This window comes from Rhodococcus sp. 3258, from assembly GCF_031456475.1.
Taxonomy (GTDB): domain Bacteria; phylum Actinomycetota; class Actinomycetes; order Mycobacteriales; family Mycobacteriaceae; genus Rhodococcoides; species Rhodococcoides fascians.
This window is the reverse complement of sequence record NZ_JAVDUT010000001.1, coordinates 1-230,686: the sequence shown is the minus strand read 5'-3', so window position 1 is coordinate 230,686 and position 230,686 is coordinate 1. Positions and strand designations below refer to the sequence as shown.

At 65.2% G+C, this 230,686-nt stretch carries 184 protein-coding genes, 1 tRNA gene, 1 pseudogene and 1 riboswitch (1 of these 187 cut by a window edge); of the genes and pseudogenes, 129 read left to right on the top strand and 57 right to left on the bottom strand.

Going from position 1 to position 230,686, the window contains the following annotated elements; genetic code table 11:
- The 7 genes from J2X62_RS00970 to J2X62_RS00940 form a co-directional block, all read left to right on the top strand.
- Positions 1–635: the final stretch of a MadC family VWA domain-containing protein gene (locus J2X62_RS00970; RefSeq protein WP_032371080.1), read on the top strand. Its footprint begins 883 nt before the window's first position; only the last 635 of its 1,518 coding nucleotides appear in the window; the start codon falls outside the window, past its left edge; it ends in the stop codon at positions 633–635.
- Positions 636–821: 186 nt separating this feature from the next.
- Positions 822–2,009 (top strand): iron-containing alcohol dehydrogenase, encoded by a 1,188-nt coding sequence (locus J2X62_RS00965; protein ID WP_027496264.1) that lies wholly within the window; start codon positions 822–824, stop codon positions 2,007–2,009.
- Positions 2,006–3,358 carry a MadS family sensor histidine kinase gene (locus J2X62_RS00960; RefSeq protein WP_310176336.1) on the top strand — a complete coding sequence of 451 codons (1,353 nt, stop codon included), beginning with the start codon at positions 2,006–2,008 and terminating at the stop codon, positions 3,356–3,358. Before J2X62_RS00965 ends, J2X62_RS00960 begins: the two co-directional genes overlap by 4 nt.
- Positions 3,355–4,035, top strand: a complete 681-nt coding sequence (locus J2X62_RS00955) for a MadR family response regulator transcription factor (RefSeq protein WP_057474217.1) — start codon at positions 3,355–3,357, stop codon at positions 4,033–4,035. The genes J2X62_RS00960 and J2X62_RS00955 overlap by 4 nt, the downstream gene beginning before the upstream one ends.
- A 119-nt stretch (positions 4,036–4,154) precedes the next feature.
- Positions 4,155–6,335 carry a molybdopterin-dependent oxidoreductase gene (locus J2X62_RS00950; protein WP_310176333.1) on the top strand — a complete coding sequence of 727 codons (2,181 nt, stop codon included), beginning with the start codon at positions 4,155–4,157 and terminating at the stop codon, positions 6,333–6,335.
- Positions 6,336–6,372: 37 nt separating this feature from the next.
- Positions 6,373–6,687: a ferredoxin gene (gene fdxA, locus J2X62_RS00945; protein ID WP_032373914.1), complete on the top strand. Its 315-nt coding sequence runs from the start codon at positions 6,373–6,375 to the stop codon at positions 6,685–6,687.
- A complete protein-coding gene (locus J2X62_RS00940) occupies positions 6,684–7,673 on the top strand; it encodes an NAD(P)/FAD-dependent oxidoreductase (protein WP_072692113.1) in 990 nt (329 codons plus the stop codon). Before fdxA ends, J2X62_RS00940 begins: the two co-directional genes overlap by 4 nt.
- A gap of 24 nt (positions 7,674–7,697) precedes the next feature.
- Here J2X62_RS00940 and J2X62_RS00935 read toward each other — a convergent pair whose 3' ends face one another.
- Complete coding sequence (locus J2X62_RS00935) at positions 7,698–8,750, bottom strand: helix-turn-helix domain-containing protein (protein WP_080732023.1); 1,053 nt, start codon at positions 8,748–8,750, stop codon at positions 7,698–7,700.
- Between the two features lie 217 nt (positions 8,751–8,967).
- On the opposite strand from J2X62_RS00935, the gene moaA reads away from it, so the two are divergent.
- The 3 genes from moaA to J2X62_RS25405 are packed head-to-tail and all read left to right on the top strand — an operon-like array spanning position 8,968 to position 11,535.
- Complete coding sequence (gene moaA, locus J2X62_RS00930; RefSeq protein ID WP_310176328.1) at positions 8,968–10,026, top strand: GTP 3',8-cyclase MoaA; 1,059 nt, start codon at positions 8,968–8,970, stop codon at positions 10,024–10,026.
- Positions 10,023–11,273: a gephyrin-like molybdotransferase Glp gene (glp, locus tag J2X62_RS00925; protein ID WP_310176327.1), complete on the top strand. Its 1,251-nt coding sequence runs from the start codon at positions 10,023–10,025 to the stop codon at positions 11,271–11,273. The genes moaA and glp overlap by 4 nt, the downstream gene beginning before the upstream one ends.
- The gene (locus J2X62_RS25405; RefSeq protein ID WP_397517582.1) at positions 11,218–11,535 is read left to right on the top strand and encodes an HNH endonuclease signature motif containing protein; all 318 of its coding nucleotides are present in this window, start codon (positions 11,218–11,220) and stop codon (positions 11,533–11,535) included. The genes glp and J2X62_RS25405 overlap by 56 nt, the downstream gene beginning before the upstream one ends.
- A 38-nt stretch (positions 11,536–11,573) precedes the next feature.
- Here J2X62_RS25405 and mftM read toward each other — a convergent pair whose 3' ends face one another.
- Entirely contained in the window at positions 11,574–12,401 is an 828-nt protein-coding gene (gene mftM / locus J2X62_RS00915) for a mycofactocin oligosaccharide methyltransferase MftM (protein ID WP_310176325.1), read from the bottom strand.
- 277 nt (positions 12,402–12,678) lie between these two features.
- Here mftM and mftA point away from each other — a divergent pair, with 277 nt between their 5' ends.
- Genes mftA through mftD (J2X62_RS00890) form a run of 5 tightly spaced genes read left to right on the top strand, consistent with a single transcriptional unit; the run spans position 12,679 to position 16,762 of the window.
- Positions 12,679–12,792 (top strand): mycofactocin precursor MftA, encoded by a 114-nt coding sequence (mftA, locus tag J2X62_RS00910; RefSeq protein WP_069973092.1) that lies wholly within the window; start codon positions 12,679–12,681, stop codon positions 12,790–12,792.
- A gap of 2 nt (positions 12,793–12,794) precedes the next feature.
- Entirely contained in the window at positions 12,795–13,079 is a 285-nt protein-coding gene (gene mftB / locus J2X62_RS00905) for a mycofactocin biosynthesis chaperone MftB (protein WP_032368354.1), read from the top strand.
- A 33-nt stretch (positions 13,080–13,112) separates the two neighbouring features.
- A complete protein-coding gene (mftC, locus tag J2X62_RS00900; RefSeq protein ID WP_027496274.1) occupies positions 13,113–14,336 on the top strand; it encodes a mycofactocin radical SAM maturase in 1,224 nt (407 codons plus the stop codon).
- Between the two features lie 12 nt (positions 14,337–14,348).
- Positions 14,349–15,527 carry a pre-mycofactocin synthase MftD gene (mftD, locus tag J2X62_RS00895; RefSeq protein ID WP_310176316.1) on the top strand — a complete coding sequence of 393 codons (1,179 nt, stop codon included), beginning with the start codon at positions 14,349–14,351 and terminating at the stop codon, positions 15,525–15,527.
- Entirely contained in the window at positions 15,524–16,762 is a 1,239-nt protein-coding gene (gene mftD / locus J2X62_RS00890; RefSeq protein ID WP_310176315.1) for a pre-mycofactocin synthase MftD, read from the top strand. Before mftD (J2X62_RS00895) ends, mftD (J2X62_RS00890) begins: the two co-directional genes overlap by 4 nt.
- A gap of 29 nt (positions 16,763–16,791) precedes the next feature.
- Here the strand turns inward: mftD (J2X62_RS00890) and J2X62_RS00885 are convergent, their stop codons facing one another.
- From J2X62_RS00885 to J2X62_RS00875, 3 genes are all read right to left on the bottom strand, one after another.
- Positions 16,792–17,523 (bottom strand): aspartate/glutamate racemase family protein, encoded by a 732-nt coding sequence (locus tag J2X62_RS00885; RefSeq protein ID WP_032373907.1) that lies wholly within the window; start codon positions 17,521–17,523, stop codon positions 16,792–16,794.
- Positions 17,524–17,533: 10 nt separating this feature from the next.
- Positions 17,534–19,087: an NCS1 family nucleobase:cation symporter-1 gene (locus J2X62_RS00880; RefSeq protein WP_032373906.1), complete on the bottom strand. Its 1,554-nt coding sequence runs from the start codon at positions 19,085–19,087 to the stop codon at positions 17,534–17,536.
- A 94-nt stretch (positions 19,088–19,181) separates the two neighbouring features.
- Entirely contained in the window at positions 19,182–19,907 is a 726-nt protein-coding gene (locus J2X62_RS00875) for a GntR family transcriptional regulator (protein ID WP_032371147.1), read from the bottom strand.
- 70 nt (positions 19,908–19,977) lie between these two features.
- On the opposite strand from J2X62_RS00875, the gene mftE reads away from it, so the two are divergent.
- From mftE to J2X62_RS00810, 13 genes are all read left to right on the top strand, one after another.
- A complete protein-coding gene (mftE, locus tag J2X62_RS00870; RefSeq protein WP_048319836.1) occupies positions 19,978–20,664 on the top strand; it encodes a mycofactocin biosynthesis peptidyl-dipeptidase MftE in 687 nt (228 codons plus the stop codon).
- Between the two features lie 126 nt (positions 20,665–20,790).
- Positions 20,791–22,188 carry a mycofactocin biosynthesis glycosyltransferase MftF gene (gene mftF / locus J2X62_RS00865; protein ID WP_027496281.1) on the top strand — a complete coding sequence of 466 codons (1,398 nt, stop codon included), beginning with the start codon at positions 20,791–20,793 and terminating at the stop codon, positions 22,186–22,188.
- A 3-nt stretch (positions 22,189–22,191) separates the two neighbouring features.
- Positions 22,192–23,739 carry a mycofactocin system GMC family oxidoreductase MftG gene (gene mftG / locus J2X62_RS00860; protein ID WP_310176306.1) on the top strand — a complete coding sequence of 516 codons (1,548 nt, stop codon included), beginning with the start codon at positions 22,192–22,194 and terminating at the stop codon, positions 23,737–23,739.
- A gap of 57 nt (positions 23,740–23,796) precedes the next feature.
- Positions 23,797–23,934 (top strand): hypothetical protein, encoded by a 138-nt coding sequence (locus J2X62_RS00855; RefSeq protein WP_167326762.1) that lies wholly within the window; start codon positions 23,797–23,799, stop codon positions 23,932–23,934.
- Positions 23,935–24,043: 109 nt separating this feature from the next.
- A complete protein-coding gene (locus J2X62_RS00850; protein WP_027496283.1) occupies positions 24,044–25,339 on the top strand; it encodes a transcriptional regulator in 1,296 nt (431 codons plus the stop codon).
- Positions 25,340–25,460: 121 nt separating this feature from the next.
- Positions 25,461–26,984 carry an aldehyde dehydrogenase family protein gene (locus tag J2X62_RS00845; protein WP_027496284.1) on the top strand — a complete coding sequence of 508 codons (1,524 nt, stop codon included), beginning with the start codon at positions 25,461–25,463 and terminating at the stop codon, positions 26,982–26,984.
- Positions 26,984–27,523 (top strand): DUF779 domain-containing protein, encoded by a 540-nt coding sequence (locus tag J2X62_RS00840; protein WP_027496285.1) that lies wholly within the window; start codon positions 26,984–26,986, stop codon positions 27,521–27,523. Before J2X62_RS00845 ends, J2X62_RS00840 begins: the two co-directional genes overlap by 1 nt.
- Positions 27,524–27,636: 113 nt before the next feature.
- Positions 27,637–28,620 (top strand): cation diffusion facilitator family transporter, encoded by a 984-nt coding sequence (locus J2X62_RS00835; protein WP_027496286.1) that lies wholly within the window; start codon positions 27,637–27,639, stop codon positions 28,618–28,620.
- 121 nt (positions 28,621–28,741) lie between these two features.
- Positions 28,742–30,196: an ethanolamine permease gene (gene eat, locus J2X62_RS00830; RefSeq protein WP_310176292.1), complete on the top strand. Its 1,455-nt coding sequence runs from the start codon at positions 28,742–28,744 to the stop codon at positions 30,194–30,196.
- The gene (locus J2X62_RS00825) at positions 30,193–31,605 is read left to right on the top strand and encodes an ethanolamine ammonia-lyase subunit EutB (protein ID WP_206498990.1); all 1,413 of its coding nucleotides are present in this window, start codon (positions 30,193–30,195) and stop codon (positions 31,603–31,605) included. The genes eat and J2X62_RS00825 overlap by 4 nt, the downstream gene beginning before the upstream one ends.
- Positions 31,606–31,664: 59 nt before the next feature.
- Positions 31,665–32,438: an ethanolamine ammonia-lyase subunit EutC gene (eutC, locus tag J2X62_RS00820; protein ID WP_032365646.1), complete on the top strand. Its 774-nt coding sequence runs from the start codon at positions 31,665–31,667 to the stop codon at positions 32,436–32,438.
- A 52-nt stretch (positions 32,439–32,490) separates the two neighbouring features.
- Positions 32,491–34,107 carry an AMP-binding protein gene (locus J2X62_RS00815; protein ID WP_179274178.1) on the top strand — a complete coding sequence of 539 codons (1,617 nt, stop codon included), beginning with the start codon at positions 32,491–32,493 and terminating at the stop codon, positions 34,105–34,107.
- Between the two features lie 31 nt (positions 34,108–34,138).
- Positions 34,139–36,103, top strand: coding sequence for an acetoacetate--CoA ligase (locus J2X62_RS00810; protein ID WP_310176286.1), 1,965 nt, complete (start codon positions 34,139–34,141; stop codon positions 36,101–36,103).
- Here J2X62_RS00810 and J2X62_RS00805 read toward each other — a convergent pair.
- Positions 36,079–36,513 carry a thioesterase family protein gene (locus J2X62_RS00805; protein ID WP_027496292.1) on the bottom strand — a complete coding sequence of 145 codons (435 nt, stop codon included), beginning with the start codon at positions 36,511–36,513 and terminating at the stop codon, positions 36,079–36,081. The genes J2X62_RS00810 and J2X62_RS00805 overlap by 25 nt on opposite strands.
- A 76-nt stretch (positions 36,514–36,589) precedes the next feature.
- On the opposite strand from J2X62_RS00805, the gene J2X62_RS00800 reads away from it, so the two are divergent.
- The 3 genes and pseudogenes from J2X62_RS00800 to J2X62_RS25400 all read left to right on the top strand — a co-directional run.
- Complete coding sequence (locus J2X62_RS00800) at positions 36,590–38,047, top strand: amidohydrolase (protein WP_032393357.1); 1,458 nt, start codon at positions 36,590–36,592, stop codon at positions 38,045–38,047.
- Positions 38,048–38,127: 80 nt separating this feature from the next.
- The gene (locus J2X62_RS00795; RefSeq protein WP_027496298.1) at positions 38,128–38,553 is read left to right on the top strand and encodes a PPOX class F420-dependent oxidoreductase; all 426 of its coding nucleotides are present in this window, start codon (positions 38,128–38,130) and stop codon (positions 38,551–38,553) included.
- A gap of 377 nt (positions 38,554–38,930) precedes the next feature.
- Positions 38,931–48,347 (top strand): annotated as a pseudogene (locus tag J2X62_RS25400) (amino acid adenylation domain-containing protein); the annotation flags it as partial.
- A gap of 406 nt (positions 48,348–48,753) precedes the next feature.
- Here J2X62_RS25400 and J2X62_RS00745 read toward each other — a convergent pair.
- Positions 48,754–48,860 (bottom strand) — tRNA-OTHER (locus J2X62_RS00745).
- Between J2X62_RS00745 and J2X62_RS00740 the strand changes: the two genes are divergently transcribed.
- The 3 genes from J2X62_RS00740 (at position 48,813) to J2X62_RS00730 (ending at position 87,496) form a co-directional block, all read left to right on the top strand.
- Entirely contained in the window at positions 48,813–59,717 is a 10,905-nt protein-coding gene (locus J2X62_RS00740; RefSeq protein ID WP_310176269.1) for a non-ribosomal peptide synthetase, read from the top strand. The genes J2X62_RS00745 and J2X62_RS00740 overlap by 48 nt on opposite strands.
- 53 nt (positions 59,718–59,770) lie before the next feature.
- The gene (locus J2X62_RS00735) at positions 59,771–81,526 is read left to right on the top strand and encodes a non-ribosomal peptide synthase/polyketide synthase (protein WP_310176267.1); all 21,756 of its coding nucleotides are present in this window, start codon (positions 59,771–59,773) and stop codon (positions 81,524–81,526) included.
- Positions 81,527–81,637: 111 nt separating this feature from the next.
- The gene (locus tag J2X62_RS00730; protein ID WP_082519328.1) at positions 81,638–87,496 is read left to right on the top strand and encodes a non-ribosomal peptide synthetase; all 5,859 of its coding nucleotides are present in this window, start codon (positions 81,638–81,640) and stop codon (positions 87,494–87,496) included.
- 70 nt (positions 87,497–87,566) lie between these two features.
- Here J2X62_RS00730 and J2X62_RS00725 read toward each other — a convergent pair whose 3' ends face one another.
- From J2X62_RS00725 to J2X62_RS00690, 8 genes are all read right to left on the bottom strand, one after another.
- On the bottom strand, positions 87,567–88,502 hold the full coding sequence (locus J2X62_RS00725) for a triacylglycerol lipase (RefSeq protein WP_032365693.1): 936 nt from the start codon (positions 88,500–88,502) through the stop codon (positions 87,567–87,569).
- Positions 88,503–88,650: 148 nt separating this feature from the next.
- Complete coding sequence (locus J2X62_RS00720; protein ID WP_162182904.1) at positions 88,651–89,505, bottom strand: glycosyltransferase family 2 protein; 855 nt, start codon at positions 89,503–89,505, stop codon at positions 88,651–88,653.
- A gap of 81 nt (positions 89,506–89,586) precedes the next feature.
- On the bottom strand, positions 89,587–90,441 hold the full coding sequence (locus tag J2X62_RS00715) for an ABC transporter permease (RefSeq protein ID WP_032365640.1): 855 nt from the start codon (positions 90,439–90,441) through the stop codon (positions 89,587–89,589).
- Positions 90,442–90,451: 10 nt separating this feature from the next.
- Positions 90,452–91,309 carry an ABC transporter permease gene (locus tag J2X62_RS00710; RefSeq protein WP_032365639.1) on the bottom strand — a complete coding sequence of 286 codons (858 nt, stop codon included), beginning with the start codon at positions 91,307–91,309 and terminating at the stop codon, positions 90,452–90,454.
- Positions 91,306–92,277: a daunorubicin resistance protein DrrA family ABC transporter ATP-binding protein gene (locus J2X62_RS00705; RefSeq protein ID WP_027496305.1), complete on the bottom strand. Its 972-nt coding sequence runs from the start codon at positions 92,275–92,277 to the stop codon at positions 91,306–91,308. Before J2X62_RS00705 ends, J2X62_RS00710 begins: the two co-directional genes overlap by 4 nt.
- Positions 92,278–92,405: 128 nt before the next feature.
- Positions 92,406–93,359: a diiron oxygenase gene (locus J2X62_RS00700; protein WP_032365692.1), complete on the bottom strand. Its 954-nt coding sequence runs from the start codon at positions 93,357–93,359 to the stop codon at positions 92,406–92,408.
- A gap of 32 nt (positions 93,360–93,391) precedes the next feature.
- The gene (locus tag J2X62_RS00695; RefSeq protein ID WP_032365638.1) at positions 93,392–94,300 is read right to left on the bottom strand and encodes a prephenate dehydrogenase dimerization domain-containing protein; all 909 of its coding nucleotides are present in this window, start codon (positions 94,298–94,300) and stop codon (positions 93,392–93,394) included.
- A gap of 12 nt (positions 94,301–94,312) precedes the next feature.
- Positions 94,313–94,807, bottom strand: coding sequence for a hotdog fold domain-containing protein (locus J2X62_RS00690; RefSeq protein ID WP_032365637.1), 495 nt, complete (start codon positions 94,805–94,807; stop codon positions 94,313–94,315).
- 488 nt (positions 94,808–95,295) lie between these two features.
- Here J2X62_RS00690 and rpsJ point away from each other — a divergent pair, with 488 nt between their 5' ends.
- The 11 genes from rpsJ to rpsQ are packed head-to-tail and all read left to right on the top strand — an operon-like array spanning position 95,296 to position 100,596.
- Positions 95,296–95,601: a 30S ribosomal protein S10 gene (gene rpsJ / locus J2X62_RS00685; protein WP_003938093.1), complete on the top strand. Its 306-nt coding sequence runs from the start codon at positions 95,296–95,298 to the stop codon at positions 95,599–95,601.
- A gap of 14 nt (positions 95,602–95,615) precedes the next feature.
- Positions 95,616–96,281 (top strand): 50S ribosomal protein L3, encoded by a 666-nt coding sequence (gene rplC / locus J2X62_RS00680; protein ID WP_027496309.1) that lies wholly within the window; start codon positions 95,616–95,618, stop codon positions 96,279–96,281.
- A complete protein-coding gene (gene rplD, locus J2X62_RS00675) occupies positions 96,278–96,955 on the top strand; it encodes a 50S ribosomal protein L4 (RefSeq protein WP_008718317.1) in 678 nt (225 codons plus the stop codon). The genes rplC and rplD overlap by 4 nt, the downstream gene beginning before the upstream one ends.
- The gene (rplW, locus tag J2X62_RS00670) at positions 96,952–97,257 is read left to right on the top strand and encodes a 50S ribosomal protein L23 (protein WP_027496310.1); all 306 of its coding nucleotides are present in this window, start codon (positions 96,952–96,954) and stop codon (positions 97,255–97,257) included. The genes rplD and rplW overlap by 4 nt, the downstream gene beginning before the upstream one ends.
- 39 nt (positions 97,258–97,296) lie before the next feature.
- Entirely contained in the window at positions 97,297–98,133 is an 837-nt protein-coding gene (gene rplB / locus J2X62_RS00665; protein ID WP_008718311.1) for a 50S ribosomal protein L2, read from the top strand.
- 13 nt (positions 98,134–98,146) lie between these two features.
- Complete coding sequence (gene rpsS, locus J2X62_RS00660; RefSeq protein ID WP_008718309.1) at positions 98,147–98,428, top strand: 30S ribosomal protein S19; 282 nt, start codon at positions 98,147–98,149, stop codon at positions 98,426–98,428.
- A complete protein-coding gene (gene rplV / locus J2X62_RS00655) occupies positions 98,425–98,847 on the top strand; it encodes a 50S ribosomal protein L22 (protein WP_027496311.1) in 423 nt (140 codons plus the stop codon). Before rpsS ends, rplV begins: the two co-directional genes overlap by 4 nt.
- Entirely contained in the window at positions 98,847–99,656 is an 810-nt protein-coding gene (gene rpsC, locus J2X62_RS00650; RefSeq protein WP_027496312.1) for a 30S ribosomal protein S3, read from the top strand. Before rplV ends, rpsC begins: the two co-directional genes overlap by 1 nt.
- A 3-nt stretch (positions 99,657–99,659) precedes the next feature.
- A complete protein-coding gene (gene rplP, locus J2X62_RS00645; RefSeq protein ID WP_027496313.1) occupies positions 99,660–100,076 on the top strand; it encodes a 50S ribosomal protein L16 in 417 nt (138 codons plus the stop codon).
- Positions 100,076–100,321 (top strand): 50S ribosomal protein L29, encoded by a 246-nt coding sequence (gene rpmC / locus J2X62_RS00640; protein WP_027496314.1) that lies wholly within the window; start codon positions 100,076–100,078, stop codon positions 100,319–100,321. The genes rplP and rpmC overlap by 1 nt, the downstream gene beginning before the upstream one ends.
- The gene (gene rpsQ / locus J2X62_RS00635) at positions 100,318–100,596 is read left to right on the top strand and encodes a 30S ribosomal protein S17 (RefSeq protein ID WP_027496315.1); all 279 of its coding nucleotides are present in this window, start codon (positions 100,318–100,320) and stop codon (positions 100,594–100,596) included. The genes rpmC and rpsQ overlap by 4 nt, the downstream gene beginning before the upstream one ends.
- A gap of 65 nt (positions 100,597–100,661) precedes the next feature.
- Here the strand turns inward: rpsQ and J2X62_RS00630 are convergent, their stop codons facing one another.
- The 4 genes from J2X62_RS00630 to J2X62_RS00615 are packed head-to-tail and all read right to left on the bottom strand — an operon-like array spanning position 100,662 to position 106,844.
- Complete coding sequence (locus tag J2X62_RS00630; protein ID WP_222063487.1) at positions 100,662–101,987, bottom strand: AIM24 family protein; 1,326 nt, start codon at positions 101,985–101,987, stop codon at positions 100,662–100,664.
- A 32-nt stretch (positions 101,988–102,019) separates the two neighbouring features.
- Entirely contained in the window at positions 102,020–105,139 is a 3,120-nt protein-coding gene (locus tag J2X62_RS00625) for a helicase HerA domain-containing protein (protein WP_094715858.1), read from the bottom strand.
- A gap of 17 nt (positions 105,140–105,156) precedes the next feature.
- Positions 105,157–105,810: a hypothetical protein gene (locus tag J2X62_RS00620; protein WP_032365634.1), complete on the bottom strand. Its 654-nt coding sequence runs from the start codon at positions 105,808–105,810 to the stop codon at positions 105,157–105,159.
- On the bottom strand, positions 105,807–106,844 hold the full coding sequence (locus tag J2X62_RS00615; RefSeq protein WP_032373893.1) for an endonuclease domain-containing protein: 1,038 nt from the start codon (positions 106,842–106,844) through the stop codon (positions 105,807–105,809). Before J2X62_RS00615 ends, J2X62_RS00620 begins: the two co-directional genes overlap by 4 nt.
- 234 nt (positions 106,845–107,078) lie before the next feature.
- Between J2X62_RS00615 and rplN the strand changes: the two genes are divergently transcribed.
- Genes rplN through J2X62_RS00595 form a run of 4 tightly spaced genes read left to right on the top strand, consistent with a single transcriptional unit; the run spans position 107,079 to position 108,529 of the window.
- A complete protein-coding gene (rplN, locus tag J2X62_RS00610) occupies positions 107,079–107,447 on the top strand; it encodes a 50S ribosomal protein L14 (RefSeq protein ID WP_027496320.1) in 369 nt (122 codons plus the stop codon).
- A complete protein-coding gene (gene rplX / locus J2X62_RS00605) occupies positions 107,448–107,765 on the top strand; it encodes a 50S ribosomal protein L24 (RefSeq protein WP_008718278.1) in 318 nt (105 codons plus the stop codon).
- 1 nt (position 107,766) lies between these two features.
- The gene (gene rplE / locus J2X62_RS00600) at positions 107,767–108,339 is read left to right on the top strand and encodes a 50S ribosomal protein L5 (protein WP_008718275.1); all 573 of its coding nucleotides are present in this window, start codon (positions 107,767–107,769) and stop codon (positions 108,337–108,339) included.
- A gap of 4 nt (positions 108,340–108,343) precedes the next feature.
- Positions 108,344–108,529 carry a type Z 30S ribosomal protein S14 gene (locus J2X62_RS00595; RefSeq protein ID WP_008718273.1) on the top strand — a complete coding sequence of 62 codons (186 nt, stop codon included), beginning with the start codon at positions 108,344–108,346 and terminating at the stop codon, positions 108,527–108,529.
- Positions 108,530–108,620: 91 nt separating this feature from the next.
- Here the strand turns inward: J2X62_RS00595 and J2X62_RS00590 are convergent, their stop codons facing one another.
- Both J2X62_RS00590 and J2X62_RS00585 read right to left on the bottom strand, forming a co-directional pair.
- Positions 108,621–109,319 carry a DUF6885 family protein gene (locus tag J2X62_RS00590; protein ID WP_027496321.1) on the bottom strand — a complete coding sequence of 233 codons (699 nt, stop codon included), beginning with the start codon at positions 109,317–109,319 and terminating at the stop codon, positions 108,621–108,623.
- Position 109,320: 1 nt separating this feature from the next.
- Positions 109,321–110,688 (bottom strand): glutamine synthetase family protein, encoded by a 1,368-nt coding sequence (locus tag J2X62_RS00585; RefSeq protein ID WP_048319808.1) that lies wholly within the window; start codon positions 110,686–110,688, stop codon positions 109,321–109,323.
- Positions 110,689–111,084: 396 nt separating this feature from the next.
- Here J2X62_RS00585 and rpsH point away from each other — a divergent pair, with 396 nt between their 5' ends.
- From rpsH to map, 9 genes are all read left to right on the top strand, one after another.
- Entirely contained in the window at positions 111,085–111,483 is a 399-nt protein-coding gene (rpsH, locus tag J2X62_RS00580; RefSeq protein ID WP_008718266.1) for a 30S ribosomal protein S8, read from the top strand.
- A gap of 13 nt (positions 111,484–111,496) precedes the next feature.
- Positions 111,497–112,036: a 50S ribosomal protein L6 gene (rplF, locus tag J2X62_RS00575; RefSeq protein ID WP_027496323.1), complete on the top strand. Its 540-nt coding sequence runs from the start codon at positions 111,497–111,499 to the stop codon at positions 112,034–112,036.
- 1 nt (position 112,037) lies between these two features.
- Positions 112,038–112,454 carry a 50S ribosomal protein L18 gene (gene rplR / locus J2X62_RS00570; RefSeq protein ID WP_032365631.1) on the top strand — a complete coding sequence of 139 codons (417 nt, stop codon included), beginning with the start codon at positions 112,038–112,040 and terminating at the stop codon, positions 112,452–112,454.
- Between the two features lie 34 nt (positions 112,455–112,488).
- On the top strand, positions 112,489–113,163 hold the full coding sequence (gene rpsE / locus J2X62_RS00565) for a 30S ribosomal protein S5 (protein ID WP_032365630.1): 675 nt from the start codon (positions 112,489–112,491) through the stop codon (positions 113,161–113,163).
- Positions 113,163–113,342, top strand: coding sequence for a 50S ribosomal protein L30 (rpmD, locus tag J2X62_RS00560; RefSeq protein ID WP_008718256.1), 180 nt, complete (start codon positions 113,163–113,165; stop codon positions 113,340–113,342). The genes rpsE and rpmD overlap by 1 nt, the downstream gene beginning before the upstream one ends.
- A gap of 2 nt (positions 113,343–113,344) precedes the next feature.
- Positions 113,345–113,788 (top strand): 50S ribosomal protein L15, encoded by a 444-nt coding sequence (rplO, locus tag J2X62_RS00555; protein WP_027496326.1) that lies wholly within the window; start codon positions 113,345–113,347, stop codon positions 113,786–113,788.
- A gap of 314 nt (positions 113,789–114,102) precedes the next feature.
- Positions 114,103–115,425, top strand: coding sequence for a preprotein translocase subunit SecY (gene secY, locus J2X62_RS00550; RefSeq protein WP_027496327.1), 1,323 nt, complete (start codon positions 114,103–114,105; stop codon positions 115,423–115,425).
- Positions 115,422–115,976 carry an adenylate kinase gene (locus J2X62_RS00545; protein ID WP_027496328.1) on the top strand — a complete coding sequence of 185 codons (555 nt, stop codon included), beginning with the start codon at positions 115,422–115,424 and terminating at the stop codon, positions 115,974–115,976. The genes secY and J2X62_RS00545 overlap by 4 nt, the downstream gene beginning before the upstream one ends.
- Positions 115,976–116,773: a type I methionyl aminopeptidase gene (map, locus tag J2X62_RS00540; protein WP_027496329.1), complete on the top strand. Its 798-nt coding sequence runs from the start codon at positions 115,976–115,978 to the stop codon at positions 116,771–116,773. Before J2X62_RS00545 ends, map begins: the two co-directional genes overlap by 1 nt.
- 17 nt (positions 116,774–116,790) lie before the next feature.
- Here map and J2X62_RS00535 read toward each other — a convergent pair whose 3' ends face one another.
- A complete protein-coding gene (locus J2X62_RS00535) occupies positions 116,791–117,678 on the bottom strand; it encodes a glycosyltransferase family 2 protein (RefSeq protein WP_176458565.1) in 888 nt (295 codons plus the stop codon).
- 298 nt (positions 117,679–117,976) lie between these two features.
- Between J2X62_RS00535 and infA the strand changes: the two genes are divergently transcribed.
- From infA to J2X62_RS00490, 9 genes are all read left to right on the top strand, one after another.
- Positions 117,977–118,198 (top strand): translation initiation factor IF-1, encoded by a 222-nt coding sequence (infA, locus tag J2X62_RS00530; protein WP_005140011.1) that lies wholly within the window; start codon positions 117,977–117,979, stop codon positions 118,196–118,198.
- Between the two features lie 88 nt (positions 118,199–118,286).
- A complete protein-coding gene (gene rpmJ / locus J2X62_RS00525; protein ID WP_025347279.1) occupies positions 118,287–118,400 on the top strand; it encodes a 50S ribosomal protein L36 in 114 nt (37 codons plus the stop codon).
- A gap of 204 nt (positions 118,401–118,604) precedes the next feature.
- Positions 118,605–118,979 (top strand): 30S ribosomal protein S13, encoded by a 375-nt coding sequence (gene rpsM, locus J2X62_RS00520; RefSeq protein WP_027496330.1) that lies wholly within the window; start codon positions 118,605–118,607, stop codon positions 118,977–118,979.
- Positions 118,979–119,392: a 30S ribosomal protein S11 gene (rpsK, locus tag J2X62_RS00515; RefSeq protein ID WP_027496331.1), complete on the top strand. Its 414-nt coding sequence runs from the start codon at positions 118,979–118,981 to the stop codon at positions 119,390–119,392. The genes rpsM and rpsK overlap by 1 nt, the downstream gene beginning before the upstream one ends.
- 21 nt (positions 119,393–119,413) lie before the next feature.
- Positions 119,414–120,019 carry a 30S ribosomal protein S4 gene (rpsD, locus tag J2X62_RS00510; protein WP_008718223.1) on the top strand — a complete coding sequence of 202 codons (606 nt, stop codon included), beginning with the start codon at positions 119,414–119,416 and terminating at the stop codon, positions 120,017–120,019.
- Between the two features lie 99 nt (positions 120,020–120,118).
- Positions 120,119–121,183, top strand: coding sequence for a DNA-directed RNA polymerase subunit alpha (locus J2X62_RS00505; protein WP_027496332.1), 1,065 nt, complete (start codon positions 120,119–120,121; stop codon positions 121,181–121,183).
- A gap of 34 nt (positions 121,184–121,217) precedes the next feature.
- The gene (gene rplQ / locus J2X62_RS00500) at positions 121,218–121,805 is read left to right on the top strand and encodes a 50S ribosomal protein L17 (protein WP_027496333.1); all 588 of its coding nucleotides are present in this window, start codon (positions 121,218–121,220) and stop codon (positions 121,803–121,805) included.
- Positions 121,806–121,810: 5 nt separating this feature from the next.
- Positions 121,811–122,707, top strand: coding sequence for a tRNA pseudouridine(38-40) synthase TruA (gene truA, locus J2X62_RS00495; protein WP_057474239.1), 897 nt, complete (start codon positions 121,811–121,813; stop codon positions 122,705–122,707).
- A complete protein-coding gene (locus J2X62_RS00490; RefSeq protein ID WP_222086425.1) occupies positions 122,704–123,297 on the top strand; it encodes an NADPH-dependent FMN reductase in 594 nt (197 codons plus the stop codon). Before truA ends, J2X62_RS00490 begins: the two co-directional genes overlap by 4 nt.
- 5 nt (positions 123,298–123,302) lie before the next feature.
- Here the strand turns inward: J2X62_RS00490 and eccE are convergent, their stop codons facing one another.
- Complete coding sequence (gene eccE / locus J2X62_RS00485; protein ID WP_310176144.1) at positions 123,303–124,994, bottom strand: type VII secretion protein EccE; 1,692 nt, start codon at positions 124,992–124,994, stop codon at positions 123,303–123,305.
- Between the two features lie 131 nt (positions 124,995–125,125).
- On the opposite strand from eccE, the gene eccB reads away from it, so the two are divergent.
- Complete coding sequence (gene eccB / locus J2X62_RS00480) at positions 125,126–126,580, top strand: type VII secretion protein EccB (protein ID WP_222063466.1); 1,455 nt, start codon at positions 125,126–125,128, stop codon at positions 126,578–126,580.
- Positions 126,581–126,602: 22 nt separating this feature from the next.
- On the opposite strand, the gene mycP is transcribed toward eccB, so the two are convergent.
- The 3 genes from mycP to J2X62_RS00465 form a co-directional block, all read right to left on the bottom strand.
- Positions 126,603–128,021: a type VII secretion-associated serine protease mycosin gene (gene mycP, locus J2X62_RS00475; protein WP_310390571.1), complete on the bottom strand. Its 1,419-nt coding sequence runs from the start codon at positions 128,019–128,021 to the stop codon at positions 126,603–126,605.
- Positions 127,982–129,538 (bottom strand): type VII secretion integral membrane protein EccD, encoded by a 1,557-nt coding sequence (eccD, locus tag J2X62_RS00470; protein ID WP_310176142.1) that lies wholly within the window; start codon positions 129,536–129,538, stop codon positions 127,982–127,984. The genes mycP and eccD overlap by 40 nt, the downstream gene beginning before the upstream one ends.
- Before the next feature lie 128 nt (positions 129,539–129,666).
- Positions 129,667–130,656: an LLM class flavin-dependent oxidoreductase gene (locus J2X62_RS00465; RefSeq protein ID WP_027496339.1), complete on the bottom strand. Its 990-nt coding sequence runs from the start codon at positions 130,654–130,656 to the stop codon at positions 129,667–129,669.
- Between the two features lie 210 nt (positions 130,657–130,866).
- Between J2X62_RS00465 and eccCa the strand changes: the two genes are divergently transcribed.
- The 8 genes from eccCa (at position 130,867) to glmM (ending at position 140,273) form a co-directional block, all read left to right on the top strand.
- On the top strand, positions 130,867–134,853 hold the full coding sequence (gene eccCa, locus J2X62_RS00460; RefSeq protein WP_310176138.1) for a type VII secretion protein EccCa: 3,987 nt from the start codon (positions 130,867–130,869) through the stop codon (positions 134,851–134,853).
- Positions 134,850–136,346 carry a type VII secretion-associated protein gene (locus J2X62_RS00455; protein ID WP_310176136.1) on the top strand — a complete coding sequence of 499 codons (1,497 nt, stop codon included), beginning with the start codon at positions 134,850–134,852 and terminating at the stop codon, positions 136,344–136,346. Before eccCa ends, J2X62_RS00455 begins: the two co-directional genes overlap by 4 nt.
- Positions 136,347–136,533: 187 nt before the next feature.
- Entirely contained in the window at positions 136,534–136,872 is a 339-nt protein-coding gene (locus J2X62_RS00450) for a WXG100 family type VII secretion target (protein ID WP_032365623.1), read from the top strand.
- A 64-nt stretch (positions 136,873–136,936) separates the two neighbouring features.
- The gene (locus tag J2X62_RS00445; RefSeq protein ID WP_032365622.1) at positions 136,937–137,218 is read left to right on the top strand and encodes a WXG100 family type VII secretion target; all 282 of its coding nucleotides are present in this window, start codon (positions 136,937–136,939) and stop codon (positions 137,216–137,218) included.
- Positions 137,219–137,329: 111 nt separating this feature from the next.
- Positions 137,330–137,671, top strand: a complete 342-nt coding sequence (locus J2X62_RS00440) for a TraR/DksA C4-type zinc finger protein (RefSeq protein ID WP_027496343.1) — start codon at positions 137,330–137,332, stop codon at positions 137,669–137,671.
- A 184-nt stretch (positions 137,672–137,855) separates the two neighbouring features.
- Positions 137,856–138,299: a 50S ribosomal protein L13 gene (gene rplM, locus J2X62_RS00435; protein ID WP_027496344.1), complete on the top strand. Its 444-nt coding sequence runs from the start codon at positions 137,856–137,858 to the stop codon at positions 138,297–138,299.
- Entirely contained in the window at positions 138,296–138,820 is a 525-nt protein-coding gene (rpsI, locus tag J2X62_RS00430) for a 30S ribosomal protein S9 (RefSeq protein ID WP_027496345.1), read from the top strand. The genes rplM and rpsI overlap by 4 nt, the downstream gene beginning before the upstream one ends.
- Positions 138,821–138,926: 106 nt before the next feature.
- Positions 138,927–140,273, top strand: a complete 1,347-nt coding sequence (gene glmM / locus J2X62_RS00425) for a phosphoglucosamine mutase (RefSeq protein WP_027496346.1) — start codon at positions 138,927–138,929, stop codon at positions 140,271–140,273.
- A 21-nt stretch (positions 140,274–140,294) separates the two neighbouring features.
- Here the strand turns inward: glmM and J2X62_RS00420 are convergent, their stop codons facing one another.
- On the bottom strand, positions 140,295–141,335 hold the full coding sequence (locus tag J2X62_RS00420) for an LLM class F420-dependent oxidoreductase (RefSeq protein ID WP_027496347.1): 1,041 nt from the start codon (positions 141,333–141,335) through the stop codon (positions 140,295–140,297).
- A 150-nt stretch (positions 141,336–141,485) separates the two neighbouring features.
- On the opposite strand from J2X62_RS00420, the gene J2X62_RS00415 reads away from it, so the two are divergent.
- Both J2X62_RS00415 and J2X62_RS00410 read left to right on the top strand, forming a co-directional pair.
- Positions 141,486–141,791: a type VII secretion target gene (locus tag J2X62_RS00415; RefSeq protein WP_310176121.1), complete on the top strand. Its 306-nt coding sequence runs from the start codon at positions 141,486–141,488 to the stop codon at positions 141,789–141,791.
- Positions 141,788–143,686: a hypothetical protein gene (locus J2X62_RS00410; protein WP_310176118.1), complete on the top strand. Its 1,899-nt coding sequence runs from the start codon at positions 141,788–141,790 to the stop codon at positions 143,684–143,686. The genes J2X62_RS00415 and J2X62_RS00410 overlap by 4 nt, the downstream gene beginning before the upstream one ends.
- Positions 143,687–143,968: 282 nt before the next feature.
- Here J2X62_RS00410 and J2X62_RS00405 read toward each other — a convergent pair whose 3' ends face one another.
- Positions 143,969–144,829 (bottom strand): dienelactone hydrolase family protein, encoded by an 861-nt coding sequence (locus J2X62_RS00405; RefSeq protein ID WP_283348291.1) that lies wholly within the window; start codon positions 144,827–144,829, stop codon positions 143,969–143,971.
- 99 nt (positions 144,830–144,928) lie between these two features.
- On the opposite strand from J2X62_RS00405, the gene glmS reads away from it, so the two are divergent.
- The 8 genes from glmS to tsaD all read left to right on the top strand — a co-directional run bounded on the left by glmS (position 144,929) and on the right by tsaD (position 153,411).
- Positions 144,929–146,791 (top strand): glutamine--fructose-6-phosphate transaminase (isomerizing), encoded by a 1,863-nt coding sequence (gene glmS / locus J2X62_RS00400; RefSeq protein WP_032388213.1) that lies wholly within the window; start codon positions 144,929–144,931, stop codon positions 146,789–146,791.
- A gap of 52 nt (positions 146,792–146,843) precedes the next feature.
- Positions 146,844–148,277: an NAD(P)H-hydrate dehydratase gene (locus J2X62_RS00395; RefSeq protein ID WP_204857422.1), complete on the top strand. Its 1,434-nt coding sequence runs from the start codon at positions 146,844–146,846 to the stop codon at positions 148,275–148,277.
- 76 nt (positions 148,278–148,353) lie between these two features.
- Entirely contained in the window at positions 148,354–149,556 is a 1,203-nt protein-coding gene (alr, locus tag J2X62_RS00390; protein WP_094716600.1) for an alanine racemase, read from the top strand.
- Positions 149,557–149,559: 3 nt separating this feature from the next.
- Positions 149,560–150,573 (top strand): alpha/beta fold hydrolase, encoded by a 1,014-nt coding sequence (locus tag J2X62_RS00385; RefSeq protein ID WP_027496355.1) that lies wholly within the window; start codon positions 149,560–149,562, stop codon positions 150,571–150,573.
- The gene (gene tsaE, locus J2X62_RS00380) at positions 150,566–151,093 is read left to right on the top strand and encodes a tRNA (adenosine(37)-N6)-threonylcarbamoyltransferase complex ATPase subunit type 1 TsaE (protein WP_032383655.1); all 528 of its coding nucleotides are present in this window, start codon (positions 150,566–150,568) and stop codon (positions 151,091–151,093) included. Before J2X62_RS00385 ends, tsaE begins: the two co-directional genes overlap by 8 nt.
- Positions 151,094–151,217: 124 nt before the next feature.
- On the top strand, positions 151,218–151,892 hold the full coding sequence (gene tsaB, locus J2X62_RS00375) for a tRNA (adenosine(37)-N6)-threonylcarbamoyltransferase complex dimerization subunit type 1 TsaB (protein ID WP_310179201.1): 675 nt from the start codon (positions 151,218–151,220) through the stop codon (positions 151,890–151,892).
- Positions 151,889–152,377 (top strand): ribosomal protein S18-alanine N-acetyltransferase, encoded by a 489-nt coding sequence (rimI, locus tag J2X62_RS00370; RefSeq protein ID WP_027496358.1) that lies wholly within the window; start codon positions 151,889–151,891, stop codon positions 152,375–152,377. Before tsaB ends, rimI begins: the two co-directional genes overlap by 4 nt.
- Positions 152,374–153,411, top strand: coding sequence for a tRNA (adenosine(37)-N6)-threonylcarbamoyltransferase complex transferase subunit TsaD (gene tsaD / locus J2X62_RS00365; RefSeq protein ID WP_094650135.1), 1,038 nt, complete (start codon positions 152,374–152,376; stop codon positions 153,409–153,411). Before rimI ends, tsaD begins: the two co-directional genes overlap by 4 nt.
- Here the strand turns inward: tsaD and J2X62_RS00360 are convergent.
- Positions 153,396–155,081: an Hsp70 family protein gene (locus J2X62_RS00360; RefSeq protein WP_310176108.1), complete on the bottom strand. Its 1,686-nt coding sequence runs from the start codon at positions 155,079–155,081 to the stop codon at positions 153,396–153,398. The two genes, tsaD and J2X62_RS00360, sit on opposite strands and share 16 nt — an antisense overlap.
- Positions 155,082–155,602: 521 nt before the next feature.
- Here J2X62_RS00360 and groES point away from each other — a divergent pair.
- Positions 155,603–155,902 (top strand): co-chaperone GroES, encoded by a 300-nt coding sequence (gene groES / locus J2X62_RS00355; RefSeq protein ID WP_008718149.1) that lies wholly within the window; start codon positions 155,603–155,605, stop codon positions 155,900–155,902.
- A gap of 98 nt (positions 155,903–156,000) precedes the next feature.
- Complete coding sequence (groL, locus tag J2X62_RS00350) at positions 156,001–157,614, top strand: chaperonin GroEL (RefSeq protein ID WP_027496360.1); 1,614 nt, start codon at positions 156,001–156,003, stop codon at positions 157,612–157,614.
- 79 nt (positions 157,615–157,693) lie between these two features.
- Here groL and J2X62_RS00345 read toward each other — a convergent pair whose 3' ends face one another.
- A complete protein-coding gene (locus tag J2X62_RS00345) occupies positions 157,694–157,987 on the bottom strand; it encodes a WhiB family transcriptional regulator (protein WP_027496361.1) in 294 nt (97 codons plus the stop codon).
- A 686-nt stretch (positions 157,988–158,673) separates the two neighbouring features.
- Between J2X62_RS00345 and J2X62_RS00340 the strand changes: the two genes are divergently transcribed.
- From J2X62_RS00340 to J2X62_RS00330, 3 genes are all read left to right on the top strand, one after another.
- Complete coding sequence (locus J2X62_RS00340; RefSeq protein WP_204857427.1) at positions 158,674–159,516, top strand: hypothetical protein; 843 nt, start codon at positions 158,674–158,676, stop codon at positions 159,514–159,516.
- Positions 159,517–159,651: 135 nt separating this feature from the next.
- Positions 159,652–160,230: a sigma-70 family RNA polymerase sigma factor gene (locus J2X62_RS00335; RefSeq protein ID WP_027496363.1), complete on the top strand. Its 579-nt coding sequence runs from the start codon at positions 159,652–159,654 to the stop codon at positions 160,228–160,230.
- On the top strand, positions 160,223–161,239 hold the full coding sequence (locus J2X62_RS00330; protein WP_167329913.1) for an anti-sigma-D factor RsdA: 1,017 nt from the start codon (positions 160,223–160,225) through the stop codon (positions 161,237–161,239). The genes J2X62_RS00335 and J2X62_RS00330 overlap by 8 nt, the downstream gene beginning before the upstream one ends.
- 89 nt (positions 161,240–161,328) lie before the next feature.
- Here the strand turns inward: J2X62_RS00330 and J2X62_RS00325 are convergent, their stop codons facing one another.
- Positions 161,329–161,733, bottom strand: a complete 405-nt coding sequence (locus tag J2X62_RS00325; RefSeq protein WP_027496364.1) for a DUF5319 domain-containing protein — start codon at positions 161,731–161,733, stop codon at positions 161,329–161,331.
- A gap of 300 nt (positions 161,734–162,033) precedes the next feature.
- On the opposite strand from J2X62_RS00325, the gene guaB reads away from it, so the two are divergent.
- From guaB to guaA, 4 genes are all read left to right on the top strand, one after another.
- Positions 162,034–163,557, top strand: a complete 1,524-nt coding sequence (gene guaB, locus J2X62_RS00320; RefSeq protein WP_310176082.1) for an IMP dehydrogenase — start codon at positions 162,034–162,036, stop codon at positions 163,555–163,557.
- A gap of 55 nt (positions 163,558–163,612) precedes the next feature.
- Positions 163,613–164,752, top strand: coding sequence for a GuaB3 family IMP dehydrogenase-related protein (locus J2X62_RS00315; protein WP_222068054.1), 1,140 nt, complete (start codon positions 163,613–163,615; stop codon positions 164,750–164,752).
- 188 nt (positions 164,753–164,940) lie between these two features.
- Positions 164,941–166,695, top strand: coding sequence for an FAD-dependent oxidoreductase (locus J2X62_RS00310; RefSeq protein WP_094666299.1), 1,755 nt, complete (start codon positions 164,941–164,943; stop codon positions 166,693–166,695).
- A 50-nt stretch (positions 166,696–166,745) separates the two neighbouring features.
- Positions 166,746–168,335 (top strand): glutamine-hydrolyzing GMP synthase, encoded by a 1,590-nt coding sequence (gene guaA, locus J2X62_RS00305; protein ID WP_032365606.1) that lies wholly within the window; start codon positions 166,746–166,748, stop codon positions 168,333–168,335.
- A gap of 5 nt (positions 168,336–168,340) precedes the next feature.
- Here guaA and J2X62_RS00300 read toward each other — a convergent pair whose 3' ends face one another.
- Positions 168,341–168,598 carry a hypothetical protein gene (locus tag J2X62_RS00300; RefSeq protein WP_027496370.1) on the bottom strand — a complete coding sequence of 86 codons (258 nt, stop codon included), beginning with the start codon at positions 168,596–168,598 and terminating at the stop codon, positions 168,341–168,343.
- Entirely contained in the window at positions 168,595–169,995 is a 1,401-nt protein-coding gene (locus J2X62_RS00295) for a PspC domain-containing protein (protein WP_032371127.1), read from the bottom strand. The genes J2X62_RS00300 and J2X62_RS00295 overlap by 4 nt, the downstream gene beginning before the upstream one ends.
- 278 nt (positions 169,996–170,273) lie before the next feature.
- Between J2X62_RS00295 and J2X62_RS00290 the strand changes: the two genes are divergently transcribed.
- The 3 genes from J2X62_RS00290 to J2X62_RS00280 are packed head-to-tail and all read left to right on the top strand — an operon-like array spanning position 170,274 to position 173,226.
- Entirely contained in the window at positions 170,274–171,521 is a 1,248-nt protein-coding gene (locus J2X62_RS00290) for a sensor histidine kinase (protein WP_045842100.1), read from the top strand.
- On the top strand, positions 171,518–172,165 hold the full coding sequence (locus J2X62_RS00285; RefSeq protein ID WP_027496373.1) for a response regulator transcription factor: 648 nt from the start codon (positions 171,518–171,520) through the stop codon (positions 172,163–172,165). The genes J2X62_RS00290 and J2X62_RS00285 overlap by 4 nt, the downstream gene beginning before the upstream one ends.
- Before the next feature lie 53 nt (positions 172,166–172,218).
- Positions 172,219–173,226 (top strand): MerR family transcriptional regulator, encoded by a 1,008-nt coding sequence (locus J2X62_RS00280; protein ID WP_310176064.1) that lies wholly within the window; start codon positions 172,219–172,221, stop codon positions 173,224–173,226.
- A 23-nt stretch (positions 173,227–173,249) separates the two neighbouring features.
- On the opposite strand, the gene J2X62_RS00275 is transcribed toward J2X62_RS00280, so the two are convergent.
- The gene (locus J2X62_RS00275; protein ID WP_222091012.1) at positions 173,250–174,470 is read right to left on the bottom strand and encodes a serine/threonine-protein kinase; all 1,221 of its coding nucleotides are present in this window, start codon (positions 174,468–174,470) and stop codon (positions 173,250–173,252) included.
- Between the two features lie 205 nt (positions 174,471–174,675).
- Here J2X62_RS00275 and J2X62_RS00270 point away from each other — a divergent pair, with 205 nt between their 5' ends.
- From J2X62_RS00270 to J2X62_RS00255, 4 genes are read left to right on the top strand one after another with little or no spacing between them, the layout of a single operon-like run.
- Positions 174,676–175,539, top strand: coding sequence for a hypothetical protein (locus J2X62_RS00270; RefSeq protein WP_204857429.1), 864 nt, complete (start codon positions 174,676–174,678; stop codon positions 175,537–175,539).
- Positions 175,536–177,110, top strand: coding sequence for a DNA polymerase Y family protein (locus J2X62_RS00265; protein ID WP_027496378.1), 1,575 nt, complete (start codon positions 175,536–175,538; stop codon positions 177,108–177,110). Before J2X62_RS00270 ends, J2X62_RS00265 begins: the two co-directional genes overlap by 4 nt.
- Positions 177,111–177,130: 20 nt before the next feature.
- Positions 177,131–177,889, top strand: coding sequence for an alpha/beta fold hydrolase (locus tag J2X62_RS00260; RefSeq protein ID WP_371832702.1), 759 nt, complete (start codon positions 177,131–177,133; stop codon positions 177,887–177,889).
- Between the two features lie 9 nt (positions 177,890–177,898).
- On the top strand, positions 177,899–178,408 hold the full coding sequence (locus J2X62_RS00255) for a hypothetical protein (RefSeq protein WP_283348295.1): 510 nt from the start codon (positions 177,899–177,901) through the stop codon (positions 178,406–178,408).
- Between the two features lie 12 nt (positions 178,409–178,420).
- Here J2X62_RS00255 and J2X62_RS00250 read toward each other — a convergent pair whose 3' ends face one another.
- Entirely contained in the window at positions 178,421–179,020 is a 600-nt protein-coding gene (locus tag J2X62_RS00250) for an isoprenylcysteine carboxylmethyltransferase family protein (RefSeq protein WP_230074729.1), read from the bottom strand.
- A gap of 120 nt (positions 179,021–179,140) precedes the next feature.
- Entirely contained in the window at positions 179,141–180,100 is a 960-nt protein-coding gene (locus J2X62_RS00245; protein ID WP_032393422.1) for a helix-turn-helix transcriptional regulator, read from the bottom strand.
- A gap of 55 nt (positions 180,101–180,155) precedes the next feature.
- On the opposite strand from J2X62_RS00245, the gene J2X62_RS00240 reads away from it, so the two are divergent.
- Positions 180,156–180,920: a class I SAM-dependent methyltransferase gene (locus J2X62_RS00240; protein ID WP_204857432.1), complete on the top strand. Its 765-nt coding sequence runs from the start codon at positions 180,156–180,158 to the stop codon at positions 180,918–180,920.
- Positions 180,921–180,928: 8 nt separating this feature from the next.
- Here the strand turns inward: J2X62_RS00240 and J2X62_RS00235 are convergent, their stop codons facing one another.
- Positions 180,929–182,929 (bottom strand): SDR family oxidoreductase, encoded by a 2,001-nt coding sequence (locus J2X62_RS00235; RefSeq protein WP_310176052.1) that lies wholly within the window; start codon positions 182,927–182,929, stop codon positions 180,929–180,931.
- Positions 182,930–182,963: 34 nt separating this feature from the next.
- The gene (locus J2X62_RS00230; RefSeq protein ID WP_032387027.1) at positions 182,964–185,093 is read right to left on the bottom strand and encodes an MMPL family transporter; all 2,130 of its coding nucleotides are present in this window, start codon (positions 185,091–185,093) and stop codon (positions 182,964–182,966) included.
- A 127-nt stretch (positions 185,094–185,220) separates the two neighbouring features.
- Between J2X62_RS00230 and J2X62_RS00225 the strand changes: the two genes are divergently transcribed.
- Both J2X62_RS00225 and J2X62_RS00220 read left to right on the top strand, forming a co-directional pair.
- Positions 185,221–188,496: an error-prone DNA polymerase gene (locus J2X62_RS00225; RefSeq protein WP_310176038.1), complete on the top strand. Its 3,276-nt coding sequence runs from the start codon at positions 185,221–185,223 to the stop codon at positions 188,494–188,496.
- Between the two features lie 54 nt (positions 188,497–188,550).
- Entirely contained in the window at positions 188,551–189,051 is a 501-nt protein-coding gene (locus J2X62_RS00220) for a metallophosphoesterase (protein WP_032374686.1), read from the top strand.
- A 19-nt stretch (positions 189,052–189,070) separates the two neighbouring features.
- On the opposite strand, the gene J2X62_RS00215 is transcribed toward J2X62_RS00220, so the two are convergent.
- Positions 189,071–189,796, bottom strand: coding sequence for an SDR family NAD(P)-dependent oxidoreductase (locus tag J2X62_RS00215; RefSeq protein WP_094642946.1), 726 nt, complete (start codon positions 189,794–189,796; stop codon positions 189,071–189,073).
- 32 nt (positions 189,797–189,828) lie between these two features.
- Here J2X62_RS00215 and J2X62_RS00210 point away from each other — a divergent pair, with 32 nt between their 5' ends.
- The gene (locus J2X62_RS00210) at positions 189,829–190,701 is read left to right on the top strand and encodes a helix-turn-helix transcriptional regulator (RefSeq protein ID WP_230074733.1); all 873 of its coding nucleotides are present in this window, start codon (positions 189,829–189,831) and stop codon (positions 190,699–190,701) included.
- A gap of 111 nt (positions 190,702–190,812) precedes the next feature.
- Positions 190,813–191,742 (top strand): SDR family oxidoreductase, encoded by a 930-nt coding sequence (locus J2X62_RS00205; RefSeq protein ID WP_094642947.1) that lies wholly within the window; start codon positions 190,813–190,815, stop codon positions 191,740–191,742.
- A 35-nt stretch (positions 191,743–191,777) separates the two neighbouring features.
- Here the strand turns inward: J2X62_RS00205 and J2X62_RS00200 are convergent, their stop codons facing one another.
- The 4 genes from J2X62_RS00200 to J2X62_RS00185 form a co-directional block, all read right to left on the bottom strand.
- Positions 191,778–192,731, bottom strand: coding sequence for a HAMP domain-containing protein (locus J2X62_RS00200; protein ID WP_032365671.1), 954 nt, complete (start codon positions 192,729–192,731; stop codon positions 191,778–191,780).
- Positions 192,732–192,807: 76 nt separating this feature from the next.
- Entirely contained in the window at positions 192,808–193,401 is a 594-nt protein-coding gene (locus tag J2X62_RS00195; protein ID WP_310176023.1) for an HNH endonuclease signature motif containing protein, read from the bottom strand.
- 11 nt (positions 193,402–193,412) lie between these two features.
- On the bottom strand, positions 193,413–194,822 hold the full coding sequence (locus tag J2X62_RS00190; protein ID WP_310176021.1) for a DUF222 domain-containing protein: 1,410 nt from the start codon (positions 194,820–194,822) through the stop codon (positions 193,413–193,415).
- 113 nt (positions 194,823–194,935) lie between these two features.
- Positions 194,936–195,259, bottom strand: a complete 324-nt coding sequence (locus J2X62_RS00185) for a helix-turn-helix domain-containing protein (RefSeq protein WP_032393319.1) — start codon at positions 195,257–195,259, stop codon at positions 194,936–194,938.
- 71 nt (positions 195,260–195,330) lie between these two features.
- Here J2X62_RS00185 and J2X62_RS00180 point away from each other — a divergent pair, with 71 nt between their 5' ends.
- Positions 195,331–196,089 (top strand): SDR family oxidoreductase, encoded by a 759-nt coding sequence (locus J2X62_RS00180; protein WP_094642950.1) that lies wholly within the window; start codon positions 195,331–195,333, stop codon positions 196,087–196,089.
- 26 nt (positions 196,090–196,115) lie between these two features.
- Here J2X62_RS00180 and J2X62_RS00175 read toward each other — a convergent pair whose 3' ends face one another.
- The 4 genes from J2X62_RS00175 to J2X62_RS00160 form a co-directional block, all read right to left on the bottom strand.
- Positions 196,116–196,670, bottom strand: coding sequence for a DUF6764 family protein (locus J2X62_RS00175; protein ID WP_222100180.1), 555 nt, complete (start codon positions 196,668–196,670; stop codon positions 196,116–196,118).
- Between the two features lie 489 nt (positions 196,671–197,159).
- Positions 197,160–197,627, bottom strand: coding sequence for a MerR family transcriptional regulator (locus tag J2X62_RS00170; RefSeq protein ID WP_222059872.1), 468 nt, complete (start codon positions 197,625–197,627; stop codon positions 197,160–197,162).
- A gap of 28 nt (positions 197,628–197,655) precedes the next feature.
- On the bottom strand, positions 197,656–198,528 hold the full coding sequence (locus J2X62_RS00165) for an SDR family NAD(P)-dependent oxidoreductase (RefSeq protein ID WP_310176014.1): 873 nt from the start codon (positions 198,526–198,528) through the stop codon (positions 197,656–197,658).
- 43 nt (positions 198,529–198,571) lie between these two features.
- Positions 198,572–199,036, bottom strand: coding sequence for a tRNA (cytidine(34)-2'-O)-methyltransferase (locus J2X62_RS00160; RefSeq protein ID WP_310176012.1), 465 nt, complete (start codon positions 199,034–199,036; stop codon positions 198,572–198,574).
- 33 nt (positions 199,037–199,069) lie between these two features.
- Here J2X62_RS00160 and J2X62_RS00155 point away from each other — a divergent pair, with 33 nt between their 5' ends.
- From J2X62_RS00155 to J2X62_RS00145, 3 genes are all read left to right on the top strand, one after another.
- Positions 199,070–199,678, top strand: a complete 609-nt coding sequence (locus J2X62_RS00155; protein ID WP_222059875.1) for a pentapeptide repeat-containing protein — start codon at positions 199,070–199,072, stop codon at positions 199,676–199,678.
- Between the two features lie 56 nt (positions 199,679–199,734).
- Entirely contained in the window at positions 199,735–200,592 is an 858-nt protein-coding gene (locus J2X62_RS00150; RefSeq protein WP_032371024.1) for a bifunctional methylenetetrahydrofolate dehydrogenase/methenyltetrahydrofolate cyclohydrolase, read from the top strand.
- 82 nt (positions 200,593–200,674) lie between these two features.
- The gene (locus tag J2X62_RS00145) at positions 200,675–200,920 is read left to right on the top strand and encodes a DUF3017 domain-containing protein (protein WP_045842095.1); all 246 of its coding nucleotides are present in this window, start codon (positions 200,675–200,677) and stop codon (positions 200,918–200,920) included.
- 20 nt (positions 200,921–200,940) lie between these two features.
- Here J2X62_RS00145 and J2X62_RS00140 read toward each other — a convergent pair whose 3' ends face one another.
- Positions 200,941–202,074, bottom strand: a complete 1,134-nt coding sequence (locus tag J2X62_RS00140) for a homoserine O-acetyltransferase (RefSeq protein ID WP_027496400.1) — start codon at positions 202,072–202,074, stop codon at positions 200,941–200,943.
- Between the two features lie 8 nt (positions 202,075–202,082).
- On the bottom strand, positions 202,083–203,432 hold the full coding sequence (locus J2X62_RS00135) for a bifunctional o-acetylhomoserine/o-acetylserine sulfhydrylase (protein ID WP_080732016.1): 1,350 nt from the start codon (positions 203,430–203,432) through the stop codon (positions 202,083–202,085).
- A 154-nt stretch (positions 203,433–203,586) separates the two neighbouring features.
- A riboswitch (SAM riboswitch) is annotated at positions 203,587–203,709 on the bottom strand.
- Between the two features lie 355 nt (positions 203,710–204,064).
- On the opposite strand from J2X62_RS00135, the gene J2X62_RS00130 reads away from it, so the two are divergent.
- Positions 204,065–205,204: an MFS transporter gene (locus J2X62_RS00130; RefSeq protein WP_032367243.1), complete on the top strand. Its 1,140-nt coding sequence runs from the start codon at positions 204,065–204,067 to the stop codon at positions 205,202–205,204.
- 3 nt (positions 205,205–205,207) lie between these two features.
- On the opposite strand, the gene J2X62_RS00125 is transcribed toward J2X62_RS00130, so the two are convergent.
- The gene (locus tag J2X62_RS00125; RefSeq protein WP_032390009.1) at positions 205,208–206,263 is read right to left on the bottom strand and encodes an ABC transporter substrate-binding protein; all 1,056 of its coding nucleotides are present in this window, start codon (positions 206,261–206,263) and stop codon (positions 205,208–205,210) included.
- Between the two features lie 135 nt (positions 206,264–206,398).
- Between J2X62_RS00125 and J2X62_RS00120 the strand changes: the two genes are divergently transcribed.
- The 9 genes from J2X62_RS00120 (at position 206,399) to yhjD (ending at position 214,428) form a co-directional block, all read left to right on the top strand.
- A complete protein-coding gene (locus tag J2X62_RS00120; protein ID WP_027496404.1) occupies positions 206,399–207,073 on the top strand; it encodes a response regulator transcription factor in 675 nt (224 codons plus the stop codon).
- Positions 207,070–208,044, top strand: a complete 975-nt coding sequence (locus tag J2X62_RS00115; protein ID WP_032366682.1) for an ATP-binding protein — start codon at positions 207,070–207,072, stop codon at positions 208,042–208,044. Before J2X62_RS00120 ends, J2X62_RS00115 begins: the two co-directional genes overlap by 4 nt.
- Positions 208,045–208,142: 98 nt before the next feature.
- Positions 208,143–209,573, top strand: coding sequence for a DUF4153 domain-containing protein (locus J2X62_RS00110; protein ID WP_057474307.1), 1,431 nt, complete (start codon positions 208,143–208,145; stop codon positions 209,571–209,573).
- A gap of 41 nt (positions 209,574–209,614) precedes the next feature.
- A complete protein-coding gene (locus J2X62_RS00105) occupies positions 209,615–209,899 on the top strand; it encodes a DUF6412 domain-containing protein (RefSeq protein WP_204846454.1) in 285 nt (94 codons plus the stop codon).
- 61 nt (positions 209,900–209,960) lie between these two features.
- Positions 209,961–210,350 carry a DUF6412 domain-containing protein gene (locus J2X62_RS00100; protein ID WP_052067012.1) on the top strand — a complete coding sequence of 130 codons (390 nt, stop codon included), beginning with the start codon at positions 209,961–209,963 and terminating at the stop codon, positions 210,348–210,350.
- Positions 210,351–210,413: 63 nt separating this feature from the next.
- Positions 210,414–211,316: a membrane protein insertase YidC gene (gene yidC / locus J2X62_RS00095; RefSeq protein ID WP_052067014.1), complete on the top strand. Its 903-nt coding sequence runs from the start codon at positions 210,414–210,416 to the stop codon at positions 211,314–211,316.
- Positions 211,317–211,368: 52 nt separating this feature from the next.
- Entirely contained in the window at positions 211,369–212,175 is an 807-nt protein-coding gene (locus tag J2X62_RS00090; protein ID WP_027496409.1) for an exodeoxyribonuclease III, read from the top strand.
- A gap of 106 nt (positions 212,176–212,281) precedes the next feature.
- Positions 212,282–213,322: a tryptophan--tRNA ligase gene (gene trpS / locus J2X62_RS00085; RefSeq protein ID WP_310175991.1), complete on the top strand. Its 1,041-nt coding sequence runs from the start codon at positions 212,282–212,284 to the stop codon at positions 213,320–213,322.
- Between the two features lie 86 nt (positions 213,323–213,408).
- Positions 213,409–214,428 carry an inner membrane protein YhjD gene (yhjD, locus tag J2X62_RS00080; protein ID WP_032366679.1) on the top strand — a complete coding sequence of 340 codons (1,020 nt, stop codon included), beginning with the start codon at positions 213,409–213,411 and terminating at the stop codon, positions 214,426–214,428.
- Between the two features lie 43 nt (positions 214,429–214,471).
- On the opposite strand, the gene J2X62_RS00075 is transcribed toward yhjD, so the two are convergent.
- A complete protein-coding gene (locus J2X62_RS00075) occupies positions 214,472–215,788 on the bottom strand; it encodes a D-alanyl-D-alanine carboxypeptidase family protein (RefSeq protein WP_032366678.1) in 1,317 nt (438 codons plus the stop codon).
- A 260-nt stretch (positions 215,789–216,048) separates the two neighbouring features.
- On the opposite strand from J2X62_RS00075, the gene J2X62_RS00070 reads away from it, so the two are divergent.
- From J2X62_RS00070 to J2X62_RS00055, 4 genes are all read left to right on the top strand, one after another.
- Positions 216,049–216,999 carry a substrate-binding domain-containing protein gene (locus J2X62_RS00070; protein ID WP_032367238.1) on the top strand — a complete coding sequence of 317 codons (951 nt, stop codon included), beginning with the start codon at positions 216,049–216,051 and terminating at the stop codon, positions 216,997–216,999.
- A 27-nt stretch (positions 217,000–217,026) separates the two neighbouring features.
- Positions 217,027–218,085: an ABC transporter permease gene (locus J2X62_RS00065; RefSeq protein ID WP_032366677.1), complete on the top strand. Its 1,059-nt coding sequence runs from the start codon at positions 217,027–217,029 to the stop codon at positions 218,083–218,085.
- Between the two features lie 2 nt (positions 218,086–218,087).
- Positions 218,088–218,891: an ATP-binding cassette domain-containing protein gene (locus J2X62_RS00060; protein ID WP_032366676.1), complete on the top strand. Its 804-nt coding sequence runs from the start codon at positions 218,088–218,090 to the stop codon at positions 218,889–218,891.
- A gap of 84 nt (positions 218,892–218,975) precedes the next feature.
- On the top strand, positions 218,976–220,214 hold the full coding sequence (locus tag J2X62_RS00055) for an acyl-CoA dehydrogenase family protein (RefSeq protein ID WP_310175981.1): 1,239 nt from the start codon (positions 218,976–218,978) through the stop codon (positions 220,212–220,214).
- 61 nt (positions 220,215–220,275) lie between these two features.
- Here J2X62_RS00055 and J2X62_RS00050 read toward each other — a convergent pair whose 3' ends face one another.
- Genes J2X62_RS00050 through sdhC form a run of 4 tightly spaced genes read right to left on the bottom strand, consistent with a single transcriptional unit; the run spans position 220,276 to position 223,690 of the window.
- Positions 220,276–221,058 carry a succinate dehydrogenase iron-sulfur subunit gene (locus J2X62_RS00050; RefSeq protein ID WP_027496417.1) on the bottom strand — a complete coding sequence of 261 codons (783 nt, stop codon included), beginning with the start codon at positions 221,056–221,058 and terminating at the stop codon, positions 220,276–220,278.
- Between the two features lies 1 nt (position 221,059).
- Positions 221,060–222,811 carry a succinate dehydrogenase flavoprotein subunit gene (gene sdhA / locus J2X62_RS00045; protein ID WP_027496418.1) on the bottom strand — a complete coding sequence of 584 codons (1,752 nt, stop codon included), beginning with the start codon at positions 222,809–222,811 and terminating at the stop codon, positions 221,060–221,062.
- Positions 222,812–222,827: 16 nt separating this feature from the next.
- Entirely contained in the window at positions 222,828–223,280 is a 453-nt protein-coding gene (locus J2X62_RS00040; protein ID WP_027496419.1) for a succinate dehydrogenase hydrophobic membrane anchor subunit, read from the bottom strand.
- A complete protein-coding gene (gene sdhC, locus J2X62_RS00035; RefSeq protein WP_072692119.1) occupies positions 223,280–223,690 on the bottom strand; it encodes a succinate dehydrogenase, cytochrome b556 subunit in 411 nt (136 codons plus the stop codon). Before sdhC ends, J2X62_RS00040 begins: the two co-directional genes overlap by 1 nt.
- A 265-nt stretch (positions 223,691–223,955) precedes the next feature.
- Here sdhC and J2X62_RS00030 point away from each other — a divergent pair, with 265 nt between their 5' ends.
- Both J2X62_RS00030 and J2X62_RS00025 read left to right on the top strand, forming a co-directional pair.
- Positions 223,956–224,369, top strand: coding sequence for a cytidine deaminase (locus tag J2X62_RS00030; RefSeq protein ID WP_027496421.1), 414 nt, complete (start codon positions 223,956–223,958; stop codon positions 224,367–224,369).
- Entirely contained in the window at positions 224,362–225,645 is a 1,284-nt protein-coding gene (locus J2X62_RS00025) for a thymidine phosphorylase (RefSeq protein ID WP_032408072.1), read from the top strand. The genes J2X62_RS00030 and J2X62_RS00025 overlap by 8 nt, the downstream gene beginning before the upstream one ends.
- A 9-nt stretch (positions 225,646–225,654) precedes the next feature.
- Here J2X62_RS00025 and J2X62_RS00020 read toward each other — a convergent pair whose 3' ends face one another.
- A complete protein-coding gene (locus J2X62_RS00020) occupies positions 225,655–227,022 on the bottom strand; it encodes an aspartate aminotransferase family protein (RefSeq protein WP_027496423.1) in 1,368 nt (455 codons plus the stop codon).
- Positions 227,019–227,483, bottom strand: coding sequence for an Lrp/AsnC family transcriptional regulator (locus tag J2X62_RS00015; protein WP_032366674.1), 465 nt, complete (start codon positions 227,481–227,483; stop codon positions 227,019–227,021). Before J2X62_RS00015 ends, J2X62_RS00020 begins: the two co-directional genes overlap by 4 nt.
- Positions 227,484–227,625: 142 nt before the next feature.
- Between J2X62_RS00015 and J2X62_RS00010 the strand changes: the two genes are divergently transcribed.
- Complete coding sequence (locus J2X62_RS00010) at positions 227,626–229,128, top strand: gamma-aminobutyraldehyde dehydrogenase (protein ID WP_310175941.1); 1,503 nt, start codon at positions 227,626–227,628, stop codon at positions 229,126–229,128.
- Entirely contained in the window at positions 229,125–230,546 is a 1,422-nt protein-coding gene (locus J2X62_RS00005) for an FAD-dependent oxidoreductase (protein ID WP_310175939.1), read from the top strand. Before J2X62_RS00010 ends, J2X62_RS00005 begins: the two co-directional genes overlap by 4 nt.
- Positions 230,547–230,686: the final 140 nt, after the last annotated feature.

Sequence of the window (230,686 nt, the reverse complement as noted above, 5' to 3'; positions counted from 1 at the left end):
CTCGCGAACACTCTCGGGGCCCGCTGGACATGCGTCGCACGGTTCGGTCGAGCCTGCGCACGGACGGCATTCCGTTTCGGTTGGTCACCAGGACACCGGTTCCGGACAAGGTTCGATTGTTGGTGCTGGCGGACGTCTCGTTGTCCGTTCGCCCGATCACCGCATTCACGCTCAGACTTGCCCAGGCGATGCACTCGCGTGCGCACCGCTGCACTGTGATGGGCTTCGTCGATTCTCCGGTGGACGTGACGACCACCTTGCTCGGGAGTACGGGCGACGGTGCTCTGGCTGCAGTACTCGCAGATGCGCGATTGGACCTCGAAGCGAGCAGCGATTACGGCAGAACCTTCGCGGACCTGCTGGACTCGCACGGAGACGTGTTGAACAAGCGCACTGCCGTGATCATCGTGGGGGACGGTCGGTGCAACGGACGGCCGCCCGGACTCGATGCGTTGGAGAAGATTCGGTCCAAGGTGCACCGCATCGCCTGGATCACTCCCGAAGCTCGTCGTTACTGGGCGCAGGCCGCGTGCTCGATGGAGGAGTACGAGCCATTCTGCGATCGAGTGGTGGTGGCACGAGACGGGCAACAGTTGGCGGCGCAGGCCGCCGATCTGGGGCATGCGCTGTCCTGACCCGACCCGTCACACCGCGTACCTGCCCGATCGGGTAGGTAGGAACCTGGCCCGGTGCTGGTGGGAACGGACCGTCTGCGCTCGTAAGGTTGTAACCTGAATCACAGGTCCGGGTCGTGTTCGGATCGAAGGACAGCGAGGGTGTGAACGGTGGACCAGGCAGCTACTGCGAACGTCGGCAAGGCGCTGCACGATCTCGATACTCGGCGCAGCCGAGCCGAGACGCCACGTGTCCTCAAGTTCCATGCGCCCGAGATCGTGTTCGGTCCGGATTCGCTCGGAGAGGTCGCGCATGCGACGCGTCGTCTCGGTGGGGTACGGCCGATGCTCGTCACGGACGCCGGCTTGATCGAGAGTGGCTGGGCCGGGCAGCTCGTCGACCTCCTTCTTGCGCAGGGGCTCGAGCCCCAGGTCTGGAGCGCACTGACGCCCAATCCCAAGGACGTCGAGATCGAGGCCGGCCACGGTTACTACGCGGACTTCGGCTGCGACGTGTTGGTGGCGATCGGGGGAGGGTCGGTGATGGATGCGGCGAAAGGGATTGCCGTCCTCGCCGGCAACGGCGGTCGAATCCTCGACTACGAGGGGGTGGATCGGGCCACCCGGCCGATCCCGCCTCTGGTGATGGTGCCCACGACATCCGGCACCGGAGCCGACGTCTCGCAGTTCTGCATCGTCACCGATACCGCGCGCTCGACGAAGATCACCATTCTCGGCCGAGCCCTGGTACCGGACATCACGGTGATCGATCCGATGTTGCTCACCACTATGCCCGAATGGCTCAACGCCGCAACCGGTTTGGATGCTCTGACGCACGGGATAGAGGCGTTCGTGTCGTTGGGCCACAACCAGCTCACCGACCATCATGCGCTCCGAGCCATCACCATGGTGATGTCACAGTTGGCTCGCACCATCGATGAGCCGACCGACATGGTTGCACGAGGGTCGATGGCGCAGGCGAGTCTGGAGGCCGGCCTGGCATTCACGAACGCGATACTCGGTGCAACGCACGCGATGAGCCACCAGGTGGGCGGGCTGCTCGATCTCCCGCACGGGGTGATCAACGGTGTGCTGCTGCCACACGTCATTCGTTTCAACGCTGCCGAGGATCCGTTGCCGTACGTGGCCATCGCGACGAGTCTCGGGCTGCCCGAGGGCAGGGCCAGGCCGGAGGAGGCCGCCATGGCCGTGGCCGATCGAGTGGACCGCCTCGCTCGTCAGGTCGGTGTTCCCGCCGGCCTGGCCGAGATCGGCGTCAGCGAGTCCGATCTCGATGTGTTGGCCACCAACGCATTACGCGATGCGTGCATGTCCACCAACCCGCGCTCGGCCACGCACCGCGAGATGGTCGATCTGTTCAGGACCGCACTGTGACAACCGGACCCGACCTCTCGTTGCTGACGGGACTGCGTTCGGGCAAGAACACGTTCTACCCCCAGTATCGCGGCGCGGCAGAACGTTTGGAACGCGTTGTCTATGCGCTGGAACTGATTTCGCGAGCGCTGGTGCGCACGGTCGACGGTCCGGAAACGCTGGTGTGCGCTGTGGCCGAGGCGGCACGAGCCCATCTGAGTGCGCGTTGGGTCGTGTTCGCTCTCGCCGACGGGGCGTTCCCCGACGCCGGTCCTCGCCGATTGGTACTCGGACCCGACGCCACACCGTTTCTGGTCGACAACGTCGAAGGGCCGCCGTTGCCGGAAGACGTCGTCGACTGCCTCGAATCGATCCGACAGTCGACGTGCGGCGACGGGCTGACCCCGGTGATCTCCGCCCATCACGCTTTCGTGCCGATCGCATACGACGGGGGTGTCGTGGGCGCTTTTGCCGCATGGACCGGTGAGCAACGTGTGCTGGACGCCACCGACGCCGCGGTGCTCAGCATCCTGGCCAGCCAAACCGCGGTGGCCCTGCAGAATTCGGCTCTGTTCCAGAGCCGAAGACAACTCCTCGAGCGCACCGAGAATGCCTACGCCGAGGCGAATCGAACAGCGGCCGACCTCGCCGCCCGCAATGCCGAACTCCTGCTGACACAAAGACAATTGGGTGCCGCACATCGGCATCAGGTGCTCGACGACGAACGCCATCGCATCGCGCGCGAACTGCACGACAGCGTGACCCAGGCCGTGTTGTCGGCCGGTATGCAGATCGAGGTATGTCGCAGCGACATCTCGGCCGACGAGCGCAGTGACAGGCTGGATCTGGCCAAGGATCTGACGCGTCGGGCAGTGGATCAGCTGCGGTCGGCGATCTATGCGCTCAATCACCCTCAGGACGCCGACCGAACGTCGCTTCCCGAAATGCTCGAACAGCTTTCGGTGGTCCACATGCCCGACGAGTTGCAGGTCTCGCTGCGGGTGGAGGGAACTCCCGTCGAGTTGAGCAGCGAATGCGAGCATGCTTTGCTCCGCATCGCCGGAGAGGCGTTGTTCAACACTGCAGTGCACGGTCATGCATCCCGGGCCATTCTTCGCTTGAGTTATTCGCTCGATCAGGTACAGCTGTCGATTGCTGATGACGGTGACGGCGATCCGGCGCACTTGCGCATGATGCTGCACATGGCCGAGTCCACCGACGTCGACGGCCGCCACCGCGGGTTGGCGAACATGGCGGCGCGCGCCCGCGAACACGGCGGGGTCTTCGAGATCCGCCGTGCCCGCACCGGGGGCGTGCGAGTGGCAGTGCGTATACCGCTCGACCCGAATTCCACGAAGGGCACAGCATGAGCGTCACAGCGATACGAGACGGCTCGCCTCAGGCGGCGCCGCCCAGGGTTCGGATCGTCCTGGTCGACGACCACGCGATCCTGCGCGACGGGCTGCGTTCGGTACTCGAGCGTGAATCGGATCTGACGATCGTGGGGGAGGCGTCGACCCGAGAGGAGGGGTTGGCCGTCGTCGCTCGGGTCACACCCGACATCGTGCTGATGGACCTCAAGCTCTCTGCCAGCTCCGATTACGAGGGTCTCGCCCTGTGTGCGCAGTTGTCCAAGGCACACAACGGAATCGGTCTGCTCGTCCTGACGACGTTCCTCGACGATCGTCTGGTGGTGGAGGCCGTGCATGCCGGTGCCCGGGGATATGTGGTCAAGGACGTCGACACCACCGAGTTGGTTCGCGCGATCCGCGCGGTGTCGCGCGGTGAGAGTGCGTTCGATTCCCGGAGCGCGTCGGCCGTCGTTCGTTCTCTCAACGGCACACCGAGCAGCATCGAGCGGCTGACCGAGCGGGAGCTCGAAGTGCTCCGGCTACTGGCAACGGGTCTGTCCAACAACATGATCGGAACACGTCTGTTCATCTCGGCGACGACGGTGAAGTTTCACGTCAGCAACATCATGCGCAAACTCGCGGTGTCCCGCCGTGCCGAGGCCGTCTATGCCGCGAGTAAACAGGGATTGATCTGAGCGATGAGCCTTCGGGCACAGAGTGCAAAGTAGACGGCGCTCGGCGTCCTGTCGGGAGCGTCCTCGCGGTGCAGGCTACGGATAACACATACCAGTGATATCCACGCCGAGGAGCACCCATGACGACTGTTCAGGAAGATACGCGCTCACACGACGCCCCGGCCGACCGCCCGACGGAACTCACCGTTCTCGGAGCGTGTGCGCAGGACTGTCCGGATTCGTGCTCGATGGTGGTGACCGTCGAGGACGGGGTGGCGACGAGCGTCAGCGGGAGCAAGACCAACCCGTACACCAACGGCGGCCTCTGCGTGAAGGTGGACAACTATCTCGACAAGGTCTACAGCCCGGACCGAGTGCTGTACCCGCTCAAGCGGTCCGGGCCCAAGGGCTCGGGAGAGTTCGAGCGGATCTCGTGGGACGAGGCCGTGGCCACCATCGCAGAGAAATTCACCTCCATCGCCGAGGAATTCGGCCCCGAGGCGATCATGCCGTGCAATTACCTCGGCACCCAGGGCATTACGCAGGGTCTCAACGTCGGGGATGCATTCTTCAACCGACTCGGGGCGACGGTTGCCGAGCGCACCTACTGCGATGCCGGCTCGTGCACGGCCTACGCGATGACGGTGGGCGACACGGCAGGCGTCGACCCCGAGAGTTTCGTCCACTCCAAGTTCATTCTGATCTGGGCGGCGAACACCATGAGCACCAACCTGCACCTGTGGCCGTACATAGCCGAGGCGAAGAAACGCGGGGCCAAGGTGGTGGTGATCGATCCGATCAAGACCAGAACCGCCAAGGCCGCGAGCTGGTACATCCCCATTCGTCCGGGCACCGACGGCGCTCTCGCCCTGGCGATGATGCACGTGATCATCGACGAGGGATTGACCGACGCGGACTACATCGAACGCTTCACCATCGGTTTCGACGAATTGGCCGAGCGGGTGCAGCAGTACACCCCGCAATGGGCGTCCGAAGAGACGGGCATTCCCGTCGAAGACATCTACACGCTGGCAAGGGAATACGCACAGAGTCAGCCCTCCGTCATTCGGATCGGCGTCGCCATCGAGCGCAGTGCAGGTGGCGGGCAGAGCGTCCGAGCCATCTCCTGTCTACCGTCGTTGGTGGGGGCCTGGCGTAAGCCCGGCGGCGGCATCCTGCAGCTGCCGCTGTGGGCGTTTCCGGTGAACTGGCCCGAGTTTCTGCAGACGGATCTGCAGACTCCGGGTACACGCGTGATCAATCTGTATCAGCTGGGTGAGGCGCTGACCGGCGGGTTGAATCTGGACACGCCCCTCAAAGGACTGATGGTGTACAACTCGAATCCGGTGGTGGTGTGTCCCGATCAGAAGCGCATGATCGACGGGCTCAGCCGGGAGGATCTGTTCACCGTCGTCAGTGACCACTTCATTACCGACACAGCGGATTACGCCGATATCATTCTGCCCGCCACGACACAGCTGGAACAGGACGACATCAACTTCTCCTGGGGACACCTGTTCGTCACGTACAACAACCGGTCGATCGAGCCCCTCGGTGAGGCCGTCCCCAATACCGAGCTGTTTCGCCGATTGGCCGCCGCGATGGGCTTCACCGAACCGGTGTTCTCACGAACCGATGAGGAACTCCTCGCCCTCTCCTACGACTGGAATGCCCCGGCAATGGAGGGCATCACGGTCGATTCATTGAAGAAGCTCGGGTGGCAGCGACTCAACCTTCCCGGTCCCGACGAGTACGCACCGCACGCAGAGGGCAATTTCCGGACGCCGTCCGGCAAAACGGAGTTTCTGTCCTCGGCGGCGGCGGGCGGCAACTTCGTGCTGCCGCTCTTCCGGCAGGGATCGAACGACCACCAGCCGGGACAACCGGTGGATCCGCTTCCGCACTACATCCCGCCGCGCGAGTCGTCGAGGACCAATCCCTTACTGGCAGAGAAGTATCCACTCAATCTGCTCACGCCCAAGTCACACGCGTACCTGAATTCGAGCTTCGGGAATCTCGACATGCACCGCAAAGTGCAGAAGGAGCCGACGTTGCTGATCAACCCTGTCGACGGCGAACGGCGGAGAATCGCTTCGGGTGATGTGGTGCGAGTCTTCAACGATCGCGGCGAATTCACCGTCGTTGCCAAACTCGACAAGTCGGTCATGCAGGGTGTCACCGTTTGTGCGATGGGTGCATGGCGCAAGAACATGCTGTCGCTGTCGACTCCGGCCTCGCTCAATCCGACGGTGTTCGCCGACCTCGGGAACGCTCCGACGTTCTCCGACACCCTCGTCGAGGTCGCGGCGCTCGGCGCCTGACAACCCTTTCTCCTACTACGAACAAGAGGATTTCGATATGGCCTACGTCGTGACCGAAGCGTGCATCGACCTGCTCGACAAGGCATGCACCGAGGAGTGCCCCGTCGATTGCATCTACGAGGGCGCTCGGATGATGTACATCAATCCCGACGAGTGCGTCGACTGCGGCAAGTGCATGCCCGCCTGTCCCAACGACGCCATCTTCTGGGAGCACAAGATCCCGGAGGAACAGAAGCAATTCGTCGACATCGCCGTCGAATTCTGTGAGGACGCAGGTGCTTCCGGTGGTGCGGAAGATCTCGGCCCGGTTGGGCACGACCATCCCTCGATCGACGAAGTGGCGAAGAAGTGAGTGCCGCAACGGTTTCCGAGAGTGATCTGATCATCGTCGGTGCCGGACCTGCCGGACTGTACGGTGCGTACTACGCGGGTTTCAGGGGCATGACGGTCACCGTGATCGACGCTCTGCCCCATCCGGGCGGGCAATTGGCGGCCCTGTACCCCGAGAAGAAGATATTCGACGTCGCCGGGTTTCCGGCGATCAAGGCGCAACATCTGGTCGACGCATTGGTCGAACAGGCGGATCAGGCGAAGCCGACGTACCTGATGGGACACGTGGCGACCGAACTCGAGGAATCCGAGAACTTCGTGCGGGTCACGACGGACAAGGGCGAGACCGTCGTCGGCAAGGCCGTTCTCGTGGCCGCAGGTATCGGTAAGTTCACGCCGAGGCCATTGCCGGCCGGAGCCGAGTTCCACGACCGTGGCCTGCGGTATTTCGTGCCCAAACTCGATGATCTCGCCGGCGAACGGGTGATGATCGTCGGCGGCGGAGACTCGGCAGTCGACTGGGCGTTGAGCCTGGAGCCGATCGCGAAATCGGTGGTACTGGTGCACCGGCGCAACGACTTTCGGGCCCACGCTCACAGCCTCGGTTTGCTGGAGCGGTCCGGTGTCGATGTCCTCACGCCGTTCGAGGTGGAGGAAATCCTGGGCGTGGACTCCGTCGAATCGGTGACGATCGTCGACGGCACCGGAGTCGACCGTCGACAGCTCGAGGTATCGAGTGTTGTTGCCGCACTGGGGTTCAAGGCCGCACTCGGCCCCATCGCCACGTGGGGACTGGACAAGTACCAGCGCGATATCGCCGTCGGACGGACGATGCGCACCAGCCGAAGGCGAGTCTTCGCGGCGGGCGACGTCGCCGGACACGAAGACAAGGTCAAGTTGATCGCAGTCGGGTTCGCCGAGGCCGCGACAGCGGTGAATCACATCGCCCCGCTGGTCGACGGTTCGGCAGCGATCGTGCCCGGCCACTCGAGTGACTCGCTCCACTGACGAGAGACCCGTAGGAGCTCAGTTTCACCGACGAGGACCGTGAGCAGTGCCGACCTCGGGCTGCTCACGGTCGCTCGGCCACATCGGGCGAGTGACCGCTCGCGGGTCGTCGGACTGCGCGCACGCGGCCGCGCGGTACTGACGCGGGCTCATCCCGTACTGCTCGCGAAAGGCGCGGCTGAACACCGCGGAGTCCGCGAAACCCCATCGCCGACTGATCTGGCCGAGCGAGCGGTTCACCGCGACGCTGGCGATGATCTCGCGTCGGCAGCGCTCGAGCCGTTTGACCCGAATGCTGCGCGCCACCGTAGTGCCACTGGCCGCGAACAGACGGTGCAGTTGGCGGGTGGAGACGAGCATGGCCGACGCGACCGTGCTGGGCGACAGATCTGGGTCTGCGAGGTGTTCCTCGATATAGCGTTGCGCCGTCCGAACCAGGGCGGTGCCGGGGGAATCCAGCGCCGGGCTGGTGGTGGTGTTCCTTGCGATGACGCTGACCAGATCGCCGACCTCGTCTGCGATGGCCTGTGCGCCTGCGGTACCCAGTGTCGACCGGGTCGACCCCAGGTCGTGCAGAAATCGGCCGAGGAGGCCGCTGAAGCCGGCCGAGCCGTCGAATGCCATGGCCGTCAGGTCGCTGGATTCACGCTCGTCGAGTCGAAGCATGTGACGGGGCCAGGTGAAGACTTCGAGCTCCCATTGATCGTCGTCGGGGTGACCGTCGATGATCCAGTCGAAGGGACGAGACGTGTCGTAGATGGCGAAGTCGCCGCGGGAGAGCACGCATTCGCGTCCGTCCTGCACCACGATCGCGCGGCCTCGACGGATCATCCCGATCTGAACGTATTCGATTCGGTCCTTCTCGATGAGCGAGTCGGTTCGCGCGATGCGTTGAGTCGTCGATCGGACAGTCGACACCTGCAGGTGCGCCAGAGACATCGATCGGACGGCTCCCGTGAATCGACTGTCCGCCACGTCGGCCACGTCCAGGGCGACGAAGTGCTCGTTCAACATGTCGGACCAGTCGCCGCGGCTGGTCGTTCGAGTCGGAATGGAGAATCCGGATCGAGACAGCATGGGGACCCCTTGTCGTAGACGCTCACGGCGATGCAGGAGCTTTCTTCGAGATTAACCCGCAATGTTTCCGGTTGATTCACTGTTCGTAACTTTGCCGGAAAGTCGTGAGGCAGGGTCGTGCGCTGGTCGCTGCACGTCAACTACCGGGCGCGCGCGGTCAAGTGTGAGGCACTGCCGTCCGCGATTCTGGTGTTCGACCGAGTGAAAGGACTACTCCGTGGGTGATCCCGTTCGAGCAGTGCGCAGCCATCCGACCGACCTCGATTCGGGGACGGTGGACGCTCGGGGGCGGGCACTTCGGGATCTCCGTATCTCGGTCACCGACCGGTGCAACTTCCGCTGTGTCTACTGCATGCCTCGAGCCGAGTTCGGTCCCGATCACCGATTCCTCGACACCGGCAGGCTGCTGTCCTTCGACGAGATCGACAGAGTGGCGCGGGCCGCGGCGACGATCGGCATCCGAAAGATCCGTCTGACGGGCGGTGAACCGTTGCTGCGGGCCGGAATCGCCACGCTGATCGAACGATTGAGCGCCATCGACGGCGTCGATCTTGCGATGACCACGAACGGGTCGTTGCTCGCAGCCCAGGCCGCATCGTTGTACGCGGCCGGTCTGAAGCGGGTCACCGTCAGCCTGGATTCGATCGACTCGACGACGTTCGCGCGGATGAGCGACACGCGCGTACCCGTCCGGGCCGTGCTCGACGGTATCGACGCGGCAGTGTGCGGCGGGATGTCACCCGTCAAGGTGAATGTGGTGGTGCGACGGGACGTGAACGGTGATTCGATTCTCGACCTGGCCGAACGGTTCCGAGGGACCGGTATCGTCGTGCGGTTCATCGAGTACATGGATGTAGGGGCGACGAACCGGTGGGAAATGGCGCAGGTGACGGACGTCGACTCCATTGTCGACATCATCGGGGCAGCCCATCCGCTCGAGCGGATCGAGTCGATGTACGACGGCGAGGTCGCGACGCGCTATCGGTATCGCGACGGGAGCGGAGAAATCGGGGTGATCGGCTCGGTGTCGAAACCGTTCTGCGGCAGCTGTACTCGGGCCAGGCTGTCGGCGGACGGGCAGGTGTACACGTGCCTGTTCGCTTCAGCGGGAACCGATCTGCGCGCGCTGCTGCGTTCGGGGGCATCGCAGGATGCTCTCGTGGCGCGGTTGTCGGCGCTCTGGAACAGCCGTGACGATCGATACTCCGAACTGCGAGCGGGATCGGGGGACACCCCGGCCGGCGAGCGGATCGAGATGTCCTACATCGGCGGATGAGGCGGACCGTAAACTCGACTACCCGTTCGGTCGACGAACACCGTTGTGCCATAGTAGATCTCGGACTGTCAGCCCGAGTGCGGGCGGTACCCATCGGATCGGCGGTCGGCGCAGTTCTCGCCGAGGATGTCGTTGCCGAGCGCGTTCTGCCGGCGTTCGACAATTCTGCAGTCGACGGGTTCGCTGTGCGCCGTACCGATGTGATCGGTTCCCGACGACTGCCGGCCACACTGACCGTCTCGGCGCGTAGCGTCGCCGGACGGTCGAGTACCGAGCTGAGCGTGGCACCGGGTGGGTGCGTACAAATCATGACAGGTGCAGTACTTCCGCGAGGGGCCGATCTGGTGGTGCCTGTCGAACAGACCAGCGGATTCGTGACGTCGTTCGGTTCCGATACGGTGACCATCTGTTCGAGTGGTTCCAAGAGCAACATCCGCCGTCTTGCTTCGGATTTCGATGCCGGTGACGTGGCCATCAGGGCCGGTACGGTGCTGACTCCCGCTCAGGTCGGACTGCTTGCGGCACTCGGACGAACGCATGTCAGGATCGGTTCGACATTGACCGTGGCTGTGTTGTCCACCGGATCCGAAATCCGCTGTGCTGGAGAAACTCCGACGCTCGGTGAGTGTTTCGACGCCAACTCTCCGATGATCGCGGCCGATCTGCTGCGGTGTGGTGCCGATGTGCACCTCGAATCGGCGGTATCCGACGACGTGCAAGCATGTAGAGAGGCACTTGCTCGCTGCGCTGCGGTAGCCGACGTCATCGTCACGACCGGTGGAATCAGCGCAGGAACCGAGGAAGTCGTCCGGCTTGCGCTGGCGGATCACGACGTCACCTTTGCCTCGGTTGCGGTCAGGCCGGGAAAACCGCAGGGCTGCGGACGATTCGATGAAATTCCGATCATCTGCCTGCCCGGGAATCCGGTGAGTGCGCTGATCTCGTACGAACTGTTCGTCCGGCCGGTCGTGGCATCCGCCCTGCAGGATCCGGCGGCAGAGCGAACGGTGAGAACTGTGCGGGTCCGCGGCGACGTGACCTCGGCGTCGAGCACACCTCGGGTTCTCTTGGGATTCATCGACGGCGCGGATGCGGAGGTCACGCAGTCACATTCGATGAGAGCATTGGCAGCCGCGAACGGATTGGTCGTCGTTCCCCCATGCGACTCACTCCCACAGGCAACAGGGCAATATCCCGCGTGGACCTTCGATTCACGTACGGCATCGAGACCGGGCCGGTACGTATGACCGCCACTGCCGCTTCCCCGGCTGCCACCGACCCGCGGCACGCTGCCAAATCGACCACGTGATCCCGTTCGACCACACCAATCCACTCGGCGGCTGGACCACCGTCAACAACCTCCAATGCCTCTGCGAATACCACCACAGCGTAAAAACCGCCGGCCACACATCCCCACCCAACCCAGACGATCCGGCGTCATCGCCTAGCCCGACCCACCCGACTCCAGAACCGAGCGACGAGGAAGCCGACACAGCACCACCGTTCTAGTAGTCCCGCGGATCCCATGCCTGCAGTATCGAGACTGTTCAGACGAGTTGTGGTGCCGTCGTCTTGTCGATCACGAGCCAACCGCCGTGGTAAGTGGAGGTATCGAAGGGCTTTCCCGTCGATAATCCCAGCGCGGCCAGCGCCGTCTCGTCGAACGTGCGGATGTGTCCGTGGCAGACAGTGGTCTCGGTCTCGAACGGTACCGCGATGACGACGCGGCAGCGCGCCACCCGGAGTGCCTCCGCGACGATGGCAGAGCCCGTTTCGGCATCGACGTGTTCGAGCAGGTGCAGAGCGGTCACGGTATCGACACTGTTGTCGTCGAACGGGATTCGGGCTGCATCGAACACTGCCGTGTCGAGTCTCGCGCCGAGGTGCGGAGCGACAGTCGCGAGCAAATCCATGGTTCCCGCTGACTGGTCGGTCGCGGTGACCGAACAACCCTGCATTGCCAGCCGCAACGGGAAGAAGCCGAAGCACGAACCCAGATCGAGTACCGAACCGCGGACCGCCGCGGCGGCACGCTCGTGCACAGGAGCGAACTCTGCGCGACCGGAGAGGAGGTCATCCAACGAGTTTCGGTAGTACGTCGTCCATGCCTCGACCGGATCGGCGATAGTGGTGCGCACGATGCCGACCAGTACGTGCTCGAACTCGCTCTGGGACAGCCCGATGTGGCGCGCCTGTTCGGTGATGAGCGGAACGAGGCATTCGCCGATCTCGCGCGCAGCGAGGCAGTGGTTCACCTGGACCGTCGATCCTGCACGCACGGCGTCGAATCGAAGCCCGGGAGTGTGCCGGACGACGACGTTCTCATGAGCCCACACCCCGTCGGGTCCGGGTGCCAATGCATCGATCTCGGTCATGTAAGTCTTCTTCTGTCGTTTCTGCTGTGACCCTCTGTTGAGGTGAGCTTTCCACAGCGAACCGCGGCAGAACTCGGATCGACCGCTGGTCGGTCCGCTCGGACGCCGCTCACCCCGCAGGCCGGACGGGCCGGTACCTACCCGACTGGACGGTTGATCGCGACGGCCGACCAGTTCCTGCGCCATGACCCGTCGGAAACCTCGACGGCCGTTAGCGTGGTGATCCTGAACACAGTCGATCGGATTGTGGCCGAACAGATTTCGTAGGAGGAATCAGATGTCGAAGAAGAGTGAGAACGCTGTGGTCGGTACGTCGGTCGTCGAGTCCGATCTGGTGGAGGAGTCGTTGGTGGAGGAAGTGTCGATCGACGGTATGTGCGGCGTGTACTGATCATGACCACTGCTGTGCAGGACGCGCTCGATCTGGATGTGCGGTGGGTATTGCATCCGCAGGTGGCGTTGCGTCCCGAGTCGTTCGGGGCGCTGCTCTACCACTTCGGGACCCGCAAGCTGTCGTTTCTGAAGAACCGCACGATCGTGGCGATCATCGAGTCCCTTCCCGACCACCGGGATATGCGGTCGGCGATCGCGGCCGCAGGGATCAGCGATTCGGCATCGGCTCCCTACGTGAGAGCGCTCGAGACGTTGGCGGACTCGAACATGATCACTCGCCCGTAGAACTTGACCCATTCGTAGAAGAGGACGGCCCCTATGACTTCCACCCTCGAAAGACCAGCTCCGGTAGGGAAATTGGTCGATCAGTTCGAGCTCGGTCTCGATGCTCCGATTTGTTTGACGTGGGAGTTGACCTACGCCTGCAATCTGTCGTGTGTGCATTGTCTGTCGTCGTCGGGTCGTCGTGATCCGCGTGAGCTCTCCACCGAGCAGTGCAAGTCGATTATCGACGAGCTGCAGAAGATGCAGGTGTTCTACGTCAACATCGGTGGCGGTGAGCCGACGGTCCGGTCGGATTTCTGGGAGCTGGTCGACTATGCGACGGCGCATCAGGTGGGGGTGAAGTTCTCCACCAACGGGGTCAAGATCGACAAGAAGGTCGCAGCACGTCTCGCGGCCTCGGACTACGTCGATGTGCAGATCTCCATCGATGGCGCGACGGCGGAGGTCAACGACGCGGTGCGTGGTCCGGGGTCGTTCGACATGGCGTGCCGGGCGTTGGAGAATCTGAAGGAGGCAGGCTTCCGGGATGCGAAGATCTCCGTCGTCGTCACCCGTCACAACGTGAGCCAGCTCGACGACTTCAAGGCTCTGGCCGACAAATACGCTGCGACACTGCGTATCACACGGTTGCGGCCGTCGGGTCGCGGTGCGGACGTCTGGGATGATCTGCACCCGACGGCCGGTCAGCAGCGCGAGTTGTACAACTGGCTCGTTGCGAACGGTGAGGGTGTGTTGACGGGCGATTCGTTCTTCCACCTCTCGGCGTTCGGTGACGCTCTGCCGGGGTTGAACTTGTGTGGTGCGGGGCGGGTGGTGTGTCTGATCGATCCGATCGGTGATGTGTATGCGTGCCCGTTCGCCATTCACGAGAACTTCCTCGCCGGCAATATCGTCCGAGACGCGAAAGACGGTATGGGCGGTTTCCAATCGGTCTGGCAGACCTCGGAGTTGTTCCAGGAGTTGCGCTCACCGCAGACCTCGGGTGCGTGCACCAAGTGCGCCCATTTCGATGCGTGCCGAGGCGGGTGCATGGCGGCGAAGTTCTTCACCGGTCTGCCGATGGACGGCCCGGATCCCGAGTGCGTGATCGGCAACGGTGAGATGGCCTTGGCAGCGGCGGGGGAGATCCCCAAATCGAGTGTCGACCATTCGCGCACCGGTCAGAGAAAGACTCCCCGTAAATCGGTGCCGTTGACGTTGATGATGCGTCCACCGACGAAGATCTGCGACGAAAATCCGCTCGCAGGAATGGAATAGGAACACAAAGCTATGGCGAAGAGTGCGTGGTTCGAGACCGTTGCCGAGGCGCAGCGGCGGGCGAAGAAGCGTCTACCGAAGTCGGTGTATGCCGCGTTGGTGGCCGGCTCGGAGTGTGGGTTGACGGTCGATGACAACATGGCGGCGTTCGGGGAGCTCGGTTTCGCTCCGCATGTGGCGGGGTTGTCGGACAAGCGGGACTTGTCGACGACGGTGATGGGGCAGCCGCTGTCGTTTCCGGTGATGATTTCCCCGACGGGTGTGCAGGCGGTGCATCCCGACGGTGAGGTTGCGGTGGCGAGAGCTGCTGCGGCGCGGGGTATTCCGATCGGCTTGTCCTCGTTCGCGAGCAAGCCCGTCGAGGAGGTCGCGGCGGCGAATCCGCAGACGTTCTTCCAGATGTACTGGGTGGGCTCACGCGAGATCCTGTTGCAGCGGATGGAGCGGGCCCGCGCAGCCGGTGCGGTCGGGTTGATCATGACGTTGGATTGGTCGTTCTCCAACGGCCGCGACTGGGGTAGCCCGTCGATTCCGGAGAAGATGGACCTCAAGGCGATGGTTCAGTTCGCTCCCGAGGGCATTATGCGTCCGAAGTGGTTGTGGGAGTTCGCGAAGACCGGGAAGATCCCGGATCTGACGACCCCGAACCTGACGCCACCGACCGGTGGTCCGGCTCCGACGTTCTTCGGTGCGTATGGGGAGTGGATGGGGACTCCGTTGCCGACGTGGGAGGACGTGGCGTGGTTGCGGGAGCAGTGGGGTGGGCCGTTCATGCTCAAGGGTGTGATGCGGGTCGATGATGCGAAGCGGGCTGTCGATGCCGGGTGTACGGCGATTTCGGTGTCCAATCACGGTGGTAACAACCTCGACGGCACCCCGGCACCGATCCGGGCGTTGCCGGCGATCGCCGAGGCCGTCGGCGATCAGGTCGAGATCACCCTCGACGGCGGTATCCGCCGGGGTAGTGATGTGGTCAAGGCGTTGGCATTGGGTGCTCGGGCGGTGTTGATCGGTCGGGCGTACCTGTGGGGCCTGTCGGCCGGCGGTCAGGCCGGGGTGGAGAACGTGCTCGACATCCTGCGTGGCGGAGTCGATTCGGCGGTCCTCGGGCTCGGGCACACCTCGGTGCATGATCTGTCACCGTCGGATGTGGTGATGCCCGCCGGATTCGACCGGAAGCTGGGTGTGTGACCGAGTGGTTCGAGACTGTCGCCGAAGCGCAGCGGCGAGCGCGTAAGCGACTTCCGGCATCGGTGTATTCGGCGCTGGTGGCGGGGTCCGAACGTGGTCTGACGGCGGGCGACAACACCGCTGCCTTCGCCGAGCTCGGGTTCGCCCCGCACGTGGCCGACCTGTGGGACGCACGTGATTTGTCGACGACGCTGATGGGGCAACCGTTGTCGTTTCCGGTGATGATCTCCCCGACGGGTGTGCAGGCAGTGCACCCCGACGGTGAGGTCGCGGTCGCGAGGGCTGCCGCGGCGCTCGGTGTTTCGATGGGGTTGTCGTTGTTCGCGAGCAAGCCGATCGAGGAGGTCGTCGCGGCGAATCCGCAGACGTTCTTTCAGCTGCATTGGGTGGGTTCGCGGGAGTTGTTGGCGCACATGCTCGATCGTGCCCGCGCTGCGGGCGCGGTCGGGCTGATTCTGACGATGGACTGGTCGTTCTCCGAGGGCCGCGATTGGGGGAGTCCGGTGATACCGGAACGCCTCGACGCGCGGGCGATGCTGCGGCTGGCACCCGAAGTCTTGGCCCGTCCACGGTGGCTGGCGCAGTGGGCGCGGTCGGGGACATTTCCGGATCTGACGGCACCGAACCTTGCTGCGCCCGGAAAATCGGCGCCGACGTTCTTCGCCGCGTACCGGGAGTGGATGTCCACCCCGCTGCCGTCATGGGAGGACATCGCGTGGCTACGCGCGCAGTGGGACGGTCCGTTCATGCTCAAAGGTGTGTCCCGGGTCGACGACGCGCTCCGGGCCGTCGACGCAGGTGTCACCGCGATCTCGGTGTCCAATCACGGGGGCAACAATCTCGACGGTTCGCCGGCGTCGATCAGGGTGTTGCCGGCGATTGCCGAGGCGGTGGGCGATCACGTCGAGGTCACCCTCGACGGCGGGATCCGGCGGGGCAGTGACGTCGCGAAAGCACTCGCCCTCGGCGCGCGGGCGGTGCTGATCGGGCGGGCGTATCTGTGGGGTCTCGCCGCGAACGGTCAGGCCGGGGTGGAGAACGTACTCGACATCCTGCGCGGTGGCCTGGATTCGGCGGTCCTCGGTCTTGGACACTCGTCGGTGCACACCCTCGAACCGACCGACGTCGTTGCACCGCATGACTTCACCCGAGCGAATCAGCTCCCCTGTTCGGGAGATCCGACCATCCTGGCAGAAGAAAGGATCGGAGCCCGGAATACAGAACCGAGGAGCTGATTCGATCGACAACCCAGCGCAGCTGACGCTCAGGCCCTGCTGAATCCGTCGAGCATGCCGGTGTACAGCTTGGGCGGAGGAGTCGCGAACTCTCCACGCTTGCCGGTGCCGAGTCCCAGGGTGACGAGGGATTGCACGAACAAGGTTCCCGCTGCAACCCCGTCGACGACGGGCACTCCGATTTCGGACGAGATGTGTCGGCAGAGATCGGCCATACCCGCGCAGCCGAGGACCACGGCATCGCTACCGTCCGTCTCTACCGCGATGCGGCAGGCCTCGGTGACGATCTTGCGAGCGTCGGGGTCGGTTTCGAGATCGAGGACGGGCAGGTCGCACGCATGGATGCCGAGGCACTGCCGTCCGAAGCCGTAATGGTCGGCCAAATCCTGTGCCCGTCCGATCGTGCGTGCGAGCGTGGTGACGACGCTGAAACCGCGGCCGAGGAAACTCGCGGCATGCATGGCCGCTTCCGCGATCCCGATGACGGGCCCCGATGCGAGCTCGCGGGCCGCGTCGATGCCGGGGTCGCCGAAACAGGCGATGACGTAGCCGTCGACCCCGGTGGCCTCGCCGCGGGCGATCTCGGCGAGAATGCCTGGGACGCTGAGGGCTTCGTCGACGTGGCTTTCGATCGACACCGGTCCCATGGATGGGCTGACCGCATCGACGACCGTGCCCGGGCCGACTACGGCCCGGGCACAGTCACCGATCGTTGCGGTCATCGAACTCGTGGTGTTCGGATTGATGACCTTGATGAGCACGTGCGAGATCCTATGCTTTCACTGGTGTGTCGAAGTTGGTGACGGCCAGCTTGGTCCGCGTTGCGAGGTAGAAGTACATCGCGAATCCGATGCCGCATCCGATGAACCAGCTGTACTTGGACGCCGTCGACATTCCGGCGATCTGCATGCCGTCGATGGCTCCGTTGAACAGCACGGTGAACATGGCCACCAGCGCGCCGACGATGGTGGAGTACACCGCAGCCGGGTTGTATCCCTTGGAGTACCAGTACAGACCCGTCGTCGACATCGAGAACAGCTCGTCGACGACGACCTTCTGCTTGCGGACGAGGTAGTAGTCGGCGATCAGAATGCCGAACAGTGGTCCGATGAATGCGCCCAGAGTTTCGAGCGTCAGGTGGATGACGTCGGGGTTGTTGTACAGGTTCCACGGGGTGATCAGCACCGAGCCGATGGCGGCGATCATTCCGCCTGCGCGCCAGCTGATGCGCTGCGGGCTGACGTTGGAGAAGTCGAACGCAGGGGAGATGAAGTTCGCGACGATGTTGATGCCGATGGTGGCGATCGTGAACGTCAGTGCACCGAGAACGATGGCGAACGTGCTGTCTATTCGAGCGACGGTCTCGACCGGGTCGGTGATCAGCTCACCGAACACCGGAAGCGTCAACGACGCCGTGACGACCACCAGGATGGAGAAGACCAGGAAGTTGACCGGGAGGCCGAGGAAGTTGCCCTTCTTCACCGCGGAGTAGGACTTGCCGTAGCGGGAGAAGTCGCCGAAGTTGAGCATGGGGCCGGAGAAGTACGAGACCACGAGGGCGATGGCACCGAGCATCACCGGAATCGAGCTCAGGCCCGTGTGCTCGACCTCTTGTAGGTTGAGATCGATTGCGCCCCAGCCTGCTTTCCAGATCAGGTAGCCGCACAGCATGAACATCACGACGTAGACGGCGGGCCCGCAGAAGTCGATGAACTTGCGGATCGATTCCATGCCGCGCCAGAAGACCGCTGCCTGGACGACCCAGAGGAACAGGAAGCTGGCCCATCCGAGCATGGAGAGACCGGCGAAGCCGTAGTCGGCGGTGACGGCGTACGGGGCCAGTGACGGGAACAGCTTGATCAACACGATGTCGAGGGCTGCCGATGCCAGGAACGTCTGGATGCCGTACCAGGCCACGGCGATCAGTCCGCGGATGATGGCGGGGATGTTGGCACCGAGGACGCCGAACACGCTGCGACAGATGACCGGGTAGGGCACCCCGGAGACCTGGCTCGGCTTGGCGACGAGGTTGCAGAAGAAGTACACGATGGTGATGCCGACGAGCAGCGAGATCAGCACCTGCCAGCTCGCCAACCCGAGTGCGAAGAGGCTGCCGGCCGTGACGTAGCCACCCACCGAGTGCACGTCGGACATCCAGAAAGCGAACAGGTTGTAGGAGGTCCAGGTCTGCTTCTTCAGCGGAGCGAGGTCTTCGTTGGTCAGCCGTGGGTCGTAACTGTCCTTGATCAGGCCTCCACCGACGGGGTGGCCCGCGGCTTCCACGAGATCTCCCGTTTGGGCGGGACCGTGCGCTGTATCTGTCATCGATGCTCCTGACGGCCGGGCAATGAATGGAACGAGTGAATGGGGAAAAGCTAGCGGCGAAGTATTGCGCCCTCGTGACGTGAGCGATATATCTTCAGCCCGGCGTTTCCGTGGGTGGATCGGCAAACAATCCGTGATCGTTCGACAATGTCGAAATGACCGAATTGAGACGCGTGTGATGGTGCTGGGCAGCGCGCAACAGTGCGTCGGAGTCGCGATCGAGGAAGGCGGCGATCATGTCGGCGTGGTCGTCGTGCAGTGACGCCCGATCGGATCCGGCGACATGCACCATCGGTTGCACGGGTTCGGTGATGTTCCAGGCGGATTCGAGCATGTGCAGGAGTCGGTGCATCCGCGACGGCCGGGTCAGCGACAGGTGGAATTCGCGAGAGAGGCGGTGGTACTCGCGTGAGTCGTCCTCGGTCAACGAGGCCTCGAGCTGCCGGTTGATCTCGATCAGGTGCGCGCGATCGGCATCGGTGGCCTGTTCTACCGCGATGGGGAGTGCGGCAGTTTCGAGAACCTCACGCACGATGTACATTTCGCGCAGTTCAGCCGCTGTCAGCTGCGCCACTCGGTAGCCGAGATTGGGTCGATGGTCGACCAATCCCTCGCCGATCAGAGTCTTCAGGGATTCGCGTACCGGAATGCGGCTCACGCCGAACAATTCCGCGACCTCGTCTATCGGAATGGGTGTATTCGGAGGAGCGTCACCGGCAAGGATGACGCGGCGGAGTTCGTCCAGAATTGTCGGCTGCGGGCCACCCGGTGCCGATATGGACAATTGCGAGAGCAATATCGACCGACGGCGGGGTGGCACGAATAGAAGGTTATCGGCCGTGTGTTTCGTCCGCGTGACGGCTCGGTTCCGTCCGATAGCATCTGCACTCATGGCCACTGACACGCTCGGTACCCAGTACTGGCCGGACATCGTCGGACCGAAGCTCCTCGTGGTTCCGGTCGGCTCGCTCGAGCAACACGGGCCGCACCTGCCTCTCGATACCGATACCCGCATCGCCGACGCCGTCGCGCGAACGGTTCCGAACGCTCTCGTGGCACCCGCGGTGGCGTACGGCTCGAGCGGCGAGCACGAGGGTTTCGGCGGCACCGTGTCCATCGGGTCCGCCGCGCTCGAGGCGCTGTTGGTGGAGTACGGACGCTCCGCGTGTCGGTGGGCAGAGAGGGTCGTCTTCGTCAACGGCCACGGCGGCAACGGTCCCACCCTGCGCTCGGCGGTGACGCTGTTGCGTTACGAGGGGCGCGACGTCGTATGGTTCCCGTGCTCGGTGCCGGGAGCGGACGCGCATGCCGGACGCACCGAAACATCGCTGCTGCTGCATCTTTCGGCCGATGTGGTCGACATGACGAAAGCGGCACCGGGAAACACCACCGAGATCGCGGCTCTACTGCCCGAGCTGCGCGCCGGTGGCCTGGCGCCCGTCACGGCCAACGGTGTGCTCGGCGATCCCCTCGGGGCCACCGCCGAGGAGGGACGGCTCATTTTCGAGCAACTGCGGGAACGCGTGCTGGGTGCGGTGCAGAGATGGAGTCCGTCCCCGCACGGCGTCATCGTGTGAGCGATCGCGGTGCAGAACCGGCGGAAAGCCTGTTCGAGGCCTCGAGCAGAAACGGGGAGCAGGTATGTTCCGACCGATTTACCGGGTGGCCGACACACCGACCGTTTGTCCGCTTACGATGCCCTGATGGGTGAAGGTCGGTTGCCTGACGGCTTCGGGGTGCGAGTGGATCCACGCGTACGCACATTCTCCGAGGGACGCGTTCTGATCGGTGGTTCACCGATGCGGATGCTCACGTTGGCACCGACGGCCGCGGCAATGATCGGTGACGGTTTCATCGAGGTGACCGACTCGCAGTCCGCCCTCGTGGCGCGCAAACTGCTCGACTCGGGGGTGGGCAACCCGCGGCCCATGTCCATCCCGTCGCCCAGTGATGTCACCGTCGTGGTGCCGCTCAAGAACAACGAGGCCGGGCTCGCGCGGCTGATCACGGCGATGCACGGCATGCACGTGATCATCGTCGACGACGGATCCGACGTCCCGGTGGCGGTTCCTGCCGTGTCGTGGAGCGTGGGTAGCGTGACGGTGCTGCGGCACGAGACCTCACGCGGGCCGGCGGCCGCACGTAATACTGGACTGCGTTGCGCTACAACGGATTTCGTTGCTTTTCTGGACTCGGACGTGGTACCTCGCAAGGGCTGGCTCGAGGTGATGCTCGGGCACTTCTCGGATCCGGCGGTGGGCCTGGTGGCACCCCGAATCGTCGCGCTGGAGCCCGAGGGCAGCGCACTGGCCCGCTACGAGCACGCCCGCTCCTCGCTCGACCTCGGACGCAAGGAAGCGGCGGTGCGCGCAGGAAGCGCGGTGTCGTACGTACCCAGTGCCGCCATGTTGCTTCGCCGGTCTGCTGCGGTGGAATGCCACGGGTTCGACGAGTCGATGCACGTGGCCGAGGACGTCGATCTGTGCTGGCGTCTGCAGGAGGCGGGCTGGCGACTGCGCTACGAGCCCGTCGCCCACGTGGCGCACGAGCACCGCGTCGCCTTCGTCGAATGGTTCGCCCGCAAACTGTTCTACGGCACCGGTGCCACACCGTTGTCCGCGCGTCATCCGGGCATGGTGCCGCCGATCGCGATGTCGCCGTGGACGTTGGTGACGTGTCTGCTCGCCGCCAGTCTGACGCGTATCGGATTGCTCGGCGCTCTGGCCAGTTTCGGGGTCACGGTCGTCCGGCTGCGCAAGATGTTCGTCGGTCTCGATCAGCCCACCCGCATCGCGGCCGTTCTCGCTGCCGAGGGTTTCGTGGCGGGGTTGTGGCAACTTGCCTCGGCGCTGTGTCGACATTATTGGCCGATCACGTTGCTCGCGGTGTTGTTGTCCAGCCGTATCCGGAAGATCGCGCTCGGTATGGCTGTGGCAGAAGCGTGTTCGGATTGGTACAAGCATCGTGAACTGGGCGGGCTCGATCCGGTTCGATACATCTTCTTCAAACGCGCCGACGACATCGCGTACGGAACCGGGCTGTGGAGCGGCGCGCTGTCGGCCCGTTCCATCGAGGCGTTGAAGCCCCGCCTGGACGGCTGACCCGTGCGCCGGGAAAGCCGGGCCGACGACGAGGGAAGTCCACTCGACGCCGACGTCATCGTCGTCGGAGGTGGGTCGTGCGGTTGCGTCGTCGCCGCGCGACTGAGCGAGAATCCCGACCGCTCAGTTTTGCTGCTCGAAGCCGGGCCGGCATCTGCGGGGGTCGACGACATTCCGCGCAGCCTGGGCGACTCGACGACGCTCCCCATCGGTCCGGACAGCCGGTGGGTGAGCCGCTACACCGCCGAACTCACCCGCGACGTCACGCGCACGGTGACCCGGGGCCGAGTGCTCGGCGGATCGGGCGCCGTCAACGGTGGCTACTTCGTCCGGGCGATCCCCGCCGACTTCGAGGCGTGGCCACAATCGAACTGGTCGTTCGATCAGGTGCTGCCGTTCTTTCGTCGTTCCGAGACCGATCACGACCTCGATGCCGCCGGCGGTACCGGCATCGCGCGTCGATGGCACGGAACGGACGGGCCGATGCCGATCACCCGACCACCCGCGCGGGCCTGGCATCGGCTGACCGCCGCGTTCGTGGACTCGGCGACGAACGCCGGGATCGACTACCGCGAGGACCTGAACGCTCCCGATGCGGGGGCGGGCGGAGTCGGTGCTGTTCCCTCGAACGTTCTGGGCGGGACACGGGTGAGCGCGGCAAGGGCATACCTCCTGCCGAATGCCGACCGGACCAACCTTCGTATCCAGGGTGATACGACAGTGGTGTCGTTGAAGTTCAACGGCAGCAAGGTGATCGGAGTGGAGACAGTCGTCGGCGGAGTGCGCAGAATCGTCCGAGCCGATACCGTGATCGTGGCGGCCGGGTCCGTGCACACGCCCGCGCTGCTGATGCGATCGGGCATCGGTAATCCCGAAAATCTTGTCCCGCTGGGTATCTCGATGGTGGTCGACAGTCCGGGTGTGGGTCGCGGATTCTCCGACCACCCCGAGGTCGCCGTTCCCCTCGTTCCGAAACATTCCGCCGAACATTCCCCGGACGATCGGTTGTCGTCTCCGCTCGAGGCGGTGCTGCACGCGGGCGACGTGGAAATCCGGCCGTACACGAGGCGGTTCGACGAATTGATACCCGGTCTGGACGTGGGGCCGCACTCGTTCGGCGTGGGTCTGATGCGGTCGACCGCGCGAGGACGCATCGCGTTGCGCACGGCGGACGCGTTCACTCCTCCCACGGTGAACTACCACTACCTCGAATCGGAACGGGACCGTCGGGCGATGCGAGACGGGGTCGAACTCGCCGTGGATCTGCTCCGATCCCCGGCCATGGCGTCGGCCGTGGACGTTCCCGCCATCGCCGATCCGCTCGCGCCACTCGGTACGTCGTTGCACCTGTCCGGGAGCGCCCGAATGGGGCCCGAATCGGATCCGGGGTCGGTTCTGGACGACCATTGTCGGGTGCGTGGGGTCGACGGCGTGTACGTCATCGACACCTCGGCGTTCCCGGTAGTGCCCAGCAGAGGGCCCCACGCAACGGCCGTCATGTTCGCCGAGCGGGCCGCGGCGCTGATCGATCGGCACGATCGCGGCGCGTAAGGCGTAGCGTTCGTGGTCTGGGGACCGTTCAGGTTCCCCAACAGATGGGTTTCTGCCATGTCGGACAAATCGCCCCGCAACACGATGACCAAGAAATCCGGCAAATCACTCAAGGACAAGCGCGCCGACAAGCGAGCGAAGTCGAGTGGAGACACCAGCAACGACATCATCACCTCCGCCGTCAAGAAGAAGTAGCCGGTCGTCGTCGACGGGACCGGCCCCGGTCGCACCCGTCGACAGCGGCTGTATCCTTGCCTGTGAGCTGGGTTACAACGATGTGGACAGGTCACGGAGGAAGCGTCGAATGGCAAGCCGATCGGACAGTGGCGGCAACCCCTGGGTCGCAGTGCGCCCCGGTGAGGATGTCACTGTGCTGGCGCGCCAAATGTCCAGTGCCCATCAATCTTTCGTCGACGACATCCGTACACACGGCTCGGCGGTGCGGTCCGTCGTACTCGACTCGTGGATGCGAAGTAGAACCAAGGGTGTCGACCCGGACGGCGGTAGTCAGGCACCGGCCCTGAGTGGGCCGGACCTCGACCGCTACCGCAACGGGCATCCGATGGCACTCATCCGCCCGGTGATTCGCAAACTGCTCGTCGAGGACGCCTCCGACACCGGTCTGCTCGTCGCAATCTCGGACGCGGAGGGCCGCCTGTTGTGGGTCGAGGGCGATTCCTCGGCCAAGGACCGCGCGCTGACGATGGATTTCGCCGAAGGTGTCGACTGGAGCGAGGAGAGCAAGGGGACCAACGCGCCGGGAACGGCACTCGCCGTCGATCACAGCGTGCAGATCTTCGCGTCCGAGCACTTCTCGCGATCGGTCCACGAATGGAGTTGCTCGGCAGCACCGGTGCATCACCCCACCAGCGGCCACATCCTCGGAGCCATCGACATCACCGGCGGGCCGCGGGTGGCCGTACCCGAGGTGCTCTCGCTGGTGCGGGCCACCGTCGCAGCCGCCGAGTCCGAATTACGCCTGCACCTGTTGAACTCACCGAAATCGTTGGGCGATACCGCTCCTCGTCTCGAGGTCCTCGGATCCGGCCGGCCCGGAGTGGTACGCGGCTCGGGTCGAACGCCTCTCTCACAGCGGCACGCCGAGATTCTCCTGTTGCTCGGCGATCATCCGGAGGGGCTCAGTTCGGACCATCTCGCCGTCCTGCTCGACGAGCAGGAACTCGATTCGGTGACCATCCGCGCAGAGATGTCGCGGCTGCGTAAGTCTTTCGGTACCGCAGGCCTCGCATCCCGGCCGTACCGATTGGTCGGCGAGTTGTCCTCCGATGTCGGCGACATCCGACGTGCCCTGGACCGCGGCGACGTCGAGGCGGCTCTGCGGATCTACACCGGACCGGTGTTGCCCGGCTCGTCCGCACCCGGCATCGAGGAGATTCGCGAAGAATTGCGGTCTCGTATGCAGGCTGCACTGTTGCGGCTGGGGGATCCGGTGTTGCTCGCCCAGTGGACCTCCTCCATTCACGGTCGATCCGACGTGATCGCATGGGAGGCCTATCGCGCCACGCTGAGCCGCGATTCCGCACTCTACGGCCAGGTCAGCGCACGTATCGACCTGCTCGACCGCGATCTCGGAGTCTGACGCACCCGTCGCGGCGGTGCCGTCGGAGTGACGGCAACGTAGTTGCAACGTTGCACCCCCTAGTGTCCTGAATCACACACCGCATCAGCAGTGCAGCACGTGTCGATCAGGAGGATTTTCAATGTCCGTCTATGCCCGTCCAGGTACCGCCGATTCCGTCATGTCGTTCCAGTCGCGCTACGACAACTGGATCGGCGGCGAATGGGTGCCACCGGTCAAGGGCCAGTACTTCGAGAACCCGACTCCGGTCACCGGTGAGAACTTCTGCGAGGTCGCCCGTTCCACGTCCGAGGACATCGAACTCGCCCTCGATGCCGCGCACGCCGCCGCTCCCGCCTGGGGCAAGACGTCCGCGGCCGAACGCGCCGTGATCCTCAACAAGATCGCCGACCGCATCGCCGAGAACCTCGAGTCGATCGCTCTGGCCGAGTCCTGGGACAACGGCAAGCCGATCCGCGAGACCCTCAACGCCGACATCCCCCTCGCGGTGGATCACTTCCGGTACTTCGCCGGCTGCATCCGTGCGCAGGAAGGCTCACTGTCCGAGATCGACAGCGACACCGTCGCTTACCACTTCCACGAGCCGCTGGGCGTCGTCGGACAGATCATTCCGTGGAACTTCCCCATTCTCATGGCCGTCTGGAAGCTCGCGCCCGCGCTCGCTGCCGGTAACGCCGTGGTGCTCAAGCCCGCCGAGCAGACTCCCGCCTCGATCCTGCACCTGATCTCGATCATCGGCGACCTCCTGCCCCCGGGCGTGATCAACATCGTCAACGGATTCGGTGTGGAGGCAGGCAAGCCGCTGGCGTCGAGCCCGCGCATCGCCAAGATCGCCTTCACCGGCGAGACCACCACCGGCCGCCTGATCATGCAGTACGCGTCGCAGAACCTGATCCCGGTCACGCTCGAACTCGGTGGCAAGAGCCCCAACGTCTTCTTCTCCGACGTGCTCCAGGCCAACGACGACTACCAGGACAAGGCCCTCGAAGGCTTCACGATGTTCGCCCTGAACCAGGGCGAGGTGTGCACCTGCCCGTCGCGTTCGTTGATCCAGGCTGACATCTTCGACGAGTTCCTCGCACTGGCCGCGATCCGCACGAAGGCTGTGCGGCAGGGTGATCCGCTCGACACCGAGACCATGATCGGTGCCCAGGCGTCCAACGATCAGCTCGAGAAGATCCTCTCGTACATCGAGATCGGCAAGGGCGAGGGCGCACAGGTCGTCACCGGCGGCGAACGCGCACAGCTCGGCGGCGACCTCAACGGTGGTTACTACGTGCAGCCGACGATCTTCACGGGCAAGAACGACATGCGCATCTTCCAGGAAGAGATCTTCGGACCGGTCGTGTCGGTGACGTCGTTCAAGGACTACGACGACGCCATCGACATCGCCAACGACACCCTCTACGGACTGGGCGCAGGCGTCTGGTCCCGCGACGGCGGCGTTGCCTACCGGGCGGGCCGCGACATCAAGGCCGGCCGAGTGTGGACCAACACCTACCACCAGTACCCCGCGCACGCCGCGTTCGGCGGCTACAAGCAGTCGGGTATCGGTCGCGAAAACCACAAGATGATGCTCGATCACTACCAGCAGACCAAGAACCTGCTCGTGAGCTACGCCCAGAAGGCGCAGGGCTTCTTCTGATGGAGAACGCTCGGCCGCCCGCGCGGCTGAAGACAACCGCCGAGGCGATGGATCTTCTCCGTCGCCTCGGCGGTATCCACGGCGAACTGATGATGCATCAGTCCGGCGGATGCTGTGACGGCTCGTCGCCGATGTGTTATCCCGCAGGCGAATTCATCGTCGGCGATCGCGACGTTCTGCTCGGGTACATCGACCTCAGGCTCGGAGTGGGCGAGATCGCCCAGGACCTCCCCGAGGGTGTCGACGGCGTACCGGTGTGGATCTCGGGTTCGCAGTTCCAAGCGTGGAAACACACCCAACTCGTACTCGACGTGGTGCCGGGCCGCGGCGGCGGATTCTCGCTCGAATCGCCCGAAGGCGTGCGGTTCCTGAGCCGTGGGCGCGCCTACACCCCGGAGGAGAACGAACTTCTCGCCGCGCATCCACCTCTCGTCGGAGTCGACTGGGAAGAGGGCCGACGACCGCCGGTACCCGACGACCCACTCGTGGTCGCCGAGGCCGTCGACGCCTGTCCTGTGCCGGGAATGCTCCAGGGCTGAGTGCCTACGGCAGTGGTGCGGCTCCGCTTCCGGGTCGTTCCGCGGGCTACACTCCCGTGTGCCCCAGGCGGCACATAGCCGCACCACTGCGCGCAGCGCATACAGTGCGAACGATGAAGAGCTCATCGAAAACCGACGCGGCCGACGGCGGCGACAGCCTGCGCACCGTGGTGATCGCGTTCGTCGCCAACCTCGGTGTGGCCATCGCCAAGACGTTCGCGGCGGTGTTCACCGGGTCCGCGTCGATGGTCGCCGAGGCCGCTCACTCCTGGGCCGATACCGGTAACGAGATCTTCCTGCTCGTCGCCAATCGCCGCGGGGCGCGCGGCCCCGACGATCGGCGCCCGCTCGGGTACGGCCGGGAGACGTACTTCTGGTCGACGCTCGCGGCCATCGGCTTGTTCGTCGCCGGTGCGGCGGTCTCGGTGTGGCACGGCATCACCTCGTTGCTTGCCGGTGAGTCGAGCAGTGAGAACTACCTCGTCGCCTACGTCGTGCTCGCCATCGCGTTTCTGCTCGAGGGCGTGTCCTTCCTCCAGTCGGTACGGCAAATACGCGGCGAGGCAGCGCAATACGACAAGGACTTTCTCGATTACGCGTTGGAGACGTCGGATCCGACGCTGCGGGCAGTGTTCGCGGAGGACAGCGCGGCTCTGATCGGCATCGTGATCGCCGGTGCGGGAATCGGTTTGCACCAGCTCACCGGTTCGGCGGCGTTCGACGCCATCGGCTCGATTCTGGTGGGCGTTCTACTCGGGATCGTGGCGTTCGTGCTGATCGATCGAAACCGCCGATTCCTCACCGGCGAACCAGGATCGCGAGCATTATGGAACGCGGTAGTGCAGCGCATCGAGCTACTCCCCGAGGTGGCGTCGGTCCGGTTCGTTCGCATCGAGTTCGTCGGTCCCAAACAGATCTACGTGGTGGCGAGTGTCGATCTCGTCGGTGACTTCGCAGAGTCACGCATCGCGCACACGCTCCGGCGGCTGGAGCGTGAGCTGGAAACCAACAGAGCTGTGGTGGACGCAGTACTGACAGTCGCAGAACCGGACGAGGGAGATATCGGTGACGTGAATGCGGTTGCACAGCAGCCGTAATTCGCCCGTCATTCACCGATGACACTCCGCTTACATCACGGACCTATCGTGAACCGGTTCGCGCGCCCCACACACCCGAATGGGCGTCCCCTCGCGAGGGACCTGGTACGAGAGGCTTGCAATGTCCGTGAAAGATCCACAGTCGCCTCACCCGAAATCCGGCTCCTACGAGGGCACACAGTCGCACGTCGAGGGCGGTGACTACCTGGCCAAGAGAACCTTGAAGAAGGGGACCGCCGGGTGGGTACTTCTCGCGGGCCTCGGTGTCAGCTACGTCATCTCCGGTGACTACTCGGGCTGGAACCTCGGTCTCGCCGAAGGCGGCTTCGGTGGTCTGCTCATCGCGGCGATCATCATCGCGGGCATGTACCTGGCCATGGTCCTCGGAATGGCCGAGATGTCCTCGGCACTGCCCGCGGCGGGCGGCGGCTACACCTTCGCCCGCCGTGCTCTCGGACCGTGGGGCGGGTTCGCCACCGGCACAGCCATTCTCATCGAGTACGCCATCGCTCCCGCCGCCATCGCCACGTTCATCGGCGCGTACGTGGAATCGCTCGGACTGTTCGGGATCACCGACGGGTGGTGGGTGTACCTGGTGGTCTATGCCGTGTTCATCGGAATTCACCTCTCCGGCGCAGGCGAAGCCCTCAAGATCATGTTCGTCATCACCGCGATCGCCTTGGTCGGACTCATCGTGTTCGCCATCGCTGCCCTCGGACAATTCGATGCGAGAAACCTGACCGACATCGCGCCGACCGACGCAGCCGGAGCCTCGGGATTCCTGCCGTTCGGCTACCTCGGCATCTGGGCGGCTGTGCCGTTCGCCATCTGGTTCTTCCTCGCCATCGAGGGCGTGCCGCTGGCCGCCGAGGAGGCCAAGGATCCGACAAAGAACGTCCCGCGCGGCATCATCGCCGCCATGGGCGTACTGCTCGTCACCGGTGCCGTCGTGCTGTTCCTGGTGACCGGAGCGGGCGGGGCCGACGCCGTCAAGGAATCGGGAAACCCGTTGGTGGAGGCGCTCGGTGACGGAACTGCGAGCAAGATCGTCAACTACATCGGCCTGGCCGGACTGGTCGCGTCCTTCTTCTCGATCATGTACGCGTACTCGCGTCAGCTCTTCGCGCTGTCCCGTGCCGGCTACCTGCCGAAGACGCTGTCCATCACCAACTCTCGCAAAGCCCCTACGCTCGCGCTGATCGTGCCCGGTGTCATCGGATTCCTGCTCTCCCTGACCGGTCAGGGCGGAATGTTGCTGAACATGGCCGTGTTCGGTGCGGCACTGAGCTACGTTCTGATGATGGTCAGCCACATCGTGCTTCGCCGCAACGAGCCGAACATGGAACGGCCGTACCGAACCCCCGGGGGCGTTGTGACCACCGGATTCGCGTTGATCATCGCGGCACTCGCCGTCGTCGCCACCTTCGTCGTCGACTCCACTGCGGCACTGTGGTGTCTGGCCGTGTTCGTCGCGTTCATGGCCTACTTCGGCATCTACAGCAGACATCATCTGGTCGCCAACTCACCCGACGAGGAGTTCGCCGCACTGGCCGAGGCCGAGGCCGAACTGGAATGACGATCTACACCCAGCAGGTATCCGGGACCACCTACACGTTCGACGGTCTGGTCGACCTGATGGCCAAAGCGACACCGCTGCGATCGGGTGACGAATTGGCCGGTTGCGCGGCCGAATCCGATGCCGAACGGGCTGCCGCGCAGTGGGCGTTGTCCGAGGTCTCCCTCGATGTCTTCCTGCACGATCTGCTCGTTCCGTACGAAAGCGACGAGGTCACCAGGCTCATCATCGATTCTCACGACCGCATCGCGTTCGGGGCCGTCTCACACCTGACCGTGGGAGGTCTTCGGGATTGGTTGCTGCAGGTGACCGCGGGGCCCGATGCGGCCGCGACACTGCGATCGGTCGCGGCCGGATTGACACCCGAGATGGTCGCGGCGGTCAGCAAGATCATGCGGAACCAGGATTTGATCGCGGTCTCTCGGGCCGCGCAGGTGACGTCGGCGTTCCGGACGACGATCGGCCTACCCGGAACTCTCACCACGCGTCTGCAACCCAACCACCCGACTGACGACCCGCGTGGCATCGCCGCGGCCACACTCGACGGGCTGCTCCTCGGGTCGGGTGACGCGGTCATCGGGATCAATCCCGCGACCGACTCACCTCAGGCCACCGCCGACCTGCTGCATCTGCTCGACGAGATTCGGCAGCGATTCGAGATCCCGACGCAGTCCTGTGTGCTCTCGCACGTGACGACGACGATGGAATTGATCGACAAAGGAGTTCCGGTCGATCTGGTGTTCCAGTCCATCGCGGGTACCGAGGGCGCCAATTCCAGCTTCGGCGTGAACATTTCGTTGCTCCGTGAGGCCAACGAGGCGGGTAGATCGCTGCACCGCGGAACCGTCGGGAACAACGTCATGTATCTCGAGACGGGCCAGGGTTCGGCGCTGTCGGCAGGCGCGCACATCGGTACAGGCGACCGGCCCGTCGATCAGCAGACCCTCGAGACGCGTGCGTACGCGGTGGCCCGTGATCTCGAGCCGCTGCTGATCAACACCGTGGTCGGATTCATCGGGCCCGAGTACCTGTACGACGGCAAGCAGATCATCAGGGCAGGCCTCGAAGACCACTTCTGCGGCAAGCTCCTCGGACTACCGATGGGAGTGGACGTCTGCTACACCAATCACGCCGAGGCCGATCAGGACGACATGGACACGCTGCTCACGCTGCTGGGTGCGGCCGGCGTCGCATTCGTCATTGCAGTGCCGGGAGCCGATGACGTCATGCTCGGCTACCAGTCCCTGAGCTTCCACGATGTGCTCTATGTGCGACAGGTCCTCGGTCTGCGGCCCGCACCGGAATTCGAGTCCTGGCTCTCGCGGCTGGGGATGGCGGACGCCGACGGCCGAGTCCTCGACGTCGATGCCGCGGGATCGCCGCTGCGGGCCTTGATGAGTGCGCGATGAGCACGCCTGCGGAACGACCCGAGGCAGGAGTGGAGCCTGCGGAACGACCGGATTTGGGAGTGGAGCCTGCGGAACGACCCGAGGCAGAGTTCTGGGGTGAGTTGCGGGCGAGTACCCAAGCTCGGATCGGTCTGGGGCGTATCGGCGATTCGTTGCCGACGACGCGGGTGCTCGAGTTTCGCTCGGCGCACGCCGCGGCCCGAGATGCGGTGCACATGCCACTCGAGGTCGACGAGTTCGTGCGTCGGGTGGAGCAGGTGGGGCTCGGTACACCCTCGGTGGTGACGTCGTTGGCGACGAGCCGGGCCGAGTATCTGCGTCGTCCGGACCTGGGTCGTCAGCCGAAGGATTTGTCGGCGATTGCACATTCGGAGGACGAGATAGGCATCGTGCTGAGCGACGGATTGTCTCCCCGTGCCCTGGCGGATCACGGTGTCGCCATGGTGGAAGCGTTGAAAACCGAACTTGCCGAGCGGTATTCGATTGCTGCACCGGTCGTTGCGACCGAGGCCCGAGTGGCGCTCGGTGATCACATCGCGGCGGCGATGGGCGTGCGGACGGTACTGGTTCTCATCGGGGAGCGGCCGGGCCTGTCCGTCGCGGACAGTCTCGGTATCTACTTGACGCACCTTCCCAAGCCCGGCCGTACCGACGCCGATCGCAACTGCATCTCCAACATCCACCCGCCCGAGGGGCAGGGGTACGCGCAGTCGGCCCGCATCGTGGCAGGTCTGCTGGCCGGAGCCAGGAAGCTCGGACGGTCCGGCGTCGCGCTCAAGGACACGTCGCGCGCCGAGGTGCTCGAGGCTGCGGACGTCATCACGCTGGAGTAGGACCCCCATTCGGGGGTGGCCGGCCGTGACCGGCGTCACTACCGTGAGGCTCATGGACAGTTACGCCCGCGGCGATTCGGACACAGCGATACTCGACGACACGATCGGCCGAAACCTGCATCGCACCGTCGAGCGGCACGCCGAACGCGATGCCCTCGTCGATGTCGCGTCGGGCAGGCGGTGGACCTACTCGGAGTTCGCGGCGGACGTCGAGTTGTTGGCGGCGGGGCTTCTCGTGGCCGGAGTACAAGTAGGCGATCGAGTAGGGATCTGGGCACCGAACTGCCCCGAATGGACGCTGGCGCAATATGCGACGGCGGAGATCGGGGCAATTCTGGTCAACATCAATCCGGCGTACCGCTCGCACGAGCTGCAGTTCGTGCTGAGACAGGCGGGTGTCTCGGTGCTGTTGTCGGCCACCGAGTTCAAAGGGTCCGACTACACGGCCATGATCGACGACGTGCGACCGGAAGTGACAACTCTGCGCGAGGTCCTCTTCATCGGAAGCATTCAGTGGGAAGCGATGACCGATCGAGGGCACCGAGCGTTGGCGAAGACTCCGCGGATGGTCGCCGACGTGTCGAGCACACTCCGCCCGGACGACGCGATCAACATCCAATACACATCGGGTACAACGGGTTTCCCGAAAGGTGCGACGCTCAGTCACCGCAACATACTGAACAACGGCTTCTTCGTCGGCGAGCTCTGCCATTACACCGAGAACGACAGGGTCTGCATTCCGGTGCCGTTCTACCATTGCTTCGGCATGGTGATGGGCAATCTCGCGTGCACGTCGCACGGAGCAACGATGGTCATCCCCGGTCCGGCGTTCGACCCGGTGGCGACCTTGACGGCCGTGGCCGATGAGAAGTGCACCTCGCTCTACGGCGTACCGACCATGTTCATCGCCGAGTTGGCACTGGAGAACATCGGCGAATTCGACCTGAGCAGCCTCCGTACCGGAATCATGGCCGGATCACCCTGTCCCACCGAGGTGATGAAGCAGGTCATCGAACGCATGGGAATGGCAGAGGTGTCCATCTGCTACGGCATGACCGAGACGTCGCCGGTATCGCTGCAGACTCGCAGCGACGACTCGATCGAGCAGCGAGTGTCCACTGTCGGTCGTGTGGGTCCGCATCTCGAAGTGAAGATCGTCGACCCCGTTCTCGGTGAGACACTGCCGCGAGGCGAGGCGGGTGAACTGTGCACCCGTGGCTACTCGGTGATGATCGGTTACTGGGAGCAGCCCGACAAGACCGCGGAGGCCATCGATAGCGACGGGTGGATGCACACCGGCGACATCGGAGTCATGGACGGTGACGGCTACGTCGCGATCACCGGGCGCATCAAGGACATGGTGATTCGCGGCGGCGAGAACATCTATCCCCGCGAGGTCGAGGAATTTCTCTACACCCACCCCGACATCCTCGACGCTCAGGTCATCGGTGTTCCCGACGAGAAGTACGGCGAGGAGTTGATGGCGTGGATACAGCTCAGAGACGGTGCCGCACCACTGGATTCGGACGCGGTGCGGCAGTTCTGCAACGGTCGCCTCGCGCATTACAAGATTCCGCGCTACGTGCACGTCGTCGACGAGTTCCCGATGACCGTCACCGGCAAGGTGCGCAAGGTCGAGATGCGTGAACGCTCGCTCGGATTGATCTGAACCCAGCCGTTGGGCTGACATACTGACGTCCATGACCAGTGCGCTGTGGACGCCCACCGATACCGATGTCGAGCACGCTCGGGTCACCGAGTTCACCCGGTTCGTCGAGGAGCGCCACGAGGTGACGCTGCCCGACTACGCAGCGTTGTGGCGGTGGTCGATCGACGACATCGAATCGTTCTGGACAGCGGTGTGGGACTACTTCGACATTCGCTCCACCACCGAACCGGAGTCGGTGCTCGAGGGCCACGGTATGCCGGGGGCGCAGTGGTTCCCGGGTGCCGAGCTGAATTACGTCGATCAGGTCGTCCGGCACGCTCGAGGAGATCGAGCCGCCATCGTTCATGCCTCCGAGGACGGTTCGACGCGGACCGTCACGTGGTCCGAGATGATCGCCCAGGCCGGTGCGTTGGCGGGCACCCTGTCCGACGCGGGCGTCCGGCGAGGCGACCGCGTCGTCGGGTACCTGCCCAACGTGCCCGAGGCGATCATCGCCTTCCTGGCGACAGCAAGTCTCGGCGCGGTATGGGCTGCGTGTGGGCAGGACTACTCGGCGGCGGCAGCGCTCGACAGACTGGGGCAGCTCGATCCCGCGGCGTTGATCACCGCGTCCGGGTACGTCTACGGAGGGGCCTTCCGCGACAAAGGTGCGGACGTCGACACCCTCGCACAAGGACTGCCGACGGTTCGCACCGTGGTGACCATCGGCGACGCTGCCGGGACTGTGGGAACCGCGGCGACGTCGCTGAGCTGGGCGGACGCGACCGCGACACCGCGCGAGCTCGCTCCGGTCGCAGTGCCGTTCGATCACCCGTTGTGGGTCGTGTTCTCGTCGGGGACGACGGGACGACCCAAGGGGATCGTGCACGGCCATGGTGGCGTGCTGCTCGAGCATCTCAAATCCGTTGCACTGCACTCGGATCTAGGACCCGACGATGTGTTCTTCTGGTACACGAGCCCGAGCTGGATGATGTGGAATTTCCAGGTGGCCGGTCTGCTCGTCGGTGCCACGATCGTGTCCACCGACGGAAATCCAGCGTTCCCGAGAACGGATGCGCTGTGGGGCATTGCGGCCGCGCAGGGTGTGACGTACCTCGGTACCAGCCCCGGGTACGTCCTCGCGTGCATCAAGGCGGACGCACACCCCGGTGCCGATCACGATCTCTCGAGCCTGCGCGCCATCGGGATCACCGGGTCTGCGATGCCCGCGACGTCGTCGATCTGGTTGTCGGAGAACGTCGGAGCCCACGTACCGGTGTTCTCGATCTCCGGTGGTACCGATGTGGTGTCGGCGTTCGCCGGGGGAGTGCGGACCGTGCCGGTCTGGGCGGGCGAGTTGTCGGTTCCGTTCCTGGGCGTTGCGCTCGACGCCTACGACGAGGCAGGCAACTCGGTGCACGGCGCAGTGGGCGAACTGGTCGTCACCGAACCGATGCCGTCCATGCCGGTGCGGTTCTGGAACGATCCCGACGGAACCCGTTATCGGGACGCGTATTTCGATACCTATCCGGGCATCTGGCGGCACGGCGACTGGATCACCGTGACCGAACGCGGCAGCGTCGTCGTGCACGGTCGTTCCGATGCGACGCTGAACCGCAACGGGATTCGAATGGGAAGCGCAGACATCTATCAGGCCGTCGAATCTCTCGACGAGGTCACCGAGGCCCTGGTGCTCGGCATGGAACAGCCCGACGGGGGATACTGGATGCCGCTGTTCGTGGTGGTCCCGGATGGGCTCACCGCGGAGCTACGCGAGCGCATCGTTGCCGTCATCAGGACTCAGGCGTCCCCGCGGCACGTTCCCGACGACATCGTCGCAGCACCCGCGATCCCGCACACGCGGACCGGTAAGAAGCTCGAAGTGCCGCTCAAGAAAATGTTCCAAGGTGCTGCCGCGACAACTGCTCTCGACACCAGTGCCGTCGACGATCCGGAGGCGGTGCGCTGGTTCGCAGATCGCGCGGCGGAGTATCAGCGAGTCCAGCGTGCGAGGTAGGCCTTCTCCTCGGGCGCTATCCGGCGCAGAGTCTCCGCCCCGACGTCGACCATCGCCATGCGAGTGGTCGCCACCACCGCAGGCGGCGAATCCGGGGCCGCGCCCGCTGCCCGTACCTCGTAGCCGATGGTGAAATCGACCGCACGTACCTTCTCGAACCAGAGTGTGACGTCGAGCGGACCGTCCGAGTGCCGAAGCGGCTTCTTGTACGCGATGGTGACGTTCGCGATCAACGCACTCTTGATCAGGCTTTCGTTGGCCTCGCCCTCGCTGAGCAGCCATTCGATGCGCGCCTCTTCGAGCAGGGTGACCATCCGCGCGTGATTGATGTGCGCGAATGCGTCCATGTCCGACCACCGCACCGTGACGGTCGCGTGATATCCGACGGGGTCGGTCCGATCTGTCTGCATCGCCACAGGCTCTGTCTTCATTGCTAGAGGATGGCATGCGCGCCTGCGTCTGGGGCGACGCTCTAGAGTCCCAGGAGTGATTATCGCCAATGTCGCACTGGATGATTCCGGCGTGCTCTTCGACATCGAACTCGTCGGCTCGACCATCGGGTCCATCACCCCGGCCGGTAGCGATCGCACCCGCGGCGTCGAGGTCGTCGACGGGGCGGGGGGAGTGGCCCTGCCGGGTTTCGTGGACAGTCATGTTCATCTGACGCAATGGGCAGCGGCGCGGCGGCGTATCGACGTCGGGCCGGCCTCGTCGGCGGCCGATGCCGTGGCACTGGTGTTTCCCTATGCGCGCACAGCAGGCGATTCCGTAGTGCGCGCCAACGGGTTTCGGGACGCGCAGTGGCCCGACGAACCACACAAGGACCTGCTCGAGAACGCGCTGCCCGGTGTGCGTGTGGCGTTGACGAGCATGGACCTGCACACGCTGTGGCTGAGTCCGGCGCTGCTGCGCGATCTCGGTATCGACCATCCCACCGGAGTGCTTCGTGACGTCGACGGTCTCGAGGCCGTCATGGCGCTGGAGGCCTTGGAGGACCCGGCCGAGCTGGACCGAGCTGTGCTCGACGCCACCGCGGCACTGGCGGTCCGCGGAGTGACCGGCGTCGTCGATTTCGAGTTCGCCGACAACCGGACGGTCTGGGATCGACGCCTGTCGGCCGGATCTCCCGCAGTGCGCGTCGACACCACGGTGTGGCCGCAGTGGCTCGACGAAGCGCTCGATCGTGGGGAGCGCACCGGCGACGTCTCGGCCGTCTCGGACATGATCAGGCGCGGACCGCTGAAGGTCATGCTCGACGGCTCGCTGAACACCAGAACGGCCTGCTGTCACGATCGCTACCCGGGCGTCGACGGTGACAACGCCTACGGACTGTTGCTCGAGACCCGCGACGGACTGTTCGAGCTCGTCTCTCGCGCAGCTCGCGGCGGAATCACCTCTGCTGTCCATGCGATCGGTGACCGGGCGAACGGTGTTGCGCTCGATGCGTTCGAGCGGGCCGGTTGCGGAGGTCGTATCGAACACGCGCAGCAGCTCGTCCCCGAAGACATCGCACGCTTCGCGGCGCTGGGCGTTGCGGCGTCGGTGCAGCCGCAGCACGCCATGGCCGATCGCGACATCGCCGAGGATCTGTGGGCAGGTCGACGCTCGGTGGCCTACGGCTACGGGTCGCTACATCGAAGCGGTGCCACGCTGCTCTTCGGCTCCGACGCTCCGGTGAGTCCACCGGAGCCACTGGCAGGCGTTGCGGCGGCGGTATTCCGAACCGACGACGACCGGCCGCCGTGGCATGCCGAGGAATCGGTTCCTCTCGGCGCGGCACTGCGAGCGGCGAGCGGCGACCGCGCTGCGCTCCGCGTCGGGGACGTCGCGGACATCGTCGTTCTCGAAGAGCACCCGGTGCATCGCTCGGCGCAAGATCTGGCCGACACGGAGGTGCGGGCCACGATCTGCGCGGGTCTGCTCACCCACGTCGGCCCGGCTTAGCATCGTCGATCGGGCGGCACGTCCTGGCCGAGTTCGTCGGTGACGTGAACCTGTCGGTCCGGCCGAGTAGCGTGACGTCGATGACGTCTTTCACCGATCCACGCGTGCGAGAGTTTCTGTCGGCAGGTACCCGCACCGGAAAGGTCGGCTACCTCGCTTCGGACGGACGGCCCCTGGTCGCCCCGATCTGGTTCGTCGTCGAGGACGATTCCATCGTGTTCAACACCGGAGCCGATACCGCCAAGGGGCGAGCGATTCGCAGGGACCCTCGGATCGTGTTGACCGTCGATCTCGAAGAGCCGCCGTACGGGTTCGTGCAGGTGCAGGGCGTTGCCTCGATCGACGAGGATCCCCGAGAACTGGTGCGTACGGCCACCGAGATCGGAGCGCGGTACATGGGCCGCGACAGAGGGGAGGAGTTCGGCAGACGCAACGGAGTTCCGGGCGAATTGATCGTTCGTTTGGTACCTACCAAGGTGATTGCCGCTTTCGACATGACGGCGTGACAACCGACGAACTCCGCGCGTGCGGGCCTGTAGATTGGCCGGGTGCCGAATCCAGCCACCGGTTCTGCACGTACGGGGGCGGGTGCTCTCGACGCGTGCTGGGCATGTAACGGTCCGGCCCATCTCGACGGATAAGTACTGAAAGGTAACTTCCGAGTTGTTCATGGTGAGAAAATAGAGATCGACGTAGTCAGCTTGCTCGATGTGTTCGGTGCCCATCGTTGTCCGCCGCTTCGGCGGCCGGTGGGGGCGCGTGTGATTGTGGGAAAGAGAGGAATCGATTGGACCCGCTAGGTGTGGAAGGTGCTGGAGACGACGACACGGGAGTCGACAGTCGGCAGCATCCCTCGTTCCCACTGTCACCGGCCCAATTGGGGATGTGGTTCGCGCAGCACGTGGACCCCTCGGTACCCGCCAACATCGCGCAGTACGTCGAACTGCGCGGTGATCTCGACGTCGAACTGTTGCGGCGCGCATCGTCACGCGCAGCCCTCGAACTGCAGTCCGGTTTCGTCCGTATCACCGAGATCGACGCGGAGCCACGACAGATCGTCGACCCCACCCTGGACGACTCGCTCGGACTGGTGGATCTGCGCGGCGAGAACGACCCTCGCGCGGCCGCCCTCGAGTGGATGCACGCCGATTACAGCGCTCCGATCGACATTCTTCGCGATCGACTGATCGCCGCCACCGTCCTGCGTATCGAGGACGATGTCTGGTTCTGGTACGAGCGCGTGCACCACGTCGTTCTCGACGGCTTCGGTGCCGTGACCTTCATGAACCGCGCTGCGGAGTTGTACACGTCCGAGGTCGAGGGCACCGAACCGACGAAGAACCTGGCCTCGGATCTGACCAAGGTCTACGACATCGAGATGTCCTACCGCGATTCGAGCCGCTTCCAGGCCGATCGCGAGTACTGGGCGTCGCGGATCGACGGAATCGACGGAGTCACCACCCTCGCCGGGCACACCGCTCCGCCGGCCCCGAAGAGTCAGATCGACAGCACCGCTCTGTCTGCCGACACGATGAGCAGTCTCGATGCCCTGCGCGCCGAGACCGACACGACGATGGCGACCATCGTCATCGCCGCGTTCGCGGCGTATCTGGCCCAGATGACCGGCCGCGAGGACGTCGTGCTGTCACTGCCGGTGACTGCGCGAACCACCGCGGTTCTGCGCCGCTCCGGCGGCATGGTGTCCAACGTGGTGCCGCTGCGGTTCGACGTCTCGGGCGACACCACCGTCGAAACGATGCTGGCGCGCGTCAACGCCGAGGTCTCCGGTGCACTGCGCCACCAGCGGTACCGGCACGAGGACATTCGCCGCGACGCCGGCGGCGCAAGCGGTCAAGCTGCGTTCTTCGGTCCCTGGGTCAACATCATGCTGTTCTTCGGCGAGGTGCGCCTGGGATCGATGGTCGGCGGAATCAACATCCTCTCCACCGGCCTCATCGAGGACTTCGGACTGAACCTCTACACGAGCGTCGCCGGGGCCACGACCCACATCGACTTCGAGTCCAACCCCAACCTGTACGGCCCCGATCAGTCCGGCCGCAATCACGAGCGGTTCGTCGACTTCCTCGGCCGTTTCGTGGCGGCAGCCCCGACGGACCTCGTCTGGGACCTGGCTCTGACCGACGGATCCGAGCGCGCACTGGTCGTCTCCGAGTGGAACCACACCGAACACGAGACCACGCCCAGCACTCTGCTCACCGCCTTCGAGGCTGCTGCGGCAGCTCGTCCCGACGCCACGGCTCTGGTGTACGAGGGCGACGTCCTGACTTACGGAGAACTGTCGGCGCGGGTGAACGGCCTCGCTCGCCATCTGATCGACATGGGCGTCGGCCCGGAGACTCTTGTCGGCTTGTCCATTCGACGCTCGTTCGATCTTGTGGTCGGCATGTACGCCATCGTGGCGGCAGGCGGAGCATGGGTACCGATCGACCCGGATCATCCTGCCGAACGCACGGCCTACATCCTCGATTCCGCGCAGCCTCGGTGCGTACTGATCTCGTCGCGTGACGACGTGTCGCTGCCCGAGGGCACCGAGACGGTCGCCGTCGATCTGGTCGACCTGTCCGCCCGGTCGTCCGCTCCGGTCGGAGACGCGGAACGGATTGCGCCGCTTCGTGTTTCGAACACCGCGTACGTCATCTACACCTCCGGCTCCACCGGCCGCCCGAAGGGCGTCGCCGTGGAGCACGCCGCCATCCACAATCAGATGGAGTGGATGCTGGCGGAGTATCCGATGGATACCACCGACGTCTATCTGCAGAAGACGGCGACGACGTTCGACGTCTCGCTGTGGGGTTTCTTCCTGCCGCTGCGAGTGGGCGCGACGATGGTGCTCGCCACCCCCGACGGGCATCGCGACTCGGTCTACGTGGCGAACAGGATCGCCGAACACTGCGTCACGGTCACCGACTTCGTGCCCTCGATGCTGACCGTGTTCGTCGCCAACGCGCCGGCCAACACCTGTGCTTCGCTGCGTCACGTCTTCGTGATCGGCGAGGCGCTTCCGGTCGAGACGGCAGCAGCATTCCGATCCGTCTGCGCCGCGGGACTGCACAACCTCTACGGTCCCACCGAGGCGGCGGTCTCGGTGACGTACCACGAGAGCAGCCCACAGGACACGCGAACCGTCCCGATCGGTGTGCCCGAGTGGAACACCCGCGCCTTCGTACTGGACAGCCGGCTGCGACCCACTCCGGTGGGAGAAGCGGGCGAGCTCTACCTCGCGGGCGTCCAGCTGGCGCGGGGCTACGTGGGTCGCCCCGACCTGAGCTCGGATCGGTTCGTGGCCAACCCCTTCGGCGACGCCGGAGAGCGGATGTATCGCACCGGCGACCTCGTTCGGTGGCGCAGCGACGGAGTGCTGGACTACATCGGACGCACCGACTTCCAGGTGAAGTTCCGTGGCCAGCGCATCGAGCTGGGCGAGATCGAAACCGTGCTGCTCGCACACGAATCCATCTCGCAGGCAGTGACATTGGTCGTACAGACGGTTACCGGCGACCAACTCGTCGCCTACGTCGTCGCCGGGCCGGGGAAGTCCATCGACTCCGCCGAGGCCATCGAATTCGCCGGGCATGCGCTGCCGTCCTACATGGTTCCCGCAGCAGTGGTCGTGCTCGATGCGCTGCCGCTCAACACCAGCGGAAAGCTCGATCGAAAAGCGTTGCCGGAGCCGGTGTTCACCAGCGCCAAGAAGTACCGAGCACCGCAGAGCCGCGCGGAATACGTCGTCGCCGGAATCTACGAGGACCTGCTCGGCGCGTCCAAGGTCGGTCTGGACGAGGACTTCTTCGAGCTCGGCGGCAACTCGCTGATCGCCACACAGTTGGTGACACGAGTCGGCGGCGCACTCGGAGTACGCCTGGGAGTGCGCGAGCTGTTCGAGGCCCCCACCGTCGGCGCACTGGCTGCCCGGGCCGAGTCGGCTGCCGGCCGCGGATCCGACACCCCGATCCTCGAATCCCGGGAACGCCCCGAGCGCATCCCACTCTCGCCTGCACAGCAACGCATGTGGTTCCTCAACCGGTTCGATCCGGCCACTGCGGTGTACAACCTGCCGTTCTCGGTCCATCTGAGCGGTCCACTCGACGTGAGTGCCCTGTCGGCCGCATTCGCGGACGTCGTGGAACGACACGAGACGCTGCGCACGGTGTACCCGGAAGTGGACGGATCGCCCGAGCAGGTCGTGCTCAACGCGGCCAGGACACCGGCCACGATCACCCCGATCCGCATCGAACGGCACGAGCTCGGTGGCCGACTGCACGAGTTGGTGGCCAAGGGCTTCGACGTCACGATCGACACGCCGTTTCGAATCGCGCTGTTCGAGATGTCGCCCACCGAGTACGAACTGGCGATGGTCCTGCACCACATCGCTGCCGACGGAGCCTCCTTCGGACCGTTGGCGCGCGACGTCCTGCTGGCCTACTCGAGCCGGATACAGGGCCGCGCTCCCGAGTGGACGCCGCTCGAGGTCCAGTACGCCGACTACGCGCTCTGGCAGCGTGCGGTACTCGGTCCCGAAACCGATCCGCATTCGCTCGCTGCACGCGAAATCGCCTATTGGAGTGCCACACTCGAGGATCTACCCGATCAGCTGGCGCTGCCGTCGAGTAGGCCCCGCCCCGCCGTGTCGTCCAACGCAGGCAGCAAGCTGCGCATCGAGATTCCGGCCCGGTTGCACAGTGCTCTGGCCGATCTCGCCCGCGCGAACAACTCGTCGCTGTTCATGGTGATGCAGTCGGCGTACGCGCTGTTGCTGGCTCGACTGAGCGGCACCACCGACATCGCCATCGGCGCGCCGGTGGCCGGTCGCGGTGAGCCTGCACTCGACGACCTCGTCGGAATGTTCGTCAACACGTTGGTACTTCGTACCGATGTCGATCCGGCACTGTCGTTCGAGCAGCTGCTCGCTCGCGTCCGCGACACGGACCTGTCGGCGTTCGCGCATGCCGACGTTCCGTTCGAGCGCCTGGTCGAGGTTCTCAATCCGGTCCGCTCGACATCACGGCACCCGTTGTTCCAGGTGGCGCTCTCCCTGGAATCGGCCATGTCTCGTGAACTCACCGTCGGCGGGCTCCGCGCCGTGGCCGCCGAATTCGACGTCCCGATAGCGAAATTCGACCTCCAGCTCTGGCTCACCGAGCACCAGGTCGACGGAACTGCCGCGGGTATCGATGCGGTGTTCGAGTACGCGACCGATCTGTTCGACGCAGATCTGGTCGACAGCTTCGCGCGGCGCTTCCTCGGAATTCTGGACGCAGTCACCACCGACGCGTCGGTTCCGGTCGGCGACGTCGACATCGTGGACGCCGCCGAATACGAGTCCGTCGTGTCCACCTGGAACGTGTCCGGGCCGGACGTCTCTCGCGACGTGACGTTGATCGACCTGCTCGACGCTGCGGCCTCGGCACAGCCGGACGGAGTGGCCGTGCGCTTCGGCGACACGTCGCTGACGTACGCCGAGTTCGATGCTCGGACCAATCGCCTTGCCCGCGTACTGATCTCACACGGCGTCGGCCCCGAGAGCCTCGTCGCGGTCGCCTTACCGAGGTCGGCGGAACTCGTCGTCGCGCTGGTTGCGGTCGTGAAGGCCGGTGGCGGTTACCTCCCCGTCGATCCGAGCTACCCGCTGGACCGCGTCGAGTACATGCTCGACGATGCGCGTCCGACATCGATTCTCTTCTCGGGAACGGACCCGATCGAGCTGCCCGCGGACGTCGAATCTCGCATCGGCGCAACATTCGTCGACATCGACACGGTCGATCTGTCGTCGATCTCGGGCGCACCGGTGACCGACACCGATCGCATTCGCCCGCTTCGCCCCACCAACGTCGCGTACGTCATCTACACCTCGGGGTCGACCGGTCGCCCCAAGGGTGTTCTGGTGCCGCACCGCAACGTGGTTCGGCTGCTCGCGAACACCGATGCGGTCTACGGCTTCGGAGCCGACGACGTGTGGACGATGTTCCATTCCTACGCGTTCGACTTCTCGGTGTGGGAACTGTGGGGTCCGTTGCTGTACGGCGGCACTCTGGTGGTCGTCGACTACTTCACCTCGCGCTCACCCGAAGCGTTCCATCAGCTGCTCGTGGACGAACGAGTGACGGTGCTCAACCAGACTCCGTCGGCGTTCTACCAACTGTCCGAGGCCGATCGCACGGCGGCCTCGACCGGCGGCGAGCTGTCTCTGCGCTACGTGATCTTCGGCGGCGAGGCCCTCGAACAGCGTCGATTGAGCGGCTGGTTCGAGCGGCACGGCGATCGTGCACCGCAGCTGATCAACATGTACGGCATCACCGAGACCACGGTGCACGTGTCGTATCAAGCGTTGGGCTCCGCGTCCGTCGCAACGACCGCATCGGTGGTCGGCAAGCCGATCGCTGGGCTGCGCGTCTACGTTCTCGATACCCGGCTCCATCCGGTCCCGGTCGGGGTGCCCGGCGAGATGTACGTTGCCGGTGGACAATTGGCGCGCGGATACCTGGGACGCGCACCGCTCACCGCGGTGCGGTTCGTGGCCGATCCGTTCGCCTCCGGCTCCGATGCCGGGTCGTTGCTGTATCGCACCGGCGATCTGGCGCAGTGGAACGCGTCGGGCGAGCTCGAATATCTGGGCCGCTCCGACGATCAGGTCAAGGTGCGCGGCTTCCGAATCGAGTTGGGCGAGGTCGAGGCCGCGGTCACCGCGCACCCCGCCGTCACCCAGGCTGCCGTCGTCGTCCGTGAGGATTCGCCCGGGGCGGCCCGGTTGGTCGCCTACGTGGTCTCGGCGGTGGCGAACGGTCGGCCTACCCTCGACCTCGAGGATCTGCGAACCGGTATCGCCGAACTGTTGCCGGAGTACATGGTTCCGTCGGCGTTCGTTGCGCTGGAGACGATTCCGCTGACGGTCAACGGAAAGCTGGACCGGCGCGCACTGCCTGCGCCGGTGTTCGAGGTGCGAGATTTCCGCGCACCGACGACACCGATCGAAGAGATCGTCGCCGACGTCTTCGCCGACGTCCTCGGCGTCGAGCGGGTAGGACTGGACGACGACTTCTTCGAGCTCGGCGGTAACTCGCTGATCGCCACCCAGGTGGTCTCGCGGCTCGGAGTGGCACTCGACGCCACCGTGCCGGTGCGCATGCTGTTCGAGGCGTCGACGGTTGCACTGCTCGCGGTGCGCGTCGAACAGGCGGCGGGGGAGGGCGGCCGGACTGCACTGGTCGCGACCGTCCGGCCGGAGCGCATCCCGTTGTCGCTTGCGCAGCAACGCATGTGGTTCCTCAACCGGTTCGACGTCGACTCCGCCGCATACAACATTCCGTTCGCGCTGAAGCTGACCGGCGACCTGGATGTCGCGGCACTGCAGGTCGCCATCATGGATGTGATCGACCGGCACGAGTCGCTGCGCACCGTCTATCCCGACACCGCGCACGGACCGCAGCAGTCCATTCTCGACGCCGCTCAGACGGTGCCGAACCTGATGCCGATTCCGACCTCGGCCGCCGACATTCAGCGACAGGTCTTCGCGCTCGCGTCGACGACGTTCGACGTGACCGTCAACGTTCCGATCCAGGCCCGACTGTTCGAGATCGGCCCACGCGAACACGTGATCGCCATGGTGGTGCACCACATCTCGGCCGACGGCTGGTCGATGGGACCGCTGGCCCGAGACATCATGATCGCCTACGCCTCGCGCACCGCGTGGGAGAACCCGGCCTGGATGCCGTTGGAAGTGCAGTACGCCGACTACAGCCTGTGGCAGCGTTCGGTTCTGGGCTCCGAGGACGATCCGCAGTCGCTGATCTCCGGTCAGGTGAACTACTGGGCCGACATCCTTGCCGGCCTACCCGACCAGCTCGATCTGCCGACCGACCGGCCGCGCCCCAGTCGCCAGTCCTACCAGGGCTCTTCCATCGGATTCGACGTGCCTGCCGATGTGCACCAGGGCCTGTCCGCTCTGGCGCACACCCACAACGCATCGCTGTTCATGGTCGTCCACGCCGCACTGGCCGTGCTGCTGGCCCGACTGTCGGGCACCGAGGACATCGCCATCGGTACTCCGGTCGCCGGCCGCGGTGACGCAGCGCTCGACGACGTCGTCGGCATGTTCGTCAACACGCTCGTTCTGCGCACCGACATCGACTCCGGACGCACGTTCTCCGAACAGATCGGCCGCGCGCGCGAAGTCGCGCTCGGAGCCTTCGGCCACGCCGATCTACCGTTCGAGCGTCTGGTCGAGGTCCTCAACCCGTCGCGGTCGCAAGCTCGACACCCGCTGTTCCAGGTCATGCTCTCGTTCGAGAACCTCACCCGAACACACGTCGACCTCCCGGGCCTGTCGGTGGACAGCGTCGCCCTCGATGCCGAAATCGCCAAGTTCGACCTGCAGCTCACCGTGACCGAGTCGATCGGACTTGACGGCCGCGGACAGGGTATGGCCGCCGAACTGACCTACGCGACAGACCTTTTCGATGCCGAGACCATTCGCGGGTTCGCCGACCGGTTCGTACGGATGCTCACGGCCGTGGTGGCCGATTCGTCGGTGGCCGTCGGCGACATCGATCTGCTCGACGACGGCGAGCACGACCGCGTGGTGGCCGAATGGAACGACACCGAACACGAGGTCCCCGCCGACATCACTCTGGTGGACCTGTTCGACCGACAGGTCGCCCTGACCCCGGACGCAACTGCGCTGGTCTTCGAAGGTGAGCGGCTGACGTACGCCGAGTTCGATGCACGCGTCAACCGTCTTGCGCGCCATCTGGTCTCGCTGGGCGTCGGGCCCGACACGTTGGTCGGCCTCGCGATCGCCCGCAGCCTCGACCTGTTCGTCGGCATGTACGCGATCGTCAAGGCCGGGGCCGGATACGTGCCGATCGACCCGACCCAACCGGCGGATCGCAACGACTACATCGTGGCCACCGCGGCACCGATCCGGGTGTTGTCCACCGTGCGCGATCACGTCGAATTCCCCGACGTCGACACGATCGACATCGACACGCTCGATACTTCTAACCTGTCGTCGGAACAGTTGCGCGACAACGACCGACGCGCCCCACTGCGTTCGCGGAACCTCGCGTACGTCATCTTCACGTCGGGTTCGACGGGCCGTCCCAAGGGTGTCGGGGTGTCGCACGACGCGATCGTCAACCGACTGCTGTGGATGCAGGGCGAATACGCCCTGACTCCGCGCGACGTCGTGCTGCAGAAGACGCCGTCCACGTTCGACGTGTCGGTATGGGAGTTCTTCTGGGCGCTCCAGGTGGGCGCCTCGGTGGTGATCGCCGTTCCGGACGGTCACCGGGATCCCATCTACTTGCTCGATGTCATTGCGCGCGAACGCGTTTCGGTGGTGCACTTCGTGCCGTCGATGATGTCGGTGTTCGTGCCCGAAGTCGAGCGGCGTCGCAGCGCGGGAGCCTCGCTCCGACTGATGTTCGCCTCCGGCGAGGCGCTACCGCCCACCACCGCTCGCGCACTACGGCGTGCGGTCGCGTCGGTGGAACTGCACAACCTGTACGGACCGACCGAGGCTGCCGTGGACGTGACGTACCACGCGGTCACGGATTCGGACTCCGACGTCATGCCGATCGGTGCTCCGGTGTGGAACACCGCTGTCTACGTACTGGATTCGCGACTGCATCCCACCCCGGTCGGTGTTGCAGGTGAGCTCTATCTCGCCGGCACCCAGCTCGCGCGCGGCTATGTGGGACGCCCCGACCTGACCGCGGACAGGTTCGTCGCTCACCCGTTCGCCGATGGCGGCGCGCGGCTGTACCGCACCGGCGACGTCGTGCGCTGGAATCGCGACGGCGAGCTCGAATACGTCGGACGTTCCGACTTCCAGGTCAAGTTGCGCGGCCTGCGCATCGAACTGGGTGAGATCGAAACGGCGCTGCTCGCCCAGCGGTCGGTCTCTCAAGCCGTAGTCGTGGTCCGCCGCGACCAACTCGTCGGATACGTGGTTCCTTCGGGGGTGTCGGTCGACACCGGAGCCGTTCTGTCGGCGCTACGCGGTCGTCTGGCGGAGTACATGGTGCCGTCGACACTGATCGTGCTGCCCGAGTTCCCGCTCGGTGCCAGCGGAAAGCTCGACCGAAAGGCGTTGCCCGACCCCGCATTCGAGGTCACCGAGTACCGCGAACCGACCAACGACATCGAACGCACCGTCGCCGAGGTGTACGCCCAGGTGCTGGGCGTCGAGCGCGTGGGTCTCGACGACGACTTCTTCGAGCTGGGCGGAAACTCGCTCATCGCAACGCAACTCGTGTCCCGACTCGGCGTCGCGCTGGACACCCGGATCGCCGTTCGCGAGCTGTTCGACGCGTCCTCGGTGGCCGACCTCGCAGCCAGACTGGGCACCCTGGTCGCCACCGGCAGCAGGCCGCCGCTGGTACCGCAGCAGCGTCCGCAGCACATTCCGCTGTCGCTGGCGCAACAGCGGATGTGGTTCCTCAACAAGTTCGACGTCGAATCGGCGGCCAACAACATCCCGATCGCCGTCCGGTTGTCCGGTCTGCTCGACCGCCGGGCCATGCAGATCGCGGTCGCGGACGTCGTCGCCAGGCACGAGTCTCTGCGGACGGTGTTCCCGGAGACCGACGGCACGGCTCATCAGGTGATCGTCGACGCGCAGACGGCCACACCGGAATTGACGCCGATCGAAATTTCCGCGCATCAGGTGGCCGATGCCATGCGCGAGCTGGCGACGACAGGATTCGACCTGTCGAAGGACCTCCCGTTCCGTACTCGGTTGTTCGAGGTGAGCCCCACCGAGCACCTGCTGGTGTTCGTGGTGCACCACATCGCCGCCGATGGTTTCTCGCTCGGCCCGCTCACTCGCGACGTCATGAACGCCTATGCGGCGCGGTCGATGAACCAGGAGCCGTACTGGACTCCGCTTCCGGTCGACTACGCCGACTACAGCCTGTGGCAGCGCGAGGTGCTGGGCTCCGAGGACGACCCCACGTCCGTGGTCTCGCAGCAGATCGACTACTGGACGACGACGTTGGCCGGTCTGCCGGATCAGCTCGATGTGCCCTCCGACCGTCCCAGGCCGGCGGTGGCATCGAACAGCGGTGCGCTGGTGCGTTTCTCGATCGACGGAGAACTGCATCGCGCTCTGATCGAGGCGTCCCGACGTGAGAACGCGTCGCTGTTCATGCTGGTGCACACCAGCCTCGCGGTACTGCTGTCGCGGCTGTCCGGCGAGACCGACATCGCGATCGGCACACCGGTCGCGGGCCGCGGTGAGGCGGCGCTCGACGACCTGATCGGCATGTTCGTCAACACCCTCGTGCTCCGAACGGAGATCGACACCGCGCGCAGGTTCGACCAGGTACTGGCCGATGCTCGCGAGACCGACCTGTCGGCGCTGGCACACGTGGACGTTCCGTTCGAGCGTCTGGTGGAGATCCTCAACCCGGTACGTTCCACGGCTCGTCATCCCCTCGTGCAGGTGGTGCTCGCGTTCCAGAACCTGGGGCAGAAGGATCTCGAACTACCGGGACTGTCGGTCTCGGGCGTCGACTTCGAGACCCTGGTTGCACTGTTCGACCTGCAGTTCACGTTCGTCGAATCGTTCGGACCCAGTGGCGCGGCGCAGGGTATGACGTTCGATGTCACCTACGCCACCGACCTGTTCGACGAGTCCACGGTGGTCACCCTGGGTGAGCGCCTGATCAAGGTCCTCGAATCCGTCGCCGACAACCTCTCGACCGTCGTGGGCGACATCGAACTGCTCGACGATGTCGAGTACAAGCGCGTGCTCGACGACTGGAACGACACCGACCACGACGTCGACCGGTCGCAGACGCTGGCCTCCCTCGGGCGCTCGGTCGAATCCGACGGAACCGCACTGGTATTCGGTGACGAGTCAGTGTCCTACTGCGAGTTCGACGCACGGGTGGCTCGTCTTGCGCGGTACCTCGTCGATCGTGGTGTCGGGCCCGAGACCACCGTGGCGATCGCTGCCCGTCGTTCGGTGGAGCTCCTCGTCGGAATTCACGCGATCGTCGCGGCGGGCGGTGCCTACGTACCGATCGACCCGGATCAGCCTGCCGAGCGAATCGCGCACATTCTGCGCACCGCGGCACCGGTGTGCGTACTGAGCACGTCACGAGACTCGGTGGATGCCGACGGGCTCGACGTGATCGACATCGACGTTCTCGACCTGTCCGGGGTCTCCGATGCACCGATCACCGACGCGGACCGAATCGGTGCACTCGCACCGACGAACACCGCATACGTCATCTTCACGTCCGGGTCGACCGGGCAGCCGAAGGGCGTGGCCGTCACACACGAGGCAATCGTCAACCGTCTGCTGTGGATGCAGTCGGAATACGAGCTCGCCGCCGACGATGTCGTGTTGCAGAAGACCCCCGTCACGTTCGACGTGTCGGTGTGGGAACTGTTCTGGCCGTTGCAGATCGGGGCGACGCTGGTCATCGCGAAGCCGGACGGGCACCGAGACCCGCAGTACCTGCTCGAGACCATCGAGGCGCAGTCGGTCACGACGGCACACTTCGTGCCGTCGTTGCTCGAGGTCTTCGTCTCCGTCGTCGCAGCCGAGTCGTCGTCCGCAGCCACGTCGCTGCGGACTCTGTTCGCCTCCGGTGAGGCGCTGCCCGCCGAGGTCGGCGAACGCGTCCGACGCGTCCTGCCGGGCGTGGCGCTGCACAACCTCTACGGACCCACCGAAGCGGCTGTCGACGTCACCTATCACGAGGTGTCCGAGGCGGACGTCGACCTGGTTCCGATCGGTGTCCCGGTGTGGAACACCAGAACGTACGTCCTCGACTCCCGACTGTCCCCGGTTGCTCCCGGGGTCGCAGGTGAGCTCTATCTCGCCGGAGTCCAACTGGCCCGCGGCTACCTCGGTCGAGTGGATCTGACGGCAGATCGATTCCTACCGGATCCGTTCGGCGAACCGGGTTCTCGCATGTACCGCACCGGCGATCTGGTGCGCTGGCGGGAGTCCTCGTCTCACACCGGGCGTCTGGAGTACTTGGGCCGCACAGACTTCCAGGTCAAGTTGCGTGGTCTGCGCATCGAACTCGGGGAGATCGAAACCGTGCTGCGCCGGCACCCGTCGGTGGAGTCGGCCGTGGTGCTGGTTCGGCAGACGGCCGTCGCCGGAGATCAACTGGTCGCCTATGTCGTCCCCGCCTCCGGTGCGACCGTCGACGTGGCCGACCTGACGGCGTTCGCCGCCCGCTCGCTCGCCGGATACATGGTTCCGGCTGCGACCGTCGTGCTCGACGCACTTCCGCTGACCGCCAACGGCAAGCTCGACCGGCGCGCGCTCCCGGCACCGGATATAGAGCAGCGTGCCTTCCGCGCTCCGACGACCACGTCGGAAATCGTGGTGTCGCAGGTGTTCCGCGACGTGCTCGGCGTCGATGTCGTCGGAGCCGACGACGAGTTCTTCGCTCTCGGCGGTAACTCGCTCGTGGCGACCAGGGTGGCGTCGCGCATCGGTGCCGCGACGGACACCACGGTCAGTGTTCGGACCATCTTCGAGGCGTCGACGGTGGCGGCTCTGGCGGCGAAGCTGGACGAACTCTCGGGATCGGGACGAAAGATTCCTCTCGTGCGCACCGAGTTGCCGGACGTCGTTCCGCTGTCGCTCGCCCAGCGCCGGATGTGGTTCCTCAACCGTTTCGACGTCGATTCGGCAACGGAAAATCTGCCCGTCGCCATCGAACTGATCGGTGACCTCGACGTCGTCGCGCTGCGCTCTGCCGTGGCCGACGTGATCGAACGGCACGAATCGCTGCGCACCGTCTACCCCGAGGTGGACGGGGTGGCCTCTCAGGTGATCGTCCCCGCAGCGCAGGTAGCTCCGGAGCTGGCACCGACGAAGGTCACCGCCGACGACGTCACCGCCGCCCTGGCCGAGTTCTTCGTGCAGGGTTTCGACGTCACGGCCGCACCCCCACTCCGTGCCATCCTGCTCGAGCTCGACTCGAACCGGTATGTGCTGGCCTTGGCCACACATCACATTGCCGCAGACGGTTTCTCGATCGGACCGATGACTCGCGACCTCATGATCGCGTACGCGGCCCGGAGTGCAGGAAGCGAACCGGGTTGGGCACCGCTCGCGGTTCGCTACGCCGACTACACCCTGTGGCAGCAGACCGTGCTCGGTTCCGAGAGCGATCCCGATTCACCGGTGTCCGGCCAGATCCGACATTGGACGCGAACGCTGTCGGGACTGCCGGACGAGAGCACGTTCCCCGGCGACCGAGTGCGTCCCGATCGGTCGTCCTACCGCGGCGGCAACATTCGGTTGACGCTCGATGCGCAGACGCATGCGCGTCTCGGTGCGGTAGCCCGCGCCAATCAGAGCTCACTGTTCATGGTGTTGCACTCTGCTCTCGCGGTGTTGCTCTCCCGGTTGTCGGGCGGAACCGACATCGCCATCGGTACTCCGGTCGCCGGTCGCGGTGAGGCGGCACTCGACGACGTCATCGGTATGTTCGTCAACACCCTCGTGCTGCGCACCGAGATCGATCCCGGTGCTGCCTTCACCGAACTGCTCGCCCGTACGCGCAACACCGATCTGTCGGCGTTCGCGCACGCGGAGGTGCCGTTCGAGCGACTCGTCGAGGTACTCGACCCACCGAGGTCGGCCGCGCGGCATCCGCTGATCCAGGTGATGCTCACCGTGCAGAACATGGAGCAGACCGAACTCGAGCTCCCGGGCCTGACCGTGCGCGGAGTCGATCTCGACGTCGAGACGGCGAAGTTCGACATCCAGTTCACGTTCACCGAGAACCAGGCGGACGGCAGCTCGGCCATCGACGTGACGTTCGCCCGTGATCTCTACGACGAGGACACAGCGCGCGCCTTCGGTGAGCGCCTGATCCGCGTGCTGGAGTCGGTCGGCACCGATGCCGAGCAGCCCGTCGGGGACATCCCGGTGATGGATACGGCCGAGCGCGATCACGTTCTCGCCCTTGCCCAGGACGCACCGGCGGTCGCGGATTCTGCCGACTCCATCGTCTCCCTGTTCGCGGCCAGGGTCGCGGAGAACCCGGACGCTGCCGCCGTCGTCTTCGACGGTCGGTCGCGCACGTACGGAGACATCGACACCGAGTCGACGGCACTGGCGAGAGTTCTTGTCGCACAGGGTGTCGGCCGCGAATCCGCGGTCGCAGTCGTACTGCCTCGCACAGCCGATCTCGTGGTGGCGCTGCTCGCGGTGCTCAAGGCCGGAGGTGCATACGTACCGATCGATCCGTCGTACCCGGCCGATCGCATCGAGTTCGTGCTCGCCGACTCGCGTCCCGCCGCGGTACTGACCTGGACCGGTGTCGAGGTCGCGCTACCGCCGGAACTGCCCAGGGTCGACATGGACACCCCAGCGGACGAGTCCCGGTTCGCAACGGACGTCCTTCCCGCGGTGACGGCCGCAGAAGCTGCGTACGTCATCTACACCTCGGGTTCGACCGGCACCCCCAAGGGCGTCGTCGTCCCGCACCGCAACGTCGTCCGCCTGCTGGCGAACACCCAGCGGCACTTCGATTTCGGTCCCGCCGACGTCTGGACTCTGTTCCACTCGTTCGCGTTCGACTTCTCCGTGTGGGAACTGTGGGGCCCGCTCACCACGGGTGGCACCGTCGTCGTGGTCGACTACTTCACGTCGAGGTCGCCGGAAGCGCTGCGCGAGTTGTTGATTCGCGAACGCGTGACCGTGCTCAACCAGACCCCGTCTGCTTTCTACCAGTTCGACCAGGCCGACCGCACGGCATCGGGTGCTGCCGAGTACGCGCTGCGCTACGTCGTCTTCGGCGGAGAAGCGTTGGAGCTGCGTCGATTGAGCGGTTGGTTCGATCGGCACGGCGATCGTTCCCCACAGTTGGTCAACATGTACGGCATCACCGAAACCACCGTCCACGTCTCGCATCGGGCGCTCGATGCGCAGGCTGCCGCGGAGGCATCGGGGTCACTGGTGGGTCGGGCGATCTCCGGGTTGTCCGTGTACGTGTTGGATGCGCGACTCGGCCTCGTGCCGGCGGGTGTCCCGGGAGAGATGTACGTCTCGGGCGGTCAGGTGGCGCGGGGATACCTGGGTCGGCCGGACCTGACGGCGACACGATTCGTGGCAGATCCCTTCGCAGGCGACGGATCCGTGCTCTATCGCACCGGTGACGTCGCCCGGTGGTCGCCCACCGGTGAGCTCGAATTCGTCGGTCGCGCAGACGATCAGGTCAAGATCCGCGGCTTCCGCATCGAACTGGGCGAAGTCGAATCGTCGGTTCTGTCGGCTCCGGCCGTCGGACAGGCCGCGGTGATCGTGCGCGAGGACGCTCCCGGTGCCGCGCGCCTGGTCGCTTACCTGGTGCCCGCAACCGGTTCCACGATCGACGTCGACGCCGTCCGTGCGTCGGTGGCCGAGCAGCTCCCCGAGTACATGGTCCCGTCGGCGTTCGTGGTGCTCGACGCAATCCCGTTGACCACCAACGGAAAGCTGGACCGACGAGCCTTGCCCGAACCGGCCGCACGGACTCGCGAGTTCCGGCAACCGACGACTCCGATCGAGTCGATGGTCGCCGAGGTGTTCGCCGACGTCCTCGGTCTCGACCGGGTCGGTCTCGACGACGACTTCTTCGAACTCGGCGGCAACTCGCTGGTGGCCACCCAGGTCGTGTCCCGGCTCGGTGCCTCCGCCGACACGACGGTCCCGGTCCGGGCACTGTTCGAGGCCCCGACGGTCGCGGCACTCGCCGCGAGGGTCGAGCAGGGCTCGGGCGCGCGGCCGGCGCTGGTGCCGGGACCTCGCCCCGATCGAGTTCCACTCTCGCTCGCGCAGCAGCGGATGTGGTTCCTCAACCGGTTCGACTCGGACTCGACGGCGTACAACATCCCGTTCGCTCTGCGGCTGAGCGGCGATCTGAACGTCGGCGCGTTGCAGAGCGCGGTCTCGGACGTCATCGAGCGGCACGAGACACTGCGATCGGTGTACCCGGATTCGCCCGAGGGACCGCATCAGGTGGTCGTGCCGATGTCCCAGGTGCCGACGACTCTCGACGTGATCGACACAGACGCGGAATCGGTGACCGCTCGGGTGCTGGAGCTGCTGGCGTCGACGTTCGACGTGACCGCAGAGGTTCCGTTGAAGACCTCGCTGTTCCGAGTCTCCGACACCGAGTTCGTGCTGGCGATGGTGGTCCATCACATCAGCGCCGACGGTCTGTCGATGATGCCGTTGTCGACCGACGTCATGACGGCCTATGCCGCCCGTACCCGGCATTCCGATCCCGCATGGGCACCGCTGCCGGTGCAGTACGCCGACTACGCGCTCTGGCAACGGGACGTTCTCGGCTCCGAGGACGACGCCGAATCGATTGCAGCGCAACAGATTCGACACTGGTCTGCCGCGCTGTCGGAGTTGCCCGAGCAGATCGAGCTACCCCTCGATCGCCCGCGTCCGGCGAGCCAGACGTTCCGCGGCAATCGCATCGATTTCCGAATCGACGTCGATGCGCACGCGCGTCTCGCGGAACTGGCACGCGCGCACAACGCGACCGTCTTCATGGCCGTGCATGCGGCCTTCGCAGTGCTGCTCTCGCGGATCTCGGGGTCCTCGGACATCGTCGTGGGTACACCCATCGCAGGTCGCGGCGAGGCCGAGATCGAGAACCTCGTCGGCATGTTCGTCAACACCCTGGTGTTGCGACTCGATGTTCCGGGCGAGGCGACCTTCGATGATCTCCTCGACGCCGCACGAGAAACCGATCTGCAGGCGTTCGCCCACTCGGACATCCCGTTCGAGCGGCTCGTCGACGTGGTCAACCCCACGCGCTCGACGGCTCGGCACCCGCTGTTCCAGGTCGGCTTCTCGTTCCAGAACTTCGCTCGCCGCGAGTTCGAGCTCGACGGGTTGGAAATCTCGGCGCTCGACACCGAGACCGGCAACTCACAGTTCGATCTGCATCTGATCGTGTCCGATGCCCAGCAGGGCGACGGCGCGGCAGGTGGCTTCGATGCCCTGCTGACCTACGCGACGGATCTGTTCGACGAGAGCACGGCCCGTTCACTCGTGGCCCGCTTCGAGGCCGTGCTGGCCGCCGTCGTGGCGTCGCCGTCGACACCCATCGGCGATCTCGACGTGCTGCTGGACGGCGAGCGATCTGCGATCGTCGAGGACTGGAACGACACGGTTCACGATTTCGGTGCCGTGGAACACACGACCCTGCCCGATCTGTTCGGTGCAGCCGCCGAACGCGACCGCGCTGCAGTCGCACTCGTCCACGACGACGGCGTGGTGACGTACGGAGAGTTCGCCGAGCGGGTCTCGCAGCTCGCGCGTCACCTGATCGGCATGGGTGTCGGGCCGGAAGTGCCTGTCGGCCTTGCCATTCGACGCTCGGTCGATCTCCTCGTCGGCATGTACGCCATCTCGACGGCAGGCGGGGCGTACGTTCCGATCGATCCGGACCAGCCGGCCGAGCGCAACGCGTTGGTCCTCGAGACAGCCGCTCCTGCGTGCATTCTGATCTCCGGCGATGTGGGTGCCGAGATCACCGATGCTGCCCCGATCGTGGATCTGGCCCGGTTCGACGCCGATGCCTACTCGGGTGTTCCGGTTGGCGCGTCCGAACGCACCGGGGTGCTCACCGCAGCCAACACCGCGTACGTCATCTTCACGTCCGGATCGACCGGTCGTCCGAAGGGCGTTGCGGTCTCGCACGGTGCCGTCGTCAACCAGCTGAACTGGCTGCGTGCGGAGTACGCACTCGACGAGACCGACGCAGCGCTGCTCAAGACCGCAGCGACGTTCGACCTGTCGGTGTGGGAGTTCTGGTCGCAGCTGACCTCCGGCGGACGGCTCGTCGTGGCCGAGGCCGACGGTCATCGTGACCCCGACTACCTGCTGGAACTGATTCGCACGCAGTCGGTGACGACACTGCACCTGGTGCCGTCGATGCTGTCGATGCTCGGCACCGTCGCCGCGGGCGAGGTATCGCCGAGCCTGCGGCGGGTGCTGGCGATCGGTGAGGCACTGCCCGCTGCCGTCGCACAGGAGTTCCGCAAGCGGAACGGATCGACCGACCTGCACAACCTGTACGGGCCGACCGAGGCAGCGGTGTCGGTGACCGCGCACGCGGTGACGGACGCCGATACGACCGCGGTGCCGATCGGTGTTCCCGAGGCGAACACGACGGTGTTCGTGTTGGACTCGCGGTTGCATCCGGTGCCTGCGGGTGTCAGCGGCGAGCTCTACCTGGCCGGCGCGCAGCTGGCGCGCGGCTACTTCGGGCGCGCGGACCTGACGTCGGAGCGATTCGTCGCCAATCCGTTCGACGCGAACGGTTCTCGGATGTACCGCACCGGCGACCTGGTGCGCTGGCGGGTGCCCGTCGTCGACGGAACGCCGGCCCCGGCGCACCTCGAGTACATCGATCGGGCCGACTTCCAGGTGAAGATTCGCGGATTCCGCATCGAGCTCGGTGAGATCGAAGCGGCCCTGCGGTCGCAGCCGGCAGTGGCAGATTCGGCCGTCGTGGTGCACAGCGGCGAGTCCATGGGTGACCAGTTGGTGGCCTACGTCGTCGGCCGGGCCGGGGAGGTCGTCGATGTCGCGCACGTCGAATCCGAACTCTCGCATCTCGTTCCGTCGTACATGGTGCCTGCGGCATTCGTGGTGCTCGAAGCGCTACCGCTCAATGCCAACGGAAAGCTGGACCGAAAGGCGCTGCCCGCGCCGCACTTCGAGGCCACCGAGTTCCGCGCACCGGTCACCCCGATCGAGGAGATCGTCGCGACGACCGTTGCCGAACTGCTCGGGCTGGACCGCGCGGGGCTGGACGACGACTTCTTCGCCCTCGGCGGAAACTCGTTGATCGCAACTCAACTGGTCTCGCGCCTCGGCCAGGCTCTCGACGCGCAGATTCCCGTGCGATCGGTGTTCGCGGCGTCCACGGTGGCGGGCCTCGCTGCACACATCGCGCCGCTCGTCGGCGGCGGTGCCCGCCGGGAACTGACGGTGCGCGAGCGTCCCGATCGACTACCCCTGTCGATCGCCCAGGAACGGATGTGGACGATCAACCGCATCGACCCGGGCTCGTCCGCGTACAACATCCCCGTTGCGGTGCGGTTGACCGGTGCCCTCGACATTGCCTCGCTCCGCGGCGCGTTCGACGATGTGCTCGGTCGCCACGAGATTCTGCGGACGGCCTACCCCGATTCGGTCGACGGCCCGGTGCAGCAGATCGGTGGCGTCGCCGACGTCGGGGTGGATCTCGAACCCGAACAGGTGGCACCGGACGCCGTGGTGTCCCGCCTGACGGACGTCCTCGGTGCGGGATTCGACGTGACGAAGACCGTCCCGGTCCGGGCTGCGCTGCTGCAGGTCGGCGACGACGAACACGTCCTCGCCGTGGTGGCTCACCACATCGCCGCCGACGGGTTCTCGATGGGGCCGTTGATCCGCGATGTCATGGTCGCCTACACCGCTCGGGTGGCGGGGGAGATGCCGTCGTGGGCACCGCTGCCGGTGCAGTACGCCGATTTCGCGCTGTGGCAGCGTGACGTACTCGGCCGCGAGGACGACCCGGACAGTCCGCTGGCGAAGCAGCTGGCCTACTGGACCGCCGAGCTGGCGGGAGCGCCGGAACAACTGGCACTGCCGCTCGATCGCCCACGGCCACCTCGACCGACCATGGAAGGCGCGTCGTACGGCTTCACGTTCGGTTCCGACGTGGCGTCGGCCATAGAGAAGATCGCCCGCGAGCATGCGGCGACGACGTTCATGGTGGTGCACAGCGCGTTCGCGGTTCTGCTGGGCCGGTTGAGCAACTCGTCGGACATCAGCATCGGCACCCCGACCGCAGGACGCGGCGAGGAGCAACTGGACGACCTGGTGGGCATGTTCGTCAACACGTTGGTGCTGCGCACGCAGATCGATCCGAACGGCACGTTCCTGGACCTGGTACGTCAGGCGAAGGACAAGGACCTCGCGGCGTTCGGCCACGCGGACGTTCCGTTCGAGCGGCTGGTCGATGCGCTCGGCCGCGCTCGGTCGAGCGCCTACACACCGCTGTTCCAGGCGATGTTGACGTTCCAGAACCATGCGACGGGCACGTTCGTGTTGCCGGGCCTGCAGGTGCAGGCGCTGCCGGCAGGCGACGATCAGGCGAAGTTCGACCTTCAGCTGACCGCTGTCGAGAACTTCGACGAGACCGGAGCGCTGCAGGACATCGAGGCGACGTTCACCTACGCGACGTCGATCTTCGACGAATCGACGATAGCGACGTTCGCCGAGCGGCTGTCGAAGATTCTGCGGACGGTCGTCTCCGATCCCGAGGTGGTGCTGCGATCCATCGACATCCTCACGGACGAGGAGAAGGCCGAGTTCGCGCCGCGCGCCAAGCCGAAGACGGTCGACGACCTACCGCAGTTGATTGCCGACGCAGCGGCGACCGCGCCCGATGCGGTGGCGCTCGAGCACGAATCGACGAGTGTCGATTTTGCGGCCCTGAACGCCAAATTGACGCAGATGTCGGCGACGATGGGCGCGGCGATGAAGCCTCAGGCTCTGGTGACGGTCACGCTGTCCGCACTGATTCCGGGCATCTTGCCCGCCCTCGGTGCAGAGGGGTTGTCGACCGCTCTGGCATCGTTGATCCAACGGGCGGAGTCGGTGATCGCGTCGTCGTGACGAAAGCCGAGCTCGCCGGTTGTGCACGTGGATCGATCAGGAGGAAAAGTTAGATGGCGGTTGGACGTCGACGCGAGGCAGCATTGACGGTCGAGGACCTTCCGCGCTTGGTTCGGAGCGTCGCTGCGGTCGAACCGGACCGCGTGGCGCTCGCGCACCTCGGCACGGAGTTGACCTACGCCCGGTTGGACGAGGAGATCACCACCCTCGACACGGCCATGGGTGGGGTTCTCGGCCCGGACGCGCTAGTCCCGGTCGTGCTGTCCAACACCGTTCCCGGCCTCATCGAGGCCACCGACGGTGGTCTCGACGCCGTGGTCTCGTCGGTGGTCTCCGATGCCGCGACGGTTCTCGGTGACGACGACTCGGCGTCGAGCCCGGCCGAACCCGAGGCAACCACCCTCTACACCCTGTTCGCCGATCAGGCCGAGCGGACACCGGACGCGCCCGCGCTCGTGTTCGGCGGCGAGAGTCGGTCCTATTCCGAGTTCGCAGAGTCGGTCGAACGCCTCGCCCGGGTTCTGATCGAGCGGGGGGTCGGCCCGGATTCGACGGTGGGGCTGTCGATCCGCCGCTCGTTCGATCTGCTGGTGGGTATGTACGCCATCTCGGCAGCCGGTGGTGCCTACGTTCCGTTGGACCCCGAGCACCCGGTGGATCGACTCGCCTACGTCCTCGATACCGCGCGACCGGTTCTGGTGCTCACGACATCGGAGGACCTGCCGCAGTTGCCGGACGGCACGCAGACTCTGCTCGTCGATGCCGTCGACGTCTCCGGCGTGACTGCAGGGCGCATCACCGATGCGGACCGGCTCGGCACCCTCGGCGAAGACGACCTCGCGTACGTCATCTTCACGTCCGGTTCGACCGGGCGGCCGAAGGGCGTGGCGGTGGGCCACCGCGCGATCGTCGCCAATATTTCCTGGCGGCAGCGGGAATACACGATGACCCCGGCCGACGTCGTCTTGCAGAAGACGCCGTTCACGTTCGACGTGTCGGTCTGGGAGTTCTTCTGGCCGTTGCAGATCGGCGCGACACTGGTGATCGCCGAGCCCGACGGGCACCGCGACCCCGCCTATCTCGCCCGCGTCATCGCTGAACACGGCGTGACGGTGACCCACTTCGTACCGTCGATGCTGTCGGTCTACGTTGCCGAACCCACCGCAGCACAGGCCGATTCGCTTCGCATGGTGTTCGCCTCCGGTGAGGCGCTGCCGGCGCGAACCGTCAACGCGTTCCACGCGATCTCCGGTGCCGAGTTGCACAACCTGTACGGTCCCACCGAAGCAGCCGTCGACGTCACGTACTACCGAACCCAGCAGGTGGAGGACGGCTCGGTACCGATCGGTGCTGCCGTCGACGACACCGACCTCTACGTGCTCGACGAGGGTCTGCGGCGCTCACCCCGGGGAGTCGAGGGAGAGCTCTATCTCGCCGGCGTGCAGCTCGCTCGCGGATACCTCGGACGCACGGACCTGACGTCCGATCGATTCGTCGCCGACCCGTTCGGTGAGCCGGGGGACCGGATGTACCGCACCGGCGACCTGGTGCGCCGGCGCGCCGACGGCCAGATCGAGTACATCGGCCGCACCGACTTCCAGGTCAAACTGCGTGGCCTCCGTATCGAACTCGGCGAGATCGAGCAGGCGCTGCTCGCCGAGCCGCAGGTGACCCAGGCTGCAGTACTCGTTCACGCCGACCACTCGCAGGCGCAGTTGGGCGAGCAGCTCGTCGGCTATGTCGTGAGCACCGAGCCCGATATCGATCACGACGGCCTGGCGGATGCGGTGCGTCGGCGCATGCCCGAGTACATGGTGCCGTCGGTGTTCGTCGTGCTGGACGAATTTCCGCTGAACGCCAGCGGCAAGCTGGACCGAAAGGCCTTGCCTGCGCCCGATTTCGCCTCGCTCGTACGCGAATACCGTGCCCCGGGCACCGACACCGAAACGGCCCTGGTGGCAATTTTCGAGACGGTCCTCGGGATGGACCGTATCGGCGTGGACGACGACTTCTTCGTCCTCGGCGGAAACTCGCTCAACGCCACTCGCGTGATCGCGCGAGTCAACGCTGAACTGGGCACAGCAGTGGATGTGCGGTCGTTCTTCGACGCACCGACCGTCGCCGAACTCGCCGCGGCCGTCGATGCCGCAGGCTCGACGCACGCGCGACCTCCGTTGGTGGCGCAGCAGCGGCCCGAACGTGTGCCGCTGTCGCTGGCCCAGCAACGGATGTGGTTCCTCAACCGATTCGAGCCGGACTCGGCTGTCAACAACATCCCGGTCGCAATCGCGTTGAGCGGCGAACTCGATTTCACCGCCCTGCAGGCGGCCTTGATCGACGTGTTGGACCGGCACGAGTCGCTGCGGACGGTCTACCCCGATCACGACGGCATCGGCTTCCAACAAGTACTCGAATCCGATTCGGTGGCAGTGGAATTGGAGCGCGCGACGGCAACCGATGTCGACGTTCCCGCCGTGCTGCTCGAGTTCGCGCTCAGGCCCTTCGATCTGGCGGTACAGCTGCCCTTCCGGGCGGTGCTTCTCGAGACGGCCGAGACCGAGCACGTGCTCGCGTTCGTGGTGCACCACATCGCGGCCGACGGATTCTCGATGGGCCCGCTGACCCGAGACGTGGTTGCCGCATACGTGGCGCGCACCAACGGGCAGCAACCACAGTGGACTCCGCTCGAGGTGCAGTACGCCGACTTCACGCTGTGGCAGAGGGCCGTCCTCGGCAGTGAGGACGATCCGGAATCTCTGATCTCGGCGCAGGAGAACTACTGGCGGCACCGACTCGGCGGCGCACCCGACCAGTTGGAGCTACCCACCGACCGTCCCCGCCCGGCGGTCGCCACGACCAACGGCGGCACGCACACGTTCGAGATCGACGCCGAACTGGTCCGCGCGCTGGAGAAGCTCGGAAGAGATCACAACGCAACGACATTCATGGTCGTGCACGCCGCGCTGGCCGTGCTGTTGGCCAAGCTCGCGGCCGCCGACGACATCAGTATCGGTACGCCGGTCGCCGGCCGTGGAGACGCGGCCCTCGACGACGTCGTCGGCATGTTCGTCAACACACTGGTGCTGCGCACCGAAGTCGATTCACGGACGTCGTTCGACGATCTGCTGCGCGAGATCCGGGAGGTGGACCTCGCTGCGTTCTCGCACGCCGACGTGCCCTTCGAGCGTCTGGTGGACGTGTTGGCCCCGGCGCGCTCGCAGGCACGCCACCCGCTGTTCCAGGTGATGTTGACGTTCCAGAACCTCGATCGAACCTCGGTCGAGCTCCCCGGCCTGACCATCGCAGCGGTCGACTACGAGGCAGACCTGGCAAAGTTCGATCTGCAAGTGACGCTGTGGGATTCGGCACCGGCCGGCTCCGAGCCCGCGGGCCTGACCGTCGCTCTGACCTATGCTGCGGACCTCTTCGACAAACCGACGATGGCTCGATTCGGAGAGCGGTTCGTTCGGGTTCTTCGTGCGATCACCGCAGCGCCCGCTGCAGCCGTCGGAGAGATCGACCTGCTCGACTCGGTCGAGCGGGAGTCGGTGCTGACGTTCGGTTCGGGACCTGCGCACGAGATCACCAGCGGAACAACGTTGGTGGGGCAGTTCGACGGTCGCGTCGAGCAGACCCCCGACGCGCAGGCCCTGGTGTTCGAGGACGTTCGGCTGACGTACGCCGAGCTCGATTCGCGCGCGAACCGCCTGGCGCGGTACCTGGTGTCGGTGGGCGTCGGGACCGATTCGACGGTCGGCCTCGCAGTCGGCCGCAGTATCGAGTTGTTCGTCGGTATGTACGCGATCGTCAAGGCCGGTGCTGCGTACGTACCCATCGACCCGGGTCAGCCGTCGGAGCGCAACGAGTACATCGTGAGCACGGCCTCGCCGGTACGGGTGCTCTCGAGCACCCGAGATCACGTCGAGTTCCCCGGCGTGGAGACGGTGGACATCGACGCCGTGGACGTGTCGGAATTCTCGTCGGCGCCGGTGACCGATGCGGAGCGGACGGCACCGCTGCGGGCAGAGAACCTCGCATACGTCATCTTCACCTCGGGTTCGACGGGTCGGCCGAAGGGCGTCGGCGTATCGCACGCGGCGATCGTCAACCGGTTGTCGTGGATGCAGCACGAGTACCCCCTCGGTCCGCAGGACGTGGTGTTGCAGAAGACACCGGCTACGTTCGACGTGTCGGTGTGGGAGTTCTTCTGGGCCTTCCAGGTCGGCGCATCGGTGGTCGTCGCGGTTCCCGAGGGTCATCGGGATCCGTCGTACCTGCTCGATGTCATTGCACGCGAACATGTCTCGGTAGTGCACTTCGTGCCGTCGATGATGTCGGTGTTCACACCGGAGGCGCTGCGTAGGCCCGACGCGGGAGCGTCGCTGCGTACGGTGTTCGCCTCGGGGGAGGCGCTTGCGCCTGCTACTGCACAGTCGCTGCTCCGCGCACTCCCACAGGTGTCGGTGCACAACCTGTACGGCCCGACCGAAGCTGCTGTCGACGTGACCTATCACGCGGTCTCCGACGCGGACACAGCCGTGGTGCCGATCGGTTCACCGGTGTGGAACACCGATGTGCGCGTTCTGGATTCGTCGTTGCGGCCGGTTCCGGTCGGGGTGTCGGGAGAGCTCTATCTCTCGGGTGTCCAGCTCGCCAGGGGATACGTGAGCCGACCCGATCTGACCGCGGATCGCTTCGTTGCCGATCCGTTCGCGGTCGACGGAGCGCGGATGTACCGAACCGGCGACGTGGTGCGGTGGCTGCCCGCCGGTGAGTTGGAGTACGTGGGGCGGTCCGACTTCCAGGTGAAGTTGCGTGGTCTCCGTATCGAACTCGGCGAAATCGAATCGGCTCTGTTGGATCTTCCCGAGATCGCTCAAGCCGTGGTGCTCGTGCGACGAGAACAACTGGTTGCCTACGTCGTCCCCACCGAAGGCCCGGTCGATGTGGACCGGGTACGCACCGCGCTACGTGGACGTCTGGCCGAGTACATGGTGCCGACCACCGTCGTGGAATTGGCCGAGTTCCCTCTCGGCGGAAGTGGCAAGCTCGATCGAAAAGCGCTGCCCGATCCGGAATTCGAGGCAACGCCCTACCGAGCACCGTCCGATCCGGTCGAAGAGATCGTCGCGAACGTGTTCGGCGCGGTCCTCGGACTCGACCGAGTCGGTGTGGACGACGACTTCTTCGCGCTCGGCGGCAATTCGCTCGTCGCCACTCAGGTCGCCGCACGGCTCGGTGCCGAGCTGGGCACGACGGTGCCCGTCCGAACGATGTTCGAGGCAGGCACGGTGGCAGCCTTGGCTGCTGCGTTGGAAAGCCACGTCGGCCACGGAGTCTCCGCGCCTCTGGTGCCGCAGGAACGCCCCGAACGAATTCCTCTCTCTCTCGCCCAGCAGCGGATGTGGTTCCTCAACCGATTCGAGCCCGAATCGGCGGTCAACAACATCCCCGTGGCGATCCGGCTCACCGGAGCACTCGACACTGCGGCCCTGAACGCAGCGGTCGTCGACGTTCTCGACCGGCACGAAGCACTCCGCACCGTCTACCCGAGTGTGGACGGAGCGGGGCATCAGGTGATCCTGCCTGCCGAATCGGTGGCACCGGACCTGACACCCACCACACCGTCCGCCGACGGTGCGGTGCCCGACCTGATCGCGTTCGCCTCCGAAGGATTCGACGTCACCCGGTCGATTCCCCTGCGCGCGAAACTGTTCCAGGTCACCGACGACGAGTACGTGCTGGTCGTCGTGGTTCATCACATCAGCGCAGACGGGTGGTCCATGGGACCGCTGACCCGCGACGTGATGACGGCTTACCTCGCTCGTGTGGCCGGCGACGCTCCGCAGTGGACGCCGCTGGCGGTGCAGTACGCCGACTTCGCGCTGTGGCAGCGCGCCGTGCTCGGCGACGACGCGGATCCGAGCAGCCTGATGGCAGCACAGGCGGACTACTGGCGTTCGGCCCTGGCGGACCTGCCCAGTGAGCTGACCCTGCCGTACGACCGGCCGCGTCCTGCGGTGCAGTCGTACTCGGGCGGGCGGTTCCAGTTCGACATCGATGCGGATCTGCGTGCCTCGCTCGACGATCTGGCCCGGTCGACCGGAACCACCCTGTTCATGGTGCTCCACGGTGCTCTCGCGCTGTTCCTGGCTCGCATGTCCACCTCGGACGACGTTGCGGTGGGTACCGCCGTCGCAGGCCGCGGCGAGGCCGTCCTGGACGACGTGATCGGCATGTTCGTCAACACCCTGGTGCTCCGCACCTCGGTCGATCGAAGCAAGGGATTCACCGACCTCCTCGGCCACGTCCGGGACGTCGACCTCGATGCATTCGCACACGCGGACATCCCCTTCGAGCGGCTCGTCGATCTGCTCGAACCCGAGCGAACGACGGCCAGGCACCCGCTGTTCCAGGTGGCGATCGCGTTCGAGAACCTGCCGCCGAGCGAATTCCACCTTCCCGATCTGACGGTCTCGGCGGTCGACGTCGAGGTCGACACCGCCAAGTTCGACCTGTCGCTGACGCTGCACGAGAAGGCCGACGGCACCGGTCTGTCCGCCGGTTTCCTCTACGCGCGAGACCTGTTCGACGAGAACACGATCGAGGTGTTCTCGCGACGTTTCCGCTGGCTGCTCGAAGCGATCGTGGCGACACCGAACACCCCGGTGGGCGATCTGTCCATCCTCTACGACGACGAATACGACCGGCTCACCCACGTCCACGGTGACGACGTGTTGGCCGGCGGCACTCTGGCCGAGATCTTCGCTGCCGGAGCCGCACTCGACCCGTCGGCGACCGCGATTCGCTACGAGGGCCGCTCGATCTCGTACGCCGAACTCGATGCGACGTCCTCGCAGCTCGCCCGGGTGCTCATCGAGCGCGGGGCCGGCCCCGAATCCGTTGTGGCTCTGGGGTTCCAACGCTCCTACTTCATGGTGCTCGCGGTCTGGGCAGTGGCGAAATCGGGGGCCGCGCACCTACCCGTCGACCCAACGTATCCGCAGGATCGCGTCGCCCACATGGTCTCGGACTCCGAGGCCCTACTGGGCCTGACCACCCGGGCACACTCGGATCGGCTCGCCGGCGGACAGCAGGACCTGACCTGGCTGAGCGTCGACGACGACGAGTTCGTGGCCGAGGTCCGCACCCGCTCTGCCGACCCGGTCACCGACGCCGACCGCCTGCGACCCGTCACGTTCCAGAACCCCGCCTACGTCATCTACACCTCGGGCTCGACGGGCAAGCCGAAGGGCGTTGTCGTCACGCACGCCGGACTCGGCGGCGTCCTCGACGCAGCAACCGATCTCTATCACCTGAAACCGGCCTCGCGGTTCCTCCACGTCTGCTCGCCGAACTTCGATCCGTCGGTTCTGGAGTGGATGGCGGCGTTCTCCGTCGGCGCGACGTTGGTAGTGGTACCCGCATCGATTCTCGGCGGCACCGAACTGGCCGAATTGTTGAAGGCGGAGAGGGTCACTCACACGATCATCACGCCCGCGGTGCTCGGCACGATGGATCCCCACGGGATCGATTCGCTCGAGGTGCTCTCGGTGGGCGGCGACGTGACCACTCCCGAACTGCTCGCCCGCTGGGCAGGGGACCGGAAGTACTTCAACGGGTACGGACCGACCGAGACCACGATCATCTCCAGCTTCGCCGAGTTGACGCCCGGCGAGCCGATCACCATCGGTCGACCGATTCACGGCATGTCCGTGCTCATCCTCGATTCCAGGCTCGAACCGGTTCCGACCGGTGTCGCGGGTGACCTGTATCTGTCGGGCGGTGCGCTCGCTCGCGGCTATCTCGGTAGGCCGAGTCTGTCCTCCGAGCGCTTCGTGGCCAACCCGTACGGCATCGACGGCGCACGGATGTACCGCACCGGCGACGTCGTGCGATGGACGGACGACCTGCAGCTGCAGTTCGTCGGCCGCACCGACTTCCAGGTCAAGGTGCGCGGGTTCCGTATCGAGCTCGGCGAGATCGACTCCGCGCTCACCGCTGTTCCCGAGGTCGACTTCGCCGTCACACTCGGACACGAACTGCCCTCGGGTGTCACCACCCTCGTGTCCTACGTGCTGCCGACGCGTGGTTCCGTCGTCGACGTCGAGGAGCTGACCGCCTTCGTCGGAAAATCATTGCCCGCCTACATGATCCCGTCGTCGATCATCGTTCTCGACACCGTTCCACTGACCTCGGTGGGCAAGTTGGATCGCGCCGCGCTTCCCGCACCCGTGTTCGAGGCCCGGGAATTCCGCGCACCCACCACCGCGGTCGAAGAGATCGTCGCCGGAGTGTTCGCCGACGTCCTGCACCTCGAGCGAGTGGGACTGGACGACGACTTCTTCGCCCTGGGCGGTAACTCGTTGATCGCCACCCAGGTGGTCTCGCGGCTCGGCGCGGCCCTGGACACGGTGGTCCCGGTGCGGGCGCTGTTCGAGAGCTCGACCGTGGCCGCACTGGTGGCGCACGTGGAGAGTGCTGTCGGTTCGGGCGGGCGCGCTGCACTCGTGGCGGGTCCGCGTCCCGAGCACCCGCCGCTCTCGCCTGCGCAGCAGCGGTACTGGTTCCTCAACCAGTTCGACACGACGTCGTCGGTGGACAACATTCCGTTCGCCGTGCGGTTGTCGGGTGAGCTCGACGTCGCTGCGCTGCAGTCGGCGGTGCGTGATGTCGTCGAGCGACACGAGTCTCTTCGTACCCGGTACCCGGACTCGGCACAGGGCCCGTTCCAGCAGGTGTTGCCGGCGTCCGAGGTACCGATGGACCTCGCCGTCCGAGACGTGGCCGGTGTAAACGTCGTTGCCGCCGTGACCGAATTCTTTGCGCGGGGCTTCGACGTCACCGTCGAGGTGCCGGTCGACGCGCGCGTGTTCCGCGTCGACGAGAACGAGCACGTCCTGGCCTTCGTCGTCCACCACGTGTCGGCCGACGGCGCGTCGATGGGCCCGCTGGCCGTCGACGTCATGACCGCATACACCGCGAGATCTGCAGGGACGGCTCCGGACTGGGAGCCACTCGAGGTGCAGTACGTCGACTTCGCGCTGTGGCAGCGAACCGTACTCGGCACCGAATCGGATCCCGATTCGGTTGCAGCGCAGCAGGTGTCGTTCTGGAAGGATACGCTCGCCGAGCTGCCGGATCAGCTGGTGCTGCCCACCGATCGCCCGCGCCCGCCTGCGCAGAGTTTCCGTGGCGATGCCGTGCGGTTCACCGTCGACGCCGGCACGCACGCTGCTCTCGCCGAACTCGGACGTACCGAGCAGGCAACGTTGTTCATGGTGGTGCACTCGGCATTCGCGGTGTTGCTCGCACGCCTGTCCGGTTCCGAGGACATCGCGGTCGGAACGCCCATCGCCGGCCGCGGTGAGCGGGCTCTGGACTCGATGATCGGTATGTTCGTCAACACCCTGGTCTTCCGGTCGTCGGTCGAATCGTCGATGAACTTCCGCCAGTTGCTCGCTCAGGCCCGAGAGCGGGACCTGGCCGCGTTCGCGCACTCCGACGTTCCGTTCGAGCGTCTCGTGGAGGTGCTGAACCCGGTGCGGTCGACGGCACGCAACCCGTTGTTCCAGGTAGGCCTGTCCTTCCAGAACCTTGCCGAGTCGACGTTCGAGCTGCCGGGTCTGACGGTGAGTGCCGTCGAGGCGGATGCGGTGACTGCGAAAACCGATCTGCAACTGTCGATCTCGGACCGCTACGCCCCGGACGGCTCGCCTGCGGAACTGTCGGCCGAATTCAGTTATGCCACCGATCTTTTCGATCGCGCCACGATCGAAGGTTTTGCCGACCGGTTCGTTCGCCTCCTCGCCGCCGTGGCCGAGGACCCGTCGTCCGTCGTCGGCGATCTCGAGCTGCTCTCGCCCGAGGAACGCACCCGGATCGTCCGCACGTGGAACGACACCGATCACGATGTCGATGCGTCGCAGTCGCTGGTATCGCTGTTCGATCGACAGGTGCAGGCGCAGCCCGACGCGGTCGCGGTGGTCCATGCCGGTCAGTCACTGTCGTACGGCGAGTTCGATCGTCGAATCAACCGGTTGGCCCGCGTCCTGATCGGTGCCGGTGTCGGCCCGCAGGTGACGGTTGCTCTGGCTATCAGGCGCTCGGTGGATCTGCTCGTCGCGATGTATGCCGTCGCCAAGGCGGGTGGGGCGTACGTGCCCGTCGATCCGGATCAGCCGGCGGACCGCAACGCCTACATCCTGGAGGTAGCTGCTCCCGCTCTGGTCCTGAGTACTGCGCGGGACGGTGTCGATGTCGACTCGGTTCCGGTGCTGTTGGTCGACACCGATCCGCGAGTGCTCGACGCAGAGGTCTCGGACGCGCCCGTCACCGACAGTGAGCGCACCTCGCCGCTGCGGCCTGCGAACACCGCGTACGTCATCTTCACGTCCGGATCCACCGGCCGCCCCAAGGGTGTCGCGGTGAGTCATGCCGCCATCGTCAACCAATTGCTGTGGCAGAGCGCCCATTACGGACTGGGCAGCACCGACCGAGTACTGCTCAAGACCGCGGCCACCTTCGACCTGTCCGTGTGGGAGTTCTGGGTCGCCACCGTCTCCGGTGGTGCGATCGTCGTGGCCGACGCCGAGGGCCACCGCGATCCCGCCTACCTCGTCGATCTGATGAACCGGGAATCGGTGACGACACTGCACACCGTGCCGTCCGTGCTCGACGCGCTGGTCACGGCGTCGGCGGGCACCCTGCCCGAACCCCTGACGCGGATCCTGGCGATCGGCGAAGCACTGCCGGTCGCCACGGCCGAGCGCGCGCTGCGCAGTTCGGCTGCGCGACTGGACAACCTGTACGGACCGACCGAGGCCGCGGTCTCGGTGACTTCGCATCGGGTGACGACCGTCGACGGCACCACGGTTCCGATCGGTGGCCCGGAGTGGAACACCCGTGTCTACGTGCTGGATTCGCGTCTGGCTCCCGTTCCGGTCGGCGTCGCAGGTGAGCTCTACCTCGCGGGGGCGCAGCTGGCCGACGGGTACTTCGCGCGGCCGGATCTGAGCGCCGAGCGATTCGTCGCGGACCCGTTCACCCCCGGCGGCCGCCTGTACCGCACCGGTGACCTCGTATCCTGGCGCGCCGACGGCGAATTGGAGTACGTCGGGCGCACCGACTTCCAGGTGAAGATTCGCGGTTTCCGTATCGAGCTCGGCGACATCGATGCCGCTCTCGGATCGCTCGACGAGATTCGCGACGTCGCCGTGATCGCTCTCGCGGACACGGGATCAGGCGCGCGGCTCGTGGCCTACCTCGTGCCCGCCGATGGGGTGACGCTGGATCAGGACGGCATCCGTCGTGCACTCGCCGAACGTCTGCCGTCGTACATGATCCCGGCGGCCTTCGTCGTGCTCGAGGCTCTTCCTCGAGGCGTCAACGGAAAGCTGGATCGACAGGCGCTCCCCGAACCGCAGTTCGAGACAGCCGAATTCCGCGCGCCGACCAATCCGGTGGAAGGGGCCGTCGCGGCGGTCTTCGCCGAGGTACTCGCTGTGGAGCGCGTGGGTCTGGACGACGACTTCTTTGCGCTCGGCGGTAACTCGCTCATCGCCACTCAGGTGGTCTCCCGGCTGGGGGCGGCGCTCGATACTCAGGTACCTGTCCGCTCGATCTTCGAGTCTCCGACGGTGCAGTCGCTCGCACGTGCGATCGAGTCCGAGGTGGGTACCGGTGCGCGCCGGGCACTGACGGCTCGAACACGACCGGACTCGGTGCCGCTGTCGATGGCCCAGCAGCGCATGTGGTTCCTGAGCCAATTCGATCCGACCTCCGCCGTGAACAACATCCCGGTCGCAATTCGGTTGTCCGGCAGCATCGATGTCGATGCACTCACCAACGCCGTGCACGACGTGCTGGCACGGCACGAAATTCTGCGCACCGTGTACCCGGAGGTCGACGGACGAGGCCATCAGGTGGTACTCGGTACCGCGGAGGCCGGCGTGACGGTTGTCGTCGACGACGTCGACGAGAGTTCGATCGAGCAGGCCCTGCGCGACTTCGTGTCCGCGGGATTCGACGTGACCCGAGCTGTTCCGGTCCGAATCCGGATCCTGCGGGTCAGCGAGACCGAGCACGTACTGGCCTTCGTCGCCCACCACATCGCCGCGGACGGGTTCTCGATGGGACCCCTGACGCGCGACGTCATGGTGGCCTACACCGCCCGTGCCGCGGGGGAGAACCCGCAGTGGGCACCACTCCCGGTGCAGTACGCGGACTACGCGTTGTGGCAACGCGAGGTACTCGGTTCCGAGGACGACCCGGATTCGCCGTTGGCGAAGCAGCTCGCCTACTGGACGACGGCTCTGGCCGGTGCCCCGGCACAGCTCGACCTCGCGACCGACCGGCCGCGTCCGGCGGTGGCGTCGTATCGCGGTGCGGCATACAACTTCTCGATCGACGAGGCTCTGCAGTCGAACATCGCTCGCGCTGCCCGCGCCAACAACGCCACGAACTTCATGGTGGTCCACACCGCGCTCGCGGTGCTCCTCGGCGCGATGGCGGGTACCGACGACGTGACGATCGGAACCCCGGTCGCCGGCCGCGGTGACGCCGATCTGGACGAGCTCGTCGGCATGTTCGTCAACACGCTCGCCCTGCGTACCGCGGTGCACCCCGCGGCAACGTTGCGCGAGCAACTCGCCGCAGTTCGCGAGGCCGACCTGGGAGCCTTCGGGCACGCCGACGTGCCGTTCGAGCGGCTCGTCGACGAGCTGGCCCCGGACCGATCACAGGCTCGCCACCCGATCTTCCAGGTCATGCTGACGTTCCAGAACCTGAACCGCCAGACGTTGGCCCTGCCGGGGTTGAGTGTCGAGGGCATCGATCTGGGTAGCGCGTTCGCGAAATTCGACCTGCAGGTGACGCTCTGGGAGAACACGGACGACCGCGGTGCTCCCGCCGGAATCGACGTGCAGTTCGACTACGCCACAGATCTATTCGAAGAATCCAGCATGGCCTCCCTCGGGCGACGGCTCGTCCGGGTACTGCACGCGCTGACCGACGCACCGGACGGAGTCGTCGGCGACATCGACATCCTCGAGGAAGGCGAACGTACCCGCGTCCTCGAGGACTGGAACGCCACCGCGCACGAGGTGGCTCCCGGTGCAACTCTGGTGTCGCTGTTCGAGTCCCGAGTTGCCGAGTCCCCGGACAACACCGCCACGAGCTTCCTCGACGATCGGGTGACGTACCGCGAATTCTCCGAGCGGGTCAACGCGCTCGCGCGTCTGCTCATCGCCGAGGGAGTCGGCCCGGAAACCGTGGTGGCGACGGCCATGCGCCGCTCCATCGACATGCTGGCGGGTATCTACGCCGTGCTCGCCGCCGGTGGTGCCTACGTTCCGGTCGACCCGGATCTACCGGCCGAACGAATCGGCTACATCCTGGACACGGCGGCACCCGTGGTGCTGCTCACGACCGAGCGCGACGGTACAGATCTCGTGACCGACGCCGCCAGAATCCTGGTCGACACCGTCGACACGACAGGTCTGTCCACGGCACCGGTGACCGATGCCGAGCGAACCGCACCGCTGCGACCGGCGGACACCGCGTACGTCATCTTCACCTCCGGCTCCACCGGTCGCCCCAAAGGCGTTGCGGTCAGCCACGAGGCCATCGTCAACCGTCTGCTGTGGATGCAGGCCGAATACCGTCTCGCCGAGCAGGACAAGGTGTTGCAGAAGACGCCGGTCACGTTCGACGTGTCGGTGTGGGAGCTGTTCTGGCCGTTGCAGATCGGTGCCGAACTAGTCATCGCGGTGCCCGACGGCCACCGAGATCCGGCATATCTGGTGAGCACCGTCGCCGAACGCGGCGTCACGGTCGCGCACTTCGTGCCGTCGTTGCTGGCCGTGTTCGCCGCTGCGGACGGTGTGTCGAACTGCACCGGCCTGCGTGCGGTGTTCGCCTCCGGTGAGGCACTGCCTGCATCGGTTGCCTCGGCCCTGCGCACTGCACTGCCCGCCACCGAGCTGCACAACCTCTACGGGCCGACCGAGGCCGCTGTCGACGTCACGTATCACCATGTCCTGCCGTCGGACACCGTGTCGGTTCCCATCGGTGCACCGGTGTGGAACACGAGGGTGACCGTGCTCGATGCGCGACTGCACCCCGTGCCCGTCGGGGTGCCCGGGGAGCTGTATCTTGCGGGGCGTCAACTGGCCCGCGGATACCTCGGCCGCCCGGACCTGACCGCCGACCGGTTCGTCGCCGACCCGCACGGCAGTGCCGGCTCGCGGATGTACCGCACCGGAGACCTGGTGCGGTGGAGGCGCGACGGTGAACTCGAGTACCTCGGCCGCACCGACTTCCAGGTCAAACTCCGAGGCCTGCGGATCGAGCTCGGCGAGATCGAAGCTGCGCTGACTGCAGATCCGTCGGTCGACCAAGCCGTCGTTCTCGTGCGCCGGACGCCGTCGGCAGGTGAACTACTGGTCGGCTACGTCGTTCCTGTCGCCGGGGAGACGATCGACACCACAGCGGTCACCGCCTCGGTTGCGACCCTGGTTCCGGAATACATGGTTCCGGCCGGGCTCATCGTGCTCGATGCCCTGCCACTCGGGCCGAACGGCAAGCTGGACCGCAGAGCACTACCCGAACCGGAATTCGGCAGCGATGCCGAATTCCGCACCGCGACAACCGACACCGAACGCATCATTGCCGAGGTCTTCGCAGACGTCCTCGGCCTCGACGCCGTCGGGGTCGACGATTCGTTCTTCGCGCTCGGCGGCGACAGCATCGTCTCGATTCAGCTCGTCTCTCGCGCCAAGGCCAGGGGAATTCAGTTCGGGCCGCGAGATGTGTTCGAGCGCAAGACCGTTGCCGGTCTCGCCGAGGTCGCCGTGATCGTCGGTGAGGGCAGCGACGCGGTCGTGCTCGAGGAACTCGACGGCGGCGGTGTCGGTTGGATGCCGCTGCCCCCGTTCGGTGTAGCGATGATCGAGCGCGGCGGCGGGTGGTCACGCTTCCATCAGGCCGTCACACTGGAGCTGCCGATCGGTATCGACCGAGCCGGGATTCTCGCCACGGTGACTGCAGTGGTCGACCGACACGACGTGCTGCGGTCCACCCTGGTGCACGACGACCGCGGCTGGGGCCTCGAGGTTGTGGGCACCGGAGCCGTCGATGTGGATGCACTGCTCACCCGGGCCAATACCGATTCGGCTGCAACAGTATTCGACGATGCGGTGGGAACGCTCGACCCCACGGCCGGTCGCATGCTCGCCCTCGTCTGGGTCGACCGAGGACCCGAGGTGCCGGGCACGCTGACCGTCGCGGCGCACCACCTCGTGATCGACGGAGTGTCGTGGCGAATCCTGGTCCCCGACTTCGTCTCCGCCTGGGCTCAGGTGTCCGGGGGAGTGACCCCGAGCCTCCCCGAGGTCGGGACCTCGATGCGGCGTTGGACCCATGCACTGGTCGACGCGGCAGCGAGCGAGGCGCGGCTGGCCGAATTGCCGCTGTGGCGTTCGATCGCCGACACCGAGGACCCCGTGCTGGGCAACCGCCCCTTCGATCCCGCGGTCGATGTCGTGGCGACGCTCGAACGGGTGAACATCGAACTGACACCCGACGTCACGCGCACGTTGCTGACCACCGTTCCGGAGATCTTCCGCGGCGGAGTGGGCGACGGGTTGCTGGCCGGGCTCGCCTTGGCCGTCACGAGACTGCGGTCCGAGCGCGGCATCACTGCACCGGCAACACTCGTGCAGCTCGAAGGCCACGGCCGCGAGGAAGCGGTGGTTCCCGGAGCTGATCTGGGACGGACCGTCGGCTGGCTGACCAGCCTGTTCCCCGCTCGCCTCGACCTGACCGGGATCGACGTCGATGCTGCGTTCGCGGGAGGGTCGCAGCTCGGCGATGCAGTGAAGGCAGTCAAGGAGCAGATGCTGGCGCTGCCCGATCGAGGCATGGGCTGGGGACTGCTCCGCTACCTGAACTCGGAGACCGCTGCGGAACTGGCCGAACTCGGCACCGGACAGATCAGCTTCAACTACCTGGGCCGGGTCGACGCCGGCGAGGTCCCGGACGAGATGAAGTCGCTCGGCTGGTTGCCGGCCGCCGACGGTGAGCTCTCCGCGCCCGGTGACGCCGACATGGCCGCGAACAAGACCGTCGACATCAACGCCATCGTGCTCGACACCGACGAGGGCGGGGTCCTGAGCGCCAGTTTCGCGTTCCCGACCGGAGCCGTGTCCGCGGACACGGTCGAGCGTCTCGCCGGGCTGTGGTCCGAGGCGTTGTCGGCGCTGGCCTCGTACGCCGAGGTACCCGGCTCGGGTGGCCTGACCCCGTCGGACGTGCCTCTGGTGGCGCTGTCGCAGGCCGACATCGCGTCGTTCGAGGCGCGTTACCCACAGCTGACCGACATCTGGTCGCTGTCACCGTTGCAGCAAGGACTGCTGTTCCACGCGTTGTTCGCCGATGCGTCGATCGACGTCTACACCATGCAGGTCGTACTCGACCTGGCCGGCGAGGTGGACGCCGAACGGTTGCATCACGCTGCCCAGACGTTGCTGGACCGGTACGACAATCTGCGTACCTCGTTCACCGCGACCGCGGACGGCGAGACGGTGCAGATCGTCCATCAGGACGTCGTGTTGCCCTGGTCGACGATGGACCTCTCGCACCTCGACGAGCCGGAACGCGGCACTGCCGTCGCCGACGCTCTGGCGGCCGAGCAACGACGACACTTCGACGTCTCCACCGCACCGCTGCTGCGTTTCGTCCTGGTGCGGATCACCCCGACCACCTACAAGCTCGCGATGACCAATCATCACGTGTTGCTCGACGGCTGGTCTCTGCCGCTGGTGATGAAGGAACTGTTGTACCTGTACGCCGCTCGGGGTTCCACCGCGTCGATGCCGAGGGTTCGCTCGTACCGCTCGTACTTGGCCTGGCTGAACCAACAGGACCCGGCCGCATCTCTCGGTGCGTGGACCACCGCGCTTGCCGGAGTCGAGGAGCCGACGTTCGTCGCACCGCCGAGTGTCGGACGAGAGATCTCCGCACGCTCGGCCGAGGCGGAGCACTTCGTCGATCCCGAGACCACCGCGTCGCTCGTCGCGCTCGGTGGCAGACTGGGCGTCACCGTCAACACGCTGGTGCAAGCGGCGTACGGCCTGCTGATCGCACACATCACCGGCCGTACCGATGTCGTGTTCGGGGCCACGGTCTCCGGTCGTCCCGCTGCTCTCGCGGGCGTCGAGTCCATGATCGGGCTGTTCATCAACACCATCCCGGTGCGGGTGCGATTCGATCCCGCCGACACGGTGGAGAACTACCTGGTCCGGATTCAGGGTGAACAAGCAGACCTGCTCGACCACCATCACATGGGACTCGTCGACATCCAACGGGCGATCGGCATGGGAAATCTGTTCGACACCCTCACCATCTTCGAGTCCTACCCGGTGGACGAAGCCGAGCTGACGCAGCAGGCGGCAGCGATCGACGGTATGACCGTCGAGTCGGTGAGCTCGAACGACAACACCCACTACCCACTGACGTTGTTGGTCGTGGCCGAGGATCGAATCTCGTTCACGCTCAAGTACATCAGCGATCTGTTCGACGCTGCGTACGTCGACTCCATCCTGTCCCGGCTGGTCGGTGTTCTCGAGACCTTCGTCTCCGACACCACTGCGGCGGTCGGCGATATCGATCTGCTCGGCTCGGCAGAACGAACCCGCGTGATCGAGACCTGGAACGACACCGCGCACGAGGTCGACGCAGGCATCATGTTGACCGCGCCGTTCCGGGCTCGGGTTGCGGAGAACCCGGACGCCACGGCCGTGCTCTACGAGGGCACCGCAGTGACCTACGCCGAGTTCTCGGAGCGGGTCAACCGTCTTGCCCGACACCTGATTTCGCTCGGCGTCGGCCCGCAGTCGCTCGTCGCTCTCGGCATGAGGCGAGGCATCGATCTGATGGTCGGCATGTACGCCGTCCTGGAAGCCGGCGGCGCATACGTACCCATCGATCCGGACCACCCGACCGAGCGCATCGAGTACATCCTCGACACCGCGGTGCCCGTCGCCGTTCTCTCGACCAGCCACGATCGGACGGGACTGCCGGAACGGTTCCCGATTCTCGAACTGGACACCCTCGATCTCTCGTACTACCCGGCAGTCGCCGTGGCAGACGCCGACCGACTGGCACCGGTACGCCCGGAGAACACCGCCTACGTCATCTTCACGTCCGGCTCGACCGGGCGGCCCAAGGGCGTCGCGGTGCCGCACCGCGCGATCGTCAACGAGATGGCGTGGATGATCGACCAGTACTCGCTCGACGAGAACGACGTCTACCTGCAGAAGACGGCGACGACGTTCGACGTGTCGCTGTGGGGCTTCTTCCTCCCACTGCAGGTCGGTGCGAGCGTCGTCCTCGCCACCCCCGACGGCCACCGCGACCCGGCGTACGTCGCGGAGCGCATCGCCCGGCACGGCGTCACCGTCACGGACTTCGTGCCGTCGATGCTCACGGTGTTCGCCGCGTACGCCACCGAGGAGCAGTGCCGGTCCCTGCGACACGTCTATGTGGTGGGTGAGGCACTGCCCCCGGAGACGGTGACGGATTTCCGTGCGATCACCTCTGCCGGGATCCACAACCTGTACGGCCCCACCGAAGCCGCAGTGACGGTGACCTATTGGGAGACGTCCACCGAGGAGGGCGCGACCGTCCCCATCGGAGCGCCGGAATGGAACACCCAGGCCTACGTTCTGGACAGCAGGCTGCATCCGGTTGCCGCAGGGACCGCGGGTGAGCTGTATCTGGCCGGAACGCAGCTCGCCGACGGATACCTCGGGCGCGTCGACCTGACGATGGACCGCTTCGTCGCGAACCCGTTCTCGGCTGCCGGCGAGCGCATGTATCGCACCGGAGACCTCGTCCGATGGCGATCGGGGCCGGGCGCTGCAGGCGTCCTGGAGTACATCGGCCGCACCGATTTCCAGGTCAAGTTCCGTGGCCAGCGGATCGAGCTCGGTGAGATCGAGACCGCACTGTTGGCCCATCCCGACGTCAACCAGGCCACGGCCGTGGTGGCGACCACCGGTGCCGGCGACCAGCTCGTCGGATACGTGGTGCCTGCGCCGGGTAGAACGCTGGACCCGGCCGAGGTACGCACCTTCGTCGGCGGCGCTCTGCCGAAGTACATGGTGCCGGCAACGGTGATGGTGCTCGCGGAATTCCCGCTGAACACCAGCGGCAAGCTGGATCGAAAAGCACTGCCGGAGCCGGTGTTCGAGGTTCGCGAGTTCCGCGCTCCCGCAACGCCGGTCGAGGAGATCGTGGCGGAGATCTACGCGGAGCTGCTCGGCGTGCAGCGGGTCGGATCGGACGACGACTTCTTCGATCTCGGTGGTAACTCGCTGATCGCCACAAGAGTGGCGGCACGGGTGTCGGCTGCGCTCGGGAAGAAGGTCGGTGTCCGAGACCTGTTCGAGGCCTCGACGGTCTCGGCACTCGCAGCGCGCGCCGAATCACGCATCGACGACGCGAACGATATGCCGCTGCGTCGCCGACCGGCCGGACAGACCGTTCCGTTGTCGCTCGCGCAACAGCGCATGTGGGTACTGAACCGACTCGACCCCGAGTCCGGGGCATACAACATGCCGCTGGCGCTCCGTCTGCGCGGCGAGCTGGATGTCGCGGCACTGCAGAGCGCCGTGTCCAGCACCGTGGAACGCCACGAGGCGCTGCGCACGCGCTACCCGGAAGATGCGAACGGTTCGCCGTACCAGGAGTTCGTCGACGCCGGATCGGTCGTACCCGATCTGACTCCCATCGACGCGACCGACGACTCCGACACCGCCGAACGGATTCGCGCACTCGTCTACGAGGGCTTCGACGTCACCGTCGCACCCCCGGTCCGGGGAGCACTGTTCCGCTTCGGCCCGGACGAGTACGTCTTCGTCATCGTGATGCACCACATCAGCGGAGACGGCGCATCGATGGCACCACTGGCCCGTGACGTCATGACTGCGTACCTCGCTGCCGCGTCGGGGACCGACTACACGCCCGAGCCGCTGACGGTGCAGTACGCGGACTTTGCGGTATGGCAGCGGCAGGTGTTGGGCTCGGACAGCGACCCCACGTCGATTCTGTCGCAGCAGTTGGCCTTCTGGGCGGACGAGCTCAGCGGGATCACCCCGGTCGTGTCGTTGCCGTGGGATCGGCCGCGAGCGGCTACCGCGAACCTGCGTGGAGCCAGTGTGAGTGTCGAGCTGGACGAGTCGGTACACACCGGGCTCGCCGCGATCGCGCGCGAGAACAACGCGACTCTGTTCATGGTGTTGCACGCGGTCCTCGGGGTGCTGTTGTCGCGGATGAGCGGCTCCCGCAGCTTCGCCGTCGGCACGCCCATCGCCGGGCGCGGGCACGAGGCGCTCGACGGACTGGTGGGCATGTTCGTCAACACGTTGGCGCTGCGCACGGACGTGGACCCGGATGCGACGTTCGCAGAGCTGCTGACCGCTCTACGCGAGACCGACCTGCGGGCCTTCGCGAATTCGGACGTCCCGTTCGAGCGGGTCGTCGACACCATCGCACCGGACCGGAACGCCGGGTACACCCCGCTGTTCCAGACGGTCCTGTCGGTGGAGCCCCACGGCGAGGCGCGCTTCGAGCTGCCGAACCTGGTGGTCGAACCCGTCAGCGGCTTCGAGCCGACGGCGAAATTCGACCTGCAGGTCACGGTGGAGACCCAGCACGCCGACGGGAACAGCGGCACCGGAACCCTGAACGTCGAATGGGTGTATGCCGCCGATCTGTTCGACGAGTCCACGGTCGCGTCGCTGGCGGAGCGATTCGCACGCATCGCCGGTGCTGTGGCGGCAACACCAGCGGTCGTCGTCGGCGACATCGACGTGCTCGACGCCGCCGAGCGGGCGGCACTGACCGAGACCCCGCAGACCGCTGACTCCACCGCGGCACCGGTTCGGTCGGACCTGACCCTGCCGCAGGTACTCACCTCGACGGTGGACGCAGATCCCGACGCGCCCGCGTTGTCGTCGGACGGTGTCGAGACCACCTACCGTCAGCTCGACGAACAGTCCTCACGGATGGCTCGGGTACTGATCGAACGTGGCGTCCGAACCGGAGTCGTCGTCGCCGTCTTCGTCACCGACGCTGTTGCGGCAGCCGTGACGCAGTGGGCGGTGGCCAAGGCAGGCGGAGCTGTGGCTCCGATCGCCCCGTCGAACTCTTCGGACGCTCTGGAGCGGGCAGGCGCGTCCGTCCTCGTCCTGGACGGTGACGACGCGCCGAGCTGGGCCGGGTCCGTCACGACCATCCACCTCGGGCATCCGGACGTCGTCGACGCCATTGCCGCGAGTTCTGGGCGGCCGGTGACGTATTCGGACAGAACGGCGGTTCTGGGACCCGACAGCCCAGCGTTGGTCGTGGTCGAAAACGGCACTGCGATCGACCACGGAACACTCGCAGCACTGGCGACGAGCGCAGTGGCGGAGTGGGCCGTGGCCTTCGATTCGCGGCTGGCCGTCCCCACCCGGTTCGATTCCGGTGCAGCAGTTCTGGCCGGTGTGGTCGCCGTGACGGCAGGTGCAGCCCTGGTGACCGATCGGGCGGAGTCCGCCGAGGACGCCGCCGATATCGTGTCCGCAGAATGGGTCACCCATGCGTTCCTTGCCTCAGCAGACATCGCCGCGGTCGATCGACTGCAACCCGAGGACATCGAGGACCTCGTTGCGATCGTGTCGGTCGACGGTGACGGTGCCGAGATGAGCGGTGTCGACATTCCGGTGCATCGTCTGCCCGGGTCGATAGGAACCGCCGCCCGATAAGGTGAGGCGAACTGCAACGCTCGCCGCGTCGTGGACGATGAACGGTCGGATCGGCCGACGCGTCGTCCACGACCGAGCGCGGGGCAACACTGGTGAGGAGTCATAGTTCAGATGAGTTCGGATGGATCGACCGGCACACCGTCCGAGTCGGGCGGCCGAGTGGGTGGACGGTCGAGCCGCCCCAGGCCTACCCGTGCACGACCCACCCGACAGCGACCGGCCCGTACGGTCGCGCTGCCGACTCTGCTCGCTGCGGCGGTGGAAAAGAACCCGGACGGTATAGCGGTGGAGTGCGGCACCCGGTCGCTCACCTATCGGGAGATCGACTCCCGGTCGTCCAGGCTGGCCCGGCTGCTCATCGAACGCGGGGTCGGCCCCGAGGATTTCGTGGCACTGGCACTGACCCGTTCGATCGAATCTGTCACGGCCGTGTGGGCCGTGGCGAAGACCGGTGCTGCATTCGTGCCCATCGACCCCAACTACCCGGCCGCCCGCATCACGCACATGGTGAACGACTCCGGCGTGCGAATGGGTGTCACTGCAACACAATTCGAAGAGGCGATGCCGACGTCGGTGTCGTGGATCAGTCTCGACTCGTCCGACACCGAAGGCGCACTCCAGGGGTTGTCCGACGATCCCGTCGTGGCGGACGACCGACGGGCACCGATTCGCCCGTCCACGCTCGCGTACGTCATCTACACCTCCGGCTCGACCGGTCTGCCGAAGGGCGTCGCCGTCTCCCACGCCGGGCTGGCACCGCTGACCTCCACTCAGGTCGAGATCTACGGGCTGGACTCCGATTCGCGCACACTGCATTTCGCGTCCCCCAGCTTCGATGCGTCCGTGCTGGAGCTACTGATGGCTGTGGGCGCAGGTTCGACGATGGTCATCGTCCCGCCCGGTGTCTACGGCGGTTCCGATCTGGGTGACATGCTCCGCCACCACCGCGTCAGCCATGCGTTCATCACCCCGGCGGCGCTGGCCTCACTCGATCCGGCAGAGGTGCCCGACATGCGAGTGCTCGCGATCGGCGGCGAGGCCTTCACCTCGGAACTGATGTCGAAGTGGTCACCGGGCAGACGTTTTCACAACGTCTACGGCCCCACCGAAGCGTCGATGGTGTGCAACATCTCGCCGCCCTTGAACGCGGGCGAAGCCGTGCTGCTCGGGCCGTCCACCAAGGACATGGGCTACCACGTGCTCGACGACCGGTTGCGGCAGGTGCCCGCCGGGGTGCCGGGGGAGCTGTATCTGACCGGTGCCGGCCTTGCGCGGGGATACCATCGACGATTCGCGCTGACCGCGGCGCGTTTCGTCGCCAATCCGTATGCAGCCGAGGGTAACTCGGAGCAAAGCCGACTGTACCGCACGGGTGACCTGGTGCGCTGGCGGGAAGTGGCGTCCGGACGGGCCATCGAATACCTGGGCCGCAACGACTTTCAGGTCCAGATCCGAGGCTTCAGAATCGAACTCGGTGAAATCGACGCCGTTCTCACCGCGCAGGACGGGGTCGATTTCGCGGTGACCCTCGGTCACCGCAGTCCCACCGGCGCAACCGTTCTCGCAGCGTACGTACTGCCGGTGGCAGGGACGGACGTCGACCTGGACCGGGTGCTGGACGAGGCCGGGCGGAGTCTGCCTGCGCACATGGTGCCCTCGGTGATCACACGGATCGATTCGATCCCGCTGACTCCCACCGGCAAGCTGGACCGAGACGCACTGCCGGAACCGGTGTTCGAGGCCGCGGAGTTCCGGCCCCCGTCGACCACTACCGAACATGTGGTGGCCGATATCTTCGTCGAGCTGCTCGGGGTCGAACGGGTCGGCCTGGACGACGACTTCTTCGCGCTCGGGGGTAACTCCCTGATCGCCACACAGCTTGCGGCTCGATTGGGTTCGGCTCTGGGCGTCCATGTTCCGGCGCGCTCGGTGTTCGAGTCCTCCACCGTCGAGGCCTTGGCGCAGGCCGCCGATTCGGCGGACGGTCCGGTTCGAGCTGCGCTGGACACGTCGAGGCAGCGGCCCAAGCGCATCCCGCTCTCGTCCGCACAGCAGCGAATGTGGTTTCTCAACCGCCTCGACACCGACTCCGCCCTCAACAACGTGCCGGTCGCTCTGTTGCTGCGCGGAGAACTCGATGTCGACGCGCTGCAGGCTGCCGTGGGGGACGTGGTCGGTCGACACGAATCGTTGCGCACCGTGTACCCGGAGATCGACGGTGTCGGGTATCAACAGGTGCGGGACGAGGCCGAGACGCACGTCGGGATGGACGTGGTCCGCATCGCTCGTGACGACGCGCTCGCTGCGGTCACACAGTTCTTCACCCGGGGATTCGACGTCACCGTCGAGATCCCGTTTCGTGTCCGGCTGTTCCACATCACGGACCCCGCCGGTGCAGCACCGGAGTACGTGCTGGCCTTCGTTGCACACCACATCTCGGCGGACGGGCTCTCGATGGCCCCGCTGTCCCGCGACGTCATGACTGCGTACCTCGCGCGGCACGGCGGATCGGCACCGCAGTGGGCACCGCTGCCGGTCCAGTACGTCGACTACACACTCTGGCAACTCGACATGCTCGGCTCCGAATCGGACCCGAAGTCGTTGGCCCGCAAGCAGATCGACTATTGGCGTCGCACGCTCGACGGCCTCCCCGAGCAGTTGGATCTGCCCTCCGACCGGCCGCGCCCGCGGGTCGCATCGGGACAGGGGGCGGTGACGGCGTTCGAGATCGACGCTGCACTGCACACCCGCGTACTCGAGTGTGCACGCGAGCACGACGCCACCGCGTTCATGGTGGTGCACGCAGCGTTGGCGGTGCTGCTGGCCACGTTGTCCGGGACGTCCGACATCGCCGTGGGAGCACCGGTGGGTGGTCGCGGCGACGCACGGTTGGACGACCTGGTGGGCATGTTCGTCAACACGGTGGTCCTGCGAACGCAGATCGCTCGAGACGCCTCGTTCGGTGCGGTACTCGATGCCGTACGTACCTCCGACCTGGAGGCATTCGACAATGTGGACGTACCCTTCGAGCGTCTTGTCGAGGTACTCGATCCGGTGCGATCGCAAGGGCGGCACCCGCTGGTCCAGGTAGCGCTGTTCTTCCAGAACTTCTCCCAGGGATCGTTCGAGCTCCCCGATCTGGGCGTCGAGGCATTCGGGTCCGGGGCGGCGTCGGCAAAGTTCGATCTCCAGGTGACGCTCACCGAACTCGGAGACGGCGCAGGTCTGGCCGGCGAGCTGATGTACGCGACGGATCTGTTCGACGAGTCGACGGTGGCGTCGTTCGGGCGACGGTTGGTGGCTGTACTCGAGGCGGTGACCGCTCGTCCGGATGGCGTGGTCGGTGATATCGACGTTCTCGATTCGGCCGAGCGTGAACGAATCATGGTGCGCGGCAACGGCGACGAGGTGGCCATCGAATCCGCTGAGGTGTTGTTGGACGGCTTCGATCGGGTGGTGGCCGACACGCCCGACGCGGTCGCGGTGGTGTTCGGCGAACGGTCGCTGACGTATCGGGAGTTCTCGGCTCGGGTGGACGCGACTGCGCAGCTGTTGCAGGAGCACGGTGCCGGGCCAGGTGTTCTGGTGGGGCTCGCGATGCGGCGGTCCGTCGAGTTGGTCGTCGGCATGTATGCGGTGCTGCGATCGGGCGCGGCGTACGTTCCGGTGGACCCGGATCAGCCGACCGAACGTAACGACTACATTCTCGACACGGCCGCCCCGGTGGTCGTGTTGTCCACGGCCAGAGATGGTTTCGTCACGGCGACCGCTGTTCCGGTCGTCGACATCACCGATCCACCGGAGCCGTCCGGGTCGGTGGTGTTTCCGCGCGCCGCCGGGGACGACCTGGCGTACGTGTTGTTCACGTCCGGGTCGACCGGTCGTCCGAAGGGCGTGGCGATCGAACACCGGGCCATCGTCAACCAGATGGCCTGGATGGCGCAGGAATACGGCCTCGATGCGTCGGATGTGTACTTGCAGAAAACGGCGACGACGTTCGATGTCTCGCTGTGGGGCTTCTTCCTGCCGCTGCGAACCGGCGGTCGGTTGATCGTTGCTGCCCCGGGCGCGCAGCGTGACGTCGAGGCGGTCGCCGCTGATATCGCGCGGCACGGGGTGACCGTGACGGACTTCGTGCCGTCGATGCTGACGGTGTTCGTCGAAGCGGTGTCGGCGCAGTCGATCGCGTCGCTGCGTCATGTTTTCGTCATCGGTGAGGCGCTGCCCGCGGGTACCGTCGATGCCTGTCGGGCAGTGTCGGATGCGCGGGTGCACAACCTGTACGGGCCTACCGAGGCGGCGGTCAGCGTCACTTATCGCGATGTCTCCGAGGACGGGGCGGGGTCCGGATCGGTGTCCATCGGTGTGCCCGAGTGGAACACCTCGGTGCACGTGCTGGATTCGCGTCTGCATCCGGTACCGGCGGGCGTTCCGGGGGAGTTGTACTTGGCGGGTGTGCAGTTGGCGCGGGGTTACGTTGCGCGGCCGGACCTGTCGGCGGAGCGGTTCGTGGCGAACCCGTTCGACGGCGTGGGGACGCGGATGTACCGGACCGGTGATCTGGTGCGGTGGTCGATGGATGCCGATCGGCTCGAGTACATCGGTCGCACCGATTTTCAGGTCAAGTTCCGTGGGCAGCGAATCGAGTTGGGAGAGATCGAGACTGCGCTGACGGCGCGGTCGTCGGTGAGTCAGGCTGTCGTCGTGGTGTCGCACTCGGCGGTCGGTGAGTCGTTGGTGGCGTACCTGGTTCCTACACCCGGTACCGACATCGATGTCGAGCTCGTTCGGGCGGAGGCAATTTCTACGCTGCCGTCCTACATGGTTCCGTCGGCCTTCGTGGTGCTCGACGCTCTACCGCTCAACGCTGCGGGAAAGCTGGATCGTCGTGCGCTGCCGAGTCCGGAGTTCGAGACCCGCGAGTTCAGGGCGCCGCAGACACCGGTGGAGGAAGCTGTTGCCGGTGTGTTCGCGGACGTTCTGGGAGTCGAACGCGTGGGACTCGACGACGACTTCTTCTCGCTCGGCGGCAACTCTCTGCTGGCCGTCAAGTTGGTCTCCGCGCTGAAGGGGGCCCTCGGTGGTCGGCCTGTTCCTCTGAATTGGTTGTTCGTGGACGCGTCCGTTGCCTCCCTTGCGGCACGGATCACTGCTGCCACGGCATCGGGAGTCGACGGAGCGGAAGCAAGCGGGCTCGAGGTCCTGATACCTCTACGGGTAGGCGGTTCTTCGGCCCCGCTGTTCTGTATCCACCCCATCGTGGGTCTGTCCTGGGCCTTCGGTGCCCTGGCGTCACACATCGGCGACGACCGTCCGATCTACGGATTGCAGTCGCCCGCGCTGTCCGGTGCAGAACCTGTGCCGCAGTCGATAGAACAGTGGGCTGCGGTATTCGTGGACAAGATTCGCGCCGTGCAACCGTCGGGCCCGTATCACCTGCTGGGGTGGTCCATGGGCGGACTGATCGCGCATGCGATGGCCGTGCAACTGCAACGTGAGGGCTACGAGGTCTCGACGTTGGCCATGATGGACTCGTTCGTTGCGGGTGGGTCGGACCACCTCGTCGACAGGCCGGTATCGGCGGACGAGATTCTCGGCGGGCTGGGTGTCGGTGCGGACGACCACCTCGAGATCGCTGAACTCACGGTCGACTCCGTGGCCGAACTGTTGAAGTCGATGCCGGCACCTTTCGACTCGATTTCCCGCGAACGGGTCGCCGGGATACTCGACGGGATCGCACAATCGGCAGAGCTCATCGAAACCTATGTGCCACAGACCTTCACAGGACGAGCGCTGCTGTTCGCATCGGTCACCGACGATCCCACGGGCAACGTGGCGGCGGCGACATGGCGCGGTGCGCTGAGCGAGGGCATGACGGTCGTCCCGGTCCATTCGACCCACTGGCAGATGGCGTCGTCGCCGGCATCGACCGAGATCGGGCCCGTGCTGGACGCGGAATTGCACCGGTAATCCGTTCGGCAACGACGAAGGCCTCACGACACCGTGTCGTGAGGCCTTCGTCGTGGCGTGTGGAGAATGTTCAGCAGGGTGCGGGCGTGGTGGTTGCGTAATCGGGATCGAGTGCGGTCTTCACCATGTACAGGGGAGCAGGATCGGCGACGAGACCGACGTGGGACGTCGTCGCCGTGGGGCACACGTCCTGAACCCAGACGTTGTGCACCATCGCAGGGTCGCCGGACTTGAGGAAGGTGTTCGCGGGCGGTGTCGAGACGGTGTCGTTGCGCGTGGCGATGACGGTGTACTCGACCCCTGGTTCGACGTCTCCGCCTTCGTTCAAGCTCGTCAGCGTCGTCGAACCGACGAGTTGCTGGGCACCCGCCATGTTGTATGTCAGGGGGGTGAGTGCGTCGCCGGGCAGGCCGAGAGAGGTGAGCAGTTCGGAGAGCTGCTGCAAACCACCGAAGGTCGTGCCGTGGTTGGTGGCACCCAGTGTGACCAGTGTGTGCACCTTGTTGCGGGCGGGGTCCTGCGCATCGGTGCCGCCATCGAACTTCATGTACTGCCGAGTGGCGGTGCCACCCTGGGAATGGCCGACCATGTCGACTTGCTCGGCACCGGTCGCCGCGAGAACTTCGTCGACGAAACGGCCGATCTGACGGCCCGACTCAGCGATGTCGCCGGAGCCCCAGATGGTCGTGCCCGGGTCGAGCAGCAGCGATACTCCGCCGTAGTTGGGTGCGAAGACGCAGTAGCCCTCGCTCTTCAGCTGCGGTGCCAGGATCTTCCACGTGGACGCATCCATCTTGGTTCCGTGGACGAGCACGACCGGACGGGGATGGGCCGCGCTGGGAACACAGCCGAAGTCGTTGGCACCCTCGAGGGTAGGCGTGGCAGAAACCGAGGTTCCGGTGGGCGAGGGCGCAGCGACCGCTGTGCCCGTCCCGGTGAAGGACAGGGCACCGGCCACCGCGACAGCAATCGCCGTGGGCAATACTCTCGTGAACTTCTTCGGCATGGCCTCTATCTCGTCCGGGGCGTGGGAATCCGCCGCTGTCACCTGCATCTGCGTCACCGACCGTAACAGCCGGACACACAGGCGTAACAGGCGTGCAGGTCAAGGGTGCCGGTCGGGCAGTCCGATCGGCGAGCCCGTGTGGTGGACATCACCAACCGATGGCTCCGTATCTGATTCCTGCGCGAAGCTCGCCGACCCGGATGACGAACGCACGCAGCCAATGGCCGCGTGACATCCCGGTCAGCGACGTCGGCAGCAGGGGATTGCGCAGCAGCAGCGCCATCCACCAGGACGCGACTCGGCGCACTTTCAGTGCCGGGCACCCTTGGGGCCGGTAGATTCCGCGAAGCTTGGCGAAGCCGAACCCGAGGCGGAAAGACTGGCGCAGGAGAGGGCGTAGCTCGTCACGCAGTCGATACGCCACTTCTGCCTCGGTACTGAACCCCAAGGTGTAACCCGCCAGTTGCGCCCGCCAACTGAACTCGACATCCTGGCTTGCTCGGTAGCGGTTGTCCATGCCGCCGAGATCGCTGTAGACCGATGCCCAGCAGGCCATACTCGCGCCGATCGCGAACGGCAGGAAGTCGGTGCGGCCCTGGTTCTCCGGCGCTGTCGTGGGCGTCCACGACAGCGCCCGGACGCTGTTCAGCGTGTCGGTTTCGACCGCAGTACCGACAACATCGAACGACGACGCCTCCTGTACGAGCGTGGTGAGCCACGACGGGTGCACGACATCGTCCGAGTCGCAGAACGCCAACAGATCGCCGGACGCCTCTCGGGCACCGCAGTTGCGTGCGTAACCCGCTCCGGTCTCGCGGGAAGCATCGACCGACCTGAGCCGCAGCCGCTCTCGCAAAGGATGAGTGAGTACGTATTCGCCGAGGTCCCCGCCTCGCGTGTTGTCCGCAACGAGCACCTCGAACGGAAACCCGACATCCTGATCGGCCAGAGCCTGCAACTGTGCGTCCAAGTGCGGATCGAGGCCACCGACAGGAATGATCACCGATACCGACGGATGCTCAGGTCGTGCCCGGTCGACCACAACGAATCCCCCAACGTAGAAATGTCGGCCCGGACGACGCGATCAGCCCGACGCAGATGCCTTCTTGTACCCCCGGATCGCAGGGTAGAGGAAGATCACGACCATTCCCAGAGACCACGCGAGAGTTTGGAGAATCGGAGTCATGACGGGCCCTCCGAGTGCCAGCGCGCGCATCGCGGAGACCGCAACCGACATCGGCTGCGCTGCAACCACCGGCTGCAGCCAGAGCGGATACGCGAGGACGGGGACGAACCCCGCATTGAAGAACATCAACAACGTGCAGAAGATCGACACCACTTCGACCAGTGGTGCGTCGCCGGCCACCGTGGCGAGGAACGTGACCATGACTGCGAACCCGATACCGAACACGACAGGAATCAGCAGCAACAAGATGCCGGCCTGAATTCCCTGGGTGAACCTGAACCCCAGCGCTACACCGGCACAGATGATGACCACGGTGGTCACGAGCACCCGAACTGCTTCGGCAATCATCCTGCCCAGGAGGCCGGCCGCACGGTGAGTGGGCGTTGTCCAGAACCGAGCCAACAGACCCGACTTTCGTTCGCCCTTGAGGCCGACAGCGCTGACGATGGACCCGAACATGGCTCCGACCAGAGCGATCATCGGCACCTGGCCGTAGATCGCCGGCGATCCGGTGGCCGCGGAAATCGAGTTCCCGAGCACGACACGGAACATGACCAGCATCAACGCGGGGTACAGCAACGCCTGAATCATCGTCGACGGATCGCGCATCCATCGCATCAGAAGTCGTTTGGCCTGGATCAGGCTGTGCGTCCCGAGCGCACGAATCGACCCTTCTCGCAGGGCCATGTTGGGTTCGGGAAAGGTCAGGTTGGATACGCGTGCAGCGTTCACCGACGCTTCGGTCATCGTCATCTCGGACTCGTCATTCTGGTCTCGAGCTCGCCCAGATGGCGAGCGGGACGAAGAACAGGAGCAGGCCGGCCACCCAGGCGAGGGATGGCCACAACACCTGGAAGCTGACTCCGCCCTCGGCCATGTCGCGCATAGCGAAAGAGAACTGCGAAATCGGTTGATTGCGAACGAACGGTCGGATGAGTTCCGGGAAGCCGCTTTCGGGAACGAATCCGCACGAGGCCATGCCGAGGATCAGCTGGGGCAGGGTCAACACCTGGCTGGTCGCTTCGGGGCTCTTCGACAGCGTTCCGATTGCGTCGGCACCGATCGACAACGTGGTGCTGATCAGCATGGCGAGCGCGCAGAACAACAGGGCCTGACCGAATCCTGCAGAGAAGCGAAAGCCGATGACGTAGCCGAAACCGAGTGCGGATACGAGCGATACCAGTGAACGGACGACACCGCTCGAGATTCGCGACACCAGCGGGACGCCGCGTACGACGGGCATCGTCTTCAACCGAGAGTTGAGTCCGCTCATCGCCTCCGTCGATGCCCTCTGCGCGGCGGAGATGGCGGTGAACGCCATTGCCTGCAGCACGATGATCGGCATCAGAAACTGTGCGTAGTCGATGCCCTGCAGGCCCATCACGAACTTGAGCGGAAGGTAGAAGCCGATAGTGAAGATCAGCGGAGCGATCACCGCGATCAGCAGCTCACCCTGGGTGAGCATCGTCCACAGTGCACGCCCGGTCAGTGCCTGCCACTGCACGAAGCCGGACGGCCGCGTTCGTGACCGGCGTTTGGGCTGCTGCGTCGTCGACCCGGTGGTTGTCCGAGGAGCGGTGACCGCACGCGTATTCGAGACGCCTCGCGTCGTGGCCGTCACGGCGTGGGGCTCGCTTGCGAATGGCCGGTGAGGGTGAGGAAGACGTCGTCGAGCGAGGGTCGGCGCAACGCGATGTCGGCCAGCACGATGCCACGGGCGTCGATACGGCGGAGGATCTCGGACAGCGTTGCGGCACCGTCGGGGGCCGGCACGGACAGGCGGTCGGATGCGGCAGTGATCTCGGCGTGCACCGCCGGAGGCACCATCTCGCCCAGCGCCTCGGCCGCTGCTCGTAGCTGACCTGGATCGAGAGGCACCACTTCGCAGTAGCTACCGCCGGTCATGGCTTTGAGCTGATCGGACGTACCTTCGGCGATAACTGTGCCCTTGTCGATGACGATGATGTTGTCGCTCAGTACGTCTGCCTCTTCGAGATATTGCGTCGTCAGCAACACGGTGATGCCCTGCGCCTTCAGTGCCTCGACCAACGACCACACACCCTGTCGGCTCCGAGGGTCGAGTCCGGTGGTCGGCTCGTCCAGGAACACGACTTCGGGACGCACGACCAGGCCACATGCGATGTCGATACGACGGCGCATGCCGCCGGAGTAGCCGCGGACCGGTCGCTTGCCGGTATCGGACAGGTCGAATTCGTCGAGCAGGGCCTTGGCGCGAGCCTTGGCAGCCTTCTTGTCCAGACCCATGAGGCGGCCGAACAATTCGATGTTCTCGCGCCCCGAAAGAGTGTCGTCGAGGGCGGCGTACTGACCCGTCATCATGATCGATCGCCGCACCGCGGGAGCGTCGGCAGCAACATCGTGGCCGGCGACGAAGGCTCGGCCGCTGTCGGGCGCGATCAGCGTCGACAGCACTTTCACAGTCGTGGTCTTGCCCGCACCGTTGGGGCCGAGGATGCCGAGTACGGTTCCCCGCTCGGCCGAGAAGCTGATGCCGCGCAGCGCATGCACATCGCCGAAGGACTTGTGCACGTCCTCCACGTGTACGGCTGCGTGCTGAGCTGACGACATCGGATCTCCGAGCTGTGGGGTGAATGGGGCCGGGGCAGTGCCGGGGCCCGTGGAGGGGAGGGCCACTACTTGATACGGGAACTGCCGGGAAATGTTACCTGTGGATTGCAGTCGCAGATGTTCTGCCGTCAGCCCCAATCGATATCGATACTGTCCTCGACGTCCAGCTTTCGGCACAGGGATCGCAGTCCGCTGTAGTCCTGAACCAGCGCTCGACGGCTCCTGTCGGCCTCGACGTCGGCGATCATGGCCTCGGCTCCGCGGACACCTTCGAGTTCGAGAATGCGGGCCCACGTCGAGAAGTCGCTGCTCGAGAACGCATCCATGCCGTCGACGAGGCCGTCGAGAAACTTCTGTCGATCGTTGGATCCGAGCCTGTCGAAGACGATCGCCGCCATGTCGTCGGCAATCGATGCGTGGCAGTACTCGTCGCGATTGTGGAGTTTGACCGTCGCCCGATTGATCGGCTGAATGACGTCGTCGTCCTCGATCAGATCGAGGTACGACGTGATGGAGATCTCTGCGACCGTCATGAAGGCGAGCGAGCTGATCGCCGCAGACCAGGGGTCGTCGCTGGTCGCCTGAGCGGTCCGCTGGCGACGGACGGTGGAACTGAACGGCAGGGATCGTTCGGACAACGCCCAACCGCGACCGCGACGGGTCGCCGCACTGGCGTTGAGGTGCATCAGCGTGTGGTACTGCTCGTCCACCATGGCCTGAGTCACCGCGACGGCAAGGGTGTCGCCCATCCCGGTCTCGAACACATCCTGGGCGAGCAGCGAAAATCCCGGGTGAACGACGTGCTGCTCGACATCCATCACGTTCTTGTTGAACGCGATCCAGCCCCAGGCCCGCAGCCGATCCTGCTGTTCCGGTTCGGCACCGAGGAACGTGTCGTGTTCTCCGAACGGGATCAAGGCATCGGGAAAATCTCGCTTGGTCGTGTCGAACAAATCGTCCAACTGGGGTTCGGGCTTCTTGACGGTGGCACGCTGCGACCAGTTCTTCGCCAACCGCGCTACGACCGCGCTCTCGACGACATCGTGGGGGTCGTGCTCCGGCAAGGTCGGCTGTTCCAACATCGTGTGCCCCGCCTCCGCGTCCGGACCGGCGATCACGAATTGTCGCCGGAACCTCGAACGATACCGAACAACTCGGCACAGACGGATCGATAGCGATCGGCGGAGCTGCCGAGGGCGCTGCCTGCTCGGTTCATCAGTTCGGCGAACTCGGACTCCGAGCCGGATTCGACGGTCTCGCCGAGCAGTTGCGTCGCGCGGCGCAGCGCCGCCCGCGCCTCCGCGGCGTGTGGGTTACCTGCCTGAACGTCCCAGTACACCTCGGGCTCCCCACCGGTGATGCGTGCGAGGACGGAGAGCATCGTCGTGTGTGGGGGAGGAGCGACGGCGTCGATGTCGGCGAACGGCAGATCGAGCTCGGCCAGGGCGAGCCCGAACGCGAGAACACTGGCGTGGGTGAGCGCTTGGGTCGCCGCAGCGAGTCGGTCGTGACGCTCGGCGTCGAGGAGAACGGTCCGGCCACCCCAGTGCTGCAGTCTGTCGACGAACGCGTCGGCCGAGGTGCCGGGTCGGTGCACGACGACGGCAACGGGGCGTCCGTTCATGCCCAGGGACGGTGCGAACATCGGGTTTATGCCCAGCGTCGGGCCGAGGTGTCCGCCGCGGCCGGCGTACTGCGAGTAGCCGGACTTGACCGACAACGTCTCCACCAGCAGTGCGTCGGGGCGTACCGCGCTCAGATCGGCCGACAGTGCCACGGACTCGGGCACAGCGAGCACGATCGTCGACGCAGTCGACAATGCAGCTGTGACGCGGTGGTCGGGTGCGGTGATGTCGCCGACGAGCGTCGCGGCGTCGACCGATGTCGAAGCGGCTCGAGCGTCGACGACGGTGACCTGCACGCCGTCGCTGCGCAGGAGGTCGACCAGTAGCCGGCCGACGGCTCCGGAGCCCCCGACCACCACTACCGAGTTCTGCTGCTCCGACCGCGTCACCGTGTCCATCGGTCGAGTATGTCAACGAGAGGCTGCAGATACCCAGATCGTGATGTCGGCGTGCACCACCTCGACGCCCGCGGTGTCACGGATGGCAACCGGCACGACGATCTCGCATCCGTCGGTGACGGTCGCGAAATCGGGAATGGTCTCCAGTTCTGCCACCGCGCGCAGTGACGTGGTCGCCTTCGTCAGGTACTGGACGGTCATCGACTTGGGGATCCAGCGGTGCGACGTCGGAACGGTGGCCTCGGCGAGCATCCCCATCGCAACCTCGGCGAGGTTGCACGCGGCGATCGCGTGGAACGTGCCGAGGTGGTTGCGGATCCCCAGCCATTTCGGGGCCGTGACCTCGCAGCGCCCCGGTTCCAGCGCAACCACCCGCGGCAGCACGGACGCGAAGTAGGGCACACGTAGACACATGCCGATGGAGAACACGGTGGATCCGATAGTGTTGTTCGGGAGCTTCGACCAGGCTCGATACGTGGCCCCGGTGGTGGTTGCGACTGTGTTCATGGGCTTACCTTACTGCTGAGTAAGGTCGTGCGGAGCGTATGGATCGACCCCGAGTTGATCTGTCGCGCACACTGCGGCATACTGGTCGGGTTGCCTGGACACGGGACGCGCTTGCGTGCGGCCTGAACCAGGTGAGTCGATCGAGAGATCGGCTGAGCAGAACATGAGACCAGCGCTCCACGTGAGCGCGTCCGGACCACCAGCTCGAACGGTGTGGGTTTCCTCCCTCGGATGGTTGAAGCGAAAGTTTCAGCGCAGAAGAATGAGCGGAATCGCGACACGCCCGACCGCGTGGACCGGAGAACCATGACAGATGAAGAGCGGCAACGGATACAGGTCACGCCTGGTCGTCAACGTTTTTCACTGTCGTGTGTGCACGAAGGCAGTTCGAGTCGGAGGGATTCCCCCGGCTCGGGGACTGTGCAGACGAGGTGGAGCAGGCCGAACGGCCCGTTCTACGACCAAGCGGCAAGAAAAGGACACTAAGCGTGGCGGGACAAAAGATCCGCATCAGGCTCAAGGCCTACGACCATGAGGCGATCGACGCGTCAGCGCGCAAGATCGTCGAAACGGTCACCCGTACGGGTGCCCGCGTCGTCGGACCGGTGCCGTTGCCGACAGAGAAGAACGTGTACTGCGTCATCCGTTCGCCGCACAAGTACAAGGACTCGCGCGAACACTTCGAGATGCGTACTCACAAGCGGCTCATTGACATCCTCGACCCGACACCGAAGACGGTGGACGCGCTCATGCGCATCGACCTCCCGGCCAGTGTCGACGTCAACATCCAGTGAGCGCGGAGACAACGATGACTGATAACAAGAACCGGCCTGCGACAGGAATTCTGGGCACCAAGCTCGGAATGACCCAGGTCTTCGACGAGAACAACCGCGTCGTTCCGGTGACCGTGATCAAGGCAGGCCCCAACGTGGTCACCCAGATCCGCACCCAGGAACGTGACGGCTACAGCGCCGTCCAGGTCGCATTCGGTGCGATCGACCCGCGCAAGGTGAACAAGCCCACCACCGGCCAGTTCGAGAAGGCAGGTGTCACGCCGCGTCGCCACATCGTGGAGATTCGCGTTGCCGACGCCTCGCAGTTCGAGGTCGGCCAGGAGCTCACGGCTGCAGTGTTCGAGGACGGCGCATACGTCGACGTCACCGGCACCAGCAAGGGCAAGGGCTTCGCCGGAACCATGAAGCGTCACGGCTTCAAGGGACAGGGCGCGAGCCACGGTGCACAGGCTGTGCACCGTCGTCCCGGATCCATCGGTGGCTGTGCAACGCCGGGTCGCGTGTTCAAGGGAATGCGCATGTCCGGACGTATGGGTGGCGACCGCGTCACGACGCAGAACCTCTCGGTCCACAAGGTGGACAGCGAGAACGGTCTGCTGCTGATCAAGGGAGCGATCCCGGGCCGTCGCGGCAACGTCGTGATCGTCAAGTCTGCATTGAAGGGTGGTGCACGGGCATGACCAGCCTCGAGAAGAACACCGAGACCAAGCTGACGCTCGATGTCAAGGAAGCCGGCGGCAAGACCAACGGCACCGTCGATCTCCCCGCGGAGATCTTCGACGCACCGGCGAACATCGCGCTGCTGCACCAGGTCGTCATCGCACAGCTGGCAGCTGCTCGTCAGGGAACCCACTCCACGAAGACTCGTGGCGAGGTTCGCGGCGGCGGCAAGAAGCCGTACCGGCAGAAGGGCACCGGCCGCGCCCGTCAGGGCTCGACCCGCGCTCCTCAGTTCGTCGGCGGTGGCACGGTCCACGGACCGCAGCCGCGCGACTACAGCCAGCGGACCCCCAAGAAGATGAAGGCCGCCGCACTGCGCGGAGCCCTCTCCGATCGGGCCCGCAGCGAGCGCCTGCACGTCATCACCGAATTGGTTGCCGGACAGGTTCCGTCCACCAAGGGTGCGAAGACGTTCCTCGCCGAGATCTCGGACCGCAAGAAGGTCCTGCTCGTCGTCGGCCGCGAGGACATCGCAGCCTGGAAGAGCGTTCAGAACCTGGACGGCGTGCACCCCATTGCACCCGACCAGCTCAACACGTACGACGTGCTCAACGCCGATGATGTCGTTTTCAGCGTGGAAGCGCTGAACACCTTCATCGCTGGGCCTGCAAAGAACGAGGAGGCAAGCAAGTGACCACGATCGCCGATCCCCGCGACATCTTGCTGGCACCGGTCATCTCCGAGAAGTCCTACGGACTGATCGAAGAAGGCACGTACACGTTCCTGGTGCACCCGGACTCGAACAAGACGCAGATCAAGATTGCCGTCGAGAAGATCTTCGACGTCACCGTGACCAGCGTCAACACGATGAACCGTCAGGGCAAGCGTAAGCGGACCCGGTTCGGTTACGGCAAGCGCAAGGACACCAAGCGCGCGCTCGTAACGCTCTCCGCCGACAGCAAGCCCATCGAGATCTTCGGAGGTCCGGTCGCGTAAGCGACTGGGACTCTTCGGATATAGAGGACGAGAAGACTCATGGCAATCCGTAAATACAAGCCGACAACCCCGGGCCGTCGTGGCTCCAGCGTGTCCGACTTCGCTGAGATCACGCGTTCGACCCCCGAGAAGTCGCTGATCCGCCCGCTGCACGGTCGCGGTGGACGTAACGCACACGGTCGCATCACCACCCGGCACAAGGGTGGCGGTCACAAGCGTGCGTACCGTCTCATCGATTTCCGTCGCAACGACAAGGACGGCGTGCCGGCCAAGGTCGCTCACATCGAGTACGACCCCAACCGCACCGCGAACATCGCACTGCTGCACTTCGCAGACGGCGAGAAGCGCTACATCGTCGCACCCAAGGGCATCGCCCAGGGCTCGCCGATCGAGCAGGGTGCCAATGCCGACATCAAGCCCGGCAACAACCTGCCCCTGCGCAACATCCCGACGGGTACGACCATTCACGCGGTCGAGCTCCGTCCGGGTGGTGGCGCGAAGATGGCCCGCTCCGCCGGAGCGAGCATCCAGCTCCTCGGTAAGGAAGGCCCCTACGCCACGCTGCGTATGCCGTCCGGTGAAATCCGTCGCGTCGACGTGCGCTGCCGCGCAACCGTCGGCGAGGTCGGCAACGCCGAGCAGTCGAACATCAACTGGGGTAAGGCCGGCCGCATGCGCTGGAAGGGCAAGCGCCCGACCGTTCGTGGTGTCGTGATGAACCCGGTCGACCACCCGCACGGTGGCGGCGAGGGCAAGACCTCCGGTGGACGCCACCCGGTCAGCCCCTGGGGACAGCCTGAAGGCCGTACCCGCAAGAACAAGGCGAGCGACAAGCTCATCGTCCGTCGTCGTCGTACCGGCAAGAACAAGCGCTAGGAGGGAGTTCAGAATGCCACGCAGCCTGAAGAAAGGCCCGTTCGTAGACGATCACCTCCTCGCGAAGGTTGACGTCCAGAACGACAAGGGAACCAAGCAGGTCATCAAGACCTGGTCCCGTCGATCGACAATCCTCCCCGACTTCATCGGTCACACTTTCGCCGTCCACGACGGTCGCAAGCACGTACCGGTGTTCGTGTCCGACTCGATGGTCGGCCACAAGCTCGGAGAGTTCGCACCGACCCGCACGTTCAAGGGTCACATCAAGGACGACCGGAAGGCGAAGAGGCGATGACCAACTTCACCCCCACCGCCAATCCGACTGCCAAGGCCGTAGCGAAGCACGTTCGCGTCACGCCGATGAAGGCACGTCGCGTCGTGGATCTGGTTCGTGGGCGCTCCGTCGAGGACGCGCTCAACATCCTCAAGTTCGCGCCGCAGGCAGCGAGCGAGCCGGTCGCCAAGGTGATCGCGTCCGCAGCCGCCAACGCCGAGAACAACCTTGATCTCGATCCCAGCACGCTGATCGTCGCCACTGCATTCGTCGACGAGGGCACCACCCTCAAGCGATTCCAGCCGCGTGCTCAGGGCCGGGCATTCCGGATCCGCAAGCGCACCAGCCACATCACGGTGATCGTCGAAAGCCTGCCCAAGACCGGCGGAACGTCTCGTAACCGTCGTAAGGGCCAGGCGTCCAAGGAAGGGGCTCAGTAGTGGGTCAGAAAATCAACCCGCACGGCTTCCGCTTGGGTATCACCACTGACTGGAAGTCGCGTTGGTACGCAGACAAGCAGTACTCGGAGTACGTCAAGGAAGACGTCGAGATCCGCAAGCTCCTCGCCACCGGCATGGAGCGCGCGGGTATCGCCAAGGTCGAGATCGAGCGCACTCGTGACCGTGTTCGCGTGGACATCCACACGGCACGTCCGGGCATCGTCATCGGTCGCCGTGGCGCCGAGGCCGACCGCATCCGCGGAGCTCTCGAGAAGCTGACCGGCAAGCAGGTTCAGCTCAACATCCTCGAGGTCAAGAACGCCGAGTCCGAGGCTCAGCTCGTGGCGCAGGGTGTTGCCGAGCAGCTCAGCAACCGCGTCGCATTCCGTCGCGCAATGCGTAAGGCCATCCAGTCGGCCATGCGTCAGCCGAACGTCAAGGGCATTCGTGTTCAGTGCTCCGGCCGTCTCGGTGGCGCTGAAATGTCTCGCTCGGAGTTCTACCGCGAGGGACGCGTTCCCCTGCACACGCTCCGTGCCGACATCGACTACGGGCTGTACGAGGCCAAGACCACCTTCGGCCGCATCGGCGTCAAGGTCTGGATCTACAAGGGCGACATCGTCGGCGGACGGCGTGAACTCGCTGCCGCTGCGGCTCCGGCCGCCGGTGCAGACCGTCCCCGTCGTGAGCGTCCCACTCGTCCGCGTCGCAGCGGTGCCTCGGGCACCACGGCGACCAGCACCGAGGCCGGCCGCGCGGCATCCGCAACCGAGGCTCCGGCCTCGACCGAGCCCACTCAGGAGGGCTGACGCATGTTGATCCCCCGCCGGGTCAAGCACCGCAAGCAGCACCACCCGAAGCGTTCGGGTGCCGCCAAGGGCGGAACTCAGGTGACATTCGGTGACTACGGCATTCAGGCTCTCGAGCCCGCCTACATCACCAACCGTCAGATCGAGTCCGCTCGTATCGCGATCACTCGCCACATCAAGCGTGGCGGCAAGGTCTGGATCAACATCTTCCCGGACCGCCCGCTCACCAAGAAGCCTGCCGAGACCCGCATGGGTTCCGGTAAGGGTTCGCCCGAGTGGTGGATCGCGAACGTCAAGCCGGGTCGCGTGCTCTTCGAGCTGTCGTACCCCGACGAGACCATTGCGCGTGAGGCACTGACTCGCGCCATCCACAAGCTGCCCATCAAGGCACGCATCATCACCAGGGAGGAGCAGTTCTGATGGCTACCGGAACCCCAGCCGCAGAGCTCCGCGAGCTCACCGGTGAAGAGCTGGTCACCAAGCTGCGTGAGTCGAAGGAAGAGCTGTTCAACCTTCGTTTCCAGATGGCTACCGGCCAGTTGGACAACAACCGTCGACTGCGCACCGTCCGTCACGAGATCGCGCGCATCTACACCGTCCTGCGCGAGCGTGAGCTCGGCTTGGCATCTGGTCCTTCCGAGGACACTGCAGGTGACGCGGCATGAGCGAGGAAAAGACTGTGACTGAAGAGCGCAACAACCGCAAGACTCGGATCGGCTACGTCGTATCCGACAAGATGGAGAAGACGATCGTCGTCGAGCTCGAGGACAGGGTCAAGCACCCCCTCTACAGCAAGATCATTCGTCGCACCACCAAGGTCAAGGCACATGACGAGAAGGGCGACGCCGGCGTAGGCGATCGCGTTCAGCTCATGGAGACCCGTCCGCTGTCCGCCACGAAGCACTGGCGACTGGTCGAGGTTCTCGAAAAGGCCAAGTAGGACCTGCACAAAAATGCCCGCTCCCTTCCCGGGGGCGGGCATTTGTGCTTTCCGAAGCATGCGGCTTACCTGCCCAGCAAGCCGCCCAGCGCTCCGCCGACGCCTGCTTGCTCGCCGCCACCGGTGCCGCCGACCAGTCCACCCGGCGGCTGTTCCGACGGCTGCACCACCACGAACCCTTGGCCGGCGAATTCCAGCGTGAACCTCTCTCCGGTCGAGCGGCCGATCAACGTTCCGAGCCCGAACGAGTCGTTCTTCTTCACTCTCGTCTGCAGAGACGACGACCACGCAACTGCTGCCTGCGGGTCGGCGAACGTCGGTTGGTCGACGTTCAGGACGACCGGCACTCCGTCGGTGGTGATGGCGATACGGCCCCGACCGGTGAACACACAGTTGAAGAACCCCGCGTTTCCACCCGCAGCGGCACCCTGGACTCGCTTGATGTCGTAACTCAGCGAGGAGTCGAACGCGAGAACGTTGGCCCCGTTGATGGTGAGCCCGTCCGTGCCGTCGAGATCGATCAGATGAACGTCCTGTGCGGCGTTGGCGAGGAACAGGTCGCCCTGGCCCGTGACCTTCATCAGGGGGACGCCTTCGCCGGACAGGGCTTGTTTGAGGGCTCGACCTATACCCCCGGAGCCCTTGGCCTCGAACTGCAGATTGCCCTGGTACGCGACCATCGAGCCGGCCCGAGCCATGATCTCGCCGTTCATGCCGACCCGGCACATCTTGCTGCCCTGTTTCTGAATCCCCGATCCGGGAACTTCGGCGTGGGCGGGCGCGAACAGTTCACTTCTCATGGCCAGGACTCCTTGTGGGACAGGTGAATTCACGATCGCTTCGCTTCGGTGCGAGGGCGGTGCCGTCGGTGCCTCGGGTGTGGGCGGATCGTCGTCCTCGACGCTGATACCGAACGCGGTGGCCAGGCCCGCCAACCCATCGGCGTACCCCTGGCCCACCGCCCGAATTTTCCATTGCTGGTTGCGGCGATAGAACTCCAGGATGACGAGAGCACTCTCGTCGCCGAGTGCGTCGGCGGTGAATCCGACGATCGCACCGCCCGACGCGTCGGAGACGGTCACCGATGTCGGGCCGGCGGCAGCGAACGTCGCCGGACCGGTACCGTCCAGCGATGCCGCGATGGCAACGGTCTCGATATCGGCTGGAATCGCGGAGGGATCGATCAGGACGAGATGGCCGGACGGTCCGCGCTGGTACTCGAGGCCCGCGCCCTCGGGTTGGTTGTAGAACACCAGATCCGCGTCCGAACGCACCCGTCCGTCCGGCCCCAACAGCAGCGCGGAGACGTCGACCGACGTCGAGGCGGCAAGTGTCACCGTCAGCCGGCCGGTCGGAGCGGGGCAGTTCTCCCCGCGAGCGAGGTTTTTCATCGGATCCAGTGTGCCAGTGTCGACGCGTGCTGTCAGGAACGCGCGAGTTCGATGACTTCTTCCTCGGTCGGCGGGCTCTTCGGGTGGTAGGACAGGCACAGGGGAGTGGCGGTTCGCCGGAACTCTGCGCCCTCGACGGCAGCGTAGAACTGCCCCGCGGGCAAACGGCCGACATCGGGTACCGAGCCGCCTTTGACGCGGGCCATCTCCTTGGCCGCCTCGACCTGGGACGGGCTGTTGAGCAGTCCGTAGAACTGCGTCGACGCGTTTCCGGCGATGCGGTTGTGCAACCCCTTCGGTGCCTGCGTGGCGAACACGAGACCGAGACCGTACTTGCGCGCCTGCGACGCCAGCGCAAGTGTGCTGTGTGTCGCCGCGGTCGTGCGATCGGAGGGGGCGAAATTCTGCGCCTCGTCCATCACGAACAGTCCGCCGAGCGGCCGGTCACCCGCCGGGTTCTTCTTGATCCAGGAGAACAGGCCCATCTGCAGCTGATTGACGAAGCTCTGCTTCTGCTCGTCGGTGGTCAGGCCCGCAAGATTGATCACCGATACCCGGGCCTTCTTTCCGTCGGCCGGAGTCAACAGCACTGCCGGGTCGACCGGGGTGCCCGCCCCTGCGAACATGGGGTCGTTGGCCACGGCAGCCTTCAGATTTTCGGCCAGTCCCTGCGCGATCCGTACGGCATCGCGCAGGTCGCTGGTGTCCTCGGGCAATTCTTCGAGCAGGTCGATGAAGTCCGCCAGCGTGCCGCCCTGTGGGCGTCGACCGAAGAGATCGAGCGCCGACTTCAGCACTGCGCGGCCGTGTTTCGCCTTCTGGGAAGTACCCAGGACGCCGGCGGCGGGCTCGAGCGACGCCAATGCGGATTCGACGGAGGAATCGAACTCGTCGGCATCACCGAGAACGCTGACGAAATCGGGCAGTGGCTGAAAGCTCAGCGGTCGGCCCGCCGACTTGCGGGGCGTCCACACCACGACGTCGGTGTCGCGTAGATACGCCGCCGCTTTGGCCTCGTCGCCCGGCGGCCACGTCCGTTCGTCCTCGGGCCACGCGGTGCCGAGGCGAGCCAGGTCGTTGTTGACGTCCAACACGATCGCCGAAACACCTTGCAGCGCACATTCTTCCACCAGTCGGCGAATCAGTACCGTCTTCCCTGATCCGGAACCCGCGAAGATCGCTGTGTGCTTACGGAGCGCCTCGAGTTGGATTGCGACGTCCGCACCGGTGCTCACTTCCGACCCGGCGACGATCGACGGCCGGCGGCTCGCAATCGGTTCGGCCGCGACGGTGTTCTCGGGTTCGATCAGTGCGGTGTCGTCGTCGACGACGCTGACTGCAGGCAACACGGAGGAGAACAGTTCGACCTCGTGTGCGGGCTTGCGCGCGAGCAACCACGACGTGAGAGCGGGGGAGTTCTCGGCCAGCAGGACCGACAGAGCCGCCAAGGCCCTGCGGTCCTCGTCGCCGAACGGCACGACGATGCCGCCTGCACGTCGCAGAGCGGCGACGGTCTGCTCGGTCTTCGCGCCATTGGGCCACGGGTCGTTTCTGATGAGGATCAGTCGCCGTTTCGGCATGTCTGCCCTGAGGCCGGCCGTGGTCACTGCACGCTCCACACGGGCCAACGCGGCCCTGGCGTTGCCGGAGGTGACCGCGCGGAAGCACCAGTGCTCCTCGTCGTCCGTATCGGTGTCGACGGTATGTCGCAGCCTGGCATGCAGGGCAGGCTTGCCGCTCGGAGGTGGGTCCTGGGCAAGGCTGTCGTCCGAGGACTGATGCTCGTGGATCCACGCGGTCAGGCCCGCAGACAGGAGTGCGGGGACGATCGAGTCCTCACTGTCGGGCTTCAGCGGAATGGAGACGTCGACCTGTTTGCGCAGTTCTGCGTAGCGATCGTCGAGTATGTCGAGTTCGTCGACCCGTGCTTTGGGGAGGTCCTGCGCATCCGCGGGCCCGGACTTGTCCGTGAAACTCTCCAACTCTGACGCGACGCCGGTGTCGAGGCAGTGCCTGATGTGACGGTCGACCGCGATCAGCAGCTGCCGCGGAGTGAAGTCCGGGGCCTGCTCGAATGCGTCGGGTGCCACCGGCCACGTCGGATGCGGCGGGGTGAAGCCTGCCTCGAGAAAGCACGCCGCCAGACGTCGTCCCAGTAACAGGCGTCCGATGTCGGACGACGGAATCGGCTTGAGAGGCTGCGTCACTCGGAAGCGGTCGCGCATCGGTGCCACGCCGCGGGCGGCGATCAACTCCCACGCGCTCGACAGAGCCGAGAGTACCGACGCGGTGCGAGGAAGCGTTTCGCGCAGCGACATCAGACCGTGCGCCAGTTGCTCGACGACCTTGTCTTCCTGTGCGTCGGCGAACTCCTGATCCGATCCCGTTCGGGATTGCGCGACCAACGTGTCGATCTGGTCTATCGCGAGAATTGTCGGACCGGTGATGGCCAGCAGTCGTGAGATGTTCTCGGCAATGCCTTGGTGACCGAGCTCGGCCCGGCGGATTCCCCAGGGCGAGAATTCTTCGGCATCGACGTCGTCGATCGACTGCAGGTATGCGTCACCGAGATCCTGGACGGCCGAATCGGGGGCGATGGACAGCACCAAGGCGCGCAGAGTGTGCTGCGAGGTGCGCCGATGTCGGGGGTGAACCTTGTATACGGCGGTGACGAAGTCGTTCAGCGTCTCGGCGTCGATCATGTTCTCGCCCATGATCTTTGCGCGTTGTTCGTCGGGAATGTCACCGATCGTGCACAAGCGACGCAGCAGAAGTGCGAGTTGGCTGTCGGATCCTTGGCCGGAGGGCCGCATCAGGTCGTCGAGCATCCCCATGAGAGTCGACCGCCAGAAGCCCGCGGCGTCGAGCAGCCTGATCAGGAAGAAGTACCCGCCCTTCTGCTGCACCTCTTCGCGCACCTGCCCCAGCAGATGCGTCTTGCCGGATCCGGCCGGCCCGCGTACGACGACTCCGAGCGGACTGGCGTCATCCGACGTCTCTGCGTCGTCGTAGGCGTTCATCACCTCGAGGAACACCCGCTCGTGCATGCCGGGAACGTGCACGTTGGACTGCGAACGCCACACGTCGTCGGGGGTCGGGGCCCAGCTCAGCCGTACCGATTCCAGAGCCCGGATCTGCTCGTTGTCCGTCATCGTGGAGTTCACGCCCATCATGATTCGATCGAGAGAAGGTGGTTCTGCTGATTACCGACGACGACGGCCGCAGCGCGTTCCTCGTCGGTCAGCGTCTTCTGGTTTTCCTCGGGTATCAGCGAGACGTCCGCGGCGCGGCGCAGCCGTGCGAGTGCATCGTCGAGATCGGCACGAGGTATGTCTCGCAACTCGTTTCGCAAGCGAGACAGCCGAACGGTGCTACCGGGTTCACGTGCGAGCGACGCGTACGCGGTGCGAATCGAGGCCTCGATGTCGACGGTCTTGTCGGCCTTCTCGGAGCTGTCGAGGGGGGCGGTCTCGTCCCCGCGGGGCGAGAACACATCGGCCGGACGGCTGTCGGTGCGATCCAGCCAGCGACGTAGCCCTGCCAACACGGTGAACATGGCCTTGCCTGCGCCTGTCGACCGAGCCGGTGGTTCACCGCCCATGAGCTCACCGCAGGTGCGCCACCCTTTGTCGGTCAGCTCCAGGGTCATCGGGCGCACCGAAGAATCGACCTCGATCAATCCCGCATTCTTCAGTTTGTCGCGGGAAGCCTTCGGTAGTTCGGGGCCGAGTCCCTTGAGGACGCTGTTCTTCACCGGACTCGCTTCGGCCATCAGAACGAGCAGTACTGCTGCTTCGGTGCCGTTCAGGTCTTCGGTACTCATCGAGGATCCCCCTTCGATCGTCTTCTCGATACTGCCTCGCGGATGGTAGCCACAGCGCGGTGCGGGTCGTCGATCACCTGAGCGTTGGTGAACCGCAACACCATGTACCCGTGTGTCTGCAGCTGGTTGTCGCGCACGCGGTCCTCGGCGAAGCGCTGGGCGGCACGGTGCTCGTCGCCGTCGATTTCCACGATCACTCTCTCGGTGCGCCACAGTACGTCGACTGTGAACGGACGGCTGAGTTCGCCGAGCCGAATCGAGCGATTGTGCTCTCGACCGGTGGCCCATTCGTGCTGGTCCAGCGCTCTGTACAGGCGCTTCTCCGGATCGCTCGCCGGGTGTGGGTGTCCGGCGATCGGCGGATAGCTCAAAGGCCGGAAGCGATCGAGGACAGTGCTGACGCCGGCAGGCACTTCGGGTGCGCGCACCGATACGGACGGGAATCTGTCCATCCTCGACGACCCACCGCCGGTGAGCCACACGCTCGCCCGTGCGTGAGCACACAGCCATTCCGCTGCGGTCGACACGAAGTCGGCGTCCACGGCGTCGGGTACGACCAGCACGAGAGCGACAACGTCGCGGCCGTGAGCTGCCGCGAGAGCTCGCGCCGAACCTGTCGCGCGGGTCTCGACGGTGAACACCGCTCGGCGTATCGGCCGCCCCGAGGAGGCCGACTCGGCCAGAGCCGCTATGTAGGGGCCGAAGTGTGCCGAGTCGGCAGCCAGGCGAACGGCGGACGTGCGAGCGGCACGCCGCTCCAACGTGGAGGTCCCTGCGTTGTGCTCGAACTCGGGGAGCCACAGCGCGGTCGAGTCGACCGCTGCGGTCTCCAGCGACGTGACCACCATCTCGACCAGGTCTGCCGAACGATGAGATGCCGACTCGTCGACAGTGAAGAAGACGATCGCAGGTGCATCGGCGGGGAGCGGGTTCGCGGATTCGGCGAGCTCGCGTTCGGACGCCCCGCGAAGTCGAGTCACTCGATCTGCGGGAAGACTCGACCACCAGCCTGCGGTCTCACCGTTCCCGGTCACAGCTGCTCCCCGCCCACCCCTGTTGCCCCATCTCCGAACCGTACCGACAAGGTCCGACACGTAGGGGCGAGCACGTCTCCGTGACGGCGATTTGGCTCTGGCATCGGCGTTCCCCTACACTTGACCGGTTGCCTGTGGCAGCGGTGTGTCTTCGTGCGCCCGCTCTCGGCAGCCGACCGCGCGTGTCGGGACGGAAATCCGGCACGTACGTACATCCAGGTCAAGGAGAAGTTAGTGATTCAGCAGGAGTCGCGAGTACGCGTCGCTGATAACACGGGCGCGAAGGAAATCCTTTGCATCCGCGTTCTCGGTGGTTCGTCACGTCGCTACGCCGGAATCGGCGACATCATCGTAGCTACGGTGAAAGACGCCATTCCCGGTGGAAACATCAAGAAGGGTGAGGTCGTCAAGGCCGTCATCGTCCGCACCGTCAAGGAGCGTCGCCGTCCGGATGGCTCGTACATCCGTTTCGACGAGAACGCTGCGGTGCTGATCAAGCCGGACCACGACCCCCGTGGAACCCGCATCTTCGGCCCGGTCGGCCGCGAGCTGCGTGAGAAGAAGTTCATGAAGATCGTCTCGCTCGCCCCGGAGGTGCTGTAAATGAAGGTGCACAAGGGCGACACCGTTCTCGTGATCGCAGGCAAGGACAAGGGTGCCAAGGGCAAGGTCATTCAGGCCTACCCCGCTGACTCCAAGGTTCTGGTCGAAGGCGTGAACCGCATCAAGAAGCACACCGCGGTCTCTGCCAACCAGCGCGGCGCATCCTCGGGTGGCATCGTCACTCAGGAAGCCCCGATCCACGTATCGAACGTCGCAGTTGTCGACTCGGACGGAAACCCCACTCGCGTGGGCTACCGGACCGACGAAGAATCCGGCAAGCGCGTTCGTGTTTCCCGCAAGAACGGGAAGGACATCTGAGATGACTACCACCGAAAACATCGCGGGCGAACAGCCCCGCCTCAAGGCGCGCTACCGCGCCGAGATCAAAGACGCCCTGAACACCGAGTTTGCATACGAGAACGTCATGCAGATCCCCGGCATCGTCAAGGTCGTCGTCAACATGGGTGTCGGCGACGCCGCCCGTGACGCCAAGCTGATCAACGGCGCAGTTGCAGACCTCGCTGCCATCACCGGCCAGAAGCCGGAGATCCGCAAGGCGCGCAAGTCCATCGCACAGTTCAAGCTGCGCGAAGGAATGCCCATCGGCGCACGCGTCACCCTCCGTGGCGACCGCATGTGGGAGTTCCTCGACCGTCTGGTCTCCATTGCCCTTCCCCGAATCAGGGACTTCCGCGGCCTCTCGGGCACGCAGTTCGACGGCAACGGAAACTACACGTTCGGCCTCAACGAGCAGTCGATGTTCCACGAGATCGACGTGGACAAGATCGACCGTCCGCGCGGCATGGACATCACCGTAGTAACCACCGCAACCAACAACGAAGAAGGCCGCGCGCTGCTCAAGCACCTCGGCTTCCCGTTCAAGGAGAACTGAGTCCATGGCGAAGAAGGCATTGGTCAACAAGGCCAACAAGAAGCCGAAGTTCGCGGTGCGTGCATACACTCGCTGCAACCGCTGCGGCCGTCCCCATTCCGTGTTCCGCAAGTTCGGCCTCTGCCGTATCTGCGTGCGCGAGATGGCACACGCCGGAGAGCTTCCCGGAGTTCGCAAGAGCTCCTGGTGATCTGAGGCCTCCGGGCTTCACCACACCACGCTGATGGGCGTGGGTTCCGAAAGGAACCCACGCCCATTTTGCGTTGCTCAGGTCCTGACTTTCACACCGACCACACGTCGTGTCGTAGATCCAGAGAGCGGACCAGATCCACCGCCGCATGATGATCCTGGCTGTCGACGATCAGCAGCAGGCCACGCTCGGACATCGCCGACGCGAGGGCATCGGTGGAGACGGTTCTACATCCAGGCGGCATGTCCGGGTCTCCGAGTTCCCGGTAGGTGTCGGCAATCGCCACTACGTCCTCGACTGGATCGAATCCCCAGACGGTTACGAAATGTCCTACGTTCCAGTCGAAGTCGGTCAACTCTGCAGTATGTACATTCGCCAACGATGCGAAGCGGAAAGGCCCGTCGGCAAGACGGTCGAGTAGCAGACGCAATCGCTCGACGGAGGGCCCCACGATGGGAACCACGGCGACGCGGTGATCGGTCGCGGTCTCGATGCCCTCCGTGAGACCTGCTGCCGTGGTCCCGGCTGCGTCGATCGATGCGGCTCTCGGCAGTAGATCCCACCCGTCGGTGATTCGGGGGGTTCCGGGAGGACGGGCCGAGTCGATTGCACCCGGCCAGATCGCGGACCTCGACGCGACCGCGAGTGCCGTCACGCCCGGTGCGTCGTCGCCCATGACGGCCGTCAGCGCAACCGATGCCGAGAACGGTCCGCAGAGTTGATCCGGTTGCGGCAGAGCATGATCGAGGGCCGAGACGATGGTGGTTGCCCCGGCGAACCTGCGCAGCATCTCAGTAGATCCAACGCAACGATTCGAGCAGTTCGTCCTCGGTATGACTCTCCGCCCACGTGGCATCGGCGTCCCGGCAGGCGACGAACGCGCCCAGAAGTTCCATGCCCAACACGTCTCGGACCAGTGCGGACGACAGGAGGTCTTCGCGCTGTTGCGCGTGGGTCGTCGCGAGTGGGGAGATCCCCGCGGCATCCCGACGAGCATCGTCCCAACCTCCTACGTCCTCCTGGACCGGAGACGGCAACTGCGCCGAATCCGCCACTCCCGCCAGACCGGCCGCGATCGTGACGGCCAGCGCCAGATACGGATTGGCGGACGCGTCGCACGCCTTCAATTCGACGTTGGTGTGTTCCGGGCCGAGAAGGGGCGTGGCCGGTACGAGTCGCACTGCAGCCTCGCGGTTCTCGACGCCCCAGAATCCGAAGGCACCTGCCCAGTACCCCGGTCGACGACGCAGCAGTGACCCCGAACTCGGTGCCGTGATGGCAGTGAGTCCCGGGAGTTCTCGAACGAGGCCCGCGATGTACGCCTGCCCGGTGTCGGACAGTCCGTACTCTCGGTCGCCGGTCAGAGCGTTGTGACCGTCGCGAACCAGTGATGTGTGTAGGTGCCATCCGTTACCCGCACTGCTCGACGAGGGCAGGGGAGCGAAGCTTGCCCTCAGGCCCAGGGCTTTGGCCGCTGAGTGGATGGTCTGCCGCGCGAGTACCTGCGCGTCGGCCGCAGCAAGTGGATCGAGTGGACTCAATGCGATCTCCAGCTGGGAGCCGCCGTACTCGGCATGAATCTGCCCGATGTCGAGGCCATTCGCAGACAGCGCCTCGAGCAGCAGTACTACGAATTGATCGACATCGCGGAGTGCGTTCGCCGAGTAGGCAGGTCCGCGATGAGCGGACAGTCCGTCCGACTCGCGACTCAGGGCGAACTCGATCTCGAATCCGGCCCGTACCTCGAAACCGGCATCGGACGCCTTCTGCACCTGCCGCTCGAGAACTGAGCGCTGATCGTAGGGCCACGGTGTGCCGTCCGCCGAGACCTGTCGTCCGTGCGCCCAGGCCAGCCCCGGCTGTCCGGACAGGGCGACCACGCTCGACGCGCTCTCGATCAACGGAATCAACCGCACATCGCCGGACGGCGTCGACAGTCCTTCGTGGGCGAATGTGATCCCGTCATGCGAATCGAATACCGCGAACACCGCGGTGACTCCGACTCCGCGACGTGCGACTGCAGTCAATTCTGCGATAGGCACGGTGCGTGATCGGACAATCCCGTTATTGTCGACCCAGCCGATCGTCACCCCGGCGATGTTGCGGTCACGCAGAGTGTGGGTGAGGTGGTCGATGTCGACTGCCTTCGAGTCCGTCATGGTCCGACGTTAGCGAAGAAGTGCTCGTCGGGGTGTCCGACTGGACCCGAGCTGTCGCGCAATGGTAAGGCGATTTGGTCTTCGGGTGCGCGATGCCTACACTAGAGCGGTTGCCCGGGCTTCGTCGTGCCTGCACGCGAGTCCTTGCAATAGAAACGCAACCTCGAGTTCTCCGTACGTCAGCATTGAACATGCGGAAGCTCGTAACACCTGGCAGTGCAGCGATGCATTGCTTGGAGCGCAACCCCTGACCGGCAACAGTCGGTCAGGACATGTTCACTTCGCTGTAGGCCCACGATGTGACGAGCCAGGCCCGATGGGTTCTCCGGAACCGGAAGGCACCAGCCCGCGCGTGCTGCATGGGAACCGCTGCGAGAAAGGTGCACAGGTCACACCATGACGATGACCGATCCAATTGCAGACTTCTTGACCCGTCTGCGCAACGCCAACTCGGCGTACCACGACGAGGTGAAGCTTCCCCACTCGAAGCTCAAGGCGAACATCGCCGAGATCCTCAAGCGCGAGGGCTACATCTCCGATTACCGCACGGAAGACGCCGAGGTGGGCAAGACCCTCATCGTCGATCTGAAGTACGGCCCGAGCCGTGAGCGCAGCCTCGCCGGCGTGCGACGCGTCTCCAAGCCCGGTCTCCGGGTGTACGCAAAATCCACCAATCTGCCCAAGGTTCTCGGCGGCCTGGGCGTGGCGATCATCTCCACGTCCACCGGTCTGCTCACGGAGCGTCAGGCTGCCAAGCAGGGTGTGGGCGGAGAAGTCCTCGCCTACGTCTGGTAGGGGAGGCCACACCATGTCACGTATTGGAAAATTGCCGGTCGCAGTCCCCGCTGGCGTCGATATCACCATCGACGGCCAGGACGTTGCGGTCAAGGGCCCCAAGGGTGCCCTGAGCCTGACAGTCGCCGAGCCCATCAAGATCGCCCGCGCCGACGACGGCACCATCGCCGTCACTCGGCCCGACGACGAGCGTAAGAGCCGCTCGCTGCATGGTCTCTCGCGCACTCTCGTCGCGAACCTCATCACCGGTGTCACCAACGGTTACACCACCAAGATGGAGATTCACGGCGTCGGTTACCGCGTCGTACTCAAGGGCAAGGACCTCGAGTTCGCACTCGGTTACAGCCATCCCGTGCTGATCGAAGCACCCGAGGGCATCACGTTCACGGTCGAGTCGCCCACGCGATTCACCGTTGTCGGCATCGACAAGCAGAAGGTCGGTCAGATCTCTGCCAACATTCGTCGTCTGCGGCGTCCGGACCCGTACAAGGGCAAGGGCATCCGCTACGAGGGTGAAGTGATCCGCCGCAAGGTCGGAAAGACGGGTAAGTGATATGAGCCAGCAAACAGCAGACAAGGCGAACGTCGTCAAGCGCACACCGCGCGGCACCGACGTCTCGACGAAGCGTCGCCTGTCGAAGGCACGTCGTCACTTCCGCCTTCGCAAGAAGATCTCCGGAACGCCCGAGCGTCCGCGCTTGGTCGTCAACCGGTCCTCGCGTCACATCCACGTGCAGTTGATCGACGACCTGGCGGGCCACACGCTGGCCAGCGCGTCGAGCATCGAAGCCGATGTGCGCGCACTCGAGGGCGACAAGAAGGCCGTCAGCGCGAAGGTCGGCGAGCTCATCGCCAGCCGTGCGAAGGCAGCCGGCGTCGAGGCAGTCGTGTTCGACCGCGGCGGCAACAACTACAGCGGCCGCATCGCGGCACTCGCAGACGCTGCCCGCGAAGGCGGGTTGACGTTCTGATGATGACAATGACTGACAACGGAAGGACAGCCTGATGCCGGGACGTCAACGGCGTGACGGCGGAAGCGGCCCCGCCGGACAGAACAGTGGCCCCAACGCAGGTGGCGACAACAACCAGCGCGGCGACAACCGCGGTGGTGGCGGTCGCGATCGTCGTGACAACGGCCGTGGCGGCAACGCTGCGGACAAGTCGAACTTCATCGAGAAGGTCGTCACGATCAACCGCGTCTCCAAGGTGGTCAAGGGTGGTCGACGCTTCAGCTTCACCGCCCTCGTCATCGTCGGTGACGGCAACGGACTGGTCGGCGTCGGCTACGGCAAGGCCAAGGAAGTTCCCGCGGCCATCCAGAAGGGTGTCGAGGAGGCTCGCAAGAGCTTCTTCCGCGTCCCGATGATCGCCGGCACCATCACCCACCCCATCCAGGGCGAAGCCGCTGCCGGCGTCGTCATGTTGCGTCCGGCCAGCGCCGGTACCGGCGTCATCGCCGGTGGTGCTGTTCGCGCAGTGTTGGAGTGCGCCGGTGTCCACGACGTGCTGTCGAAGTCGCTCGGTAGCGACAACGCCATCAACGTCGTGCACGCGACCGTCGCAGCCCTCAAGGGTCTGCAGCGTCCCGAGGAAGTTGCGGCTCGCCGCGGCCTGACCCTCGAAGAGGTTGCACCCGCCGGAATGCTGCGCGCACGCGCACAGGCAGGAGCGGTGAAGTAATGGCTCAGCTGAAGGTCACTCAGATCAAGAGCACCATCGGCCAGAAGGCGAACCAGCGTGACAGCCTGCGTACTCTCGGGCTCAAGGGCATCCGCCAGACGGTCGTCCGCGAGGACAACCCGCAGAACCGCGGACTGGTCAACACGGTGCGCCACCTCGTAACTGTTGAGGAGGTCTAACCATGACCATCAAACTGCACCACCTGCGCCCCGCAGCCGGATCCAAGTCGACGAAGATTCGCGTCGGCCGTGGTGAAGGTGGCAAGCGCGGCAAGACCGCAGGTCGCGGTACCAAGGGAACCGGCGCACGCAAGAACGTGCCGGCACGCTTCGAGGGTGGCCAGATGCCCCTCCACATGCGGCTCCCGAAGCTCAAGGGCTTCACCAACCGCAACCGTGTCGTGTTCCAGGTCGTGAACCTGCGCGACATCGAGCGCCTGTTCCCCGAGGGTGGTCAGATCGGTATCCCCGAGCTGATCGCCAAGGGAGCTGTTCGCAAGAACGAGCTCGTCAAGGTTCTCGGAGACGGAAACCTCACCGTGAAGGTCGATATCTCGGCCAACAAGTTCACGGGCTCCGCCAAGGAAAAGATCGCCGCTGCCGGCGGTTCTGCAACCGAGGTATGAGCATTGCTTCGATGTGCTGAGTAGCAGCGCGTCGAGCAGCAGTTCGTGACGATGGCCGCAGCCACAGCTCTCGTAGCTGAGCTGCGGCCATCGTTGCCTACACGGAATGTCGTGTGTGTCGACCGATCGGCCAGGGTCCAACACTGACCGTCGGTCCGGTCGATGCGCACTGTTAGAGTTCTAGAGTTCAGAGAAGTTCGTATCGATGCGGTCGACGCATGTCGTCCGCAGTCCATGCTCGTGAGGCTCACGGGAGCATCAGTTGCTCCCGACGAAGCACTCGCGGCGTCAACGCAGTCGTGCCAGGAGGATCTTTGCTTTCCGCCTTCGTGTCGGCCCTCAGGACTCCTGACCTGAGACGGAAGATCCTCTTCACGCTCGGTCTGGTGGCCCTGTATCGCTTCGGTGCAACACTGCCGTCGCCGGGTGTCGACTACGCCAATGTCCGAGCATGCATCGACCAGGTCTCCGGTGGAGATTCGGCGGGCATCTACTCGTTGATCAACTTGTTCTCCGGTGGAGCGCTCCTCCAGCTCTCGGTGTTCGCGATCGGCATCATGCCGTACATCACCGCCAGCATCATCGTGCAGCTGCTCACCGTCGTCATCCCCAAGTTCGAGGAACTCCGCAAGGAGGGACAGTCGGGCCAGGCCAAGATGACGCAGTACACGCGTTACCTGTCGATCGCACTGGCCATCCTGCAGGCGACCGGCCTGGTGGCCCTCGCTTCGCGCGGCCAGTTGCTCCAGGGATGTCAGCAGGACATCATCGCCGACCAGTCAATCTTCGGGCTCGTCATCATCGTGCTGGTCATGACTGCAGGCGCAGCCGTCGTGATGTGGTTCGGCGAGGTCATCACCGAGCGCGGTGTCGGCAACGGAATGTCCCTGCTGATCTTCGCCGGAATTGCCTCGCGCATCCCGTCCGAGGGCAACTCGATTCTGGAGAGCCGCGGCGGGTTGGTCTTCGGGTTCGTCTGCTTCGCAGCGTTCCTCATCATCACCGGTGTGGTCTTCGTCGAGCAGGGTCAGCGCCGAATCCCGGTCCAGTACGCCAAGCGCATGGTCGGCCGGAAGATGTACGGCGGCTCGTCCACGTATCTGCCGCTCAAGGTCAACCAGGCCGGCGTCATCCCGGTGATCTTCGCGTCCTCGCTCCTCTACCTACCCAATCTCATCGCCCAGCTCACGTCCGCCAGCACCGCAACCGATCCGAGCTGGTGGCAGCGGATCATCAACGAGTATCTGGTGAACCCGGCGAACCCGGTGTACATCGCCATCTTCTTCGGGCTGATCGTGTTCTTCACGTACTTCTACGTGGCGATCACGTTCAACCCCGAAGAGCGGGCCGACGAGATGAAGAAGTTCGGTGGATTCATCCCGGGCATCCGACCGGGTAAGCCGACAGCCGATTACCTCAACTACGTTCTCAGTCGCATCACGCTGCCCGGTGCGGTGTACCTGGGCACCATTGCGGTGCTTCCCAACCTGTTCCTGGACATCGGCAGTTCGGGCGGAGCTCAAAACCTTCCGTTCGGTGGTACCGCCGTGTTGATCATGGTCAGCGTGGGCCTCGACACCGTGAAGCAGATCGAAAGCCAGCTGATGCAGCGTAACTACGAAGGGTTCCTCAAGTGAGACTTGTTCTGCTCGGTCCCCCCGGTGCCGGCAAAGGCACTCAGGCCGTCCTCCTCTCCGAGAAGCTGGGCGTGCCACACATTTCGACAGGCGATCTCTTTCGCGCCAATATCGGCGAGAAGACCCCGCTCGGATTGGAAGCGAAGAAGTACCTCGACGCGGGCGACCTCGTGCCGAGCGAACTCACCGTCGACATGGTGCGCAGTCGACTCGCCGAGCCCGACGCCGTCAACGGATTCCTGCTCGACGGTTTCCCGCGTTCGGTCGGCCAGGCCGAAGCTCTGGTCGACATCCTCTCCGACCTGAACGCGCATCTCGATGCAGTGCTGTCCTTCGTCGTCGACGAGGACGTCGTCGTGGACCGAATGCTGGCGCGCGGCCGTGAGGACGACAAAGAGGACGTCATCCGTAATCGGCTCAAGGTGTACCGCGACGAGACGGCACCGCTCTTGGACTACTACTCCGACAAGCTGGTCACCGTCGATGCGATCGGTGAGGTGGACGAAGTCAATGCCCGCGCGCTGAAGTCCATCGAGGACCACGGCAAGTAATGGCGTTCGGCCGTAAACGAAAAGTCGTCCCGTTCAAGAGCGCTGGTGAGCTCGACGCGATGGCGGCAGCCGGTGCCGTGGTAGGTGCCGCTCTCGTCGCCGTACGAGATGCAGCCAAGCCCGGAGTCTCGACGCTCGAACTCGATCGAGTTGCCGAGGCGGTCATCCGTGATGCCGGCGCGGTGCCCTCGTTTCTTGGGTACCACGGATTCACCGGCAGCATCTGCTCCTCGGTGAACGACCGCGTGGTGCACGGCATTCCGTCGGCGGACGAGTTGTTGGTCGCCGGCGACCTCGTGTCCATCGACTGCGGTGCAGTGCTGGACGGCTGGCACGGAGATTCGGCGTGGACGTTCGGCGTCGGCGACATCATCGAGGCCGATGCGTTGCTGAGCGATGCGACCAGGCTCTCCATGGAGGCCGGGATCGCAGCGATGATCCCCGGCAATCGTCTGACCGACATCTCCCACGCCATCGAGTCCGGTACGCACGCGGCCGAGGATGCTCACGGTCGCAAATACGGAATCGTCGACGGTTACGGCGGCCACGGCATCGGCCGCGAAATGCACATGGACCCGTTCCTCGCGAACGAGGGCGCGCCGGGCAAAGGCCCGGAGCTCGTGGTGGGTTCCACGCTGGCCATCGAACCGATGTTGACGCTCGGTACCTACGAGACCGACATTCTCGACGACGGGTGGACCGTGGTGACCACCGATGGTTCACGCGCGGCGCACTGGGAACACACGGTCGCGGTGACCGAGGACGGCCCGCGAATCCTGACGGTTCGGCCTCGCTAGAACTACCAGGTCAACGCTCACCAGGTGAGTGACGAGTACCGGCGGCCCCCTCGGATGAGTCCGAGGTGGGCTGCCGTCAGGCGTAGCCAGAGGCGAGTCGGCATCCGAGTCACTGCGGTCGGCAGCAATGGGTTTCGTACCGCGAGCGCGAGGAGCGCTACGGAAATTGTGCGGATTCGGAACGGCGGGCATCCGGCAGCCCGATACATTCCGCGGACGTGGGCCGACCCGTATCCCAGCGCCCCCGCCTGTTTCCAATTGTCCCGGTAGCCGGTACGCAGACGATATTCGACCAGCGGCTCGGCTATGAAGTGCAGGCGGGCACCCGATTGCTGTGCGCGCCAGGAGAATTCCATGTCCTCGCTGGCATGAACGAATTCGAACATCCCGCCGAGATCTCGGTAGGTCGACGCGCGGCACGCCATACTCGCCCCGATGACGAACGGGCGAAAGGGCGACTTGCCCTGATTCGAAGGTGGGGCGAACGGAACTGCGGCGCGCGTCGCTTCGGAGTTCAGCGCCTCGGTGCTCAGGCCGGTTCCCACGAGGTCGTAGCTGTTCAATTCGGCGGTGATGCGCCGCAGCCATGTCGGGTGTACGACGTCGTCGGCATCGCAGAAGGCCAGCAGTGGGCCCTCGGCTGCTTCCGCACCGCGATTGCGGGCATGCGACGCGCCCGGGGTGCCGGACGAATCGACGTACTTCAGATTCAAGCGGGCCCGTAGTGCGTGGTCCTGCACGAACTCGCGCACTCCGTCGGTCGAGCCGTTGTCGCTGACGACGACCTCGAACGGGCCGTCGTAGTCCTGGTGGGCGAGCGCGCGTAGTTGCTCGTCGAGCACATCTCTGGCGTTGTGTACGGGAATGATCACGGAGACGGCTGGGCCGGACGGGTTGGAACTCAAGAGGGCACCTTGCGGGCTCGGTGGCTGAACGATGGCGGGCGGACGAAAGGTTAGCTCAGTTAATCTAACGTCGCCATCCGACGCGTTTCGTGCCCGCTTCGCGCGCATTTGGCCAGATGTGTCTTTGCCGGTAACATAGATCGACGGTGCGCCCTGCGTACCGGATGTCCGCATGCCTCGAGGGCTGTGCGGCCGTCCGGCGATACTCCGACTCGGTTCCGAGGAGTCGGTCAGTGGGCATCACGGTAACGGAAACAGATGCAATCAACCAGGTGTGAGAGCCAGGATCGCGGAGGATATGGCCAAGAAAGACGGTGCTATCGAGGTAGAGGGCCGAGTTGTCGAACCGCTGCCCAATGCGATGTTTCGCATTGAGCTCGAAAACGGCCACAAGGTACTCGCCCACATCAGCGGAAAGATGCGTCAGCACTACATCCGCATCCTTCCCGAGGATCGCGTCGTGGTAGAGCTTTCGCCCTACGACCTCACGCGTGGACGCATCGTTTACCGCTACAAGTAAGAGCTTCCTCGGCCATGTCCGGTCGGGGAGAACCATGCTCGGTCCGCTGCTCGCAGCGCGTCCGAGCTACACACAGGAGATCAACGACGTGAAGGTTCAGCCGAGCGTCAAGAAGATCTGCGAGAAGTGCAAGGTGATTCGTCGTAACGGACGCGTCATGGTGATCTGCGACAACCTGCGTCACAAGCAGCGTCAGGGATAACCACCGAGCATCACGCACGTCGGCTTGGCAACAGCTAGAAGATGACCTCCCAGCACCAACCGCAACACACGCGTTGCGGCAGACCCCCGGCACGGAGGCCGGGGCCCCACTGAGTTTGTTGAAAGACGCTTCCCACCCCAGCGGTGAGAAGGACACAGGGGACGGACTGGGAGCAGACCTCCGGACAAGAAAAGGAAATGCCACATGGCACGTCTCGCAGGTGTGGATCTGCCGCGCGAAAAGCGCATGGAGATCGCACTGACTTACATCTACGGCGTCGGCCGTACCCGCTCCAAGGAAATTCTCGCAGCAACGGGCGTCAGCCCCGACCTGCGCAGCAAGGATCTCGGCGACGACGATCTGCGCAAGCTCAGCGATTACATCAACGAGTCCCTCAAGGTCGAGGGCGATCTGCGCCGCGAGGTGCAGGCCGACATCCGACGCAAGATCGAAATCGGCTGCTACCAGGGTCTTCGCCACCGTCGTGGTCTGCCCGTCCGTGGACAGCGCACCAAGACCAATGCGCGTACCCGTAAGGGACCCAAGCGCACCATTGCCGGCAAGAAGAAGGCGAAGTAATGCCCCCCAAAGCACGCGGTACCGGTCCGAAGAAGGCGCAGAAGACGCGTCGCAGGGACAAGAAGAACGTCCCGCACGGATCTGCGCACATCAAGAGCACGTTCAACAACACGATCGTGTCGATCACCGACCCCGCCGGAAACGTCATCTCGTGGGCGTCCTCGGGACACGTGGGCTTCAAGGGCTCGCGCAAGTCGACTCCGTTCGCCGCACAGCTCGCAGCCGAGAACGCTGCGCGCAAGGCTCAGGAGCACGGCGTCAAGAAGGTCGACGTGTTCGTCAAGGGTCCCGGCTCCGGCCGTGAGACCGCGATCCGCTCACTTCAGGCCGCAGGCCTCGAGGTCGGCACCATCTCCGATGTCACCCCTCAGCCGCACAACGGCTGCCGTCCGCCCAAGCGGCGTCGGGTCTAGCGGGAAGGAAAGGTTTAGAAAATGGCACGTTATACCGGTCCTATCACCCGCAAGTCGCGTCGTCTGCGCGTCGACCTCGTCGGAGGCGACCAGGCGTTCGAGCGTCGTCCCTACCCGCCCGGCCAGCACGGCCGCGCGCGGATCAAGGAGAGCGAGTACCTGCTCCAGCTGCAGGAGAAGCAGAAGGCTCGCTTCACCTACGGCGTCATGGAGAAGCAGTTCCGTCTGTACTACAAGGAAGCCAACAGGGCCGCCGGCAAGACCGGTGAGAACCTGCTGACCATCCTCGAGACTCGCCTCGACAACGTCGTCTACCGTGCGGGTCTCGCACGTACGCGTCGTCAGGCACGCCAGCTGGTCACCCATGGCCACTTCCTCGTGAACAACAAGCGAGTGGATATCCCCAGCTACCGCGTCTCGCAGTACGACATCATCGATGTCCGCGAGAAGTCCGCGCAGACCCTGCCGATCCAGATCGCTCGTGAGAGCTACGGCGATCGTCCGGTGGCTCCGTGGCTGCAGGTCGTCCCCAACCGTCTTCGCATCCTGGTTCACCGGGTGCCGGAGCGCGCACAGATCGATGTGCCGCTCCAGGAGCAGCTCATCGTCGAGTACTACTCGAAGTAAGGCGCAGCACGCATGTGAGTCTCCCCGCGAGGCTCACATGCGTCTTCGCCTCCACACGTGGGCGTCAAATAGCGGACGCCCGTACAGGAGGAACACAGAATGCTCATTTCACAGCGCCCGACGTTGACCGAAGAGGTCATCGCCGACAACCGCTCGAAATTCGTCATCGAGCCGCTCGAGCCCGGCTTCGGTTACACACTCGGCAACTCGCTCCGCCGCACCCTGCTGTCGTCGATCCCCGGCGCTGCTGTCACCAGCATCCGTATCGACGGCGTCCTCCACGAATTCACCACCGTTCCCGGAGTCAAGGAAGATGTCACCGACATCATCCTGAACCTCAAGGGACTCGTGGTGAGCTCCGAAGAAGACGAACCGGTCACCATGTACGTCCGCAAGCAGGGCCCCGGCGCTGTCACCGCAGGCGACATCGTGCCTCCGGCCGGCGTCACGGTGAACAATCCGGATCTGCACATCGCGACCCTGAACGACAAGGGCAAGTTGGAGATCGAGCTCGTCGTCGAGCGCGGTCGCGGCTACGTCCCCGCCGTTCAGAACAAGGCATCGGGTGCCGAGATCGGCCGTATTCCGGTCGACTCGATCTACTCGCCCGTGCTCAAGGTCACCTACAAGGTGGAGGCCACCCGCGTCGAACAGCGCACCGACTTCGATCGGCTCGTTCTCGACGTGGAGACCAAGAATTCCATCACCGCGCGGGACGCGCTCGCTTCGGCGGGCAAGACCCTGGTTGAGCTCTTCGGCCTCGCCCGTGAGCTGAACGTCGAAGCAGAAGGCATCGAGATCGGACCCTCGCCCGCCGAGGCCGATCACATCGCATCCTTCGGACTCCCCATCGAGGATCTGGACCTGACGGTTCGTTCCTACAACTGCCTCAAGCGCGAAGGTGTTCACACCGTCGGTGAGTTGGTTGGTCGTACCGAGTCCGATCTGCTCGACATCCGTAACTTCGGGCAGAAGTCCATCGACGAGGTGAAGGTCAAGCTGCACTCGCTCGGCCTTTCCCTCAAGGACAGCCCCGCGTCGTTCGATCCGAGCACCGTGCCTGGCTACGACGCCACCACCGGCACGTGGAGTGACACCGACGCAGGCTCCTTCGGCGATACCGAAGGCGCCGAGCAGGACTACGCCGAGACAGAACAGCTGTAATCAGCTCGCTGGAGCTCTTACTAGGAGATTCATCATGCCCAAGCCCACCAAGGGCCGCCGTCTCGGCGGGTCGGCGTCACACCAGAAGGCCATCCTGGCCAACCTGGCGACGTCACTCTTCGAGCACGGCCGCATCACCACCACCGAGTCGAAGGCCAAGCGCCTTCGTCCCCACGCCGAGAAGCTCGTCACCCATGCCAAGAAGGGTGATCTGGCCCATCGTCGTGAGGTTCTCAAGACGATCAACAACAAAGATGTCGTGCACAAGCTCTTCGCCGAGATCGGGCCTTTCTTCGCCGATCGCGACGGTGGCTACACGCGCATCATCAAGACCGTCCCCCGTAAGGGTGACAACTCGCCGATGGCCATCATCGAGCTCGTCAACGAGCAGACGGTGTCCAACGAAGCCGACCGCGCACGCCGCGTGAAGGCATCGAAGGCTGCTCCCGCCGCAACCGAGGCTCCGGCCGAGGACACGGCAGACGACAACGTCGTCGAGGCTGTCGAAGCCGACGCGACCGACGCCGAGGTGGCCAACGCCGACGCAGTCATCGAAGGCATCGAGGACAACGACGCTCACGCGTCGGACGCCCCCGAGGCCGAGGATGCGAAGAAGGACTAGTCCTTGTGAGCTCCGAGCACGACCGAAGCGGGCCCGCCATTTCCTCAGGAGATGGCGGGCCCGCTTTGTCGGTCCCCACCAGATATCGGCTCGACATCTCGTACGACGGCACGAACTTCTCCGGCTGGGCTCGGCAACCCGGTATCCGAACCGTGTGTGGCGTGCTCGAGGAGGCTTTCTCCACTGTGCTCCGTCAACCGGTCGAGCTGACGGTTGCCGGTCGAACCGACGCCGGAGTGCACGCGACCGGTCAGGTTGCACATTTCGACGCGGTGGGTGTGCCGGACGAGCACGACCGGTTGATTCGAAGAATGGCGCGCTTCCTTCCCGCCGACGTCCGGGTTCGTGCGATAACGGAGGTCTCGCCCGACTTCGACGCTCGGTTCTCGGCATATCGCCGTCACTACGAGTACCGATTCGGCACAGCGCTCTACGGCGTCGATCCTCTGGATGTCGCCGGAGTCGTGTCCTGGCCGCGGCCGATCGATCTGGACGCGGTACGCGAGGCGTCGCAGGCACTGATCGGACTGCACGATTTCGCAGCGTTCTGCAAGAGGCGAGACGGTGCCACGACAGTGCGAGAACTGCAGCGCTTCGACTGGGAACGCGAGGGGGATCGACTGACCGCGTACGTCAGAGCCGATGCGTTCTGCTGGTCGATGGTGCGCAGTCTGGTCGGGGCGATGCAGGCCGTCGGTGAAGGACGACGAACCCCCGACTGGGCACGTTCTCTGCTCGGTCGTCGAGAACGCGCGAGCGAGGTGGCAGTGGCCCCGGCTCACGGACTTGCCCTGGTGCGGGTCGACTATCCACCAGCCGACATGTTGGCCGCGCGCAATGCTGCCACCCGGGAGACTCGACCGGCAATCGTCGGCGACGAATGCTGTGGAGGAGAAGGATGAGCGACGATTGCGCCGGGTCCGGTGCCGACACGATCCAGCCGATACGTCTAGCGGTGGTCACCGGCAGCGTTCGGGAGGGGCGGGTGGGCCCCACCGTCGCAGCCTGGGTGCGCAGCGTGGCCTCGGCGCGCGACTCTCTCACGGTTGTGGATGTCGATCTCGCGGACTTCGATCTCCCGAACAGCTTGACGTCGAGCGAGGGCTCCGAACGTTTCACCCGCATCGTGGGCGAGGCCGACGCGTTCGTCCTCGTCACTCCCGAGTACAACCACGCTGTGCCCGGCTCGCTGAAGACCGCGCTCGACACGGTGAAGTACGAATGGCGTTCCAAGCCAGTGGGATTCGTTTCCTATGGCGGTCTGGCGGGTGGTGTGCGAGCGACCGAGCAACTGCGCCTCATCGCCGCAGAGCTACACATGGTGTCGGTACGGGATTCGGTATCACTCCATCGCGTGCGTCGGCGTTTCGACGAGGCCGGTGGCGTCGACGATCCCGCTGCTGTCGACTCCTTGGGGCGATTGCTCGACCAACTCGAGTGGTGGGCCGGCGCAGTGTCGAGCGCGCGGGCGCGCGTCCCGTACCCCGGCTGACACTGTCAGACTCGGACGGCGGGTCGAAGACTTCTCGGTCGACCGATGAACGCCGTTTCCTGCGGAATGGTGACCAGCGTCAGTTCGATGTCGATGGGACCCGAACGCACCCGAATACGGTCACCGGACGCACGCGGCTGAACGATCGACAGTGTCGCGGCGAATCTCTGTCGGGTCGGCCCGGGTGCCGCCGGATCATGCGGCGGTTCGTGTTCGGTCAGCGAGATCACAGTGACGCCGGGGACAGATTGGTGATCGAGCGAGATGGAGCCGTCTGCGAAGTCGACCACGACGACGTCGTACGAGGGCCGCACCCGTGTGTGGTCGCTGTCGACCAGAAACCGCTCGGGCTCCCCGATGGCGTCGCGGAGGGCTCCCCAGGCGTGCGGTCTGTCCGTCCTGACGACAACTCGCGCTCCGGTCGCCACGGCTCGGAACAGAAGCTGTTGGGCGAGGTAGAGCTCGCCCACGATGCTGACCCGCGGCAGGTTCGCCCCGAAGATCCGCACTGCCACACCGTTTCCGTTCGTATCCGATCCCAGTAGTTGGCCGCAACCACTCACCGGGAACGCCCAGGCCTGCAGTGCGGAGGTCGAGAGGGTTCCGACCGGCATCACTGCCGAGTGTGTTGCCACAGCCAGTGGCAATTGAGCGAGAATGCCGTCTCGTTGACGTCCGGCCATCGAGGTCAGTGAAGCAACATCGGGCCTCGAGATTGCCTCTCGCGCAGCGAATCTGCACGACGCACGAACGCGGACGCGGCTCGGCTCGTCGGTGGGGCGCAGGTGAACGGACATGGTCGTACCCAGCGACGGTGTCGCCCACAAGGCCGAAAGATCCTCGACAGTGATTGTGCTGCAATCGATTCCGTAACCCGTACTCGCCACGCCGGGCAATGGAGCGTAGGACCACACCTGAGTCAGGTCGTCGGTCTCGACACCCCGGCTCAGGTGCAATGCCGCGGCTCGGAGTTCTGTGGCCGTCGACAGCCGTGTGGACAGTCCATGAGATTCCAAGGCGCGTGCAGTGCGGAGGGCTGCAACGACCGCGGTTCGGGCCGCCCCGGTCCGGCCCGTGCCCCTCGCTGCCATCGCTCGGGCGTTGGCTCGTACGTCCAGAGTGACGGACACCCATACCGTCCGTTGCGCGACGGCGGGCAACGGGCCGATGAGGCCCTCGTACACGTCGGTGGCCACCGAACCGTCGGCGGTTCGAAACCCGAGCGCGACGATGTCGATTGCGGCAACCTCGACGTCGTGCTGCCGAAAGCACGACGTCAACGCCTCGATGGGCAGCGTGTGTCGTGTGTCGGCTCGCGTTCGCGCCAGCACCGTCGTGTCGTGTTCCGGTGCAATGATCTCCACGGTGCACGTGACGGTATCGCGCTGCCAGTGCACACCGACGGGCCGGCCGTCGGGGTCGACATGTTCTGTTGTCACCCCGACGGCAGGGACTCGGCCGGATCCGAAGCGTAGAGCGACGACCAGCCAGCCGGCGATCGACGTTCGCCGAAAGGCGACGAACGGTACGAGCGACACCGTCGCTGCGGCGGTGAGCGTCCACTCGACGGGCACGTCGGCCGCGAGTAGTGCGAGAGTTGTTGTCACAGTAGTTATTTCGGCCGCGAGCAACCCTCGAACAGTTGGAACGGCGAACGATACGACCGACGTGCGCCGTCGTCTCCTCGAACGCGTCATCACATACCCTCCCCCCGAAGGTTGCAGCCCGATCGATCGTCGCCGACGCGGTCGCCGATGGGTGCGGACGAACTGTACTGTGTCGCGTGACCCGATGGGGGATCGGGTCGGCACAATCCTGGGGAGGAATCGTGGCATCTACTCCGACGACGAAATGGCAGGTCGGCGGATACCGCTTTCTCGTCCGACGAATGGAACATGCCCTCATCAGGCGCGACGCGCGGATGCTGCACGACCCGATGAAGTCGCAGTCGCGCGCGCTCATGGTGGGTGTCGTCGTCGCATGCGTGGGTCTGGCGGGCTGCGCTGCCCTGGCGCTGTTTCGGCCTCAGGACAAGATCGGCGACGCGTCGATCGTGGTCGGTAAGGAGTCGGCCGCCATGTTCGTCAGCGTCGACGGCGTGTTCCATCCGGTGCTGAACCTGGCTTCGGCGCGGTTGATCGTGGGAAGGCCTGACAACCCTGTGACGGTGAAGGAGTCGGAACTGGCGTCGCGACCTCGCGGTGCGCTGGTCGGAATTCCCGGTGCCCCGTCGGCGCTGCCGCACGACCCGGACGGCGAGGCCGAGTCGTGGACCGTGTGCGACACGGTCGATCCGATCGCCGGCGTCACGTCCACGACGGTGATCGTGGGGGAGCCCCGCTACGGCGAGAACGCGGCTGCGCTCGGCCCATCCGAAGCATTCCTGTGGACTTCGGGCGGTGCGGCGTATCTCGTCCACGACGGCACCAAGTCGCCGGTCGATCTGGCGGACAGAGCTGTCGTTCGTGCGCTGGGCCTCGAGGATGCGACGCCGACGCCGGTCAGTGCCGGTCTGCTCAACGCGGTACCGCAGTCGCCTGCGGTGACGGCTCCGTTCATAGCGCGAGCGGGTGAGATCCCCGCCTACCCGTTCGACAACCGGCCTATCGGCTCCGTGGTCAAGGTTGCCGGCCGCGACGTTCGGTACTACGTCGTGCTCGAGGACGGCATCCAAGCCATCAGCGAAACCGCAGCCCTACTCGTCAAGTTCGCCGACTCGCAGGGCAGTCCCGACATCGCGGCCGTCAATCCCGACGTCCTGGCCGACGCTCCCAAGACGATGTCCGGGCTCGACGTATCGACCTTCCCGCCGACGACTCCCGACATCGTCGACTCGGGCCGGCGGCCGGTCGGGTGTCTGACGTGGTCACCACTCGATGTCGCCGACGGTGGGCCGACTGCGCAGCTGGTCGAATCCGCAGGACGTGCGTTGCCACTCGATACCACCGCTTCACCGGTGGAACTGGCTCAGGCGGACGGTGGCGGTGATGCGGTCGACCAGGTCCATCTGTCACCGGGTAGCGGCGGATTCGTTCGAAGCACCGGTATCTCGACTGCCAGTACCCGTCAGGACGGCGTCTTCTTCGTCGCCGACACGGGAGTTCGCTACGGAGTCGAGGGTGCGGATGCAGCGTCGGCATTGGGCTTCGGACTCCCGGCGCCTGCACCGTGGCAGATTCTGCAGTTGCTGGGCAGCGGGCCGACTCTGGGGCGTGGTCAGGCGCTGACCATGCACGACGGGGTCGCGGCGGACCCGCAGGCAGCCGCGGTTCCGTCCAAGTAGTCCCGGTGAGTGGGCGAGCCGATCACAGTCGTCGGCGCAGGGGAATGGAGACTGCCGTTCCGAGGCCCAGAATCACCGCGACCACTACCGACCCGGCCACCGCCGCATCGCGGGGCCGATGATCGACGGCGAGCGGTGGGAGCGGCGCACCGATCGCGACCGCATCTGCGGGGACGGTTCGCTGCGTCGGTGTCACGACGTCGGTTACCGCAGCGAGTGGATCGACGACGCCGTGGCCGACCGACGGATTCCATCCGTCGGCCGGCGCATGAGCTGTTCGCTCGATGCGGTCGATCACTTGGAGAGCGGACAGATCGGGCCTGTACGCCCGCACCAGTGCGGCTGTCGCAGCGACGAGCGGTGCGGCGAAACTGGTTCCGCTCATGGGAACTACGCCGTCGGTGCCCCGAATGCCGTTGGCCAGGCCGTTGCCCGCCGGCGACAGCGACGTCATGTTGGAGCCCGGAGCAGCCACGTCCACCCATGGTCCGGCCAGGCTGAACGACGACGGCGAACCGTCCAACTCGACCGAACCGACGGTCAACACGTCGTCGAACCAGGCAGGTGTCGCGATGGTCGCAAACCCTTCCCACGGGTCCGCCTCGGGCCGGACCGGTTCGGGCATGGGGTTCTGTGTCCTGCACGCGCCGCTTCCGAAGTTGCCTGCCGCAGCCACGACGACGGCGTCACTCTCACGAACGGCGTACTGCACTGCTGCACCGAGTGGGCCGTCGGCGACGCCTGCGCCGGCAGGGACGCACGCCACTTCGGAGATGTTGATGACCGATGCGCCTGCGTCGGCCGCCGTCCGGATTGCCATGGCCATCGTCCGTACGTTTCCGTACCCGGCAGCGTTCTCGGGTTCGGTCGACTTCTCCTGGTCGGTCCTGTTGTCCACGACTTGAAACACGTTGCTGGACTGACGGATCGACAGGATGCGGGCGTCCGGAGCGCCGCCGGCGAAACCGCTGCCCGAGGCTGTCTGCGCGGCGATGAGACCGGCCACCATCGTGCCGTGCGCGTCACAGTCGAACAATCCGTCGGCGGTGCCGACGTAGTCGCCCCCAGGAATCAGACCCGGCAGACGTGGGTGAGGCGTGACGCCCGTATCGATGACGGCAATCAGTTGACCGGCTCCGCGAGTGATCGGCCACACGGACGCGAAGTCGAGTGCCTGTTGCGCCGTCGGAATTTCCTGGGCGTCGATCGTTTCGGAGGGGACGGCGCACGCGTTCTTCTGCTCGGTCGGTTCCAAAGGCGCGGGAGGGCTGGGCGGTGGCAGTTGCACCGGATCGATGAGCGGGCGTTCGGCGTGCGCGAAGGACGGTCCCATCAGTGCTTCGTAGGTGAGGGTCAGGACGGTGAGCGCGGCAACGGTGTGCGCACGACGCCGGCGCGCGGTCACAGTCCGCGGACGACGCTGTACAGACCGCACACCCATACTGCGATCGGAATGACGAGGGCGATCGCGGCGTATTCCACCAGTTCGGCCGATCGCCGCATCACCGGCGAATAGTTGCGGGTCGGAACCAGGGCTCCGAACACGGATGCGACGACGGCGGCGGCCAACGCCGCGCCGAACAACTCGAGTGCACGGTCCGGAAATGTGATCACTGCCCCGACCGAGAGCGAGAACAGGACGACCGCACCACCACCGACGAGTGGGACGGCATGTGTCACAACGGCATACGTGCGTCCGCGCAGAAGTAGCACCAGCGCGCACAGTGCGGCGAGGGTGATGCCGGGCCACCCGGAGCCGGTCGCGGTGTCGCTCGCCGCCGCAGCGAGTACTCCCATCACCACCACGATCGTGAACGCCGTGAGCAATCCCGTCAGGTAGCTCCGTGCGCGCGTGGCTGCCACCTGCAGATCTGCGAACGACATCGAATCGAGCTCTGCCTCCTGGGCGGTGTCCAGTGGGGCACCGGCGGTGGGGACCGGAGGCAACGGAAGCCGCGCCTGCATCATCGACAGTCGGGCCGACACGGCGATTCCGGTCAGACCTACGAGTGCTGCGACGGTACCGATGGCCGCCGGCGTCATCACGGTGAACAACGCGCAGGCCGCCGCGGCGAACGCCGACACTGCCAGCACGATCGACCCGGTGAACACGGCGAGCCCGGCACCGCCGATTCGCAGAGACAACAGCGCGATCGAGCCGGCCATGGCCGAACCCAACATCACGTGAGCTGCCCCGAACTGGCCGGGTACGAACAGCGTTCCACCGGTGAACATCAGCGCCGAGGCGCATCCCCCGAAAAGCGCCGCGACGGCCACCTGCTCGTACAGCCGGCCGAGAATCATCCCCGCAACGGCGAACAGGACCGCGGCCGTGACCGCGGCGACTGCCTCGACCGGGCTGCTCGTGTTCTCGGCACCGGCTCGCACCGGGTCACTCAGAACGATTCCGCAGGCGAGCAGGACCGTCGAGCCCGTGATGATCGAACCGACCGTGCGTGCAGTACGCGCGGTCCACTGAGCAACGTCGTCGGTGCCGGAACGGGCCACGGCATCCATGAGATCGTCGAACAACGGAGTCGGTGCCGGACGCGCGGCGACACCCAACACGAGCAGGTCGCCGTCACGTACGCCCAGTTCCGACAGTGTGGACGTGGACGGTAGCGGCGGACGTCCGATACGGGACAGTGTCCAGGCCCCCGACAACCCGTCGGATCCGGAGTCCGCGGTCCGGCTCCCGACCGGACCCGGTCCTTCCGCAGGCTCCGCTCGTGACGCGATCATGTCGACGATCCCCGGAATCAACAGCGACACCGGAACGTCCACGGGCAGTGCCATATCAACCTGGGTCGACCTCGCCGACACCGTCACCCGACACACGTCCTGCGCGAAGACGGCACGCAGCCCCTGCGCACGTCGGGCCGGGTCCGATGCGATGGTCGGTTCGGCTGCGTCGGTCGGTGTGTTCGTCGTTGCGGGACGGCTGTCGGCGCGTGTCATGGATATCCCCCCCGGATGCGTGCAGTGCACTGTCGATGCCCGCCCCCCGGGCATCGTGCGTCCACACCCTACGACATCACGCCGACACTCGACCGCTCGTCGCCTCCGCCGAGACCTGCTCGCAGCAGTCAGGCGGGAACCAGCTCGCTCACCTGGGCCAGCAGCTCGAACGACCTGAGCCAGGATCGACGATCGGAGACGCCTGAGGCGACGATCAACTCGTCTGCTCCCGTGCGTTCGGCGAATCGGTCGAGGTACTCCCTGACCATGTCGGGTGTCCCGACGGCCGAGTACTTCGTCATCTTCGAGATCTGTTGCCCCGCGGGTGCTTCCAGCACCATGTCGGCTTCTTCGTCGGTGAAGGTGCGACCCCGTCCGAGCAGCAGGCTCACGCGGCTTCTCTTGGTGCGGAGGAACTGGGCCTGAGCCTCGGCGACGGTGTCCGCGGCGATCACGTTGACGCCCACGATGAGGTGAGGTTCGGACAGCTGCGCCGACGGACGGAAGTCGCGGCGATAGATCTCCACGGCCTGTTCGAGTGCGTCGGGTGCGAAATGCGACGCGAATGCATACGGCAGGCCGAGGGCCGCCGCGAGCTGTGCGCCGAAGAGAGACGATCCGAGGATGTACAGCGGCACCTCGGTGCCGGCACCCGGCGTGGCACTGACCCCGGGGACGAGGGACTGCTGGGACAGGTACCCCTGCAGCTCCTGGACGTCCTGAGGGAATCGGTCCGAGGACGCCGGGTCGCGGCGCATGGCGCGCATGGTCACCTGGTCGCTGCCGGGGGCGCGGCCCAGTCCGAGATCGATCCTGTCCGGGAACAACGTGGCCAACGTGCCGAACTGCTCGGCGATGGTGAGCGGCGCGTGGTTGGGAAGCATGATCCCGCCGGAGCCGAGTCGAATTCGCTTCGTGTGTGCGGCCACGTGCCCGATCAACACCGATGTCGCCGACGATGCGATCGTCTTCATGTTGTGATGTTCGGCGTACCAGATGCGCTGGTAACCCCAGTTCTCGGCATGCTGGGCGAGCGTTACGCTGGCGTCGAAACTGTCTCGGATTGTTTCGCCCTCGCCCACGTGTGCGAGATCGAGGATGGACAGGGGTACGGACACGGAAGCCGACCTTTCGTTCGTCGAACATGTGCGGCCTTGGAGCCGCATTCTTCGTTCAACCGAATGCGGTGCCGTTCTATTTCTGTATCCCGATGCTTCGACGCAACGGTGGACCCTCCGGTTGTGCATGCGTTAGCCTGTCGTCCACGCGGCCTCGGGGGGAGGTCGCCGCGAATGCAGTTGTGGGGGCGCGGCCGTGGGGGCTGATCGATGAGTACCGTGCGCTTCGTTCGCAGCGCGCGCCGGGAAGTACCTCGGTCACCGGGCGGCGAGGTCGTACTTCAACCGCCGCCTCCCGTGCCGCGCGCGGTACCCGGCAATCTCCTGATGAAGCTGATGCCGCTGGTGATGGTCGCCGCCATGGTCGGAATGGTTGCGCTCATGTTCACTTCCGGTGCGGCAGCGAACCCGATGATGTTGATGTTCCCAGCCATGATGCTGATGTCGATGGTGGGCATGTTGGCCGGCGGGGGCAAGTCCGGGGGAGCACGTACCGCCGAGGCGAACGAGGACCGTAAGGACTATCTGCGGTATCTCGACCAGCTTCGACGAGACGTCGCCGACACCGAGCGAGATCAGCGCAGGGCACTCGAGTGGAGCCATCCGGATCCGGGCACTCTGTGGTCGACGGCCGGAACGCAGCGTATGTGGGAACGTCGGCCTCAGGACGCCGACTTCGCGCACGTGCGGGTCGGGCTCGGCGATCAGCGTTTGGCGACCCGACTCGTGCCTCCCGAGACCGGACCTGTGGAAGAGCTGGAACCGGTGTCCGCGGTGTCGCTGCGCCGATTCGTGCGAGCACACTCGGTGGTGTCCGAGTTGCCGATTGCCGTGTCGCTGAGGGGATTCGCCGCTCTGTCGATAGCCGGGGATCGCGATGCCGCTCGTGCGATGGTGCGCTCGATGGTCGCCTATCTCTGTACCTTTCACGGACCGGACCACCTCGCGGTTGCCGTCGTCTGCGGCCCCGACACCGTGGAGCAGTGGGAATGGACCAAGTGGCTGCCGCACACACAACACGACGTGTTGCGAGACGGTGCCGGTTCTGCGCGAATGATCTTCGGCAGTGTCCTCGAGCTCGAGAGCGCGCTGGGGGACGTCCTGTCGATGCGGAATCGCTTCGCACGTGGGGCGGTGAACAGTGGGGTCACGCAGTTGGTGATCGTGGTGGACGGCGGACTGGTTGCCAACCGTTCGACCGACCTCACCGACACCGGCCTCGATTCCGTCACCATCGTCGACCTGTCCCGGTTGTGTACGCGACTGGCGGCAAGTCGCGGGCTCCAGCTGGTGGTCGAGAACGACTCGATCGGTGCGGTCAGCGGCACGGCAGTCGAGGTCTTCGCTGTGGCGGACGCGATGAGTACCACCGAGGCACACGCCGTTGCTCGACGCCTTTCTCCGTATCGCGCGCCGTCGTCGCCCTCCGCTGTCGATACCGTCACCGACGACGGGGCCGCAGTGTCGGGATGGAACAGCCTCGTCGGAATCGCCGACGTCGGTGCGCTCGATACGGATCGAGCGTGGACAGTGCGTCGCGGTCGAGACCGGTTGCGGGTACCCATCGGCGTCGCACCCGACGGCAGCGCAGTCGAGATCGATTTGAAGGAGTCTGCCGAGAACGGCATGGGTCCACACGGATTGTGCATCGGCGCAACGGGTTCGGGTAAGTCGGAGTTTCTGCGTACGCTCGTTCTCGGGTTGGTGTCCACCCACGCCCCGCAGCAGTTGAACCTGGTGCTGGTCGACTTCAAGGGCGGGGCGACCTTCGCGGGGCTCGAGGCCGCGCCGCACGTTGCGGCCGTGATCACCAACCTGTCCGAGGACCTGGCTCTGGTCGACCGGATGCGTGATGCCCTCGCCGGCGAGATGAACCGTCGGCAGGAAATGCTGCGCTCGGCCGGAAACTTCGCCAATGTGTCCGACTACGAGAAGGCGCGCGCAGCGGGAGCTGCTCTGGCGCCATTGCCCGCTCTGTTCGTGGTGGTCGACGAGTTCTCGGAATTGCTCAGTCAGCAACCGGAATTCGCGGAATTGTTCGTGGCGATCGGGCGGCTCGGACGTTCGTTGCACATGCATCTGTTGTTGGCCAGTCAGCGTCTGGAAGAAGGCAAGCTGCGCGGACTCGACAGCCATCTGTCCTATCGAATCGGTCTGAAGACGTTCTCGGCCAACGAGTCACGTTCTGTTCTCGGTGTTCCCGACGCGTACCACCTGCCTGCTCAGCCCGGTGCCGGCTATCTCAAGTGCGATTCGGCCGAGATCGTCCGCTTCGCTGCGGCCTACGTGTCCGGGCCGTACGTTCCGCCACGTTCGAGTGCGGGGGCACCCGCTGCGCAGGGCGTCGATATCCGTCCGAGGCCGTTCACCGCATATCCGGTCGTGGTCGATCCCGTCGAGAACGACGTCCGTGTCGAGCCGGTGGTCGAACCGGATCCGGTCGAGAACGACGACACCGGCGCGACCGTTCTCGACGTCGTCGTCGGCCGAATCGCAGGCCGCGGTATGCCGGCCCACGAGGTATGGCTACCGCCGTTGGACAAGGCACCGACACTGACCCGCATACTGCCTCGGTCGGTACTGAGCGGCGGCGTCGATTCGCTGAGCACACTTCGTGCTCCGATCGGCATCATCGACAGGCCGTTCGATCAGCGGCGGGATCTGCTCACCGTCGACCTGTCCGGTGCAGCCGGGCACGTGGCGATCGTGGGGGCTCCGCAGTCGGGGAAATCGACGGCCCTTCGGTCGCTGATCATGGCTCTGGCGATGACGCACACACCCGCTCAGGTTCAGTTCTACTGCTTGGACTTCGGGGGTGGAACGCTGGCCGGGTTGGCCGAACTACCGCACGTCGGATCGGTGGCCAACAGATTGGACGTCGACCGAGTACGCCGGACCGTGGCCGAGGTCGCGGCTGTCGTTCGTCAGCGGGAGAAGACTTTTCGAGATCGCGGCATCGATTCCATGGTCGAGTTCCGGCGGCTGCGGGCGATGCAACCGGTCGATGCGAACGACCGGTTCGGCGACGTCTTCCTGGTGATCGACGGATGGCAATCCATCAGATCCGACTTCGAGAGTCTCGAACAGCAGATCGCGACGCTGACGACCCAGGGACTGGCATTCGGTCTGCACCTCGTTCTGACGGCCTCTCGCTGGGCAGAAGTGAGGCCCGCGACGAAGGATCTGATCGGGACCCGGCTCGAGCTGCGACTCGGAGATCCGTCGGACTCGGACATCGGCCGAACGAAAGCCGCCAGTGTGCCGCAGGGCCGACCGGGCCGGGGTATGACCAAGGACGGTCTCCACCTGCAGATCGCACTGCCTCGGGTCGACGACCGTCGATCGGTGGCCGACCTGTCTCGAGCTGTCGCAGAGTCCGTCAGCGCGATCGCCGCAGCGTCCACGGGGTCGCCTGCCCCGCCGGTCCGCATGTTGCCGGAGATGCTCGAACGGTCGGAGGTGCTCGATCGACTCGCCGGCGCCTGGCCCCGCGACCGTGGCACCGTTGCGGAACTGAGGGTTCCGATCGGCATCGACGAGGCCGAGCTGGCTCCGGTGACGGTCGACTTCGCCGAGAACCCACATTTCGTCGTCTTCGGCGACAGCGAATGCGGGAAGACGTCCCTGCTGCGGGGGATCTGTCGATCTTTGGTCGATGCGAACCCACCCGATCGGGTGAAACTGATCGTGGCGGACTACCGTCGAACTCTCTTGGGCACAGTCGATTCCGAGCATCTGGCCGGCTATGCGGCCGCGCAGGCGACGTTGACGGCGATGATCGTCGATCTTGCAGGCAGAATGAGCAGGCGCATGCCGGGATCGGACGTGACCCAGCAGCAGCTCCGAGAGCGGTCGTGGTGGGACGGGCCCGAGGTGTTCGTCGTCGTCGACGATTACGACCTGGTGGCCACGGCGTCCGGAAACCCGTTGTCGCCCTTGGTCGAGCATCTGCCACACGCCCGGGACATCGGACTGCACCTCATCGTGGCGCGTCGCTCGGGCGGGGCGGCGCGGGCACTGTTCGACCCGGTGATCGGGCGGCTACGCGACCTGGTGACTCCGGGATTGGTCATGAGCGGGAGCCGAGACGAGGGGAGCTTGATCGGCACCGTGCGTCCGAGCCCGATGCCGCCCGGACGTGGAGTGTTCGTCGATCGGTCCGGCCCCGCGCTCGTGCAGCTCGGACACTCGAGTTGACGAGGGCGCAGTGGCGTTACGCGGCTGTGCATCTGAGTCATTCGGAGATTTCTGTCGTCGCGTCCGGTGCGACGCTGCAGGGTCCACGCGAACACGTCGGATCCGCATACGCGGTATCGGAGGGTGGTCGTCTCGTCTTCGGGCGGGCGGGCGCGGACACCGAGGTCCCTCCGCTGCTGTGTCTCGACGATCGATCGATCCTCGTGGGCGGCGCAGTGTGGGATCGCGGCGAAGTCCTGCACGGGATCGTGTGGTCGGCGCTGCAGGGAGCCGGGATACACGACCGACTCGATCTGCTCGAGATCGCGTATCCCTCGACGTGGGGCGACGAGCGTCGAGAGCTCCTCCGAGCCGTGTTCGCCACGTCGGCGAGCGAGGTCGTCGTCGTGGAGACGGCGATCGCCGCGGTCGCGTCGGCGGGAGAACGCGCACCGGCTGCTGCGGTGGTGATCGAAGTGGGCACTCTCGACACGACGGTCGTTCTGGTGGACGAGGCAGGAACTCACGGCGGCGACATCGGTGCAGTACTTGCTGTCGGAGAACGAAACGACAGCTGGCGACGACGAGCCGACGACTACCTTCGATCGTCGGTGTCGCAATGTCCCGAGGACATTTTCATCGTGACGGAGTCGGGTTCGAGCTCGAGCCCCGCTGCGGAAGATCCGGCACGATGGCTGACCGGTCTCGACGTGGCCAGGTCTCTGTATCGACGTGCGGGAGCGGAGGTGGAGACTGCCTCGCCAGGTCGAGCCGCGGCAGGGCGCTCGGCGGCATGGCTCGACGAAGTGACCGTCGCGGTGCCACCTCCGCGAAGAAGCGGATTGCCGGTTCGAGCGTTCGGTGCGGTGGCCGCATCGGTCATCGTTGCCGGTGGTGTCGTTGCACTGACGTTCGTCTTTCGGTCTCCGGAAGAGGTGGCCGTCGCGACCTCGCCGCCGTTCGCGGTGCCTGCCACCCAGGCGGCATCGGCGACCGAAGCCACCTCCGCGACCGAAGCCGCCCCCACGACCGAAACGACCTCGGCGACAGCAGTGTCGGCGACGAGGGAGTCACCGTCGGTGATCCCGTCGGCGACGTTCGTCTCGGGCCGGGCGTCGCTGCGACTACCGGCGACCTGGACCAGGATGGAGGACCCGGCCCGGATGGTGTTGATTCCGCCGACAGCACCCGAGCGTCGCATCGTCGTCACAGTGCAGGAACTGGTGCCCGGCTCGACGCTCGAACAGGTTGCGTCCGAGCTCGGTGCGGCAGTCGACGCGCGTGGACCCGACTCCCCGATCGGATCGCTGGAGCCTGCCCGTGATTTCGGAGGTCGGGTGGGGATCTCGTACGTCGAGCGGCCGGCCGATGCGTCCACTGTGTTGTGGCGTGTGCTGGTCGAATCGGATGTGCAGGTGAGCATCGGCTGCCAGTTCGAGGGACCGGACTCGTCCGCGATCGACACCGAATGTGATCTGGCCACCCAGACTCTGGAGATCGTGCCGATGAGTTGAGGCCGCCGCGCAGATTTTCGCCGTATGCCGGAACCGAACCGAGGGGTGGCTGCGTCCAAGGAGATGTAGGGGAGTGAGCGGGCCGCACGCGGTCCCTCGGTCGAGCGTCATGTGCGCCGCGGGCGTACGTGGATACGAAAATCGAAGCAGAGGAGTCGAAGTGGGATATCCAGGGGGACCGGAATCTATGGGTTCGTCGAACGGCGTCACCGTCACACCGCAGGAGCTCGTTGCTGCCGGGGCGACGATCGAGGGCCTGAGCGTGTCGATCGATGCGTCCAACTCGGCCGTGCGTTCCATCGTCGAGCAGACCGCCGAGGCGTGGGTGGGCAAGGCCGGCAAGTCGTTTCAGGATGTCATGTCGCAGTGGGACACCAGTGCCCAGAAGATGCGCAGCGCGCTCGAGCAGATCTCGGCGGACATCAAGACCAACGGCCACGGCTACTCCGATGCGGACGACGACAACGTGGCGGCTGTGAACCAGGTGGCGGGATCGCTCGGTTCGGGACTGACCACGTTCAACTGACGGCACGACCGGCCACCGAACGACCGACCACACGACCGAGCTCTATTTAGGAGACTGATTCGACATGAAGTACGACTTCGCTCAGATCGCGGCGTTGACCGAGGCGATGAACAAGCAGGCGAACGTGACCAAAGACCTTCTCGCCGACGTGGACGGCACTGCGAAGAGACTCTACGAATCGTGGGAGGGCGACGCGATGACGTCCTACTACGAACTCCAGCGTCAGTGGAACTCCGCATCCGACGAGCTCAATCTCATTCTGTCGAGCCTCGTTGCGGCCGCCCGCACCGGCGGCGAGGCCATGCACGGGGTGGAGATGGCGAACAAGGCGCGCATGGCGCGCTGACCGTAGACCACGAGCGTCGTATGCCCCGATCGGCACTTGTCGGTCGGGGCATACGACTGTCGAGGGGCGCGCCACCTGGCGCGGGTTGCGGTGGCGGTGTGTACTGGACGAATGACGGATTTCGGGACGGCGATCGATGCCGAGCGTTCTCGCGCCGAACACCGCCTGCACTCCCTTCGCGACGAGCTCGCGTCGGTCATCGAAGGCAGCCGGTGGACCACCGACGACGACGAACACGACCCGGAGGGTTCCACCATCGCCTTCGAGCGTGCCAAGATCGCAGCCCTGATCTCCGACACCGAGTCCGAGATGCGCGAGCTCGACGCCGCGTCCACGCGGTGGGATCTCGGGACGTACGGCACGTGCGAGCGGTGCGGAGAGTCGATACCGGCGATCAGGCTCGAGGCATTGCCTGCGGCCCGCCGCTGTGTGCGGTGCGTTCGCCTATCCTGAGCCGGTCTTCCGCGTCGGAGGCGTTTTGACCTGGGTGCCGGCTCCCGGTATCGTTCCCCGTTGGCGTGTATGGGCTCGCCGCATTTCTTCGATGTGCAGAGCTCTTGTCCTCGGGTCTCAACTGGCCGCCGAGGGCATCCACACGTCTTGGCCAGCAGCGACATCATGAAGACAGGAATTTTCTGTGTCTACTTACGCCCCGAAGGCCGGGGACACCACCCGGACGTGGCATGTGATCGACGCCACGGACGTCGTGCTCGGACGCCTCGCCGTCCAGGCCGCGACACTGCTCCGCGGTAAGCACAAGCCCACCTACGCACCCAACGTCGACGGTGGCGACTTCGTCGTCATCATCAACGCCGAGAAAGTTGCCATCAGTGGCAACAAGCTCGATGGCAAGTTCCACCACCACCACTCCGGCCATCCGGGCGGTCTGAAGTCGCGCTCGACGCGTCAGGTGCTCGAGAACAACCCCGACCGTCTCGTGGAGAAGGCCGTTGTCGGCATGATCCCGAAGAACAAGCTCGGAAATGCCATCGCGAGCAAGCTGAAGGTCTACGCGGGACCGAACCACCCGCATGCCGCTCAGCAGCCCGTTCCGTTCGAGATCAAGCAGGTGTCCCAGTGACGGCGCCGGAGGGAAATGACGTGACGTCGCAGGAGAACATCGAAGAGATCGCCGCCGACGAGTTCGTGGCAGTGGAAGATCCCGAGGTGGCCACGGAAATCGAAGCTGCTGCAGCTCCGGCCCCCATCGTGTTCGATCGCCCGATCCAGACCGTCGGACGCCGCAAGGAAGCCGTCGCTCGTGTTCGGTTGTCCTCGGGCACCGGTGGATTCAAGCTCAACGGCCGCACCCTCGAGGATTACTTCCCGAACAAGGTGCACCAGCAGCTGATCAAGGCTCCTCTGGTGCTGGTCGACCGCGCAGAGTCCTTCGACATCGTGGCACTGCTGCACGGTGGCGGACCGTCGGGACAGGCAGGCGCGCTGCGTCTGGCCATCTCGCGTGCGCTGATCGAGCTCACCCCGGACGATCGCCCGGCTCTCAAGGCCGCCGGCTACCTCACGCGTGACGCGCGTGCGGTCGAGCGCAAGAAGTACGGCCTGAAGAAGGCCCGTAAGGCGTCGCAGTACTCCAAGCGCTGACGCGTCTTACCCGTTCCATCCTCGAGGGCAGGCTCCAGCAAGATCGGATGCCTGCCCTCGAGGCATTTTCCGACGATGTTCTCTCTGTTCGAAGGGGTCTTCATTCATGGCGCGATTGTTCGGCACCGACGGAGTGAGGGGACTCGCAGGCGGGGTCCTGACGGCAGAGCTCGCCATGACCATCGCCCGGGCTGCCGCCGCCGTGCTGGCACCGGATGTCGACGGTGGTCGACGGACAGCGGTCGTCGGCCGTGACCCCAGAATCAGCGGTTCGATGCTCGGTGCCGCAGTGTCGGCCGGGCTCACTGCCTCGGGTGTCGACGTGATCGACGTGGGCGTGCTGCCGACCCCCGCGGTCGCCTACCTCACCGGCGAATACGGCGCGGCGCTGGGCGTGATGATCTCCGCCTCGCACAATGCGATGCCCGACAACGGAATCAAAATTTTCGCCGCAGGCGGGCACAAGCTCGACGACGACATGGAAGATCGCATCGAGGCGTTGCTCGGGGTGGACGGCCGCACCGAGAAGCCGGTCGATGTGACCGGCGCTGCCATCGGTCGCATCGACGTCGCTCCCGACGCTGCCGAGCTCTATGCCGGGCACCTCGTCGCACCGCTCTCGCACCGACTCGACGGTGTCACCGTCGTGGTGGACTGCTCGCACGGTGCAGCCTCGACGGTCGGACCGGAGATCTACCGCCGGGCCGGTGCGACGGTCGTGGCGATCAACGCCGAGCCCGACGGGCTGAACATCAACGACGGGTGTGGTTCGACGCACCTGGAAGGGCTGCAGAAGGCTGTCGTCGAGCACGGGGCCGACCTCGGGATCGCGCACGACGGCGACGCCGACCGCTGCCTCGCCGTCGATGCCTCCGGTGCGGTGGTGGACGGGGACGCGATCATGGCTGTGCTGGCCATCGCGATGAGTGAGAACGGCACGCTGACCGACAACACGTTGGTCGCCACCGTCATGAGCAACCTCGGGCTCCACATCGCGATGCGCGAAGCGGGAATCACGTTGCGCACCACCGCAGTCGGTGATCGATACGTCCTCGAGGAGTTGCGCCGCGGAGGGTACGCGCTCGGCGGTGAGCAGAGCGGGCACGTCGTACTGCCCGCGATCGGGACGACCGGCGACGGGATCGCGACCGCGCTGCGTGTGATGGAGCGGATGGCCCGGACCGGACGCACCCTGGCGGATCTGGCGTCGCCGATGCGCACGCTGCCCCAGGTGTTGATCAACGTACGTGTCTCGGACAAAGCTGCGGTGGCGTCGGCACCGTCGGTGTCGGACGCCGTGGCCGTCGCCGAGCTCGAGCTCGGCCAATCGGGGCGAGTTCTGTTGCGTCCCAGCGGGACCGAACAGCTCGTGCGAGTGATGGTGGAAGCGTCGGAACTCGACGTCGCGACCCGGCTCGCCGAGGAGTTGGCGGGCCGGGTCGCGGCGGTCTGATCGTCAGGCAGTGTCCGATCGTCAGGCGGTGAGTTCTCGCAAGGCGGTGAGCTGCGCGACGCGTCCTGCGGTGTCCTCGGCCAACGGTGCGACGTTGAGTGTCGTCACGCCGGCTTCGGCGAAGGCTGCCACGCGCTCCTTGACGTAGCTCTCCGGTCCGATGAGATTCACCGAACGCGCGAGCTCGTCCGGAACCGCCGCTGCTGCTTCCTCTTTCTTGCCGGCGAGGTACAGGTCCTGAATCTTCTCGGCCTCGGCTTCGTAGCCGTAGCGCTGAGCAAGGGAGTTGTAGAAGTTCTTTCCCTTGGCTCCCATGCCGCCGATGTAGAGCGCCAGGTGCGGCTTGACCCAGGGGAGGTACTTGTCCGCGTCCTCGCCGATGGCCAGGGTGGGACTGGCGAACACCTCGAGTTCGCCGAGTGACGGATCGCGTTTGGCCTTGCCTGCGGCCAGCGATTCGCCCCACACGTCGGCTGCCTTCTCCGGGAAGTAGAAGATGGGCTGCCAGCCCTCTGCGATCTCTGCGGTGAGCTCGACGTTCTTCGGTCCGAGAGCGGCGATGACGACCGGAATTCGTTCGCGCACAGGGTGATTGATCAGCTTGAGTGGCTTGCCCAAGCCGGTTCCCTTGTCCGCCGGCAACGGGATCTGGTAGTGCTTGCCCTGATACTGCACTTTTTCTCGACGCCACACCTGGCGGCAGATCTCGATGACCTCACGGGTTCTGGCGATGGGTGCGTCGTACTTGACGCCGTGGAAACCCTCGACGACCTGTGGCCCGGATGCGCCGAGTCCGAGAACGAAGCGCCCGTCGGAAACGTAGTCGAGGCCGGCGGCCGTCATGGCCGTCAGCGACGGCGTTCTCGTGTAGATCTGGAAGATGCCCGACGCGATCTTGATCGTGCTCGTCTTGGCCGCAAGGAACCCGAGTTGACTGACGGCGTCGAAAGAATAGGCCTCGGGCACGAAGATGATGTCGAGGCCCGCCTTCTCGAGTTCGGCTACCTCGGCAACGGTCTCGGTGAAACCACCGCTGTAGTTCAGCATCGTTCCGATGTGCATGGGACTCCTCGTTCTCGAGTAGCTGGTGGAGCTGCTCGGTTGTCTGTTACCGACGTTTCGTATCGGGACGTTACCGCTCGCCGGGGAACCGATGGGAGTCGGCGCACGTCATAGAGGGAAAGGGGCACTTCGAGCGGGAACGGGCGGGCGATGAGCGACGGATTCTGGGTGGACGCGGTCCGCGTGCGCGAGGTGGCGGACTCGATGACGGCGTCGGCGGAGGCCCTGGGCACGGCAGCCGATTCGATCGCATCACCGGGATTCGGTACCGCCGCCGCAGGACGGAACTACGGAGACCTGGGCGCGGCCTATCTCGACGCCCACTCCGGGCTCGGGCGAGCCGTCGGGGTGTGGCGATCGTCGGTCGACGACATCGCGGATGCCCTCGTCGCCGCGATGAGCGCGTACGAAATACAGGACGACGCCGGTGCCCACGCGATCGACTCGTTGCGGTGACTGTTTCTTCCACCTCGCCCGCCGAGGCAGCATCGGTCGACGAGATTCTCGACGCCAATGCCGTCGGGCTGCTGTATTTCGAGCGTTTCCTGCCGTTGGCCGAGCGCGTTCCCGGCAGCGAAGTCCCGCGCTACGACGAGGTGTGTGCACGGTACGACGAGCAGCGCGGCCTGAACCTGGAGGCTCTGGCGTCCGACGCAGATGCGGTCGGGGCTATGGCTGCGGCGCTGGGTGAACAATTGGACGAGCAGACGCAGCTCCTGATCGTTCTTCGACTGCGGTGGCACGGTGACGCCGGTGAGACGGCCCAGCGATATGTGGCCACCGAGCAGGAGAGAGCAGGGGTGCTTCTCGACTCGGTCGAGGATGCGCTGCAAACGATGTACGCGGCTGTGGACGTACTGCGTGAGGCTGTGACCGACAAGGCCGAGCTCGTCGGAAGCCTCGATACCGACGCCGTGGAAGGACACGATCCCGACCGAATCGATGCGCTTCTGCTGGCCTCGGGCATCGAGTGCGTCCCGGTCGACCGGGCAACCGTGTTCGCCCGCCTGGCACCGGCGTTTCCGGAATGGGCCGAGCGATTCGCGCGAGCAGACGTATCGGACGAGTTCGCGGCCGAGGTCGCCGACCGGTCTCGAGAATGGATCGAGGGCGAGTTCGTGCCACATGTGCAACGCACGTGTGCCGCAACGTCGTCTGCCTGCATGGCCACGGACACGGCCGTTCGAGAGTGCCTGGCCCTGGTGGTGAAGGTCATCGAGGAAGTCGTCCACCCCGTGTTCGACGAGCTCGACGAGCGCAGTTGGGTGCCACTGGCTGTTGCTGAGAAATCGAGTGAGCGGTCGTCGCCCGAGAACTGCCCTGCGGCGGTCACGGCCGGAGCTGGGGGAGAGGCAGCCGTCACCGGACCCGCATCGGCAGCCCACCCTCCGTCCGAGGTGCCGGCCTCGGCTCCGCCGGCGCAACCGGCACCTGCTCCGGATGCACGTGCCACCGGTCCCAAAGCGTGGGGCGAAACCGAGAACGACAATGGTCGTGAAGACAGTCGGGTCGATGCAGTCGCCGGACTCGTCGACGGCATTGTGGACGACATCGTGGGCCGGGTTGTCGAGGCGCTCGGTGACACGACCGACGACGGGAGTCTCGGCGACGAGACCGATGCCGACCCCACTGCAGAACCCGACCCCACCGCAGAACCCGACCCCGCCTCAGAACCCGACCCCACCGCAGAACCCAATCCGACTGCAACGCTCGATGATCCGCCCGCTTCGATACCGTCGCCGGAATTCGGTGATGCATCGAAGGTCGTCGGCGAGCGCGGCCATCTCGAGGCCGAACTCGACGGCCATCGTGCCCGTATCGCGCTCGAACACGATGGGGCCGTATCGCTTCGACTCGAGACACCGGGCCTCGGGGTGCGCACGTTCGAGTTGCGCGTTGGTCCTTTCGGATTGCCGGAGATCGTCGAAGTTCCCGGGACCGTCGATCCGAGCGGTGTCGGGGTGTCGAACCGGTCTTCGGCGACCGTGGAACCGCCGGAGCCCGCCGCGGGGGATCGAACCACACCCGATGCAGAACCCGAGATCGAACCGGCACCTCCTTCTGCCGAGTCCGGCGCTCCCGAGCAGAACACAGCGACCTCACCGCCGGTGGATGTCGCACCGGCCGACGAGCCGCAGGTGGGTAGTGAACCGACGGACTTGCAGCCCGCATCGACCGCGGACACCCCGGAGGTATGCGTTCCTGAAACTTCGGGCGAGGAGCGCTCCGTCCGGCAGGGCTCGAACGAGACTCATGAGGTACCTGCAGCTCCCGTGGCCCCTCCGGTCACCGAACCTCAGCCCAGCTCGGCGGGGTCCGGCGCGGGCTTGAGCGAGGCGGGTGCACTGTGAATCCGGACCCCGCGTGGCGTCGTGAACTGCACCGTATTCGCGACGCGCATCGGTCGGCGATGGCGGATACCGCCGAACGGCTACGAAATCCAAGAGAACCGGCGAGAACCCATGTGGGACAGGGGGTTTCGGACCCATTGAGTGGAAGCGACACTCGGTCGGCGGCGGGCTCGGTCCTGCGCCCGGCTCACCTGGATCGGCGGCACGGCGCACCACACGTCGAACCGGACCCCGACGAGCAACCCCGATCGTGGCTGGTGTGACGACGCCGAGCCCGGTGGGTCAGCCGCGACCCAGCAATGCCTTGATCGACGCGGTCGCCTTCGGCTTGGGCTGCTCGGTCAGCGGCGCGTGAGGATCGACAGCACGGGTGCCGGCGATGTCGCCGTTCGTTCCGGCCAATTCCTCGTAGTCGGAGTCGCCGGTCAGGTGGTAGAGCAGAAATGCGGTCAGTACAGCGCGGGTGCGTTGCTGGGTCTTGCGGTCGGAGCTGTTGACTCCCAGTGCGCGGAGCATTCGCCGGCCTTCGACGAATCCGTCTGCCGTCGAGCCGTCGATCCGTCGGAGGACGGATGGTCCGTGCCAGGCCTGGGCGAGAGCCAGTGAATTGTCGTTGAGCGAATCTGCGTTCGAGCTGTCGCCGACGACCAGTCCGGGCACGTCGAGGCCTGCGGCGGCGTCCTCGGACGACGGTGCCGTCGGTGCCGGAAACAGGGCGGCGACCGCTTTGACATCCGGTCGTCGGGAGGCAGCGAGTACGGCGGTCCCGGCGCCCATCGCGTGACCGACTGTGGCCAGATTCTCGGGATGCACGCTGATGTTGCCCGAGCCCAGGCGAACGCCGGTCATGATGTCGAGCACAGTGCCCAGGTCGGCGGCGAGTCCGCGGTGCGAGGGCACGAGGCCACGCTCGGTGTCGGGTGCTGCCACGACGAACCCCCACGACGCCAGGTGCTTCAGGGTGTCGGTGTAACTGCCGGGGCGCAGCATCCAACCGTGCGCGAACGCCACACCGGGCAGGCCGAAGCCTTCGGCCGGGGTGTAGACGACGCCAGGTTGCCCGGCCAGGGCCAGGTTCCCTCTGAGTACCTTGTGCGGGCCACGCTTGGAGAGAGCAGATGCCAGCTTCTTCGGTTTCGCCACGAGAGATGACGCTACCGAATGTGCTCGGGTATGGGGACGCCGGACACGGCGACCTGAGCGAATGGGTCGTGCGCGTCGTGCCGAGTACCCTGATGCACCATGTGCGGAATCGTTGGATATGTCGGCCACCGCCCAGCTTTGGGTGTGGTGGTCGAGGCGCTTCGGCGTATGGAATATCGGGGCTACGACTCCGCAGGAATCGCGATACTGGACGGCGCGGGCTCTACCGCGGTGGAGCGCAAGGCCGGGCGTCTGGCAAACCTCGAGGCCGAACTGGACGACATCGGCACCGATACGTTCGTCGGGACCACCGGCATGGGACACACGCGGTGGGCGACGCACGGGCGTCCGACCGACCGCAACGCTCACCCACATCGCGACGCGTCCGGAACGGTGGCGGTGGTGCACAACGGCATCATCGAGAACTTCGGTCCGCTGCGTGCCGAACTCGAAACGGCGGGTGTGGAGTTCCTGTCCGACACCGATACCGAGGTCGCTGTCCACCTCGTCGCTCGGGCATACGCGGACGGGCCCACCGCGGGCGATTTCGTCGCCAGTGCGAAGGCGGTGCTGCGTCGCCTCGAAGGTGCGTTCACGCTGGTCTTCACTCATTCCGATCACGCGGACACGATCGTCGCTGCGCGTAGGTCCACCCCTCTGGTGCTCGGAGTCGGCGAGGGCGAGATGTTCCTCGGGTCCGATGTCGCAGCATTCATCGAGCACACGCGCGACGCCGTCGAACTCGGGCAGGACCAGGTCGTCGTCATCACGGCCGATGGCTACGACATCAGCGATTTCGACGGCAACGAGGCGCAGGGGCGTCCGTTCCGGATCGATTGGGACCTCGCGGCCGCCGAGAAGGGCGGCCACGACTACTTCATGCTGAAGGAAATCCAGGAGCAGCCCGCCGCCGTGGCCGACACGTTGCTCGGCCACTTCGACAAGGGCCGGATCGTGCTCGACGAGCAGCGTCTTTCCGATCAGGAACTGCGTGACGTCGACAAGGTGTTCGTCGTCGCTTGTGGCAGTGCCTACCATTCGGGTCTGCTCGCCAAGTACGCCATCGAGCACTGGACCCGGCTGCCGGTGGAAGTGGAACTGGCCAGCGAGTTCCGCTATCGCGACCCGGTACTGGATCGGTCGACCCTGGTCGTGGCCATCTCGCAGTCCGGCGAGACCGCCGACACCCTCGAAGCAGTGCGGCACGCCAAGGACCAGAAGGCGCGCGTTCTTGCGGTGTGCAACACCAACGGCTCGCAGATTCCCCGCGAGGCCGACGCAGTTCTGTACACGCGTGCAGGTCCGGAGATCGGCGTCGCGTCGACCAAGGCGTTTCTCGCCCAGGTGACCGCGAACTACCTCGTCGGCTTGGCTCTCGCTCAGGCGCGCGGCACCAAGTACCCGGACGAGGTGGCGCGCGAGTTCGCCGAGCTCGAAGCGATGCCGGAGTTGGTGCAGCGGGTGCTGGAGACGGTCGAGCCGGTGCGTGCGCTGGCGCGCGAGCTGTCGACGTCGTCGACGATCCTGTTCCTCGGTCGACACGTCGGTTACCCCGTCGCTCTCGAAGGCGCGCTCAAGCTCAAGGAGCTCGCCTACATGCATGCGGAGGGCTTCGCCGCCGGTGAGCTCAAGCACGGTCCGATCGCGCTGATCGAGGACGGCGTTCCGGTCATCATCGTCATGCCGTCGCCGAAGGGCCGTGCGGTGCTGCACTCGAAGATGCTCAGCAACATCCGCGAGATCCAGGCCCGCGGCGCTCGGACGGTCGTCATCGCGGAGGAGGGCGACGAAGCGGTCCGGCCTTTCGCGGACAGTCTCATCGAGATCCCGGCGGCGTCGACACTGCTGCAGCCGTTGCTCTCGACGATTCCGCTGCAGGTCTTCGCAGCCGAGGTCGCTCAGGCGCGCGGCTACGACGTGGACAAGCCGCGAAATCTGGCCAAGTCCGTCACGGTCGAGTAGAAGGATCGGCGGGGCTCGACACACTTGACGGCACGAGCGGGAGGACCTCGGCATGCGCGGCTACTACACACCCGAGCAGATCAGGAACGCCGAGGCTCCGCTGCTGCAATCGTTGCCCGACGGCACGTTGATGCGCCGCGCTGCGTACGGTTTGGCCTCGGTGGTGGCGCGCGAGCTCTTCTCGCGAACCGGCGGCGTCGCGGGGCGACGGGTACTGATACTGGTCGGATCGGGAGACAACGGCGGAGACGGCCTGTGGGCAGGTGCGTTCCTGCGCAGGCGCGGCGTCGCGGTGTCCGCGCTGCTGCTCGATCCGGACCGTGTGCACGCCGAAGGTCTTGCGGCCCTGCGAGCCTCGGGGGGACGGGTCGTCACGGAGCCGGACGATCCGGACCTCGTCATCGACGCTATCGTCGGGATATCAGGGAAGGGTCCGCTACGTCCCCACGCTGCCGGGATGGTCGACCGGATCACCGCGCCCATCGTCTCCGTGGACATCCCCAGTGGCGTCGATGCAGAAACCGGTGAGGTGTCGGGACCGGCGGTGACCGCCGATGTCACCGTCACGTTCGGCGCTCGCAAACCGGTGCACGTGTTGGCCGTACCTCGTTGTGGCCGAATCGACGTGATCGACATCGGGCTGACCCTGCCGGCACCGGAGATCGAGTCCTTCGAGCCGGCCGACGTAGGCCGAATCTGGCCGATTCCCACCGCGTCGGACGACAAGTACTCGCAGGGAGTCGTCGGCGTGTTGGCCGGCAGCGCCACGTATCCCGGGGCCGCGTTGCTGTGTGTCGGCGCAGCCGTCGCCGCCACGTCCGGGATGGTTCGGTACGTGGGAAGTGCCGGCGCAGAAGTGGTCTCGCACCACCCGGAGGTCGTCGTCGCACCGGATCTGGATGCAGCGGGGAGGGTGCAGTCGTGGGTCGTCGGCCCCGGCTTCGGCACGGACGAATCCTCGGCGGACATCGTGCGTCGAGTTCTCGAATCGAATCTGCCGGTGGTCGTCGACGCCGATGCATTGACGATCCTCGCGGACAACGAGCAGTGGGTCGTCGATCGCACAGCAGCGACGCTGTTGACCCCGCACGCCGGGGAGTTCGCCCGCCTGACCGGATCGGAACCCGGTCCCGACCGCGTAGCGGCCGTACGAGGCCTCGCCGCTCGGTGGGGCGTCACCGTGCTGCTCAAGGGCCGCGCGACGGTCGTCGCCGACTCGGACGGCACCGCGTTCGTCAGTGACGCGGGCGGATCCGCCGCGTCCACCGCCGGATCCGGGGACGTGCTGTCCGGCGTCCTCGGTGCCCTACTCGCAACCGGAATGGCACCGTCGACCGCGGCCGCGTGCGGGGCCAAAGTGCACGCACTGGCCGCAGCCCATGCCGCGCACGGAGCCGATGGCGAATTCGCCGCCCCGATCTCGGCGACACCGTTGTCGAACAGCCTGCGAGAAGCCATCCGGACGGTCCGCTCGGTCGCTGTCTGAGCTGCACTGGGCTCGCCGGCCGACCTAACGGTGTGTCATGAGTTGTGCCACCTGATCCGTGGTGTGTGCGGCAGGGATGGCACTATCGAATGTTGTGACTATCGGTAACGGCGACGTGGAGACCGATCCGCGGACGGATTCGGGTGCTCTGGCAACCGTCGATCTCGATGCCGTGGCCCACAATGTCCGGGTTCTGCAGGAAGTCGCAGGCGACGCCGCCGTGATGGCCGTCCTGAAATCCGACGCCTACAACCATGGGGCAGGCCCCGTGGCACACGCTGCCGTCGCGGCGGGCGTGCACGAATTCGGGGTCACGACCATCGGCGAGGCCCTCGAACTGCGCGCAGCCGGAATCACCGTGCCGGTGCTGGCGTGGCTGCACCGGGCCGATTCGGACTTCGGTGCTGCGATCGCCGAGAACATCGGAGTCGGGGTCTCCACGGCCGGCCAGCTGAACTCGGTGATCGCCGCAGCCAGGCGGACCGGTCTCACCGCCGACCTCTCGCTCAAGATCGATACCGGCCTCAATCGCAACGGCGTTGCGCGGGCGGACCTCGATGTCGTCCTGGATGCCACCGCGTCGGCTGTCGCCGAGGGGTCCGTGCGATTGACAGGGATGTTCTCGCATCTCGCCTGTGCCGACGAACCGAATCACCCGGCCAACGACGCCCAGGCAGAGCGGCTCCGCGACGCTGTTGCCCGCGCCGGCCGGCGCGGTATCTCGCCGGCCGTCGTGCATCTGTCCAACTCGGCGGCAACGCTGACCAGGCCGGACCTCGGTTTCGACATGGTGCGTCCGGGTATTGCGCTGTACGGCCTGTCGCCGGTGCCCGATATGGGAGATTTCGGCTTGCGTCCGGTCATGACATTGTCCGCGCAGGTGGCCCACATCAAGAAGGTGAACCGAGGTGAATCGGTGTCGTACGGATACACCTGGACAGCTCCGACCGACACCGTGGTCGCACTGGTGGCGCTGGGTTATGCCGACGGGGTCGTACGCCGACTCAGCGGTCGTTTCGAGGTGACCATCGACGGTCGTCGCTACCCGTCGGTGGGGCGCGTGTGCATGGACCAATTCGTCGTCGATCTCGGCGGCGACAGCTCGGGTGTCGCCATCGGCGACGAGGCGATACTGTTCGGGCCGGGGGACAGCGGAGAGCCGCACGCTCAGGATTGGGCGGATGCGCTCGACACCATCGGCTACGAGGTCGTCACCGGCGTTCGTGGACGTGTTCGACGTCGTTTCGTCGGCACGCGCTCAGGGGAGGCGACGAAGTAGGCCATGCTGGGATTGCTGGAGAGTCTTGCGATAGTGGTGCGGGAGACGGCGTTTCGATCCAACAAGGATCCGCTGGCGACCGAGAATCTCGACCTGATGGACGCCGATCGAGGCAGTATCGTCACGGCGGACGACGGTGTTCCGCTGGCGGTCCGTGAGGTGGGGCCGGCGGATGCACAACTGACCGTCGTGTTCGTGCACGGATACTGCCTGCGCATGTCGTCGTGGCATTTCCAACGACGTGCGCTCGAACAGCAGTGGGGTTCGAGCGTGCGCATGGTGTTCTACGACCAGCGCGGTCACGGCCGCTCCGGGGTGCCCAGTGCAAGCAGTTGCACCATCGGTCAGCTCGGTCTCGACCTCGACGCGGTCATCCGTTCGGTCGTCCCCAAGGGGCGCATCGTCCTGGTCGGGCACTCGATGGGCGGGATGTCGATTCTTTCCATGGCGCGCCAGCGGTCGTCCGTCGTCCGGCAGCGAGTGATCGGTGCCGTGCTGATCTCCACTACGGCTGCCGGCCTCGCACAGACGGGAGTCGGCCGGAGCCTGCAGAATCCGGCGGTCGACGCTTTTCGACTGGCTGTACGCACGTCACCCGGCCTGGTGCAATTCGGGCGAGGAGCGGTGCGCGCCATCATTTCACCGGTGCTGCGCGCGGCCTCGTACGGAACGCGGGTGTCTCCTCGGCTGGTGGCATTCTCGCAGTCGATGATCGACGACACCTCCGTTGTCACCATCGTGAATTTTCTCGAGACCCTCGAACTGCACGACGAGTCGGCGGCTCTGGCGGAATTCGAGAACATTCCGGTGTCGGTGGTGTGCGGCGACGAGGACTGGATCATTCCCTTCGCGAGTTCGGAGGCACTCACCGACGCGCTGCCGAAATCGGAGATGGTGCGGGTGCGTCAAGGTGGGCACCTGGTGCAGTTGGAGTTCCCCGAACAGGTCAACGGTGCGATCCTTCGCCTGGTGGCGCGAGCCTCGGAGCCCAAGAAGAAGCGGTGGGGCGTTGTCTGATTCCGAGAGTCCACCGAACTCCCGGCTCGACCTGCCCGTCGAGGCCGAACTGGCGACGGCGACGGACACTGCCGAGTTCGGTGCTCGGCTCGCGGACATTCTGGTCGCCGGCGATCTCGTCGTACTCGACGGTCCGCTCGGTGCGGGGAAGACCGCGATGACCAAGGGGATCGCGGCGGGTCTCGGGGTGCACGGTCGCGTCACCTCACCGACGTTCGTCATCGCCCGCGAGCATCGACCAGGCTTGCGCCCCAACGGTTTACCGCCTGTCGCTCTCGTGCACGTCGACGCCTACCGTCTGGGTATGACGGGACAGTCCGCGTTCGACGAGCTGGACGCGTTGGACCTCGATACCGATCTCGAGCACGCCGTCGTCGTCGTCGAGTGGGGCGAGGGCGTGGTGGAGACCCTGACGGATCAGCATGTCTCCGTGCGCTTGTCACGCGATCCGGAATCGGACGTCCGAAGGGTGAGTGCTCGACGGGTGAATGGCGATGCGCTCGGCCGCCCACCCGAGTGAGCACCGAAGCCCGGCGCGCCCGTAACGGCACTCGACGAAGCGTGCGATGCGGGTATCCCAGGTTCGTGGTGCCGCGGCTACGGGAGTGCTGGGTGCGGCCACCGGGCGGGTAGCCTTGATCCTCGTGCTCGTACTTGCCGTGGACACCTCGACCCCTGCCGTCACCGCAGGTGTGGTGCGGTTGTCCGACTCCGCTGCCGACGGGGCCGATGTCACCACCGTCGCCACCCGCATCAAGGTCGACGCGCGATCGCACGCCGAGGTTCTGACTCCCCACATCCTCGAGTGCCTGGCCGAGGCCGGCATCGTGGCTGCCGATCTGGCGGCCGTCGTCGTGGGAGTGGGCCCCGGTCCGTACACCGGCCTGCGGGTGGGGATGGCGACCGCGGCCGCATTCGGTGATGCGCTCGGACTGCCGGTCCACGGTGTCTGCAGTCTCGACGCGATCGCGGCTGACGTCGACGAATCCGGATCGCTGTTGGTGGTCACGGACGCACGTCGTCGTGAAATCTATTGGGCACGTTACGAAGCCGGGGTTCGGGTAGCGGGCCCCGACGTGATCGCTCCGGCCGAACTGGAGCACGGAGGTGTCGACGCTGTTGCCGGTTCCGCGCCGCATGCCGCACTGTTCGGGTTGCCGGTGCGTGACGTGCAGGCCCCGTCGCCGGCAGGGTTGGTTCGGGTCGCTGCCACCGACATCGGCAGCGGGGTGCCACCGGGACCGCTCGTTCCGCTCTATCTGCGGCGCCCGGACGCGAAGACACTCGCCGAACGGGCTGCGGAGAAGGCCGTTCGATGACGGTGACGATCGAACCGATGACGGTGCACGACTGCGCACGATGCGCGTATCTGGAGACGGTGCTCTTCGAGGGTGACGACCCATGGTCGGCAGATGCGTTCGTCGCGGAACTGGCTGCGCCACACAATCATTACGTCACGGCGAAGGAGGCCGGCGAGATCGTCGGTTACGCGGGAATCTCTCTGCTGGGGCAACCGAGCCGCGGCGCATTCGTCGCCGGTGAGGCCGAGGTGCACACCATCGGAGTCGATCCCGCGCACCATCGCCGGGGGATCGGCGGACGACTGTTGAGCGAATTGTTGCGCGTCGCCGACGATCACGGTGGGCCGGTGTTTCTCGAGGTGCGCACCGACAACGACCCGGCCATCGAGTTGTACCGACGTGAAGGGTTCGAGATCGTGGGTACCAGGGCGAAGTACTACCAGCCCAGCGGAGCCGATGCGTTCACAATGCGTCGGCCGGAGAAGACGGAGGCTGCCCGATGATCGTCATGGGTATCGAAAGCTCCTGCGACGAAACAGGAGTCGGCATCGTTCGCTGGCGCGACTCGGGTGTGTGCGAGTTGCTGGCCGACGAGGTGGCATCCAGTGTCGACGAGCACGCCCGGTACGGCGGAGTGGTGCCCGAGGTGGCGTCGAGGGCCCACCTCGAGGCCATGGTTCCGACGATGCGCCGCGCTCTCGCCGCCGCCGACATCGATCGTCCCGACGCGGTCGCAGTGACCATCGGACCAGGACTGGCCGGCGCCTTGCTGGTCGGAGTTGCCGCTGCCAAGGCCTACGCAGCGGCGTGGGACGTCCCCTTCTACGCCGTCAATCATCTGGGCGGCCACGTCGCGGTCGACACCCTCGAGCACGGTCCGATGCCGTCGTGCGTGGCACTTCTGGTCTCCGGTGGACACACTCATCTGTTGCACGTCGACGATTTGTCCAAGCCCATCGCGGAGCTGGGTACCACTGTCGACGACGCGGCCGGTGAGGCGTTCGACAAGGTGGCCCGCCTGCTCGGTCTGGGCTACCCGGGCGGTCCGGCGCTCGACGATGCGGCGCGCGAAGGCGATCCGACTGCGATTGCTTTTCCCCGCGGAATGACCGGCCCACGGGACGCTCGCTACGACTTCTCGTTCTCGGGGGTCAAGACGGCCGTCGCCCGCTTCGTCGAGGCCCGTCAGCGGGCCGGAGATCCGATTCCGGTCGCCGACATCGCGGCGTCGTTCCAGGAGTCCGTTGCGGATGTGTTGACGATGAAGGCGGTTCGCGCCGCGACCGACGTGAACGTCGATACCGTCGTTCTCGGTGGAGGTGCAACGGCCAACTCGCGGATTCGCTCGTTGATCGAATCACGGTGCGCGCAACAGGGTTTGACGCTGCGAATTCCGAAGCCGCGGCTGTGTACCGACAACGGTGTCATGATTGCCGCCCTCGGTGCCCACCTGGTTGCCGGGGGCGCGGCACCGTCGGCTCTGACAGCGGTAACCGACCCCGGCCTGTCGGTCGCGACCAGTCAGGTTCCCGGCTGAGCGTCCTGAGCGGGCTCGGAGGTCCGCGGCGCTGCCGTGTCCGGTGACGTCCGGGGTTCGACGCTCTGACCGGACACAGCAGGTGGTGGTGACCAGACCGTCGGCGGAGCGGTCAATTCCGGGGTGGGATCCGAGCCACGGACGACCGTCGTGGGAACGGTGATCGATCCGGTCGGGACTTCCGAGCTTTCCGGAACCGACCCTGCCGAGGGCCGAGGTGTCGGTCCTGGACTGAGCTCGATCGGGCCGGACGGCGTGGTGGGTTCAGAAGTCTCACCCGGGGCCGGGGTCGGCTCGACAGGCGAGCTGGTGGTCGGCGCGGGCGTCGTCGTGGGGTCGGGCGAGACCGGCGTCGACGGCTCGACGGTGACGCTGGTGCCCGCGTCGGGCGACGACGACTCCGGTGCCGGATCCATGGGCCAGTCGATCCGCGGGAGGTCGGGAGCAGGCCGCAACGTCGGCGTGGTGGTCGGTGCGGAGGATGCGGGGAGTCGGGACGTCGGACGCGAGGAATCGGCTGTGGTCGCTGCGGGGCCGATCGGGTCAGCCGAGTAACGGGTCGAAGTCGGCGTATCGCTCGGCGAGTAGCCCTCGGCTGCGGGTCGTCCTGCGTCCCCGGCTGCGACGGGTTCGGTGGCGCTACCGGCAGGAGACACGCTGGGGTCGTCTGCCGGGGTCATCGTCTGCAGCCCGTAGGCGAGGACCAGCCCGCCTGCGACGACGGCCGCCGCGATCGCACCCGAGTAGCGACCCATCCGGCCCGCAGTCCGGCGTGCGGCCGAGACCAGGGGGTAATCGTTGTCGGTCACCGATGCGGCGACGACGGCCGCGCCCACGGCGAGCACGGCATCCGGCTCGGGGAGGCGAACGATGCGTGCATGGAACGTGTCGGCCAGAGACGTGGCCAGCAGCGGGATGTGGGCACCGCCGCCGATCAGCACGATGGCCTCGGGTTCGTGGGTGCTTTCGTCGAACACGCTGCGCACGAACTGCGCTGCCTCGTCGAAGAGGGGCGATGCAGCGGTCTCGAATGCAGCGCGGCTCACGGTAAGCGGTACACCGCTGTATCGCTCGATGCGTGCTTCGTTCTCGTGTGAGAGCAGTTCTTTGATCGCCCGGTACCGCGCCGATCCGATTCCGCGGTCGTCGCGAATGTCGTCTCGCAGATTGTCGAGCGTCATGTTCTGAACGAGGTCCTTGACCAGTGCGTCGAGAACGACGCCGCCGATGGCCTCGGATCGGCCGTAGGACAGAACGACACCGTCGGTCCGGCGGGCCACGGTCACCGACAGTCCACTGGCTCCCAGGTCCACCAGGGCGATGGTGTCGTACCCGTCGACCAGACCGGTGGTGGCCAGATGTGCCGACGCGGCGGCGGCTTCCGGAACGAGCCGAACGTCTCGCGTGGTGTGTGCGAGTGCAGCGCGGATGCGCGCCGCATGTTCTTCGGTTCGGAAGGTGACTGCGATGGAATCGGGCTGTCGGTCGCCGGGAACGAGGGACGCCATCAGCTCGACCGCGGACGTCACGAGATCACCGACATCGATCTTCGCCTGGCGATCCGCCGAGACGGTGCGGTACTCGACTGCATGGCTGCCGTCGGATTCGACGGTGACCAGGGCTGCGCACACGCCCTCGGATCCGGTCGATACACCGACTCCTACCCGCATGGTGTACCTCCGCCCCGTTGTCCGTGTGTGGGAACCGTTCGGTTCCGCCGATGTCGTGCAGTGCCTCTCGTCTGTCGAGTCGTGGCGCGGCTGTCGATCGTTATCGTTCGGACAGCTCCGTTATCGTAACGTTACCGATCCCGTTGCGCGACCGTAATAATCTGCTCGGTCGGTTACTTCGCAGGCCCGGGTGCGGCCTCACCTGCACCTTCGGCAGTGTCGCGGCATCGAGAAAAAAGTGTGGAAATCCCCGTGTCGCGTGCCGAGGCGACCGGTGCGGGTCGGGTGGAAGTGCGATCCGGCCGAGTCGGTCCCCCGAACGCAAGCCTGGCGAACCCAGCCCTTGAGTGCTGGCACTCTCGTGTATAGAGTGCTAGTTGGCACCGAGCGAAGTCCCGGCACCCGCGACGACGGGACCGAGTTTCGTGCCGAGTTTGTCAGGACCGCACGAGAAGTACTTACACACAGCTGTCCGGGGATCCGACCCCGGACGCGTACCCCATAACTTTGGAGGGCTCAACGTGGCGAGCGTGAAAATCAAGCCGCTCGAGGACAAGATCCTCGTCCAGGCCAACGAGGCCGAGACGACGACCGCCTCCGGTCTGGTCATCCCCGACACAGCCAAGGAGAAGCCCCAGGAGGGCACCGTCGTCGCCGTTGGCGAAGGCCGTGTCACCGAGAAGGGCAACCGAATCCCGGTCGACGTCAAAGAAGGTGACACCGTCATCTACAGCAAGTACGGCGGCACCGAGATCAAGTACGCCGGCGAGGAGTACCTGATTCTGTCGGCACGCGACGTGCTGGCAGTCATCGCCAAGTAGGCCACAACGCATCCCGCCCCGGAATCCGATTTCAGTGTCGGTCCCGGGGCGGAGTGCGTTCGATCGAGTTTCTTTACTCGAAGGAGTAACACCGAAACATGGCAAAGCAAATCCAATTCAACGAGGAAGCACGCCGCTCTCTCGAGCGCGGCGTCGACAAGCTCGCCGACGCAGTCAAGGTCACTCTCGGACCGCGTGGTCGCCACGTCGTCCTCTCCAAGGCCTTCGGTGGCCCCACGGTCACCAACGACGGTGTGTCGATCGCTCGTGAAATCGACCTGGAAGATCCGTTCGAGAACCTCGGCGCCCAGTTGGTCAAGAGCGTCGCCACCAAGACGAACGACGTCGCAGGCGACGGCACCACCACGGCGACCGTTCTCGCACAGGCTCTCGTCCGCGGCGGACTGAAGAACATCGCCGCCGGAGCCAACCCCATCGCGCTGGGCACCGGCATCTCCAAGGCAGCCGACAAGGTTGCCGAGGCGCTGCTCGCCGCCGCCACCCCGGTCGAGGGCAAGCAGGCCATCGCTCAGGTTGCCACCGTGTCCTCGCGGGACCCCGAGATCGGCGAGCTGGTCGGTGAGGCGCTCACCCGCGTCGGTGCAGACGGCGTCGTCACCGTCGAGGAGTCCTCGACGCTGCTCACCGAGCTGTCGGTCACCGAGGGCGTCCAGTTCGACAAGGGCTACCTCTCGCCGTACTTCGTCACCGACGTCGACACGCAGGAAGCTGTGCTCGAAGACGCCTACGTCCTGCTGTACCGCGAGAAGATCACCTCGCTTCCCGACTTCCTTCCGCTGTTGGAGAAGGTTGCCGAGAGCGGCAAGCCGTTGCTGATCATCGCCGAGGACACCGAGGGTGAGGTTCTGTCGACTCTGGTCGTGAACTCCATCCGCAAGACGATCAAGGCCGTTGCCGTCAAGGCTCCGTTCTTCGGCGACCGTCGCAAGGCGTTCCTCGACGACCTCGCAGTCGTCACCGCAGGCCAGGTCATCACTGCAGATGTCGGCCTGAGCCTGAAGGAAGCCGGCCTCGAGCTCCTCGGCCGGGCGCGTCGCGTCGTCGTCACCAAGGACGAGACGACCATCGTCGACGGTGCCGGCTCGCAGGACGACATCGATGCCCGCGTCGGCCAGCTTCGTCGCGAGATCGAGAACACCGACTCCGAGTGGGATCGTGAAAAGCTCGAAGAGCGGCTCGCGAAGCTCTCCGGCGGCATCGCCGTCATCAAGGTCGGTGCCGCAACCGAGACCGAGCTCAAGGAACGCAAGTTCCGCGTCGACGATGCAGTTGCAGCGGCCAAGGCTGCGGTGGAAGAAGGCATCGTTCCCGGCGGTGGCTCTGCTCTGACTCAGGCCGCGTTGTCGCTTGCCGACGATCTGGGCCTGACCGGTGACGAAGCCACCGGCGTCGCAGTGGTGCGCACTGCTCTGAACGCACCGCTGTTCTGGATCGCCACCAACGCCGGCATCGACGGTTCCGTCGTCGTCAGCAAGGTGGCCGAGTTGCCGAAGGGCCACGGTTTCAACGCCGCGACCCTGACGTACGGCGACCTGCTTGCCGACGGTGTGGTGGATCCGGTGAAGGTGACCCGATCTGCCGTGGTCAACGCCGCATCCGTCGCGCGCATGATCCTGACGACGGAGAGCTCCATCGTCGAGAAGCCCGAAGAGGAGTCCGAGGCCGCAACCGGCCACGGACACGCTCACTGATTTTCGGGTAGTACGACGAAGCCCCCAACCCGAACGGGTTGGGGGCTTCGTCGTGTGTGCAGCTGTGAATGTCGTGTGCTCAGACCGCGATGCGACGGCGGTTGTGCCGGGCGTGCAATTCGCGCTCCGTCTCGGACATCCCTCCCCAGATGCCGTACGGCTCGCTGACGTTGAGTGCGTGGGTGCGGCACTGAGCGAGTACCGGACAGCTGCGGCACATCTCTTTGGCGCGCATCTCTCGCTGTGCTCGCGCCCGACCCCGCTCGCCGTCGGGGTGGAAGAACATGGACGAGTCGACGCCACGGCACAGGCCGTGCATCTGCCAATCCCAAATATCGGCGTTCGGCCCAGGGAGGTGATTCGGCTGCGGCATGGAAACTCCTAGGGTGGTGTGGCTTCGACGGATTCGTGATCCGAACAGCGACAACGTTATGTGGGTCGACGAAATCGAGTCAATAGAGCTCGATCGTGGGCAAATGCATAGCGGGAGGGCGAAGAATTAACACGCTCGATATTTACTTCGAACCGCTCGCATGTGTGCGCTTCCGGTTGAGAAATCGGCCGAGTCGGGAGACGATGCTCATGGCACGACGCGGCGCAGGATCGACGGTGACGTGTCGGCGCGAGCCGGTGTCGCTCCGAATTCCACCGCGCGTTTCTCGAAGACCCGCAGCTCGAAGGTGTTGTCGCAGAGCGTCGAGCAGTGGCGGGCCGGGTTCGGCCTCGCTGCACGAGCGGCCGAGCGGATCGAGCGAGGAGTCGGTCGTTGCTGCCGAACAATTCCGATCGGCGGTGTCGAATGTGCCCGACGCATTCTTGTCCGGCTCCGATAAACGACCCGCCGTTTAACCCATTCGCCACACAGCGTTCAGATAACTGTTTCCGAAACAACACCTATTCACATTGTTAATTCTGTGAAAACTGCAGCGGCGTCCCGAAAGGTCGTCGTGAATGCGACAGCCGTCCGGCGCGACATTCGCATTCGTGCGTTGCGTGTCCGTCGTTCTCGGTCGGCCCACTCGCGTGCCTGCAGTCCGTCCGTGGCCATACCCTGACGTCGTGCACAGTGTTTCGAAGTCCTCGCCCGTCACCGGAGAGCCCGATTGCATCGGGCTCTCGCTGAAAAAGGCGGCGTTCGGAGCAGACCCCGGTCGAACCGACCTACCGGCGGCTACCGATGCGCGGCAGAGTTGGTGCCGCGGCGTCGCACTGGCCGGCCAGGGTCGGTACAACGCTGCCCGGGTCGAGCTCCGGCGGTTCCGGCCGACGTCGCAGGCGCTCGAGTCCCTGTACGAGTCGACCAGGGCGTCATGGCTACGCCAGGTCGGTCGGCACCGGCTCGCCCGCGGGTTCGACGGGAGGGCGGTGTTCCTGATCGGGCTCACCGGCGAGGCGCGAACGACGGACGCGGTGGAGGCGCGCAGTGATGCGCTGGTCGGATTGGCGGCGGATGCACTGGGGACCGGCCGATTCGGGTTCGCGGATGCGTTCCTGGCGCGCAACGCAGAGCTGCTCTCGGTGCGTGGCGGGTCGGATCTGTGGCGTCCGGCGCTGCGCGCGCACTGGGTGGCAGCCGAGCTGGCAATGATGCGTGGGGACGGCTCGGGAGCGCTCCGACACGCCGAGTCTGCTCGCGCACTTGCCGACGACACCGATTCGTTACGGCATCGCATCAAAACCGATCTGGTGATGGCCGCTGCCCTGAGCTGCGCCGGTGCGACCGAGCGCGCACGTGCAGGAGCCGTCGACGTGGCCTGCGCTGCGGCGATGCACGGTTTACTGCCCCTGCGCTGGGCCGCGACGATGCTGTGCGAAGGAACCGGGGGAGCGGATCCGAACATGGTTCCGGCGCGCGACCTGGGAGCCGCACTCGAACGACTGGGTGGATCCGCGGTCGGTTGACCTGGACCGTAGCCGCACACGGACCGAGCGGTTCGATTGTGGGCCGTCGGTATCGCTATCCTTGGTTCGTTCCACCACCACGTGGAAGCGCTCCCAGGCGGGTGCGTACCTGTAACGCGGGGAAATTTGTCGACGATGAACAGTGCGGGTGAGGAGTTGGACTCTTTCGTCGTTGCCGCAGCGCAAGGCGATCGACTGGCTCTGTCCCGGGTCTTGGAATTCATCCGACCACTCGTCGTCCGGTATTGCCGGGCTCGAGTCGGTTCGGCTGAGCGTGGTCAGCTTTCGGCCGACGACGTGGCGCAGGAGGTCTGTTTGGCAGTCATGACCGCCTTGCCGCGTTACCAGGATCAAGGTCGTCCGTTCATGGCATTCGTGTACGGCATCGCGGCGCACAAGGTCGCAGATGCTCATCGCAGTGCCTCGCGTAACAAATCGGACCCGGCCGCCGAAGTACCAGATGTCGTGTCGACAGAACACGGTCCGGAGCAGCGAGCTCTGGAATCCGAGTCGAGTCGTCAGATGACTGCACTACTGGACACCTTGCCCGCCAAGCACCGCGAGATTCTGGTGCTCCGACTCATCGTCGGATTGTCGGCCGAGGAGACGGCAGCTGCGGTCGGCAGCACTGCAGGCGCTATCCGCGTGGCTCAGCACCGAGCTATCGCAAAACTGAAGAACGAAGTTGTGAGAGCAGGTGAAATGTATGGCTAGGGACAATGGTCACGGTGGCCCCGGTGAGACCCCGCGTCGCGGAATCTCGCGTATCGGAGAGCACGTGACACCCACTGGACCGAAGCAGAACGATCCCTATGCCGACATCGGCGCAGACGGTGGTCCCGTGGACCTCGTCGCCGTTCGTCGTGACGATGCCTTCATCGACGCGATCAGTGGTGACGGACCGATCGCAACCGATGATGCGGACGATTACCAACTCGCGCTCCTGCTCGCCAATTGGCGAGCGGACGTGATCACACCGTCCATGCCGGCCGGTCCTTCTCTCGACACCGTTGTTGCGGCCGTCGAGCGCGAAAAGGTGGCAGCCGACATGGCGCGATCCAGCGCGGCGAACCGCGGGGGCCGGATGCGTCTGTTGCGTCCGCTCGCCGGTGCCGCCGCCGCGATCGCCGTCGTGTTGGGCGGTCTGGTGGTCATCTCGTACAACTCGACGCCCGAGGATCCGCTGTGGAGCGTCAAGTCGGTCGTGTTCTCGGAGCAGGCCGATTCGACTGTCGCGCAGATAGATACGACATCGAAGCTGCAGGAGGCGGAGAACCTTCTGTCGTCCGGCGATGCCGACGCTGCCCGCGCTCTTCTCGACGGCGCATCGAACCGCAGTTCCGCGGTCATCGACGATGCTCAGCGAGCCGAACTCGACCAGTGGCTGGCCCGTTTGCTGCAGGAGTTGCAGGCCATGACTGTGCCGCCCGTAGTACCTCCGATGGGTGCGGCCCCGGCAGCCCCGTTGTCGGTGCCCAGCCAAGCAACTCTGGTTCCGACGGCTCCGGTGGAGACGGTTGCACCGGAATCCACCGCGGTTCCGAGCACGCCGAATCCGGAAACGACGACACCGGTCAGCCCGCCCGTCACCACGAGTCCGAGTCCGACGACCACCGACGTCACACCGACGGTGCTCGACAACCCGAATCAGCCGACGGCCACTGCCAGTGGCAGTTCGTCCGAGAACGGCGACCGCATGTCGGTTCCGTCCGGCGGAAGCTGAGCGACAGGCCCTGTTCGACGACGCAGACCGTAAACAACGAAGAAGCCCGACACGATGATCGTGTCGGGCTTCTTCGTTTGTCTGGGGTCTCAGCTCTCGAAACCGTCTCCGTGCAGAGCGTCGTTCATGGATGCGTCGGCGAAACCACGGCAGTAATCCCACGTGACGTACGCGTCGGGCACCGGGTCGTAGGCCGGCTCGTGCGGGCGCACGGTGCCGTCGACGAGCAGCTGCAGCAGATTCGCACGCAGCATGTCCCAGTCGTGGTAGTGGTCCTGCTGGCAGTCTTCGCAGCACACGACGAGTCCACGGATACCGCGGTGGCCGAGGAGTGCCTCGTAGACAGCGAGGTCCGCCAAGTCTTCTTCTACGGCCAGCCGTTCTTGGGGATCGAGAGGCTGGCCGGGCTCGATTGCATCGAGGGCGGCCGACGGGTCGGCGGGGTCTCCGGCGAACGGATCCGGGGGTAGACCGGGAGGCAGTTGATCGCGCACGCCTCCACGGTACGCAGAACTGGTGGGTCTGCGCCAGCCGTTCGAGTGCGACATGCCGGACGATCCGTACCGCCGGACCCCGTCGGGTCTTCGATTCGGTGCCTCCGAGCGTCCGCAGCGGGAGGCGTGCGCACTGATTGTGCCGCAGGCCGATACCATGGTTCCCGGCGCTGAACAGATGAGTGCAAGTGCCGAAACTCCATCCGTTCTCCAACACCGCACCGCGGTGCGCCTGCGAGCTCTCACCGGCCGCATGCCGCGCCCACGATGCAACCAGGCTCTAGGGAGGGCCAGATTCGTATGAGTAGTCCCGGAGCCCACGTCCGCACAGGCGGCGACGATCCCAACAAGGTCGCGATGCTCGGCCTCACGTTCGACGACGTCCTGCTGCTGCCGGCCGCTTCGGATCTGATCCCCAGCGCCGTGGACACGTCCAGTCAGATCACCCGCGAGATCAGGCTGCGAGTCCCGCTGGTCAGTTCTGCGATGGATACCGTCACCGAGGCGCGGATGGCCATTGCGATGGCACGTGCAGGCGGCATGGGTGTGCTGCACCGCAATCTTTCGCTGCACGATCAGGCGTCTCAGGTCGAGACCGTCAAGCGCTCGGAGGCCGGGATGGTCACCGACCCGGTCACCTGCAAGCCCACCGACTCGCTGGCCGAGGTCGACGCGATGTGTGCGCGCTTCCGTATCTCGGGGCTCCCGGTCACCGACGAGACCGGTGCGCTGGTCGGCATCATCACGAACCGCGACATGCGGTTCGAGGTGGATCAGAACCGTCGCGTCGCCGACGTCATGACGAAGGCACCGTTGATCACCGCGCAGGAGGGGGTCACCGCCGAAGCGGCCCTCGGCCTGCTGCGTCGCCACAAGATCGAGAAGCTACCGATCGTCGACGGCAAAGGCGCACTCACCGGCCTGATCACGGTGAAGGACTTCGTCAAGACCGAGCAGCACCCGGACGCCACCAAGGACCGTGACGGTCGTCTGCTGGTCGGAGCAGCGGTGGGCGTCGGGCAGGATGCCTGGGCCAGGTCGATGACACTGACCGATGCCGGCGTCGACGTCATCATCGTCGACACCGCGCACGGCCACAATTCCCAGGTGCTCGAGATGGTCAGCAAGCTCAAGGCAGAGGTGGGCGAGCGCGTTCAGGTCGTCGGCGGAAACGTCGCCACCCGCGCGGGCGCACTCGCCCTCGTCGAGGCCGGTGCCGATGCGGTGAAGGTGGGCGTCGGACCCGGATCGATCTGCACCACCCGCGTGGTCGCCGGCGTCGGCGCTCCGCAGATCACCGCCATCCTCGAAGCCGTGGCCGCGTGCAAGCCGCACGGTGTGCCGGTCATCGCCGACGGCGGTATGCAGTTCTCCGGTGACATCGCCAAAGCACTCGCCGCAGGCGCGTCGACCGCGATGCTCGGATCGTTGCTGGCCGGCACCGCCGAGTCTCCGGGTGAGCTGATCCTGGTCGGTGGCAAGCAGTTCAAGAGCTACCGCGGAATGGGCTCGCTCGGTGCGATGCAGGGACGCGGGGGAGCGAAGTCGTTCTCGAAGGACCGCTACTTCCAGGACGACGTGCTGGCCGAGGACAAGCTGGTTCCCGAGGGGATCGAGGGACGCGTCCCGTACCGGGGTCCGTTGAACCAGGTCATCCATCAGCTCACCGGTGGGTTGCGCGCTGCCATGGGGTACACCGGGTCGACGTCCATCGAGCACCTGCAGCAGGCTCAGTTCGTGCAGATCACCGCGGCCGGTCTCAAGGAGAGCCACCCGCACGACATCACGATGACCGCTGAGGCCCCGAACTACACCACCCGATAGTCGCGTCGGCCCCTGGTGGCCGAACGATTCGCTCTCGAAGTAGAAAGGTGCGCGCGTGCGCGACCTCGTTGAAATCGGCATGGGCAGAGAAGCCCGCCGCACCTACCAGCTGGACGACGTCGATATCGTGCCGTCTCGGCGGACCCGGTCGTCCAAGGAGGTCTCGACTGCCTGGCAGCTCGATGCTTACCGGTTCGACATTCCGGTGCTCGCCCATCCGACCGATGCGTTGGTCTCGCCTGCGTTCGCCATCGAGCTCGGTAAGCAAGGCGGGCTCGGGGTGATCAACGGCGAAGGGCTGTGGGCGCGGCACGCCGACGTGCAGGCCAAGCTCGACCAGTTGATCCACATCGCCGAGACCGATCTCGATCCCGACGCGCCGATCGCATTCCTGCAGGAACTGCACGCTGCGCCGTTGCAGCCCGATCTGTTGGCCGCCGCAGTGGGCCAGGTGCGTGATGCAGGCGTCACCGTCGCTGTACGAGTGAGCCCGCAGAACGCCCGTGCTCTGACGCCTGCTCTGATCGCGTCGGGTCTGGATCTGCTGGTCATCCAGGGCACGATCATCTCCGCCGAGCACGTCGCGCACGGCGACGACGAGCCGCTCAACCTCAAGACGTTCATCGCAGAGCTCGACGTCCCCGTCATCGCCGGCGGCGTCAGCGATCACCGGACCGCGTTGCACCTGATGCGCACGGGTGCGGCCGGCGTCATCGTGGGCTACGGCTCGGTCGAAGGTGGCACGACCACCGGTGAGGTGCTCGGAATCGGTGTTCCGATGGCCACTGCGATCGCCGACGCGGCGGCGGCACGTCGGGACTACCTGGACGAGACCGGTGGACGTTACGTGCACGTCATCGCCGACGGTGACATCACCACGTCCGGCGCACTGGCGAAAGCCATCGCCTGCGGCGCGGATGCTGCAGTGCTCGGTGCGCCGTTGGCCGTGGCCGCCGAGGCTCCCGGTGGCGGCTGGTACTGGCCGTCCGCCGCGGCGCATCCGTCGATGCCGCGTGGCGCGTTGCTGCCGATGTCCGTGGGGGAGCGTCCGAGCCTCGATCAGGTGCTGCACGGACCGTCGCGTGAGTCGTACGGCTCGATCAACCTCGTCGGCGGATTGCGTCGCTCGATGGCGAAGTCGGGCTACTCCGATCTGAAGGAATTCCAGAAGGTCGGCCTGAACGTTCGGGCCTGACAGAACCCCCATACGACAGGGCGCGCACTCGATCTCCGGGTGCGCGCCCTGTGTCGTTCGTCGGGCATGTCCCGGTAAGCCGACCCTCGGTTGGTGATACCTTCCGTAACAGCTAGAATCGCTTGTGGCGGTAGTCACACAGCAATGTGCATACTGTTCGACAGGTAACGGACGTAGCGGAGGTCACCATGGGTTCAGCTGGACGCGCAACGGATTACGACGTTCTCATCGTCGGTTCGGGCTTCGGTGGAAGCGTCACCGCGCTTCGGCTGGTGGAGAAGGGATACCGCGTCGGAATCCTGGAAGCCGGGCAGCGATTCGAGGACAAGGACTTCGCCAAGAACAGCTGGGATCTCAAGCGCTTCCTGTGGGCACCCAAGCTGGGTCTCTACGGCATCCAGCGGGTGCATCTGCTGCGCGACTGCCTGATCCTCGCCGGTGCAGGGGTCGGCGGCGGATCGCTGAACTACGCGAACACGCTGTACAAGCCGCAGGCACCGTTCTTCGAGGACAAGCAGTGGGCGCACATCACCGACTGGAGCAGTGAGCTCTCCCCGTTCTACGACCAGGCCACCCGCATGTTGGGTGTCGTGCGCAACCCGCACATGACCCCCGCCGACGAGGTGATGAAGTCGGTGGCCGAGGACATGGGCGTTGCCGACACCTTCATCCAGACCCCGGTGGGCGTGTTCTTCGGAGACGAGCCCGGCAAGACCGTCCCGGACCCGTACTTCGGCGGTGCCGGCCCCGAGCGCACCGGATGTATCGAATGCGGCGAGTGCATGACCGGGTGCCGCCACGGAGCCAAGAACACCCTGCTGAAGAACTACCTCGGCCTGGCCGAGCGCGCAGGAGCCGAGATCGTGCCGATGACGACCGTCACCGGTCTCGTTCCCCGATCCGACGGCACCTGGGACGTCGACACCGAGCGCACCGGAGCGCGTCTGCGCAAGGGTCGCAAGACGTACAGCGCTGCCAATGTCGTGCTGGCAGCCGGCACGTGGGGCACGCAGAACCTCCTGCACAAGATGAAGGACACGGGCACGTTGCCGCGGTTGTCGGACACTCTCGGTGAGCTGACCCGCACCAACTCGGAGTCGATCGTCGGAGCCGCGAAGTTGGCGGTCGATCCGAACATGGATCTCACCCGCGGCGTCGCCATCACGTCCTCGTTCCACCCCAGCCCCAACACCCACATCGAACCGTGCCGCTACGGCAAGGGCTCCAACGCGATGGGCATGCTGCAGACCTTGATGACCGACGGCGGAGGAAAGATTCCGCGTTGGCTCAAGTTCGTCTTCGCGCTGATCGCGCATCCGATCCAGTTCGTCCGCGTCGTCAACGTCCGGCACTGGAGCGAGCGGACCATCATCGCACTGGTGATGCAGAACCTCGACAACTCGATCACCACGTTCACCAAGCGGGGCCCCTTCGGCCGCAAGATCTCGAGCAGGCAGGGACACGGTCAGCCCAACCCGACGTGGATTCCCGAGGGCAACGACGCCACTCGGCGCATCGCGAAAAAGATCGGCGGCGTCGCAGGTGGGACGTGGGGCGAGCTGTTCAACATCCCGCTCACCGCACACTTCCTCGGTGGGTGCGCTATCGCCGAGGACGCCCAGCACGGCGTCATCGACCCGTACCACCGCGTCCACGGCTACCCGACTCTCAGCGTGGTCGACGGTGCGGCAGTCTCGGCCAACCTCGGAGTCAACCCGTCGCTGACCATCAGCGCGCAGGCCGAGCGGTCGGCGGCTCTGTGGCCGAACAAGGGCGAGTCGGACCTGCGTCCGGCGCAGGGCCAGCCCTACCAGCGCCTCGATCCGATCGCTCCGAACTCGCCCGTCGTGCCCGTCGACGCACCCGGCGGCCTGCGGCTGCCGATCGTGCAGATCAGGTCCGGTTCGGCGGCCATGCCCGTCGAACATTCGGGTGTCGCGTGAGCGATTCGGGTGCTGCGAGTACACCGAAGCCGTCCCACTAGACTGACCAGGTGACCGACTCCTCTGCACACGATCCCGCACACGCACGGCCGGTTCTGGTCGTCGATTTCGGAGCCCAGTACGCACAGCTGATCGCCCGCCGGGTGCGCGAGGCCAGCGTGTACTCCGAGGTCATCTCGCACACCGCGACCGCCGAGGAGATCGCCGCCAAGGATCCCGTTGCTCTGGTGCTGTCCGGTGGGCCGTCCAGCGTCTACGCCGAGGGTGCACCCGAACTCGACTCCGCTCTGCTCGAACTGGGCGTCCCGGTATTCGGTATCTGCTACGGCTTTCAGGCCATGGCGCAGGCGCTCGGCGGAACCGTCGAGCACACCGGAACACGTGAGTACGGGCGTACTCAGCTCAGCGTCGACGGCGGCCGCCTGCACGACGGTCTGCCTTCCACTCAGCCGGTCTGGATGAGTCACGGTGACGCTGTCACCGCTGCTCCCGACGGCTTCACCGTCACCGCGACCAGTGCCGGGGCTCCGGTTGCTGCCTTCGAGAACGAAGAGAAGCGGATGGCGGGTGTGCAGTACCACCCCGAGGTACTCCACTCACCACACGGACAGCAGGTCCTGAGCCGATTCCTGCACGAGACCGCCGGAATCAAGCCGGACTGGACCGCCGCGAACATCGCCGACGCGCTGGTCGACGCCGTCCAGGAGCAGGTCGGTCCGACGGGCAAGGCGATCTGCGGCCTGTCCGGTGGTGTCGATTCCGCGGTGGCCGCGGCTCTGGTGCAGCGTGCGATCGGTGATCGGCTCACCTGTGTCTTCGTCGACCACGGCTTGCTACGCGCAGGCGAACGCGAGCAGGTGCAGCAGGACTTCGTAGCCGCGACCGGTGCCAAGCTCGTCACCGTCGATGCCGTCGACACCTTCCTCGGCGCGCTCGAAGGCGTGTCGGACCCCGAGGAGAAGCGCAAGATCATCGGCCGCGAGTTCATTCGCAGTTTCGAGGGTGCCGTTGCCGAGGTGCTGGGCGAGAACGCCGAGCACGGTGATTCCGTCGAGTTCCTGGTGCAGGGCACCCTGTACCCGGACGTCGTGGAGTCCGGTGGCGGTTCGGGTACCGCGAACATCAAGAGCCATCACAACGTCGGCGGTCTGCCCGACGATCTGCAGTTCGCGTTGGTCGAGCCGTTGCGTGCGCTGTTCAAGGACGAGGTGCGCGCCGTCGGACGCGAGTTGGGCCTGCCCGAGGACATCGTCGGGAGACAGCCGTTCCCGGGACCGGGACTGGCCATTCGCATCGTCGGCGAGATCACCGCAGACCGACTGGCCACGTTGCGTCACGCGGATTCGATTGTCAGAGAAGAGCTTACGGTCGCGGGCCTGGATCAGCAGATCTGGCAGTGCCCGGTGGTGCTGTTGGCCGACGTGCGCAGCGTCGGCGTGCAGGGAGACGGTCGTACCTACGGTCACCCCATCGTGTTGCGTCCGGTGTCGAGCGAGGATGCGATGACCGCGGACTGGACCCGGTTGCCGTACGACGTGCTGGAAACGATTTCGACTCGGGTGACCAACGAGGTTCCGGAGGTCAACCGAGTCGTACTCGACGTCACGAGCAAGCCGCCGGGCACCATCGAGTGGGAGTAACGGGTTCAGTGCTTTCTGCTGGGACCCAGCAGTAAGGCCGCACCCACCACGACCGCGGCGATGACGAACACCCAGCGGAACTGAACCTCGGCCAGGGCGGTGACGGCGTCCTGGCCGATCAGCGCGGCGATCGCCACGATCAGCGCGGCGAGTCCGGCGAGGAACAACGGAGCCGATGGGCCCTGCCTGCTCGAACTCTGTGCCGCGGTGTCCGAAGAACTGTCTCCGTGGCCGTATTCGGTGTGAATTCCGTTGTCGCTCATTGCTGCACCACTTTCAGTTCTCCGAATGTCGCATCGCCTTCGATCGTCAAGACCGGCGCGTCGGGTCGTGCGTCCTTTCCGGCGCGGACGCCGGGATCACCGCACTCGGCCGAACCGAATTCGGCGTTGCATTTCGTCTCGATGCTCATCGTGCTCGGTACGGTCACCACGGCACTGCCGAACGTCACATCGATCGCCACCGTCTTGTTCTCGGTGAGCGTCAGGCCGGTGAGGTCGAGGTCCAGTTCACCGAAGCCGACGTCATAGGCGGGGGCAAGTGCGGCGGCGGTGGTCGGGGCAACCCGTTGCGCGCCCGACACACTGTCGTCCAGATTCACCGGCCCGACAACCGATGCCAGGATGACGAACCCGGCCAGCGGCGCGCCGACGACCAAAAGGCCGTAGCCCTTTCGGAGAAATGCGCCCAGGATCAGACCCACTGCGATGATCGACAACGCGACGGCACCGACGCGGCCCGGAGTGATCCAGTCGGAACCTGTCAGTGCTCCGAGCCCGGTGGTGACGGCAGCGCCGAGCAATGCAAGGCCGAGAAAGCTTGCCGTCCAACGCGATCGACGTTTACGTTCGATCGGTGCCGGTGGGAAGATGCCGGCCGGTTCGGGGAGGTCCCACGCAAACGGTGCCACTCCCAACGGGTCCCACGACGGAGGTGTCACGGCCTGGGGTGTGGTCGGAACGGCAGTGGCAGAGGTACTTTCGGCACGTGTGCTCTTGGTGAGGTCGACGGTCGGTGCAGTACCGGATTCCGATACCGGCTGTGTTGTCTGTGTTGTCTGCGGTGTCGGCTCGTAGCTCTTGGGTAGCGTCGTGTACGGGGTGTACTGCTCGTACTGGAACTGCGGCGGCCGGTATTGCGCGGCGGACCACTGCTCCGCGGAGGTGGTGGTCGAGCCGAAGGGGGTCGGTGCGTACTGCTGCCGGGTGAATTCCGCTGTTCGCAGGTACGGCGGCGGCTCGGGGCAGCGCTGGTGAAGCAACCACAGTCCGCCGAGCATCGCCGCGAGAGAGATCACGCCGGATCCGCCGAGTCCCACACCGGCCGGACCGAGTGTCGACAGTGCGATCACCAACGCGACCGCCACGACGACGGTCTTGGTCGTCGAATCGGAGCTGTGCCCTCGGCCCACCATGGATTCGACCCCCGAGGCGGAGTCGCCGGCGCGGCTGAGGACCAGCCACGCCGCCAGGTACAGCACGATTCCGGTGCCGCCGAAGAGGGTGGACACGACGAATGCGACCCGGATCAGTACGGGGTCGACGTCGTATCGGTAGCCGATACCGGCTGCTACACCCGCCACGTGTCCGCGTTGCGGCAAGCGGTGCGGACGGGTGCGCCACATCTGCTGTAGCTGATCCGAGACGGTCACGTTGTTCATGATGACCATCGTGTCGGCTCGAACCTCGGAACACATCAGGGATTCCCCTGATCTCGTACCCCGGACTTGCACCCGGGTCTGTTGCAAGGGCGAAAGATCAGGGCGAACCCTGATGCGGTACCGCCCTCGGCCGTGCCAGGATCGTGGGCGTGCACCCTGTCGACAATCCAGCCGTTGACGCCGCCGTCGGCGCGTCCGCCGCGCCCGGTGCTGCGCCGTCGACCCGTCCCCTCCCGCCGCACCCTGTCCTTGCGTCGGGTTCGGCTTCTCGTGCAGCGTTGGAACGTTCGGCCCCCGCACCGTATCGACGCCGCGGAGGCGGTCGTATCGTCGGCGGCGTCGCGGGCGGACTCGCCGATCATCTGGGTGTCGACGTGTTCAAGATCCGGGTGGCGTTCGCGTTGCTCGCGGCGTCCGCCGGTGCAGGGATCGTTGCGTACGGCCTGATCTGGATGTTCACCCCGGTCGGTGACGACACGGCACGCCCGAGCGCTACCGAGCGGCAACGAGCATTGGGACTGGCCGCCATCGGCCTCGGACTCGCCGTCGGGCTGGCCTGGTTGCTCAGTGGTACTGCGGCATCGGTTGTCGTGCCGGTCGTCGTGGTCGTCGTCGGTGCTGCCCTGGTGTGGCGAGAATTCGATGCCGAGGGGCCGCGGACGGCGCTGGGGCTGCCCAAGCAACCGACCGTGCTCAGCTGGGCTCGTGTCGTCGGCGGCGCGACGTTGATCGTCCTGGGCCTGGCCGTGGTGGTGTTGGCCCGCGTCGATCTCGCGTCGCTTCGGTCGTCCCTGTTGGCCGTGGTGGTCACCCTCGTCGGAGTCGGTCTGTTGACGGTGCCGATCTGGTTGCGGACCTGGCGTGCGCTCGGGGCCGAGCGATCGGCGCGTATCCGAAACGACGAGCGTGAAGAGATTGCGTCGCATCTGCACGATTCGGTGCTGCAGACGCTGGCGCTCATTCAGAAGCAGGCGGATCGGCCGCAGGAGGTCATGCGGCTGGCGCGTGGGCAGGAGCGAGAACTGCGCAAGTGGTTGTTCGACGGCGGCGACACAGACAACTCGAGCTTGGCCGATGCGCTCAAGACCATCTCCGGCGAGGTCGAGGATCAACATGGCGTGACGGTCCGTCCCATCACGGTCGGGGACGTGCATCTGTTGCCGGACGACGTCGAATCGGGGCTGTCGCGAGAGAGCTTCACTGCGCTGCTGGGGGCCACTCGTGAAGCTCTGGTCAACGCGGCCAAACATTCCGGTGAGACCAACATCGATCTGTTCGCCGAAACCGAACCCGAGCAGGTCAGTGTCTTCGTCCGCGACCGCGGTACGGGCTTCGACGAGTCTGCGGTGCCAGAGGACCGACAGGGACTGGCCAAGTCCATCCGTGGACGAATCGAACGCCGCGGCGGTTCCGTACAGGTGCGGTCCACAGTCGGTAAGGGAACCGAAGTACGAATCTTCATGCCACGCAACGGCGGGGCTGTGACCACCGAATCCGAATCCAACCATCAGGAGCAGCCGACGTGACCGACCCTTTCCGCGTTTTTCTGGTCGACGACCACGCGGTGTTTCGCTCGGGAGTGCGCGCCGAACTGGGCCGTGAAGCGGACATCGACGTCGTCGGGGAAGCAGGCGGAGTCGCCGAGGCGGTGTCGGGGATCGATTCGACCAAGCCCGACGTGGTGCTGCTGGACGTGCACATGCCCGACGGTGGTGGCGTGGCCGTGCTCAACCGAATCGCCGAGGGCCCGGTGTGCTTGGCGCTCAGCGTGTCCGACGCAGCGGAGGACGTCATCGCCGTCATCCGGGCCGGCGCGAGGGGGTATGTCACCAAGACCATCTCCGGCTCGGAACTGGCCGATTCCGTCCGACGCGTAGCCGGGGGAGACGCGGTGTTCAGCCCGCGTCTTGCCGGCTTCGTCCTCGACTCGTTCACCGGCCGCAGCGCAGCTCCCGAGCCGCCGTTGGATCCGGAATTGGATTCGTTGACGCCCCGTGAACTCGAAGTGCTGAGGTTGCTGGCGCGCGGCTACACGTATCGGGAGATCGCCGAGGATCTGTTCATCTCGGTCAAAACCGTCGAAACGCACGCGTCCAATGTTCTTCGCAAGACCCAACAATCGAACAGGAATGCACTGACGCGGTGGGCGCACAAGCGTCGAATCGATTAGGCCGTCTGCGTTGGGCTTGACCTTCGACCGACGCGAAGCCTCAGGATTTCGGCATGACTGATTCGGACGAAGAATTCCTGACCATCGGTGTGTTCGCTCGCGAGAGCGGGCTGACCCCCAGCGCCCTGCGGTTCTACGACGACTGCGGGTTGCTGGCCCCGGCGTCCATCGATGCACAATCGGGCTATCGCTACTACACCCGCGCACAATCGCAGCGGGCGAACATCATTCGCCAGCTGCGCGAGATCGGGCTCCCACTCGACAAGGTTGCCGCTGCCCTCGACGGCGATGGAACTGCCGCCATCGAGATCGTGGATCGACACGTCGAAGCTCTGGCCGCACAGGCACGGGCGGCAGCCGAGGCAGCAGTGTCGATTCGCCGGCTGTTCGACGAAAAATACTGCACGGCAACGGTATCAGCCGAGGATTTGGCCTCGGCGATGGCGCAGGTCTCGCCGGCGGCCGGGGTGAGCGAAGAATTTCCGGTACTGCAGGGCGTACTGATCGAGGTGGACGGAAGCAGTGTCACCCTCACCGCGACGGATCGGTATCGATTGTCCACGCGCAGTTTCGTTGCGCAGTGCTCGCCCGGCCTACCGTGGTCGCGAATCGTAGCCTTCGGATCCCTCGCGGCCGTCCCCGTGTCGGGCACCCTCGTGCTGACGGCAACCGACGAGTCGATGGTGATCGACTCCGACGGTTCTCGGGTGGCGGTGAACACGGTCGACGGTGAATTCCCCGACTGGCGCACGATGATGGACGGTCTGGCTCCGACTGTGACGAGGGTTGTGCTGCAACGAGATTTCATTCCCGTTGATGGCGGTACCCTGCGCATCGAGGCCGGGCACGACGGTTTCTCGGTCGATGGTGTTCCGGTTCCTGCACGGGTGACCGGTTCACAGAGTGTGGTGTTCTTCGATGCGGCCGTTCTGCAGGCCGCCGTCGCCTCGGCCGTCGGACCGGATCTGATGCTCGATATCGCTGCACCGGATCAACCGATGCTGGTGCGTTCCGCGGTCGACGGCGCTCTGACGACGTTGGTGATGCCGGTTCTCGGCTGAACGGACGGAGTGCGCGGGAGTTGTTACAGCAACAGGACGACAGCCAGGATCAGAAGAATCACGACCACGACGAGTCCGCCGAGGATGGCCGTCGCCGGGATGGACGTCCGGTCGCCGATGACGTCCTCGATGCGCATGAGTGCGTCCTGGACCGGGTTCTTTCTCTTCTTCGGCAGGTCGAACGGCGGCGGTGAGTACGAGGAGGGAGTCGGATCCGTTCGGCTCTCTCCCGGTTGCACGGCGGGCAGACCGGCGATGGTGCGTCCGAATTCTCGGGACGGTCGGCGAGATTCCGAGACGGGTGTCGACCGTCTCGCCCAGGCGGGGACGACGCCGTCCGCTGAGGTCAGAGGTACTCCGCGCAACTGAGAGATGGTGCCGCGCTTGCTTATTGCGGCAAGAATGATCTCGTCACGGGCCTGCGCCATGGTGGGGCGTCGAGCCGGATCGGGCTCGAGCATGTGCAGTAGTGGGCCGGTGAGGTCTCCGCTGCGAGTGGGAGAGATGATCTGCCCCTTGGCAACTCGGTGCAGGAGTGCGATCGAATCGTGATCGATGCCGAAGGGCGGCGCACCTTCCATTGCGGTGTACAACGTGGCACCGAGGGAGAACACATCGCTGGCCGCAGTGGGGTCCTGGCCGCGGGCGACCTCGGGGGCGAAGTATGCGGGGGTGCCGGTGATGACGCTGTCGTCGGCTTCCTCCACGTCACCCTTGGCTCGAGAGATGCCGAAATCGCTGATCTTGACGATGCCCAGATCCTTGCCGCGGTCGGCGATCAGAATGTTGCCCGGCTTGATGTCGCGATGCACGATTCCGGCGTCGTGTGCTTCGGTCAGGGCGTCGGCGATCTGCGCACCGATCTGAGCGACTTCGAACGGTGGTAGTGAGTCGGTGACGCCGAGCGCCTGCGCGAGGCTGCGTGAGGACAGGTATTCCATGATCAACCACGGCTCGCCGTCGACGAGAGCGACGTCGTGCATCGCGATGGCGTGTGGGCTCGACAGGCGGGCCGCGATCCGTCCTTCGCGCATGGCCCGGTTGCGCACGTCCACTGCCTGTTCCGGGGTCAACCGGGTGGTGGAGGTGACCTGTTTGACGGCCACCTGCCGGTGCAGAAGGGTGTCGGTGGCGAGCCAGACCGCGCCCATGCCGCCACCGCCGAGCTTGCCGGCGAGACGGTATCTGCCGGCGAGGAGGTAGTCGGGCCCGACTCCCCGTCGAACACGCTGCTGATCGGTCACGTCCACAGGTTAGTGGACGATGCCGCGGTGTGCCCGCAGCAGCGGTACTACCGCCTCTACCAGGGGCTACGGCATCGCCTTGACGAGTTGCCGTCCGAACGGCTTTACTGGGTGCAGATCGAAATTGTGTTCGAATACGTCACTTCCCGCGTCCGTCGAACACCGGTGTTTCGGCTCGATTTTTCATGCAGTGAAGGGGAGTGACATGTCTGTTTCCGAGGCTGCAGCACAGGCTTCCGTACCGCCGGATGCGCTCGACGGGTTGTCGCTTCCCGAGCGGGTGGCGCTGCTACGCAGTCGGATGGCTGCCGTACCGTCTCGCGGTGAAACGGCCTCGGTGCGCATCGAGAATTCTGCTCCCGTTCGTCCCCGCCCTACCGACCCCGATTCCGACCCCGAATCCGACGCCGTCGACGGCTCGGAGCAGGTGTCGGTACCGACCCGTAGGCGGCCTGTTCTTCCGGTGCCGTCGGCACTGATGGAGGTTCTTCCGCACGGTGGTCTGGTGCGCGGAACGGTGGCCTCGGTGTCCGGTGCCGGTTCGTTGTTGATCGGGTTGGTGGCCGCGGTGACCGGTGCCGGTGGCCATGTCGCCGTCATAGGTCAGCCCCGCTTCGGGCTGCTGGCTGCGGTGGAGATGGGCGCGCAACTGAGCAAGTTGGCTCTGATTCCCGATCCCGGCCCCGACCCGGTGGAAGTGGCGGCGATCCTGCTCGACGGCGTCGATCTCGTCGTCCTCGGTCTCGGCGGCCTGTCGGTGCCACCGACTCGGGCCAGGGCAGTAGTGGCGCGCGCCCGCAGCAAAGGGTCGACGTTGGTGGTGACCGACGGGCACTGGGACGGAGCCGAGCTACGACTCGACGCGTCGGTGCACGGTTACGACGGCCTCGGCACAGGCCGTGAGCTGGGGCGTGGCCGGCTGCGTGGGGTTCGATTGTCGGTGTGCGCGCGGGGCAAAGCGATGCGTCCTCGTACGGTTCGATTCGACTTGCGTGCGGAGAACGGCCGCATCGAATGGCATGCCGAACAGCAGGAGTCGAATCCGTTGTCGATCGCGGTCTCGACATGAGTACCGGCCAGTCCAACCGTGTTCTGGCGCTGTGGTGTCCCGACTGGCCTGCCGTCGCCGCAGCAGCTCAGGCCGATCTACCGGCGACGCACCCGGTGGTCGTCACGTCGGCCAACCGGGTCGTCGCCTGCTCGGCCACGGCACGGGCGTCGGGCATCAAGCGCGGCCTACGTCGCCGGGAGGCGCAGGCGCGGTGCCCCGACGTGCATGTGGCCGTTGCCGATACCGATCGTGATGCACGCCTGTTCGAGCCCGTGGTCTCGGCTGTCGCGGCCATCGCCCCCGGCGTCGAAGTGCTGCGGCCGGGCCTGTTGGTTCTTGCAGCGCGTGGTGTCGGACGGTACTTCGGTACCGAGCATCGCGCCGCGGAGCGGTTGATCGACGAAGCGTCGGCTGCCGGTGTCGAATGTCAGATCGGGATTGCCGACGAGTTGTCCACCGCAGTCGTCGCCGCGCGGTACGCACAGGTGGTGCCGCGCGGTGGTGGTGCCGGGTTTCTTTCGCCGTTACCGATCGCCGAACTCTCGGCGGAGCCCAGTATGGCCGCGGCCGATCGTGGTGAACTGGTGGATCTGTTGCACCGCTTGGGTTTACGCAGAATCGGGGACTTCGCTGCCCTGTCTCCGTCGGATGTGGCATCGCGATTCGGTACCGATGCCGTGCTGGCGCATCGCAGTGCCCGCGGTGAGCCCGAAAGGCCGCCGTCTGCCCGTGCTCTGCCTCCCGACCTGGATGTGGAGTATCTGTGCGATCCGCCGATCGACCGGGTGGATGCAGCCGCGTTCGCCGGGCGCGCATTGGCCGAGCAGCTGCACACCAAGCTTGCCGCGGCTGCTGTTGCGTGCACTCGGTTGCTGGTGCACGCCAGTACCGGCAACGGTGAGAATCTGTCGCGAATCTGGCGGTGCGCCGAGCCGTTGACGCCGGAGGGCACGGCCGATCGCGTGCGGTGGCAACTCGACGGCTGGATCACCGGACGCAGCGAGAACAAGCCGACGTCGGCGATCACCGTCCTGCGCCTCGAGCCGATCGAAGTGGTGGCAGCGGGGGAGTTGCAGCTGGGCTTGTGGGGCAGTGTCGGTGACGAGGACGACAGGGCGCGTCGGGCGTTGGTACGCGTTCAGGGTCTGCTCGGTGGCGAATCGGTGCTCGGGGGTGTTCTCAGCGGTGGACGCGGGCCGGCCGAGCGGATCACGTTGCGTCCACTGGGAGACGAGCTGGTGCCGCTGTCCGATCCATCGGCCCCGTGGCCGGGCCGACTACCCGAGCCGGCACCGGCGGCGGTGATCGAGACACGCCCGGCAGTGACGCTGATGAATCGAGCGGGTTCGGGAATCGGCGTCACCGACCGCGGTGTGTTCGATGCGCCGCCCAAGAGATTGCGGTGGGGGACCAAGGAATGGGAGTTGACGGGCCTGGCCGGGCCGTGGCCCGTCGACGAACGGTGGTGGGACAGCGGGCAAGGATCGACGGGGCCGACGGCGCGGGCACAGGTGGTGCTCGACGACGAGAGGGCGTTGCTGCTGGTGTTCGACGACGGTCTGTGGCGGGTGGAAGGAATCTACGAGTAGGAACCGCTACCGTCGGGGAAATGCAGATGATGTCCGAGACGGTCGACCTCGATGGCGTCGACATCGCGTATCGCTCGTTCGCGCCGCTGGAACACACGAGTGCGGCACCGGTGATGCTGGTGCACGGCATGGGCGGAGACAGCGGAACCTGGGATCGCTTCGCTCGGGCTCTGACCGCGCACGGTCGCCGGGTGATCACCGTAGATCTGCGCGGGCACGGCAAGAGTGCCCACACGCCCACGTACGAGTTCGACATGTTCGGCGGTGATCTCCTCGCCCTGATCGATCACCTCGGGCTCACCGAAGTCGATCTCGTCGGGCATTCACTCGGTGGATACGCGGTCTCGCTCGTGGCGCAGCGTCGTCCGTCTCTCGTTCGCCGTCTGGTTCTCGAAGAACTTCCGATACCGATCAGGCCGGGGGACGCCCCGCCGACCCTGACCGGTCGGATGCCGTCGGTCACCGAACTCTGGCATGCGGCGACCAGCGTTGTTCTGCATCCCCGTGCGGTACTCGAGTTCGATCGATCGATGACCGCCACTGCTCTCGAGCAGTTCCGTCGGCCGAACCCGCGGTGGTGGGAGTCGTTGGCCGACATCACTGCTCCGACGTTGGTACTTCGTGGAGGTCCGGGCGGCATGGTCGATCCGGTTCGGCTCGACGCGATGGTAGCGAGCATTCCGAACTGTCGAGTGGAGGCATTCAGGACCGGACACAGCATCCACCGCGATGGCTACTCAGCCTTCGAAGCGGTAGTTCGTCCATTTCTGACGCAGTAATCTGCTCTCATGTCGCTGACTGTGCTGGATCGGAAGCTACTGGGATGGTCGGCGTTGTTCGTCGTCTCCCAGGCCAATATCGCCCGGTTGCTCGGGCCCGCGGCACCGAAAGTGCTTGCCGTGCAGACGGCCTGGTCCGAACAGCGGTACCGGAAGATTCTGGCGAGCATGGACGAGACGGAGATCGCCCGCTTCCGCAGCCATTATCTGCCCGACTTCGTCCACCCGGCCATCTATGCCATCGCACTGCGTGCGGGTGCGAGGAGTTTGGCTGCGAAGACTTCGCTGAGCCCTGCAGTAACGACGGCATTGGCCGTCGCTCCGGTGGCCTCCGCTGCCGGTGACTACATCGAAAACGTCGTCGGGCTGATACTGGTGGACAACCGAGAACAGATCTCCGACACCGTTGTCCGAGCCACCACCGTGGTCAGCACCGCCAAATGGGTGCTGGCCATCGGCTCATTGACATACCTGAGTCAGGGATTTCTGCGAGTGTGGGCAAGAGCTCTGTTGCGCTGAGGAAAAACCAGGCTAGAAAACGAAGGGCACCAATCGTTTCGAGCGTGCCATGTAGTCGGCGTACGCGTCTCCCAATCCCTCGAGCATGGCCTTCTCCTCCGATGGGATTCTGCGTACGTATCCTCCGGCCAGAAATGCCACCATGGCGGGAGAAAGCCAGTTTCCGTACGCAATACAGAAACCGAGAGCACAGATCAGTGCGCCGGTATACGACGGGTGGCGAATGAACCGATAGGGGCCCGTCCGAACCACGAGTTGATCAGGGTGTGTGTGGACCACGAAGGTGAAGGACTCTCCGAGTGTGCGAGCTGCCGAGACCCGAAGTGTCTGCCCGAGGGCTGCCGTGGCCAATCCTGTCAGGAAGACCGCTCGTCGGTGGCGGGTGCATACAGTGGCAGGCGAGATCACGCTCAGGAGAAGGCCTCCGCCATACGAGAGCACAAGGCCGCGGCCGACGGCGCGACCGGAACCATTGTCTCGATTCGAAGAGCCGGCCCGCGGCTTCCGCATTCCCATCTTGTATTCCGACCACACGAAGCCGGTGAATGCTGCCGCCAGAACAGCAGCGGCCGCACGATCGGTCACGAACAACGGCAGCTTCTCGGCGATCACGCGTGACAGCTTCGCAGACGCGGACCCGTAACGGAACATCACCCGGACCGCCCAATCCATGATCGAGTGATGCGATGTCAGCGCGGTGAATCACCGACTGACAGCGTGACGGTGGGCGGTCTATCGACTCCGCCCGAGCAGCTCGTCCCCCAGCGAAGTGCGTACGTACAGCACCGATCGTCCCTGTCTGACGCGTCGCACCACCGCTGCTTCGCGCAGAACGCGAAGATGCTGGCTCGCTGCGCTGGGTGAGACGGCCAGTGCCGCAGCGAGTTCCCCGGTGGTGGTGGGCGCATCGAGCAGCGTGAGAATCGTTGCACGTTGGGTGCCGAGAAGATTGGTCAGCGCCCGGTTCGGAGCTGTCCGCCCCATGTCCCACACTGCGCCTCGCCCGCGGGCCGGATACACCAGGGAGGGAGCTCGCGTCGGGCTCGTCTGCGTGATCGCGCCGTGCACGAACACCGACGGAATGAGAGGAAGTCCACGTCCGTCGACGTCGACGCACACCTGGTCCTCTAGCCTGTCGACCCACAGCACGCCATCGTCCCATCGGACACGAGAATCGAGATGCTCGAACATCTTTCGTGCCCCGAAGTGCGAAAGCTGTTGCGCGCGGTAGTCCAGATCGCCATCCAATACTGCTCGGATCCTGGACCAGTCGGGTTCGAGGCACGTTGCCCAGTAGTGCGAGAGCGCATGGACTGCACGGGTGCGCACCTCTCGGGCCGGACCGACGAGGACCGCAGGAATGTCAGCGGAGAAGGCGGCCGCGATATCGCGTCGCATCTCCGTTGCCGGTGTTGCCCCGACAACAGCGATCTCGTCGTCGAAAGCCGGCGACTGAGTGGGCGGTCGGGGTGCGAGGAAATCCGGGATTCTCCCATCGGGAGAGACCAGCGCCGTCAGCATCTCGGTGTCACACTGCTGCCATGCCGATCGGACGCGTCGTCGCCAGGGCTCGTGCAGCGGGTGCCGGTTCGGAGCGGTCCATGTGCGCAGGCTCAGGACCGTCTCGAACAGAGGCGAGACGGTCAGTGACGTGTCCGCCAAGTCGGCGGCCCGAAGATGCAGAGCCAACATGTAGCCCCACACTAAATGGTGGACGCCCTCGGTGTGGCTCGCTGTACTCGTTCACATGCCTATCGACTTTCGTGATCCGCGCAACAACAACACCTACTCGAACCGTGAGGCCGACTCATCTTGGAGCGACGCCGTCGTCCGTATCGTCGATCCGGTCGGATCGCACGTGGTCGATCTCGGGTGCGGCGGCGGAACCTATGCGCGGGCATGGCGTTCTATGGGGGCGAGTGTGACGGCGATCGATTCGAGTCCGCCGATCCTCGAATCGGCCCGACGCTCGTCGCCCGAAGATATCGAATTCGTCTGCGCTGGTGCCGAGCACACCGGCTTGCCCGACGGACAAGCCGACATCGTGTTCGCTCGCGCCCTCGTTCACCATCTGCCCGACGCCTACACAGTGGCGCTCGAGTCTGCTCGGCTTCTACGACCGGGTGGGACGGTGATCATCCAGGACCGCACGGCCGAGGACGCCGGGCTGTCCGGCTCCGCAACCAACCCGCGCGGCTATTTTTTCGACGCATTTCCACGGCTGATGGACATCGAACTTCGACGACGGCATGGCGTCGACGATGTCCGTGGCGCGTTGTCCCGAGCTGGATTCCTCGATGTCGCTACGCAGCAATTCTGGGAAACCCGTCGCCGCTACTCCGGCCTTGACGAATACCTCGACGAAATCGCGGGCAGAACAGGCCGCTCGATCCTGCACGAACTCTCCGACGTCGAACTTACGGAGTTGGTCGAGCATCTGAGGGCTCGCCTGGCCGAAGGTGAGTTGATCGAACGCGATCGCTGGACCCTGTGGACTGCCGTGGCCCCCTGACGTGCACGTCACCAACTGGTGCCGGGTACCAACCTGCCGATGCGGCGGACGACCTTGCCGATACGCGCGCTGGGGGTCGACGGGTCGTACGGCCGAACCCGATAGGGCGCTTTCCCGTCTTCGACGGGTACCGGCGTTTCGCCCTTGGCGGCGGCCGACTCGGCGAATTTTCGGTAGTGCTGATGCATCGTGCGATCTTTGCCCTTGGGGCTGAAGATGGCCCCGAACTGTCCGAGTGTTCCCAGGGGGGTGTCGATTCGCTTCGGCTTGTCGCTCAGCGCGCGGATGACGATCGCGGCTGCCTTCTCCGGTGAGAAGACAGTGCCGACGTTCTTGTCGCCCGTCGGGGTGATCATCGGGGTGTCCACCAGCGGCATGTGAATGGTCGTGTAGGTGATTCCGTCCGAGAGCGTCTCTGCTGCAGCAACATCGGTGAAACCGTCGAGTGCTGCCTTGCTCGCCACGTACGCCGAGAACCGAGGTGGGTGCCCCAGCACTGCAGCGCTGGAGATGTTGACCACATGCCCGAAGCTGCGTTCGCGCATGTGCGGCAGTAGCGCCAACACCACACGAATCGCGCCGAAGTAGTTGACGGCCATGGTGCGTTCGTAGTCGTGCAGTCGGTCGGTGGAACGGTAGAGCGCGCGGCGAATGGATCGGCCCGCGCTGTTGACGAGCATGTCCACATGCCCGTGGTCGTGCAGTATCGCTTTCACTGTTCGTTCGACAGACTCACTGTCGGTGACATCGCACGAATACCCATGAGCGACATGGCCGTCGGCGCGAATCTGCTGGACGACCTCGTCCAACTGATCTTGGCCGCGCGCGAGCACGATGACCACCGCTCCTTTTCGTGCAGCGGCCTCCGCACTGGCTCTGCCGATACCGGAGGACCCGCCGGTGATGACGATGTGACGGCCGAACAGCGGACCGCGTGGATCGTCTCGGCGGTTGCGTTTGGGGTCGAGATTCTCCATCCAGTATTGCCACAGGCGGTCGGCGTACGTCCGCAGTGGCGGCGGTGCGATGGAGCTGCCCTGCAATGCTTTCTGTGTCGTTGCGGACTCGAAGACGGTCGGCAGAGTCAGATGATCGAGCATCACCGGCGGCACGCCCAGATCGCGAAGCGCAGCGTTGCGTTGTTTCCGAACCGCTGCGGATGTGGGTGACACCACGGGGGCAACCAGCTTCCCTGGGATGTCGACGATTCTGGCGCGGGATCCGGCAGCCGAAGAGAATGCGGAGTACACCTCGGCCATCGACTGAGGTTCCGGATTCACCAGGTGAAAAACGCTGCCGGACGGGGTGTCTCGGTGAACCAGTTCCACAATGGCGTCCGCGACGTAGTCGACCGGAACCAGGTTGGTGTGTCCGATCTTGGGTACCGTGATCGGCAGGACCGCCGGCAGTTTCGCCAGCTCGGCGAACAGTGGAAAGAAGTAGTACGGGCCATCGATCTTGTCTGTCGCGCCGGTCTCGGAGTGCCCGACCACGGCAGCAGGGCGGTACACCCGCCAGTCTGCGGAGCTGCCGCGAACCAGTTTCTCGGACTCGAACTTGGTGCGGTGATACGCCGTCGGAAAGTTCTGCCCCTTGTCGAAATCGTTCTCGGAGAACGTCCCTCGGTAGTCACCTGCCACTGCGATCGACGAGATGTGGTGCAGACAAGCGCCGGTCCTTTTCGCCAGTTCGACCACCGACGCCGTTCCGGCGACATTGGTCGGGGTTTGCTCGTCTCCCGCCGTGAGGTCGTAGACGGCACCGAGATGCAGAATGTGATCGACGTCGGCCGGAACGTCTTTCAGGCCGAGCCCGGGTTCGACGAGATCGCCGATCAGTGGGCGGATTCTGTCGCCGCCGTCCAGCTCGTCGGCCAGCTTCTCGAGTCGAGCGACCGATTGCGGTCGAACGAGTACATGGACGATGGCGTCCGCATCACGTCCGAGAAGTCGGGGCAGCACGTTCTTACCCAGAAACCCGGTACCGCCGGTCACGATGTAGCTCGCCATGCGAGGCGACCTTACTCCTCGGTAAGTTTGACGGCTAGTGCCCCATACCGGCCTTCTCGTGCACTTTCTTCATCCACGCCGGGGCCCACCAGTTGGCTTCGCCCATGAGCTTGACCAAGGAGGGCACCAGCAGCATGCGGATGATGGTGGCGTCGATGATCAGCGCCAGAATCACGCCGAAGCCGAGGAACTTCATGATCGACAGGCCCGAGATCGTGAACGCTCCGGTGACGACGATCAGGATCAGGGCCGCGGCAGTGACGATGCGTCCGGTGCGCTGGGCTCCGAAAATGACGGCCTCCTCGGTGGAAGCACCTGCCGAGCGCGCTTCGACCATCCGAGACATCAAGAACACTTCGTAGTCGGTCGACAGGCCGAAGATGACTGCGAGGATGAGTACGACGAAGGTCGACTCGAGCGGACCGGGCGTCACTCCCAGCAGGCTTGCACCGTGACCTTCCTGGAACACCCAGGTCAGTGCTCCGAAGGTCGCTGCCAGGCTCAGCCCGGCCATGAGAACTGCTTTGATCGGCAGCACTATCGAGCCGAAGGCCAGGAAGAGCAGGACCAACGTCGAGATCACCATGATCGCGATCATCACCGGCAGCCATTTCGCTATCGCGGCATTACCGTCGTCGACGTTCGCGCGTCCGCCGCCGACGAGGATTTCGGTGCCGTCCGGTGGAGTGATCGCGCGGAGGGCAGTCACCGCATTCGATTGGGACCGAGCCTCGGTCGTTCCGTCGCTGGGTTCGCTGTAGGACGCCTGGAATGCCACCAGATCGTCCTTGGATCCGAGGAATTCGGCTCGGGCCACGCCGGGGGTGGCGTTCATCGCTGCGGTCAGTTCCGCAACGGGCGGGCCCTGAGGCTTGACGCCGTCGAGACCCCGCAGCACCACGGTGGCACCGTCGCCGGTGGACTCGAAGTCGGTGGCGAGGGTTTCGAAGGCTGCCCGTGCCGGATCGTTCTTCGGTAGTGCGGTGTAGTCGACCTCCCCCAGGGAGACCTTCAGAATCGGGGTGGCGACAATCAACAAGCCGGCGACGATGACGGCGGCGACGATTCCTGGATTCTTCATCACTCGGGTGACGACACCACCCCAGAACTTGTGTGCGCGTGCGTCGCTGCGGTCCGAGGCGGTACGCGACCAGGTCCAGGAGTTGATGCGAGTGCCGAGAAGGGCGAGCAGGGCGGGCACCGCGGTCAGGGACAGCAGGGCGGCGCTGGCCACCGCGGCCATGGCACCGAAACCGAGGGATCGAATCACCGCCTGCGGGAAGACCAGCATGCCCGCGAACGCGCAGATCAGCAGCAGTCCGGAGAAGACGACGGTGCGGCCCGCAGTGGACACGGTACGTACGGTCGCCTCCATCGACGACGACCCGGTGCGGAGTTCCTCGCGGAATCGACTGACGATGAACAGTCCGTAATCAATGGCCAAGCCGAGGCCGAGCAACGACGCGACGTTGATCGAGAACGAGCTCACCTCGGTGAATTCGGTCAGCACCCGCAGGATTGCCAGCGAGCTGAGCACACTGAGAATTCCGACGAACACCGGTACCGCTGCGGCGATCACGCCACCGAAGATGAAGACGAGAAGCAGAAGTGTGATGGGGACGGCGATGATCTCCGAGCGCACGAGGTCTCGCTCGAGGGTTTGGCTGAGCGAGACTCCCACGACCGATGCGCCGGCGAATTGCGACTCGATGCCGGGGACGACGAGTTGTGGAGGTAGCTCACCGAACGTGTTGAACGTAACTCCCGATTTCGCACCCAGGGAGATGGTCACCAGCGCCTTGGTTCGGTCTTTCGAGACCAGGAATTCCTTGGTCACCGGGTCCGCGGTCCAGTAGGAGTTCACGTTTCCGAGGGTGTAGCGGCTGCGGAATTCGTCGAGTGTCGACTGCACCTGTGGTCCGATGTCGTCGATCGTGCGTCCGTCGGGTGCGGTGTAGATCGCGACGATGTCGGGGGTCGGTTGGCCGATGCCTTGGACCAGCCGCGCGACCTGTGACGATTCGCTGCCTGCGTCGGCGTATCCGCCCTCGCTCAGTTTCGAGAAGACGCCCAGTCCCAGCACGCCGCCGACGGCTACGACCGCGACGACGACGGCGAGCACCCATCGCTTGTGCGATACGACGAACGATGCCCAACGCGTCACAACTGTGCTCCGGCTCTGTGGAAGGGGTGAGTAGCGATTCGACTGTAGTTGATCGTGTCGGACCCTCGTGTTCTCATTAGAACAAGTGTTCGACGATGTGTGTGACGGTGTGAAGGAGGTGGTCTCGATGGGATGGAACGACGGGCCGCCCACCTGGTCGGAAATGGAGCGAGTCCTCTCCGGGCGCCCCAAGCCGGTCGTCGAAGGCGATGGGGGCGACAGCCCGGCGTGGTCGCGCAAACGCGACGCCTACCAGGGTCGCCGGCCCGATTCGGTGGGGCCGTCCACACCGTACGCAGAACTGCATGCGCATTCTGCGTTCAGCTTTCTCGACGGAGCATCGCAGCCGGAGGAAATGGTCGAGGAAGCGGTGCGTCTGGGACTCGAATCCATTGCGATCACCGACCACGACGGCTTCTACGGCGTCGTACGTTTCGCCGAGGCAGCACGAGCCCTCGGCATCGGAACAGTGTTCGGTGCGGAGCTAACGCTCGACACCCACCGGTCCAGGGCCGGAGCGAGCGATCCCGACGGTACGCATCTTCTGGTGCTCGCTCGTGGACAGGAAGGGTATCGGCGGCTGTCGCGTCGGATCGCGGCCGCGCATCTGGCCGGCGGAGTCAAGGGTGAGCCGCGGTACGACGTGGACGAACTCACCGAATCGGCGGGAGGGCACTGGCAGATCCTGACCGGTTGTCGCAAAGGGCATGTCCGCCAAGCGCTCTCGCGGGGTGGGCCGGAGGCGGCCGATCTCGCGCTGCGTGATCTGGTCGATCGGTTCGGGGCCGAGCGCGTCACCGTCGAGCTCACCAGGCACGGCACTGCCGACGACGACGAGCGCAACGACGCTCTCGCGGCCCTGGCTCGCCGGTACGGTCTGCCGATGATCGCCACCACGGCGGCGCACTACGCCAGTCCACGTAGCCGAAGGTTGGCCATGGCGATGGCTGCGGTACGTGCCCGGAGCAGTCTGGACGAGGCGGCAGGGTGGCTGGCACCGACGGGCGGTGCACATCTGCGGTCGGGGGCGGAGATGGCGGAGCTGTTCGAGCACTATCCCGGTGCAGTGCGCGGTGCCGTCGAACTGGGTCGAGAATGCACGTTCGATCTGAAACTGATTGCGCCTCGTCTCCCACCCTTCGAGGTGCCCGACGGTTACACCGAGATCAGTTACCTGCGGCGGCTCACGTTCGAGGGTGCTGCCCGGCGGTACGGCCCGCAGTCGGCGAACCCGGCTGCATATTCGCAGTTGGAGTACGAGCTCGACATCATCGAGCGGCTCGAATTTCCGGGTTACTTCCTGGTGGTGCACGACATCGTTCATTTCTGCAAGACCCACGACATCCTGTGCCAGGGGCGAGGTTCGGCGGCGAACTCGGCCGTCTGCTACGCCATCGGAATCACGAATGTCGATCCGGTCGCCAACAAGTTGCTGTTCGAGCGGTTTCTCGCACCCGAACGCGACGGACCACCCGACATCGACATCGACATCGAGTCGGATCGGCGGGAAGAGGCCATTCAGCATGTGTACGCCAAGTACGGCCGTACCCATGCCGCTCAGGTCGCCAACGTCATCACCTATCGCGGGAAGTCCTCGGTACGAGACATGGCCCGCGCTCTCGGGTTCTCCCAGGGGCAACAGGACGCGTGGAGCAAGCAGATCACCCGGTGGTCCGGAATCGGCGATCAGGACGGCGACGGGATCCCCGATTCCGTTCTCGACCTCGCGCGTCAGATCGAGGGCTTTCCGCGTCACCTCGGCATCCATTCGGGAGGAATGGTGATCTGCGACCGACCGATCGCCGACGTGTGCCCGGTGGAATGGGCGACGATGGAGAATCGCAGTGTGCTGCAATGGGACAAAGACGATTGTGCCGCAGTGGGTTTGGTCAAGTTCGACATGCTCGGGCTCGGGATGCTCTCGGCTCTGCATTACATGATCGACCTGGTCGCCGAACACAAGGGCATCGAGATCGACCTCGCCTCGATCGACCTGTCCGAACATGCGGTGTACGAGATGCTGCAACGGGCCGATTCGGTCGGTGTGTTCCAGGTCGAGTCGCGGGCCCAGATGGCCACTCTTCCGCGGCTCAAGCCGCGTAATTTCTACGATCTCGTCGTCGAGGTCGCCTTGATTCGTCCCGGTCCCATCCAAGGTGGCTCGGTGCACCCGTACGTCAAGCGGCGCAACGGACTCGAACCGGTCACCTTCGATCATCCGTCGCTGAAGAAAGCTCTCGATCGAACTCTCGGGGTGCCGCTGTTCCAGGAACAGCTGATGCAGATGGCCATCGACGTCGCGGGCTTCAGCGCCGCCGATGCCGATCAGCTGCGTCGAGCCATGGGATCGAAACGGTCTCCGGAGAAGATGGAATTGCTTCGTGGACGGTTCTACGACGGAATGCGTGATCTGCACGGCATCACCGGTGCAGCCGCGGATCGAATCTACGAAAAGCTCTCGGCATTCGCCAACTTCGGCTTTCCCGAAAGCCATTCGCAGAGCTTCGCCTCGTTGGTCTTCTACTCGTCGTGGTTCAAGCTGCACCATCCGGCGGCATTCTGTGCCGGTTTGCTACGCGCTCAGCCGATGGGCTTCTACTCACCTCAGTCTCTGGTGGCCGATGCCCGACGGCACGGCGTGGTCGTGCACGGTGCCGACGTCAACGCCAGCCTCGGCCATGCAAATCTCGAGGCAGACGGTCTCGAGATCCGCATGGGTTTGGCGGACGTGAAGTTCATCGGGACGACACTTGCCCAGAAGATCGTCGATGCGCGAGACGCACACGGGCCGTACACCTCGTTTCTGGATCTGACGGGACGCGTCGAACTGTCGGTGGCGCAAGCGGAAGCACTGGCCACGGCCGGCGCGCTGGGGTGTTTCGGCATCACTCGTCGAGAGGCGTTGTGGGCTGCCGGAGCGGCCGCGGGGGAGCGGCCCGGTCTGCTCCCCGGCGTCGGCGCATCGACGAAAGCGCCTGCGCTGCCGGGTATGACGGACCTCGATCTGGCGTCGGCCGATGTCTGGGCAACGGGAGTGTCACCCAATTCCTACCCCACTCAGTTCTTCCGGGATCGGCTGGATTCCCTCGGCGTGGTGCCCGCGAATCGGCTGCTGAAGATCCCCGATGGCGACCGGGTCCTCGTCGGCGGTGCAGTGACGCATCGTCAACGTCCGGCAACCGCGGGAGGCGTCACGTTCATCAACCTCGAAGACGAAACCGGCATGGTCAACGTCGTGTGCTCGGTGGGGTTGTGGGCGAAGTACCGCAAACTCGCAATCACCGCTCCGGCGTTGCTCATTCGAGGCAAAGTGCAGAATGCCGAGGGGGCGGTGACCGTGGTGGCAGACCATCTGCAATTGATGGATCTGCGAGTTGCGTCCCGATCCAGAGACTTTCGCTGATGAACTCGGCCTGCCCGCGCGTCATCGAGCAGGACGCCGGTGCAGAATCGAGGCGTGAAGCTACTGATCATTGCGGACACTCACTTGCCCACCCGAGCGAAAGTGCTGCCCGATCAGGTGTGGGCCGCCGTCGACGACGCCGATGTGGTGATCCATGCCGGCGATTGGGTGAATCTCGCGACGTTCGAGGCACTCTCGCAGCGATCTCGTTCGCTGGTCGCCTGCTGGGGAAACAACGACGGCGACGAGCTGCGTGCGGTCATGCCCGAACGTGCCGACGTGGTACTCGGCGGCGTGCGCTTCACCGTCGTCCACGAGACCGGAGCCGCGACAGGACGCGAGCGCCGGATGGCGACCGCATACCCCGATACCGACGTCCTCGTGTTCGGACACAGTCACATTCCGTGGGATACGACGGCCGACAACGGTCTACGGCTGCTCAACCCCGGATCTCCGACGGACCGGCGTCGGCAGCCGTTCTGTACCTACCTCACCGCCGTTGCCGATGGCGGCGAGCTGACAGACGTCGAGCTGCATCGACTTCCGCCTCGCTGATCGGCATGCCGAGTGTCCGTCACATTCCGCCTGCGACTCTGACGACCGTTCCGGTGGCGTAGCGCGAATCCTCGGACAACAGCCACGACACCGCGCCGGCGATCTCGTCGGGTACTCCAGGGCGGCCGAGGGGGATGCTCGACGCCATCTTCCGTGGTCGCTCACGGTCTTTGTGAAACTCGGTCTCGATGACTCCCGGCGCGACGGCGTTGACACGAATGTTCTGCGCGGCAAGCTCTTTGGACAGACCGACCGTCAAGGTGTCGACGGCTGCCTTGGCCGCGGCGTAGTGCACGTACATACCGGGACTTCCGATGGTGGCTGCCGCGGAGGAGATGTTGACGATGGCACCGCCGTGGTCGGCCATCGCGTGTATGGCGTACTTGCAGCAGGTCAGGACGCCGAGCAGGTTGACGTCCAAGTCTGCCCTGATCGTCTCGATGTCGTTGTTCGAAAGTGTCCCTACTGCACGCGCCGATCCGGCGTTGTTCACCAATCCGGTGACAGTGCCGATCTCGGCAGCAGCAGCGAACAGATCGATCACCGACCGCTCGTCAGTGGTGTCGGCACGTATCGCGACGACCGTTCGGTCGGCGCTCGACAGTTCGTTCACCACTGCGTCGGCGGCCGCAGAATCGGAGCGGTAGGCGATCACGACGTCGTGCCCATCGGCCACGAGTCGCCGAGATACTGCGGCTCCAATTCCGCGGCTGCCGCCGGTCACGATCGTCAAAGGGGCATTCATCGTTCGACAATAGCGAGTACCGAAGGAGCACAATGGCGGGCAACGCACGACAGAGGAGGGTTCTGTTGATCGACAGACCGGAATTGGCCGCTTTTCTCAAGCAGCGCCGAGAGGCGCTACAGCCCGAGGATGTCGGACTTCCGCGTGGACAACGGCGTCGAACGCGGGGTCTGCGCCGGGAAGAAGTAGCCGGCCTGTGCCACATGTCGACCGATTACTACGCGCGCCTCGAGCGCGGAACAGGCCCCGCTCCATCGGAGCAGATGATCGCGTCGATAGCGCAGGGTCTGCACCTGTCGTTGGACGAGCGCGACCACGTCTTCCGCTTGGCCGGCCAGAGTCCACCGGTACGCGGTGCGGCAAGCGAGCACGTCAGCCCTGGCCTGTTGCGCATCATGGATCGCCTGCACGACACGCCGGCCGAGATCATCTCCGAGATCGGAGAGACCCTTCGACAGACGCCTCTGGCAGCAGCCTTGACCGGAGACGCAACGCACCGGACCGGGCCGGATAGAAGTCTCGGATATCGCTGGTTCACCGATCCTGCTGTCCAGCAGTCTTATCCGCTCGAAGATCGCGCCTTGCTGTCGAGGGCATACGCCTCGGGTTTACGGGAAGTCGCGACCCTGCGCGGCCCGGACTCACAGGCGGCTCGACTGGCCGCTCGACTCCAAGCGTCCAGCGAGGAATTCCGAGTGTTGTGGGAGCGGCGCGAAGTGGGTGTTCGTCCCCCCGAGTTCAAGACCTTCATCCATCCGGCGGTCGGCCAGATCGAGCTGCATTGTCAGACGCTGCTCGACCCCGAGCAATCGCATCGACTGCTGGTGTACACAGCCGTGCCGGGCAGCGAGAGCTATGCAAGATTGGAACTGCTCTCGGTTGTCGGTACTGACGTACTGACCTGACGAGGTCTGCTCATCAGTGGATCGGCAAGTCCTGGATCAGAGCGGCGTGTGGCACGACCATGGATGTCAGCGCATCCAAATCGCTCGATCACTACAGCCGAGGAGCTCACAATGGCCCGCATCGCAGATACATCGATCAGGAATCTCACTGGAAAGCGTGCCGTCGTCACCGGAGCGAGTGACGGTCTCGGCGCGGTGATTGCGACTTCTCTCGCTCGTTCGGGAGCCGAGGTCGTCATGCCCGTGCGCTCAGCCGCCAAGGGAGAGCGGGTAGTCGAATCGATTCGGTCATCCGTGCCGAACGCGAAGGTCAGCACTCGGCTCCTCGATCTGTCGTCACTGACCTCCGTTGGCGCATCGGTCGACGAGTTCTTGTCGGAAGGCCGACCGATCGACGTTCTCGTCAACAACGCCGGTGTCATGCAACCGCCGCAGCGGCAGGTCACCCAGGACGGGTTCGAGCTGCAATTCGGTACGAACCACCTCGGTCACTTCGCCTTCACCCTCGGCCTGCTCCCACTGCTCCGAGAAGGCGCAGCACGGGTCACTCACCAGACCAGCATCGCGGCACGCGTGGGGGCCATCAACTGGAACGACTTGAATTGGGAGCAGTCCTACGACGTCATGAAGGCCTACAGCCAATCCAAGATCGCTGTGGGGCTGTTCGCCCGTGAGCTCGAGGCGCGCAGTAGGGCCGGCGGGTGGGGAATCACCAGCAACATGGCGCATCCCGGAATCTCCCCGACGAATCTGCTTGCGGCTCAACCGGGCCTGGGACGACCCAAGGATTCGGCCGGCCGCGGGCTGATCAGCGTTCTGGCTCGCGTCGGGATTGCGGGGAGCGTGGACAGCGCCGCGCAGCCGGCTGTGGTGGCAGCAGCGGGAACATTGTCGCGAGGCGACCAGTTCGTAGGACCCAGACGCCTGATCGGTGGTCCGCCGGCCGAGGTCTCCATGTGGAAGCCGTTGCGCAGCATGGACGATGCGCGACGTCTGTGGGACGCATCCGAGGTTCTCACCGGTGTACGACTCGGATCCTGAGTCGCGGGCCCTGCTCGGTGCCCACTGCTGGGTTCTCACTGCTGGGTCGGTGCGGGCTCTCTGGCATGGTCGACCAAGTCGTGCACCAGTCCGATGATGACGTCCATCTGTTCGATGACCTCCACGCGCAGTCGGTCCTGTTGCTCGTCGGGCATGACCGGGGCATTCGGGCCGTCGAGGGACATCAACAGATCGATGTTGGTGCGCAGAGCGGTCAACGGTTCCATCAGTTCGGCACCGGCGTCGACAATCAACTGTCCCTGTCGTGCCCGCGACCGCGAGAGCGCAGCCAGCATCTCGTTGAAACTGTTGGCGAGAGAGGCCAGTTCGTCGTCTCCGTTGACGTCGATGGGCTCGAAGGCACCCGTCCTGGCCACTCGTTCCGTTCCGGCGCGCAACCGTCTGACCGGACGAAGGCCGGTGCGAGCGACGGCTGCGCCGGCCACACCAGCGAGGGCGACGAGGAACGCCCCGACGAGGATCAGGGCAAGCGTGAGTTTTCCGAGCAGTGGTGAGGTACCGCTCAGGGCTTCGGCCACCATGATGGTCTCACCGGAATCGGTGCGCTCGGCGGAGATGTAGTAGCCGCGAACCTCCCGCAGTGACCGATCGGTGCGGCCCTCGGTGACCGCCTTCTCCGGATCGTCGAGCCCACCATCGGAGTTGGTGAAGGGGTAGGTGCCGTTGGACGAGGATACCAAGGTGCCATCGGTGGTCATCAACGCAACTTTGACCGCGGTTCCTTCTGTGTCCTCGATCCCGAACCCGAACAGATCGGCCGGCACTCCCGACGCTGCGCTGGCGATCAGCGCATCGCTGTTTCGGCCGACACGGTCGATGATCTGCGAGCGAAGCGACTGCTCTGCGACGAGGTAGATCGCCAGAGCGCTGACCGCAACGGCGAGCGCGGCCAGGCTCATCGTCAACACTCGAATCCGTCCGTGCAACGACAGCGCCCTCGGGCGGGTGTGCGCACGTGAATACCTCATGGATCGAGTATGCCGGTCGGCAGCGACCAGAATTCGCGAGGCTGCCACGAGTAGGCACCGAAGAGCGCACCGATACTCAGAAGGGCGGCTCCTCGTCTTCTTCGTTGGTCGGTTCTGGCTCGGGGGTCGGGTTGTCGGGTGGGTCGGGGTAGGCGATGACGCCTGATCGTCTGGGTTGGGTGGGGATGTGTGGCCGGAGGTCGTTGCCGATGATGGGTACGGCTGTTCCGTTGGCTGGCAGGGTGATTCGGGTGGTCTTCGAGGTGGAGGTCCACAGGATGGCGCCGCCGGGGAGCATGACGGCGGTCCAGTAGCCTGCGGTTTTGACGCTGTGGTGGTATTCGCAGAGGCATTGGAGGTTGTTGACGGTGGTCCAGCCGCCGCCGAGTGGGTTGGCGTGGTCGAACGGGATCACGTGGTCGAGTTGGCAGCGTGCGGCGGGTCGGTGGCAGCCGGGGAAGCGGCAGTGGCGGTCGCGGAGTCGGACGGCGGCGATGGTGAGGGCGTCGGGTCTGTAGATCAGGGCTCGGTCGGTGAGTGGGTCGCGCCCGACGGATGTTCCGAGAGTGGGGTCGGCGGCGATGGCGGCTTCGAGTGCTGCGGCGAGGGACGCATTGCCGAGGTAGATGCCTGCCGGTGTGTGCATGATGCGGCGGTTCGACCGGATCATCGAGGGTAGGTCTAGGGCAGAGCTGTGCCGTGCGCCCCTCCGATTGGGGTGTGAGTACAGAACAGTGCCGCTGCGGAGGCGAGGGCATTCCGACGTCGTTGCCGGGTGTCGTCATCAACGGTCGGCTCAGGTGGTGTCGAAACAGTCGTCGAATCGGTCTGTGCAGCAGCCGAACCCGGACCCGGCCCTGCATCGTCCACGCGTTCTGCATTGTCGGTTGCATTCTTGGTCGCGCTGTCGGTGTGAGTTGTCGGTGCTGCCGTGTCCGCTGGCGCTGACTTCTCCGATGCGTTGTCCGTCGGCGCTGCTGAGCGTGTTGCGGTGCTGGTGCCTGTGTCGGTGCGTGTATCCGCATGCGCTGGAGGTGTATTCGATTCCGTCGCGTTCGATTCGGCTACGTTCGATTCTGCCGAGTTCGGCTGTGCAGGCTCGGGGTCTGCCCTGTTCGGCTCGTCTGTGGTGTCTGTGGTGTCTGTGGGTTCAGCGGAGCGTCGTTCCCATTCCCCGGTTTCCGGGTTCTGCACCGCCAGTCCGAGTGTCTCGGCGAGGGTGACTGCTTCGGTGAGCAGGATCTGCCACTGACTGTTGCGCGCCAACTCTCGTGCCAGATCAGGGTCGATGGATCCCTGCCCAGCCAAGTACGCAGGATTTGCCAACAGTCCGATGAGAGTTGCGATGTCGACAGTGACCATCGTCAACGGCACCCGACGATCCGGCAGCTCTGCATCTTTCTTCGGGCAGCCCGCGCGTTGGCACAGGCATGTCAGCCGGGGTTCTCCGTGCATTCGCGCCATGAACGCATCGCACAGTCGTTCCTGTTTGCCGCGCGGATCCTTGACACACACCGTGTCGGCCATCTCCTCGAGCAACTGCCATGCCGCCGCCGCTTCGGGGGCGGTCAACTCCGCTCGGATCCGCGCCAACTCCCCAGCTGGGGCATAAGAAACATTGCGGAACTTCTTCGCGAACTGTCGCAACGCTGCTGCTTCCTCCGGTGCGACGCGCAGCAAAATCTCCCAGATCTCCTTTTCCAACGGCCCCGGTGAGAAGCGACGTGCGGCCTCGACGACGTCGCCTTCGACGAGGTCGACGAGGGCGTCGGACAGATTGTCGAGAATCCGGCACGCGACCCGAACCCGCGCGAAGTCGATCTCACCGGCCTCGAACTCTCCCCGGAGCTTCGGCATGCGGGTGTGCAGCGCAACCCCGGCAGAGATGTAGGCCTCGGCGACCGTCGCCGAGCATCCCAACGCGACAGCGAGTTCGGTGCGTCCGTACCGGCTGTACCGCCGATGCTTCGCATCCTGCGCGATGCAGGTGAGGTGGAAGTCGTAGCAGGCAGCGATCTTTCGGGCCGCATGCCGATTCTCTTCCCGCGCGGCAGCGATCAACGCATCCAACGACACCACTGGCGCAGCCATTTTTCACCCCCCCGGTGACCCCCAGTTCAGAACATGCGTTCGAACTGAAGAAAGAGTATCTCGACCCACCGACAAGAATGGAAAGGTGCCCGTTGAGCACTTGCCGAGACTGGTTACATGCGGTGATCGGTGTGGTCGCTGTCCTCGTTCCATCGCTGTGCCCATTGCCACAGCGGTTCGAGTGCGGGTCCGAGTTCGTCACCGATCTCGGTGAGACGGTAAGAGCCATCAGGGCCCTTCGCCAGCACTCGTGCGTCGACGAGAGTGCGTAGCCGGGTGGCGAGCACGCTCGAGGATATGTCGTCGGTGCGTCGCCTCAGTTCGAGGAAGCCGAGCGGTCCGCTGCGTAGCTCGAACAGGATGCGCATGTTCCAGCGCTGCCCCAGAAGGTCGAGCGCGGCCATCATGGCACGGCGCGGTTCGTTTGCCTTTTCCATCTCGACTCATCATAGTGGTTCGAAAATCGAAGCAGTTCGAAATTCGAAGCACTGCGAGGAGTGGAGAACGAATGACCGGGCGGGCGGATGGAAAGACGGTGTTGATCACCGGCGCATCTCGGGGAATCGGAGCAGAAACTGCATTGCAGCTGGGTGCTCTCGGTGCTGCGGTCGCGGTGAACTACCGCGAGAAGAAGCGTCGAGCCGAGGCCGTGGTGCGCGCGATCGAGGAGGGCGGCGGCACAGCACTTCCTGTGGGTGCCGACGTCACCGACGCTGACGCGATCGACGCCATGCTGAACGTTGTCGTTGCCGAGTTCGGCGCAATCGACGTTCTGGTTCTCAATGCCTCGGGTGGCCTGGAGTTCGGTGCAGAACCCGACTACGCGATGAGTATCAATCGCGACGCGCAGGTGGCGTTGGCTCGCGCGAGTATCGCCCATATGGAGCCGGGCTCGCGGATCGTCTTCCTCACCAGCCACCAGGCGCATTTTCACGGCAAGAAACCGGTCCCCGTCGAATACGAACCCGTTGCTGCGAGCAAACGGGCGGGGGAGGATGCACTGCGTGGGATGATTCCTGAATTGGATTCTCGGGGAATCGAATTGGTCGTGGTGTCCGGGGACATGATCGAGGGCACGATCGTGGTCACCCTGCTCGAACGCCGTAATCCGGACTCAGTCGCTGCGCGAACCGCGCAGGGTGCGCTCCCGACCATTGCGGAGTTCGCGTCGGCTGTGACTGAGGCTGCAATCGGACCCATCGAGAAGTCCGGCCGGACTGTCTACGTCGGTGGAGCCGACTACCTCGACGGGTCCGTGTCGGGGTAGTCGGCTCCGCTCGATCGGATGAAGAATCAGCTACCGAGAACGCAGAACTGACCGCTCGTGAGGTTCAGTGCCAACGACAGCGGCCCTACGCAGTCGACGCCTCGTGCCTCGGATGTGGCACCGGATCCCCATCCTGCGACCGCGAGGGTCATCTGGCCGGCATCTGCCCACGAGTGCGCGATTCCGCCGCCGAGTGCGAGCGCGTATGCCGTGCCCGCGTTCTTGCTCGCTCCGAGCGCGACACCGTAACCGTTGGCGTAGGTGTTGGTTGCGCCCGGCCCGTCGTTGACACTGACGGCAGTTCCGCTGTCGGCGGCACCGGCGGTGGCGCTTCCGGGTCCGCTCGAGGTGGCTCCGCAGCTCGCTGTGTCACTCACCTGGATGTCGTTGGCCGAGGGCGGCGACACGCACGTGACCGGTGCCGCCGACGCGGTGGCGGTGCCGGCGAAGGCGGCCGCCGTCAGGCCCGATCCGATGGCGAAAATAGCTGCGGTGCGGGCGATTCGACTACCGAACCGACTGAACGTTCGCGCGGAGGAGGAGTTGGAAGAAACCGTACGGGGCAGGGAAACAGAGAACAACAGAAAGCTCCTTCACGAGCGAAACGGGTCGGTGCGGCACACGGTACCCCGCTCCGGGGGTCCGTGACAGCAAGCAGACGCAGATTGTGTAACGGTGCTGATGGCATCGGGAGATGAATCGTCGTAGAAGTCCGGTTTCTCGGACCCCTGCGGCATCGGTCGAGCCGTTTCGTACCGCCATTCTACTGCCCAGGTTCTACGTGCGCACTCCTGTCGATTCCGTTCCGTCAGTTCATGATTGGGACTTGTTTGTCGGCTCGGTGCCGGTGTTCGAAGCGGGTGGCGATGCTCCGAGTCGGCATGCCCGGGCGACCGCCGAACGAAAGGAAATTGTTATCGGAGGGCCGGCGAGCCGTCGGACGCGGCTCGATAGTTGGGTCTCACAGCGCAGGTGCCGTTCCGACCAGATCGATTTGTCGACGCTCACAATCGATTTGACGTGCGAGGACGCAGACATGCCCACCGGGCCGAACGGTTGTTTCACCCGGATCACGGACCCGTTGTGCCGCCGTACGTTGCGATCTTGTACTCGGTTGCCACGAGAGACAGTTGCAGTTCTCGGATGCGCTTGCGAACAGCGTCGCGATGCGCGACGAGCATCTCGAGTCGTTCCGGGACGGCCTGGTCGCCGCTGTCGACCAGCGCGACGTATCTCCGGAGGTCGCGCATGGGCATACCCGAGAGCCGCATCCTTGTCAGGAACACCAATCGACGGACGGCCGCGGAATCGTATCGTCTGTGCTCGAGTCCGTCGCGATCGACGTCGATGAGGCCGCATCGCTCGTAGTACCGCAGCGTGTGTGTGGAGATGCCGAGTAGTTCGGCTACCTCGGCGATACCGAGCGGTTCGGGCAGTTCCGACGGCTCGATCAGGTCGTGCAGCAGCTCCACCGTCAGGGGCGCAGCCGAGTCCACGGCCGCCGACAGCGCCCTGTTCATCAATTCGTTCGTCGACATGAGAGGGAAGATAGTCCTACCTGGGCAGTCATACCGGACGGACGGATTCGGGCACACCGGGGAAATCCGCGCTTGCGGACAATTCGGCATGGGTGTTCAAGGAGTCGAGTTCCCGACGGTACGACTCGCGTAGCCGTCGAACCGCTTCTCGCCCCAGTGGGATGCGCAGGGGAGCGGATTCGGCGTCGACCAGTCGGCGGATGATGTGCGCGGCGCGGGCCGGATCGCCTTCTTGCCGTCCGTCGACGTCGAGCATGTCGACTCTGAGCGCGCCCAACAGGGCGGTGTAGGCATCGATGGGGTCTGCGATCTCGAGTACATCGGCATTGTTGAACCCGGTCCTGAACCGACTCGGTTCGACGATGAGAACTCGAATGCCGAACCGAGCGACCTCGCCGGCAAGGGCTTCAGACCAGCCTTCGAGCGCGAATTTACCTGCAGAATACGAGCCGGCACCCGGGAACGAGACGCGGCCGCCTTGGCTGCTGACCTGCACGATGGTTCCCGCGCTCCGCTCTCGCATGTGAGGCAGGACTGCGCGGGTCAGAGCAGCAGGCCCGACCACGTGTTGTTCGAGCATGTCGCGCAATCGCGTGTCGTCTATCTCCTCCGCCGCACCGATCTGCCCGACGCCTCCGTTGTTCACCAGTACGTCGACGCGTCCGAACCGGCCGATCGCGGCCTCGACGACGGTCGGCGCGGATTCGGTGTTTCTGACGTCGAATGCGATGGCCAGTAGGGATTCCGGGTTCTCGGCAACCAGGTCGTCGAGACGTTCGGGTCGCCGCATCGCTGCGACGACGGTGTCGCCTGCTTCCAGGGCGACGACGGTGAGCGCCCGGCCCAGTCCGGAGGATGCTCCGGTGATGAGCCAATGCCGTTGTCCGAGCGGTTGTGTCATGAACGGAAAGCTATGGCTTCGAGCGCACTCGAACGCAAATCGTTCAGACGCTGCCCTGATAGTCGTGTTGGCGCCAGGCCTCGTACATCGTCACTGCTGCGGCGTTCGCCAGGTTGAGTGATCGTCGTCCGGGGATCATCGGGATGCGCAGCTGATCGGTCACATGGGGGTCGTTCAAGACGTCGTCGGGGAGTCCGGTGGGTTCCGGTCCGAACAGTAGGACGTCACCGGGTTGGTAGGCGACGTCGGCGTAGGAGCGTGTTGCGTGCGCGGTCAAGGCGAAGACCCGTTCCGGGGCCAGTGCGGACCACGCCGACGGCAGGTCCTGGTGCACGGTGACCGACGCGAGGTCGTGGTAGTCCAGTCCCGCGCGTATGAGCTTGGGTTCGGACATGTCGAAACCGAGGGGGCCCACGAGATGCAGTTCGCATCCGGTGCCGGCGACGAGGCGAATCGCATTGCCGGTGTTCTGCGGAATCCGGGGCTCGAAGAACATGAGTCGAAACACCCGGATCACTCTGCCACCACGAGCCCGGGAAGGATGGGGCAGGTGGACGACGAACAGACCATCGGCGAAGATTTCTCGGATTCTCGACTCGACGGGCGGGAGTGGTCGGGCAGGCGGTTCGTCCGGTGCACCTTCCGTGACGCAGACATGAGCAATGTGCGAACCGACTCGGTCGTCTTCACCGAATGCGACTTCACCGGTACCGACCTCACGGATTCGGTGCACACCAACTCGGCCTTTCGATCAAGCACGTTCACTCGAACCAACCTGCAGCACAGCGTCTTCCGTCACTCGACGTTGATGGGATCGGTGTTCGTGGACACTCGCATGCGTCCGGCCACCTACGACGAAGTCGATTTCACGTTGGCCTCGCTGGGTAATGCCGACCTGCGCGGCGTCGACCTGACCGGATGTCGGATGCGGGAAGCCAACCTGACCTCGACCGATCTTCGCAAAGCGGTGCTGCGGTCCGTCGATCTCGCGGGAGCACGAACCGTCGGTGCCAAAATGGAGGAGTCGGACCTGCGCGGAGCCGTCGTCGATGCGTCGCTGTGGGTCGGCGCAGGGGTGCGCGGGGCCAAGATCGAACTGATGCAAGCAGTGGCCTTCGCGGCTGCGCAGGGTCTGATCGTCGAGAGCTGACCGCGGTGATCGGCCCGGCGCGCCGCCGGGCCGACAGAACCTGAAACAATGGCCCGGTGACTGCAACGATCCTCGATGGCAAAGCGACTCGTGACGAGATTTTCGTCGACCTCACCGCCCGTGTGGCACGTCTGCGGGAGCAGGGCATCACTCCCGGCCTGGCGACGGTGCTCGTCGGAGATGATCCGGGTTCTGCCGCATACGTGCGGGGCAAGCACAACGACTGCGCGAAGGTGGGCATCACTTCCATCCGACGCGATCTTCCCGCGGATATCACTCAGTCCGATCTCGAAGCGGTCATCGACGAGCTCAACGCCAACCCCGACTGCACCGGGTACATCGTGCAGCTTCCGTTGCCCAAGCATCTGGACGAGAACGCCGCGCTCGAGCGCATCGATCCCGACAAGGATGCCGACGGTCTGCACCCGATCAACCTCGGCCGCTTGGTGCTGGGCAAGGACGCCGCACTGCCGTGCACCCCGCGGGGCATCGTCCACTTGCTGCGGCGCTACGACGTCGCACTCGACGGGGCGCGCGCTGTGGTCATCGGCCGCGGTGTGACGGTGGGCCGACCGATCGGACTGCTGCTGACCCGCCGTTCGGAGAACGCGACGGTCACGTTGTGCCACACCGGAACTCGTGATCTTGCCGCAGAGGTCTCCCGCGCCGACATCGTCATCGCGGCCGCCGGGGTTCCCGGTTTGATCACCGCAGACATGGTCAAGCCCGGGGCGGCTGTGCTCGACGTCGGGGTCACCCGCACCGAGGACGGATTGCGCGGCGACGTCGCGGACGACGTCGCCGAGGTGGCCGGTTTCCTGTCGCCCAACCCCGGTGGAGTCGGGCCGTTGACGCGCGCGTTTCTGCTGTCCAATGTCGTGGAGCGAGCCGAACGCACTGCGGCCCAGAGTTGAGCGAGCCGAGGTGAACGACGTACAGGATGCGCGAGGCGATCACGTGCCGGGTTTCCGAGCGGCGCTCGCTCGGAATCTACCGATGGTCGTGGTGTCGATCATCGTGCTCGCCGCGCTGGTCCTGGTTCTCGCCGACCGTTGGCGGCGCGGCTCGTTCATCTTCGGGTGCGCAGCGGTGGTGGCAGCGTTGCTGCGACTGTGCCTACCCGAGTCACGCGTCGGCACCCTGAAGGTGCGCAGCAGGGGATTCGACGTGTTGGCGCTGGGAGGCGTCGGCGGTGCCATCGTCTTTCTGTCGCTGTCGATCGATCCCCTGGGGACGGACTGACGTAGACCGATCGACTCGGGTCAGCGCCGTCCGAGGCGGGCGAGCTCCATCGTCTCGGCCAGCAGCTTCGCCACCGAATCGGCCTCGGTGAGAAATCCGTCGTGGCCGTCTCGCGACTGGATCACTTCGAGCCCCCGGCACTGTGGGAGCTCGCGCGCGATTTCCTTCTGCAGTCGAAGCGGGTACAGGCGATCGGAATCGACACCCCCGACGATGGTCGGAACCGGCACGGACGCAAGGGCTTCGGCAACGCCGCCGCGTCCTCGGCCCACGTCGTGGCGGTTCATCGCTTCGCTCAGAAGAACGTACGTCGCCGCGTCGAATCGATTGACCAGTTTGGCGGCCTGATGCTCGAGGTAGCTCTGCGCGGAGTACCTGCCGCCGGCCCACGGATCCTCGTCGTTCTGCGGAGAGTTTCCGAACCGAATGTCGAGTTCGCTCTCGGTTCGGTACGTCAGATGCGCGATGCGACGAGCGATTCCGAGTCCGGCGGTCGGGGCGGTGCCGGTGTCGTGGTAATTGCCGCCGAGCCAACCCGGATCGGCCTTGATCGCAGCGATCTGGGTGGTTTGCGTCCCGATCTGGTCCGCTGTCGCGCGGGCACCGACGGCGAGCACCAGCGCGGCACCCACCCGATCCGGATGTCCCACAATCCATTCGAGGGTGCGCATGCCACCCATCGACCCGCCCACGACGGCGGCGAACCGATCGATGCCCAAAACATCGGCCACCGCGACCTCTGCCGCCACCTGATCGCGGATCGAAATTTCCGGGAAGCGAGAACCGTACGGGGTGCCGTCGGGGGAGATGCTGCTCGGTCCGGTGGTGCCTCCGCATCCGCCGAGCACGTTGGTGGCGACGACACACCATTCGTCGGTGTCGATGGGGCTGCCCGGGCCGACCATCCCGTTCCACCAACCGGGCAGTACGTGGTCGGCATCCGGCGGTCCCGAAACGTGGGAATCACCGGTCAACGCATGTTCGACGAGCACGACGTTGCTGCGATCGGCCGCCATCTCGCCCCAACGCTGCACCGCCACGGTCACGTGCGGAATGTGAGAACCGTTCTCGAGATCGAGACCACCGATGTCGATGGTTCCCAACCGCCCGTCCGGAGACGGAAGGACCGCCTCCGGACGAACGCCTGTGTTCAAGCTGTGGCTCAAGACGCCGCCGCGCGGAAGCCGACCTCGAGATCGGCGATGATGTCGTCGATTCCTTCTATACCGACGGCCAGACGCACGAGGCCAGGAGTGACGCCGGAGGCCAACTGCTCTTCCGGGGTCAACTGCGAATGCGTGGTGGACGCGGGATGGATGACGAGAGAACGCACGTCTCCGATGTTAGCCACATGACTGTGCAGAGTGAGAGCGTTGACGAACTTCTTGCCCGCGTCCACTCCTCCCTTCAGCTCGAACGCGATGATCGCGCCCTGCCCCTTCGGGAGCAGCTGCTGCCCGCGCTCGTACCAGGGCGAGGATTCGAGTCCGGCGTAGTTGATCGAGACGACGTCGTCGCGACCTGCCAAGAAGGCGGCCACCTTCTGCGCGTTCGCCACGTGCCGCTCGATTCGAAGACTCAACGTCTCGAGGCCCTGACTGATGAGGAACGCATTGAAGGGTGACACCGCAGCCCCGATGTCGCGCAACAACTGCACCCGCGCCTTCAGCGCGAAGGCCGGAGCGCCGAGATCGGCGAAGACGACACCGTGGTAACTCGGATCCGGGGTGGTGAAGTTGGGGTGACGGCCTTGCGTCCAGTCGAACGTTCCGCCGTCGACGATGACGCCCGCGATCGCCGTGCCGTGACCGCCGAGGTACTTCGTCGCCGAGTGCACCACGATGTCGGCACCGTGCTTCAGCGGCTGCAGCAGGTACGGCGTCGCGACGGTGTTGTCGACGATCAGCGGAATGCCGTTCTCGTGGGCGATCGCCGAAATGCCGGGGATATCGAGAACGTCGTTCTTCGGGTTGGAGATCGTCTCACCGTAGAACGCTTTGGTCGACGGTGTGATGGCCGCGCGCCACTGCTCGAGATCGTCCGGATCGTCGACGAACGAGACGGTGATCCCGAGTTTGGGAAGCGTGTAGTGGAAAAGGTTGTACGTGCCGCCGTAGAGCCGCGGGCTCGAGACGATGTGATCGCCCGCCTCGGCGAGATTGAGAATGGCGAACGTTTCTGCTGCTTGGCCCGACGCGAGCAGAAGCGCTGCTACGCCCCCTTCGAGAGCGGCGATGCGCTGCTCGACGACATCCTGCGTGGGATTGATGATGCGGGTGTAGATGTTGCCCGGTTCCGCCAGGCCGAACAGTGCGGCCGCGTGGTCGGTGTTGTCGAAGGTGTACGAGGTGGTCTGGTAGATGGGCAACGCACGAGCCCTGGTGGTGCCGTCCGGTGTCTGACCCGAATGGATTTGCTTGGTCTCGAAGCTCCAGTCGGCCGAGGGATCGGTGAACGGATCCTCGGTGGGTGCTCCGGTGGCGTCTACGACGTCGGGGGTCGAATCGGTCATGGCTGGTGATACTCCGTTTTCTCAGACGTGTTTTCTGTCGAATGAAGCTCGAGAACTCGAGCGTTACGGGGCGTATCGGTACAGCAACACATGAGAACCTCCTGACATGCCTCGGCCCGTGGGGACCGAAGATCAGTGGGTCCGCTTCGGAGCGGACCCGCGCTTGTCGATACGACACGGATGTGTTGCATCGGCCTGGTCGTTCACCCGGGGCACCCCACCGCGGTTGGAGGGTTGCCGGCCAGCAAGCCGGGGCTCGATGCTGGCACTCATGACCTGGCAGGAATCTTAGCGGGTACGGGTGTCTCGGGGGAACGAGGGCGCTCACGACCCTCGAGCAGATGCTCTGGTGAGGACAATCACCGCCCGACGACTCGAAAACCGGTCGCCTCGGGGAAGACAATGAACACGACGAACGTTGTGCCGTCCGGCCGGGCTGTACTGAATCGATCCATCAGGTCGTCGATCCACCAGCCCCTGGCCCGCTCTGTAATCCGATTGCTTACGAAGGTTGTTCTGCTGTGACTGTCACCGATTCCGCTCTCGCCAGAAACGTCAGCGCCGTGCGCGGCAAGGTGTCGAGTGGGTTGAGTGTCGGCCATCGACCGCACTCGACCCGCCGCAGGCTCGCCATGCTGGCCCTGTCCATCGGCGGCTTCGGCATCGGCACCACCGAATTCGCGTCGATGGGCCTGCTCCCGGACATCGCGACGACGATGGGAATCTCGGAGCCGTCGGCCGGTCACATGATCTCTGCCTACGCACTCGGCGTCGTCGTCGGTGCGCCGACAATTGCTGCTCTTGCGGCGCGTGTTCCTCGGCGCATGTTGTTGCTGGCGCTGATGGTGGCGTTCACGCTCGGCAATCTCGGGACGGTCTTCGCGCCGAGTTTCAACGAGTTGGTGGCCTCCCGGTTCGTGGCCGGTCTGCCGCACGGCGCGTATTTCGGCGTTGCCGCACTGGTGGCTGCGCACCTCGCTGAGCCGGGCAAACGAGCCAAAGCCGTCGCGATGGTGATGATGGGTCTGTCGGTGGCGAACGTCGTCGGTGTACCGGTGGCGACCTGGATCGGCCAGGCCCTCGGGTGGCGAAGCGCATTCGCGCTCGTCGCCGTGATCGGGTTGCTCACAGTCAGTGCGCTGGTCCTGTGGATGCCGCGACTCGACGCCATGCCGACCACCAGCCCGATCACCGAGCTCGGTGCCCTCCGCCGTGGCCAGGTCTGGATGACCCTGTTCGTCGGCATCGTCGGATTCGGCGGCATGTTCGCGGTGTACACGTACATCGCGTCGACCCTGACCGACGTCGCAGGCCTTGCCCGTGCACTGGTTCCGGTGGCATTGATGATCTACGGCCTCGGCATGGTTGCCGGCAACTACGCGGGCGGTTGGTTGGCCGACAAGTACAAGCTCAAGGGCACCTTCATCGGGCTGGCCGCGACCGCAGTGTCCCTGGCCGTCTTCGTCGTCGCGGCTCACAACCCGGTGACCGCGCTGCTTCTGGTGTTCTTGATCGGTGCGTCCGGCTCGTCCGTCGTCCCCGGACTTCAGACCCGTCTGATGGACGTGGCGGAGGACGCGCAGACTCTCGCCGCGTCACTCAACCACGCGGCGTTCAACCTGGCCAATGCCATCGGAGCCGCGGTGGGCGGTGCGGTGATCGCCGCAGGTCTCGGCTACACGGCACCGGCCGCCGTCGGCTCGGGACTCGCTGTTGCCGGCCTGGGCGTTCTGTCCGTCGCCATGTGGATGGAGAAGCGCTCGGCGGCATGAGAGTCAGGACGTGATGGTGGTGGCGGTTCCGCCGAGCGCCTCGGACATTGCCGGAGCCACCTTGTCGATCACGTACGGCAGGCTCAGCACACTCGTGAAGTAGATCGCCCCCGCCGTCACCCCATCGGTGAAGACGAGGTTGCCGTCCTTCACCGGCTGCAGAGCGTTGTACACCGGTTCCTTCTCCAACTGGCCGCGATCGCCCGGGTTCTCCGTTCCCCAGATCAGCACATCTGCAGTGTCGAGGACCGACAGGTTCTCCAGCGGGATGCTCGCCTGCGCACTGCCGTCGGCCGGCACGAACGCGTCGATGTCGTCGGGGATCACAAAACCGAGCTTCGTCAGGAAGTCGGTGCTCAAACCGTCCTGGTACGCGATGGCCTTGCCCTCGTAGAACGCGTTCTGCAGGAAGATCGCCTTCTTGCCTGCGAATTCGGGGTGAGCCGCCGCGGCATCGCCGAACTTCTGATTCACACCGTCGATGAGTCCGTCCACTTCGGCTTTCTTGCCCATTGCCCGGCCGATCTTCTCCGCCTGTACGTCCCAGGGCTCGAAGTAGGCGGTCGACGCGTCGGACTGGGCGAGCGTGGGTGCGATGTTGCTCAGAGTCCGGTAGCTGTCCGCGGTGAGACCGGCGTTGGTGGCGATGATCAGATCGGGCTCGAGGGCGGCGATCTTCTCGGTCTCGAAGCCGTCGCCGTTGTTGGTCAGCACCTCGGGCTGGGCATCTCCCAGCGCGTCCCGAGCCCAGGGCCAGGTCGCGTACGGCTGGTCGCCGTACCACTCCGTCACTCCGACGGGGATTACGCCGAGGGCCAACACCGTGTCCTGTTCGGTGTATCCCGCCACCACGATGCGGGTGGGTTCCTCGGGAACGACGGTCTCGCCGAACGCATGCTCGACCGAGACGGGGAAGACGCCGGAGGCGGACGTTCCGGTTGTGGGGGAGTCGGCACCGTCGGATGCGCCGTCGGAGTTCGAGCAGGCGCTCAGTAGTCCCGCCGTGGTCAGCGCGATCGCGCACACCGCCAAAGTTCTCCGAAGTGGTCGGATACGCATCGAATGGGCCTTTCGTCAGGGCGGGTATCGAAAGGAAGGGTAGCCCACCCTTAGTCAGACATTCACGTCAACCTTCACCGAACCTCCACATTTCCCGACGAAGTCCTCCATGTCCGACCTCTAGGGTCAATTCTCATGAGCCGCACAGTTCTCGTAGTCGACGACGAACCCACGATCTCCGACGCCGTGGCCGCTCGACTGCGAGGCGAGGGGTACGAGGTGGTCACTGCCGCCGACGGCCCCTCCGCGGTGGAAGTGTGCGGCCGGATCGACCCCGACGTGGTGGTGCTGGATCTGATGCTTCCCGGTTTCGACGGACTCGAAGTGTGTCGACGCATCCAGGCGTCCCGGCCGGTACCGGTACTGATGTTGACGGCCAAGTCCGACGAGACCGACATGCTCGTCGGGCTGGGCGTCGGTGCAGACGATTATCTGGGCAAGCCGTTCAGCATGCGTGAACTGGTCGCGCGTGTGCACGCTCTCATCAGGCGCGCCGAGCGCGTCGTCACTCCCGAGCAGTACACCACTCGAATCGGCGACGTGCACATCGATCATCGGGAGCGACGCGTCTCCACCGACGCGGGCGACATCCACGTCACCAGAACCGAATTCGACATCCTGGCGTATCTGGCCGCTCGACCTCGCACGGCGGTGTCCAGGGAGACTCTGCTGTCGGAACTGTGGGGTTGGGACGATTCGGCCAGCAGTCGTACCGTCGACAGTCATGTGAAAGCGTTGCGGCGCAAGCTCGGTGGCGACCTGATTCGTACCGTCCACGGCGTCGGATACGCCGTGGAGGCACCGCGATGAGGCCGATGCTGCCGCGTCCGCTCGATCCCTTGCGGTCGTTCAAACTCAAGGTCTCGCTCGTGGTGGGCATCGTGCTGGTGCTGGCGAGCGTCGTCTTCTGGATCGGGGCCGGCTGGCAGTTTCGCTACACACTTCTCGCCGCATTGATCGTGTCTTTGGCCGCAACACAATTCGTCGCGCACGGCATGACGTCGCCCCTGCGAGAGATGACCTCGGCAGCCAAAGCGATGGCGCGAGGCGACTATTCGACCCGGGTGCGTGCCACGTCCCGCGACGAGGTGGGCGAGCTCGCCACCGCGTTCAACACCATGGCGAGCGACTTGGAAGCCGCCGAGAAGTACCGCCGCGAGCTGATCGGAAACGTCTCCCACGAATTGAAGACTCCCATCGCTGCCTTGCGGGCAGTGCTCGAGAACATGGTCGACGGGGTGACCGAACCCGACCCGGCCACGTTGTCTGTCGCCCTGGGCCAGACCGAGAGACTGGGAAACCTGGTGACCGAACTGCTCGATCTGTCGAGGGTCGAGGGCGGAGTGCTGAGCATCGCCCCGACGGAATTCCCGGTGCGCCCCTTCCTCGAGGAGGCGACCGGCGTCCACCGAGAACGAGTATCGATCGTCGTCTCACCCGGTGCCGGGACGGTCGTCGCCGATCGCGCTCGAATGACGCAGGTGATCACCAATCTCGTCGACAACGCCGTACGGCATTCGCCGCAGTCGGGCACGGTGAGTATCCGGGCGCATCGAGCCGGGGACCGGTTCGCGTTCGATGTTCGCGACGAGGGTCCCGGCATCGCACCGGCCGACCGTCACGCGGTGTTCGACCGGTTCACACGCGGCGGATCCACCGACGGCGGAACAGGTCTCGGACTCGGAATCGCGCGGTGGGCCACCGAACTGCACGGCGGGACCATCGACGTTCTCGACAGTGAATCGGGCTGCCACATCCGAGTGGCCATCCCCGGGCGCTGACGACCCACCTTCTCTCACACACCCACTCACCTCGACTGCTCGTCCCTGGACCGCAGCCGCGGTTCGGCATGCCTCGAACACAGAAATGGATCACAATCATGACCACGATCGGAATACCCATGCACCCCAGAACGCGGCCTCGTCGATCGCTGTGGAGCCCTCGAACCTGGCCGGTGCTGCGACACTCTCGGGCACCCCGCGCGGCACTTGTCGGAGCGCTCGCTGCCGGCCTCGTCAGTGCAGTGGTATTGGGCTACAACAACTTCGGCGTACCCATCACTGCCGCAAGCATCATGGCTGTCGTCGTAGCGGTACGACGCGCGTCGTTGTCGCCGTGGGAGTGGGTGGGTGTGGCGGGGGTCCTCGCCTTGTCCAGCGTCGCGGCGCTACGAGAGGCGGAGTGGATCGTCGCTCTGTCCGTTGCCCTTGCTGTCGTCGTCGGGTCGGTGGTTCTCTCGCGGGCCTGGACATGGACGGGCATCGCTCTCGGCGCCGTGCTGCCGGTACTGCTGCCCCTACGGGTCGTGCGGTGGACGCGACGAGGGGCGGGAACCATCGATCTCGACGGGCCCAAGCCGATCCGAATCGGCGTGGTCGCCGCCGTCACCGTCGCGCTCTGTGTGGTGTTCGCCGCGCTGTTCGGGGCGGCGGATCGACGGTTCGCGGATGCTCTGGGCTCGGTCACTCCGCAGTTCGATCTCGGATCGATTTTCGGGCGAGTGGTCGTATTCGTACTGACGGCCGCAGGTGCGCTCGCCGCCGCATACGTGGCCGTGCATCCGCCGCGCTTCGACCGCCTGGCGGCAACACCGCGTCGCACACTTCGGTTGTGGGAGTGGGCAATACCGCTCGGCGCTGTCGTCGGCCTGTTCGGCGTGTTCGTCGCCTTTCAGATTCCGAGCTTGTTCGGCGGCCAGGGACACGTTCTGAGCACCGAAGGTTTGACCAACGCCGAGTACGCACGGCAGGGATTCTGGCAGTTGCTGACGGTGACGGTATTGACCTTGCTCGTCATCGCGGTCACCGTGACCAAGGCCGAACGAACGGACCTACGCGACCGACTTGCATTGCGGGTTCTGCTCGGCGCGCTGTGCGCACTGTCGGTGGTGATCGTGGCGTCGGCGTTGCATCGAATGTCGTTGTACGAGGAGCAGTACGGCTACACCACCCTGCGGCTGTTCGTCACCGCCGTCGAGTGGTGGTTGGGTTCGGTGTTCGTACTGCTGCTCATCGCGGGCGTACGGATGTCGGGTCGCTGGCTTCCGCGAGCAGTCGGTGTGGGAGCAGTGCTGACCGTTCTCGCCCTCGCGGCCGTGAACCCGGACGCGTACATCGCGCGGCAGAACGTCGAACGATTCGAGGAGACGGGGCGGATCGACGTGTTCTACCTCGGCGGGTTGTCGGCGGACGCAGATTCCGAACTCGATCGCCTGCCCGAACGTGTGCGTGAGTGTGTTCAGGCCCGAGGCCCGGTCTCCTGGGGAGACAGCTGGTACCAGTGCACAGACCCGGCGGTATCTGTACCCTGAGCAACGACTCGACGATCGGTGACGAAGGACGGAGGTGCACGATGGGCTATCAGAACCTCGTCGTCACGTCGGTGCTGTTCTTCACGCTGCTACTGACTACTCCGGCCGGACCGGCGGATCTCGCACTGATCATCGTCGCTGCTCTGGCGGCGGTGGTGTTCTACGCGCATCGTGCCGGGGCGCTGAGCCTTCTGTACCGTCCGTCGAACGTCGGACCGAATGCGGAGGAGCGCCACCTTCGTGGCTCGTTCCGACGTCAACATCGCCCCGACGCACCCGGTCGCCCGCAGCCGCGAGCACCCGGTCTCCTGGTGGGAGCGCTGTAGTTCGACAGCTCTCCCACACCTCACGTGCCCCTGGTCCACGAGGTTCATCGGGAGAATCACCATGTTGTCCATCGACAACGCCACCCGCCGTCTCGATTCGACGGCTGCATTCGACGTAATTTCCAGGCGTGCGGTGTCGCCGTGGCGAGCCGCAGTGGTCACCCTCGTCGGAGTGACGGCAGTCCTGCTGGTCGTCTTCGCCGTCGTCGATGCCCAGCCCGCGGCCCAGATAGCGATGTTCGGTGCGCTGGTGGCTGCGGCACTGCTGGTGACGGGTGCATCGGCCGACGTTCTCGTCGTGGTGCCGCCCGCGTCCACAACCGCCGGATCCGACGGCGGCAGACTCCGCGGGGCCTACCGCAGACAAGAGCAACCCGACGCGCCAGGCCGCCCTCTGCCGAGAGCACCCGGATCGGTTCACCGACCGGATCGGTGGCTCCAGTTCCGCTGAGCCACTGCGAGATCCGGTCGAGACGTCATCCGACCGATTTCTCTCTCAGTGAGGCACTCCATCATGCTCGATTTCGTCTATTACCCCGTCTCCGCGGTGCTCTGGTTCTGGCACCGGGTCTTCGGCTTCGTGCTCGGCCCCGACAACGGCGTCGCCTGGGCGTTGGCCGTCGTATTTTTGGTCTTCACGCTACGAACGCTGTTGATCAAACCGTTCGTGGGTCAAATTCGTTCACAGCTCGCCATGAAGAAACTCCAACCCAGGCTCGAGGAGGTACGGAAGAAGTACTCCGGTGACCGGGCTCGACAGGCCACGGAAATCCGCACAGTGCAAAAGGAACACGGGGTGAACCCACTGATGGGTTGCCTCCCGCTGATCGCGCAAGCACCGGTGTTCATCGGTCTGCTGCACGTGTTGCGCTCGTTCAACCGGACGGGAACCGGGTTCGGGCATCTCGGTATGTCGGCGCAGGAGAATGCGAGTACAGCCAACTACGTGTTCGGTGCGGGCGATGTGCAGTCGTTTCTCGACGCGCGGCTGTTCGGCGCACCGATCTCCGCTGCCGTCAGTAGCTCTCGAGATGTTCTCGAAGCGTTCGGTCCGTTCGGTGGGGTGCCGTCGGTGTGGAGCATCGCGGTCGTCGCAGTGCCGTTGATGATCGTTGCCGCGGTGGCTACCCACCTGAACGCCCGGGCATCGATCGCGCGTCAGGATGCGGCCGCCGCGGCGAACCCGCAGACCGCGATCATGAACAAGCTCGCGCTGTGGGTCTTCCCGGCCGGGGTGCTGATCGGTGGCCCGGTGCTGCCCGTTGCGGTGCTGCTCTATTGGGTGAGCAACAACATCTGGACCTACGTCCAGCAGCACATCGTCTACCGACGGATCGACCGGGAGCCGGTCGCGGTGCCGTTGATGACTTCGGCGGTGACGGCTCCGAAGCCAGGAGCCAAACCGAAGAGAAGGTGAGCCTGCGGAGGCCACCCGCCGGTTGTCGGTGGCCTCCGCTACGGTCGTCGGCGTGCCGATCACTATTTCCACTGTCAACGTCAACGGGATCCGGGCGGCTGTTCGCAAGGGCATGCTTCCGTGGCTCGAGGCCACCGATGCCGACGTCATCTGTCTTCAGGAGACGCGCGCCAACGACGGCGAGCTGACCACAGCACTGGCCCCGGCCCTCGACGCGGGATGGCATCTGGCGTCGGCGGAACCGTCGGCGAAGGGACGCAACGGTGTGGCCCTGCTGTCGAGGGCCGCGCCGGAGGCGATCAGAACCGGCATCGGCGTCGCTGAATTCGCCGACGCGGGTCGCTACATCGAAGGAGACTACGGTGACGTCACCGTGGCGAGCCTGTACCTGCCGTCGGGCGAGGTGGGGACCGACCGACAGGACGAGAAGGAACGCTTCATGGCCGCGTTCGCGAAGTACCTCGCCAAGACCGCCAAGGCAACGACGTCCGCCGAGCGCGACGTCGTGGTCTGCGGCGACTGGAATATCGCCCATACCGAAGCGGATCTGAAGTCGTGGAAGACCAACCGCAAGAAGTCGGGATTCCTGCCCGAAGAACGTGAGTGGGTATCGCGATTGCTCGCCGAGAAGTCACCGTGGACCGACGTCGTGCGTGAGCTGCACCCCGGCGTCGAGGGGCCGTACAGCTGGTGGTCCTACCGCGGTAAGGCGTTCGACAACGACGCCGGGTGGCGCATCGACTACCAACTCGCCACCAGTGATCTGGCCGAGCGTGCGAAAGAAGCTGTCACCGAAAGAGCGGAGGCGTACGACCAGCGGTGGTCCGATCACGCGCCGGTGACGGTGCGCTACCGCTAGGAGCGGAGCCTGCGGAGTGACCGGGGTGGTAGGAGCGGAGCCTGCGGAGTGACTGGTGTGGCAAGGCAACGGGTACGGGTCGGGGACGGCGTGAAAAGATTGCCGCATGTCTTCTCCTGACTCGATCGACACGTCGCAGGGTCCGCTTCGTCGGGTGCTCTCGGGCATCCAACCGACGGCGGATTCGTTCCATCTCGGTAACTACCTGGGTGCGGTGCGGAACTGGGTGGAGTTGCAGGAGGAGTTCGATGCGTTCTACTTCGTTCCCGATCTCCATGCGATCACGGTTCCGCAGGACCCGAAGGAATTGCGTCGGCGCACCCGGATAGCGGCCGCACAACTGTTGGCGGTGGGTATCGATCCCGAGAAGTCGACGTTGTTCGTGCAGAGCCAGGTTCCCGAGCATGCGCAGTTGGCGTGGGTTCTCAACTGCATCACCGGGTTCGGCGAAGCCGGCCGGATGACGCAGTTCAAGGACAAGTCCGCCAAGCAGGGTCGCGATCACACCAGCGTCGGGTTGTTCACCTATCCCATTCTGCAGGCCGCGGACATCCTGCTGTACCGGCCGAATCTCGTTCCGGTGGGCGAGGATCAGCGTCAGCATCTGGAGTTGACTCGCGATCTGGCGCAGAGGTTCAACTCGCGGTTCAAGAAGACCTTCGTGGTTCCCGATGCACACATCATCAAGGGCACGGCCAAGATCTTCGACCTGCAGGATCCGACGGCGAAGATGAGCAAGTCGTCGTCGAATCCGGCGGGCATCGTCAACATCCTGGACGATCCGAAGCTGTCCGCGAAGAAGATTCGTTCGGCAGTGACGGACAACGAACGCGATATCGTCTTCGATCCGGAGAACAAGGCAGGCGTCAGCAATCTTCTGGTGATTCAGTCCGCTCTGTCCGGGAAGAGCATCGATGATCTGGTCGCCGGTTACGCAGGCAAGGGCTACGGCGATCTCAAGTCCGACACTGCCGACGTGCTGACCGAGTTCGTGGTTCCGCTGCGCGAACGAATGGACGGATTCATGTCCGATGTAGCCGAATTGGATCGCCTCCTCGCTGTCGGTGCGGATCGAGCCAGGGAGGTCGCGAGCAGAACGCTGGCTCAGGTGTACGACAGGGTGGGGTTCCTTCCTCCCGGCGCATAGCCCTGTCAGTACACGATATTCGCGCTACACGACATTTCGAGGACACGGCCCGAACAGCCGCCGACGACAGCGAAAAGGTGAGTGCCATGCCCGATTTCAAGGCCATGCTCGACGATCGGCGTGCTCGGTGGCCGTGGCTGGATCACACTGTTGTTGCCGCGCAGCGGTATCAGGGGCAGAAGGGTGATTACTACGCCGCGGGGATGACGTATTTCAGTGTGCTGGCGTTGTTTCCACTGCTGATGGTTGCATTCGCCGTTGCCGGGTTCGTACTGGTGAATCAGCCCGAATGGCTTGCCGAGATTCAGTCGCAGATCGCAAAGAATGTCCCGGGCAGCTTCGGTGAGACGATCAGCTCGCTGATCGATACCGCGATCGAGTCCCGTACCGGTGTCGGTGTCATCGGTCTGCTCGGCGCGCTGTACGCGGGGCTCGGTTGGGTGGCCAATCTGCGTGAGGCCCTGACCGCGATGTGGGAGAGCCAGCACGAGTCGGGCGGATTCCTTGCGACCAAGGCCAAGGACCTCGCGGCTCTGCTCGGCCTGGGAGCAGCACTGGTGCTTTCTCTCGGGCTGTCCGCGTTGGCCGGGGGCGGCGTCATGCGTGGCATTCTCGAATGGTTGAACCTCGATTCCGTTCCCGGCGTCGGAGTGGCGCTGCGGGTCTTCTCGATACTGCTCGCGCTTGCCGGAACCTGGGCGCTGTTCACCTGGGTGATCTCACGTCTGCCCCGCGAACCGGTGTCGTGGCGCAGTGCGGCCAAAGGTGCACTGTTGGCCGCAGTCGGTTTCGAGATCTTCAAGCAACTCGGCGCGATCTACCTCGCGTCCGTCACGAGCGGGCCCGCCGGAGTCGTGTTCGGTCCCATCATCGGTCTGTTGGTGTTCGTGTTCACGACGTCGCGGTTGGTGCTGTTCTCGACTGCGTTCGCAGCCACCACTCGGGAGAGCCTTGCTGACGCCCATGTGCCGGCGCCGGACCCCGCGGTGATCAACACCCGGGTCGAGGTGAGCGACGGCCCGGGTGTCAAGGGTGGTCTGGCCTTGGTGGGCGCGGGCGCTCTGGCCGCTCTGGGTATCGCTGGACTTCGCAATCGGCGACGCTGATCCGAGGCAACCTACTTGCGAATGTGAGAGGCGGCGGGGGAGTTCAGGGGCGGCGAGACAGTGTGCGTGCGCCCCACAGCAAACCGGCCACGACCAGTGCACCGATGACCCCGATCGCGATGCGCACGACCGTGTCGCCCTGCGCCTGCAGATCGGATTGTCGGGTACCCGATTCGGCACTCGACGCCGACGCAGGGGGTTGAGCAAGGGTCGGCACCGCGCTGGTGGCACGTGTACTCGTTACCGGCGACGTGGAATCCGGTTCGACCAGATCGCCGACGCTGCTGCTCGTATCCAGGGCGAACCCGTAGTCGAGCAGCCGAGCCGCCTGTTCCCACGGCCGGATCGGTAGTACGTCACCCTTCATGAGCGTCACGACCAGACGGCGACCGTTGCGTTCGGCACCCGCCACGAAGGTCTGCCGGGCATCGTCGGTGTAGCCGGTCTTGCCGCCGAGAGCGCCCGGATAGTTGTAGAGCAGCTGGTTGTCGTTGGACAGCGTGAAACCGGGGCGGTCTTGGTCGTCCGGGATCGTGGGATCCTTCGGATAGCCGGGAAACTGCACGTTCTCGGTCGAAATCAGTTGCGCGAAGGTCGAATTGCGCATGGCCTCCCGGTAGAACAGTGCCAGGTCGTAGGCCGAGCTCGCCATGCCGGGCCCGTCCAGGCCGGAGGGGGTCGCGGTCCGTGTGTCGAGCGCGCCCAACTCTGCTGCCTTGGCATTCATCTTCTCGACGGTCGCGGCGTCACCTCCCAGCTGAGCCGACAAGGCATGCGCGGCATCGTTTCCCGACGCCATGACCAGGCCCTGCAACAGTTGCAGATTGGTGTAGACACCGTTCTTCCCGATGCCGACGGCGCTGCCTTCTGCGTCGGCGTCCTCGGCCGTCGCGGTGATCTGTTTGCCGAGGTCCAGCTCGTCCAGAGCGACGAGGGCGAGCAGTACTTTGATTGTGCTCGCCGGTCGGTGCCGACCGTGTGGATCCTTGGCGGCTACCACCGATCCGGAATCGAGGTCTGCCACCACGAACCCGGTTGCCGAGATGTCCGCGGGCAGTGGGGGCGCGCCGTCCGGCACGATCGCGCCGCACTCGGCCAGTCGGGATCCGCCCACAGGGTCCGCCGGGATCGGAACCGGTTGTGGCGCAGTGCTACCCGGAGCCGGAACTTCCGAGGAATCGATCGCCGGGGGCGGCGAGGCCGCGAACGGGCACGCGTCGGTGTTCGGCGTCGTGAACGGTGGCGTCGTCGATACGACGGGTGGCTCGACTGCCGGCTGCGCCGATGCCGGGCCGCCGCCGACGCCGGCGAGAGCGAGAGCTGTCGCCCACACGGCTACGAACTTTCGAGTCCTTTTCATCGCGAATTACCATAGGCGCTGCAGAGGTCACCGAGGCCGCGACCCACCGGGGAGCGGGCCGGTTCGAAGGCCCTGCCAAACTACGTCCATCGTCTGTGATCGGCATTACGTTGTACAGACAGTGATCCGCCGAGCTGTACTACCGACAGCTCGGTCGCCCGAGAGGAACCCGGATGACATTTCGACAGGCGGCCCGTACCGGCTCGCTCCGCTCGGTTCGACGCCGCGCCGGTGGGGCGGGTGTCGCACTCGGGTTGGTGATGGTGCTGACGCTGACGGCCTGTTCGAGCACCGGTGGGGCTCCACGATCTACCGACAACGGCAGCAATGCGGGAGTGGCGAACACGCCTGCGGCGACGGTAGCGATGATCACGCACGAGGTACCGGGCGACACGTTCTGGGATCTCATCCGAAAGGGAGCCGAGGCCGCAGCCGCCAAGGACAACATCGAGCTCCGCTACTCGGCCGATCCGGAGGCACCCAATCAAGCCAATCTCGTTCAGAGCGCGATCGACTCGAAGGTGGACGGCATCGCTCTGACACTGGCCAAGCCCGAGGCCATGGCTCCGGCTGTCGAGGCGGCAACCGCAGCGGGCATCCCGGTCGTCGCCTTCAATTCCGGCTACGACGCATGGAGCGCAATGGGGGTGCAGCAGTACTTCGGTCAGGACGAAACCATCGCGGGTAGGGCTGCCGGGGCGCGGCTCACCGAAGACGGTGCGCGAAAGACCTTGTGCATCATCCAGGAGCAGGGTGCAGTAGCGCTCGAAGCGCGCTGCGCAGGAGTTCGACAGGGCTTCACCGGGGGCAGCACCGAAATTCTGAACGTCAACAGCAAGGACATGCCGTCGGTCGAGGCGACGATCACCGCGAAGCTCCAGCAGGACCCGAGCATCGATCACGTGGTAGCGCTCGCAGCCCCGATCGCACTGACCGCGGTGCAATCGAAGACCAATGCCGGTAGCGACGCCACCGTCGTCACGTTCGACACCAACGCGGCCCTCGTCGACGCGATCGAGTCAGGCGACGTCGCCTGGGCCATCGATCAGCAGCCCTATCTGCAGGGTTATCTCGCCATCGACTCCCTGTGGCTGTACCTCAACAACGGCAACACCATCGGCGGCGGCACCCCGGTGCTCACCGGCCCGGCCTTCGTCGACTCGACCAACATCGAGGCCATCGCCGAGTACGCCCGCAACGGAACTCGCTGAGCGTCGTCCGGACGCGGAAGGAACATCATGCCAACACAGGCCGACCCGGCTTCGGGAACGCACGCCGTGATCCTGGACGAGCGGGTGAAGAAACAGAAACCGTTGCAGCGCTTGCTGATTCGCCCAGAGATGGGTGCCCTGTTCGGTGCGATCGCCATCTTCGTCTTCTTCTGCATCGTCGCGCCGCCGTTTCGGTCTCCCGAAGCGCTGGCGACCGTGCTGTACGCGTCGTCGACGATCGGAATCATGGCGATCGGTGTCGCGCTGCTGATGATCGGCGGCGAGTTCGACCTGTCCACCGGGGTCGCGGTCACGTTCTCCTCGATCATGGCGTCGATGCTCGCCTACAACCTGCACCTGAACGTATGGACCGGAGCTGTGCTGGCGCTGGGCCTCGCATCGGCGGTCGGCTTCGTCAACGGGTATCTGGTGACGAAGACGAGAATTCCGTCGTTCCTGATCACGCTGGCGTCGTTCCTGATGCTCACCGGCATCAATCTGGCCGTCACCAAACTCGTCACCGGACAGGTTGCGACCCCGTCGATCTCGGACATGCAGGGCTTCGACTCGGCGAAAGCCGTGTTCTCCTCGTCGTTCTCGCTGTTCGGGGTCTCCATCCGCATCACCGTCGTGTGGTGGGTCGTGTTCACACTCGTGGCCACGTGGGTGCTGATGAGAACTCGCATCGGTAACTGGATCTTCGCCGTCGGCGGCGATCAGGAATCGGCCAGGGCAGTCGGTGTTCCGGTCACCAAGGTCAAGATCGGCCTGTTCGTGTTCGTGGGGTTCTGCGCGTGGTTCGTCGGGATGCACCTGCTGTTCGCGTTCGACACCGTGCAGTCCGGCCAAGGCGTCGGCAACGAATTCCTCTACATCATCGCGGCAGTCATCGGAGGGTGTCTGCTCACGGGTGGGTACGGCACCGCCGTCGGAGCCTTCATCGGTGCGTTCATCTTCGGAATGACCAACCAGGGCATCGTGTACGCCGGGTGGAATCCCGACTGGTTCAAGTTCTTTCTCGGCGCGATGCTTCTCTTCGCCGTGATCGCCAACAACTCCTTCCGTAACTACGCGGCGAAAAGGTGAGCATGACTACCTCCTCGGACCAGCCCGTCCAGTCGCCGTCGGCGCCGCTCATCGAGCTGAAGAACGTCGGTAAGAACTACGGCAACATCGTGGCGCTGCACGGAATCGACCTACGCGTCGGTGCCGGTGAGGTCACCGGAGTTCTCGGTGACAACGGCGCAGGCAAGTCCACGTTGATCAAGATCATGGCGGGCCTGCACAAGCAGTCCGAGGGGGAGCTGTTCGTCGACGGCACACCGAGGATGTTCGACTCGCCGAGGGATGCTCTCGACCTGGGTATCGCGACGGTCTACCAGGATCTTGCCGTGGTCGCGCTGATGCCGGTGTGGCGCAACTTCTTTCTCGGCCAGGAGCTCACGAAGGGCAGATTCTTCAAGACTCTGGACACGAACGCCATGCGCGCGACGACCATCGAAGAGCTGCGCAAGATGGGCATCGATCTGCCCGACGTCGATGCCCCCATCGGGGCGCTGTCCGGCGGTCAGCGGCAATGCGTGGCAATTGCGCGCGCGATCTTCTTCGGAGCCCGTGTGCTGATTCTCGACGAGCCCACCGCGGCGCTGGGAGTCAAACAATCCGGGATGGTGCTGCGCTACATCTCCGCCGCCAAAGAGCAGGGACTGGGCGTCGTGTTCATCACCCACAATCCTCACCACGCGTACCTGGTGGGCGATCATTTCGTCCTGCTCGACCGCGGCCGCCAGAAATTGGACTGCACCTACGACGACATCTCGCTCGACGAGCTCACGACCGAAATGGCCGGGGGCCAGGAGCTCGCAACCCTCACCCACGAACTCGGTCGCTGAGACCCGCGATGGGTGAGACAGGGGCACGGCGGGTAGAAGAGCAATAGTGGTGCCCGAGGGCGGCACCGGACGAAGGAGTCGACCATGAGCAAGCACGAGCCCCTCGGGCCACTGTCGCCGGACTTCCTCGAATCGGATTTCTACGGGTATCAGGGCTTGCTCGACGAGGCCGAAGTCGACGTGGTGCTGCGTACCCGCCGGTTCCTCCAGGAGCAGGTTGCGCCGCGAGCCAACGAGTTCTGGGAGAAGGCCGTCTCACCGGTACACCTCATGCCGGCCATCGCCGACCTCGAAATCGCGGGTCTGGGATACGCCTTCAAGGAACCGGGTCGTTCCGCAGGCTCCACTCCTGTTGACCGCAAGGCCTCCCGCAAACTACTCACCGGCTGGCTCGAGATGGAATTCGCGCGGGTCGATCCGTCCACCGGAACGATGTTCAGCGTGCACAGTTCGCTGGCCATGAGCAGTATCTCCATCCTCGGCTCCGAGGAACAGCGCGAGCGGTGGTTGCCCGCCATGCGCCGAATGGAGACGATCGGCGCGTTCGGACTCTCCGAACCGCACGGCGGATCGGACGTCGCCGGCGGGTTGGAGACCACGGCTCGCCTCGATGGAGACCATTGGATTCTCAACGGAAGCAAGCGATGGATCGGTAATGCGACCTTCGCGGACCTGACGATCGTCTTCGCCAAGGACGAGGCGGACGGCGAGGTCAAGGGCTTCGTGGTCGAGAAGGAATTCGAGGGGTTCCGGGCCGAGAAGATCGAGGGGAAGTACTCGCTTCGCGCAGTGGAGAACGCCGACGTTCATCTCGAGAACTGCCGCGTCCCGGTCGCCAACAAGCTGGCCGAGGCCAACTCGTTCGCCGACACCGCCAAGGTGCTTCGGCTGACCCGCGGAGGAGTGGCGTTCCAAGCCGTCGGCGTCATGATGGGCGCGTACGAGCGAACCGTCGCCTACGCGCGCGAACGGGAGCAGTTCGGGTCTCCGATCGCCTCGTTCCAGCTCATTGCCGATCTCATCGCGCGGATGACGGCGAACATCACCGCGTCTCTGGGGATGGCCGTTCGCGTCGCACAACTGCAGGGCAACGGAGTTCATCACGACGAGCATGCGGCGCTCGCGAAGACGTTCTGCACGACGCGTCTGCGCGAGGTGGTCGGATGGGCCCGAGAGATCATGGGCGGCAACGGAATTCTCATCGAGCACGAGGTCATCAGGTTCTTCTCCGATGCCGAGGCGTTGTACTCGTACGAGGGCACCGCTCAGATCAACAACCTCATCGTCGGCCGCGGCGTGACGGGTTACAGCGCGTTCGTGTGACGGACAGACGAAAGCGCCCCTTCGCGTCTGCGAAGGGGCGCTTTCGTCGTAGCCGTGGAGATCAGCGAGCGAACAGCAGTGCGCGCTTGACTTCCTGGATGGCCTTGGTCACCTGGATGCCACGAGGGCATGCGTCGGTGCAGTTGAACGTGGTGCGGCAGCGCCACACACCCTCGACGTCGTTGAGGATGTCCAGACGCTCGGTGGCACCCTCGTCACGGCTGTCGAAGATGAACCGGTGCGCGTTGACGATGGCCGCCGGACCGAAGTAGCTTCCGTCGCTCCAGAACACCGGGCACGAGGTGGTGCAGCACGCACACAGGATGCACTTGGTGGTGTCGTCGAAACGGGCGCGGTCCGCAGCCGACTGAATGCGCTCGCGGGTCGGCTCGTTGCCCGTCGTCATGAGGAACGGCTTCACGGCGCGGAACGCGTCGAAGAAGGGCTCCATGTTGACGATGAGATCCTTCTCCACCGGCAAGCCACGGATGGGCTCGATGGTGATGTTGAGGGTCTTCGACGAATCCTTCGGCAGCATGTCGCGCATCAGCACCTTGCAGGCGAGACGGTTGACGCCGTTGATGCGCATCGCGTCACTGCCACAGACGCCGTGGGCGCACGAGCGACGGAACGTCAGAGTTCCGTCGAGGTAGCCCTTGACGTAGTGCAGCAGGTTGAGCAGACGGTCGGTGGGCAGCGTGGGGACCTGGAAGGTGTCCCAGTACTGGCCGTCGCCGCTCTCGGGGTTGAAACGAGCGATCTTGAGCGTGACCATGACCGCGCCGTCGGGCACGGGAGGCAGATCGTTCTGTTCGGACTTCTTGTCCAGTGTGGGTGCGCTCATGTCAGTACTTCCGCTCCATCGGCTCGTAGCGGGTCTGGATTACCGGCTTGTAGTCCAGGCGGATCTCGGTGAGCAAACCTTCGCCCTCCTTGTAGGCCATGGTGTGCTTCATGTACTCGGCGTCGTTGCGATCGGGGAAGTCCTCACGAGCGTGTCCGCCGCGCGATTCCTTGCGATTGAGCGCTCCGACGACGGTCACCTCGGCCATCTCGAGCAGGAAGCCGAGTTCGATGGCTTCGAGCAGGTCGCTGTTGTAGCGCTTGCCCTTGTCCGCGACGGTGATGTGGTTGTAGCGCTCCTTGAGGGCACGCACATCCTTCAGCGCCGTCTCGAGGCGTTCCTGCGTGCGGAAGACCGACGCGTTGTTGTCCATCGACTGCTGCATCTCGGAACGGATGTCGGCCACCCGCTCGTGACCGTGGTCGGACAGGATCAGCTCGAGCCAGTCCTGCACCATCTTCGCCGGCTCCTCGGGGAGCGGGGTGAAGTCCACCGAGTTGGCGTACTCGGCCGCGGCGATGCCCGCACGACGACCGAAGACGTTGATGTCGAGCAGCGAGTTGGTTCCCAGACGGTTTGCGCCGTGCACCGACACACAGGCGCACTCACCTGCCGCGTACAGGCCGGGGACGATGTCCTCGTTGTTGCGCAGCACCTCACCGCGAATCTTGGTGGGGATACCGCCCATGACGTAGTGACAGGTCGGGTAGACCGGCACCGGCTCCTTGACGGGGTCGACACCGAGGTAGGTGCGCGAGAACTCCATGATGTCGGGGAGCTTCTCGTCGAGAACTTCCTCGGGAATGTGGGTGACGTCGATGTAGACGTAATCCTTGTTGGGACCACCGCCGCGTCCCTCGAGAACCTCGAGCACCATCGACCGCGCCACGATGTCGCGCGGAGCGAGGTCCTTGATGGTCGGGGCGTACCGCTCCATGAAGCGTTCACCCGACTCGTTGCGCAGAATGCCGCCTTCGCCGCGGACGGCCTCGGAGATGAGGATGCCCAGGCCTGCGAGGCCGGTCGGATGGAACTGGTGGAACTCCATGTCCTCCAAGGGAAGTCCCTTGCGGAACACGATGCTCATGCCGTCGCCGGTCAGAGTGTGCGCGTTGGAGGTCGTCTTGTAGATACGTCCCGAGCCGCCGGTCGCGAAGATGATCGACTTGGCGTGGAAGATGTGCAGTTCGCCGGTGGCGAGTTCGTAGGCGATGATGCCGGTGGCAACCGGCCCGTCGTCCGTCTCGGTCAGGCAGAGATCGAGCGCGTAGAACTCGTTGTAGAACTCGACGTCGTGCTTGACGCAGTTCTGGTACAGCGTCTGCAGAATCATGTGACCGGTGCGGTCGGCTGCGTAGCACGCGCGGCGAACGGGTGCCTTGCCGTGGTCACGGGTGTGGCCGCCGAAGCGTCGCTGATCGATCTTTCCTTCGGGTGTCCGGTTGAACGGAAGACCCATCTTTTCGAGGTCGAGGACGGCGTCGATGGCCTCCTTGGCCATGATCTCCACCGCGTCCTGGTCGGCGAGGTAGTCGCCGCCCTTGACGGTGTCGAACGTGTGCCATTCCCAGTTGTCTTCCTCCACGTTGGCCAGGGCGGCACACATGCCGCCCTGAGCTGCTCCGGTGTGGGAGCGGGTGGGGTAGAGCTTGGTCAATACGGCTGTCCGAGCACGGGGTCCGGCTTCGATCGCAGCACGCATTCCGGCACCGCCTGCGCCGACGATCAGTACGTCGTAACGATGTTCCTGCATGTAAGCGTCAGTGTCCTTAGCTCGCCGAGATGTTGGGATCGAAGGTGAAGATGACGTAGGTGCCGACGCCCATGATGAGGATCATCGACAGCACCAGCAAGGTCGTCAGCCAGAATCGCGTCGAGTCCTTGCGGGAGTAGTCGGCGATGATGGTGCGCAGACCGTTGCCGCCGTGCAGCTGTGCCAGCCACAGCATCGTCAGATCCCAGAACTGCCAGAACGGGCTGGCCCAACGGCCGGCGACGAAGGCGAAGTTGATGCGGTGCACGCCGTCGTCGAGCATCAGCATGATGAACATGTGGCCCAGGACCAGCACGACGAGTGCCAGGCCGGAGAACCGCATGAACAGCCACGCGTAGAGCTCGAAGTTGCCCTTGCTCTGACGCCGCGGCGAACGCGGGTTGGCCAGGCTGGCCGGACGGTCGTAGTTCGTGCCGAGGACCTTCGCCTCGGGACCCTGCGTCGACATCAGTGACCACCCGCCGTGAACATGTTGTAGAAGATTCGTCCCGCGCCCGGGATCATGACGACGAGCCAGACGACTGCGATGACCCAGAGCATCAGCTTCTGGTACTGCGGTCCCTTGGCCCAGAAGTCGATCAGCATGACTCGGATGCCGTTCAACGCGTGGTACAGCACTGCCGCGACGAGGCCGAGTTCCATCAGTCCGACGAGCGGGGTCTTGTAGGTTTCGATGATGGCGTCGTACGTCTCGGGATTGACCCGAACCATCGCCGTGTCGAGAACGTGGACGAACAAGAAGAAGAACGTCAACACGCCTGTGATGCGGTGCAGAACCCAGGACCACATTCCCGGGTCCCCGCGGTACAGAGACCGCTTGCGCTCCTTGACCGGAGCGGCTTCCGTCGTGCTACTCATCGAGTGCAATGCCTCCAACGTCGTTGGTGGACGCGTCGAGCCCGGTGGCCGGGCTTAACCTGGCTCGATTTGTCGCGATTCGGCCCTAGTGCTGGTTGTACTAGCCGCTTGATAGAAACTGTAAACCCATTCGAAACACGGAACTAATTCGACTCGAGGTTCGTATGGTGCCGAAATCCCGTGTTAGGTTTGCCTTCCCAATTCAATCGGGCGGTTTCGGGTAGATCTCTGCATCAATTCAGACAGCGTGATTGGATGGGTGACCATGAACGAAATCGACTGGAATGCGTTGCGCGACAATGCCCATGGGGCCATGAGGCACGCATACGCCCCGTACTCCAATTTTCCGGTGGGCGCGGCAGCTCTGGTGGACGACAATCGCATTGTCACCGGGTGCAATGTGGAAAATGTCTCATACGGTTTGGGCCTGTGCGCCGAGTGCGGGTTGGTGTCGAACCTGCACTCGACCGGCGGGGGCAGGCTCGTTGCCTTTTCCTGTTGCGATTCCCGACGCGAGATCCTCATGCCGTGCGGGCGGTGCAGGCAGTTGCTGTACGAGTTCGGCGGCGCGGATCTGCTCGTCGATACCGCCACCGGGCCGCGTCGGCTGGCAGAGTTGCTCCCGGACGCATTCGGCCCCGACAACCTCGACGAAGGACGCGTGAACAACCATGCCTGACGCCGTATCGATCATCAGCGCCAAACGCGACGGACGCGTTCTCGACGACGAGCAGATCGAGTGGGTGATCGCCGAGTTCACCCGCGGAAGCGTCGCGCCGGAACAGATGTCGGCGTTGGCGATGGCAATTCTGCTGCGCGGATTGTCGCGCCGGGAGTTGAGTACGTGGACGAACGCCATGATCGCGTCGGGCACGCGAATGGACTTCTCCGCGTTGCCGCTCCCTACCGTGGACAAGCACTCGACCGGTGGCGTCGGAGACAAGATCACGCTGCCGCTCGCACCCTTGGTCGCTGCGTGCGGAGCGGCGGTGCCGCAACTGTCGGGCCGCGGGCTTGGGCATACCGGGGGCACCTTGGACAAGCTCGAGTCCATCCCCGGATGGCGAGCTGATCTCAGCGGCGACGAGATGCACCGGATTCTTGCCGACCCGGCCGTGGGCGCGGTGGTCTGCGCGGCAGGCGCAGATCTGGCCCCGGCCGACAAGAAGCTCTACGCCCTGCGCGACGTCACCGGAACCGTCGAGTCGATTCCGTTGATCGCCAGTTCGATCATGAGCAAGAAGATCGCCGAGGGCACGGGCGCGTTGGTGCTCGACGTGAAGGTCGGGGCGGGCGCGTTCATGAAGAACGTCGACGATGCACGCGAACTGGCAACGGCGATGGTCGAACTCGGAACGGATGCGGGCGTACGGACCCTGGCGGTGCTGACGGCGATGGACACACCGCTCGGCCTCACCGCAGGCAACGCGCTCGAAGTGCAGGAGTCGGTGGAGGTTCTGGCCGGCGGCGGGCCGGCGGACATCGTGGAGCTGACGATCACGCTGGCACGCACCATGCTCGCCGCGGCCGGGATCGAGGGCATCGATCCGGCAGACAAGCTTGCCGACGGGTCCGCCATGGACCGGTGGCGCACGATGATCGCGGCGCAGGGCGGCGACCCCGACGCCGCGCTGCCCGTCGCCCGTGAGAGCCAGGAATTCACTGCGACGCAGGACGGCGTCGTCACCGGCTTGGACGCGATGGGCGTCGGCCTCGCGGCGTGGCGGCTCGGCGCGGGCCGGGAGCGGCAGGGCGAGCCGGTACAGAGCGCAGCCGGCGTGCGTCTGCATGCCAAGCCGGGCGATCGGGTTCGCGCCGGGGATCGGTTGGCCACTCTGTACACCGACACCCCGGAGAAGTTCGACTACGCGCAGCAGGCCCTCGAGGGCAGCTGGGAGATCGGCACCACCGCGGCGCAGCCGACCCCCCTCGTCATCGACCGGATCGGGCAGTAACGCCGTCGCTCAGATCAGGTTGCCCGCCTCGGTCAGCACGCTGCGCAGGATCTGTTCCATCTCGTCGAACTCCTTCTGCCCGCAGATCAATGGCGGAGCCAGCTGTACCACCGGGTCGCCGCGATCGTCGGCCCGGCAGTACAGCCCGGCGTCGAACAGGGCGGTGGACAGGAACCCGCGGAGGATGCGTTCTGCTTCGGCGTCGCTGAACGTTTCCTTCGTGGCCTTGTCCTTCACCAACTCGATGCCGTAGAAGTACCCCTCGCCGCGCACATCGCCGACGATGGGCAGATCGTGCAGTTTTTCGAGCGTCGCGCGGAACGCGGGTGCGTTGTCCGCAACGTGGGCGTTGAGCCCCTCGCGTTCGAAGATGTCGAGATTGGCCATGGCGACGGCTGCGGAGACGGGGTGCCCGCCGAAGGTGTAGCCGTGCGCGAAGCTCGACGTGCCGTCGTCGAACGGCTCGAAGAGCTTGTCGGAGGCGATCATCGCGCCGATGGGGGAGTAGCCCGAGGTCATTCCCTTGGCGCAGGTGATGATGTCGGGCACGTAGCCGAAGTCGTTGCAGGCGAACATCGATCCGATGCGCCCGAACGCGCAGATGACCTCGTCCGAGACCAACAGGACGTCGTAGCGATCGCAGATCTCGCGGACCCGCTCGAAGTATCCGGGTGGAGGAGGGAAGCAGCCACCCGCATTCTGGACCGGTTCGAGGAACACGGCTGCCACCGAGTCGGGGCCCTCGAATTCGATGGCCTCGGCGATGCGGTCGGCCGCCCAGATTCCGAACGCCTTGGGATCGGTGTCCATGGGGGCCGCAGCCCGATAGATATTGGTGTTCGGCACCCGAAATGCGCCCGGGGTCAACGGTTCGAACGGTTCCTTGAGTGCCGGGATACCGGTGATGGCCAGAGCGCCCTGCGGGGTGCCGTGGTACGCGATGGCACGCGAGATCACCTTGTGCTTACCTGGTTTGCCGACCTTCTTGAAATACTGCTTGGCCAGCTTCCACGCGCTCTCGACTGCTTCGCCACCGCCGGTGGTGAAGAAAACTCGATTGAGGTCCCCAGGGGCGTATCCGGCGAGCCGTTCGGCGAGTTCGATGGCAGGCTCGGTGGCATACGACCACAGTGGGAAGAACGCCAATTCCTTGGCCTGCTTGGCCGCGGCCTCGGCCAGTTCTTCGCGGCCGTGCCCCACCTGAACCACGAACAGGCCCGACAGACCGTCGATGTAGCTCTTGCCGTTCGAGTCCCAGATGGTCGAACCCTCGCCGCGGGTGATGATCGGGGGAGTGACCCCGCCGCCGTGACGGGTGAAGTGGCCCCACAGATGCTTTGCCGCGGAGGCGTCGAGCTCGGATGTGGTTCGCGTCATCGTGTTCCCCAATTGTATTGCTGCTTGACGAGTTTCAGATAGACCAGGGTTTCGGTACTGGTGACCGAGTCGAGGCTGCGGATCTGCTTGTTGAGAATCCGTAGTAGTTGTTCGTCGTCCTCGCACACCACTTCGACAACGATGTCGAAGGAGCCTGCCGTGAGGACCACGTAGTCGATCGCGTCGATCGCCGAGAGTTGCTCGGCCAGTGCATGACTGTCTCCGGTGCACTTGATGCCGATCATGGCCTGCCGCTTGAATCCGACCTGTACCGGATCGGTGACGGCGACGATCTGCATGACACCGGAGTCCGTCAAGCGTTGAACACGTTGCCGCACGGCAGCTTCCGACAACCCGACGGCTTTGCCGATCGCGGCGTAGGAACGTCGCCCGTCCTCCTGAAGTTGTTCGATGATCGCCTTGGAGACGTCGTCGAGTGCGATGGGTGACTGATCCGGCATCGGTCGATCTTGTCACCGACACCGCCGCCGACACAAGCGATAGGCGATGAAATTCGCAATAAATATCTGTGTCGACGACAGAATCGGTTGTTGCGGGATCGGAAACCGGGCGAATCCGTGGATCGGTCGGTATCGTGCAGTCATGGCGAACATTCCTGGTTGTTGGATCGACGGACGCGCAGTGGACGGCAGCGGCGACCGCTGCGGCGTCGAGAACCCGGCGACCGGAACCGTGGTGTCCGAGTTCGGTCTCTCCACGGCAGCGGACGTCGAAGCGGCTCTCGTTCGAGCGCGCTCGGCGCTACCGCAGTGGGCCACCGCAACTCCGGCCCAGCGCGGCGCGGTGCTTGCCGAGTTGGCGCGATCGGTGGCGGCCGACGCCGAATTCGCCACCGAAGAGGTGGCCCAGACCGGCAAAAGCGTGCGTCTGGCAACGGAGTTCGACGTTCCGGGCAGCGTCGACAACATCGAGTTCTTCGCCGGAGCTGCCCGACATCTGGACGGCAAGGCAGCGGCCGAGTACTCGGGCGAACACACCTCGGCCATCCGACGCGACCCGGTCGGCGTGGTCGGATCGATCACGCCGTGGAACTATCCGCTGCAGATGGCCGTCTGGAAGGCGATCCCGGCGTTGGCGGCCGGGTGTTCCATCGTGCTCAAGCCCAGTGAACTCACGCCTCTGACCACGCTGCGTCTGGCGCGTCTCGCCTCGGAGGCCGGCCTGCCCGACGGGGTGTTCAACGTGGTCACCGGAACCGGAGCGGAGGCCGGAGTCGCGTTGTCCTCGCATGCGGGCCTGGACCTGATGACTTTCACCGGTTCCACTCCCGTCGGGAGGCAGGTGATGTCGCAGGCTGCCATGCACGGCACCCGGGTGCAGCTCGAACTCGGCGGCAAGGCCCCGTTCGTGGTGTTCGACGATGCCGACCTCGAGGCTGCGATTCACGGTGCCGTCGCCGGTTCGTTGATCAACGGCGGACAGGACTGCACGGCAGCCACCCGCGCCATCGTCGCGGACTCCCTGTACGACGATTTCGTCGCCGGAGTTGCCGAGGTGATGGAACGCGTCGTCATGGGAGATCCGACGGATCCGGCGACCGACATGGGATCGCTGATCTCGATCGCGCATCGGGATCGTGTCGCGGCCATGGTGGATCGGGCTCGCGATACCGGAGCGAGGATCGTCACCGGAGGCCGTGTCCCGGACGGTAGGGGTGCTTTCTACCCGCCGACGTTGATCGCCGATGTGGGTGAGCAGGACGAGATCTACCGCGACGAAGTGTTCGGACCGGTGCTCACGGTGTCGCGGCACTACGGCGACGACGATGCGATTCGGCGGGCCAACGACACCGCGTTCGGACTGGCGGCCTCGGCGTGGACCCGCGACGTGTACCGCGCAGGCCGAGTGTCGCGGGAGATCGCCGCCGGTTGTGTGTGGATCAACGACCACATCCCGATCATCAGCGAGATGCCGCACGGCGGGTTCGGAGCGTCGGGCTTCGGCAAGGACATGTCGAGCTACTCGCTCGACGAGTACCTCACCGTCAAACACGTGATGACCGACATCACCGGTGTGGCCCGAAAGTCCTGGCATCGCACCGTTTTCGCTAGCGCAGGACCCGAGGATCAGGAGCTACGACGATGAGCGCATCCTGGGCTACCGAACCCACCGATCGCGGCGTGGCGATGGTTCTCGGAGCAGCGCCGCAGCCCTTCTGGCTCGACCGACCGGAACGACCGACGCCCAGGCCGCGGCACTCCGGTTCGACGTCTGCGGATCTGGTGATCGTCGGCGGCGGGTTCACCGGATTGTGGGCGGCTCTGCACGCGGCAGAGGAGAACCCCGACAGATCGATTGTCTTGCTCGAAGGCGACCGCATTGCCGAGGGTGCCACCGGACGCAACGGCGGCTTCTGCGCGGCCAGCCTGACGCACGGACTGGGCAACGGACTCGACCGGTATGCCGACGAACTACCCGAGTTGCTGCGAATGGGAACCGAGACGCTCGACGCGATCTGCGCGACTGCGAAGAAGTACGGAATCGACGCCGATATCGAACGCACCGGCGAGCTCGACATCGCCAATTTCGACTGGCAGGTCGACGACCTCCGTGAGCTCGGCGACGAGGGGAGACGACTGTCGCAACCGATGGAATATCTCGACGCCGCTGCAGTGAGAGCCAAAATCACCTCACCGATGGCGCGCGGTGCCCTGTTCGACCCCGACGTCGCGATGATCGATCCTGCCAAATTGGCCTGGGGCCTGGCCGACGCGGCGGAGTCGCTCGGCGTCCGCATCCACGAGAACACTCGGGCCTTGTCGATCGACAAGTCCGGCAACGGTATTCGGGTGAAGACGGGCTACGGCACCATCGAGGCCGCCAAGGTTCTGCTGGCCACCCCGGCATCGAAATCGTTGCGCCGCAAGCTCCGTCACTGGATAGTCCCGGTGTGGGACTACGTGATCATGACCGAACCGCTGACGTCTGCGCAGCTCGCCGCAATCGGCTGGTCCGGCCGCGAAGGATTGGCCGACTCCGGCAATCGATTCCACTATTTCCGGTTGACGGCCGACGATCGCATCCTGTTCGGCGGGTGGGACGCGCACTACTTCTACGGTAGCGACACCGACCCACGCCGAACCCAACATCCAGAAGAGTTCGCGTTGCTCGCCGAACATCTGCTGCAGATGTTCCCAGCCCTCGAGGGAATCCGTGCCACCCACGCGTGGGGCGGATCGATCGACACGTGCTCGCGGTTCAGTGCCTTCTGGGATCTCGGCATGAACGGACGGGTGGCCTCGGTGGCCGGGTTCACCGGCCTCGGCGTCGGCGCGTCGCACTTCGGGGCCCGCACCGCGCTCGACCTACTCGACGGCAACGACACCGAACGGACACGCCTGAAGATGGTGCGTACCAAGCCGTTGCCGTTTCCACCCGAGCCCCTCAAGTCGATCGGGATCAACATCACTCGTGCGCAATTCGCTCGCGCAGACCGCAACGAGGGACGGCGGGGATTGTGGCTGAAGGGAATGGACGCGTTGGGTCTGGGCTTCGACAGTTAGAGCGGCTGCGCCGCACGTGCGTGGAAACTCGGGCTCTGCTACGCATTTCCACTCAGTGATACTGGAGTTGTTCGTCGAGGTGGAAGGTATGACTCGTTTCCGCTCTGACGCCGATGGCTGTCTTTCATGTGATGTGTCGG

Coding starts and splice junctions, on each gene's coding strand:
- J2X62_RS00955 (WP_057474217.1), top strand. CDS start 3,355: ATGAGCGTCACAGCGATACGAGACGGCTCGCCTCAGGCGGCGCCGCCC.
- J2X62_RS00950 (WP_310176333.1), top strand. CDS start 4,155: ATGACGACTGTTCAGGAAGATACGCGCTCACACGACGCCCCGGCCGAC.
- fdxA (WP_032373914.1), top strand. CDS start 6,373: ATGGCCTACGTCGTGACCGAAGCGTGCATCGACCTGCTCGACAAGGCA.
- J2X62_RS00935 (WP_080732023.1), bottom strand. CDS start 8,750: ATGCTGTCTCGATCCGGATTCTCCATTCCGACTCGAACGACCAGCCGC.
- glp (WP_310176327.1), top strand. CDS start 10,023: ATGAGGCGGACCGTAAACTCGACTACCCGTTCGGTCGACGAACACCGT.
- mftM (WP_310176325.1), bottom strand. CDS start 12,401: ATGACCGAGATCGATGCATTGGCACCCGGACCCGACGGGGTGTGGGCT.
- mftA (WP_069973092.1), top strand. CDS start 12,679: ATGTCGAAGAAGAGTGAGAACGCTGTGGTCGGTACGTCGGTCGTCGAG.
- mftB (WP_032368354.1), top strand. CDS start 12,795: ATGACCACTGCTGTGCAGGACGCGCTCGATCTGGATGTGCGGTGGGTA.
- mftC (WP_027496274.1), top strand. CDS start 13,113: ATGACTTCCACCCTCGAAAGACCAGCTCCGGTAGGGAAATTGGTCGAT.
- mftD (WP_310176316.1), top strand. CDS start 14,349: ATGGCGAAGAGTGCGTGGTTCGAGACCGTTGCCGAGGCGCAGCGGCGG.
- J2X62_RS00880 (WP_032373906.1), bottom strand. CDS start 19,087: ATGACAGATACAGCGCACGGTCCCGCCCAAACGGGAGATCTCGTGGAA.
- mftE (WP_048319836.1), top strand. CDS start 19,978: ATGGCCACTGACACGCTCGGTACCCAGTACTGGCCGGACATCGTCGGA.
- mftF (WP_027496281.1), top strand. CDS start 20,791: ATGGGTGAAGGTCGGTTGCCTGACGGCTTCGGGGTGCGAGTGGATCCA.
- J2X62_RS00855 (WP_167326762.1), top strand. CDS start 23,797: ATGTCGGACAAATCGCCCCGCAACACGATGACCAAGAAATCCGGCAAA.
- J2X62_RS00850 (WP_027496283.1), top strand. CDS start 24,044: ATGGCAAGCCGATCGGACAGTGGCGGCAACCCCTGGGTCGCAGTGCGC.
- J2X62_RS00845 (WP_027496284.1), top strand. CDS start 25,461: ATGTCCGTCTATGCCCGTCCAGGTACCGCCGATTCCGTCATGTCGTTC.
- J2X62_RS00840 (WP_027496285.1), top strand. CDS start 26,984: ATGGAGAACGCTCGGCCGCCCGCGCGGCTGAAGACAACCGCCGAGGCG.
- J2X62_RS00835 (WP_027496286.1), top strand. CDS start 27,637: ATGAAGAGCTCATCGAAAACCGACGCGGCCGACGGCGGCGACAGCCTG.
- eat (WP_310176292.1), top strand. CDS start 28,742: ATGTCCGTGAAAGATCCACAGTCGCCTCACCCGAAATCCGGCTCCTAC.
- J2X62_RS00825 (WP_206498990.1), top strand. CDS start 30,193: ATGACGATCTACACCCAGCAGGTATCCGGGACCACCTACACGTTCGAC.
- J2X62_RS00815 (WP_179274178.1), top strand. CDS start 32,491: ATGGACAGTTACGCCCGCGGCGATTCGGACACAGCGATACTCGACGAC.
- J2X62_RS00810 (WP_310176286.1), top strand. CDS start 34,139: ATGACCAGTGCGCTGTGGACGCCCACCGATACCGATGTCGAGCACGCT.
- J2X62_RS00805 (WP_027496292.1), bottom strand. CDS start 36,513: ATGCAGACAGATCGGACCGACCCCGTCGGATATCACGCGACCGTCACG.
- J2X62_RS00795 (WP_027496298.1), top strand. CDS start 38,128: ATGACGTCTTTCACCGATCCACGCGTGCGAGAGTTTCTGTCGGCAGGT.
- J2X62_RS00735 (WP_310176267.1), top strand. CDS start 59,771: ATGGCGGTTGGACGTCGACGCGAGGCAGCATTGACGGTCGAGGACCTT.
- J2X62_RS00730 (WP_082519328.1), top strand. CDS start 81,638: ATGAGTTCGGATGGATCGACCGGCACACCGTCCGAGTCGGGCGGCCGA.
- J2X62_RS00725 (WP_032365693.1), bottom strand. CDS start 88,502: ATGCCGAAGAAGTTCACGAGAGTATTGCCCACGGCGATTGCTGTCGCG.
- J2X62_RS00715 (WP_032365640.1), bottom strand. CDS start 90,441: ATGACGATGACCGAAGCGTCGGTGAACGCTGCACGCGTATCCAACCTG.
- J2X62_RS00705 (WP_027496305.1), bottom strand. CDS start 92,277: ATGTCGTCAGCTCAGCACGCAGCCGTACACGTGGAGGACGTGCACAAG.
- J2X62_RS00700 (WP_032365692.1), bottom strand. CDS start 93,359: ATGTTGGAACAGCCGACCTTGCCGGAGCACGACCCCCACGATGTCGTC.
- J2X62_RS00695 (WP_032365638.1), bottom strand. CDS start 94,300: ATGGACACGGTGACGCGGTCGGAGCAGCAGAACTCGGTAGTGGTGGTC.
- J2X62_RS00690 (WP_032365637.1), bottom strand. CDS start 94,807: ATGAACACAGTCGCAACCACCACCGGGGCCACGTATCGAGCCTGGTCG.
- rplC (WP_027496309.1), top strand. CDS start 95,616: ATGACTGATAACAAGAACCGGCCTGCGACAGGAATTCTGGGCACCAAG.
- rplD (WP_008718317.1), top strand. CDS start 96,278: ATGACCAGCCTCGAGAAGAACACCGAGACCAAGCTGACGCTCGATGTC.
- rplB (WP_008718311.1), top strand. CDS start 97,297: ATGGCAATCCGTAAATACAAGCCGACAACCCCGGGCCGTCGTGGCTCC.
- rpsS (WP_008718309.1), top strand. CDS start 98,147: ATGCCACGCAGCCTGAAGAAAGGCCCGTTCGTAGACGATCACCTCCTC.
- rplV (WP_027496311.1), top strand. CDS start 98,425: ATGACCAACTTCACCCCCACCGCCAATCCGACTGCCAAGGCCGTAGCG.
- rplP (WP_027496313.1), top strand. CDS start 99,660: ATGTTGATCCCCCGCCGGGTCAAGCACCGCAAGCAGCACCACCCGAAG.
- rpmC (WP_027496314.1), top strand. CDS start 100,076: ATGGCTACCGGAACCCCAGCCGCAGAGCTCCGCGAGCTCACCGGTGAA.
- rpsQ (WP_027496315.1), top strand. CDS start 100,318: ATGAGCGAGGAAAAGACTGTGACTGAAGAGCGCAACAACCGCAAGACT.
- J2X62_RS00630 (WP_222063487.1), bottom strand. CDS start 101,987: ATGAAAAACCTCGCTCGCGGGGAGAACTGCCCCGCTCCGACCGGCCGG.
- J2X62_RS00625 (WP_094715858.1), bottom strand. CDS start 105,139: ATGACGGACAACGAGCAGATCCGGGCTCTGGAATCGGTACGGCTGAGC.
- J2X62_RS00620 (WP_032365634.1), bottom strand. CDS start 105,810: ATGAGTACCGAAGACCTGAACGGCACCGAAGCAGCAGTACTGCTCGTT.
- rplX (WP_008718278.1), top strand. CDS start 107,448: ATGAAGGTGCACAAGGGCGACACCGTTCTCGTGATCGCAGGCAAGGAC.
- rplE (WP_008718275.1), top strand. CDS start 107,767: ATGACTACCACCGAAAACATCGCGGGCGAACAGCCCCGCCTCAAGGCG.
- J2X62_RS00595 (WP_008718273.1), top strand. CDS start 108,344: ATGGCGAAGAAGGCATTGGTCAACAAGGCCAACAAGAAGCCGAAGTTC.
- J2X62_RS00590 (WP_027496321.1), bottom strand. CDS start 109,319: ATGCTGCGCAGGTTCGCCGGGGCAACCACCATCGTCTCGGCCCTCGAT.
- J2X62_RS00585 (WP_048319808.1), bottom strand. CDS start 110,688: ATGACGGACTCGAAGGCAGTCGACATCGACCACCTCACCCACACTCTG.
- rpsH (WP_008718266.1), top strand. CDS start 111,085: ATGACGATGACCGATCCAATTGCAGACTTCTTGACCCGTCTGCGCAAC.
- rplF (WP_027496323.1), top strand. CDS start 111,497: ATGTCACGTATTGGAAAATTGCCGGTCGCAGTCCCCGCTGGCGTCGAT.
- rplR (WP_032365631.1), top strand. CDS start 112,038: ATGAGCCAGCAAACAGCAGACAAGGCGAACGTCGTCAAGCGCACACCG.
- rpsE (WP_032365630.1), top strand. CDS start 112,489: ATGCCGGGACGTCAACGGCGTGACGGCGGAAGCGGCCCCGCCGGACAG.
- rpmD (WP_008718256.1), top strand. CDS start 113,163: ATGGCTCAGCTGAAGGTCACTCAGATCAAGAGCACCATCGGCCAGAAG.
- rplO (WP_027496326.1), top strand. CDS start 113,345: ATGACCATCAAACTGCACCACCTGCGCCCCGCAGCCGGATCCAAGTCG.
- map (WP_027496329.1), top strand. CDS start 115,976: ATGGCGTTCGGCCGTAAACGAAAAGTCGTCCCGTTCAAGAGCGCTGGT.
- infA (WP_005140011.1), top strand. CDS start 117,977: ATGGCCAAGAAAGACGGTGCTATCGAGGTAGAGGGCCGAGTTGTCGAA.
- rpsM (WP_027496330.1), top strand. CDS start 118,605: ATGGCACGTCTCGCAGGTGTGGATCTGCCGCGCGAAAAGCGCATGGAG.
- rpsK (WP_027496331.1), top strand. CDS start 118,979: ATGCCCCCCAAAGCACGCGGTACCGGTCCGAAGAAGGCGCAGAAGACG.
- rpsD (WP_008718223.1), top strand. CDS start 119,414: ATGGCACGTTATACCGGTCCTATCACCCGCAAGTCGCGTCGTCTGCGC.
- J2X62_RS00505 (WP_027496332.1), top strand. CDS start 120,119: ATGCTCATTTCACAGCGCCCGACGTTGACCGAAGAGGTCATCGCCGAC.
- rplQ (WP_027496333.1), top strand. CDS start 121,218: ATGCCCAAGCCCACCAAGGGCCGCCGTCTCGGCGGGTCGGCGTCACAC.
- J2X62_RS00490 (WP_222086425.1), top strand. CDS start 122,704: ATGAGCGACGATTGCGCCGGGTCCGGTGCCGACACGATCCAGCCGATA.
- eccE (WP_310176144.1), bottom strand. CDS start 124,994: ATGACGCGTTCGAGGAGACGACGGCGCACGTCGGTCGTATCGTTCGCC.
- mycP (WP_310390571.1), bottom strand. CDS start 128,021: ATGGGTGTGCGGTCTGTACAGCGTCGTCCGCGGACTGTGACCGCGCGC.
- eccD (WP_310176142.1), bottom strand. CDS start 129,538: ATGACACGCGCCGACAGCCGTCCCGCAACGACGAACACACCGACCGAC.
- eccCa (WP_310176138.1), top strand. CDS start 130,867: ATGAGTACCGTGCGCTTCGTTCGCAGCGCGCGCCGGGAAGTACCTCGG.
- J2X62_RS00450 (WP_032365623.1), top strand. CDS start 136,534: ATGGGTTCGTCGAACGGCGTCACCGTCACACCGCAGGAGCTCGTTGCT.
- J2X62_RS00445 (WP_032365622.1), top strand. CDS start 136,937: ATGAAGTACGACTTCGCTCAGATCGCGGCGTTGACCGAGGCGATGAAC.
- J2X62_RS00440 (WP_027496343.1), top strand. CDS start 137,330: ATGACGGATTTCGGGACGGCGATCGATGCCGAGCGTTCTCGCGCCGAA.
- glmM (WP_027496346.1), top strand. CDS start 138,927: ATGGCGCGATTGTTCGGCACCGACGGAGTGAGGGGACTCGCAGGCGGG.
- J2X62_RS00420 (WP_027496347.1), bottom strand. CDS start 141,335: ATGCACATCGGAACGATGCTGAACTACAGCGGTGGTTTCACCGAGACC.
- J2X62_RS00415 (WP_310176121.1), top strand. CDS start 141,486: ATGAGCGACGGATTCTGGGTGGACGCGGTCCGCGTGCGCGAGGTGGCG.
- glmS (WP_032388213.1), top strand. CDS start 144,929: ATGTGCGGAATCGTTGGATATGTCGGCCACCGCCCAGCTTTGGGTGTG.
- J2X62_RS00395 (WP_204857422.1), top strand. CDS start 146,844: ATGCGCGGCTACTACACACCCGAGCAGATCAGGAACGCCGAGGCTCCG.
- alr (WP_094716600.1), top strand. CDS start 148,354: ATGGCACTATCGAATGTTGTGACTATCGGTAACGGCGACGTGGAGACC.
- J2X62_RS00385 (WP_027496355.1), top strand. CDS start 149,560: ATGCTGGGATTGCTGGAGAGTCTTGCGATAGTGGTGCGGGAGACGGCG.
- rimI (WP_027496358.1), top strand. CDS start 151,889: ATGACGGTGACGATCGAACCGATGACGGTGCACGACTGCGCACGATGC.
- tsaD (WP_094650135.1), top strand. CDS start 152,374: ATGATCGTCATGGGTATCGAAAGCTCCTGCGACGAAACAGGAGTCGGC.
- J2X62_RS00360 (WP_310176108.1), bottom strand. CDS start 155,081: ATGCGGGTAGGAGTCGGTGTATCGACCGGATCCGAGGGCGTGTGCGCA.
- groL (WP_027496360.1), top strand. CDS start 156,001: ATGGCAAAGCAAATCCAATTCAACGAGGAAGCACGCCGCTCTCTCGAG.
- J2X62_RS00345 (WP_027496361.1), bottom strand. CDS start 157,987: ATGCCGCAGCCGAATCACCTCCCTGGGCCGAACGCCGATATTTGGGAT.
- J2X62_RS00335 (WP_027496363.1), top strand. CDS start 159,652: ATGAACAGTGCGGGTGAGGAGTTGGACTCTTTCGTCGTTGCCGCAGCG.
- J2X62_RS00330 (WP_167329913.1), top strand. CDS start 160,223: ATGGCTAGGGACAATGGTCACGGTGGCCCCGGTGAGACCCCGCGTCGC.
- guaB (WP_310176082.1), top strand. CDS start 162,034: ATGAGTAGTCCCGGAGCCCACGTCCGCACAGGCGGCGACGATCCCAAC.
- J2X62_RS00310 (WP_094666299.1), top strand. CDS start 164,941: ATGGGTTCAGCTGGACGCGCAACGGATTACGACGTTCTCATCGTCGGT.
- J2X62_RS00300 (WP_027496370.1), bottom strand. CDS start 168,598: ATGAGCGACAACGGAATTCACACCGAATACGGCCACGGAGACAGTTCT.
- J2X62_RS00295 (WP_032371127.1), bottom strand. CDS start 169,995: ATGAACAACGTGACCGTCTCGGATCAGCTACAGCAGATGTGGCGCACC.
- J2X62_RS00280 (WP_310176064.1), top strand. CDS start 172,219: ATGACTGATTCGGACGAAGAATTCCTGACCATCGGTGTGTTCGCTCGC.
- J2X62_RS00270 (WP_204857429.1), top strand. CDS start 174,676: ATGTCTGTTTCCGAGGCTGCAGCACAGGCTTCCGTACCGCCGGATGCG.
- J2X62_RS00265 (WP_027496378.1), top strand. CDS start 175,536: ATGAGTACCGGCCAGTCCAACCGTGTTCTGGCGCTGTGGTGTCCCGAC.
- J2X62_RS00260 (WP_371832702.1), top strand. CDS start 177,131: ATGCAGATGATGTCCGAGACGGTCGACCTCGATGGCGTCGACATCGCG.
- J2X62_RS00255 (WP_283348295.1), top strand. CDS start 177,899: ATGTCGCTGACTGTGCTGGATCGGAAGCTACTGGGATGGTCGGCGTTG.
- J2X62_RS00245 (WP_032393422.1), bottom strand. CDS start 180,100: ATGTTGGCTCTGCATCTTCGGGCCGCCGACTTGGCGGACACGTCACTG.
- J2X62_RS00240 (WP_204857432.1), top strand. CDS start 180,156: ATGCCTATCGACTTTCGTGATCCGCGCAACAACAACACCTACTCGAAC.
- J2X62_RS00235 (WP_310176052.1), bottom strand. CDS start 182,929: ATGGCGAGCTACATCGTGACCGGCGGTACCGGGTTTCTGGGTAAGAAC.
- J2X62_RS00225 (WP_310176038.1), top strand. CDS start 185,221: ATGGGATGGAACGACGGGCCGCCCACCTGGTCGGAAATGGAGCGAGTC.
- J2X62_RS00215 (WP_094642946.1), bottom strand. CDS start 189,796: ATGAATGCCCCTTTGACGATCGTGACCGGCGGCAGCCGCGGAATTGGA.
- J2X62_RS00210 (WP_230074733.1), top strand. CDS start 189,829: ATGGCGGGCAACGCACGACAGAGGAGGGTTCTGTTGATCGACAGACCG.
- J2X62_RS00205 (WP_094642947.1), top strand. CDS start 190,813: ATGGCCCGCATCGCAGATACATCGATCAGGAATCTCACTGGAAAGCGT.
- J2X62_RS00200 (WP_032365671.1), bottom strand. CDS start 192,731: ATGAGGTATTCACGTGCGCACACCCGCCCGAGGGCGCTGTCGTTGCAC.
- J2X62_RS00195 (WP_310176023.1), bottom strand. CDS start 193,401: ATGATCCGGTCGAACCGCCGCATCATGCACACACCGGCAGGCATCTAC.
- J2X62_RS00190 (WP_310176021.1), bottom strand. CDS start 194,822: ATGGCTGCGCCAGTGGTGTCGTTGGATGCGTTGATCGCTGCCGCGCGG.
- J2X62_RS00185 (WP_032393319.1), bottom strand. CDS start 195,259: ATGGAAAAGGCAAACGAACCGCGCCGTGCCATGATGGCCGCGCTCGAC.
- J2X62_RS00180 (WP_094642950.1), top strand. CDS start 195,331: ATGACCGGGCGGGCGGATGGAAAGACGGTGTTGATCACCGGCGCATCT.
- J2X62_RS00170 (WP_222059872.1), bottom strand. CDS start 197,627: ATGTCGACGAACGAATTGATGAACAGGGCGCTGTCGGCGGCCGTGGAC.
- J2X62_RS00165 (WP_310176014.1), bottom strand. CDS start 198,528: ATGACACAACCGCTCGGACAACGGCATTGGCTCATCACCGGAGCATCC.
- J2X62_RS00155 (WP_222059875.1), top strand. CDS start 199,070: ATGGGGCAGGTGGACGACGAACAGACCATCGGCGAAGATTTCTCGGAT.
- J2X62_RS00145 (WP_045842095.1), top strand. CDS start 200,675: ATGGTCGTGGTGTCGATCATCGTGCTCGCCGCGCTGGTCCTGGTTCTC.
- J2X62_RS00135 (WP_080732016.1), bottom strand. CDS start 203,432: ATGACCGATTCGACCCCCGACGTCGTAGACGCCACCGGAGCACCCACC.
- J2X62_RS00130 (WP_032367243.1), top strand. CDS start 204,065: ATGCTGGCCCTGTCCATCGGCGGCTTCGGCATCGGCACCACCGAATTC.
- J2X62_RS00125 (WP_032390009.1), bottom strand. CDS start 206,263: ATGCGTATCCGACCACTTCGGAGAACTTTGGCGGTGTGCGCGATCGCG.
- J2X62_RS00120 (WP_027496404.1), top strand. CDS start 206,399: ATGAGCCGCACAGTTCTCGTAGTCGACGACGAACCCACGATCTCCGAC.
- J2X62_RS00115 (WP_032366682.1), top strand. CDS start 207,070: ATGAGGCCGATGCTGCCGCGTCCGCTCGATCCCTTGCGGTCGTTCAAA.
- J2X62_RS00110 (WP_057474307.1), top strand. CDS start 208,143: ATGACCACGATCGGAATACCCATGCACCCCAGAACGCGGCCTCGTCGA.
- J2X62_RS00105 (WP_204846454.1), top strand. CDS start 209,615: ATGGGCTATCAGAACCTCGTCGTCACGTCGGTGCTGTTCTTCACGCTG.
- J2X62_RS00100 (WP_052067012.1), top strand. CDS start 209,961: ATGTTGTCCATCGACAACGCCACCCGCCGTCTCGATTCGACGGCTGCA.
- yidC (WP_052067014.1), top strand. CDS start 210,414: ATGCTCGATTTCGTCTATTACCCCGTCTCCGCGGTGCTCTGGTTCTGG.
- trpS (WP_310175991.1), top strand. CDS start 212,282: ATGTCTTCTCCTGACTCGATCGACACGTCGCAGGGTCCGCTTCGTCGG.
- yhjD (WP_032366679.1), top strand. CDS start 213,409: ATGCCCGATTTCAAGGCCATGCTCGACGATCGGCGTGCTCGGTGGCCG.
- J2X62_RS00075 (WP_032366678.1), bottom strand. CDS start 215,788: ATGAAAAGGACTCGAAAGTTCGTAGCCGTGTGGGCGACAGCTCTCGCT.
- J2X62_RS00070 (WP_032367238.1), top strand. CDS start 216,049: ATGGTGCTGACGCTGACGGCCTGTTCGAGCACCGGTGGGGCTCCACGA.
- J2X62_RS00065 (WP_032366677.1), top strand. CDS start 217,027: ATGCCAACACAGGCCGACCCGGCTTCGGGAACGCACGCCGTGATCCTG.
- J2X62_RS00060 (WP_032366676.1), top strand. CDS start 218,088: ATGACTACCTCCTCGGACCAGCCCGTCCAGTCGCCGTCGGCGCCGCTC.
- J2X62_RS00055 (WP_310175981.1), top strand. CDS start 218,976: ATGAGCAAGCACGAGCCCCTCGGGCCACTGTCGCCGGACTTCCTCGAA.
- J2X62_RS00050 (WP_027496417.1), bottom strand. CDS start 221,058: ATGAGCGCACCCACACTGGACAAGAAGTCCGAACAGAACGATCTGCCT.
- sdhA (WP_027496418.1), bottom strand. CDS start 222,811: ATGCAGGAACATCGTTACGACGTACTGATCGTCGGCGCAGGCGGTGCC.
- J2X62_RS00040 (WP_027496419.1), bottom strand. CDS start 223,280: ATGTCGACGCAGGGTCCCGAGGCGAAGGTCCTCGGCACGAACTACGAC.
- sdhC (WP_072692119.1), bottom strand. CDS start 223,690: ATGAGTAGCACGACGGAAGCCGCTCCGGTCAAGGAGCGCAAGCGGTCT.
- J2X62_RS00030 (WP_027496421.1), top strand. CDS start 223,956: ATGAACGAAATCGACTGGAATGCGTTGCGCGACAATGCCCATGGGGCC.
- J2X62_RS00025 (WP_032408072.1), top strand. CDS start 224,362: ATGCCTGACGCCGTATCGATCATCAGCGCCAAACGCGACGGACGCGTT.
- J2X62_RS00020 (WP_027496423.1), bottom strand. CDS start 227,022: ATGACGCGAACCACATCCGAGCTCGACGCCTCCGCGGCAAAGCATCTG.
- J2X62_RS00015 (WP_032366674.1), bottom strand. CDS start 227,483: ATGCCGGATCAGTCACCCATCGCACTCGACGACGTCTCCAAGGCGATC.
- J2X62_RS00010 (WP_310175941.1), top strand. CDS start 227,626: ATGGCGAACATTCCTGGTTGTTGGATCGACGGACGCGCAGTGGACGGC.
- J2X62_RS00005 (WP_310175939.1), top strand. CDS start 229,125: ATGAGCGCATCCTGGGCTACCGAACCCACCGATCGCGGCGTGGCGATG.